At 68.0% G+C, this 226,736-nt stretch carries 227 protein-coding genes and 3 tRNA genes (2 of these 230 cut by a window edge); 87 read left to right on the forward strand and 143 right to left on the reverse strand.

Going from position 1 to position 226,736, the window contains the following annotated elements:
* Together AB0269_RS09065 and AB0269_RS09070 are read left to right on the forward strand one after the other, a co-directional pair.
* Positions 1–206: the 3' portion of a Fic family protein gene (locus AB0269_RS09065; RefSeq protein WP_366210883.1), read on the forward strand. 985 nt of this gene lie to the left of the window's left edge; the window shows 206 of its 1,191 coding nt (coding positions 986–1,191); the start codon falls outside the window, past its left edge; the stop codon is at positions 204–206.
* A 42-nt stretch (positions 207–248) separates the two neighbouring features.
* Positions 249–1,274 carry a beta-propeller fold lactonase family protein gene (locus AB0269_RS09070; RefSeq protein WP_366210884.1) on the forward strand — a complete coding sequence of 342 codons (1,026 nt, stop codon included), beginning with the start codon at positions 249–251 and terminating at the stop codon, positions 1,272–1,274.
* 85 nt (positions 1,275–1,359) lie between these two features.
* Here the strand turns inward: AB0269_RS09070 and AB0269_RS09075 are convergent, their stop codons facing one another.
* The 9 genes from AB0269_RS09075 to dnaK all read right to left on the reverse strand — a co-directional run bounded on the left by AB0269_RS09075 (position 1,360) and on the right by dnaK (position 10,354).
* Positions 1,360–2,229, reverse strand: coding sequence for a dihydrodipicolinate synthase family protein (locus AB0269_RS09075; protein WP_366210885.1), 870 nt, complete (start codon positions 2,227–2,229; stop codon positions 1,360–1,362).
* Positions 2,226–3,869 (reverse strand): tripartite tricarboxylate transporter permease, encoded by a 1,644-nt coding sequence (locus tag AB0269_RS09080; RefSeq protein ID WP_366210886.1) that lies wholly within the window; start codon positions 3,867–3,869, stop codon positions 2,226–2,228. Before AB0269_RS09080 ends, AB0269_RS09075 begins: the two co-directional genes overlap by 4 nt.
* Complete coding sequence (locus AB0269_RS09085) at positions 3,866–4,393, reverse strand: tripartite tricarboxylate transporter TctB family protein (RefSeq protein WP_366210887.1); 528 nt, start codon at positions 4,391–4,393, stop codon at positions 3,866–3,868. The genes AB0269_RS09080 and AB0269_RS09085 overlap by 4 nt, the downstream gene beginning before the upstream one ends.
* 66 nt (positions 4,394–4,459) lie before the next feature.
* Positions 4,460–5,425 (reverse strand): tripartite tricarboxylate transporter substrate binding protein, encoded by a 966-nt coding sequence (locus tag AB0269_RS09090; RefSeq protein WP_366210888.1) that lies wholly within the window; start codon positions 5,423–5,425, stop codon positions 4,460–4,462.
* Positions 5,426–5,544: 119 nt separating this feature from the next.
* The gene (locus tag AB0269_RS09095; RefSeq protein ID WP_366210889.1) at positions 5,545–6,210 is read right to left on the reverse strand and encodes a GntR family transcriptional regulator; all 666 of its coding nucleotides are present in this window, start codon (positions 6,208–6,210) and stop codon (positions 5,545–5,547) included.
* Positions 6,211–6,319: 109 nt separating this feature from the next.
* Complete coding sequence (locus tag AB0269_RS09100) at positions 6,320–6,748, reverse strand: MerR family transcriptional regulator (protein WP_366210890.1); 429 nt, start codon at positions 6,746–6,748, stop codon at positions 6,320–6,322.
* 117 nt (positions 6,749–6,865) lie between these two features.
* On the reverse strand, positions 6,866–7,846 hold the full coding sequence (locus AB0269_RS09105; RefSeq protein ID WP_366210891.1) for a DnaJ C-terminal domain-containing protein: 981 nt from the start codon (positions 7,844–7,846) through the stop codon (positions 6,866–6,868).
* Between the two features lie 7 nt (positions 7,847–7,853).
* Positions 7,854–8,489, reverse strand: coding sequence for a nucleotide exchange factor GrpE (locus AB0269_RS09110; RefSeq protein WP_366210892.1), 636 nt, complete (start codon positions 8,487–8,489; stop codon positions 7,854–7,856).
* Positions 8,490–8,491: 2 nt separating this feature from the next.
* The gene (dnaK, locus tag AB0269_RS09115; RefSeq protein WP_366210893.1) at positions 8,492–10,354 is read right to left on the reverse strand and encodes a molecular chaperone DnaK; all 1,863 of its coding nucleotides are present in this window, start codon (positions 10,352–10,354) and stop codon (positions 8,492–8,494) included.
* A 192-nt stretch (positions 10,355–10,546) separates the two neighbouring features.
* Here dnaK and AB0269_RS09120 point away from each other — a divergent pair, with 192 nt between their 5' ends.
* A complete protein-coding gene (locus tag AB0269_RS09120) occupies positions 10,547–11,170 on the forward strand; it encodes a hypothetical protein (RefSeq protein WP_366210894.1) in 624 nt (207 codons plus the stop codon).
* 9 nt (positions 11,171–11,179) lie between these two features.
* On the opposite strand, the gene AB0269_RS09125 is transcribed toward AB0269_RS09120, so the two are convergent.
* Entirely contained in the window at positions 11,180–11,641 is a 462-nt protein-coding gene (locus AB0269_RS09125) for a DUF3817 domain-containing protein (protein ID WP_366210895.1), read from the reverse strand.
* A gap of 50 nt (positions 11,642–11,691) precedes the next feature.
* Positions 11,692–12,270 (reverse strand): ATP-dependent endonuclease, encoded by a 579-nt coding sequence (locus AB0269_RS09130; RefSeq protein WP_366210896.1) that lies wholly within the window; start codon positions 12,268–12,270, stop codon positions 11,692–11,694.
* A gap of 90 nt (positions 12,271–12,360) precedes the next feature.
* Between AB0269_RS09130 and AB0269_RS09135 the strand changes: the two genes are divergently transcribed.
* Positions 12,361–13,230, forward strand: a complete 870-nt coding sequence (locus AB0269_RS09135; RefSeq protein WP_366210897.1) for an AraC family transcriptional regulator — start codon at positions 12,361–12,363, stop codon at positions 13,228–13,230.
* Here the strand turns inward: AB0269_RS09135 and AB0269_RS09140 are convergent.
* Positions 13,227–14,414 (reverse strand): MFS transporter, encoded by a 1,188-nt coding sequence (locus tag AB0269_RS09140; RefSeq protein WP_366210898.1) that lies wholly within the window; start codon positions 14,412–14,414, stop codon positions 13,227–13,229. The two genes, AB0269_RS09135 and AB0269_RS09140, sit on opposite strands and share 4 nt — an antisense overlap.
* 146 nt (positions 14,415–14,560) lie before the next feature.
* Between AB0269_RS09140 and AB0269_RS09145 the strand changes: the two genes are divergently transcribed.
* Complete coding sequence (locus AB0269_RS09145) at positions 14,561–15,991, forward strand: MFS transporter (protein WP_366210899.1); 1,431 nt, start codon at positions 14,561–14,563, stop codon at positions 15,989–15,991.
* A gap of 4 nt (positions 15,992–15,995) precedes the next feature.
* On the opposite strand, the gene AB0269_RS09150 is transcribed toward AB0269_RS09145, so the two are convergent.
* The gene (locus tag AB0269_RS09150; RefSeq protein WP_366210900.1) at positions 15,996–16,541 is read right to left on the reverse strand and encodes a MarR family transcriptional regulator; all 546 of its coding nucleotides are present in this window, start codon (positions 16,539–16,541) and stop codon (positions 15,996–15,998) included.
* Positions 16,542–16,631: 90 nt separating this feature from the next.
* On the opposite strand from AB0269_RS09150, the gene AB0269_RS09155 reads away from it, so the two are divergent.
* Complete coding sequence (locus AB0269_RS09155; protein WP_366210901.1) at positions 16,632–17,435, forward strand: hypothetical protein; 804 nt, start codon at positions 16,632–16,634, stop codon at positions 17,433–17,435.
* A gap of 115 nt (positions 17,436–17,550) precedes the next feature.
* Here AB0269_RS09155 and AB0269_RS09160 read toward each other — a convergent pair whose 3' ends face one another.
* Positions 17,551–18,153 carry a hypothetical protein gene (locus AB0269_RS09160; protein ID WP_366210902.1) on the reverse strand — a complete coding sequence of 201 codons (603 nt, stop codon included), beginning with the start codon at positions 18,151–18,153 and terminating at the stop codon, positions 17,551–17,553.
* Positions 18,154–18,374: 221 nt separating this feature from the next.
* Here AB0269_RS09160 and AB0269_RS09165 point away from each other — a divergent pair, with 221 nt between their 5' ends.
* Positions 18,375–18,725 carry a metalloregulator ArsR/SmtB family transcription factor gene (locus tag AB0269_RS09165; protein WP_366210903.1) on the forward strand — a complete coding sequence of 117 codons (351 nt, stop codon included), beginning with the start codon at positions 18,375–18,377 and terminating at the stop codon, positions 18,723–18,725.
* A gap of 16 nt (positions 18,726–18,741) precedes the next feature.
* Here AB0269_RS09165 and dcd read toward each other — a convergent pair whose 3' ends face one another.
* Complete coding sequence (gene dcd / locus AB0269_RS09170; RefSeq protein WP_175988558.1) at positions 18,742–19,347, reverse strand: dCTP deaminase; 606 nt, start codon at positions 19,345–19,347, stop codon at positions 18,742–18,744.
* A gap of 94 nt (positions 19,348–19,441) precedes the next feature.
* On the opposite strand from dcd, the gene AB0269_RS09175 reads away from it, so the two are divergent.
* Positions 19,442–19,515 (forward strand) — tRNA-Gly (locus tag AB0269_RS09175).
* A gap of 30 nt (positions 19,516–19,545) precedes the next feature.
* Positions 19,546–21,165, forward strand: a complete 1,620-nt coding sequence (locus tag AB0269_RS09180; protein WP_366210904.1) for an acyl-CoA dehydrogenase family protein — start codon at positions 19,546–19,548, stop codon at positions 21,163–21,165.
* A gap of 132 nt (positions 21,166–21,297) precedes the next feature.
* Here the strand turns inward: AB0269_RS09180 and AB0269_RS09185 are convergent, their stop codons facing one another.
* The 3 genes from AB0269_RS09185 to AB0269_RS09195 form a co-directional block, all read right to left on the reverse strand.
* Positions 21,298–22,461: an aminotransferase class I/II-fold pyridoxal phosphate-dependent enzyme gene (locus AB0269_RS09185; protein ID WP_366210905.1), complete on the reverse strand. Its 1,164-nt coding sequence runs from the start codon at positions 22,459–22,461 to the stop codon at positions 21,298–21,300.
* 65 nt (positions 22,462–22,526) lie between these two features.
* Positions 22,527–24,080, reverse strand: coding sequence for an MFS transporter (locus tag AB0269_RS09190; protein WP_366210906.1), 1,554 nt, complete (start codon positions 24,078–24,080; stop codon positions 22,527–22,529).
* A 93-nt stretch (positions 24,081–24,173) separates the two neighbouring features.
* The gene (locus AB0269_RS09195) at positions 24,174–25,091 is read right to left on the reverse strand and encodes a helix-turn-helix transcriptional regulator (RefSeq protein WP_366210907.1); all 918 of its coding nucleotides are present in this window, start codon (positions 25,089–25,091) and stop codon (positions 24,174–24,176) included.
* A gap of 187 nt (positions 25,092–25,278) precedes the next feature.
* On the opposite strand from AB0269_RS09195, the gene AB0269_RS09200 reads away from it, so the two are divergent.
* The 10 genes from AB0269_RS09200 (at position 25,279) to AB0269_RS09245 (ending at position 36,073) form a co-directional block, all read left to right on the forward strand.
* Positions 25,279–26,733: an aldehyde dehydrogenase family protein gene (locus AB0269_RS09200; RefSeq protein WP_366210908.1), complete on the forward strand. Its 1,455-nt coding sequence runs from the start codon at positions 25,279–25,281 to the stop codon at positions 26,731–26,733.
* A gap of 78 nt (positions 26,734–26,811) precedes the next feature.
* Positions 26,812–27,939 carry a hypothetical protein gene (locus AB0269_RS09205; protein WP_366210909.1) on the forward strand — a complete coding sequence of 376 codons (1,128 nt, stop codon included), beginning with the start codon at positions 26,812–26,814 and terminating at the stop codon, positions 27,937–27,939.
* Positions 27,940–27,966: 27 nt separating this feature from the next.
* On the forward strand, positions 27,967–29,430 hold the full coding sequence (locus AB0269_RS09210; protein WP_366210910.1) for a sugar ABC transporter ATP-binding protein: 1,464 nt from the start codon (positions 27,967–27,969) through the stop codon (positions 29,428–29,430).
* 74 nt (positions 29,431–29,504) lie between these two features.
* Positions 29,505–30,527, forward strand: a complete 1,023-nt coding sequence (locus AB0269_RS09215; protein WP_366210911.1) for an ABC transporter permease — start codon at positions 29,505–29,507, stop codon at positions 30,525–30,527.
* A gap of 88 nt (positions 30,528–30,615) precedes the next feature.
* Positions 30,616–31,260, forward strand: a complete 645-nt coding sequence (locus AB0269_RS09220) for a GntR family transcriptional regulator (RefSeq protein WP_366210912.1) — start codon at positions 30,616–30,618, stop codon at positions 31,258–31,260.
* A gap of 133 nt (positions 31,261–31,393) precedes the next feature.
* Complete coding sequence (locus tag AB0269_RS09225) at positions 31,394–32,368, forward strand: ABC transporter substrate-binding protein (protein WP_366210913.1); 975 nt, start codon at positions 31,394–31,396, stop codon at positions 32,366–32,368.
* Positions 32,365–33,195, forward strand: a complete 831-nt coding sequence (locus AB0269_RS09230) for an ABC transporter permease (protein WP_366210914.1) — start codon at positions 32,365–32,367, stop codon at positions 33,193–33,195. Before AB0269_RS09225 ends, AB0269_RS09230 begins: the two co-directional genes overlap by 4 nt.
* The gene (locus AB0269_RS09235) at positions 33,192–33,965 is read left to right on the forward strand and encodes an ABC transporter permease (protein ID WP_366210915.1); all 774 of its coding nucleotides are present in this window, start codon (positions 33,192–33,194) and stop codon (positions 33,963–33,965) included. The genes AB0269_RS09230 and AB0269_RS09235 overlap by 4 nt, the downstream gene beginning before the upstream one ends.
* Positions 33,966–33,987: 22 nt before the next feature.
* The gene (locus AB0269_RS09240; protein ID WP_366211454.1) at positions 33,988–34,785 is read left to right on the forward strand and encodes an ABC transporter ATP-binding protein; all 798 of its coding nucleotides are present in this window, start codon (positions 33,988–33,990) and stop codon (positions 34,783–34,785) included.
* A 145-nt stretch (positions 34,786–34,930) separates the two neighbouring features.
* Positions 34,931–36,073, forward strand: coding sequence for an MFS transporter (locus AB0269_RS09245; RefSeq protein WP_366211455.1), 1,143 nt, complete (start codon positions 34,931–34,933; stop codon positions 36,071–36,073).
* A gap of 98 nt (positions 36,074–36,171) precedes the next feature.
* Here the strand turns inward: AB0269_RS09245 and AB0269_RS09250 are convergent, their stop codons facing one another.
* From AB0269_RS09250 to AB0269_RS09285, 8 genes are all read right to left on the reverse strand, one after another.
* Positions 36,172–36,957, reverse strand: coding sequence for an IclR family transcriptional regulator C-terminal domain-containing protein (locus AB0269_RS09250; RefSeq protein ID WP_366210916.1), 786 nt, complete (start codon positions 36,955–36,957; stop codon positions 36,172–36,174).
* Positions 36,958–37,078: 121 nt separating this feature from the next.
* Positions 37,079–38,245: a thiolase family protein gene (locus AB0269_RS09255; protein WP_366210917.1), complete on the reverse strand. Its 1,167-nt coding sequence runs from the start codon at positions 38,243–38,245 to the stop codon at positions 37,079–37,081.
* Positions 38,242–38,877 (reverse strand): 3-oxoacid CoA-transferase subunit B, encoded by a 636-nt coding sequence (locus tag AB0269_RS09260; RefSeq protein ID WP_366210918.1) that lies wholly within the window; start codon positions 38,875–38,877, stop codon positions 38,242–38,244. Before AB0269_RS09260 ends, AB0269_RS09255 begins: the two co-directional genes overlap by 4 nt.
* Positions 38,874–39,626 carry a 3-oxoacid CoA-transferase subunit A gene (locus AB0269_RS09265; RefSeq protein WP_366210919.1) on the reverse strand — a complete coding sequence of 251 codons (753 nt, stop codon included), beginning with the start codon at positions 39,624–39,626 and terminating at the stop codon, positions 38,874–38,876. Before AB0269_RS09265 ends, AB0269_RS09260 begins: the two co-directional genes overlap by 4 nt.
* An 84-nt stretch (positions 39,627–39,710) precedes the next feature.
* A complete protein-coding gene (locus AB0269_RS09270; RefSeq protein ID WP_366210920.1) occupies positions 39,711–40,703 on the reverse strand; it encodes an alpha/beta hydrolase in 993 nt (330 codons plus the stop codon).
* Between the two features lie 118 nt (positions 40,704–40,821).
* A complete protein-coding gene (locus AB0269_RS09275) occupies positions 40,822–41,802 on the reverse strand; it encodes a transporter substrate-binding domain-containing protein (protein ID WP_366210921.1) in 981 nt (326 codons plus the stop codon).
* A 31-nt stretch (positions 41,803–41,833) separates the two neighbouring features.
* Complete coding sequence (locus AB0269_RS09280; RefSeq protein WP_366210922.1) at positions 41,834–42,685, reverse strand: amino acid ABC transporter permease; 852 nt, start codon at positions 42,683–42,685, stop codon at positions 41,834–41,836.
* A gap of 29 nt (positions 42,686–42,714) precedes the next feature.
* Positions 42,715–43,467: an amino acid ABC transporter ATP-binding protein gene (locus AB0269_RS09285; protein WP_366210923.1), complete on the reverse strand. Its 753-nt coding sequence runs from the start codon at positions 43,465–43,467 to the stop codon at positions 42,715–42,717.
* 135 nt (positions 43,468–43,602) lie between these two features.
* Between AB0269_RS09285 and AB0269_RS09290 the strand changes: the two genes are divergently transcribed.
* The 3 genes from AB0269_RS09290 (at position 43,603) to AB0269_RS09300 (ending at position 47,157) form a co-directional block, all read left to right on the forward strand.
* Entirely contained in the window at positions 43,603–44,631 is a 1,029-nt protein-coding gene (locus tag AB0269_RS09290) for an Lrp/AsnC family transcriptional regulator (protein ID WP_366210924.1), read from the forward strand.
* Positions 44,632–44,764: 133 nt separating this feature from the next.
* Complete coding sequence (locus AB0269_RS09295) at positions 44,765–45,814, forward strand: homoserine dehydrogenase (protein WP_366210925.1); 1,050 nt, start codon at positions 44,765–44,767, stop codon at positions 45,812–45,814.
* Entirely contained in the window at positions 45,811–47,157 is a 1,347-nt protein-coding gene (locus tag AB0269_RS09300) for an aldehyde dehydrogenase family protein (RefSeq protein WP_366210926.1), read from the forward strand. The genes AB0269_RS09295 and AB0269_RS09300 overlap by 4 nt, the downstream gene beginning before the upstream one ends.
* A gap of 36 nt (positions 47,158–47,193) precedes the next feature.
* Here the strand turns inward: AB0269_RS09300 and AB0269_RS09305 are convergent, their stop codons facing one another.
* Genes AB0269_RS09305 through AB0269_RS09320 form a run of 4 tightly spaced genes read right to left on the reverse strand, consistent with a single transcriptional unit; the run spans position 47,194 to position 51,779 of the window.
* The gene (locus tag AB0269_RS09305; protein WP_366210927.1) at positions 47,194–47,637 is read right to left on the reverse strand and encodes an Lrp/AsnC family transcriptional regulator; all 444 of its coding nucleotides are present in this window, start codon (positions 47,635–47,637) and stop codon (positions 47,194–47,196) included.
* 10 nt (positions 47,638–47,647) lie between these two features.
* Positions 47,648–48,760 (reverse strand): alcohol dehydrogenase catalytic domain-containing protein, encoded by a 1,113-nt coding sequence (locus AB0269_RS09310; RefSeq protein ID WP_366210928.1) that lies wholly within the window; start codon positions 48,758–48,760, stop codon positions 47,648–47,650.
* Positions 48,761–48,791: 31 nt separating this feature from the next.
* Positions 48,792–50,420, reverse strand: a complete 1,629-nt coding sequence (locus AB0269_RS09315) for an amidohydrolase (RefSeq protein ID WP_366210929.1) — start codon at positions 50,418–50,420, stop codon at positions 48,792–48,794.
* A 27-nt stretch (positions 50,421–50,447) separates the two neighbouring features.
* The gene (locus AB0269_RS09320) at positions 50,448–51,779 is read right to left on the reverse strand and encodes an MFS transporter (RefSeq protein WP_366210930.1); all 1,332 of its coding nucleotides are present in this window, start codon (positions 51,777–51,779) and stop codon (positions 50,448–50,450) included.
* On the opposite strand from AB0269_RS09320, the gene AB0269_RS09325 reads away from it, so the two are divergent.
* The gene (locus tag AB0269_RS09325; protein ID WP_366210931.1) at positions 51,778–52,803 is read left to right on the forward strand and encodes a LysR family transcriptional regulator; all 1,026 of its coding nucleotides are present in this window, start codon (positions 51,778–51,780) and stop codon (positions 52,801–52,803) included. The genes AB0269_RS09320 and AB0269_RS09325 overlap by 2 nt on opposite strands.
* Before the next feature lie 16 nt (positions 52,804–52,819).
* Here AB0269_RS09325 and AB0269_RS09330 read toward each other — a convergent pair whose 3' ends face one another.
* Genes AB0269_RS09330 through AB0269_RS09360 form a run of 7 tightly spaced genes read right to left on the reverse strand, consistent with a single transcriptional unit; the run spans position 52,820 to position 59,612 of the window.
* Positions 52,820–53,524 (reverse strand): substrate-binding domain-containing protein, encoded by a 705-nt coding sequence (locus AB0269_RS09330; protein WP_366210932.1) that lies wholly within the window; start codon positions 53,522–53,524, stop codon positions 52,820–52,822.
* On the reverse strand, positions 53,521–54,495 hold the full coding sequence (locus AB0269_RS09335; protein WP_366210933.1) for an aldo/keto reductase: 975 nt from the start codon (positions 54,493–54,495) through the stop codon (positions 53,521–53,523). The genes AB0269_RS09330 and AB0269_RS09335 overlap by 4 nt, the downstream gene beginning before the upstream one ends.
* Positions 54,492–55,457 (reverse strand): Gfo/Idh/MocA family oxidoreductase, encoded by a 966-nt coding sequence (locus tag AB0269_RS09340; RefSeq protein ID WP_366210934.1) that lies wholly within the window; start codon positions 55,455–55,457, stop codon positions 54,492–54,494. Before AB0269_RS09340 ends, AB0269_RS09335 begins: the two co-directional genes overlap by 4 nt.
* Before the next feature lie 47 nt (positions 55,458–55,504).
* Positions 55,505–56,905 (reverse strand): protocatechuate 4,5-dioxygenase subunit alpha/beta, encoded by a 1,401-nt coding sequence (locus AB0269_RS09345; protein WP_366210935.1) that lies wholly within the window; start codon positions 56,903–56,905, stop codon positions 55,505–55,507.
* Positions 56,906–56,907: 2 nt separating this feature from the next.
* Positions 56,908–57,873, reverse strand: a complete 966-nt coding sequence (locus AB0269_RS09350; protein ID WP_366210936.1) for an amidohydrolase family protein — start codon at positions 57,871–57,873, stop codon at positions 56,908–56,910.
* Positions 57,874–57,876: 3 nt separating this feature from the next.
* Positions 57,877–58,569, reverse strand: coding sequence for a 4-carboxy-4-hydroxy-2-oxoadipate aldolase/oxaloacetate decarboxylase (ligK, locus tag AB0269_RS09355; protein WP_366210937.1), 693 nt, complete (start codon positions 58,567–58,569; stop codon positions 57,877–57,879).
* A gap of 11 nt (positions 58,570–58,580) precedes the next feature.
* Positions 58,581–59,612, reverse strand: a complete 1,032-nt coding sequence (locus AB0269_RS09360) for an amidohydrolase family protein (protein ID WP_366210938.1) — start codon at positions 59,610–59,612, stop codon at positions 58,581–58,583.
* 105 nt (positions 59,613–59,717) lie between these two features.
* On the opposite strand from AB0269_RS09360, the gene AB0269_RS09365 reads away from it, so the two are divergent.
* On the forward strand, positions 59,718–60,614 hold the full coding sequence (locus tag AB0269_RS09365; protein ID WP_366210939.1) for a LysR family transcriptional regulator: 897 nt from the start codon (positions 59,718–59,720) through the stop codon (positions 60,612–60,614).
* A gap of 42 nt (positions 60,615–60,656) precedes the next feature.
* On the opposite strand, the gene AB0269_RS09370 is transcribed toward AB0269_RS09365, so the two are convergent.
* The 3 genes from AB0269_RS09370 to AB0269_RS09380 form a co-directional block, all read right to left on the reverse strand.
* Positions 60,657–61,316: a hypothetical protein gene (locus AB0269_RS09370; RefSeq protein ID WP_366210940.1), complete on the reverse strand. Its 660-nt coding sequence runs from the start codon at positions 61,314–61,316 to the stop codon at positions 60,657–60,659.
* Between the two features lie 154 nt (positions 61,317–61,470).
* A complete protein-coding gene (locus AB0269_RS09375; RefSeq protein WP_366210941.1) occupies positions 61,471–61,923 on the reverse strand; it encodes a MarR family winged helix-turn-helix transcriptional regulator in 453 nt (150 codons plus the stop codon).
* A gap of 64 nt (positions 61,924–61,987) precedes the next feature.
* Positions 61,988–63,886, reverse strand: a complete 1,899-nt coding sequence (locus tag AB0269_RS09380) for an FAD-dependent monooxygenase (protein ID WP_366210942.1) — start codon at positions 63,884–63,886, stop codon at positions 61,988–61,990.
* Between the two features lie 109 nt (positions 63,887–63,995).
* Between AB0269_RS09380 and AB0269_RS09385 the strand changes: the two genes are divergently transcribed.
* Positions 63,996–64,745 carry an IclR family transcriptional regulator gene (locus AB0269_RS09385; protein ID WP_366210943.1) on the forward strand — a complete coding sequence of 250 codons (750 nt, stop codon included), beginning with the start codon at positions 63,996–63,998 and terminating at the stop codon, positions 64,743–64,745.
* Positions 64,746–64,831: 86 nt separating this feature from the next.
* Entirely contained in the window at positions 64,832–66,010 is a 1,179-nt protein-coding gene (locus AB0269_RS09390; protein WP_366210944.1) for a 4-hydroxybenzoate 3-monooxygenase, read from the forward strand.
* Here AB0269_RS09390 and AB0269_RS09395 read toward each other — a convergent pair.
* A complete protein-coding gene (locus AB0269_RS09395; protein WP_366210945.1) occupies positions 65,986–67,299 on the reverse strand; it encodes a peptide synthetase in 1,314 nt (437 codons plus the stop codon). The two genes, AB0269_RS09390 and AB0269_RS09395, sit on opposite strands and share 25 nt — an antisense overlap.
* Positions 67,300–67,348: 49 nt before the next feature.
* On the opposite strand from AB0269_RS09395, the gene AB0269_RS09400 reads away from it, so the two are divergent.
* Positions 67,349–68,155 carry an alpha/beta hydrolase gene (locus tag AB0269_RS09400; RefSeq protein WP_366210946.1) on the forward strand — a complete coding sequence of 269 codons (807 nt, stop codon included), beginning with the start codon at positions 67,349–67,351 and terminating at the stop codon, positions 68,153–68,155.
* Here the strand turns inward: AB0269_RS09400 and AB0269_RS09405 are convergent.
* Both AB0269_RS09405 and AB0269_RS09410 read right to left on the reverse strand, forming a co-directional pair.
* Positions 68,134–68,976 carry a tryptophan-rich sensory protein gene (locus AB0269_RS09405; RefSeq protein WP_366210947.1) on the reverse strand — a complete coding sequence of 281 codons (843 nt, stop codon included), beginning with the start codon at positions 68,974–68,976 and terminating at the stop codon, positions 68,134–68,136. The genes AB0269_RS09400 and AB0269_RS09405 overlap by 22 nt on opposite strands.
* A gap of 32 nt (positions 68,977–69,008) precedes the next feature.
* Positions 69,009–70,286, reverse strand: a complete 1,278-nt coding sequence (locus tag AB0269_RS09410; protein WP_366210948.1) for a serine hydrolase domain-containing protein — start codon at positions 70,284–70,286, stop codon at positions 69,009–69,011.
* A gap of 98 nt (positions 70,287–70,384) precedes the next feature.
* Here AB0269_RS09410 and AB0269_RS09415 point away from each other — a divergent pair, with 98 nt between their 5' ends.
* Both AB0269_RS09415 and AB0269_RS09420 read left to right on the forward strand, forming a co-directional pair.
* Positions 70,385–70,699, forward strand: a complete 315-nt coding sequence (locus tag AB0269_RS09415; RefSeq protein WP_366210949.1) for a DUF2470 domain-containing protein — start codon at positions 70,385–70,387, stop codon at positions 70,697–70,699.
* Between the two features lie 47 nt (positions 70,700–70,746).
* Entirely contained in the window at positions 70,747–71,394 is a 648-nt protein-coding gene (locus AB0269_RS09420) for a biliverdin-producing heme oxygenase (protein ID WP_366210950.1), read from the forward strand.
* A 10-nt stretch (positions 71,395–71,404) separates the two neighbouring features.
* Here AB0269_RS09420 and AB0269_RS09425 read toward each other — a convergent pair whose 3' ends face one another.
* On the reverse strand, positions 71,405–72,796 hold the full coding sequence (locus AB0269_RS09425; RefSeq protein WP_366210951.1) for an AAA family ATPase: 1,392 nt from the start codon (positions 72,794–72,796) through the stop codon (positions 71,405–71,407).
* Between the two features lie 69 nt (positions 72,797–72,865).
* Here AB0269_RS09425 and AB0269_RS09430 point away from each other — a divergent pair, with 69 nt between their 5' ends.
* Positions 72,866–73,927: a hypothetical protein gene (locus AB0269_RS09430; protein WP_366210952.1), complete on the forward strand. Its 1,062-nt coding sequence runs from the start codon at positions 72,866–72,868 to the stop codon at positions 73,925–73,927.
* Here the strand turns inward: AB0269_RS09430 and AB0269_RS09435 are convergent, their stop codons facing one another.
* The 14 genes from AB0269_RS09435 to AB0269_RS09500 all read right to left on the reverse strand — a co-directional run bounded on the left by AB0269_RS09435 (position 73,928) and on the right by AB0269_RS09500 (position 85,849).
* Positions 73,928–75,871: a cytochrome c oxidase assembly protein gene (locus AB0269_RS09435; RefSeq protein ID WP_366211456.1), complete on the reverse strand. Its 1,944-nt coding sequence runs from the start codon at positions 75,869–75,871 to the stop codon at positions 73,928–73,930.
* Positions 75,872–76,031: 160 nt separating this feature from the next.
* Complete coding sequence (locus tag AB0269_RS09440) at positions 76,032–76,319, reverse strand: HU family DNA-binding protein (RefSeq protein WP_017203554.1); 288 nt, start codon at positions 76,317–76,319, stop codon at positions 76,032–76,034.
* Between the two features lie 324 nt (positions 76,320–76,643).
* The gene (locus AB0269_RS09445) at positions 76,644–77,465 is read right to left on the reverse strand and encodes a DUF559 domain-containing protein (RefSeq protein WP_366210953.1); all 822 of its coding nucleotides are present in this window, start codon (positions 77,463–77,465) and stop codon (positions 76,644–76,646) included.
* Between the two features lie 258 nt (positions 77,466–77,723).
* On the reverse strand, positions 77,724–78,029 hold the full coding sequence (rpsN, locus tag AB0269_RS09450; RefSeq protein ID WP_175987619.1) for a 30S ribosomal protein S14: 306 nt from the start codon (positions 78,027–78,029) through the stop codon (positions 77,724–77,726).
* A gap of 2 nt (positions 78,030–78,031) precedes the next feature.
* Complete coding sequence (gene rpmG / locus AB0269_RS09455; RefSeq protein ID WP_046014935.1) at positions 78,032–78,202, reverse strand: 50S ribosomal protein L33; 171 nt, start codon at positions 78,200–78,202, stop codon at positions 78,032–78,034.
* Positions 78,202–78,438 (reverse strand): 50S ribosomal protein L28, encoded by a 237-nt coding sequence (gene rpmB / locus AB0269_RS09460; RefSeq protein ID WP_025102729.1) that lies wholly within the window; start codon positions 78,436–78,438, stop codon positions 78,202–78,204. The genes rpmG and rpmB overlap by 1 nt, the downstream gene beginning before the upstream one ends.
* A gap of 134 nt (positions 78,439–78,572) precedes the next feature.
* Positions 78,573–79,247: a DNA-3-methyladenine glycosylase gene (locus AB0269_RS09465; RefSeq protein ID WP_366210954.1), complete on the reverse strand. Its 675-nt coding sequence runs from the start codon at positions 79,245–79,247 to the stop codon at positions 78,573–78,575.
* On the reverse strand, positions 79,247–80,929 hold the full coding sequence (locus AB0269_RS09470) for an Ig-like domain-containing protein (RefSeq protein WP_366210955.1): 1,683 nt from the start codon (positions 80,927–80,929) through the stop codon (positions 79,247–79,249). Before AB0269_RS09470 ends, AB0269_RS09465 begins: the two co-directional genes overlap by 1 nt.
* Positions 80,919–81,686, reverse strand: coding sequence for a TIGR03943 family protein (locus tag AB0269_RS09475; protein WP_366210956.1), 768 nt, complete (start codon positions 81,684–81,686; stop codon positions 80,919–80,921). The genes AB0269_RS09470 and AB0269_RS09475 overlap by 11 nt, the downstream gene beginning before the upstream one ends.
* On the reverse strand, positions 81,679–82,707 hold the full coding sequence (locus AB0269_RS09480; RefSeq protein WP_366210957.1) for a permease: 1,029 nt from the start codon (positions 82,705–82,707) through the stop codon (positions 81,679–81,681). Before AB0269_RS09480 ends, AB0269_RS09475 begins: the two co-directional genes overlap by 8 nt.
* A complete protein-coding gene (locus AB0269_RS09485) occupies positions 82,704–83,117 on the reverse strand; it encodes a Fur family transcriptional regulator (protein ID WP_366210958.1) in 414 nt (137 codons plus the stop codon). The genes AB0269_RS09480 and AB0269_RS09485 overlap by 4 nt, the downstream gene beginning before the upstream one ends.
* 10 nt (positions 83,118–83,127) lie before the next feature.
* Positions 83,128–84,018 carry a metal ABC transporter permease gene (locus tag AB0269_RS09490; RefSeq protein ID WP_366210959.1) on the reverse strand — a complete coding sequence of 297 codons (891 nt, stop codon included), beginning with the start codon at positions 84,016–84,018 and terminating at the stop codon, positions 83,128–83,130.
* Complete coding sequence (locus tag AB0269_RS09495) at positions 84,015–84,854, reverse strand: metal ABC transporter ATP-binding protein (protein WP_366210960.1); 840 nt, start codon at positions 84,852–84,854, stop codon at positions 84,015–84,017. Before AB0269_RS09495 ends, AB0269_RS09490 begins: the two co-directional genes overlap by 4 nt.
* Positions 84,851–85,849 carry a zinc ABC transporter substrate-binding protein gene (locus tag AB0269_RS09500; RefSeq protein ID WP_366210961.1) on the reverse strand — a complete coding sequence of 333 codons (999 nt, stop codon included), beginning with the start codon at positions 85,847–85,849 and terminating at the stop codon, positions 84,851–84,853. Before AB0269_RS09500 ends, AB0269_RS09495 begins: the two co-directional genes overlap by 4 nt.
* 189 nt (positions 85,850–86,038) lie before the next feature.
* Between AB0269_RS09500 and AB0269_RS09505 the strand changes: the two genes are divergently transcribed.
* Entirely contained in the window at positions 86,039–87,142 is a 1,104-nt protein-coding gene (locus tag AB0269_RS09505) for an IS110 family transposase (RefSeq protein WP_366210962.1), read from the forward strand.
* Between the two features lie 286 nt (positions 87,143–87,428).
* Here AB0269_RS09505 and AB0269_RS09510 read toward each other — a convergent pair whose 3' ends face one another.
* The 4 genes from AB0269_RS09510 to AB0269_RS09525 all read right to left on the reverse strand — a co-directional run bounded on the left by AB0269_RS09510 (position 87,429) and on the right by AB0269_RS09525 (position 92,144).
* Positions 87,429–88,766 carry a dihydrolipoamide acetyltransferase family protein gene (locus AB0269_RS09510; RefSeq protein WP_366210963.1) on the reverse strand — a complete coding sequence of 446 codons (1,338 nt, stop codon included), beginning with the start codon at positions 88,764–88,766 and terminating at the stop codon, positions 87,429–87,431.
* A 119-nt stretch (positions 88,767–88,885) separates the two neighbouring features.
* The gene (locus AB0269_RS09515; protein WP_366210964.1) at positions 88,886–89,866 is read right to left on the reverse strand and encodes an alpha-ketoacid dehydrogenase subunit beta; all 981 of its coding nucleotides are present in this window, start codon (positions 89,864–89,866) and stop codon (positions 88,886–88,888) included.
* Positions 89,863–90,990 carry a thiamine pyrophosphate-dependent dehydrogenase E1 component subunit alpha gene (locus AB0269_RS09520; RefSeq protein ID WP_366210965.1) on the reverse strand — a complete coding sequence of 376 codons (1,128 nt, stop codon included), beginning with the start codon at positions 90,988–90,990 and terminating at the stop codon, positions 89,863–89,865. The genes AB0269_RS09515 and AB0269_RS09520 overlap by 4 nt, the downstream gene beginning before the upstream one ends.
* An 83-nt stretch (positions 90,991–91,073) precedes the next feature.
* Positions 91,074–92,144, reverse strand: coding sequence for a histidinol-phosphate transaminase (locus AB0269_RS09525; protein WP_366210966.1), 1,071 nt, complete (start codon positions 92,142–92,144; stop codon positions 91,074–91,076).
* Positions 92,145–92,213: 69 nt separating this feature from the next.
* Between AB0269_RS09525 and AB0269_RS09530 the strand changes: the two genes are divergently transcribed.
* The gene (locus tag AB0269_RS09530) at positions 92,214–92,615 is read left to right on the forward strand and encodes a phage holin family protein (protein ID WP_175987645.1); all 402 of its coding nucleotides are present in this window, start codon (positions 92,214–92,216) and stop codon (positions 92,613–92,615) included.
* Positions 92,616–92,621: 6 nt separating this feature from the next.
* On the opposite strand, the gene AB0269_RS09535 is transcribed toward AB0269_RS09530, so the two are convergent.
* A complete protein-coding gene (locus AB0269_RS09535) occupies positions 92,622–93,896 on the reverse strand; it encodes a hypothetical protein (protein ID WP_366210967.1) in 1,275 nt (424 codons plus the stop codon).
* Positions 93,893–94,156: a hypothetical protein gene (locus AB0269_RS09540; protein ID WP_366210968.1), complete on the reverse strand. Its 264-nt coding sequence runs from the start codon at positions 94,154–94,156 to the stop codon at positions 93,893–93,895. The genes AB0269_RS09535 and AB0269_RS09540 overlap by 4 nt, the downstream gene beginning before the upstream one ends.
* A 147-nt stretch (positions 94,157–94,303) precedes the next feature.
* Between AB0269_RS09540 and AB0269_RS09545 the strand changes: the two genes are divergently transcribed.
* Complete coding sequence (locus tag AB0269_RS09545; RefSeq protein ID WP_366210969.1) at positions 94,304–94,828, forward strand: low molecular weight protein-tyrosine-phosphatase; 525 nt, start codon at positions 94,304–94,306, stop codon at positions 94,826–94,828.
* A gap of 23 nt (positions 94,829–94,851) precedes the next feature.
* Positions 94,852–96,234: an adenylosuccinate lyase gene (gene purB / locus AB0269_RS09550; protein ID WP_366211457.1), complete on the forward strand. Its 1,383-nt coding sequence runs from the start codon at positions 94,852–94,854 to the stop codon at positions 96,232–96,234.
* A gap of 127 nt (positions 96,235–96,361) precedes the next feature.
* On the opposite strand, the gene AB0269_RS09555 is transcribed toward purB, so the two are convergent.
* On the reverse strand, positions 96,362–96,733 hold the full coding sequence (locus AB0269_RS09555) for a hypothetical protein (RefSeq protein ID WP_366210970.1): 372 nt from the start codon (positions 96,731–96,733) through the stop codon (positions 96,362–96,364).
* The gene (locus AB0269_RS09560) at positions 96,730–97,350 is read right to left on the reverse strand and encodes an acyl-CoA synthetase (protein ID WP_366210971.1); all 621 of its coding nucleotides are present in this window, start codon (positions 97,348–97,350) and stop codon (positions 96,730–96,732) included. Before AB0269_RS09560 ends, AB0269_RS09555 begins: the two co-directional genes overlap by 4 nt.
* Positions 97,351–97,621: 271 nt before the next feature.
* Between AB0269_RS09560 and AB0269_RS09565 the strand changes: the two genes are divergently transcribed.
* Positions 97,622–98,533, forward strand: a complete 912-nt coding sequence (locus AB0269_RS09565; RefSeq protein ID WP_366210972.1) for a hypothetical protein — start codon at positions 97,622–97,624, stop codon at positions 98,531–98,533.
* Positions 98,534–98,537: 4 nt separating this feature from the next.
* Here the strand turns inward: AB0269_RS09565 and AB0269_RS09570 are convergent, their stop codons facing one another.
* Positions 98,538–98,819 carry a rhodanese-like domain-containing protein gene (locus tag AB0269_RS09570; protein ID WP_366210973.1) on the reverse strand — a complete coding sequence of 94 codons (282 nt, stop codon included), beginning with the start codon at positions 98,817–98,819 and terminating at the stop codon, positions 98,538–98,540.
* Between the two features lie 155 nt (positions 98,820–98,974).
* Between AB0269_RS09570 and AB0269_RS09575 the strand changes: the two genes are divergently transcribed.
* Genes AB0269_RS09575 through AB0269_RS09595 form a run of 5 tightly spaced genes read left to right on the forward strand, consistent with a single transcriptional unit; the run spans position 98,975 to position 102,777 of the window.
* Positions 98,975–100,441 (forward strand): Rieske 2Fe-2S domain-containing protein, encoded by a 1,467-nt coding sequence (locus AB0269_RS09575; protein WP_366210974.1) that lies wholly within the window; start codon positions 98,975–98,977, stop codon positions 100,439–100,441.
* Positions 100,438–101,025 (forward strand): 3-phenylpropionate/cinnamic acid dioxygenase subunit beta, encoded by a 588-nt coding sequence (locus AB0269_RS09580; protein ID WP_366210975.1) that lies wholly within the window; start codon positions 100,438–100,440, stop codon positions 101,023–101,025. Before AB0269_RS09575 ends, AB0269_RS09580 begins: the two co-directional genes overlap by 4 nt.
* The gene (locus AB0269_RS09585; RefSeq protein WP_366210976.1) at positions 101,022–101,357 is read left to right on the forward strand and encodes a hypothetical protein; all 336 of its coding nucleotides are present in this window, start codon (positions 101,022–101,024) and stop codon (positions 101,355–101,357) included. Before AB0269_RS09580 ends, AB0269_RS09585 begins: the two co-directional genes overlap by 4 nt.
* Positions 101,354–101,554 carry a ferredoxin gene (locus AB0269_RS09590; RefSeq protein WP_366210977.1) on the forward strand — a complete coding sequence of 67 codons (201 nt, stop codon included), beginning with the start codon at positions 101,354–101,356 and terminating at the stop codon, positions 101,552–101,554. Before AB0269_RS09585 ends, AB0269_RS09590 begins: the two co-directional genes overlap by 4 nt.
* Positions 101,551–102,777, forward strand: a complete 1,227-nt coding sequence (locus tag AB0269_RS09595; RefSeq protein WP_366210978.1) for an FAD-dependent oxidoreductase — start codon at positions 101,551–101,553, stop codon at positions 102,775–102,777. Before AB0269_RS09590 ends, AB0269_RS09595 begins: the two co-directional genes overlap by 4 nt.
* A 39-nt stretch (positions 102,778–102,816) precedes the next feature.
* Here AB0269_RS09595 and AB0269_RS09600 read toward each other — a convergent pair whose 3' ends face one another.
* The 6 genes from AB0269_RS09600 to AB0269_RS09625 all read right to left on the reverse strand — a co-directional run bounded on the left by AB0269_RS09600 (position 102,817) and on the right by AB0269_RS09625 (position 108,537).
* Entirely contained in the window at positions 102,817–103,611 is a 795-nt protein-coding gene (locus tag AB0269_RS09600; RefSeq protein ID WP_366210979.1) for an IclR family transcriptional regulator, read from the reverse strand.
* A 256-nt stretch (positions 103,612–103,867) separates the two neighbouring features.
* Positions 103,868–104,635, reverse strand: coding sequence for a class II aldolase/adducin family protein (locus tag AB0269_RS09605; RefSeq protein ID WP_366211458.1), 768 nt, complete (start codon positions 104,633–104,635; stop codon positions 103,868–103,870).
* Complete coding sequence (gene hcaB, locus AB0269_RS09610) at positions 104,632–105,423, reverse strand: 3-(cis-5,6-dihydroxycyclohexa-1,3-dien-1-yl)propanoate dehydrogenase (protein WP_366210980.1); 792 nt, start codon at positions 105,421–105,423, stop codon at positions 104,632–104,634. Before hcaB ends, AB0269_RS09605 begins: the two co-directional genes overlap by 4 nt.
* Positions 105,416–106,126 carry a hypothetical protein gene (locus tag AB0269_RS09615; RefSeq protein WP_366210981.1) on the reverse strand — a complete coding sequence of 237 codons (711 nt, stop codon included), beginning with the start codon at positions 106,124–106,126 and terminating at the stop codon, positions 105,416–105,418. Before AB0269_RS09615 ends, hcaB begins: the two co-directional genes overlap by 8 nt.
* Positions 106,127–106,408: 282 nt before the next feature.
* Positions 106,409–107,110: a class II aldolase/adducin family protein gene (locus AB0269_RS09620; RefSeq protein ID WP_366210982.1), complete on the reverse strand. Its 702-nt coding sequence runs from the start codon at positions 107,108–107,110 to the stop codon at positions 106,409–106,411.
* Between the two features lie 38 nt (positions 107,111–107,148).
* A complete protein-coding gene (locus tag AB0269_RS09625; RefSeq protein ID WP_366210983.1) occupies positions 107,149–108,537 on the reverse strand; it encodes an SLC13 family permease in 1,389 nt (462 codons plus the stop codon).
* 184 nt (positions 108,538–108,721) lie between these two features.
* Between AB0269_RS09625 and AB0269_RS09630 the strand changes: the two genes are divergently transcribed.
* Positions 108,722–109,840: an MFS transporter gene (locus tag AB0269_RS09630; protein ID WP_366210984.1), complete on the forward strand. Its 1,119-nt coding sequence runs from the start codon at positions 108,722–108,724 to the stop codon at positions 109,838–109,840.
* Between the two features lie 54 nt (positions 109,841–109,894).
* Here the strand turns inward: AB0269_RS09630 and AB0269_RS09635 are convergent, their stop codons facing one another.
* From AB0269_RS09635 to AB0269_RS09645, 3 genes are all read right to left on the reverse strand, one after another.
* Positions 109,895–110,716: a sulfurtransferase gene (locus AB0269_RS09635; protein WP_366210985.1), complete on the reverse strand. Its 822-nt coding sequence runs from the start codon at positions 110,714–110,716 to the stop codon at positions 109,895–109,897.
* Positions 110,717–110,767: 51 nt separating this feature from the next.
* Positions 110,768–112,618, reverse strand: a complete 1,851-nt coding sequence (locus AB0269_RS09640) for a DUF1349 domain-containing protein (RefSeq protein WP_366210986.1) — start codon at positions 112,616–112,618, stop codon at positions 110,768–110,770.
* A 180-nt stretch (positions 112,619–112,798) separates the two neighbouring features.
* A complete protein-coding gene (locus AB0269_RS09645) occupies positions 112,799–114,238 on the reverse strand; it encodes a cell division initiation protein (protein ID WP_366210987.1) in 1,440 nt (479 codons plus the stop codon).
* Between the two features lie 127 nt (positions 114,239–114,365).
* Between AB0269_RS09645 and AB0269_RS09650 the strand changes: the two genes are divergently transcribed.
* On the forward strand, positions 114,366–115,337 hold the full coding sequence (locus AB0269_RS09650; RefSeq protein WP_366210988.1) for an acetylxylan esterase: 972 nt from the start codon (positions 114,366–114,368) through the stop codon (positions 115,335–115,337).
* Between the two features lie 19 nt (positions 115,338–115,356).
* Here the strand turns inward: AB0269_RS09650 and AB0269_RS09655 are convergent, their stop codons facing one another.
* The gene (locus tag AB0269_RS09655) at positions 115,357–116,376 is read right to left on the reverse strand and encodes a zinc-dependent alcohol dehydrogenase family protein (protein ID WP_366210989.1); all 1,020 of its coding nucleotides are present in this window, start codon (positions 116,374–116,376) and stop codon (positions 115,357–115,359) included.
* 134 nt (positions 116,377–116,510) lie between these two features.
* Here AB0269_RS09655 and AB0269_RS09660 point away from each other — a divergent pair, with 134 nt between their 5' ends.
* Both AB0269_RS09660 and AB0269_RS09665 read left to right on the forward strand, forming a co-directional pair.
* Complete coding sequence (locus AB0269_RS09660; protein ID WP_366210990.1) at positions 116,511–117,419, forward strand: helix-turn-helix transcriptional regulator; 909 nt, start codon at positions 116,511–116,513, stop codon at positions 117,417–117,419.
* Positions 117,420–117,553: 134 nt separating this feature from the next.
* Positions 117,554–117,895 carry a helix-turn-helix transcriptional regulator gene (locus AB0269_RS09665; protein ID WP_366210991.1) on the forward strand — a complete coding sequence of 114 codons (342 nt, stop codon included), beginning with the start codon at positions 117,554–117,556 and terminating at the stop codon, positions 117,893–117,895.
* A 101-nt stretch (positions 117,896–117,996) separates the two neighbouring features.
* Here AB0269_RS09665 and AB0269_RS09670 read toward each other — a convergent pair whose 3' ends face one another.
* The 4 genes from AB0269_RS09670 to AB0269_RS09685 all read right to left on the reverse strand — a co-directional run bounded on the left by AB0269_RS09670 (position 117,997) and on the right by AB0269_RS09685 (position 122,603).
* Complete coding sequence (locus AB0269_RS09670; RefSeq protein WP_366210992.1) at positions 117,997–118,593, reverse strand: ATP-dependent Clp protease proteolytic subunit; 597 nt, start codon at positions 118,591–118,593, stop codon at positions 117,997–117,999.
* On the reverse strand, positions 118,593–119,213 hold the full coding sequence (locus tag AB0269_RS09675; protein WP_366210993.1) for an ATP-dependent Clp protease proteolytic subunit: 621 nt from the start codon (positions 119,211–119,213) through the stop codon (positions 118,593–118,595). Before AB0269_RS09675 ends, AB0269_RS09670 begins: the two co-directional genes overlap by 1 nt.
* A gap of 180 nt (positions 119,214–119,393) precedes the next feature.
* On the reverse strand, positions 119,394–121,307 hold the full coding sequence (locus AB0269_RS09680) for a hypothetical protein (protein ID WP_366210994.1): 1,914 nt from the start codon (positions 121,305–121,307) through the stop codon (positions 119,394–119,396).
* Between the two features lie 96 nt (positions 121,308–121,403).
* Entirely contained in the window at positions 121,404–122,603 is a 1,200-nt protein-coding gene (locus AB0269_RS09685; protein ID WP_366210995.1) for a PLP-dependent aspartate aminotransferase family protein, read from the reverse strand.
* An 82-nt stretch (positions 122,604–122,685) separates the two neighbouring features.
* Here AB0269_RS09685 and AB0269_RS09690 point away from each other — a divergent pair, with 82 nt between their 5' ends.
* On the forward strand, positions 122,686–123,180 hold the full coding sequence (locus tag AB0269_RS09690; RefSeq protein ID WP_366210996.1) for an Lrp/AsnC family transcriptional regulator: 495 nt from the start codon (positions 122,686–122,688) through the stop codon (positions 123,178–123,180).
* Positions 123,181–123,183: 3 nt separating this feature from the next.
* On the opposite strand, the gene AB0269_RS09695 is transcribed toward AB0269_RS09690, so the two are convergent.
* Both AB0269_RS09695 and AB0269_RS09700 read right to left on the reverse strand, forming a co-directional pair.
* Positions 123,184–124,656 carry an MATE family efflux transporter gene (locus AB0269_RS09695; protein WP_366210997.1) on the reverse strand — a complete coding sequence of 491 codons (1,473 nt, stop codon included), beginning with the start codon at positions 124,654–124,656 and terminating at the stop codon, positions 123,184–123,186.
* Positions 124,657–124,807: 151 nt separating this feature from the next.
* The gene (locus tag AB0269_RS09700; protein WP_366210998.1) at positions 124,808–125,182 is read right to left on the reverse strand and encodes a hypothetical protein; all 375 of its coding nucleotides are present in this window, start codon (positions 125,180–125,182) and stop codon (positions 124,808–124,810) included.
* Positions 125,183–125,322: 140 nt separating this feature from the next.
* On the opposite strand from AB0269_RS09700, the gene AB0269_RS09705 reads away from it, so the two are divergent.
* Entirely contained in the window at positions 125,323–126,123 is an 801-nt protein-coding gene (locus AB0269_RS09705; RefSeq protein ID WP_366210999.1) for an alpha/beta hydrolase, read from the forward strand.
* A 24-nt stretch (positions 126,124–126,147) separates the two neighbouring features.
* On the opposite strand, the gene msrA is transcribed toward AB0269_RS09705, so the two are convergent.
* Entirely contained in the window at positions 126,148–126,681 is a 534-nt protein-coding gene (gene msrA / locus AB0269_RS09710) for a peptide-methionine (S)-S-oxide reductase MsrA (protein ID WP_366211000.1), read from the reverse strand.
* A gap of 194 nt (positions 126,682–126,875) precedes the next feature.
* Between msrA and AB0269_RS09715 the strand changes: the two genes are divergently transcribed.
* Genes AB0269_RS09715 through AB0269_RS09730 form a run of 4 tightly spaced genes read left to right on the forward strand, consistent with a single transcriptional unit; the run spans position 126,876 to position 130,341 of the window.
* Positions 126,876–127,706 (forward strand): SDR family NAD(P)-dependent oxidoreductase, encoded by an 831-nt coding sequence (locus tag AB0269_RS09715; RefSeq protein WP_366211001.1) that lies wholly within the window; start codon positions 126,876–126,878, stop codon positions 127,704–127,706.
* Between the two features lie 57 nt (positions 127,707–127,763).
* Positions 127,764–128,681: a DUF808 domain-containing protein gene (locus tag AB0269_RS09720; RefSeq protein ID WP_366211002.1), complete on the forward strand. Its 918-nt coding sequence runs from the start codon at positions 127,764–127,766 to the stop codon at positions 128,679–128,681.
* 8 nt (positions 128,682–128,689) lie between these two features.
* Positions 128,690–129,406, forward strand: a complete 717-nt coding sequence (pnuC, locus tag AB0269_RS09725; RefSeq protein WP_366211003.1) for a nicotinamide riboside transporter PnuC — start codon at positions 128,690–128,692, stop codon at positions 129,404–129,406.
* Entirely contained in the window at positions 129,406–130,341 is a 936-nt protein-coding gene (locus AB0269_RS09730; protein WP_366211004.1) for a J domain-containing protein, read from the forward strand. The genes pnuC and AB0269_RS09730 overlap by 1 nt, the downstream gene beginning before the upstream one ends.
* A gap of 16 nt (positions 130,342–130,357) precedes the next feature.
* On the opposite strand, the gene AB0269_RS09735 is transcribed toward AB0269_RS09730, so the two are convergent.
* On the reverse strand, positions 130,358–130,537 hold the full coding sequence (locus tag AB0269_RS09735; protein WP_175987688.1) for a hypothetical protein: 180 nt from the start codon (positions 130,535–130,537) through the stop codon (positions 130,358–130,360).
* 39 nt (positions 130,538–130,576) lie between these two features.
* On the opposite strand from AB0269_RS09735, the gene AB0269_RS09740 reads away from it, so the two are divergent.
* From AB0269_RS09740 to AB0269_RS09750, 3 genes are all read left to right on the forward strand, one after another.
* Positions 130,577–130,801, forward strand: coding sequence for an RNA-binding S4 domain-containing protein (locus AB0269_RS09740; RefSeq protein WP_175987690.1), 225 nt, complete (start codon positions 130,577–130,579; stop codon positions 130,799–130,801).
* A 21-nt stretch (positions 130,802–130,822) separates the two neighbouring features.
* Entirely contained in the window at positions 130,823–131,605 is a 783-nt protein-coding gene (locus tag AB0269_RS09745; RefSeq protein ID WP_366211005.1) for a histidine phosphatase family protein, read from the forward strand.
* A gap of 70 nt (positions 131,606–131,675) precedes the next feature.
* Positions 131,676–132,461: a DNA/RNA non-specific endonuclease gene (locus tag AB0269_RS09750; RefSeq protein ID WP_366211006.1), complete on the forward strand. Its 786-nt coding sequence runs from the start codon at positions 131,676–131,678 to the stop codon at positions 132,459–132,461.
* Positions 132,462–132,469: 8 nt separating this feature from the next.
* On the opposite strand, the gene AB0269_RS09755 is transcribed toward AB0269_RS09750, so the two are convergent.
* From AB0269_RS09755 to AB0269_RS09775, 5 genes are all read right to left on the reverse strand, one after another.
* Positions 132,470–132,865: a hypothetical protein gene (locus tag AB0269_RS09755; protein ID WP_366211007.1), complete on the reverse strand. Its 396-nt coding sequence runs from the start codon at positions 132,863–132,865 to the stop codon at positions 132,470–132,472.
* 40 nt (positions 132,866–132,905) lie between these two features.
* Entirely contained in the window at positions 132,906–133,901 is a 996-nt protein-coding gene (locus AB0269_RS09760) for a pirin family protein (RefSeq protein WP_366211008.1), read from the reverse strand.
* Positions 133,898–134,371 carry a carboxymuconolactone decarboxylase family protein gene (locus AB0269_RS09765; RefSeq protein WP_366211009.1) on the reverse strand — a complete coding sequence of 158 codons (474 nt, stop codon included), beginning with the start codon at positions 134,369–134,371 and terminating at the stop codon, positions 133,898–133,900. The genes AB0269_RS09760 and AB0269_RS09765 overlap by 4 nt, the downstream gene beginning before the upstream one ends.
* A 93-nt stretch (positions 134,372–134,464) precedes the next feature.
* A complete protein-coding gene (locus AB0269_RS09770) occupies positions 134,465–135,115 on the reverse strand; it encodes an NAD(P)-binding domain-containing protein (protein WP_366211459.1) in 651 nt (216 codons plus the stop codon).
* Complete coding sequence (locus AB0269_RS09775; RefSeq protein WP_366211010.1) at positions 135,115–136,167, reverse strand: LLM class flavin-dependent oxidoreductase; 1,053 nt, start codon at positions 136,165–136,167, stop codon at positions 135,115–135,117. Before AB0269_RS09775 ends, AB0269_RS09770 begins: the two co-directional genes overlap by 1 nt.
* Positions 136,168–136,246: 79 nt before the next feature.
* On the opposite strand from AB0269_RS09775, the gene AB0269_RS09780 reads away from it, so the two are divergent.
* Positions 136,247–136,717, forward strand: coding sequence for a MarR family transcriptional regulator (locus AB0269_RS09780; protein WP_366211011.1), 471 nt, complete (start codon positions 136,247–136,249; stop codon positions 136,715–136,717).
* A 192-nt stretch (positions 136,718–136,909) separates the two neighbouring features.
* On the opposite strand, the gene AB0269_RS09785 is transcribed toward AB0269_RS09780, so the two are convergent.
* The 4 genes from AB0269_RS09785 to AB0269_RS09800 all read right to left on the reverse strand — a co-directional run bounded on the left by AB0269_RS09785 (position 136,910) and on the right by AB0269_RS09800 (position 140,856).
* A complete protein-coding gene (locus AB0269_RS09785) occupies positions 136,910–137,572 on the reverse strand; it encodes a hypothetical protein (protein WP_366211012.1) in 663 nt (220 codons plus the stop codon).
* A gap of 199 nt (positions 137,573–137,771) precedes the next feature.
* On the reverse strand, positions 137,772–138,617 hold the full coding sequence (locus AB0269_RS09790) for a hypothetical protein (RefSeq protein WP_366211013.1): 846 nt from the start codon (positions 138,615–138,617) through the stop codon (positions 137,772–137,774).
* A gap of 74 nt (positions 138,618–138,691) precedes the next feature.
* Positions 138,692–138,889 carry a hypothetical protein gene (locus tag AB0269_RS09795; protein WP_366211014.1) on the reverse strand — a complete coding sequence of 66 codons (198 nt, stop codon included), beginning with the start codon at positions 138,887–138,889 and terminating at the stop codon, positions 138,692–138,694.
* A gap of 185 nt (positions 138,890–139,074) precedes the next feature.
* The gene (locus AB0269_RS09800) at positions 139,075–140,856 is read right to left on the reverse strand and encodes a DUF4209 domain-containing protein (protein WP_366211015.1); all 1,782 of its coding nucleotides are present in this window, start codon (positions 140,854–140,856) and stop codon (positions 139,075–139,077) included.
* A 145-nt stretch (positions 140,857–141,001) separates the two neighbouring features.
* Between AB0269_RS09800 and AB0269_RS09805 the strand changes: the two genes are divergently transcribed.
* The 8 genes from AB0269_RS09805 (at position 141,002) to AB0269_RS09840 (ending at position 153,930) form a co-directional block, all read left to right on the forward strand.
* Entirely contained in the window at positions 141,002–141,265 is a 264-nt protein-coding gene (locus AB0269_RS09805) for a helix-turn-helix transcriptional regulator (protein ID WP_366211016.1), read from the forward strand.
* 365 nt (positions 141,266–141,630) lie between these two features.
* On the forward strand, positions 141,631–142,110 hold the full coding sequence (locus AB0269_RS09810) for a hypothetical protein (protein ID WP_366211017.1): 480 nt from the start codon (positions 141,631–141,633) through the stop codon (positions 142,108–142,110).
* Complete coding sequence (locus AB0269_RS09815; RefSeq protein ID WP_366211018.1) at positions 142,107–144,065, forward strand: N-6 DNA methylase; 1,959 nt, start codon at positions 142,107–142,109, stop codon at positions 144,063–144,065. Before AB0269_RS09810 ends, AB0269_RS09815 begins: the two co-directional genes overlap by 4 nt.
* On the forward strand, positions 144,062–145,561 hold the full coding sequence (locus tag AB0269_RS09820) for a class I SAM-dependent DNA methyltransferase (protein WP_366211019.1): 1,500 nt from the start codon (positions 144,062–144,064) through the stop codon (positions 145,559–145,561). The genes AB0269_RS09815 and AB0269_RS09820 overlap by 4 nt, the downstream gene beginning before the upstream one ends.
* Positions 145,558–147,051, forward strand: coding sequence for a class I SAM-dependent DNA methyltransferase (locus AB0269_RS09825; RefSeq protein ID WP_366211020.1), 1,494 nt, complete (start codon positions 145,558–145,560; stop codon positions 147,049–147,051). The genes AB0269_RS09820 and AB0269_RS09825 overlap by 4 nt, the downstream gene beginning before the upstream one ends.
* Positions 147,048–148,226 (forward strand): hypothetical protein, encoded by a 1,179-nt coding sequence (locus tag AB0269_RS09830; protein ID WP_366211021.1) that lies wholly within the window; start codon positions 147,048–147,050, stop codon positions 148,224–148,226. Before AB0269_RS09825 ends, AB0269_RS09830 begins: the two co-directional genes overlap by 4 nt.
* Positions 148,226–151,159, forward strand: a complete 2,934-nt coding sequence (locus tag AB0269_RS09835; protein ID WP_366211022.1) for a type I restriction endonuclease subunit R — start codon at positions 148,226–148,228, stop codon at positions 151,157–151,159. The genes AB0269_RS09830 and AB0269_RS09835 overlap by 1 nt, the downstream gene beginning before the upstream one ends.
* The gene (locus AB0269_RS09840; protein ID WP_366211023.1) at positions 151,159–153,930 is read left to right on the forward strand and encodes a hypothetical protein; all 2,772 of its coding nucleotides are present in this window, start codon (positions 151,159–151,161) and stop codon (positions 153,928–153,930) included. The genes AB0269_RS09835 and AB0269_RS09840 overlap by 1 nt, the downstream gene beginning before the upstream one ends.
* Before the next feature lie 121 nt (positions 153,931–154,051).
* Here the strand turns inward: AB0269_RS09840 and dnaB are convergent, their stop codons facing one another.
* Positions 154,052–157,180, reverse strand: a complete 3,129-nt coding sequence (gene dnaB / locus AB0269_RS09845; RefSeq protein WP_366211024.1) for a replicative DNA helicase — start codon at positions 157,178–157,180, stop codon at positions 154,052–154,054.
* On the opposite strand from dnaB, the gene AB0269_RS09850 reads away from it, so the two are divergent.
* A complete protein-coding gene (locus AB0269_RS09850) occupies positions 157,140–158,249 on the forward strand; it encodes a hypothetical protein (RefSeq protein ID WP_366211480.1) in 1,110 nt (369 codons plus the stop codon). The genes dnaB and AB0269_RS09850 overlap by 41 nt on opposite strands.
* Before the next feature lie 93 nt (positions 158,250–158,342).
* Positions 158,343–159,710: a chaplin family protein gene (locus AB0269_RS09855; protein WP_366211025.1), complete on the forward strand. Its 1,368-nt coding sequence runs from the start codon at positions 158,343–158,345 to the stop codon at positions 159,708–159,710.
* Positions 159,711–159,818: 108 nt separating this feature from the next.
* Here the strand turns inward: AB0269_RS09855 and rplI are convergent, their stop codons facing one another.
* From rplI to AB0269_RS09915, 12 genes are all read right to left on the reverse strand, one after another.
* On the reverse strand, positions 159,819–160,271 hold the full coding sequence (rplI, locus tag AB0269_RS09860) for a 50S ribosomal protein L9 (protein ID WP_227529657.1): 453 nt from the start codon (positions 160,269–160,271) through the stop codon (positions 159,819–159,821).
* 14 nt (positions 160,272–160,285) lie between these two features.
* Complete coding sequence (rpsR, locus tag AB0269_RS09865; protein ID WP_071641238.1) at positions 160,286–160,540, reverse strand: 30S ribosomal protein S18; 255 nt, start codon at positions 160,538–160,540, stop codon at positions 160,286–160,288.
* 45 nt (positions 160,541–160,585) lie between these two features.
* A complete protein-coding gene (locus AB0269_RS09870) occupies positions 160,586–161,086 on the reverse strand; it encodes a single-stranded DNA-binding protein (protein WP_366211026.1) in 501 nt (166 codons plus the stop codon).
* 5 nt (positions 161,087–161,091) lie between these two features.
* Entirely contained in the window at positions 161,092–161,460 is a 369-nt protein-coding gene (gene rpsF, locus AB0269_RS09875; protein WP_147038991.1) for a 30S ribosomal protein S6, read from the reverse strand.
* Positions 161,461–161,613: 153 nt separating this feature from the next.
* Positions 161,614–162,054: a PIN domain-containing protein gene (locus tag AB0269_RS09880; RefSeq protein ID WP_366211027.1), complete on the reverse strand. Its 441-nt coding sequence runs from the start codon at positions 162,052–162,054 to the stop codon at positions 161,614–161,616.
* Positions 162,051–162,257, reverse strand: coding sequence for a type II toxin-antitoxin system VapB family antitoxin (locus AB0269_RS09885; protein WP_366211028.1), 207 nt, complete (start codon positions 162,255–162,257; stop codon positions 162,051–162,053). The genes AB0269_RS09880 and AB0269_RS09885 overlap by 4 nt, the downstream gene beginning before the upstream one ends.
* 26 nt (positions 162,258–162,283) lie before the next feature.
* Entirely contained in the window at positions 162,284–163,213 is a 930-nt protein-coding gene (locus AB0269_RS09890; RefSeq protein ID WP_366211029.1) for a cation diffusion facilitator family transporter, read from the reverse strand.
* A gap of 134 nt (positions 163,214–163,347) precedes the next feature.
* Positions 163,348–164,733 carry a DUF6716 putative glycosyltransferase gene (locus AB0269_RS09895; RefSeq protein ID WP_366211030.1) on the reverse strand — a complete coding sequence of 462 codons (1,386 nt, stop codon included), beginning with the start codon at positions 164,731–164,733 and terminating at the stop codon, positions 163,348–163,350.
* Between the two features lie 4 nt (positions 164,734–164,737).
* Positions 164,738–165,610, reverse strand: coding sequence for an N-acetylneuraminate synthase family protein (locus AB0269_RS09900; protein WP_366211031.1), 873 nt, complete (start codon positions 165,608–165,610; stop codon positions 164,738–164,740).
* A gap of 136 nt (positions 165,611–165,746) precedes the next feature.
* Positions 165,747–166,943, reverse strand: coding sequence for an acylneuraminate cytidylyltransferase (locus tag AB0269_RS09905; protein WP_366211032.1), 1,197 nt, complete (start codon positions 166,941–166,943; stop codon positions 165,747–165,749).
* Between the two features lie 169 nt (positions 166,944–167,112).
* Positions 167,113–168,462, reverse strand: a complete 1,350-nt coding sequence (locus tag AB0269_RS09910) for a polysialyltransferase family glycosyltransferase (RefSeq protein ID WP_366211033.1) — start codon at positions 168,460–168,462, stop codon at positions 167,113–167,115.
* The gene (locus tag AB0269_RS09915) at positions 168,459–169,439 is read right to left on the reverse strand and encodes a glycosyltransferase family 2 protein (RefSeq protein WP_366211034.1); all 981 of its coding nucleotides are present in this window, start codon (positions 169,437–169,439) and stop codon (positions 168,459–168,461) included. Before AB0269_RS09915 ends, AB0269_RS09910 begins: the two co-directional genes overlap by 4 nt.
* 63 nt (positions 169,440–169,502) lie before the next feature.
* Between AB0269_RS09915 and AB0269_RS09920 the strand changes: the two genes are divergently transcribed.
* Positions 169,503–170,654, forward strand: coding sequence for a hypothetical protein (locus AB0269_RS09920; RefSeq protein ID WP_366211035.1), 1,152 nt, complete (start codon positions 169,503–169,505; stop codon positions 170,652–170,654).
* Between the two features lie 149 nt (positions 170,655–170,803).
* On the opposite strand, the gene AB0269_RS09925 is transcribed toward AB0269_RS09920, so the two are convergent.
* From AB0269_RS09925 to AB0269_RS09970, 10 genes are all read right to left on the reverse strand, one after another.
* Positions 170,804–172,432 (reverse strand): ABC transporter ATP-binding protein, encoded by a 1,629-nt coding sequence (locus AB0269_RS09925; protein WP_366211036.1) that lies wholly within the window; start codon positions 172,430–172,432, stop codon positions 170,804–170,806.
* Positions 172,432–173,421: an ABC transporter permease gene (locus tag AB0269_RS09930; protein ID WP_366211037.1), complete on the reverse strand. Its 990-nt coding sequence runs from the start codon at positions 173,419–173,421 to the stop codon at positions 172,432–172,434. The genes AB0269_RS09925 and AB0269_RS09930 overlap by 1 nt, the downstream gene beginning before the upstream one ends.
* Position 173,422: 1 nt before the next feature.
* The gene (locus AB0269_RS09935) at positions 173,423–174,523 is read right to left on the reverse strand and encodes an ABC transporter permease (RefSeq protein ID WP_366211038.1); all 1,101 of its coding nucleotides are present in this window, start codon (positions 174,521–174,523) and stop codon (positions 173,423–173,425) included.
* Positions 174,524–174,586: 63 nt separating this feature from the next.
* The gene (locus AB0269_RS09940; RefSeq protein ID WP_366211039.1) at positions 174,587–176,227 is read right to left on the reverse strand and encodes an ABC transporter substrate-binding protein; all 1,641 of its coding nucleotides are present in this window, start codon (positions 176,225–176,227) and stop codon (positions 174,587–174,589) included.
* A 350-nt stretch (positions 176,228–176,577) separates the two neighbouring features.
* Positions 176,578–177,009: a DUF779 domain-containing protein gene (locus AB0269_RS09945; protein ID WP_366211040.1), complete on the reverse strand. Its 432-nt coding sequence runs from the start codon at positions 177,007–177,009 to the stop codon at positions 176,578–176,580.
* A gap of 4 nt (positions 177,010–177,013) precedes the next feature.
* The gene (locus AB0269_RS09950) at positions 177,014–178,561 is read right to left on the reverse strand and encodes an aldehyde dehydrogenase family protein (RefSeq protein ID WP_366211041.1); all 1,548 of its coding nucleotides are present in this window, start codon (positions 178,559–178,561) and stop codon (positions 177,014–177,016) included.
* 110 nt (positions 178,562–178,671) lie between these two features.
* Positions 178,672–179,994: a GAF domain-containing protein gene (locus AB0269_RS09955; RefSeq protein ID WP_366211042.1), complete on the reverse strand. Its 1,323-nt coding sequence runs from the start codon at positions 179,992–179,994 to the stop codon at positions 178,672–178,674.
* Positions 179,995–180,103: 109 nt separating this feature from the next.
* The gene (locus AB0269_RS09960) at positions 180,104–181,129 is read right to left on the reverse strand and encodes an LLM class flavin-dependent oxidoreductase (RefSeq protein ID WP_366211043.1); all 1,026 of its coding nucleotides are present in this window, start codon (positions 181,127–181,129) and stop codon (positions 180,104–180,106) included.
* 73 nt (positions 181,130–181,202) lie between these two features.
* Positions 181,203–181,829, reverse strand: coding sequence for a dienelactone hydrolase family protein (locus tag AB0269_RS09965; RefSeq protein ID WP_366211044.1), 627 nt, complete (start codon positions 181,827–181,829; stop codon positions 181,203–181,205).
* A gap of 69 nt (positions 181,830–181,898) precedes the next feature.
* Positions 181,899–183,197: a glycosyltransferase gene (locus tag AB0269_RS09970; RefSeq protein WP_366211045.1), complete on the reverse strand. Its 1,299-nt coding sequence runs from the start codon at positions 183,195–183,197 to the stop codon at positions 181,899–181,901.
* A 64-nt stretch (positions 183,198–183,261) separates the two neighbouring features.
* Here AB0269_RS09970 and AB0269_RS09975 point away from each other — a divergent pair, with 64 nt between their 5' ends.
* A complete protein-coding gene (locus AB0269_RS09975; protein WP_366211046.1) occupies positions 183,262–183,915 on the forward strand; it encodes a TetR family transcriptional regulator in 654 nt (217 codons plus the stop codon).
* A 90-nt stretch (positions 183,916–184,005) separates the two neighbouring features.
* On the opposite strand, the gene AB0269_RS09980 is transcribed toward AB0269_RS09975, so the two are convergent.
* Positions 184,006–185,451: a CCA tRNA nucleotidyltransferase gene (locus AB0269_RS09980; protein ID WP_366211047.1), complete on the reverse strand. Its 1,446-nt coding sequence runs from the start codon at positions 185,449–185,451 to the stop codon at positions 184,006–184,008.
* Between the two features lie 144 nt (positions 185,452–185,595).
* A complete protein-coding gene (locus AB0269_RS09985; protein ID WP_366211048.1) occupies positions 185,596–186,210 on the reverse strand; it encodes a TetR/AcrR family transcriptional regulator in 615 nt (204 codons plus the stop codon).
* Between the two features lie 79 nt (positions 186,211–186,289).
* Between AB0269_RS09985 and AB0269_RS09990 the strand changes: the two genes are divergently transcribed.
* Entirely contained in the window at positions 186,290–187,522 is a 1,233-nt protein-coding gene (locus tag AB0269_RS09990; protein ID WP_366211049.1) for an NAD(P)/FAD-dependent oxidoreductase, read from the forward strand.
* Here AB0269_RS09990 and arr read toward each other — a convergent pair.
* The 4 genes from arr to AB0269_RS10010 are packed head-to-tail and all read right to left on the reverse strand — an operon-like array spanning position 187,515 to position 190,969.
* On the reverse strand, positions 187,515–187,934 hold the full coding sequence (gene arr / locus AB0269_RS09995) for an NAD(+)--rifampin ADP-ribosyltransferase (protein WP_366211050.1): 420 nt from the start codon (positions 187,932–187,934) through the stop codon (positions 187,515–187,517). The genes AB0269_RS09990 and arr overlap by 8 nt on opposite strands.
* Positions 187,935–187,943: 9 nt before the next feature.
* Positions 187,944–188,231 carry a hypothetical protein gene (locus AB0269_RS10000; protein ID WP_366211051.1) on the reverse strand — a complete coding sequence of 96 codons (288 nt, stop codon included), beginning with the start codon at positions 188,229–188,231 and terminating at the stop codon, positions 187,944–187,946.
* A 46-nt stretch (positions 188,232–188,277) separates the two neighbouring features.
* Positions 188,278–189,330, reverse strand: coding sequence for an LLM class flavin-dependent oxidoreductase (locus AB0269_RS10005; protein ID WP_366211052.1), 1,053 nt, complete (start codon positions 189,328–189,330; stop codon positions 188,278–188,280).
* A gap of 40 nt (positions 189,331–189,370) precedes the next feature.
* A complete protein-coding gene (locus tag AB0269_RS10010) occupies positions 189,371–190,969 on the reverse strand; it encodes a methyltransferase (RefSeq protein ID WP_366211053.1) in 1,599 nt (532 codons plus the stop codon).
* A gap of 96 nt (positions 190,970–191,065) precedes the next feature.
* Here AB0269_RS10010 and AB0269_RS10015 point away from each other — a divergent pair, with 96 nt between their 5' ends.
* From AB0269_RS10015 to trxA, 3 genes are all read left to right on the forward strand, one after another.
* Complete coding sequence (locus AB0269_RS10015; protein WP_366211054.1) at positions 191,066–193,114, forward strand: DUF6049 family protein; 2,049 nt, start codon at positions 191,066–191,068, stop codon at positions 193,112–193,114.
* Positions 193,115–193,188: 74 nt separating this feature from the next.
* The gene (gene trxB / locus AB0269_RS10020; RefSeq protein WP_366211055.1) at positions 193,189–194,160 is read left to right on the forward strand and encodes a thioredoxin-disulfide reductase; all 972 of its coding nucleotides are present in this window, start codon (positions 193,189–193,191) and stop codon (positions 194,158–194,160) included.
* A 60-nt stretch (positions 194,161–194,220) separates the two neighbouring features.
* Positions 194,221–194,544, forward strand: coding sequence for a thioredoxin (trxA, locus tag AB0269_RS10025; protein WP_230104152.1), 324 nt, complete (start codon positions 194,221–194,223; stop codon positions 194,542–194,544).
* 138 nt (positions 194,545–194,682) lie between these two features.
* Here trxA and AB0269_RS10030 read toward each other — a convergent pair whose 3' ends face one another.
* The 10 genes from AB0269_RS10030 to rpmH all read right to left on the reverse strand — a co-directional run bounded on the left by AB0269_RS10030 (position 194,683) and on the right by rpmH (position 202,195).
* Positions 194,683–195,018, reverse strand: a complete 336-nt coding sequence (locus tag AB0269_RS10030; RefSeq protein ID WP_227529688.1) for a tryptophan synthase subunit alpha — start codon at positions 195,016–195,018, stop codon at positions 194,683–194,685.
* Between the two features lie 9 nt (positions 195,019–195,027).
* A complete protein-coding gene (locus tag AB0269_RS10035; protein WP_366211056.1) occupies positions 195,028–196,470 on the reverse strand; it encodes a sugar porter family MFS transporter in 1,443 nt (480 codons plus the stop codon).
* Between the two features lie 71 nt (positions 196,471–196,541).
* Positions 196,542–197,516, reverse strand: coding sequence for a ParB/RepB/Spo0J family partition protein (locus AB0269_RS10040; RefSeq protein ID WP_366211057.1), 975 nt, complete (start codon positions 197,514–197,516; stop codon positions 196,542–196,544).
* Positions 197,516–198,445, reverse strand: coding sequence for a ParA family protein (locus tag AB0269_RS10045; RefSeq protein WP_366211058.1), 930 nt, complete (start codon positions 198,443–198,445; stop codon positions 197,516–197,518). Before AB0269_RS10045 ends, AB0269_RS10040 begins: the two co-directional genes overlap by 1 nt.
* Positions 198,446–199,121: 676 nt before the next feature.
* Positions 199,122–199,742, reverse strand: a complete 621-nt coding sequence (gene rsmG, locus AB0269_RS10050; protein ID WP_366211059.1) for a 16S rRNA (guanine(527)-N(7))-methyltransferase RsmG — start codon at positions 199,740–199,742, stop codon at positions 199,122–199,124.
* A 33-nt stretch (positions 199,743–199,775) separates the two neighbouring features.
* Entirely contained in the window at positions 199,776–200,270 is a 495-nt protein-coding gene (locus tag AB0269_RS10055; RefSeq protein ID WP_366211060.1) for a R3H domain-containing nucleic acid-binding protein, read from the reverse strand.
* Positions 200,270–201,337, reverse strand: coding sequence for a membrane protein insertase YidC (gene yidC / locus AB0269_RS10060; protein ID WP_366211061.1), 1,068 nt, complete (start codon positions 201,335–201,337; stop codon positions 200,270–200,272). The genes AB0269_RS10055 and yidC overlap by 1 nt, the downstream gene beginning before the upstream one ends.
* Before the next feature lie 3 nt (positions 201,338–201,340).
* Positions 201,341–201,691, reverse strand: coding sequence for a membrane protein insertion efficiency factor YidD (yidD, locus tag AB0269_RS10065; RefSeq protein ID WP_175987838.1), 351 nt, complete (start codon positions 201,689–201,691; stop codon positions 201,341–201,343).
* A complete protein-coding gene (gene rnpA, locus AB0269_RS10070; RefSeq protein WP_366211062.1) occupies positions 201,688–202,038 on the reverse strand; it encodes a ribonuclease P protein component in 351 nt (116 codons plus the stop codon). Before rnpA ends, yidD begins: the two co-directional genes overlap by 4 nt.
* Positions 202,039–202,057: 19 nt before the next feature.
* Positions 202,058–202,195 (reverse strand): 50S ribosomal protein L34, encoded by a 138-nt coding sequence (gene rpmH, locus AB0269_RS10075; protein ID WP_005054680.1) that lies wholly within the window; start codon positions 202,193–202,195, stop codon positions 202,058–202,060.
* A gap of 326 nt (positions 202,196–202,521) precedes the next feature.
* On the opposite strand from rpmH, the gene dnaA reads away from it, so the two are divergent.
* The 7 genes from dnaA to AB0269_RS10110 all read left to right on the forward strand — a co-directional run bounded on the left by dnaA (position 202,522) and on the right by AB0269_RS10110 (position 212,497).
* Complete coding sequence (gene dnaA / locus AB0269_RS10080; protein WP_175987842.1) at positions 202,522–203,913, forward strand: chromosomal replication initiator protein DnaA; 1,392 nt, start codon at positions 202,522–202,524, stop codon at positions 203,911–203,913.
* 425 nt (positions 203,914–204,338) lie between these two features.
* The gene (dnaN, locus tag AB0269_RS10085; protein WP_366211063.1) at positions 204,339–205,481 is read left to right on the forward strand and encodes a DNA polymerase III subunit beta; all 1,143 of its coding nucleotides are present in this window, start codon (positions 204,339–204,341) and stop codon (positions 205,479–205,481) included.
* Between the two features lie 184 nt (positions 205,482–205,665).
* Complete coding sequence (gene recF / locus AB0269_RS10090) at positions 205,666–206,853, forward strand: DNA replication/repair protein RecF (RefSeq protein WP_366211064.1); 1,188 nt, start codon at positions 205,666–205,668, stop codon at positions 206,851–206,853.
* Positions 206,850–207,335 carry a DciA family protein gene (locus tag AB0269_RS10095; RefSeq protein ID WP_366211065.1) on the forward strand — a complete coding sequence of 162 codons (486 nt, stop codon included), beginning with the start codon at positions 206,850–206,852 and terminating at the stop codon, positions 207,333–207,335. Before recF ends, AB0269_RS10095 begins: the two co-directional genes overlap by 4 nt.
* Before the next feature lie 119 nt (positions 207,336–207,454).
* Complete coding sequence (gyrB, locus tag AB0269_RS10100; RefSeq protein ID WP_366211066.1) at positions 207,455–209,500, forward strand: DNA topoisomerase (ATP-hydrolyzing) subunit B; 2,046 nt, start codon at positions 207,455–207,457, stop codon at positions 209,498–209,500.
* 28 nt (positions 209,501–209,528) lie between these two features.
* A complete protein-coding gene (gene gyrA, locus AB0269_RS10105) occupies positions 209,529–212,096 on the forward strand; it encodes a DNA gyrase subunit A (protein WP_366211067.1) in 2,568 nt (855 codons plus the stop codon).
* Complete coding sequence (locus AB0269_RS10110; protein WP_366211068.1) at positions 212,093–212,497, forward strand: DUF3566 domain-containing protein; 405 nt, start codon at positions 212,093–212,095, stop codon at positions 212,495–212,497. The genes gyrA and AB0269_RS10110 overlap by 4 nt, the downstream gene beginning before the upstream one ends.
* Before the next feature lie 58 nt (positions 212,498–212,555).
* On the opposite strand, the gene AB0269_RS10115 is transcribed toward AB0269_RS10110, so the two are convergent.
* Positions 212,556–213,269 (reverse strand): VIT family protein, encoded by a 714-nt coding sequence (locus AB0269_RS10115; protein ID WP_366211069.1) that lies wholly within the window; start codon positions 213,267–213,269, stop codon positions 212,556–212,558.
* Between the two features lie 94 nt (positions 213,270–213,363).
* Between AB0269_RS10115 and AB0269_RS10120 the strand changes: the two genes are divergently transcribed.
* From AB0269_RS10120 to AB0269_RS10145, 6 genes are all read left to right on the forward strand, one after another.
* Complete coding sequence (locus AB0269_RS10120) at positions 213,364–214,659, forward strand: sensor histidine kinase (RefSeq protein ID WP_366211070.1); 1,296 nt, start codon at positions 213,364–213,366, stop codon at positions 214,657–214,659.
* On the forward strand, positions 214,647–215,330 hold the full coding sequence (locus tag AB0269_RS10125) for a response regulator transcription factor (protein WP_366211071.1): 684 nt from the start codon (positions 214,647–214,649) through the stop codon (positions 215,328–215,330). Before AB0269_RS10120 ends, AB0269_RS10125 begins: the two co-directional genes overlap by 13 nt.
* Positions 215,327–216,136 (forward strand): hypothetical protein, encoded by an 810-nt coding sequence (locus tag AB0269_RS10130; RefSeq protein WP_366211072.1) that lies wholly within the window; start codon positions 215,327–215,329, stop codon positions 216,134–216,136. Before AB0269_RS10125 ends, AB0269_RS10130 begins: the two co-directional genes overlap by 4 nt.
* Before the next feature lie 53 nt (positions 216,137–216,189).
* Positions 216,190–216,263, forward strand: a tRNA-Ile gene (locus tag AB0269_RS10135).
* 29 nt (positions 216,264–216,292) lie between these two features.
* Positions 216,293–216,365 (forward strand) — tRNA-Ala (locus AB0269_RS10140).
* Between the two features lie 197 nt (positions 216,366–216,562).
* Positions 216,563–216,835, forward strand: a complete 273-nt coding sequence (locus AB0269_RS10145; protein ID WP_366211073.1) for an SHOCT domain-containing protein — start codon at positions 216,563–216,565, stop codon at positions 216,833–216,835.
* 88 nt (positions 216,836–216,923) lie between these two features.
* On the opposite strand, the gene AB0269_RS10150 is transcribed toward AB0269_RS10145, so the two are convergent.
* From AB0269_RS10150 to AB0269_RS10175, 6 genes are all read right to left on the reverse strand, one after another.
* Positions 216,924–218,003, reverse strand: coding sequence for a 3-deoxy-7-phosphoheptulonate synthase (locus AB0269_RS10150; RefSeq protein ID WP_366211074.1), 1,080 nt, complete (start codon positions 218,001–218,003; stop codon positions 216,924–216,926).
* 228 nt (positions 218,004–218,231) lie between these two features.
* Positions 218,232–219,131: an ectoine hydroxylase gene (gene thpD, locus AB0269_RS10155; RefSeq protein ID WP_366211075.1), complete on the reverse strand. Its 900-nt coding sequence runs from the start codon at positions 219,129–219,131 to the stop codon at positions 218,232–218,234.
* 48 nt (positions 219,132–219,179) lie between these two features.
* Positions 219,180–219,572 carry an ectoine synthase gene (locus AB0269_RS10160; protein WP_366211076.1) on the reverse strand — a complete coding sequence of 131 codons (393 nt, stop codon included), beginning with the start codon at positions 219,570–219,572 and terminating at the stop codon, positions 219,180–219,182.
* Complete coding sequence (gene ectB, locus AB0269_RS10165) at positions 219,569–220,870, reverse strand: diaminobutyrate--2-oxoglutarate transaminase (RefSeq protein WP_366211077.1); 1,302 nt, start codon at positions 220,868–220,870, stop codon at positions 219,569–219,571. Before ectB ends, AB0269_RS10160 begins: the two co-directional genes overlap by 4 nt.
* A gap of 66 nt (positions 220,871–220,936) precedes the next feature.
* Positions 220,937–221,515, reverse strand: a complete 579-nt coding sequence (gene ectA / locus AB0269_RS10170; RefSeq protein ID WP_366211460.1) for a diaminobutyrate acetyltransferase — start codon at positions 221,513–221,515, stop codon at positions 220,937–220,939.
* 84 nt (positions 221,516–221,599) lie between these two features.
* A complete protein-coding gene (locus tag AB0269_RS10175) occupies positions 221,600–222,043 on the reverse strand; it encodes a hypothetical protein (RefSeq protein ID WP_366211078.1) in 444 nt (147 codons plus the stop codon).
* A 96-nt stretch (positions 222,044–222,139) separates the two neighbouring features.
* Here AB0269_RS10175 and AB0269_RS10180 point away from each other — a divergent pair, with 96 nt between their 5' ends.
* Both AB0269_RS10180 and AB0269_RS10185 read left to right on the forward strand, forming a co-directional pair.
* Positions 222,140–223,285, forward strand: coding sequence for an aminotransferase class V-fold PLP-dependent enzyme (locus AB0269_RS10180; protein ID WP_366211079.1), 1,146 nt, complete (start codon positions 222,140–222,142; stop codon positions 223,283–223,285).
* 125 nt (positions 223,286–223,410) lie between these two features.
* The gene (locus AB0269_RS10185; RefSeq protein WP_366211080.1) at positions 223,411–223,833 is read left to right on the forward strand and encodes an NUDIX domain-containing protein; all 423 of its coding nucleotides are present in this window, start codon (positions 223,411–223,413) and stop codon (positions 223,831–223,833) included.
* 7 nt (positions 223,834–223,840) lie between these two features.
* On the opposite strand, the gene AB0269_RS10190 is transcribed toward AB0269_RS10185, so the two are convergent.
* Positions 223,841–224,257, reverse strand: coding sequence for a YbaK/EbsC family protein (locus AB0269_RS10190; RefSeq protein WP_366211461.1), 417 nt, complete (start codon positions 224,255–224,257; stop codon positions 223,841–223,843).
* A gap of 83 nt (positions 224,258–224,340) precedes the next feature.
* The gene (locus AB0269_RS10195; protein ID WP_366211081.1) at positions 224,341–224,838 is read right to left on the reverse strand and encodes a DNA helicase; all 498 of its coding nucleotides are present in this window, start codon (positions 224,836–224,838) and stop codon (positions 224,341–224,343) included.
* Between the two features lie 107 nt (positions 224,839–224,945).
* Between AB0269_RS10195 and AB0269_RS10200 the strand changes: the two genes are divergently transcribed.
* Both AB0269_RS10200 and AB0269_RS10205 read left to right on the forward strand, forming a co-directional pair.
* Positions 224,946–225,503 (forward strand): peptidylprolyl isomerase, encoded by a 558-nt coding sequence (locus AB0269_RS10200; protein WP_366211082.1) that lies wholly within the window; start codon positions 224,946–224,948, stop codon positions 225,501–225,503.
* A gap of 23 nt (positions 225,504–225,526) precedes the next feature.
* The gene (locus tag AB0269_RS10205) at positions 225,527–226,420 is read left to right on the forward strand and encodes a rhomboid family intramembrane serine protease (RefSeq protein WP_366211083.1); all 894 of its coding nucleotides are present in this window, start codon (positions 225,527–225,529) and stop codon (positions 226,418–226,420) included.
* 171 nt (positions 226,421–226,591) lie between these two features.
* Here the strand turns inward: AB0269_RS10205 and AB0269_RS10210 are convergent, their stop codons facing one another.
* Positions 226,592–226,736: the 3' portion of a cell division protein CrgA gene (locus AB0269_RS10210; protein WP_366211084.1), read on the reverse strand. It continues 95 nt past the right edge of the window; only the last 145 of its 240 coding nucleotides appear in the window; its start codon lies off the right edge, out of view; it ends in the stop codon at positions 226,592–226,594.

The raw sequence follows: 226,736 nt of genomic DNA on the forward strand, positions 1-226,736 counted from the left end.
TCATCCGGCAGCCGGCTCTCACCTCCCGCATCGCGGTGTCATACCTTGGTGTGAGTGCCCCGAATGCACTGCTGGCGATCGACCGGCTCGTCGCCGACGGCATCCTCAGTCAGGTCGGGGCGGGCAGGCGCAACCGCACCTGGGTCGCGCACGACGTGCTCGATGCCCTCGATGCGCTCGCCGAGCGGGCGCGTCGTCACCGCTGATTCCGTGCCGCCCCGGGGGCACGAACGCCCTACCATCGAGACATGACCGACCCTCTCGTTCTCGTCGCCAACGCCGGTGACGGCTCGCTCAGCACATTCCGTCTTCATGCCGACCGGCTCGAGCGTCTTGCCGTCACGGACGGGCTCACAGGATGCTCGAACTTCGCCGTCGACGTCGATCGCGACCTCGTCTACGCGGCGGTGAAGGGCTCGCCGGCGGGCATCGTCACTCTCTCGCTCGGCCGAGAAAGCGGCGTGCTGACCCCGCAGTCGCGGCGCGATCTGCCCGGCGGCGGCATGAACTACCTCGCGCTCACGTCTGGCGGCGCCGGCATCCTCGGCGCCTCATACGGCGGCGGCTACGGCATCAGTTGCACCGTCGACGACGGCGTGGTGAGCGAGCCCGTCTCGAAGATCGAGTTCGCCAACCTGCACTCGGTGCTGCCGAGCGCCGACGGCCGCTTCGCCTACTTCGTCTCGCTCGGCGACGACCTCATCGCGCAATACGCCCGGGACGAGTCGGCGCGGCTCACCCCGTTCGCCCAGGAGACGGTGGCGGCCCCGGCCGGCAGCGGACCGCGCCACCTCGTACTGAACGATGCGCAGGATGCGGTCTACGTATTCACCGAGTTCTCCGGGGAAGTGCTGCACTACCGCCGAGACACGACCACCGGTCACCTCGCCCTGCAGGGTCAGACGACTGCCTACGACACGACGAAGGGTCTCGGCCACAGCGAGTTCGGCGCCGACCCGCTCGAGAACCACTACATCTGGGGCGCCGACCTGCACCTCGCCTCTGGCGGCAGCCACCTCTGGTGCTCCGAGCGCACAGAGAGCACTCTGGGAGCGGTGGCGGTCGCCGCCGACGGAACGGTGTCGGCCCCGCAATGGTTCACCGTCACCGAGACGCAGCCGCGCGGGTTCGCGATCAGCACCGACGGCGCGTATCTCGTCGCCGCGGGCGAGAAGTCGACCACCGTGTCGCTCTACGCCGTGCACGGCGACGAGCTCGAGCTGCTGCAGCGGGAGGAGACCGGTCGTGGCGCGAACTGGGTCCGCTTCGTCTGACCCGCGCCCGTTCGAGAACGCAGAAACCGCCCTTCCCGCGCGAACGGAAGGGCGGTTTCTGCGTTCTCGGCAGGTAGAGGTGGCCTCAGCGGTGCTTGGCCACGATCTGCGCGACGGCCTCGCGCTCGGCATCCGTCGGCTCGGCGATCGCCATGCGGCAGTGCGCGTCGGTGACGCCGAGAACCCGGTACGCCTCCTTCATCCGGGCCATGTCGCCCCCGATGAGCGAGACGACCTCGTTGACACCCGACTGCGCCGCGGCGATCGCATCGGCATCGCCCGAACGCCCGGCGTCCGCCAGTGCGCGGAACGGCTTCGGCGTCACGGACGAGACGCCGGACACCACACCCTGAGCGCCGACCTCGACGGCGGCGATGAGGTCGCGGTCGGCCCCGGTGTAGAGGTCGAAATCCGCCGGGACGACCGCGCGGTACGCGGCGATCTCTTCGAGTGACAGCTCGCTGATCTTCGCTCCGACGATGTTCGGCAGCTGCGCGAGGCGCACGAGCAGCTCGGGCGAGACCGGGTTGCCGCTGCGCGCCGGGTAGATGTACACGTACAGACGCCCGTCGCCGACGGCATCCGACACGGCGTGGAAGTAGTCGAAGACCGCGTCGTCGCTCGAAGGCAGGTAGTACGGGGTGAGCGCTGCGAACTCGGTCGCACCGAGCCCCTTCGCGATGCCGACGAGGCGCACGGCCTCGAAGGCGCTCGGCTGGCCGACGTGCACGATCACGCGCATCTTGTCGGCGAGTTCCTCGAGCGCCGCTCCGACCAGGGCGGTGAACTCATCCGCATCCACCGAGGGGAACTCCCCCGTCGTGCCCAGCACGAAGGCGCCCTCGTTGCCCGACTCCCCCACGAACCGGAAGATCGCGCGCGACCCGTCCACGTCGAGGCTCCCGTCGCGGTGGAACGCGGTGGGGATCGCGGTGAGGATGTCGTAACGGGTCACTTCTTCTCCTTGGAGTTCTTCTTCTTGGCGACGTTCTTCTTGCCGACGCTGCGCACCGTCGAGGTGAGCAGATCGGGGTTCGCGGCGAGCTCGTCGTGCGCCTTCGAGATCTGCGTGATGCTCTCGGTGTCGAGCACCGAGTCGGCGAACGACGCCCGCTCGGCGCGGGGCTTGCGTGCCGCGCGGATCGCCGGCATGACGATCGAGAGCACCGCGAGCACGAGCAGGACGATCGCGATGGGGCTGACGACCTCGAAGAACGGACGCGTCGGCAGGATCGCCAGGGTCCGGGCGAGGTTCTCCTCGGCGAGCGGACCGAGCAGGAGCCCGAGCACGACCGGCCCGGCCGGAACCTGCATGCGCTTGAGCAGCACACCGATGACGCCGAAGACGAGCATGGTCACGACGGTCGAGAGGCTGTTCGAGGTGGCGTACGTGCCGATGATGCAGAAGATCAGGATGCCGCTCCACAGGTACGGCTGCGGAACGTCGAGCAGCTTGACCATGCCCTTCATGCGCACGAGGCTGAGGCCGAGCGACAGCAGGGTCGCGACGAGCATGATGCCCACGATCGACACGACGAGGTCGGGGCGCTCCGTGAAGAGGGTCGGCCCGGGGGTGATGCCCCAGATGATCATCGAGCCGATCATCACGGCCATGACCGAGTCGCCGGGGATGCCGAGCGCCATCGTGGTCGTGAGCGATCCACCCAGGGTCGCGCTGGATGCCGAGTCGGATGCCGCGACGCCCTCGATCGAGCCCTTGCCGAAGTCCTCGGGCTTCTTCGACGCCTTCCGTGCCCGTTCCCATCCGATGAGGCCGGCGATGTCGCCGCCGGCGGCGGGGATGAGACCCACGCCGAGCCCGACGACGCCGCCGACGGCCGTCGCGCGCCCGCTCTGCTTGAGCTCCGAGCGGTTCGGCCACCAGCGGCCGAGGCTCGAGATGGGCCGGACGGTGCTCTTGCGGTAGGTGAGCAGCTGGTCGAAGAGCTCGGCGATGCCGAAGAGACCGATGATCACGGCGATGAAGTTCACGCCTTCGACGAGCTCGAGCACGCCGAAGGTGAAGCGCTTGTCCGCGGTCGCGGCGTACGTGCCGACCGTTCCGAGCATGAGCCCGAAGAGTCCGGCGAGGATGCCCTTGAGCATCGACTTCGACGAGATCCCGATCATGATCGCGATGCCGAAGACGACCAGTGCGAACAGCTCGGGTGACTTGAAGTAGTCGCGGGCGAAGCTCGCGATCGGCACGGCCGCGACCGAGAACAGCACGAGGGAGGCGAGGATGCCGATCGCCGAGACGATCGCGGACATCGTGAGCGCGAGCCCTGCGCGCCCCTGCTTGGCCATCGGGTAGCCGTCGAGGGTGGTGGCGATGGATGCCGGGGTGCCCGGCGTGTTGATGAGGATCGACGGCACGCGATCGCCGAAGTTCGCGGCGACGTAGATCGTCAGCAGCACGGCGAGACCCTGGACGGGCTCGAGCGTCATCGTGAAACCTGCGGCGAGTGCGACGGCCATGGTCGCGGTGATGCCGGGGAACGCTCCGACCATGAAGCCGAGTACGAGCCCGACTCCCATGTAGAGCAGCATCGAGACGTCGAGGAGCGAGTTCAGCCCCTCCAGCAGCGGAGTCATAGCGGGATCCTCAGGAGCATGCCGAAGACGACGTAGACGAAGGCCGTCACGGACACGGTGTAGATGATGAGGCTCAGCCAGCGCCGGTGCCCGTACAGGAGCATGAGCGCGGCCATGAGCAGGGCCGTCGCGATCGGGAACAGCTCGATGCGGTAGCCGAACAGGATGACCGAGCCCAGCGACCACAGGGAGATGAACGCCCCCGTGATCACGAGCGTGGCGCCGACGCGGATGACCCCGTCGCCCTGCATCCGCTCGATGTCCTCGCGGCCCGGGGCCGGGCGCGTGATCGCGATCGCGAGCAGGATGACGGCGACGGCGACACCCGCGACGCCGAGGACCATCGGCCAGAAACGTGCGTCGATCTGCCCGGGTGCCGCTTCACGACGCAGGTCGATCTGCGTCGACAGGGCCAGGTATCCGGCGGTGAACGCGAGGGCGGCGGCCGCGAACGCGATCTCTAGGGGACGTGAGGGCTTCGCCCCCTGATACTCGTCGCTCTCGGCGACTTCTGACGTCGACATGTGCTTCCTCGGACGGTGGTCGGTACCGGTCGGGTGGTGGGGCCGGCCGGGCCGGCCACACCGGTGTCAGCCCAGCAGGTCCTGGAACAGGGCGAACTGATCCTCGACGAACGTGGTGAACTCGGCCGAGTCGCGGTAGACGACGAGGTTTCCGGCGTCCTCCTGGAACTTCGTGTAGGTGTCGGACTCGACGGCTTCCTTGATCGCGGCCTCGAGCGTCGCGTGCACGTCGTCGGGCAGGCCTGCGGGTGCGTAGATGCCGCCCCAGCCGCCGAACACGACGTCGGCGCCGATGGCCTCTTCGACCGTGGGCACGTCGGGTGCGTCAGGGTGGCGCTCGTCGTTCATGACGGCGAGGATGCGCACCGCGCTGCCCTGCGAGAGCGCCTCGCCGAGACCCGAGACGGCTGCGACCGTCTCGCCGGATGCCGCGGCCGCGACAGCGGGAGCGCCGCCGTCGTACGGGACGGGGGTCACCTGGCCGCCGGTCTCCTGACCGAGGGCGATGCTCGCCGCCTCCCAGATGGAGCCGGCACCGGAGTTGGCCACCGTGATGGGAGCCGTCTTGGACTGCTCGACGAGGTCCTCGAGGGTCTCGATGTCGCTGGATGCCGAGACCGTGATGACGCCGGGCGCCAGCATGATCTGACCGAGCAGGTCGAAGTTCTCGGGCAGGACGTTCGCGTCCTGCGTCGTGTTGAGCATCGCGATCTCGACCGGGCCGAAGCCGATCACGTAGCCGTCGGGGTCCTGCTCGGCGACGTACTCCATCGCGAGAGCGCCGGCGGCGCCCGGCATGTTCTCGGGGATGACGCTGACGTCGAGGATGCCCTCGAGCTCGGTGGCGAGCGCTCGCGACGACAGGTCGGATCCGCCGCCGGGGTTGGCCTGGATGATCAGCCGGATGTCCTTCTCGGGGAAGCTCGAGGCGGCGTCGCCCTCCTCGACCTTGGTGCAGCCGGACAGCACGATAGCTGCGGTGGTGAAGACTGCGGCTGCGGTGAGCACGCGCTTCAGGCGCTGGGTAGTCATCTTCGCTCCTCGTTGAGTGCAGGTGGGTCGCGCAGGCAGGGACCTGAGCGGCATCGTCATGCTAGCAATGTTGACTGTTAACAGTCAACACGCAGTTGTCGATCGCGGCGGATGACCGCTCAGGACCGGCGCTGCTCGAGCTCGCTGAGCATCCGATCGCGGGCGCCGTCGAGATGGTCGGTGAGCACCTTCGCGGCCTGTTCGGCACTGCCGCTGCGCATGACATCCATGAGTTTGACGTGATCTCCGGAGGACTCGTGCAGATCCTCGTCGTGGTTGATCGTGACCTCGAGCAGCGCCGCGAAGGTCGGCAGGTACTGACTCCAGGCGCCCTCCAGGCGCGGATGGTCGGCGAGGGCGTAGATCTGGGAGTGGAAGTCGAGGTCGGCCGCCACGAAAGCGGCGTGATCTCCGGCATCCGCCGCTTCTCCCATGCGGCCCACCGCCGCAGCCATGGCGGTCCAGCGCGCTGGATCCTCCACGCGCATGGCCCGCGAGAGGGCGAGCTGCTCGAGTGCGCCACGCAGGCTGTAGAGCTGATCGACGTCGTCTCGGCTGAGTCCGACGATGTAGACGCCGCGCGGGCGCTGCACCTCGACGAGCTTCTCGAAGCTCAGCTGGGTCAGGGCATCGCGCACGGGACCGCGACTGACGGCGAACTCGTCGGCGAGCGCCTCCTCGGTGATGCGCTCACCCGGCGCGAGCTCTCCACGGACGATCCGGTGCCGCAGCACGCGCGCGATCTGAGCGCCGAGAGACTCGCCGCGCTTCACTGTCTGGGTCACCGTGACCTCCCTGTCGACTGTCAACAGAATACACGGCTCGTCGAAACAGGTCCGACCACCCGAGACGGGTCGTGGCACGGCCTGTATCAGCTGACAGGACCTGTTTCGGTCAGTCCTCGTCGGCGCGCGGCGCGGGGCGCCAGAGCACGACTTCCGTGGAACGGCGGATGCGGCGGCCGCCGGTCACGGGGACGACCCCGGTCGCACCGGCGGCGAAGACGCGCACGCCGGGGCGGTTCTGCCGCTCGGCGCGCAGCGCGCCCTCGAGCTCGACCACGCGGCGGCGCAGCATCCGCACCTCGTCCTCGAGATCGAGCAGCCGCGCGATCGCCGGCAGGCTCATGCCCTCGCCGGAGAGGCGCGCCACCTCGCGGAGCTGTTCGATGTTGTGTGCCGAGTATCGACGGGATCCTCCGCGCGTACGACCGGGGACGACGAGGCCGATCCGGTCGTACTGTCGCAGCGTCTGCGGGTGCATGCCCGCGAGCTCGGCCGCGACGGCGATCGCGAAGACGGGGGCGTCCTCATCCTCGACCATCGCGATCACCTTCTCGCGCCGAGCCCCGGATCAGGAGATGCGCCGGGATCAGGACGATTCGTGCGGAAACGTCCTGATTCCGGGCAAGTCTCCTGACCTCGGACACGTTGTTCATCATCAGCCCCGGGCCTTCGCCATCAACTCGGCGCGCGGGTTCTCCTTCGGCTCGGCCTCCTTGAAGGCGAGCAGCGCGGAACGCGCGGCATCGTCGAGGTGCGCCGGCACGGCGACCTGAAGCTCGGCGAGCAGGTCGCCGGTGCCCTTCGAGCTCTTCACGCCGCGCCCCTTGACGCGCAGCACGCGCCCCGAGGGTGTCCCCGGTGCGACGCGGAGCTTGACCACGTCGCCGCCGAGCGTCGGCACCTCGATCGTGGCGCCCAGGGTCGCCTCGGTGAACTTCACCGGCACTGTCAGGCGCAGGTTCAGGCCATCACGGGTGAATACCGGGTGCGGGCGCACGGTGATCGACACGACGATGTCGCCGCTCTCGCCGCCGTCGGGCGATGGACGCCCCCGGCCGCGCAGCCGGATCTTCTGCCCGTCCTTCACTCCTGCCGGGATCTTCACCTTGAACGGCTTGCCGTCTTCGCCCTGCAGGGTGATCGTCTCGCCCTGCACGGCCGTGGCGAAGTCGAGCGTCGTGCGCGCGGTGACGTCGGCGCCCTTCTGCGGGCCGCCGAACCCGCGGAAACCGCCGCTCGGCTGCCCGAAACGGCCGGAGCCGAACGAACCGCCCTGGCCCTGATTGAACATCGCGAAGATGTCCTCGAAGTCGGCGCTCTGCCTGCTCCCCTGGCCGAACCGGCTGAAGACGTCCTCGAAGCCGCCCGCGCCGGCGCCCCCGGCGGTGAAGCGTGCGCCCGAGCCCATGGCTCGGATCTCGTCGTACTCCGCACGCTGCTCCGGATCGGAGAGCACCGCGTACGCCTCGCTGATCTCCTTGAACTTCGCCTCTGCCGCGGCATCCCCCTGATTGGAGTCGGGGTGATACTTGCGCGCCAGCTTGCGGTACGTCTTCTTCAGGTCCGCGTCACTGACGTCTTTGGCGACGCCGAGCGTCTTGTAGAAGTCCTTGTCGAACCAATCCTGACTGGCCATCGATCACCTACTCTGCAGGGACGGCGACGACGACCTTCGCGGGACGCAGTTCGACATCGCCCAAGCGGTAGCCCACCTCGACGACCTCGAGGATCGTCGACTTCTCAGCACCCGGGGTGGGCTGCTGGAAGATCGCTTCGTGGTGCTGAGGGTCGAACTCCTCGCCCGCCGCACCGTAGGAGACGACCCCCAGGCGCTCGACCACCGCACGGACCTTCTCGCCGATCACGAAGAACGGCGTGCCCTCCACGAGATCGCCGTGCTGGGCGGCGCGGTCGAGGTCGTCGAGCACGGGGAGCAGCCCCTTGGCCGCCTCGCCCTTGGCGCGCGCGATCTCGATGTGACGCTGCTCCTCGGTGCGCCGACGGTAGTTGGCGTACTCGGCCTGCAGACGCTTGAGGTCGGTCAGCAGCGCATTCTCGGCATCAGCGAGCGAGGCGTCGTCAGAGGCTGCTGCCTCATCTGTCTGCTCCGCGTTCAGGATGTCGTCGACCGTGAGGTCGTCATCCGATCCCTCGGCAGCCTTCGCCTCGGCGGAGTCCGGTTTCTGCCCGGCATCCGGGTTCTCCTGCGGCGCGGGGCCGGATGCCGCAGCATCCGACCCCTCGTCCTCAGGAACTTCTTCGAAGTTCTTGTCCGTCATGGTTACTTCTTCTCGTCCTCGTCGTCGATGACCTCGGCGTCGACGACATCCTCGTCGGAGGATGCGTCGCCCGCAGGAGCCTCGCCCTCAGCGGATGCGCCGGCCGCGGCATCCGCCTGCGACTGCGCGTAGATCGCCTCGCCGAGCTTGCTCTGCGACTCGTTCAGCTTGTCGAGCGCGGTCTTGACCGCGTCGTCGTCATCGCCGGCCAGAGCCGTCTTCAGAGCGTCGACGTCGGCCTGGACCTCGTCCTTGACCTCAGCGGGGAGCTTGTCCTCGTTCTCCTTGATCAGCTTCTCGATCGAGTACGACAGGGTCTCGGCCTGGTTGCGCTGCTCGAGGGCCTCGGCGCGCTTCTTGTCCTCGGCCGCGTTCTCCTCGGCCTCGCGCACCATGCGCTCGATGTCGTCCTTCGACAGCGACGAGCCGCCGGTGATGGTCATCGACTGCTCCTTGCCGGTGCCCTTGTCCTTGGCGGACACGTGCACGATGCCGTTCGCGTCGATGTCGAACGTGACCTCGATCTGCGGCAGACCGCGGGGAGCCGGCGCGATGCCGGTGAGCTCGAAGGTGCCGAGCGGCTTGTTGTCCCGGGTGAACTCGCGCTCGCCCTGGAAGACCTGGATCGCCACCGACGGCTGGTTGTCGTCGGCCGTGGTGAAGGTCTCGCTGCGCTTGGTCGGGATGGCGGTGTTGCGCTCGATGAGCTTCGTCATCCGGCCGCCCTTGGTCTCGATGCCGAGCGAGAGCGGGGTGACATCGATGAGGAGGACGTCCTTGCGCTCGCCCTTGAGGACACCGGCCTGGAGTGCGGCGCCGACGGCGACGACCTCGTCCGGGTTCACGCCCTTGTTGGCCTCCTTGCCGGTCTCGCGCTTGACGAGCTCGGCGACGGCCGGCATACGGGTCGAGCCGCCGACGAGGACCACGTGGTCGATGTCGGAGACCTTGACGTTCGCCTCGCGGATGACGTCTTCGAACGGCTTCTTCGTGCGGTCGAGGAGGTCCTTGGTGAGGTCCTCGAACTTCGCGCGGGTGATCGTCTCGGACAGCGACACCGGGCCCGACTCGGTCAGCGACAGGTACGGCAGGTTGATGGAGGTGCTGGTCGAGGAGGAGAGCTCCTTCTTGGCCTGCTCAGCGGCCTCCTTCAGGCGCTGCAGGGCGATCTTGTCGCCCGAGACGTCGACGCCGCTGGTCTCCTTGAACTGCTTGATGAGGTGGTCGACGAGGCGCTGGTCCCAGTCGTCGCCGCCGAGGCGGTTGTCACCGGCGGTCGCACGGACCTGGATCGTCGAGAAGTCGTCGTCCTTGCCCACTTCGAGCAGCGAGACGTCGAACGTTCCACCACCGAGGTCAAAGACGAGGATGAGCTCGTCCTCCTTGCCCTTGTCGAGGCCGTAGGCGAGGGCCGCGGCGGTGGGCTCGTTGATGATGCGCAGGACGTTCAGGCCCGAGATCTCACCGGCCTCCTTGGTGGCCTGGCGCTCGGCGTCGTTGAAGTACGCGGGGACGGTGATGACGGCATCCGTCACCGTGTCGCCGAGGTACGACTCGGCGTCGCGCTTGAGCTTCATGAGGATGCGCGCGGAGATCTCCTGCGGCGTCCACTTCTTGCCGTCGACGTCGAAGCTCCAGTCGGTGCCCATGTGGCGCTTGACGGATGCAACGGTGCGGTCGACGTTGGTGACGGCCTGGCGCTTGGCGGTCTCGCCGACGAGCACCTCGCCGTCCTTGGTGAATGCGACCACCGACGGGGTCGTGCGGAAGCCCTCGGCGTTGGCGATGACCTTCGGCTCGCCACCCTCGAGGACGCTGACGACGGAGTTCGTCGTTCCGAGGTCGATTCCAACAGCACGTGCCATGCGATTCTCCTTCTGGTCGGAAGTAGGTAGGTGAAGTTCAGGGCGATTCAGAAACCTGAGTCGCGATGGCTCAACCATACGCCCAGGTCGAGAACGATGTCAAATGAACTTGATATGAATTGGCTCAACTTTGGGTGGCGGTTATCCACAGGCCGGATCGCGCCCTTCACGAGGTCCCTAGGCTCACTGGCCATGAACGCTCAACGCTCCCTGCACGTTTTCGTGCTCGTCGCCGCTCTCATCGGCGTGAGCGGATGTGCGGCATCCCCACCATCCGATCCTGCGGCGGACGCAGCGCCGACGACAGCATCCGGCGAGGTCGCGCCGACGGAGCCGACCGACATGAGCTTCGCGAGCGGGGCGTCGCTGCATCCCGACACGACGATCACGATGGGCGACGCGCTGGGGTCCGATCCGGACTGGAAGGAGGTGCCTTCCGAAGCGCCGGGCCGCTGGAGCTACGAACGCGTCGACGACACGTGTGCAGCCGCGTTCCGGAAGGGTCCGCTCGGGGATGCCGGAACGATGACCGATCGAGAAGCATCGGACGCTGTGATCGCAGCCACGACCGGTTGGGACCCCGCCAGCCTCGAGCCCCTTCTCAACGACGGAGCCTTCCCCCGATACGAGGATCCGGATGCGGTGGTCGATCACCGCCAATTCACCTACAGCGTCAACGATGCGGGCTACCTCATCGCCGTCAGAGCATTCGCCTCCGCCGACTACTCCGTGATCGTCACGGTCGAGTGCGACTCAGGGAACCTCGAGGAGGTTGCCCGCGATGTGCTGTCGAAGACGGCGATCTCCATCGAGTGAGCCGCCGGGTCACTTCCCGCCTGGAGGCCCGATGATCAGCAGGATCACGAACAGCGCGACGATCGCGACGACGACGAGGACGGCGAGAACCCACGGCCGGTTCAGGAGCCGGCGCATCCAGAGGTCGTACCAGGCCCGATCCCGCGGGTGGTCGGTCTCCTCGAGTCGCCAGCCGCCCAGCAGGCGACGTGTGCGGTGCAGCCAGATCTCCATCGGGATGGTCGCGTAGGGCACGATCGCGCTGACGACCGCGGCGACGCCGACGCCCACCGACCACCGCTGGTTGAGCGCGACGAGGACCGCCGTCGCTCCGTAGGAGAGGAACACGAACCCGTGGATGCCACCGGCGATCGTCACCACGATCCCCGGAGCCCCGACAGCACGGGCGATGAGCGCCGAGATCAGCAGAGTCCACGTGATCGCCTCGGCGATCGCGAGCACACGGTACAGGCGGGCGGGGGTTCTGAACATCGCGCTCCTCGGGCGTCAGGGTCTTCGTCAACCGTACGCGAAGCGAGCCCTCATCTCGGGTGCAGCGCGGCCTCGAGCAGCCCCTCGAGCGGACGCGGCATCCGCTCGAGGGGGATCGCTTCCACGACGTCGGCGGCGAAGCGGGTCTTGCGGCCCGCCGCCGTCCCTGCGAAGCGGTGCAGCTGATCCGTGATCGGGCGCCCGCGCTGCGCGGGCTGCTCCTGGAAGACGCGGAAGCGGGCGAGCTCGTCGCGGGCCTCGAGTGCGGCGAGCACGAGGTCGGGTCCTGCCGCGCGGATCACCTCGTCCTCGAGATCGCGATCGCACCCGAAGAATCCGATGCTCCGCGGATCGCCGGCCTCGAGCATCCCCACATCGCGGAGCACTCCTTCGACGTAGTGCTCCTCAGCGGCGTCGTAGAGCCCGAGCATACGGTCCGGAGGGCTCCACCTCGCCGAGAGCTCCCGCCGGAGGTTCGTGATGCCGCCGAGCTCGACGAGATCGAGTCCCGCCAGGCTCGCGCCGTGGCGCCGCGCGACGGCCTGGAACGCCGCGATGTCGCTTCGACCCTCGAACAGCACGACGGTCCGCGACCCGTGATGGTGCGACCCGGCACCCTCGGCAGACATGGGTCGACTCTAGTGCTCAGGCCCCGACCGCCCCTCACCGGAATACCGGTCGGCGCGCGCCGGTTCCCCCATTGCATGAGCCTTGTCGCAATGCCGGATCCGACCGCCGCGCACGGCGACGCCCTCGAGCGACTGCTCGGCGATCTCGCCGTCAGCGTCCGATCGCAGCGGCGGATCGAGGCATCCGTCGACGAGGTGATCGCGTTCGAGCCCGACGCCGTCTCGGTCGTGTACGTGACCGCCGGCACGGTGCGGCTCCCGAGCGGAGGCGCGCATCCCGATGTGCTGGCGACCGGCGACGCCCTTCTCGTCTCCGGCGGGCCCGCCCTCCCCCTGCGCATTCAGGCCGGCTCCGAGGTGCTGGTCTCGCGGCTGATCCTGACCCGGCAGGCCGGGCATGTGCGGGCGCTCCTCCCCGACGTCGCGTGGATCCACCGGTTCGACGAGCTCGAACCCGCCGCGGCCGCCCTCGCCGGCCACCTCGGCGGGAACCCCGACGACGACTGCCCGCTGCGCGACGGCGACCTCGTGATCTGCCGCATGATGGCCACGACTCTCCTGCAGTCCGTGATCCGCGCCTGGACGACGATCGGATGCGCGCCGCTGGGCTGGCCCTCGCGCACCGGCGACCTCTTCCTGGACCGTGTGGTCGAAGCCGTGCACGAGGAGCCGGGTCGGGAGTGGACCGTCGGGCAGATGGCATCCGTGGCGGCACTGTCGCGCTCCGTCTTCGCCGAGCGGTTCCACGCCGCCGTCGGCCGTTCGCCGGCGAGCTTCGTGACCGAGGTGCGCATCGAGTCGGCGAAGGGGATGCTCGATGCCGGCGCCTCGGTCTCGGAGATCTCGCGCAGCCTCGGCTACGGCTCCGACGAAGGGTTCAGCCGGGCGTTCCGACGGGCCACCGGGCAGACGCCGTCCGCCTGGCGGACGGCTCGCCGCGGCGACCTCGTGCCCGCCTAACGCGTCCTGTTCGACGCTCCGAACAGCGCCGCACCCGCCACGAGCGCAGCCGCTCCGAGAATGTACGACGGCTCGACCCCGATCTCATCGACGAGGATGCCGCCGACCCCGGCTGCGACCATGATCGCGGCCTGGAACCCGACGACGACGAGACTGCCCCCGGCTTCGAGGCGGTCCGGCATCCGGTGCCCGACCCAGGTGTTCACCACGAGCAGCCAGGAGGCGAAGAAGAAGCCCCACACGAAGACCGCGATCCCGACGCCCGGGATCGATCCGGACAGAAGGATCGTCGCGAGGACGGTCGCGGCGATGACGGCCGGCGCGAGCACGGCGAAGAGGCGGAACGACCGGTCGACGATCAGCCCGATCGTGAGGTTGCCGACGAGGCCGCCGATGCCGAACAGGGCGAGCAGCATGACGATCGTGCCGGCGTCGACGTCCGGCATCCGCTCGAGGGCGAGTCGGATGTAGGTGTAGGCGAGGAAGTGCCCGAGCACGACGAGCACATGCCCGGCGAGGCCGAGGCCGACTCCGGGCCGGCGCATCGTGTCGGCGAGCAGCCGCAGGCTGGACACCTGCGCCGCAGGGACCGGCGGCAGCATCGTGCGCAGTGCGACCGCCAGCAGCCCGGTCACGATCCCGGCGAGCGCGAACACGGCACGCCAGTCCAGAGCCTCGCTGAGCATCACCCCCACGGGAACGCCCGCGACGGTGGCGAGCGACGTCCCGGCCGAGGTGAACATCACGGCTCGCCCGAGCCGCTCCGGCCCGGCGATGCGCACGGCGACGGTGATCGACATCGACCAGAAGGTGCTCAGTGCCGCCCCGAGCAGGAAGCGTGCGATGAGCACGAGCACGAGGTTCGGCGCGATCGCGACGATGAGGTTGGATGCCGCGGCGGCGAGTGCCATCCACACGAGAAGCGCGCGGCGGTCCAACCGCGGGAAGACGATGCCCACCGTCGGCGCGACGATGAGTCCGACGAGCGCGGTCACGGTGACCGTCTGCCCCGCCTGCCCCGGGGTCACGCCGAGCCCGTCGGCCATCTCGGTCAGCATGCCGTTGGGCAGGAATTCGGCGGTGACGAGCAGGAAGCTCAGCAGCATCACGACGACGAGCGCGCCGTATCGGATGCGCTCGGCTGGGGTAGCCTTCGCGACGGGGATGGGCGCTGTCGTTGTCATGGTTCCACGCTCGCACGGGGTCGGATGCCGCGCCCGACCGCCCGTCCGCGGCATCCGACCGATCGTCCGGCGCGGAGCCCTACCCGGCTCCGACCGCGTCGGCGCGCCGCTACCCTCTGTTCACCGGCCCCCGCCAGACTTCGAGCATGAGCGATGAGCAGGCAGGACCGGCAGAGACGCCGATCACGACGGCCGCGATGACCGCCTTCGGTCGCGAGCACGAGGGCGCGCCGCAGGCCACGCGCAAGCAGGTCGTCTCGTGGGCGATGTGGGACTGGGCGATGCAGCCGTTCAACACCGTCATCCTGACCTTCGTCTGGATCGCGCTGTATCTGACATCGCGGATGTTCCTGGACGAGGATGTGCGCGCCTCGGGACTGCTCCCAGGCGGCAGCTACATGAACTGCAACCAGGCCGAGTACATCGGCTCGGACTACTGCCGCGGGCTCACCGACCTGTCGGCATGGTGGGGCTGGGCGAACTTCGCCGCCGGCATCGTGATCCTCGTGCTCGCGCCGGTGCTCGGCCAGCAGGCGGACGCCCGCGGCAACAAGAAGAAGTGGGTCATCGGCGCGACGATCGGCGTCGCGCTGCTGCAGTTCGCCCTGTTCTTCATCGATGCGAACCCCGCCTACTTCTGGGTCGGCGCCTTCGCGGTCGCGATCGCCGCGGTGGTCAGCGAGATCGGCAACGTCAGCTACTACGCGATGCTCTCCGAGGTCTCGACACCGAAGAACGTCGGGCGCATCTCGGGGCTCGGCTGGGGGCTCGGGTACATCGGCGGCGTCGTGGCTCTGATCGTCTGCATCCCGGTGCTGTTCATCATCGGACAGAACGAACCGCTGGCCTTCAAGCTCGTCGCCGTCATCTGCGCGGTGTGGACGATCGCCTTCTCGATCCCGATGTTCCGCAACGTACCGGAATCGCCCGCCTACGGCCCCTCGCAGAAGGTCGGATTCTTCCGCTCCTACGTCGTGCTGGGGCAGAACATCGCGAAGCTGTTCCGCACCAACCGCTCGACGTTCTGGTTCATGCTGTCCGCGGCCGTCTACCGCGACGGCCTGGCCGGGGTGTTCGCCTTCGGCGCCGTGCTCGCAGCGCAGGGGTTCGGCTTCTCGTTCCTCGAGGTCATCGTCTTCGGCCTCGCCGCGAACCTCGTCGCCGGCGTCTCGACGCTGCTCGCCGGGCGCCTCGACGACAGGATCGGGCCGCGTCGCCTCATCGTCATCGCCCTCTCGGGCCTCGTCGCCATGGCCTTCGTCGTCTACGCGCTCAAGGATCTCGGAACGATCGTGTTCTGGATCTGCGGCCTGCTGCTGTGCGCATTCGTCGGACCGACGCAGGCGGCCAGCCGCAGTCTGCTCACGCGTCTGACGCCGCCGAGCCAGCAGGGCGAGATATTCGGACTGTACGCGACGACGGGGCGCGTGGCGTCGTTCCTCTCGCCGCTCGCCTGGTCGCTGTTCCTGATGTGGTTCGGCGGGATCGTCTACGGAGTGCTCGGAATCGGCCTGATCCTGCTCATCGGCCTGGTGCTGCTGCTGTTCGTGCGGTTCCCGAAGGACGTCGGGGTCTGAGCCCTCAGTCCCAGTTGTCGGCGAGCTTGCCGAGCAGTCGGGCGAGCTCTGCCTTCTCCGCGTCGGTGAACGACTCGAGGGCCTTGCTCAGCAGCTGACGGCGTTCGCCGCGCATGCCCTTGGCGATGCGGCGTCCGTCGTCGGTCAGCGCGATGCGGGTGCGGCGCGCGTCTTCGGGGTCGGCTTCGCGCTGCACGAGTCCTCGCTGCACGCCCTGCTGCACGAGGCGCGAGGCACGCGGCTGATCGACGCCGATCGCCTCGCCGAGTTCGCTGACGCTGAGCGGATCGGCTGCCGTGGCCAGAGCATCCAGCATCCGGAACAGCGCCGGGCCGCCGCCCATGCGCCCGCCGGGGGCGCCCCACGGCGGCCCGGCGAACGGCGGTGCAGCGTGATGACCATGAGGGTGTCCGTGGTCGTGGGCGTGCGGGCCGTGTTCGCCGAACGGACCGCCGTGGCCGCGTCCGCGCGGGCCGAAGGATCGGCGTCCCCGCAGGCGCGAGAGGGCGTGCGCGATGGCTTCGGCAGGGTCCGGGTTCTCGGTGCTCACATCTGTGATTTTACATGCGACTTGACATGCATTCACATTGCATGTCACACTACATATACATGCACAGTTACAAGCAAAGGATTCCCCCCCATGAACACCACTGAGAACAATGAACAGAACCCTCGTCCGTTCGGCTACTGGCTGAAGGCGGTCGACCGTCTCATGGCGGCCGAGTTCGCCACCGCCTTCGAGTCGTTCGGCGTCACCCGTCGCGACTGGCGGATGCTGAATCGCATCGACGGGACCGTCTCCGACAGTCAGCCGATCCCGGCGCACAAGATGGGCCGGCTCCTCGAGCTCGGCTGGGTGACGGATGCTGAAGGCACCTGGAACCTCACCGACGAGGGCCGCGACGCCAAGGAGCGCCTCGGCGCGATCGTCGACGGCATCCGGACGAAGGTCAGCGACGCGGTTCCCGCTGAGGACCTCGCCACCACCCTTGCCACGCTCGAGCAGATCGCTCGCGCGTTCGGCTGGGACGAGAACACCCCGTTGCCCCGTGGGCGCGGACGTGACCGCGGACACCGCCACGGGCGCCGTGGGTTCGGGCCCGGCTTCGGACCTGGTTTCGGTCCCGCTTTCGGTCCGCGCGGATTCCGACGCGGCTTCGGCCGCGGGTTCGGTCCCGGTTTCGGACCGCGCGATGCCGAGCACGCTCACGGCGAGCACGGCTTCGACGGACACGGCTTCGACGGACACGACGAGTGCCGCCACGGCGAGCACGCGTTCGCGCACGACGCCGAGCACGGCCGCCGCACACACCCGGGTCACGGCCCGCACGGTCACGGCCACAAGGGCCACGGCCAGGGCCGCGCGCGCGTCGCACGGTTCGTGCAGGGCGCCTACGAGCGCGGCTTCGACGCCGGGTTCAGCCGCGGTCGCGACGACCGCTGAATCCGCTCCACGAAAGAAGGGTTTCGGGGCTCACGGCGCATCGCCGGCCCGGAAACCCTTCTTTTCGTCGCTGGCGACCGGACGCGGGCGCGGACCCGGACGCGGTCAGTCCCGGTCAACCGCCGAGGCCGAGGAAGGCCATGAGGCCGATCGCGCCGAGGAACAGCACCGCGAGGCCGCCGTAGATCGCGACAGTCCAGCCGCGATAGCTGTTGCCCTCTGTTCCGCCCGCGGCCGGACTGGGGACGTCGTTCCGGGTCGCCTCATCACGCTCGGTCGCCGCCCGGGACGCGGCCGCCCGCGACTGAGCCTTCTCGGCCGCGGTCGGCAGCACGCCCTCGTGCTTGTGGGACGACGCCGTCGTCCATGTGTCGTTCGGCGCCCAGGTGCGGCGCCTGCGCAGTCCTGGGGCAGCATCCGGATCCGCCGGTTCGGCATCCTCCGTCGATGACGGAGGGATGACGGGATCCGGGATAGGAGGAGGAGGCGGCGCCGCCTCGAACTCCGGCGGCGGCGGGACTTCGAAATCCTCGATGGCCGCTTCCGCGTCGGGGGTGGCGACGGTCTCGGGCGCCGGGACGGCGTAAGGATCCACGGCGCCGGATGCCGCCGGTGGCGCGGGCGGCTCCGCGGCCGCAGGGGCTGCGTCCGCGGAGGGAGCCCCTGCCGCGGCATCCGTCGTCGGGTCTGGAACGTTCTCGGTTTCGTCGCCGGTCACGCCTCGATCCTACGGGCGCGGCGCGCCCGAGTCACCCGGTGGAGTGGCCGGGCCCCCGGGATGGCCGGGGGCCCGTGTTCGTTCAGCAGCAGGGAATTCCGCCGCAGCATCCGTTCTCCTCGGTCGACATGATTGCACCTCCCACCCTTTCATCGATGAACATCGATCCAAGGGTGATCCAATACATCGACGTTTGTCAATATTCGTGAGAAGATCGCCTCGTGACCCTGGCTGACCTCCTTCCCGTGAACGACGTGGCGGCGTGCTGCTCGCCGCTCACCACCGCGCCGATGAGCGTCGACAATGCGACGCGCCTGGCGGGCGCGATCAAAGCTCTGGCCGATCCTGCCCGGCTGCGACTGCTGTCGATGGTCGCCGCACATGCCGACGCCGAGGCGTGCGTGTGCGACCTCACGGAGCCGCTCGGGCTCCAGCAGTCGACGGTGTCGCACCATCTGCGCATCCTCGTGGATGCCGGTTACCTCACGCGCCACAAGCGCGGCACCTGGGCCTATTACCGCCTGGTTCCGGGCGCTCTCGACAGCGTCGCCGGGCTGCTGCGATCCGTCTGATCCAGCAGCTCGCCCATCAGCCCCCGAGGGATCCGGCGTCGATCGTGCCGACGTCGGTGCGGTGGAAGTTCTGGAACGACCGGGATGCCGTCGGCCCGCGCTGCCCCTGGTAGCGATTGCCGTACGGGCCGGAGCCGTAGGGGTTCTCGGCCGCCGAGGTGAGGCGGAAGAAGCAGAGCTGACCGATCTTCATGCCGGGCCAGAGTTTGATCGGAAGCGTGGCGACGTTCGCGAGCTCGAGCGTGACGTGGCCGGTGAAGCCGGGGTCGATGAAGCCGGCCGTGGAGTGCGTGATCAGGCCCAATCGCCCGAGGGATGACTTGCCCTCGAGGCGAGCGGCGATGTCGTCGGCGAGGCTGACCTGCTCGAATGTGGCGCCGAGGGCGAACTCGCCGGGGTGCAGGATGAACGGCTCATCGGGCTTGACCTCGATCAGGCGGGTGAGCTCGGGCTGGTCCTCGGCCGGGTCGATGAACGGGTACTTGTGGTTGTCGAACAGACGGAAGTACCGGTCCAGGCGCACGTCGATGCTCGACGGCTGGATCATCTCCGGCTCATGCGGGCTCAGCCCGATCTTGCCGGATGCGAGTTCTGCCTTGATATCGCGGTCGCTGAGAAGCACGGGAATCAGCCTACTGGGATGCCGAACACTGAGCCCGCCGAGTGTCAGCCGTGCCTCGTGCGTTTGTTATGCTGGCCAGACGCCGCAAGGCTCCGGGACTGTAGTTCAATGGTAGAACTTCTGCTTCCCAAGCAGACAGCGCGGGTTCGATTCCCGTCAGTCCCTCCACGTGATCCCGTCATCTGATTGCATGGCCTCATGCCTCACGACGTCGTGAATCAGTCCCCGCCCCGCGCAGACCTCGACGAGTACGCGGCCAACACCGCGCTCATCGAGGCGGTCGAACGCCACGATGCCGGGTGGGCGCACCACCGGCTCCATCTGACCGGGCAGCGCGTGGGCACGGCATCCTTCCAGCGCGACGCGGAGCGCGCGAACCGGAACGAACCCGTCCTGCACACGCACGACCGCTACGGCCACCGCGTCGACGAGATCGAGTACGACGACGCGTACCACCGGATCATCGGCGCGGCGGTCTCCGACGGCGCGCACACCGGCGCCTACGTCGAGCCGATGCCGGGCGCGAACGTCGCGCGCGCTGCGACCTTCATGCTCTACGCGCAGATCGAGCCAGGGCATGCGTGCCCGATCTCGATGACGCACGCCGTCGTCCCGGTGCTGCAGCAGCACCCAGGGGTCGCAGACGGCTGGCTCGCGCGCGTCGAGGCGACCACCTACGACCCCTCACTGACCGCGCACAAGCACAGCGCCCTGTTCGGCATGGCGATGACCGAGAAGCAGGGCGGATCGGACGTCCGCGCGAACACGACGATCGCGTCGCCGATCGGCGACGGCAGGTATCTGCTGAACGGACACAAGTGGTTCTGTTCGGCACCGATGTCCGACGCCTTCCTCGTGCTCGCGCAGGCGCCGGGCGGGCTGTCGTGCTTCCTGCTGCCGCGCGTGCTCGACGACGGCACACGCAACGGCATCCGCATCCAGCGACTCAAGGACAAGCTCGGCAACCGGGCGAACGCGTCCAGCGAGGTCGAGTACGACGGTGCCGTCGCCGCTCTCGTCGGCGAGGAGGGGCGCGGCGTGCGAACGATCATCGACATGGTCGCCCGGACGCGCCTGGACTGCGTGCTGGGCTCCACTGCAGGCATGCGGCAGGCGACCGCCGAGGCGGCCTGGCATGCTCGGCACCGCTCGGCGTTCGGCCGGCTGCTCATCGACCAGCCCGCGATGACGGCGGTGATCGCTGACCTGCATCTCGAGACGGAAGCCGCCACGGCCACAGCGCTGCGGCTCGCCCGTGCGCACGACGACGATGCGTCGGATGAGGAGCGCGCCTTCCGCCGCCTCGCCACGGCGATCTCGAAGTACTGGATCTGCAAGCGCGGGCCCGGTCACGCCTACGAGGCCCTCGAGTGTCTGGGCGGCAACGGCTACACCGAGGCGTTCCCGCTCGCGATGCGCTACCGCGAGCAGCCGGTCATGGCGGTGTGGGAGGGGTCGGGAAACGTCATCGCCCTCGACGTGCTGCGCGCGCTCGGCCGCGACGGCGACTCGCTCGCGGCTTTCGACGCGGAGGTGTCTCGCGCCGTCGGGGCGGACGCGCGCCTGGATGCCTGGATCGAGCACACGCGCGGGCTCGCCCGGGAGGTGGCATCCGACCCTGTTCCGGATGCCTCGGCACGACGCCTCGTCACCGCTCTCGCCCTCGCCCTCCAGGGCTCGCTGCTCGTCCGGCACGCGCCGCACGCGGTCGCGGACGCGTTCTGCGCCACGCGCCTGTCGGCGGACGCGTTCGGCGGCGCGCTCTACGGTGCGCTGCCGCGCGGGGTGGATGCCGCGGCCATCGCCGCGCGCGCGTGAAACTGCACGTTCGACCGAGCGCCGAGCCCCTCCCCCTGAGCATCAAGCTCGGAGAATCGCGCGCCGTTCGGAGTCGATTCGCGCATCGGCTCCGAAGTCGCTGCCCTATTCCGAAGTTGATGCGCGGGTTGACTACCGCGACCGCTCCCGCAGCGCCCGCCCGATCCGCTCGATCGCCTCGCGCAGGATCGGCCGCGGCATCGCGAAAACGAACCGCGTGAATCCGATCGCTGCCTCGCCGCACGCAGCCCCGTCGGTCATCGCGACCCCGGCGTGTTCGCGGAACCATGCGCCGAGGTCGCCGGTGAGTCCGGTCTCTCGGAAGTCGAGCAGCGCGATATATGTCCCCTCCGGCATGCTCACATGCACGCCGGGTAGCTCCTCGACGAGCTTGGCGAGCAGTCGTCGGTTTCCGTCGAGATACGAGACGACGTCGTCCAGCCATGCCTGTCCCGACGTGTACGCGGCGAGATTCGCGACCGCGCCGAGCGTCGACGTGCCGTGTCCGGTCCAGCCGCCGTCGGCCTCCCACTTCTCGAGGGACTCGGCATCCGAGAAGATGATCTGCGCGCACTTGAGTCCGGCGAGATTCCACGCCTTCGAGGCGGATGCCGCCGCCACCGTGTGCGCCGCCGCGATCGGCGAGACCGACGCATAGGGGATGTGCGTCGCCGGAGCATAGACGAGCGGGGCATGGATCTCGTCCGCGAAGACCCTGCCCGATTCCGGTACCACGTCTGCAAGCGCGAGCAGCTCGTCGCGCGTCGCCACCGTGCCGAGCGGGTTGTGCGGGTTGCAGAGCACGAGCATCTCGCCGCCCGCGGCGAACGCCGCCGCGATGCCGTCCAGATCCATCACCCAGCGATCGCCCGAGCGGATGCTGGGCACCTCGATGACACGCCGCCCGAGCCGCTGCGGGGCGGAGAGGAACGGCATGTATGCCGGAGTCGGCACGATGATCGCGGCATCCGGCGAGGTGAAGCTCTTGATCGTGAATTCGAGGGCCACGATGACATCCGGGACGAGGCGCACCTGGTCGGGTGCGAGCGTCCAACCGTGGCGCTCGGTGTACCGCCGAGCGGTCGCCTCCCGCAGCGCGGTGTCGAGATGCCCGGGCAGATACCCGGTCAGCCCCGCCGCGAGCGCCTCGTCGATCGCCGCGGTGATCGCCGGCGCGACGCCGAAGTCCATCTCGGCGACGAAGGCGCCGATCGTGTCGGGGAACATCGTCCACTTCAGGCTTCCCGCCGCACGCAGGTCTGCCGAGGTGAGCTGGTCGAGAGGATGCGAGGGCATCACTCCAGACAATACGAGTGCGGCCGACGGGTCAACCGTCGGCCGCACTCGGGGGATGTCCGGGATCAGACCGGTTCGGGCGTTTTCCCCGCGGCGTCGGCCTCGGGGTCGGCATCCCGTCGTTCGTTCTCCATCTCGGCGACGGCCGGGACGATGATCTCGAGCGGCATCGTGCTCGTGTCGAGAAGCTCGTTCTCGTCCTGTTCGGCGACGAGCTCCTTCGCCTCGGCCTTCGTCTCCACCGTCGGGAACGAGCCCAGCAGCGGGCGCTTGGCGGTCTCCTTCATGGACAGCATCGCGATGCCGCCGAGAGCCGCGAAGAACATGATGTAGAACGCCGGCATGTAGATGTTGCCCGTGAGATCGATCAGCGCCTGGCTGAACAGCGGCGTCGTGCCGCCGAACAGCGACACCGCCAGGTTGTAGGCGATCGCCATGGCGCCGAACCGCGAGGCGGTCGGGAACAGGGCCGGCAGAGCGGATGCCGAGATCGCGACGTAGAACGCGACCGGGACGGCCACCATGGCGAGAGCGATCATGACCGCCCACTCCTGACCGATCTGCATGATCGTGAACGCCGGAACCATCAGCAGGATCGTCGACACCACGGCGATGCCGTAGACCGGCTTGCGGCCGATGCGGTCGGAGAGCTTGCCGATCAGCGGCAGGCAGGCGCTCATCACGATCAGCACCGGAACCGTCGCGATCGCGGCCATGAGGTTCGAGACACCGACCTCGGTCTCGAGGTACGTCGGCATGTAGCTCGTGAGCGCATAGCCCGCGGTGTTGGTAGCCGCGACCAGGGCGATGCCGATGAGGATGACGCGCCAGTGGTGACGGAAGATCCCGATGACGCCGAGGCGTCCGAGCGGGTCGGAACCGTCGTCGGCGCGGCTGTCGGCCTCCTCGGCCTCGAAGGCGGGGGTCTCCGGGATCTTCATCCGGAACCAGATCGCCACGGCGCCCAGCGGGATCGCGACGAGGAACGGGATGCGCCAGCCGTAGTCGGTCATGGCGCCTGCCCCCGAGATGCCTTCGGTGATCCACGTGACGATGGCGACGGTCGACGCACCGGCGGCGAACCCGACGTACGACCCGACGTCCAGGAACGACGACCAGTAGCCGCGCGAGCGGTCGGGCGAGAACTCCGACACGTAGGTCGTCGCGCCGGCGTACTCGCCGCCGGTCGAGAACCCCTGCACCATCTTCAGGAAGTAGAGAGGCACGATCGCCCACAGGCCGATCGCCTCGGAGGTCGGCAGCAGGCCGATGAGGGCCGTCGCAATCGCCATCATCGTCATGGTCAGGAACAGCACGCGCTGACGGCCGATCCTGTCGCCGAGCGGCCCGAGGATGAAGCCGCCGAGCGGACGCACGAGGAACGAGATGGCGAATCCGAGCAGCGTCAGCAGCAGGCCGAGCCCACCGGGGGCATCCGACGTGAAGACGGCGGTGAGCGTGACGGCGAGGTATCCGTAGATTCCGAAGTCGAACCACTCCATGAAGTTGCCGACGACGGTTCCGGAGATCGCGGTGCGCAGTTTCGACTTCTTGACGACCAGGACGTCGTCGACCTCGAGCCTTCTGCGCTTCGTGATTGCTTTCTTTCGGCTGGACATTGAAAATCACTCCCTCGGGCCGAATTTGAACGCCGTCCAACCTAACGGCCTGTTCTTGACGTCCTCGGAGGCGATTCGGCGTTCCGCGTGATATCACGCGTGGGAAGGGCGACCCCGCCATTCCCTCGGTGTCATGCCGTTGGCCCGTCGGAACGCTCTCGTGAACGTCGTCAGATCGCTGAACCCCGACTCATAGGCCACCCACTCGACGGTGCGATCGGGCGAATCCGTCAACAGGCGCTCGGCGATGCCGATGCGCTCCGCACGCAGGACCGAGGCCGGCGACAGACCGACCATCTCGAACACCTGGTACAGCCGCCGGCGCGAGACGAAATGCTCTCGCGCCACGGCATCCATGTCGAGCCCGCGCACCGTGGCATGGGCGCGCAGGTACTCCTGCACCGCATGGCGCAGCCCGCGCGACGTCCGCGGCACACTGCTGCCCTCGCCGAATGACGAGCGGATCATGACGGCCGCGAGATCCCGCACGGTGTCGCCGACCGCGGCGGTCGCCCCGTCGGGCAACGAGTCGACGTAGGAGAACAGGTTGCGAGCCGCCGGAGACCGCCATCCACCCGGCAGTGCCAGTCGCCGCATGGCGTCTTCGACCATCGCGCGCGGCAGACCGAGCGACGCCCGCGAGACCTGCACGATCAGCTGCTGCTGATCGGTCGGCGAGTAGTCCAGGTAGTACGGACGGTCGGTCGCGTAGATCGTCACCGACCCGGGACGGACCGCCGCGGATCCCCCGCCCGCGACGACGGTCCCGGATGACGACCGTTGCAGCGACAGGTGCAGGTCGTCGCTGAACGCACGATGCGCAAGCGACTCCGTGCGATCGGCGCTGGTGCCGCTGGTGGACACCAGAGACACCGATACGCGCTCGTCCAATCCGGTGTGCTCCATGCGCCCTTGGAAGGACGACTCGAATCCGGCGCACCGCAGAGGAACGAAGCATCCGCTGACGATGGTCTCCCATTCGTCGGCGCTCTCCACTTCGAGAACAACCACGTTCGCCTCCCAGGTGCATTGGAGCCTACCCGGCCGCCCCGACGGCCGCGACCGCAGCCCGATCGACTGCACACAACGCCGGATGCCGGAGTGCACACAACGCCCACCCGGGTGCACGAAACGCCGGAAAAGAACGCCCTCGGCCGCGCGAATCTGGGGGCTGACCACCAACGGCGACAGGAGAGACATGACGTTCTTCGCACAAGAGAACTGGCAGAGCCGGGGCTACCTCGGCGGCTGGATCCGCTTCGATCAGACGGCGGACGTGGTGTCGCCGTCCACCGGCGAGACCCTCGCCGAGATCGGCATCGGCAGCCCGGCCGAGATGTCCGAGGCGATCGAGCGCGCGGACGCCGCTCAGCGCGACTGGGGTTCCCTCCCCGCAGAACGCCGCGCCGAGGTGATGCGCCGCGCGGCCGCCGTTCTGGAGGAGCACGGCGACGTGCTGGCCCGGTGGCTCACCGACGAGGGCGGAGCGGCACAGGGCAAGGCGGCATTCGAGGTCGGCCTCGTCACCGCTGAGCTGCACCTCGCCGCTGCCACCGCCACCATGCCGTACGGCGAACTGCTCACCTCATCGCAGCCGCGACTGAGCCTGGCCCGCCGCCGCCCGGTCGGAACCGTCGGCGTGATCTCGCCGTTCAACTTCCCCGCGATCCTCGCGGCCCGCTCGGTCTTCCCCGCCCTCGCCCTCGGCAACGCGGTCGTCCTCAAGCCGGACCCCCGCACCGCCGTGTGCGGTGGCCTGTTCCTCGCCGCACTCCTCGCCGAGGCGGGGCTGCCCGAGGGCGTGTTCGCCGTCATCCCGGGCGGAGTGGAGACGGCATCCGTCCTCATCGACCATCCGGCCGTGCCGGTGATCTCGTTCACCGGTTCCACGCAGGCGGGCCGCGCCATCGGTGAACGAGCAGGACGCAACCTCAAGCGCGCGCACCTCGAGCTCGGCGGCAACAACGCCATGATCGTCATGCCCGACGTCGACGTCACAGCAGCAGCATCCGCCGGCGCCTGGGGATCGTTCCTGCACCAGGGTCAGATCTGCATGACGACCGGCCGTCACCTCGTGCACGCCGACGTGTACGACGAGTACGCCGGCCTGATCGCCGAGAAGGCGCGCGCGCTCACCGCCGCCGACCCCGCCACCGGCGCGCCGCTCGGCCCGATCATCGACGCCGGTCAGCGCGACCGCATCCATTCCCTCGTGACCTCGACGGTGGATGCCGGCGCCACGGTGCTCGCCGGCGGCACCTACACCGACCTCTTCTACCAGCCCACCGTTCTGGGCGACGTACGCACGGATCACCCGGCGTACGCGCAGGAGGTGTTCGGACCCGTCGCTCCGCTGCTGCGCTTCGAGGACCTCGATGAGGCCATCGACCTCGTCAACGCGAACGAGTACGGGCTCTCGGTGGCGATCCTCGCCGGTGACGCGTTCCGCGCCTACGAGCTCGCCGACCGCGTCGACGCCGGCATCCTGCACATCAACGACCAGACCGTCGACGACGAGGCGCAGGCCCCGTTCGGCGGCACCCGCAACTCCGGTACCGGCGCGCGCTTCGGCGGCCACGCCGCGAACATCGAGGCCTTCACCGACACCCAGTGGGTGACCATGCAGTCCCGCATCCAGCCGTACCCGTTCTGACCCGAACCCGACCCGAAACACACCAAGAGAGGAAGTGCGAAGATGCACCGTTCCACACGCAGACAGAGTCCGACCCGAATGATCCTGCGCTCCGCCGCGGCCGTGACCGCCGGAGTGCTGCTGCTGACCTCCTGCTCGAGCACGCTCGACGAAGAGCCCGAGACGCCGGATGCCGGCGGCGATGCCGGCTCCGCCGTCGAGGCCGCGAACGCGTTCCTCGAGCCCTGGCTCGGCGGCGCCGACAAGCAGCTGCTGATCGACGAACCGCTGAGCGCCCCGATCGAGAAGGGCACCCACGTCGTCTACCTCGACGTCGGCACTCCGGTCAGCGCCGTGATGTGGAACAACCTGCAGGCGCCGGCAGAGCTCCTCGGCCTGGAGCTCGAGCGCGTCGAGACCGGCCGCGACGCGCAGAGCATCAACGCCGCCATGAACACGGTCGTCGAGCTCGAACCGGACGGTGTGATCAACATCACCCTCGACCCGATCTTCTTCGAAGGCCAGATCGACAAGCTCGACGAGCTCGGCATCCCGATCGCGTCCGGCTCGGTCATGAACACCGTCGAATTCGACCTGCCCGAGGCGTTCAACGGCCCCGACTGGATGACCCTGAACGGCGAGGTGCTGGGAGCAGCGGCGATCTCGCGCTCCGGCGGCGCCCAGGAGTTCGTCTTCTACAACGTCCCCGAGTTCCCGTTCTCGTCGTACGAGCTCGACGGCGCGAAGTCGCGCATCGCGGAACTCTGCCCCGAGTGCACCTTGCGCGTCGTGGACATCCCGATCGCGGAGCTCGGATCGACGGCATCCGACCGGGTCGTCAGCGACCTGCAGGCGAACCCGCAGACCGAGTACTTCATCGCCGCGGTCGACGAGGTGCAGATCGGTCTGCCGCAGAAGCTGTCGCTCGCCGGTCTCGACGTCGACGGCATCGCGATGTGGCCGGCACCGCCGAACTACGAGCAGATCGCGGCCGGCGACCAGGACGCCACGCTCTCGGTCGACCTCAATCTCATGATGTGGACGGTCCTCGACCAGCTGCTGCGCGAGATGAACGGCGACTCCTACGAGTGGCCGGATGCCCAGACCCGGGCATCCACGCTGACGCGCATCACGGACAGCTCGAACGCACCCGAGGACCCCGTGCTCGGCTACGTGGGCATCGACGACTATCAGGACCGCTTCGCCGCCAACTGGCTCGTCGACTGACACACCCCCTCCCCCGAAAGGATCCTCATGTCGGAACCCCTGCTGCGCGTCGCCGGCCTCGTGAAGGCCTTCCCGGGTCTGACCGCGCTCGACCGCGTCGACCTCGACGTGCACTCCGGTGAGATCGTCGCGATCGTCGGCCACAACGGTTCGGGGAAGTCGACGCTCATGAAGATCCTCGCGGGCGTCTACACCGCGGATGCCGGGTCGGTGCAGACCGCGCCGGGAACGGAGCTGCACTTCATCCACCAGGACCTCGCCCTGGTCGATCAGCTCTCCGCCGCGGAGAATCTCGCGCTGCGGCGGGGCGAGGGCGCGACCGCCCTCGCCCCGTACCGCTCGCGGGAGGTGCAGGACCGTGCCCGCGAGCTCGTCTCGCGGTTCGGTCCGCCCTTCGACGTGACCTGCCCGCTGCACCGGCTCACCCCGGCGCAGCGGGCGGTGGTCGCGATCAGCCGGGCGATGGACGGCTGGACGCATTCGCGCAACGTCCTCTTCCTCGACGAGCCGACCGAGTCGTTGCACCGCACCGAGGTCGAGGTGCTGTTCGAGGCCGTCCGGCGCCTCGCCGCCGAGGGGGCAGGGATCGTCTTCGTCTCGCACCGGCTCGACGAGGTGCGCTCGCTCGCGCACCGCATCGTGGGGCTGCGCGACGGCCGCAAAGTCGCCGATCGTCCGGTCGCCGAGATGGACGAGGGCCACCTCATCGAGATCGTCACGGGCGTCGAGAAGATGGATGCCGCGGAGCGCACGCCTCGCACGCACGGCGAGATCGCCCTTCGGGTGCGCGGGCTCTCCGGCGCCTCGGTCGAGTCCCTCGACCTTGAGGTGCGCGCCGGGGAGATCGTCGGCATCGCCGGCACGCTCGGCTCGGGCAGGGAGGCGGTCCCGAGCCTGCTGTACGGCGCGACGGATGCCGCGGCATCCGCGTTCACGATCAATGGCGCCGACTACCCGCGCCGGTCGCCGGCGCACAGCCTGCGACGCGGGATGACGTTCGCGCCGGCGGACCGCGGACGCCTCGCCGTCGTGCGCGACATGACGGCGAGAGAGAACTTCACCCTGCCGCACCTCGCTCGGACCACCGCGGCGTTCGCTCCCGTCCCGGGCGGCGAGCGCGCCGAGACCGCCGCCGCATTCGCCGAGTACGACGTGCGGCCCGCCCGAACCGAGCAGCGCATCTCGCTGTTCAGCGGCGGCAATCAGCAGAAGATCGTGATGGCGAAGTCCATGCACCATCGCCCGACGGTGCTGCTGCTCGACGAACCCACACAGGGCGTCGATGTCGGAGCGAAGGCCGCGATCTACACCGCGATCGAACGGGGCGCGGCGGGCGGGACAGCGGTGCTCGTGGCCTCCTCGGACGCCAAGGAGCTCGCCGGGCTCTGCGACCGCGTGATCGTCATGCGCGACGGCGTCGTCGGCGCCGAGCTCAGCGGCGACGACCTCACCGAACGTCGCCTCGTCGCCGAGGCGTACGGCCTGCCCTGAATCCGATCCGGTCCCTGAGCCCGTCGAAGGGCCGCTCTTTCTTCCACCCGACCCGCTACCTGCAAGGAGCTCCCGTGTCCATCACCCGAGCCGACGTCGCCCACGCACTGTCGTTCCGCAACATCAGCGCGCTGTACATCTTCGCGATCCTGTTCATCGTGTTCTCATTGTGGATCCCCGAGAAGTTCCTGCAGCCGGGCGTCTGGCGATCGCTTCTGGATGCCGAGGCGCTGACCGGCATCGCCGCCCTTGCCGCGCTGATCCCGCTCACCGCCGGGGCGCTGAACCTCGCGATCGGCGCTCAGGTCGGGTTCTGCGCCATCCTCTCCGCGTTCCTGCTCGGCAAGATCCAGATGCCGATCGCACTGCAGCTGCCGGCGGTCATCGTCGTCGGCGGGCTCATCGGGCTCGTCACCGCGCTCGTGATCACCCGGCTGAAGGTCGAGCCGATCATCGCGACGCTCGGCATGAGTTCCATCCTGCTCGCCGGCATGGCCTGGATCTCGAACAGCCAGCAGATCCTCGGTCTCGACCCCGCCTACCGCGAGATCGCCGCGGCGCAGTTCGCCGGCATCACGGTGCCCGTGTGGGTCCTGCTCGCCGTCGCGATCGTCAGCTGGTACGTGCTCGAGCGGACCCCGGCCGGTCGTCGCCTGTACGCCGTCGGGTTCAACCCCGAATCGGCCAGGCTCGCCGGAATCGGCGTCGAACGCCTGCAGATCGGCAGCCTCGTCGCCGGCGGCGCCCTCGCCGCACTGGCCGGTGCACTGCTCACCAGCCGGCTCAACGCCGGCGACCCGACCGTCGGGCCGAGCTTCCTGCTGCCCGCCCTGACCGCGGTGTTCCTCGGCTCGACGCAGTTCAAGGGCGGCCGCTTCAACGTCCTCGGCACGATCGTCGCGATGTACGTGCTCGCCGTCGGCATCAAGGGACTGCAGCTCGCAGGCTCCCCGCGCTGGGTCAACGACCTCTTCTACGGGCTCTCGCTGCTGCTCGCCGTCGCCCTGTCCCAGTGGGACAAGACCTCCCGCCGCAGTTCGGCGATCGGACGCGTAGTCGACGGCCTCAAGAGGAAGCCGAAGACACCGGCGTCCTGAGCGGCAAGCAGATCCTCTCCGAGCCTGGTCAATGCAGAGCGGCGTCCGCTACATTGTCAACAATCTTGCTCACTCGAGAGGGGCCCGCGTGCCTGACAATTCCGACGTCCGCAACCGGCTGCGGGACGCGATCCTGCGCGGTGCGTACGCTCCCCGCCAACGCCTGATCGAAGCCGATCTCGCCGAGGAGTACGGAGCCAGCCGCTTCACGCTCCGCAACGCGCTGATCCAGCTCGCCTCCGAAGGCCTCGTCGAACTGCAGCCCAACCGCGGCGCCCGCGTCCGCGAGATCACGGTGGACGAGGCGATCGAGATCACCGAGATCCGGCAGGCGGTGGAGAGCCTGGTCGCAGAGCGTGCGGCCGAGAAGGTCACCGATCACCAGATCGCCTTCCTGCGCCAGGTCGGCGAGGACATGCGCGCCGCCGTCGGCCGCAACGACTTCATGCGCTATTCGGAGCTCAACTCGACGTTGCACTCCGCGCTGCGCGACATCGCCGACCACTCGGCATCCACTCGCGTGCTCGAACAGCTGCACGGTCAGATGGTGAGGCATCAGTTCCGCCTGTTCCTCGTGCCCGGCCGACCGAATCTGTCCCTGCCCGAGCATCTCGCGATCATCGATGGCGTGTGCGACCGCGACCCGGAAGCGGCCGGCGCGGCCATGGCGATCCACGTCGGCAGCGTGATCACCACGCTGCGTGCGTTCGCCGAGGCGCCCGCACTGTCCTGATCCGGCGTTTCGTGCAGATTGTTGTCAATCTCGCGAACATTATTGACAACGTCTCATGCGGATAGATACGTTCGGGCCATCGAGCGGAACGGCATCCGCTCGGATACCCGCACCATTGACACGACGGAGTGACATGAAAAAGGCAGGCTTCTTCGCCCTCGCGGCGATCACCGCGCTGGTCCTGACCGGCTGCACCGACTCGGATGCTCCCGCAGGAGGCGACACGTCCGACGGAGGTTCCGGCGACTCGGCCGAACTGACCCCCGTCACGGTCGGGGTCATCCCGATCGCCGACACCGCAGCGCTGTACCTCGGTGAGGACCAGGGCTTCTTCGAGGACGAAGGCCTCGACCTCACGATCGAGACCGCGACCGGCGGCGCCGCCATCGTGCCCGCGGTCGTCTCGGGCGACTACGAGTTCGGCTTCAGCAACCAGCTTTCGCTGATGGTCGCCGCCGACCAGGGGCTCGACATCCAGATGGTCTCGTCCGCCGTCGCCACCACCGGCGACACCACGAAGGACATGGGCGCCGTCGTCACCAAGGCAGACTCCGGCATCGCGTCGCCCGCAGACCTGGCCGGCAAGACCGTGTCGAGCAACAGCGTCGGCAACATCAACGACACCGCCGTCCGCTCGGTCGTCGACGAGTCGGGCGCCGACTCGTCGACCATCGAGTTCGTCGAGGTGCCGTTCCCCGACGCGATCGCCGCCGTCGAGAACGACCAGGTCGACGCGGCCTTCGTCGTCGAGCCGTTCGTGACCGCGGCCGTCGACGCCGGCCTCGAGGTCGTCACCTACGCCTATGCGGACTTCGACCCCAAGCTCGACATCGCGGCGTACTTCGCTCTGAACAGCGTGGACGCCGACCTGCTCTCGAAGTTCCAGGCCGCGATGCAGAAGTCGCTCGAGTACGCCGATGCGAACCCGGACGCCGTGCGCGAGATCATGGCGACGTACACGTCGACGCCGCCCGAGGTGCTGGCGAACATCACGCTGCCGAAGTACCCGACCGAGTTCGACCGCGCATCCAGCGAGAAGCTCGCGGCGGCCGCACTCGAGTACGGCGTCCTCAAGGCCGAGCCGGACTTCGACGCCCTGCTGCCGTGACCGCTCTCCTCAACACCGTGAGCGAGGTGCGGGGGCTTCGACGCCGCCGCACCTCCTCACCGAAACCGGCGATCCTCGGCGCGGTCGGCGTGATCGCCTTCCTCGGGATCTGGGAGCTCGTCTCGCGCCTGGGCCTCGTCGACACCCGCTTCGTCCCGCCCGCGAGCGACGTGCTCGTGCGCTTCGGGCAGTACGTCGTGGATCGAGCCTTCTGGCGCGATGTCGGCGACACGATGATCAGCTGGTCGCTCGGCCTACTGATCGCGGTCGTCGCCGGAACCGTGCTCGGATTCCTGATCGGGTCGAGCCGGTTCCTCGAGCGCTTCACGCACTCGACCATCGAGTTCCTGCGACCCGTGCCCTCGGTGGCGCTGATCCCGCTCGCGGTGCTGCTGTTCGGCGTCAAGATCCAGGCCGGCCTCCTGCTCATCGTCTACGCCGCCTTCTGGCAGGTGCTGCTGCAGGTGATCTACGGCGCGAAGGACGTCGACCCCGTCGCCGATGCGACGGCACGCAGCTACGGGCTGAGCAGATTCCAGCGCATCCGCTATGTGATGTGGCCGACCGCGCTGCCGTATCTGATGACCGGCATCCGGCTCGCCGCTGCCGTCGCGCTGATCCTCGCGATCACCGCGGAGCTCATCATCGGCACGCCGGGCCTCGGCAAGCAGATCGCCGAGACCCGCGAGGGCGGAGCGATCACGAGCATGTACGCGCTGATCCTCGCCACCGGGCTCATCGGCGTCGCCATCAACCTCGTCGTACGGTTCGTCGAGCGACGGACGCTGGCCTGGCACACGTCGGTGCGGACGGAGGTGGCGGGATGAAGATCCTCAAGGCGCTGTTCTTCCTGCTCGCCCTGCCCGCGCTGCTCGTCCTGCTGTGGTGGGTCTCGACGATCGTCAGCCCGAGCTTCTTCGTCCCCTCCCCGGGCGAACTCGTCGGCACGTTCTTCGACACCTGGTTCGGCGAGCGCTTCACGCGAGACGTGCTGCCGAGCCTCGGCCGCCTGGCCCTCGGCATCATCGGTGCCGTCATCGTCGGGGTGGGCCTCGGCCTGCTGATCGGATCGTTCCGTCCCGTGCGGCAGCTACTCGAGCCGCTGCTGGAGTTCTTCCGTGCGATCCCGCCACCGGTGCTGCTGCCCCTGCTCATGATCATCATGGGCGTGAACTGGCGGATGCAGGTGTTCGTGATCATCTTCGGATCGCTCTGGCCCGTGCTGCTGAACACCGTCGAGGGCGTCCGCGCCACCGACGAGGTGCAGCGCGACACGGCACGCAGCTACGGCCTGGGGCGCATGGCGCGTCTGCGCTACCTGATCCTCCCGGCCGCGGCGCCGCAGATCCTCACCGGCATCCGGCAGTCCCTGTCCATCGCCCTGATCCTGATGGTCATCTCGGAGCTGTTCTACACCTCCTCCGGCCTCGGGTTCACCATCGTCCAGTTCCAGCGCAACTTCGCCATCCCGGAGATGTGGAGCGGCATCCTGCTGCTGGGCCTGATCGGCCTCGGCCTCGCGGTCCTGTTCCGCTACACCGAGCGCTACATCCTCCGCTGGTACCACGGATTGAGAGAAGTCCAACGTGAGTCCTGAAACCACCACCCCCGTCCTCCTCGTGGACGGGCTGCGCAAGATCTACCCGGCCCCGACGCCGCAGGCCGAGCCCGTCGAGGCGATCCGCGACCTGACGTTCAGCATCCCGCAGGGGCAGCTGGTCTGCATCGTGGGGCCCTCCGGCGCCGGCAAGACGACGCTGCTGAAGTGCATCGCCGGGCTCCTGCCGCCCACCGCAGGGCGCCTCGAGCTCGAGGGCAAGGCGATCACCGGGCCGCCCAAGACGATGGCGGTCGTCTTCCAGGAGTACGGGCGCAGCCTCTACCCGTGGATGAGCGTGCAGGCCAACGTCGAGCTGCCGCTGAAGGCCGCGGGCATCGCGAAGGCGGAGCGTCACCAGCGCTCGCACGAGGCTCTCGAGGCCGTCGGGCTCGGGGATGCCGGCGACAAGTATCCCTGGCAGCTCTCCGGCGGCATGCAGCAGCGCGTCGCGATCGCCCGCGCCGTCGCCTACCGCCCGCAGATCCTGCTCATGGACGAGCCGTTCGCGGCGGTCGACGCGCAGACCCGCGCCGACCTCGAGGATCTCGTCCGCAAGATCTGGAAGGAGCTCGGCGTCACCGTGCTGTTCGTCACGCACGACATCGACGAATCGGTCTATCTCGGCCAGCGCGTGATCGTGCTGTCGAACCGGCCGACCGTCGTGCAGGAGGACATCACGATCGACCTGCCCGACGAGCGCGACCAGCTCACCACCCGTTCCGACCCGCGATTCGTGGAACTGCGCCATCACATCTACGGTGAGATCCAGCGGGCCAAGGGCAACCGCGGCGGCGAGGAGCAGGCCGCGACAGCCTGACGGCCGCGTTCAGGTCGCACTTTCTGTCGTTCTGGCGCGCTCATAGCGACAGAAAGTGCGACCTGAACCATCACCGCCGGCGCTAGAGAGGGACACGGACATCTCGGACACTGGATCTCGCCGCGCCGTCGCGGCGATCATCGCCCTGTGCCTCGTCGCGACCCTGATGCGTCCGGCGGTCACGGCCGTCGGGCCCGTGATCGACCGCATCTCGGCGGACACCGGCATCCCGCTGGCCCTGCTGGGCTCCCTCTCGACGATCGTGCTCATCACCTGGGCGATCGTCTCGCCGTTCGCCCACGGCTTCGGTCGCAGGCTGGGTCTCGGCGGAGCCGTCCTCGCCGCCATGTGCCTGCTCGCCGTCGGTGCGCTGGTGCGGTCGATCCCCGGCTCGAGCGTCTGGCTGTGGATCGGCACGGCGCTGATCGGCGTCGCGCTGGCCGTCGGCAACGTGCTGCTCCCAGCCGTGATCAAACGCGACTTCCCGCTGCGGGTGCCGATGATGATGGGGGTGTACTCGGCGATCCTCGGCGGGGCGGGAGCCGTGGCATCCGGTCTCGCCGTGCCGATCGCCGACGTCACCGGTAACCCTGCCGCGGGCTGGCGACTCGCCCTGCTGGTGACCGGCGCCGCCCTCGCGCCCTTCGCCCTGTTCGTCTGGTGGCGGGCGACGCGTCACGAGCGGCAGGCGGCGACGGCATCCGGCGCGCGGCGCCTGGGCATCTGGCGCGATCCGGTGGCCTGGCAGGTCGCCGCCTACATGGGCGTGCAGTCCACGACGTTCTACGTGCTCGTCACCTGGATCGCCACGATGTCGGTCGACACCGGTCGCAGCCCCGCCCTCGCGGGCGTCGACGTCATGGTCTATCAGATCTTCTCGCTCGTCGGATCGCTCGCGGTCGCACTGCTCATGCGCGGTCGCGGTTCACGGCTCACGCCGGGGATGCTGCCGGTGCTCGGCATCATCGGCATCGCGGGCCTCATGGTGTGGCCCGACGGGATCGGTCTGTGGGTCGTGCCGCTCGGGGTGTTCTCCGGACTGTCGCTCGGCGTCTCGCTGACGCTGATGGCCGATCGCGCCCGCGACCACACCGCCTCGTCGGCGCTCTCGGGCATGTCGCAGTCGGTCGGCTATGCGATCGCGGCGATCGGCCCCGCGCTGTTCGGCGCCGTGCACGCCCTCACCGGCAGCTGGACGATCTCGCTGGTGATCCTGCTCGTCAGCATGACGCTGCAGGGGGCGGTCGGGTTCTTCGCCGGCCGCGACCGGTTCGTGCTCGAGAGGTGAAGTGAGCGCGCCGGGCTCCCCGAAGCAGGTCTTGCGCGACGAGACAGGCCGTGGCACGACCTGTCTCGCGCGGCAAGTCCCGTTTCGCGCTACCCCGCTCAGACGCGGGCGGCGGCGAGTTCGGCTTCGATGCGGGATGCCGTCGCCTGCAGCGCGGGCAGCAGCTCGGCGCGCACGTCATCCGCTGCGCCCCGGGCCGTGCTCGTGGAGACATTGAGCGCCGCCGCCACTCCGGCACGGGTGCGCAGGGGCACCGCGATCGAGCGCAGTCCGTCCTCGAGCTCACCGTCGACCATCGCCCAGCCCTGGCGCCCCACCTGGTCGATCTCGGCGACCAGCGCCCCCCGATCCACGCGGGTGCGCGGGGTGTAGGCGACGAGCTCTGCGGCGTCCAGCACCGTCGCAGCATCCGGCAGCGCGGCGATAAGGACCCGCCCCATGCTGGTCACGACCGCCGGCAACCGGGTGCCGATCGTGATGCGCACGCTCATGATGCGGCGGGCCGCTGCGCGCGCGACGTAGACGATCTCGACGCCGTCGAGCACGGCGACCGACACGGACTCACCGACCTCATGCGACAGCGCGTCCAGGTGCGGCTGCACGATCTCGGGCAGCGACAGCGACGACAGGTAGCCGTAGCCGAGCTCGAGCACGCGCGGGGTGAGGGCGAATCGGGCATCCGCCGTCGCGCGGACGTAGCCGAGCTGATCGAGCGTCCGCAGGAACCGGCGCGCCGCGGCCCGCGGAATGTCCGCCCGGCGGGCGACCTCGGCGAGGCTCAACTCGGCCGGCTCGCCGTCGAACGTGCGGATCACGGCGAGACCGCGCGCCAGCGACTGCACGAAATCGGCACTCACGGCGGGAGCGGCATCCGATTCGGTCACATCGAAACCCTACCGTCGGCGTTCGCCCGCACGATCGGGAGGAGAACTCTCGGTCGGGAGGAGCCTGGGGTTGGATTCCCCCGCCCGAGCGTGAGATCTCCTCCCATCCGCGCGGCCCTGATCACCGCTCGAGCACGACGGCGAGGCCCTGGCCGACGCCGATGCAGATCGCGACGACAGCGACACCTCCGCCGCGACGGGCGAGTTCGTGAGCGGCATGGCCGATGATGCGGCCGCCGGATGCTCCGAGCGGATGCCCGATCGCGAGCGCTCCGCCGTGGATGTTGAGCTTCTCGGGGTCCAGCTCCGGCCAGCCGCGCAGGCACGCGAGCGACTGCGACGCGAACGCCTCGTTGAGTTCGACGAGGTCGACGTCGGCCCAGGTGCGTCCGGCCCGGGCGAGGGCCTTGTTCGCGGCCTCGATCGGCGCGGTCGGGAACTCGTCCGGGTCGACGCCGTGCGCGCCGCGGCCGGTGATGCGCGCCAGCGGTTCGATGTCGAGGACGCCCTCGGCGCCGAGCAGCACGGCGGAGGCGCCGTCGTTGATCGACGAGGAGTTTCCGGCGGTGACCGTGCCGTCCTCGGCGAACAACGCCTTCAGCCCGGCGAGCTTCTCTACCGTCGACCCGTCACGGATGCCCTCATCACGGGCGAGCTCGGCGCCCTGGACCTGGACGATCTCGCCGTCGTAGACCCCTGCCGCCCAGGCCGCAGCGGCCAGGTCGTGCGAGCGGACGGCGAAGGCATCCTGATCTTTTCGGCTGATCTCCCACGTGGTGGCGGTCTTCTCCGCCGCCTCGCCGTTCGAGATCGTCCACCCGGTCGGCAGCGCCTTGTTGGTCATCCGCCAACCGATCGCGGTGTTCCACATCGTCTGGTTGCCGGTGGCCGGGTACGGCTTCGCGGACTTCTCGACGACGAACGGGGCCCGGCTCATCGACTCCACCCCACCGGCGAGGATCAGCGACGCATCCCCCGACTCGATCGCCCGCGACCCCTGGATCACCGCTTCCACGCTCGACGCGCACAGCCGGTTCACCGTCACGCCGGTCACGGACGTCGGGAAGCCCGCGAGCAGCGCGCCCATCCGTGCGATGTTGCGGTTGTCCTCCCCCGCCTGGTTCGCATCGCCGAAGATCACGTCGTCGATGCGCGCGGCATCCAGTCCGGTGCGCTCGATCGTCGCGCGCATGACCGTGGCGGCGAGATCGTCGGGGCGGATGCCGGCGAGCGCGCCGCCCGCACGCCCGAACGGTGTGCGCACGGCGTCGTAGATGAACGTGGTCATCGCAGCTCCAACCCGGTCAGCTCTGAAAGGGACTCGACCGTATTCTCGCCGAACGCCTCGCGCACCCGGAAGCCCTCGGGCGTCACGTCGAAGACGGCGTGGTCGGTGTAGACGCGGCTGACGCAGCCGACGCCGGTGAGCGGGTAGGTGCACTCGGCGACCAGCTTGGAGGAGCCGTCCTTGGCGAGCAGGTCGGTCATCACGTAGACGTCCTTGGCTCCGATCGCCAGGTCCATGGCGCCGCCGACGGCAGGAATGGCCCCGGGTGCGCCGGTGGACCAGTTGGCGAGGTCGCCGTTCTGCGCGACCTGGAACGCTCCGAGAACGCAGACGTCGAGGTGTCCCCCGCGCATCATCGCGAAGGAGTCGGCGTGGTGGAAGTACGCGGCTCCCGCAGCAGCGGTGACCGCCTGCTTGCCGGCGTTGATGAGGTCGGGATCGACCTGCCCCTCGGCGGGCGCGCCGCCCATGCCGAGCAGCCCGTTCTCGGTGTGCAGAATGATCTCGAGATCCTCGGGCAGGTAGTTCGCGACCAGGGTCGGTGCGCCGATGCCGAGGTTCACGAACGCCCCCTCGGGGATATCGGCGGCGATGCGCGCGGCCAGGTCGTCGCGGGTGATCCGGGTGCTCATGATGCGGCCTCTCCTGTTGCGGCATCCAGGGCCCGGCCTTCCAGGTCGACGCCGCCGACGAACTCGCCGCCGTGCAGCCACCGTCGCTCGCCGACCGAGACGATGCGGTCAACGAAGATGCCGGGGGTCACGACGGTTTCGGGGTCGATCGAGCCGAGCGGCACGATCTCATCGGCCTGCACGATGGTCGTCGTCGCGGCGGTCGCCATGATCGGTCCGAAGTTGCGGGCGGTCTCGCGGTAGACGAGGTTGCCCCAACGGTCGCCCTTCAGCGCGCTGATGAGTGCGAAGTCGGCTCTGATCGGGTACTCCAGCACGTAGCGGCGGCCGTCGATGACGCGCTCCTCCTTGCCGGTCGCGAGCTCGGTGCCGACACCGGTGGGTGAGAAGAACGCGCCGATTCCTGCGCCGGCGGCGCGGATGCGCTCGGCGAGGTTGCCCTGCGGAACGAGCTCCAGCTCGATCTTTCCGGCGCGGTACAGGTCGTCGAACACCCACGAGTCGCTCTGCCGAGGGAAGGAGCAGAGGATCTTGCCGACCAGCCCCTTGGCGAGGAGTGCCGCGAGACCCGTGTCGCCGTTGCCCGCGTTGTTGCTCACGATCGTGAGGTCCTTCGCGCCGTGCGCGATGAGGGCGTCGATGAGTTCGACGGGCTGGCCGGCGCGGCCGAATCCGCCGATCATGACGGTCGCGCCGTCGGGGATGTCGGCGACGGCGGATGCCGCATCCGCCACGGTCTTGTCGATCACTGCGCCTCCTCGCGACGTTCGCTGTGCGAACGTGCGTTCGCTTTGCGACCATTCTAGCGCCTGTGACCTGCAGCGGCGAGGCCTTCAGGGAAGCTTCGGAAGGCGCCCAGCGCGGGGCCCGGGTAGCCCGAAGAGTTCTGCGATCTCAGCAAACACCAGCGAGGACTCCGGCGGCAACGGCTCAGCAGGATGCATCACGGGGAATGCGTGCCAAAGGCCGTGGAACATGTGGCAGCGTATCTCCACGCCGCCGAGCGCCATACGCTCTGCGGCACGAAGGGTGTCAGACGCCATCACCTCGGTGTCTTCTGCGCAGAGGTAGGTGGGCGGTAGACCCCGCATGTCGCCGTTCACGGGCGAGAAGTCGGGCTCGGCGATATCCGCTCCCCCCGCGTTCGGCGTGCCGTATCCGACAAGACCCTGCGGGAAGATCGTGTCACGGCCGACATTGGCGACATGGCTGGGTGACGTGAACGACAGATCGACCGCGGGAGAATACAACGCCATCCCCATCGGCAGCTGCTCCCCGGCATCGCGCAGACGAAGCGCAAGCGACAGGGCGAGCTGGCCGCCGGCGGAGTCGCCGGCGAGCAGAATGCGATCGGCCGCATATCCGAGCTCGTCCGTCAGCAGCCGCCAGGCCGCTTCGACATCGTCCAGCGCTGCCGGCAGCGGATGCTCAGGCAGGAGGCGATAGTCGAGACACGCGGCCGGCAAGCCGAGTTCGCGAAGATGAATCATTGCGCCGCATCGGCTGTAGGGGCCGTTGCCCCGCACGTAGCCGCCACCGTGCACGGAGAAGACCAGGCGGTCTTCGAACGCATGCGACAGCGGGTCGCGATACACGGTGACCGGCGCGCCTGTTCGCGCGATGTGATCCGTGCGCAGGATGTCAGCCGGGGTGGCGTCGTCGAGGTACTCCAGCTCGATGCCGGGTGCCATGGGGTACTCGGCACGCAGCTGCATGATCCGCGGCTCGATGATCTCCTTCGTCTCGCGACTGGGTTCGCGGGTGTGCACGAGCCAGGCTGCGTGCGCATATGGGGTGATCAGTTCCGTGACGTCGCCGATCGACATGATCACTGCTCCTCAGATGGCTCTCTTCGACGCGACGTCGGGCACTGCTGGTCGCGTTCGGACGTTTATCCGTCCCCTGCTCCTGCCCTTCGAGAGGAGCAGGGGACGGAGGGCGGCGTCAGCGAGTGGCGCCGTTGATGGTGATCTCGGAGACGTGCCCGGTGTCGATGTTGTACTGGCCGAGGATCGTCTCGTAGGTGCCGTCGTCGATCAGCGACTGGTACGAGGCAGCCAGCGGCTCCGCCAGCGATTCGACCACTGGTGACAGGAACACCGCGATGGGCTGTCCTTCGACGGTTGCGGAGTATGCGAGCGTCAGCGCTCCGTCGGAACTCTGCGCGATCGCCGTCGCGACAGGCGTGTCGATGACCAGAGCGTCAGCACGGCCAGCCTGCACCGTTGTGACCGCTGCCTCCGTCGTCTGAGACTCCACGAGCACGGGCGCGTCCAGGCCGGCATCCTGGCACAGCTTGACGTACGAGTCCGGTGCGTCGGCGCTGGTGAGCTGGGTGAGCTGCACGGTTCCGACGCCAGCAGCGACCTTCTTGCCGCAGAGGTCGCGAGCCTCGGTGATCTGATCAGGATTGCATTCGGGAACGATCGCCGACACGCCGGCTTCCATGTAGTCGATGAAGAACGCTCCGAGCGCCTGCCGTTCGAGCGTATCGTTCAGGAAGACGGCCATCGCGTCGGCGCGGCCCGCCTCCACTTCAGACAGCGGAGAGTTGGACAGCACGAACTTCAGGTCGACTCCGATTCGCTCGGTCGCGGCACGCAGCAGGTCGGGCTCGAATCCCCGACGTTCGCCGTCGCTGTCGAAGTTGACGCCAGGGAAGTCGGGCATCACGGCTACTCGAAGCGTTTCAGGGATGTCTGCGGAGAGGTCCGCCGTGAGATCCGCGACCTCATCCTCGTGCGTCAGCTCCGGCGCGGCCAGTGGATCCCCCGAAGGGAAGGGCTCGCACGATCCGACGCCATCCGCCGGCGCGGTCGCCGACGGGTCGATAGCGGCGGCGCATCCCGTAAGGGCTGCCGCTGCCAGCAAGGCGGCCAAGGCCGCACCGGTTAACTTCTTCCACTTCATTGTGTGGTTCTCCATATCTGAATGGGTTTTCGGGGCAAGGCGAAAGTCATCGCGTGTGGCGGGTGATGAGGCGCTCGATCAGGATCTGCAGCATCGTGATGACGGCGGTGAGCGCCAGGTACCAGAACGTCGCCACGAGGAGCAGCGGAACCTGCTGGAAGTTGCGGGCGGCGATCTGCGACACGGCCGAGAACAGATCGGTGACCGAGGCGAGGATGACGACCGCGGTCGTCTTCGTCATTGAGATGACGTTGTTGAAGAACGGCGGCAGCGCGATCGGCAGCAGCTGCGGCGCGAGCACTCGACGACGCATCTGCCACGGCGTCATGCCGAGCGCTGCGGCTGCCTCACGCTGCCCGCGCGGCACCGAAGCCACGGCGCCGCGGATGATCTCGGCCATGTACGCCGACTCGTTCAGGGTCAGCCCGATGATGCAGCCGACGATGGGCGAGATGAGGATGTTGGTGTCGAAATGCACGAACGCCGGCCCGAACGGGATCCCGAGCGAGAGGACGGGATACAGCTGAGCGAGGTACACGAAGAAGATGACCTGGACGATCACCGGCACGCCGCGGAAGAACCAGATGTACCAGCTGGCGAACCCCGACAGGAACCTGCTCTGCGACAGTCGCAGTCCGGCGATCGCCGATCCCAGCAGCAGCCCGCACAGGATCGATGCCGCCGTCAGCAGCACCGTGATCCCGAGACCCCGCAGCACGTTGATGTCGAAGAGGTACTCGGCGACGATGTGCCAGCGCCAGTTGGCGTTCGTCAGCACGCTCTCCAGGAGCAGCGCGACGACGAGGACGATGGCGGCATACGCGGCCCATCGTCCCGGGCGGGGCCGTGGGGCCACCTTGTCCTCGACGGGAACGGGAATGTTGACGGTCTCGGTCACAGGTGCCTCCTCGTGAGGGATCGAGGTCGTCATTGCACCCTCACCAGGAAGTCGCGAGTGCGCTGGTGCTGCGGATCGCGCAGCACCTCTGCCGGCGATCCCTGTTCGATGATGCGACCATGGTCGAAGAACGCGACGCGGTCGGCAACCTCGCGCGCGAAGCCCATCTCATGGGTGACGACCATCATCGTCATCCCCGTCTCCGCCAGGCGTCGCATCACGCTCAGCACATCTCCGACGAGTTCCGGGTCGAGGGCGCTGGTGGGCTCATCGAACAGCATGACCTTGGGATCCATCGCCAGCGCACGGGCGATCGCCACGCGCTGCTGCTGGCCTCCCGACAGCTGAGCCGGGTACTTCTCGGCGTGCGCGGACAGACCCACCTGGTCGAGAAGATCGAACGCCCGAAGCCGCGCGACAGGGCGATCACGGCCCGCGACGACGATCGGGCCCTCCATGACGTTCTCCGCTGCCGTGCGGTTCGGGAACAGATGGAAGTGCTGGAAAACCATCCCGATGTGCTCGCGCTGACGCGCGAGCCGCTTGGGCGTCAGTTCGCTCAGTGCACCGCCGCGCACATCCACTCCGATGCGCTCGCCGTCGACCTCGATCGATCCGCGGGTCGGTGTCTCGAGCATGTTGACGCAGCGAAGCATTGTCGACTTGCCGGAACCCGAAGGTCCGACGATGCATACGACCTCACCGCGTGCGACATCGAGGTCGACACCGCGCAGAACATGCGAGTCGCCATAGACCTTGTGCAGGTCTCGGATGCGCACCATGGGCGCTGTCTGATCTCTCGTGTCCACGTCATCCTTCGGTCTGAGTTTCGTTCCACTTTCCGGTCAGTTTCCGTTTTGAATCCTGAGTTTGCGTGATAATTGCGGAAATAGGGCATCGATATGTATGATCCCGGCATGTTGAGCGAGGCAGATCTCCGTATCGCCCATGCCCTGCAGGAAGCACCGCGGGCGCCATGGTCCACCCTCGCGAGCGCCCTCGGCACGGATGCGCGCACGTTGATCCGCCGGTACGAGCAGCTTCGCGAGGCCGGCCACATCCGTGTCACCTCCACGCTCGGTCCGCGCCTGCTCGAACGCGTTTACTGGGCCCATCTGCGAATACGCACGCTGCCAGGTCAGGCGCTGCAGGCCGCGCGACAGGTCGCTGCCTGGCCACAAGCCGGACTGGTCCGGGTCGCGGACGGCGCCTTCGAGGTGTATGCCCTGCTCATGGGCCGTGACGCCGCCGCCCCCTGGCACGATGCTCAGGAAGGCATCGCGCACATCCGCGAGATCGTGCAGGCCGACGTGTACACGATCGTCGAAGCACTCGACATCGGCCTGTCCGAGCGACTGGACGTCCTCTCCCGCTCCGAACTGGGAAAGCTGCGCACCCCGCGGGATCCCGCGACGACGACCCTTGTCGACTCCACCCGGGCGAAGGACTTCGACCTCGAGCTGTGGCACCAGCTCAATCTCGATGGCCGCGCGGATATCACCACCCTCGCCGACAGGCTCGCCCGAAGCCCTAGCACTGTGTCGCGTCGGATCACCCGCTTGCAGACCGCCGGGTACCTGGACTTCCTGACCATGATCGCCGATCCGGTCGCACCGCGCTCCCGATCGGTGTTCCTCTGGTGTCGGATCGCCGACGACGAACTCCCGGCTCTGCGCAGTCGCCACTCGTCGCTGCACTGGATCGGCTTGCTGACGATCATGACCGGAAGGTCGAACGTGATGCTGCTCGCGAACGTGACGTCCATGGCCGCCCTGGACACCGTGTTGTCCGAGCTGCGATCCATCTGCCCGTCCCTCGAGGTGCACGAGACGCAGCTGTCGACGCTGGCCGTGAAGCGCCACACACGTCTGATGACCGACGACGAGAGATGGACGGACGAGGTCATCACCGTATATCCGGACCTGCGCCGCTGGGTCGAAGACTGAGGACGCAGGGAGCCTCACCGACGCAGAACAACGGTCGATTCAGCAGTCAGATTGGCGGAATCGACATGCTCCGCTGACACCGGATGACGCGAACATGAGAAGGTCATCGTCACCGATCCCACGGAGCCTTCGCATGCCAACACACCGCCTCGCCCTCATCGGCTTCGGAAACGTCAATCGCGCACTTGCCGAGACGCTCATCAGCGATGCGGACCGGCTGCGCGATGAGGCGGGGGTGACGCTCGAGGTCGTCGCGATCACCGACCTCCGCCTCGGCAGCCTGGTGCAGCCGGAAGGCATCGACCTCACCGCGGTGCTCGCCATGCCCCCCGGATCGAGTTTCGCCACCCGCCCCGGCGGATCTTCCGAAGCGGATAATGCGCGCGTCATCGCCGAGTGCCCCGCTGACATCGTGGTCGAGGCCACTTATACGAACCCCGCCGGCGGCGAGCCCGCGACCTCTCACGTGCGCTGGGCGCTGGAAGCCGGAAAGCACGTCGCCACCACGAACAAGGGACCGATTGCATCGCACCTCGGCGAGCTGGAAAATATCGCGCGCCGGCGTGGCGTCCGCCTCGCCTATGAGGGCACCGTCATGTCAGGCACGCCGGTGCTGCGACTCGCCGCTGATCTGCTCGCCGGGTCAGGAGTGCGTGCGGTGGCTGGAATCCTGAATGGCACATCCAACTTCGTCCTCGGCCGTATGGAGGCCGGGCTGAGCATGGACGCGGCTATCGCAGAAGCGCAGGGCCTCGGCTATGCGGAGGCGGACCCCTCGGCAGACATCGGCGGCGACGACGTGCGCCTGAAGGTCGCCATCCTCGCAGGTGCCGTACTGGGCGTCCCGATCGCGCCCGATGACGTGGACACGACGGGGATCGCAGCACTCACGCCGGCGGAGATCGTCGATGCCGCCGCCGATCAGCACCGCTGGAAGCTGATCGGATCAGCGGCGCGGCGCGCAGACGGCACGATCGACGCACGCGTCGCACCGCAACGGCTGCCGATGGAGCATCCGCTGGCCGGCATCGATGGCGCCACCAACGCTGTCACATTCGAGACGGAGATGCTCGGGACGGTGAGCGTCTCCGGGCCCGGTGCCGGACGCCGCGAGACAGCGTTCGCAATCCTCTCCGACATCATCGACATCTCCCGCACCTCCTCCCCGGAGGTACGGGCATGACGCTTGCGCAGAGCACCGCCTCGTCGGCGACGACCGATGGTGCGGCGGACTCGCTGATGGATCGTGCACGCACGGGCCGCTCGATCGCACGAGCGCTTCCCCGTCGGCAGCGCCACCAGATTCTCGACCGCGCAGCTGACCTGCTGCACGAACGCGAGACGGACGCAGCTGCCGTCATCGTCGCCGAAGCAGGCAAGACCATCCGTCAGGCGAGAAAGGAAGCTCGGCGCGCGCAGACGACGTTGTCTCTGTCTGCGGAAGAGGCCCGTCGCAACGCCGGCGAGGTCGTGGCGTTCGACGCGTACCCCGGCAGCGAGAACCGGAGGGGATGGTTCACCCGGGAGCCGCTCGGGATCATTCTCGCCATCACGCCGTACAACGATCCACTCAACCTGGTCGCGCACAAGGTCGGGCCCGCCGTCGCCGGCGGCAATGCGGTGATCCTCAAGCCTTCTCCGCATTCCATGCGCACCGCGCAATTCCTCGTCGATCTGCTCCTCGAGGCCGGCCTGCCTCCCGAAGTCGTCACGATCGCGCACGGAGACACGGCGCTGTCGGCAGCGCTGGTACGCCAGCGCGATGTGCGGATGGTCTCTTTCACGGGCGGTTTCCGCACCGCCGAGGCCATCACCCGGGAAGCCGGAATCAAGAAGCTGACCATGGAGCTGGGAGGGAACGCACCCGTGATCGTGCTCGACGACGCGGACATCGATCGGGCGGTCGCGGACTGCGTCTCCGGCGCGTTCTGGGCTGCCGGACAGAACTGCGTGGGTGCGCAGCGGCTTCTGGTCCAGCGGCCCGTGTACGCGCGGTTCCGCGCGCAGTTCGTCGCCGCTGCCGAAGCGCTCATCACGGGAGATCCGCATGACGAGCGGACGGACGTGGGTCCGATGATCACCGAGCACGAAGCCGAGCGCGCACAGCGGATGGTGGCGCAGGCGATGGCTGACGGCGGACAGCTGCTCACCGGGAACATCCGACGAGGACGGTGGTACACGCCCACGGTTCTCGAAGATGTACCGCTGAACTGTGCGCTGTGGGCCGAGGAGGCGTTCGCTCCCATTGTGATCCTGCAGGAGTTCGACAGCGATGACGACGGGCTCGTCCTCGCGAACGAGATCGACTTCGCCCTGCACGCGGGCGTCTTCACGACGAGCCTGATCCGGGCCATGCGCTTCGCGGACGGGATCGAGGCAGGCGGCGTGATGGTCAACGACTCCTCCGACTATCGCATCGACGCGATGCCGTTCGGCGGCGCGAAGTACGGGTCGATGGGACGTGAAGGCGTGCGGTTCGCGTACGAGGAGATGACCCAGCCGAAGGTCGTCGCGCTCAACCTGTGAGCATGATCGGCGCGTTCGGCGTCAGCGTCGGCGCCCTCACATGATCGAGCGTCGCACGACCGGGGAGAGCGACACCGACGTGACCGTGTTGGCCACGCCCGGCAGCGCAGCGAGTTGCTGCCAGATCTCCTGCACACGATCGTTGGACGCGGCTTCGACACGCACAAGCAAGTCGAAGTCTCCTGTCATGATGTCCGCCTCGATGACTTCCGGGATGTCGAGAAGCGCCCGGAGAACGTCACCGCCGCGCATCCGATCGTGCCGGTCGATGAAGATCACCGCGGTCACCGGGCGCGCCTCATGTGATCCCCGGAGGATCGTGTATCCGCGGATGATGCCGTCGCGTTCGAGGCGTTCGACGCGCTGGCGCACGGCGTTGCGAGACAGGTTCACGTGCGTCGCGAGGTCCGCATGCGAGGTCCGCGCATTTCGGGACAGCGCTGCGATCAGCTGCCGATCGATGGAGTCGATGCCGCGCATTGCTCGACCGCTACTCGTCTTCGAACACGATCACCTGGCGCACGGCACGGCCCTCGGCGAGCTCGTCCATCGCTTCGTTGATCTCGCCCAGACGGATTCTGCGGGTGATGAGCTTCTCCACGGGCAGGCGCCCTGCACGCCACCACTCCACAAAACGGGGGATGTCCCGTGCCGGCACCGCGGAGCCCAGATAGCTGCCGATGATCGTGCGGGCTTCGGCCGTGATCGTCAGCGGCGAGATGGAGGATCGCGCCTGCGGATTCGGCAGACCCACCGTAACCGTGCGTCCGCCCGGCCTGGTCGCTTCGAGCGCAGTCTCGAACGCGCGCGGGTGACCGGCGCACTCCAGCACATGGTGCGCCTTGATCCCCTGTTCGGCGACCTCAGCGGGTGTATAGGTCGCCGACGCCCCGAGTTCGAGGGCTAGCTCGAGCTTCTCCGGGAGATTGTCGACGGCGACCACATCGCCCTTGTCCTCGGCGACGGCCGAGATCAAGGCGGACATGCCGACACCGCCGAGCCCGACGATCATGACGGTCTCCCCCGCGGCCCGTCGCACGCTGTTGAGCAGTGCGCCTCCGCCGGTGAGAACGGCACATCCGAGCACGGCTGCGACGTCGGGCGGAACATCCGAGCCGACGGGAACGAGCGATGCGCGGTCGACGACGGCGTGCGTGGCGAACCCCGAGACGCCCAGATGGTGGAAGACCGCTTCGCCGTTGCGGGACAGGTGCGCGGACCCGTGAAGGAGCGTGCCGGCGTTGTTCGATCGCGTGCCGTTCTCACAGGGCAGCCGGCCATCGGTGGCGCATCCCGGGCAGTCGTCGCAACGAGGCAGGAAGGTCATGATGACGCGCTGCCCGGGCTCCAGGTCGCCGACCTCCGCGCCAGCGGCGACGACGACCCCGGCCGCCTCGTGCCCCAGCAGCATCGGAGTGGGTCTCACCCGGCTGCCGTCCACCACCGACAGATCCGAATGGCAGACCCCGGCGGCCTCGATCCGCACGAGCACCTCGGTAGGGCCCGGCTCGCTCAGGTCCAGCTCGGTGACGCTGATGGGCATCGATCCTGCATACGGACGCTCGCGTCCGATCTCCTCCAGGACTGCTCCGGTTACGCGCATGCCTTACCTTCTTGCTCTTGTCTAGAAACGATCACAGTTCACCGTGTCGGACTTCGCCGCCGACGACGGTCGCCACCGCGCGCTGGTCTGTGATCCGTTCCGGCGGGATCTCGAACAGGTCCTCCGTGAGCACCGCAAAATCAGCGAGCTTTCCGGCTTCGAGGGTGCCCTTCTCGGCTTCTTCCCCGACAGCGTACGCGGAGCCGTAAGTGTAGGCGCGCACAGCGTCCTCGACACTGATCCGCTCGTCGGGACCGATGAGCTCACCCGACCCGGTCCGGCGGAGGACCATGTCGCGGATGCCGGTCAGCGGATTCGCATCGCTGACCGGTGAGTCGCTCGAGCCGTTCAGCACGATGCCGGCATCAGCGAGCGACTTCACGCGATAGATCTGATCGCGCAGCGCCGGGTCGACAGCCGCCGCCATGCCATCTCCGAAAGCGGAGAGGAACGCGGCTTGGGGCACCGGGATCACACCGAGCGCGGCCGCACGACGCACGCGATCATCGTCGGCGAGGGCGAAGTGCTCGATCCGGTGTCGCACGTCTGGTCGCGGGTGACGTCGTTGAGCCACCTCGATCGCGTCGAGCACGTGGTCGGCGGCTCTGTCGCCGATCGCGTGAGTCGCGACCGTCCATCCCGACGCGTGGGCGCGGACGATGAAGTCCTCCAGGCGGTCCGGTTCGTGAATCAGGACGCCCACGTTGTCGGCCTCACCCAGGTAGCAGCGGTGCATAGCTGCGGATCTTCCGATGAACGAGCCGTCCGACGCCACCTTCACGGGTCCGATGCGCAGGAAGTCATCGCCGAAACCGGTCCGGAATCCGAGGTCCAGCCCCAACCACTCGGGCATGCGGTCGATGTCGTGGAGCGTCGACATGAACGGCATGAGCGTGACGCGAACGCCGAGCACTCCGTCCTCGATCGCCGTCTGGTACGAGTGGAAGTCGACCGGGGAGTTCCCGAGCATGTCGGTAGCCCCGATGCCGGGCTCCGTGACCGACGTCAGTCCGTAGCTCAGAGCCTGCCGGCTCGCGAGCTCGATGTTGCGCTGCACCTCGTCGAGCGGCACTGGGCGCACGAGCCGGTTGATCAGCTGCGTGGCCTGCTCCTGCAGAAGCCCGAGCGCTCGGCCATCGGTATCACGAGGGATGCCGCCGCCATCGACATCGGGGACATCACGGCGGTCCGCGTAGCCGGCGAGCTCGAACGCCTTCGTGCTCGCGACGATCATGTGTCCTGAGACGTGCTCGATGATCACCGCTCGCCCGCCCGACGCCCGATCGAGCCCTTCGGCCGTCGGATGACCGCCCAATAGGTTCTGGTCGTAGCCAGATCCGCGGATCCACTTCTCGTCGGGGTGTTCACTGGCATACTCTTCGACCGCCAGGTACAGCGCGTCGAGAGACCGGACAATAGTCGGACGGAGATCGATCGCCGCGAGGCGAGCGCCTGTCAGCGACAGGTGGTTGTGCGCGTCGTGGAAGCCCGGCAGCACCGGACGCCCACGGAGGTCGATGATACGATCCGGGATCGCACCTTCGACCTCTTCATCGAGCCCGATGATGCGGCCGTTCAGCACGCCGATCGCATTCGCTGTCGGCCGATCAGGATCAAGGGTCCGGATCCGGCCGTTCGTGAAGAGTGTATCGATTCTCATGCTCATTCGTCCTCCGTTGGTGCGGCGTCAGGCGGTGAAGTGATCGCCGTCTCTCTCAGCCCGGCGACGCGATGCGGAGGAGAGCCCCACCACGCCGGCGGCGGTTGCGATGAGGAGCACAGAGTAGAAGGCTGCGACGGCCCACGGGTTGCCCCCGGTCGAGTTCAGGATCCACTGCGCGATCAGCGGAGTGGATCCACCGATGAGCATCGCGGACAGCTGATAGCTGAATGACAGCCCCGAGTAGCGGATCGCGACCGGGAACGCCTGCGCCAGCGCGTGTGCCACCAGCGCATAGTAGGCGGTGGTACCGATGACGTTGACAGCGAGCGTCACAGCGATCCAGGTCGGCGACGCCGCCGCGATCGCCATGAACATGAAAGGAACTCCTAGCACGGTGAGGATCAGACCGTAGATCATCACCTTCGTCGCGCCGACCCGTTCCGCGATGCGCGCCGCAATCGGCTGCCATACGAACTGCAGGATCGCGAGGCCGAGCAGGATGTTCAGGATGATCTGTCGATCCATCGCGAGCTCGGTCGTCGTCCAGGCCAGGAGGAACGTGTTGTTAAAGTAGGCGCCGGCTACGGCGATGATCGATGCGATGACGCTCAGTGCCACGATCTTCGGGGCCGTCGTCACGGCCACGAGAAGCGGCGCCTTGACGGTCTTATGCTGCTTCTTCGTCTCGACGAAGTCCTGCGACTCCTCGACCTTGACGCGCAGCACGAGGCCCACGACGACCAGCACCACCGACAGCAGGAAGGGGATGCGCCACCCCCACGTCAGGAACTGCTCATCGGGAAGCGTACCGACGATGAGGAACATCAGCGTCGAGAGGATCGAACCGGCGGGGGCTCCTTGCTGCACCCAGGCGCCGGCGAGACTGCGCTTCTCGGCACGTGCGTTCTCAGTCGCCAGGAGCACCGCTCCGCCCCACTCGCCTCCGATGGCGAAACCCTGTGCTGCACGCAAGATCACGAGGAGGATCGGCGCGAGGACGCCGATCTGCCCGTACGTGGGGAGCACACCGATGAGAGCCGTGGCTGCGCCCATGATTACAAGGGTGATCACCAGGACGTTCTTCCGTCCGAGCCTGTCACCGAAATGACCGAACACCATCCCGCCGACCGGTCGCATCAGGAAGCCGACCCAGAACGTCGCGAAAGACGCCAGCAGCGCGGCGCCTGGCGCGATATCGGGATAGATGACTCGGCTGAAGACGAGTGCTGCGGCCGTGCCGAACACGAAGAAGTCGTACCACTCGATCATCGTTCCGATGAAGGCGCCGGTCATGGACTTGCGCTGCCGGGACCGTTCCTCGAGAGTGGGCATCGTTGCCTGAGGTGTGCTGTTCATGGCTTCCTTGCTCTTGAATGAAGATTCAGATACGACCAGACTCGCGCCTGGGGCCAGACGCGTCCAATGCCGAAATTGCGTTTCGCAATACACTTCTTGCATGTTCCGACTCCGTGATCTGGATTCATTCCTCGCGATCGCCGATACTGGCTCTGTCTCGGCTGCTTCCGCCGAGCTCTACCTCACCCAACCGACCCTCTCGAGACGACTCGTCGCACTCGAACGAGAGGTCGGTGCTCCTTTGTTCCGAAGAACGACCCAGGGCATGACGTTGACGACGGCGGGCAGACGACTCGAGCCGCTCGCCCGGGATCTCGTCACCCGCGGCCGGCGTGCCGAGGATGTCATGAACGAGGTCGTCGCTCATGATCGAGCCTTCGCCGTAGCCTGTCCCGAAACCTCGGTGGACGGGCTTGTCGCGCCCTTCGTTGCGAGGGGAGGGCCGATCACCGACATCCGCCCCGTGACGCCGGACCGGGTGTACGAGCAGCTGCAGAACGGAGCAGACGTCGCAGTGACGACTGCTCCGCCGCCCGAGGGGCTGCGTTCGCGCCATCTGGTCGATGTCGGGGTGCGATGCGTGGTTCCGCCCGGGCATCCCTTCTCAGGCCGTGACAGCATCGAGCTGCGTGCGATCGCTGACAGCCCGCTGGTGATGCCCGGATCGGGATCTGCTGTCTCCCGCCACGTGATGCAGGTGGCGATGTCCGCAGGACTCGTGCTCGACACGACCCTCGTCTCGAACGGCACCCTCGCGCAGGCGCACGCCGCGGCGCGAAAGGAACCGGCACTCGTCGTCGAGGATCTGCGCTTCGGCTTGGTCGCCACTAACGTCGTCCATGAGGGAAGACCGCTGCTGGTGCAGTCCTACGCGGGCTGGGATCCCTCGCACTATGCCGACTCGCAGATCGCTCACCTGGTCGACGAATTCGGCCAGTTCATGCGCTCGCAGATGCGAGCGCTCGATGTGTGGCTGCCGAATGCAGACGGTAAAGGCTCGTTTAAGAGGGACACGTTCGACTGACGGCACTGGTACGAGGTCACCCTGCAGGCACCCCGAACGCGTGCTGCGTCTTGATCGGGGCGACCGCCGCGGAGGCGAAGAAGCTCAGAACCTTGCGCGCCCTGGCCTGATCGACGGATGCCGTCGCCACTCCTCCGGCGAAGACAGTGTCGATGGCACAGTCGTCCGGCATGACGCCGAGGATGCGGACCCCCGGCTGTCCGACCAGCTCGCTGAGCTGCTGGAACCCCAAGTCGACGTCACCCTCAGCCAAGGCGCGGGCCACGGGAACGCCCGGTCGTGCCTGCACGAGACGATCGCCGATCTCGGAGCTCATACCCCAGTCGTCGATCATCTTCACCAGCGCGGTCCCGCTGGGCCCGGTCGAATAGCCGATCCTGCTCGCGCCCCGCAGCGCATCGCGCATTCCGGCCGCATCGGCGAAAGCCGGGCCTTCCGGCCGGACCGCTTTCTCGGACGAGCCGGATGGCACGGCCACCGCCACCTGCGACAGCACGAGCGGCGTGACCGTCGCAGCATCCACATGTCCGTCGGCGGCGAGGCGCGACATCGCTCCGGATGCGAGGAAGACGAGGTCGAACGCCTCCCCGGCGGCCACGCGCTCAGCAGCGTCCACTCCCCCGACCGATTCGACATCAACGCGCGCCAGTCGCTCGGCAGCGGCCGCCGCCGTCAGGTCGGCGAGCACATGCCTGGTCGCCATCGACGAGATCGCCTTCATGCCGCGTCCTCGAAGGTCTCGGCGTCGACCTCACCGGTCGCCTGAGGCGCGTACCGCGGTCCGGTCACCGTGTCGTGGTTGATGAGCGCGCCGGCGCGCGCCAGCAGCGCGGCATCCACCGACAGCGACAGCGTCTGCTGATTCTCGATCGCGTGCGCGAGACTCGTCGTCCCGGGGATCGGCACGACGTGCTCGCCGCGTGAGAGCAGCCACGCGAGAGCGAGCTGTGCCGGCGTGACGCCTGCCTCCGCCGCCAACGATCGCCACGCCGGCAGCAGCGCCGCGTTCGCCGGCCAGTTGTCAGAAGAGAAGCGCGGCATCGGCCGGCGGATGTCCTTCTCCGCGAGCTCGGAAGGGTTCCCGACCGAGTCGCTGAGGAATCCTCGCCCCACCGGCGAGAATGCGACCAGCGCGACTCCGTCGGCCGCCGTCGCCTCGAGCATCCCGAGCTCGGCGTTGCGCGTCCACAGCGAGTACTCGTTCTGCACCGCGGCGATCGGGGCGACCTGCTGCGCCTCGCGCAACCGTGCGACGGACACCTCCGACAGGCCGATGGCGCCGATCTTGCCCTGCTCCACCATCTCGACCATCGCCCCGACGCTGTCGGCGATGGGCACCTCCTTGTCCCACCGGTGCAGGTAGTAGAGGTCGATGCGGTCGACGCCGAGCCGCGCGAGCGAGGCATCCACCTGCGCCCGCAGCGTCTCGGGCCGGCCATCGATCCGGCGCACGCCGTCGACGATCGCCATCCCGCACTTGCTGGCCAGCACGACCTCGTCGCGGCGTCCCCGCAGGGCGCGACCGACCAGCTCCTCGTTTCGGCCGCCGCCGTAGAGCGTCGCGGTGTCGAGGTGGGTGATGCCGGCATCCAGCGCGCCGCGGAGCACGGCGAGACCTTCCTCCGGCGACGGCGGGATGCCGTACGCGTGGCTGAGGTTCATGCAGCCGAGGCCCATACGGGGGAGCATCATGACGCGAGCTGCTCCTCCAGCTGTCCGAGCACGCGGTAGCAGTCGATCACCTGGCGCAGCGACGAGTTCGGCTCACGGCCCTCGCGGATCGCGGCGATGAACTCGCGGTCCTGCAGCTCGATGCCGTTCATGCTGACCGCGACGTTCGAGACGTCGATCTGCTCCTCCTTGCCGGTGAACAGGTCGTCGTAGCGGGCGATGTAGGTCGCGGTGTCGCCGATGTAGCGGAAGAAGGTGCCGAACGGGCCCTCGTTGTTGAACGACAGCGACAGCGTGCAGATCGCGCCGGTCTCGCTCTTCAGCTGGATCGACATGTCCATCGCGATGCCGAGCTCGGGGTGGATCGGCCCCTGGAGCGCATGCGCCTCGACGATTTTGCCCGCCTGGTATGCGAACAGGTCGACCGTGTGCGCGGCGTGGTGCCAGAGCAGGTGGTCGGTCCAGGAGCGCTTCTCGCCCTTGGCGTTCGTGTTCGTGCGACGGAAGAAGTAGGTCTGCACGTCCATCTGCTGCACGGCGAACTCGCCCGCCTGGATGCGGTCGTGCACGAGCTGATGCGAGGGGTTGAAGCGGCGGGTGTGTCCGACCATGGCGACCAGCCCGGAGGCTTCTGCCGCCTCGGCCGCGGCGAGCGTGGCCTCGGCATCCGCCAGCGAGTCGGCGAGCGGGATCTCGACCTGCACATGCTTGCCGGCGGCGAGCACCGCCTGCGTCTGCGAGGCGTGCAGCCCGGTCGGGGTGGCGAGGATGACGGCATCCACGTCGTCGCGCTCGAGGACGCCCTCGAGACCTACGACGGCGTTCGCGACGCCGTATTGCTGCGCCACGGCATCCGCCTTCTCCTGGGAGGTCGCGGCGACCACGGTCACCTCGGCATCCTCGATGTTCTGAAGGCCGTCCAGGTGCTTCATGCCGAAGGCGCCGTTCGCGCCCACGACGGCGACGCGGATCTTGTCGGTCATTCGCTCTCCTTCTCGCGTTTCGATGTCAGGCGGTCGATATCAGGATGTCAGGCGTTCGCCACTGCCGCGGTCTCCGCGGGCTCGGGGGCGGGCGCCTCGTCCTGGATCTCTGCCGTGGCCGGGTCCTCGGCGAGGTCGGTCCGCCCGACCGGGTTGCTCAGGACGAGGTGGCCGACGGCGGTGTTGGATGCGGGCACGTGGTAGAACCGGTGGTCCGTGGAGGGGGCCTCGCCGTCGAACTGGTCGTCCATCGCGCCGCGGGCGATCAGCCAGTCCACGAGCTCGATGCCCTCGGAGCCCGCCTCGTCGACATACTCCATGTGCGGCCACTCGGTCAGACCCAGCGGGTCGGCGATGAGGTGGTCGAGGAACGCGTTGTCCCACTCCTTGTTGATCAGACCCGCACGCGGACCCTGCAGCTGGTGACTCATACCGCCGGTGCCCCAGATCTGCACGTTGAGCTCTTCGCCGTCCCACTTGTCGATCGCACGGCGCAGCGCCTTGCCGAGCTCGTAGCAGCGACGACCCGACGGAACCGGGTACTGCACGACATTCACCGCGAGCGGGATGACCCGCACCGGCCACTGCTCATCCGAACCCAGCTCGCCGTACACGAGCGACAGCGGAACGGTCAGGCCGTGATCGACGACCATCTCGTTCACCAGGGTCAGGTCGAAGTCGTCCTGGATGATCGACTGCGCCAAGTGCGCTGCGAACTCCGGGTAGCCCTGCACGTCCGGGACCGGGCGGGGACCGTACCCCTCATCCGCGACCGGGTACTCCGCGCCCGTGCCCAGCACGAACGTCGGGATGATCGACGCGTCGAACGCCGTCGCATGGTCGTTGTAGACGAGGATGACGACGTCAGGGGTGTTCTCCTTGGCCCACTTGCGGGTCCACTGGTACCCGTCGAAGACCTGCTTCCAGTACGGCTCCTCGGTCTTGCCGAGGTCCATCGCGGCGCCGATCGCCGGCACGTGCGAGGTGAACAGGGCCGAGGTGTACTTCGCCGGAGCATCCGGCCGCATCGTCGTCGCCTTCTCCGTCGACGGCGGCGTCCACCCATCCAGATCCTTCAGGCGGGCGCCCTTCGGGTTCCGCCCGCCGCCGACCATCATGTCGCGGTAGGCGGCCTCGCTCATGCCGGTCATGGAGCCGGCCATCTGCTGGAAGCTCAGCCCGTGCGTGGCGCCGATCTTCGAGAGGAAGTAGATGTTGCCGCCCTCTTCGATCATGGTGTTCATGTCCATGTCGAGCACGGCCTGGCGCTGCACGGGGGTCAGCTTCCAGTCGTCGAGGTACGCCGCCTGGTCGGCCAGGAACCGCTCACGGTTCTCCGGCTTCATGAGCGACATCGCGAACTGGTTGAGGTGATATCCCTTGCGCGCCTGCTCGGCGTCGTAGATGGTGGTGCCCGGAATGTCCTTGTAGGGCTTGTCGAGTGCCATGGTCATTCTCCTTCTTGCCAGTAGAGGCGGCGGGGGTTGTCCACGAGCAGCTTCCGCTGCAGTTCGGGCGTCGTCGCGATCTGAGGGATGTAGTCGACCAGCAGCCCGTCATCGGGCATGTGGTCCTTGAGGTTGGGGTGCGGCCAGTCGGTTCCCCACAGCACGCGGTCGGGGAACTCCTCGACCACGCGGCGGGCGAACGGCACGACGTCCTGATAGGCGTGCTGCTCGCCGTTTCCGATTTCTTCAGGGAGTGCGCGTGGGCCGGTGACGCTCAGGCGCTCGGGGCACGAGACCTTGGTCCACACGTTGGGGTTCTCGCGCATGAACCGCAGGAACAGCGCGAACTCCTCTCCGTCGACGTTTTTCGTGACGTCGGGTCGGCCCATGTGGTCGACGACGACGTCGGTCGGGATGCCGGAGAAGAAGTCGTACAGCTCGGGGAGGTCCTCGGCCTCGAAGTAGATGACGACGTGCCATCCGAGCGGCGCGATCTTCGAGACGATCTCCTCGAGCGAGTCGGTCGGCACGCGGTCGACGAGACGCTTGACGAAGTTGAAGCGGACGCCGCGGACGCCGGCCGCGTGCAGCTCGGCGAGCTGCTCGTCGGTGACGTCGCGGCGCACGGTCGCGACGCCGCGGGCCCGACCCTCGCTGCGGTTCAGGGCGTCCACGAGGGCGCTGTTGTCGGCGCCGTGGCAGGTGGCCTGCACGATGACGTTGCGGTCGAAGCCGAGGTGGTCGCGCAGGGCGAACAGCTGCTCGGCCGAGGCATCGCACGGGGTGTACTTGCGCTCGGGTGCGTACGGGAACTCGGCGCCGGGCCCGAAGACGTGGCAGTGCGCGTCGACCGCGCCCTCGGGCAGGACGAACGCCGGCTTCGTGGGCCCGTCGTACCAGTCCAGCCAGCCCTCGGTCTTCGTGAAGGGACCGGTGGTCTCGCCGTGCGTGGCCTGCGTGTGCGACATCCGTCAGTCCTCCACGTATTCGAGACCTGCGGCCGCGAGCGGCTCGCGCATGCCGTACAGGTCGAGTCCGAGCACGCCCTCGCGGAACTTCTGCCGCTTGGACTCCTCGTTGTCCTCGCGCTTGCGGCTGGCATCCGCCACCGCACCCACGAGCTCGCGGGGCACGACCACGACGCCGTCGACATCCGCGACGACGACGTCGCCCGGGTTGACCAGGGCGTTCGCCGCGACGACGGGGACGTTGACCGAGCCGAGCGTGGCCTTGACCGTGCCCTTGGAGTTGATCGCGCGGGAGAAGACGGGGAAGTCCATCTTCTCGAGGTCGGCGACGTCGCGGACGCCGCCGTCGATGACCAGGCCCTTGCAGCCGCGGGCGGTGAGGGAGGTGGCGAGCAGTTCGCCGAAGAAGCCGTCCTCGCTCTCGGTGGTGCAGCCGGCGACGATCACGTCACCTTCCTGCACCTGCTCGGCAGCGACGTGGAACATCCAGTTGTCACCGGGCTGCAGGAGCACGGTGACGGCAGGGCCGCAGAGCGCAGCTCCCTTGTAGGCGGGCCGGATGTAGGGACGCATGAGGCCGACGCGCCCCATGGCCTCGTGGATGGTCGCTACGCCGAACTCCGACAGACGGGCGACGTCGTCGGGGTCGGGGCGCTGGATGCTGGTGCGGACGATGCCGAGATTGTTCAGTCGCATGTTCTTCTCTTTCACAGTCCGCGGGCCTTGAGCGCGCGGTCGAGACGCGGGTAGACGGTGCGGGCGTTGCCCTCGAACACCGCTTCGCGCTGGGCGTCGGACAGGTTGGTCGTGGCGTCGACGTAGCGCTTGGTGTCGTCGAAGTAGTGCCCGGTGCGGGGGTCGACGTCGCGGACGGCGCCGATCATCTCGCTGGCGAACAGGATGTTCTTCGTCGGGATCACGTCGGTGAGCAGGTCGATGCCCGGCTGGTGGTACACGCAGGTGTCGAAGTAGACGTTGTTCAGCAGGTGCTCTTCGAGCTCGGGCTTGCCGAGCGCCATCGCCAGGCCCCGGAACCGGCCCCAGTGGTACGGGACGGCGCCGCCGCCGTGCGGGATGACGAGCTTGAGGTCGGGGAAGTCGCGGAACAGGTCACCCTTGAGCAGCTGCATGAACGCGGTCGTGTCGGCGCCGAGGTAGTGGTCGCCGGTGGTGTGGAACACGTCGGGGCGGCAGGTGGTCGACACGTGCACCATGGCGGGCAGCTCGTACTCGACGAGCTTCTCGTAGATCGGGTACCAGGCGCGATCGGTGAGCGCCGGGGCCGACCACTTTCCGCCGGATGGGTCGGGGTTGAGGTTGACGGTGACGACGCCGAGTTCCTCGACGGCGCGGGTCAGCTCTGCGACCGTCGTCTTGGGGTCGACGCCAGGAGACTGCGGCAGCATCGCGCCGGGGAGGAAGCGGTCGGGGAACAGCTGCGAGACGCGGGCGACGAGGTCGTTGCAGATACGGGCCCAGGTCTCGCTGACGGCGAAGTCGCCGATGTGGTGGGCCATGAACGAGGCGCGGGGGCTGAAGACGGTGATGTCGCTGCCGCGGTCGTTCATGAGCCTCAGCTGATTGGCCTCGATCGTCTCGCGGATGTCGTCGTCGCTGATCTTGAGGTCCGCGGGATTCGGGGCATCCCCCTTGCCGCCGGCGAAGGCGATCTGCAGGTCGCGCCAGGCGCCCAGCTGCGCCGGGGCGGTCGTGTAATGGCCATGGATGTCGATGATCAACGTGTGTCGTCCTTGTCACTCGGATGCCGTCGCCTCGACTCTAGGTCGGCGTCAGGATGCCGTCCAATAGATGTTTTTGCCGTGTGGAATAGATAGTCTCTATACATGGCACTCGCGGATCTCAACCAGCTGCGCACGTTCGTCGTGCTCTACGAGCTGCGCAGCGTGACCGCCGCCGCCGAGCGTCTGCACGTCACGCAGCCGACCGTGAGCTACACGCTCCGGCGCCTGCGCGAGAAGTTCGGAGACGAGCTGTTCCGTCGCGAGGGGCATGACATGGTGCCGACGGCGAAGGCGACAGCGCTGTTCGCCCCGCTGCACGAGGCGCTCGCGCAGATCGACCAGACGGTGAGCGATCCCGACGCGTTCGAGCCGTCCGGGTTCAGCGGCGAACTGGCACTCGGGCTCACCTCGATCGGCGAGCAGACGTTCCTGCCGCCGATCATGGAGGCGCTCGCCCGCGAGGCCGCGAACCCGCATCTGCAGGTCGCGAGGCTCGACTCGGACCAGGTCGAGGACGGGCTGATCCGCGGCTCGATCGACCTGGCCATGACGGTGTCGATGATCGGCAGCCCGCGGCTGTGGCGCACGCACGTGCGTGCCGTCGAGTACGTGGCCCTGTCGTCGGGGCGGCATCCGCTGCCCGAGACGTCGCCCGACATGTTCGAGGGGCGCCGGTTCGTGCGCGTGAGCGCGCGCGGCGGGCATGTCTTCCCGCTGCAGGTGCTCACCGAGCACGGGCTCATGGGCCAGGTCGCCCTTACCGTCGAGGAGTACTCGACCGTGCCGGCCGTTCTCGCGGCGACGGATCTCGTCGTGCTCGTGCCCCGGCACATCGCCGAGGTGTTCAGCGGCTGGTTCGGCGGGCTGCGCTTCGCGGACCTGCCGTGGCCGGCGCAGTCGACGCCCGTGTCGCTGTACACGCGTCGCGAGGCGAGCCTGGGTCCGGCGCAGCGCTGGTTCCGAAGCGTGGTGATGGATGCGGTCGCCGCCGGGGAGTAGCGGCGGGGACGTGCCGGTCAGTAGTTCGCTCCGCCAAACGCGTCAGGACGGCTTCGTGCGGTTCCAGCTCGCCTTGGCCGGGGCGAACGGGCTGCGGATGTGGATCGACCACGTCGAGTGCGGGTGGATGCGCAGCAGCGCCGTCTCGTAGAACTGCACCGCGTCGGGCGAGAGCCCGGGCAGCACGGCATCCTTGTCGACCGTGTCCTCCTCGCGCGGGCGCAGGGCCTTCCACACCAACTGCACCTCGGGGGCGCCGGTCGGGACGCCGTCGAGGTCGATGACCGCACGATCCCAGGGCAGCGTCAGTCGCGGGTCGCGCTTGTACATCCACGCGCGCGGGGCGCCGTCCTCGGCGTTGACCTGCAGCACCCACGCGTTCTCCGCATCGTCGCGGATGAGCACGGGCTGCAGGTCGGCATCCTGCGGAGCATCCGCGAACGGGACGAGCTCGTCATCGTCGCCCGACGGCGCCCAGGCGCTGTACCCGTCGGGAAGTCCCGCGACGAGGGCCGCGAGATCGCCCGCCACGACGCTGACGTCGATGTTCGCGCGCTCCCGGATCGGATGGCCGAGCCAGCGATCCAGCGCCGCGCCGCCCGACAGCCACCACCGCACGGATGCCGGGGCGAGGAGCTCGGCGACGGCATCCGTCGTCAGCGGAGCCCACGCTGAAGCCGGAGTCGGCACGGGAGAGGTCATAGGTCGAGGCTACCGCCGTCGGTAGCGCCGTTTCGTGCTCACAACTCCTCAGAAACAGTCGCCGAGGGGCCGTTTCGTCCCAAATCCACCCTGCGGGGCGAAGTCTTGAGGAGCTGTGAACGTCACGCCCCGCCCACGGCCGACAATATACGGTCTACTTGACCGTGCCCGAGCTCCCCGGCCGCTCGAGCATCGCCCACAGACCCCGGAACAACGCCGCCGACTCGGCAGACCCCAGATGACCGGTGAGCTCGCGCTGCACTTCGACGACCCGCGGGGCCAGTCGTGCGTGCTCCGCCGCGCCGTGCGCGGTGAGCGTCACGACGTTCCGTCGCGCATCGGATGCCGCGCGCTGCCGCGCGATGAGCCCCGACTTCTCCATTCGACGCACGAGATCGGCGATCGTGGACCGGTCGAGGTCGACCTCGTCGCCGAGCTCGCGCTGGCTGGCCTCGCCGAGACGCTCGAGAACGGCGAGGATGCTGTACTGCGTGCTCGTGATGTCGGGATCGGCCACCCGAGCCCACGTCGCCAGGTGCAACTGCTGCGCGCGCCGGATCAGGTTGCCGACGTGACGCTGCGGCTCGGGGAGGTCTGCCATCGTCATCACGGCATCCATCCTGTCAGGTGCTGACGCCGACCCTTCGACGGGCTCAGGGCTCGACTCGCGCTCAGCCCACGACCGGCACGTTCGCCGGCAGCAGGAACCCGGCGAAGAACTCCCGCAGCTCGTCCCGCGCCGACAGCGGCAGCACGTGCGCCACATACTGGTCCGGGCGCACGACCACGACCGCCCCCTCGGAAGCGATCCCGCGCAGCGCGAAGATGTCGTCGGCGGGATCCGTCGCCCACACCTTCTCCCAGTCCTGCAGTCCCAGCGGGCCGGTCTTCGGCAGGAGCAGCTCAGGGAGCGAGGTCACGTCGATGTCGTGGTGCGAGCCGCGGAACACCGCGTGCACGTCGATGACGCTGTCGGCGTCGGCATCCGCCGGGGTGAACGCGCGCACCGGCGAATCCGGGCCGTCGGACAGCCATGTCACGAACTCGCGCAATGCGTCACCGGAGGCGTCGCCGAACGCGTACAGGCGCCAGCGCCCGTCCGCGCGGTGCGAGTGGCCGAGCTCCATCCGGCGGGCGTCGGCGACGCGGCGCACGGGCGCGGAGTGGAACCGCGTCCCCACCTCGAAGCCGGCGGCCAGCCCCTGGTGCGCGGCATCGCCGGTGAGCGCCGAGGGGTGGTACTGCGTGGCGAGCCCCGCCGTGTATCGGCCCTGGCGTGCGAACTCGTCCTGCATCTGCGCGGGTGTCACACCGCCGCGCTCCGGATGCTCGGGGTCGAGCGCGGGCTGGGCGATGAACGCCGACCAGTGCTTGTCGAACGCGATGAGGTCGGCCGCGATGGTCTGACGCTCCTCGGAGTAGCTGCGCAGCAGCGCGGCATCCGATCGTCCCTGCAGGACCGCGGCGAGCTTCCAGCCGAGGTTGAATGCGTCCTGCATCGACACGTTCATGCCCTGGCCGGCCTTGGCACTGTGCGTGTGGCATGCGTCACCGGCGAGGAAGAGGTGAGGGACCGCATCCGCGGGCGACTCGGCCGTCAGGTCGTCGAACCGGTCGGCGACGCGCTGCCCGACCTCGTACACGCTCGACCACGCGACCTGCTGCACATCGATCGTGTACGGGTGCAGGATGCCGTTCGCGACAGCCGTGAGCTGTTCGACGGTGGTGCTGCGCACGTCGGATCCGGCCTCGACCGCGCCGAGATCGACGTAGCAGCGCACCATCGTCCCGCCCTCGCGCGGGATCATGAGGAGGCTGCCCTTGCCGTCGGACTGCACGACGTTCTTCGTGCGCCAGTCGGGGAAGTCCGTGTTCGCCAGCACGTCCATGACGCCCCAGGCGTGGTTGGCGGCATCGCCCTGCAGGTGGATGCCGAGCGCGCGGCGCACGCTGCTGCGAGCGCCGTCGCACCCCACGACGTACTTGGCGCGGACGGTGAGCTCGCTCCCGTCCGTGCGACGGAGCGTCGCGACGACGGGATGCTCGGATGCGGCATCCATCTCGAATCCTGTGAACTCGATCCCGTAGTCGGCCTCGAGGCGGCTCGCGGATTTCGCGGCGTGCTCGAGCAGGAACTGCTGCATGCGCGCCTGGTTGACGATCACGTGCGGGAACTCGCTGAGCCCCGCAGGGGTGTCCTCGACCCAGCCCGTGCGGACGATCGTTGAGCGGTCCGCATCCGATGGACCCCAGAAGCGCACCTCGTTGACCCAGTAGGCCTCGCGCACCAGGGCGTCGGCGAGGCCGAACGCCTGGAACATCTCGACCGTGCGGCATGCGACGCCGTCGGCCTGGCCGACCTGGAGCGGCTCTGCGCGGCGCTCGATGATCCGGGTGGTGATGTCGGGGAACGCGGCCAGTTGAGCTGCGAGCACGGTGCCGGCGGGGCCGGTGCCGACGATGAGGACGTCGAGCGTCTCGGGGAGGTCGGCGCTGCGCGCGGCCACCTGCGGCGCTGGCAGCTGGATGTCGGGGTCACCGGGCCGGTAGCCGTCGCGGTGGAACTGCATGGGATCTCCTTCGATCACGACCGGTCGTTCACTCGACCTGATTCGTTGGGGTGCCAACGATAATACCGGGATGCCGATGCGCGCGCCACCCCCGTGCGAAGCTGTCCCCATGGCGAACTCCCGCTCCGGCGACTCGATGACCGCGCGCATCGTGCGCGTGCTCGACACGTTCACGAGCGAGCGGACCATGCAGACCGCCAGCGAGATCGCGCGGCGCACCGGTCTTCCGTCCTCCAGCGCGCACCGCATCATCGCCGAGCTCATCGGGCAGGGACTGCTCGAACGCGACGACGAGAACCGCATCCGCCTCGGCATGCGTCTGTGGGAGCTCGCACTGCGCGGCTCGAGCGCGCTGCGTCTGCGCCAGGCGGCCCTCCCGCACATGGAGCGCGTGCAGACGATCATCCGCGAGCACACCCAGCTCGCCGTCCTCGAGCACGAGGAGGCGCTGTTCCTCGAACGTCTCTCCCACCCGGATGCCGGCGCCAACATCACCCGGATCGCCGGGCGCCTGCCGCTGAACGCATCCTCCTCCGGGCTCGTCCTGCTCGCCTTCGCCGATCCTGAGCTCCGCGAGCGCGTTCTCGCCGGACCCCTGCGGGCCGTATCGCGCGAGACGGTCACGGATGCCGCGACGCTGACGTCGCTGCTCACATCGATACGGCGACGGGGGTACGTCTCGGCGCCGGGATCGATCGAGGCCGTGTCCACCGGCGTCGCCGTTCCGGTGCGCGACCGCGGCGAGGTGGTGGCGGCGCTGTCTGTCGTCCTCCCCCGGGATGCCGCGACGCAGCCGGCGGTGGACGCACTGCTCGCGGCTGCGAAGAGCATCGAAGGCGATCTGCGCTCTTCCCGTTGAACGGGAATCCGTCGGTGACCAGGTCGCGCACGGTGCACACTGATCGACGAGCGGATGCCTGAGCATCCGCCGTCGAAGGAGACACCATGAGCACCACCGTCAGCACCCGCGTCGCGATCGTCGGCGCCGGCCCCGCGGGCCTCATCCTCTCGCACCTGCTCGCTGACGCCGGGATCGAGTCGATCGTCATCGACCAGCGCTCGCGCGACGAGATCGAGTCCACGATCCGCGCCGGCATCCTCGAGCAGGGCACCGTCGATCTGCTCACCGCCATCGACCCGAACACCCGCGTGCACACGGTCGGCGACCGTCACGAGGGGATCGAACTGCGCTTCGAGGGCGAGGGCCACCGCATCGACTTCTCGGCGCTCGTCGACCGCAGCGTGTGGCTGTACCCGCAGCACGAGGTGCTGAAGGACATGCTCGCCCTGCGTCTGGGCGCGGGGCAGGACCTGCGCTTCGGCGTGACGGCATCCCGCGTCGAGGATGCCGGCACGAACCGCCCGCGCGTGATCGCGACCGACGCGGACGGCGGGCAGCTCACCATCGAGGCCGACTTCGTCGTCGGTGCGGACGGGTCGCGATCGGTCGTGCGGCCGGCGATCACCGGCGACTCGCGCAGCGGGTACTTCCGCGAGTACCCGTTCGCCTGGTTCGGCATCCTGTGCGAAGCCCCGGCCAGCGCCGACGAGCTCATCTACAGCAACTCCGACAACGGATTCGCGCTCATCAGCCAGCGCAGCCCCGAGGTGCAGCGCATGTACTTCCAATGCGATCCCGAGGCCGATCCGAACACCATGAGCGAGGCGCAGATCTGGGAGACGCTGCAGTCGCGCGTCCCCGGCACCACGCTGAAGGAGGGCCGGATCTTCCAGCGCGACGTGCTGCGGTTCCGCAGCTTCGTCGCGAGCGAGCTGCGGCACGGGCGCGCCGCACTCGTCGGCGACGCGGCGCACACCGTGCCGCCGACCGGCGCGAAGGGCATGAACCTCGCGGTCGCCGACGTCGTCCTGCTCGCCCGCGCCCTCGAAGCACTGCTGGGCGACAGCGACGAGCGACTGATCGACGGCTATGCCGAGCAGGCGCTGAAGCGCATCTGGAAGGCGCAGCACTTCTCGTGGTGGATGACGAGCATGCTGCACCAGCTGCCCGAGCACAATGAGTTCGACAGCCGCCGGCAGCTCGGCGAGCTCCGCTCCGTCGTCGACTCCGAGGCAGGCCGCACCTACCTCGCCGAGGCCTACACCGGCTGGCCGCTCGGCTGAGCCGCGGCTCCCGCGGGGGCGCGCATTCCGAGCACGACGCCGTCCAGCCACGCGCCGACCGAGGCGCGCGCCTGCGGGGTATCCGGGTAGCGGCAGCGCAGGTGCATGCCGGAGCCGTTGACGATGAACCAGATCATCACGCCGTCGGTGCGGGTCACCGCGGAGACGTACTGGATGGACAGGTCGTCCTGCACGGCCGGCAGCCGGCGGGTGTCCAGCCACGAGATCGCGAACATCCCCGGGGCCTCCGGCATCCCGCCGTACGGGGCGAGGATCGGCGCGAGCGGGTGCGAACCGAGCGCCAGCGCATCACGGACGGCCGAAGCGCACGAGACCGGGTCGTCATCTCTGCACTCGATCACGGAATTGGTGATGAACCACCCGGAGCTGTCGTGCCAGCGCGGCTCGTTCCTGCTGTGCACGGGGAACACGGCACGCAGCGGAGCGTCGGCCATCGATCGCGTGAGCGCGGCGAGCACGGACAGCGCCAGAGCGGTCGGGCGCACGCCGTGCTCGGCCGCCCGCGCCTCGAAGTCGGCGAACTCGGCGGCATCCATGACGTCGCGCACGACGACCACCTCGTCCTTCAGCTCATCGAGGTCGCCGAGATCGAGCGGGAAGCGCGGCATCGTCCCCGCTCCGTCATCGAGGATGCGGTGCCACCGCGCCGTGATCTCGGCGGGCGCCGGCGGCGCCTGCTCGAGCAGCGCGGAATGCTCGGCGAACGACGCAGCAGGCTCCGCATCGAGCATCCCCGCGCTTGCACGGAGGAGGTCGCGCGCGAGGATCAGCAGCGACCACATGTCCACGTGCGCATGATCCGATCCGATCACCGCGACCGGTCGCGGATCCTCCTCGCCGTCATCCGGCACGAGAAGGGCGAGCAGGTGCGACGGACGCGAGAACGGCGTGCAGTCGGCATCCAGGATCCGGCGCAGCACATCGCGCGATCGGGTCCCCTCCGGGACGGGATGCCGTCGCCACACTGCTCCGGTCACCGGTGTGCGCTCGAGCACCAGCCGGTCGGATCCGGTGCGATCGAACACCGTGTTCAGCGCGCCGTGGCGGCGCACGACCTGCATCCACGCCGCGGCGAGCGCATCGCGATCAGCGCCCCGGACGCGGAAAGCGATCGCCATCCACGACCCCGGCCGCTCCCCCGCCTCGACGTGCCGCCGCTGATCGAACGACACCGGCAGGTCTTCGCCCCGCCCCTCATCCATGCGCAGGCGCAGACTGTGCAGCGCTCCCCGCGGGAGCTCCATCTGAGCGACGTTCGTGAGACGCATCGCCGTAGTCTAGGGACACTCGATTCCAGTCATGTGAACAGGAGCCGCGATGCCATCGCTGATTCTCGACGGCGCCACCATCGACTTCGAGATGACGGACGGCACCGGCCCCCTGGTCATCCAGCTGCACGGGCTGACCTCGAGCCGGGAGCGGGACGCACAACTGGGCCTCGATCTGGCGAGGGCACTGCCCGCGCACCGCGTCGTTCGCTACGACGCGCGCGGTCATGGCCGCTCCACGGGTTCGACCGAGCCCGCCGACTACGGCTGGGACCGGCTCGCCGACGACCTGCTGCGACTGCTCGACGAGGTCGCGCCCGGAGAGCGGGTTCACGCCGTCGGCCCGTCGATGGGCACCGGAACTCTGCTGCATGCGGCAGCGCGCGAGCCGCATCGTTTCCAGAGCCTCTGCTTCGCCGTGCCGCCGACCGCGTGGAAGACCAGAGCGGCGCAGGCCGACGTCTATCGGGCGGGCGCCCTGCTCGTCGAGCGCGACGGCGTCGACGCCCTGACGCAGGCGGGCAGCACCGCACCCGTGCCGCCGGCCATCGCAGGGTCTCCCGCGACCTCTCCCCAGGTCGTACCGGAGCTGCTGCCGACCGTGCTGCGCGGAGCTGCGACCACGGATCTGCCCGCGAGAGCCGTGATCGCCGGCATCACCGTGCCGACGCTCATCCTCGCGTGGACGGGCGACCGCGCGCACCCGCTGAAGACGGCCCGCCGGCTCCACTCTCTGATCGGCGGCAGCCACCTGGCGGTCGCCCGCACCCCGCACGACGTCCTGGCGTGGCCCGGCCTGTTCGCCGAGCACGTCATGTCGGCGACGGCTCCGGCTCAGCGCTCGGTCGCGTACTGAGCCGCGGCGGGTTCCCGAGCCGCGCCCGCGCTCTCGACACGAGTGCGCGCCCGGAAGCGCCACGCCGCGAGCAGCACCACCAGCACCGCGAGCACGATGGCCGTGGATGCCACGACGGGAGCAGCCGGGTCTTCTGCCCAGCGCCCCACCGCGATCCACACGAGGCCCCACGCCGTCGCGACCGCAGGCGCCCAGCGCCCGCCGCGCCACGCCGTGAACAGGGCGACGAGACCTGCGGCGATGAGCGTCAGCGTGCCGGGCACTCCGGGCGCCTCCGACCACGCCGAGATGCCGATGTCGGCCAGCCACGCCGCCAGATTCGCCGCCGCGGCCACCGTCACCCAGCCCAGATACAGCCCGATGACGCCGTCGATCAGCACGAGCTCGGCCACCGTGCGGCGCTGCGGGCTGCGGCACGCGCGCACGAAGGTCACGAGCAGCACGCACAGCAGCAGGACGATGATCACGAACGACTCGGCGATCCGCCAGGCCAGGACGCAGACGATCCACACGGCGTTCAGCAGGGCGGATGCCGCGACGCCGTACCCGACCGCCCGGTGACGCGGCTTCGCCGCCTGAGCGGGCACGGCCTGCCAGATCGCGTACGCCAGCAGCCCCAGATAGATGACCGACCAGATCGAGAACGCGAAGCCGGCCGGGGAGAGCACGGTGGCGTCGGCCGCGAACGCTCCGCCCGCGGCATCCGCGATGCTCGTCCCTCCGAGCAGCCCGGAGCCGATCACGGCCGCGACGAGGGAACCGGCCACCGTCAGGAGGACGACGGCGCGGCGGACACGATCAGACTTCTCCGTCTGGGTCATGCCCCCAGGGTAGGCGTGACCGCAGCGAGCGCTCAGCCGGCGGGCGGCGTGGCGCAGACGGCGAGATTGGAGATCGTGTCGTGGTACTGCTCCGCGGTGAACGGCAGACCGAATTCCGGGGCGGTCTGGCCCTCGGCCGCCAGCGCCTTGGATGCGATCGCCGCGAGCTCCCAGGCGAGATACGCGGCGGGGCTGCCGCCGATGGACGACGAGTTCAGGACGACCGACACCGTGAATCCGGTCTCGGGGTCTGAGTACGACGCGCTCGCGTATCCCGGCGTCCAGCCGTGCTGCCCGATGAGCGGGCCGACGAGGAACGCGCCGCCCGTCGCCTGATACCAGGACGGGGCGTCCGACGCCGTCGGGAGCGGGTTCGCGAACTGGTTCGGCTCCTTGCCCTCGCGCAGAGCCTGGGCGGCCGCGGCCTGGCTGAAGCGGCCCAGGTCCTCGATGGTGGAGACCGCGCCGGAATCGGTGAATCCGGTGCTCGACGAGAGCTTCGTGATGTCGACCGGCGCGGTGCAGTCGTAACCGCCCTCGATCGCGGGGAGATAGTGGCCGGTGAGCGGTGCGCCGCCCGGTGCAGCGGCGGCACTCGACGGCAGGGACGTGTGCTCGAGCTGCAACGGACCGGTGACATACTTCGCGATGAGCTCGGACGCCGTCATCCCGGACGCGCGCTCGAGAGCCAGGCCGAGCAGCAGGTAGGCGGCATCGGAATCGCTGTAGGCGGCGCCGGGCTCCTTGAGCCCCTTGCCGAGGCCGTAGGACGCGAGCTCGAGCGGTGCCCAGACGCGTTCGGGAGTGTTCTGCCACATGCCCCGGACCGCAGCCTCGGACGACCCGATGCCGCTTGTGCCGTTGCAGAGGTCGAGCAGGGTCACGTCGGCGAGCTGGGCGACACCCGAGACGTACTCGGGCACCGACCCGTCCAGTTCGACGACGCCCTCGTCGGCGAGCGCATACAGCACCTCGCAGGTCATCAGGCGCGTGCTGTCGGCGATGCGGAAGGACATGTCCTTCGTCACCGGGGTCTCGTCCTCGAACGACTGCGTCCCCATGCCCGTCACCCACGTGCCGCTCCACGGCACCCAGACGCCGACGATCGCGCCGGTCGCGCCGGTCTTCTGCATCGCGTTCTCGACGGCGGCCTGCAGCTGAGCGGCCGTGTCGTCGGGGAGCTTCTGATCGACCTGCGCGGGAGGCGTGTACGAGAAGGTCTCCTCCGAGGAGCATCCGGTCAGGACGAGCGCGAGTGCGGCGGCGCCGGCGACGACGGCGCGCATCCGGCGCGACGAGAGAAGGTGCATGTACGGACTCCCCGATGTTCTATCCCCCGAGTCTAAGGTGCGGTGCTGAGAAGTCCCGCCCGCGCCGGCGACCTCGCGGCAGACGTACAGTGATGACCATGCCTCACATCTTCGACGCCGACGTGACAGGCGCCATCCTCGGTCACATGAACGGCGATCACTCCGACGACAACCTCCTCATCGCCCGCGCCTTCGCCTCGGCATCCGATGTGCCGATCACGGCTTCTGTGATGACCGATCTCGACGGCGACGGCGGCGTCTGGCGGATCACGCGCGCCGGCATCCCCGAGGAGCTGCGCGTGCCGTGGCCGGGCGGATCGATCGACGAGCGTCCGGCGGTGCGCCGTGAAGTCGTCGCACTCTACGACGCCGCCTGCGAGAAGCTCGGCCTCGAGCCGCGACCGCACGCCTGAGAACTCGGCACTTCCGCCGCAGGTAAGGCAACCCTTACACTGAACGCATGGCCGATATCCTCTCCTTCTCCGCCGCGCTGCGCGAACGCTCTTCCAGCTCGCACTCCCGCAGCGAGCACGCCGGGTTCATGGCGGATCTTCTCAAGGGCGAGGGCTCGCGCGAGGACTACATCTCTCTCGTCGCCCAGCATTACTTCATCTACGAGGCGCTCGAGTCCGCCGGCGAGCGGATGCGCCGCGACCCGGTCGCATCGGTCTTCCTCAGCGAAAAGCTCACCCGCCTTCCCGCGCTCGAGGCCGATCTCGAGTTCCTCGTCGGCCCCGACTGGCGCGAGCGGATCGCGCCGCTGCCGACGACCGAGCGGTACGTCGCGCGCATCAAGGAGGTCGGGGCGACCTGGGCCGGCGGATTCGTCGCCCACCACTACACCCGCTACCTCGGCGACCTCTCGGGCGGCATCTTCATCGGCCGGGTCATGCAGCGCCGCTTCGGGTTCGAGACCAACGGCGTGGGCTTCTACCTGTTCGACGACATCGCCGACCCGAACGCGTTCAAGGACGTCTACCGCGAGCAGCTGGATGCCGCGCCGTGGGACGACGCCGAGCGCGAGCGCGTCATCGACGAGGTGCTGCTGGCGTACCGGTTCAACACCGAGCTGTTCGAAGACCTCGACCGGGCACGCCTCGCGGCGTGACCCTCACCGTTCAAGAGCCCGCGATCTCGGGAGTGGATCCCTGCCGCGCCTCCCACGCCTCGCGCATGAAGCGGCGCACGTCCTGATCGACGCGGATGTCGCTGGGCCGCAGAGGCCGTGACAGGTACAGGCCGTCCAGCGACGTCAGGCGCGAGAGCGCCACGTATGTCTGCCCCGGCGCGAACGCGCCGCCGCCGAGGTCGATGACCGCCCTGTCGTAGGTCTTGCCCTGCGACTTGTGGATCGTCACCGCCCACGCCAGACGCAGCGGGAACTGCATGAACTCGGCGATCACATCACGGCTGAGCGTCTTCGAGTTCGCGTCGTACGAGTAGCGGAACCTCTCCCAGACCGCCGGCTCCACATCCACATCCTCGCCGTCGATCTCGACCCGCACCGAGCCGCCGAGGATGCGCTTGACCGTGCCGATCGTGCCGTTCACCCACCGCGGAGGCTCACCCGTCATCGACACGTCGTTGCGCAGGAACATCACCTGCGCGCCGACCTTGAGCTTCAGCTCGGCATCTGCGGGGTAGTTGCCGTCCCCCCTGCCGAAGTCGCCGTTGATCTCGGCGCGGGCCGTCTGCTCCTTGCCGGGGAGGGCCGCCAGGTGCCTGCGGTTGATGTTGTTCACGATGTCGTTGCGGGTCGCGAGCGTGATCATGGGGATCTCTCCGGGCTCGGGATCGGGCGGCGTGCGAGTGCCCTGCCGGTTGAGCACCTCGGCGATGTCAGCGGTCACCCGGCCGTAACGGACGGCGTTGAGCATCGCCTTGAACCCGTCGTCGGACTGCCGGTGGATCTGCACGAGCTCGCGCACGTGCAGCGGCGCCCCGTGCCTGCCGAGATCGATGAGGCCGTCGGCCTCCCCCATCGTCGCGCCCGCCCAGACCTTCGCATCGAAGAACCAGAACGAGCGGTAGTGGTCCTGCACGTAGCGCAGCTCGTCTCCGCGGGGCGGCACGGGGGCGAGCTGATACGGGTCGCCGAACATGACGACCTGCACACCGCCGAACGGCTCGGCGCGGCGCCCTCGCGCCTGCCGCAGAGCGCGGTCCATGCCGTCCATGAGGTCGGCGTTGACCATCGACACCTCGTCGATCACGAGCGTGTCGATCGCGTTCAGGATGCGACGCGTGGCGTCGTTCTGCTCGATCTCGCTCTCGGCGATGAGCCCGATCGGCAGCCGGAACAGCGAATGGATCGTCTGCCCCTCGACGTTGAGCGCCGCCACGCCCGTCGGAGCGCAGATGGCGATCTGCTTCTGCGTGTTCCATGCGAAGTACTGCAGCAGGGTCGACTTGCCGGTCCCGGCACGGCCGGTGATGAACACGTGCTCCCTGGTGTCCTCGATGAGCCGGAAGAGCTCCTGCTGCTCGTCGGAGAGGGCTGGGAGGGACACGCCTCTCATGGTACGTCGCGCACGTCACGCGCTCGGCACTGTCACAGCCCGCACTCCTAGACTGGCGCCATGAACCAGCCTTCGACGACGCGCGTGCGCCGCCGCCTCTGGTTCGACCTGACCGCCCTCGCGGTCATCGGCGTACTGCTGCTCGCCGCCCTCGGCGCCGGCATCGCCGTGCTGTACAAGGAGTTCTACGGCCCGTCCGCCTTCGTCACGCGCTACATCGATCTGCTCGCGACCGGCCACGCCGCCGACGCCCTGCGCGTACCGGGCGTCTCGATCGACCGCGAGACCCTCGACGATGCGGGCATCGACAAGACGGCATCCGAGGCGATGCTCCGCCAGGCGGCACTGGCGCCGCTGACCGATGTCGAGGTCATCTCGGAGAAGACCTCGCAGCGCGGTGTCACCTCCGTGACGGTCGAGTACGTCGCCGGCACCCACCACGGCACCTCCACCTTCCAGGTCGAGCAGGACGGCTGGGCCGGCATCACTCCGAACTGGCGGTTCACGCAGTCCCCGCTCGCCGCCGTCGCGCTCACCGTGCTCGGCGCCGACCATTTCGCCGTGAACGGGTTCGAGGTCGATCGGAACCAGGTCTCCGCCGCCGGTGCCGATGCCGCGGGCGACGATCCGCTGCCGCTCCTCGTCTTCACACCCGGGCTGTATTCGGTGACCGTCGACACGGCGATCTCGACGGCGCCCGGGGTGAGCTTCCTCGCCGATTCGCCGCTCACCCAGACGCCGGTCGAGCTGCAGACCGAACCGACCGACAAGTTCGTCGCGGTCGTGCAGGAGCAGGTCGAGGAGTTCCTCGGCGAGTGCACGACGCAGCAGGTGCTGCAGCCGACGGCCTGCCCGTTCGGACTCGAGGTGCAGAACCGCATCGTCGCCCCGCCGGTATGGTCGATCGCGGCGCAGCCGTCCGTCACGGTCGAGCCCTCGGGCGCGCACTGGATGATTCCGCCCACGGATGCCGTGGCGCACATCGAGGTCGACATCCAGTCGCTGTACGACGGCTCGGTCGAGCATGTCTCGGAGGACGTGCCGTTCCGGATCGACGGGTCGATCACGATCCTGCCGGACGGATCAGCATCCATCCGCGTCGGCAACCCCGACGGCGGCTGATCAGCGGGCGGCTTCGCGGGCGTCCTTCTCGGCGAGGGCCGCGAGCTTCGCGTTGTACTCCTCGAGTTCGGCATCCCCGGTGCGGTCGGCGTGCCGGTCACGTCGGCGCTGCACCTTGGTGTCGTCGCGGCTCCACTGGATCGCCACCGTGATCGCGAGGATAAGCGTCGGGATCTCGCCCACCGACCAGGCGATGCCGCCGCCGACGTACTGATCGAACATCGGCGTCGGGCCCCACGTGCGCCCCATCGACCCGAACCACTCGGCGACCATGAGCCCCTCCTGCATCATGATCGCCATGCCGAAGAACGCGTGCATGGCCATGACGGCGATGAGGGTGATGAGCCTGCCCGGGTACGGCAGACGGTACGGCACCGGGTCGATGCCGACGAGGCTCATCACGAACAGGTAGCCCGAGATGAGGAAGTGGATGATCATCCACTCGTGGCCGAGGTGCTCGTACATCGACCAGCGGACGAGATCGGTGAAGTAGAAGCCCCACAGCGAGCCGATGAAGATGCCGGCCGCGACGAACGGGTGGGTCACGACGCGTGAGAACGGCGAGTGGACGGCCCACAGGATCCATTCCCGGCCGCCACGGGTGCCATCGTCCCGCTTGTGGATGCTGCGCAGGGCGAGCGTGATCGGCGCCCCGGAGACCAGCAGCAGCGGGATCGCCATCGACAGGATCATGTGACCCAGCATGTGCACGCTGAACAGGTACTCCTGGTACAGGTTGATCGGACCGCAGGTGACCCAGACGAGCAGGAGGAGACCCAGCATCCAGAACACGGTGCGGTGGATGGGCCAGCGGTCTCCCCGGCGGTGCAGCCGCCGGACACCCGCGAGGTAGAAGAACGCGCCGAGGATCGCTGCGAGCAGCCAGAGGATGTCGATGTCCCAGCCGGTGAACCACCGCTCGAGCGTGAACTCGGGCGGCAGCGGCGAGCGAGTGAGTATCTCGGCTGGGGTCTGCCGGACGGCGGCCGTGTCACCCACCGGTGGAGGCGTGCGGGCGAGGGCGGCGGCGGCACCGGATGCGAGGCCCATGAGGGCGACTTCGCCGAGCACGAGCATCCAGAACCGGCTCGACGCGCGCTGTGTCTCGAGCTTCGGGATCAGCCGCGTGCGGTACCAGGCGCCGAGCAGCCCCATGGCGCTCAGCAGCACCGCCTTGGCGACGATGATGAGTCCGTACGGCGACCACAGCGCATCCCAGCTGCCGAGCCCCACGGTGGAGCGCACGACTCCCGAGACGGCGACCACGAAGAACGCGGCGATCGCGAGGCTCGAGTAGCGGCTGACGAGGTGCTTCGCGTCGACGCCCTTGGACAGGCGCAGGATGACGAGGAGCATGAGACCGCCCAGCCACACGGCCGCGCCGACCGTGTGCAGCAGGATGGAGTTGACCGCCACGACGTGACCCGACAGCTCGCCGGAGTGGCCCTGCGTCGCCATCGGCAGGAGGGCTGCGAGCGCGATGATCGCGGTGAACAGCGTCGGCGTCCAGCTGCGCCACGCGAACGCCAGGATCGTGACGGCGGCGCCCATGACGGTCGTGATGAGCCACGCCTGGCCGAGCGGCAGGGCGAGGAGGAAGCGGCCCAGCTGCTCGCCGAACTGCTGCTCGAGACTGACCTGCGGGTTGAACGCGGCGAGGAAGGTGAGGAATCCGGTCGCGGCCGATGACACGGTGAACACGGCCGCGCCGATGGATGCCGCATCCATCGCGGTGTCGAACGACTTCTCGCCGGCGCGCAGGGCGAACAGGGCGAGCACCATGGGGCCGATCATGAGGGCCGCGCTGATGTTGTTCACGGTGCGGGCGATCGGCAGACCCCACCGGATGGCGTCGCCGGGATCGCCGACGAGCAGAGGCGCCGCACCGCCGCCGAGGACGAGGGCGACCACGAGGGCGATCGCAGCTGTCACGGCGAGGATCAGGATGCCGGCGGCGCGGTAGGACGACGCGGGCGCGCCGCTGGCCGCAGTGGGCGTGCGCTTGCCGGAGGAACTCACCCCTCAAGCCTAAGCTCGCGCCTGTGCCCTGCGGGACGCACGAAGGCCGCCCCGATCGGGACGGCCTTCGTGAGAGGGAGCAGTCTTACTTGACGGCAGCCTTGAGCTTGGAGCCTGCGGTCACCTTGACGCGCTTGCCGGCCGGGATCTTGATCTCGGCGCCGGTCTGCGGGTTGCGGCCGGTGCGGGCAGCGGTGTCGACCTGCTCGAACGAGATCCAGCCCGGGATCGAGACCTTGCTGCCCTTGGCAACAGCGTCCGAGACCGTGGCGAAGAGCGAGTCGAGGACGCCCGAGACGGTGGCCTGGCTCTGGCCGGTGGCGGAAGCGATGCTCGCGACGAGCTCGGTCTTGGTGATGGACTTGTCAGCCATGTCATCCTCCAGCGACGATGTCACGTCGCATTGTCGTGTTTGTCGGAGCGGATGCTCCTGGTCGATCGACCGCCTCGAATGTACCAACCGACACCCGTGTTTCCGCGTCATTTCGCGGGTTTTGAGGTTTTTTCAGGCGTGTCGAGTCACATCAGTCACATCCGTCACACGTTTCGGGGCGTGCTGCGCGGCCGCAGCGATCCGCCGAAGCGGAGGAGATCTCACGAAATGGAGGAGTGGATGCCGCATCCGCACCCTCCGCTTCGAGCAAACTCCTCCGTTTCGCGGGTGCGCAGTGCAAGGATTGGGGTCGAGAACCGCGACTCAGCCCAGGTGCAGCCCTTGAGCGACGGCATCCATGATCAGGGCCTGTACCTGCGGCCACTGATTCATCACTTGGTCGTATCCGACCCTGATGACGTGATAGCCGCGCAGTTTGAGGCGCGCATCGTGTTCGATGTCGCTGGTGCGCTGCCGACCGACATGGTGCCCGCCGTCGATCTGCAGCACGAGCCGGTCGCCGATGAGGACGTCGACGGGCCGGTCGAGGATCCACACCTGCGGAAGCAGACGCAGCCTCAGCCACCGCAGTCGGTGGATCACCATCGTCTCGAGTCCGGAATCCGCGAACGGCCGCGCAGATTCCAACACCGCCAGCGCGGCCGGTGGCAACGGCAGCCGAGCGATCGCCTCACGGTCCGTCAGCTGTTTGTTGAGGGCTGACTCCCATATGACAAGGGCTTCTTCGAACGGACGGCAGATCGCTACGAGAACCAGGGCGTTCACGAGAGAGTCCTCGCACGCGTCCGGGTTCCTGGGTACGACCGGTCGAGCCCAGTGGACGACCGCACCTCCGGGGTCGACGCGTCCCGAGTGCGCTGCGGCCGCGACGTGGATCCGTGAGCCGTCCGGCACCCAGAGACCGCTTCGCTCCGCGAGCGTCACGCAACTGAGGATGACGCCTCGCTTCACGGCGGTGATCTTCATGCGATCGGCATCCGGAAGTGCGACCCAGCCGTTGCGAACGGTCTGAATTCGTCCCGACTCTTTGAGTTTGCGCAGCGCGTGCGGACTCGCTCCGTCGAGCAACAGGGTGTTCGTTCGCGCGATTCCGCCGCGTTCCCGCAACTGTGCGATGGGATCCATCGTTCGAGGATGCCCGTCGGTGCGCGGGGGTGCCCGCGGGATCCCACGATCGGACAGAAATGCGCAACGTGCCGCACCTGTGCAGGAGAAATGCGCGACGCGGAGACGGAGGACTTCACACGAAACGGAGGACGGGATGCCGCATCCGCGCCCTCCGGTTCGTGTGAAGTCCTCCCGTTCGCGGCGGCGGGCAAGCAGGATGCCGGGAACGCGAAAGGGGCGAGGATCCGAAGATCCTCGCCCCTCACAAAGCGGTGCTTACCAGCTCGACTTGGTCACACCGGGCAGCTCGCCACGGTGGGCCATGTCACGGAAGCGCACACGGGAGATGCCGAACTTCGTCAGCATTCCGCGGGGGCGTCCGTCGATGGCGTCACGCGAACGCACGCGAACCGGCGATGCGTTGCGCGGCAGCTTCTGCAGGCCGACGCGTGCGGCCTCGCGGGCCTCGTCGGTCGCGTTCGGGTCGACCAGAGTCTTCTTCAGCTCGGCACGACGCTCCGCGTAGCGGGCGACGATTACCTTGCGCTGCTCGTTGCGAGCGATCTTGCTCTTCTTCGCCATGTTTAGCGCTCCTCGCGGAATTCGACGTGCTTGCGGACCACCGGGTCGTACTTCTTCAGCACGAGACGGTCGGGGGTGTTACGACGGTTCTTCTTGGTCACGTAGGTGTAACCGGTGCCTGCCGTCGAACGCAGCTTGATGATCGGACGGACGTCCTGAGCCTTCTTGGCCATTAGAGCTTCACACCCTTCGCCTGGAGGTCCTTGACGACGTTCTCGATGCCGCGGGCGTCGATCACCTTGATGCCCTTGGCGGACACGTTGAGCGTGATCTTACGACCGAGCGACGGAACGAAATAGGTCTTCTTCTGCACGTTCGGGTCGAAGCGGCGCTTCGTCCGGCGGTGCGAGTGCGAGACATTGTGACCGAAGCCGGGAACTGCTCCAGTCACCTGGCACACTGCTGCCATGTGATTACTCCTTCATTACCGTGAGACCGGACGGCCTCACCCAAGATCCCTTGTCTGCGCGCCGCCGACGCTTCGACAGGCTCAGCGATCGAGCGGCACACGAACTGCGCACAGGAGTGTGCACAGACAAGGAGTCAGTCTAGCACGGCCTGCGCTTCGGCCGCGCCACGGCCCCAGCGGAACGGCGAGACGGTCGGATCGCCGTCGATCCAGAAGCGCCAGGGGAAGGCATTCGTCCCCGCGTACCCGGCCACCCCGACCCGCGGGCCCGACACGACGTCGATCCGCGCATCGCCCCACCACAGTTCCGCGGTCGCCCCCGCGAGCGGCTCGCCGGTGACGGCGTCGATGCCGTCGTGCACGGGATGGCGCAGCCCCGACACCTGCCCGAACCGCCCCGGACCTCGCGCCAGATCGCGCCCTGCGCGGCCGGCGCGCGTCGCGGTGGCCGTACGGGATGCCGCGGCATCCGCCCCGAAGGTCACCGCACCTGCGCGGAGCAGCACACCGCCTGCGAGGCCCTCCGGACCGCACACGACATTGACGCACGAGTGGATGCCGTGACTGAGGTACACGTACAGGTGACCCGGCTCGCCCCACATGGTGTCGTTGCGGGCGGTCCGGCCCATACGGGCGTGCGAACCGGGGTCGGGCACATCGCCTGTCCCCTGACCGTGATACGCCTCGACCTCGGTGATGCGCAGCCGCACCTCGGTGGCATCGACAACCGTGCGCAGCTCTGCTCCGAGCAAACGCGGAGCGACCTCGAGCGGCAGGCCTTCGAGGTCTGAGCGCTGCGCGCGCCGCATCAGAACGCCGGCGCCATCTGGCACCACGACACGTCGAAACCGGTCAGAGCGACCAGCTCCTCACCCGACCGGAGATCGATCAGGTGGGTCTCGAGCGTGGTCGGCAGCGGCACGAGCATGTCGTCATATGCGTTGTCGACGAGGTTCGGGGCGATCGTCACGGCCGCGTACTGACCGCTCGGCGACGGGCACGCCTGCAGGATCGCGTTGCCCGCGGGCACCTCGATGATCGGCTCGGCCGCGCCGTCGTCGTCCACGCGGATGATCGCCTGTCCGGTCGGCAGACCGTCCTCGTCGCGCGCGACGATGTGGCGCAGGGTTCCGCCGGGGAACGGCGAGATCGTCGTCGCAGGCCCGTAGTCCGGATCGGATGCCTCCAGCGGCGTCTCCGAGCCGTCGGCCAGGTTCAGCTCCACGATGCTCTGGTCGGCGCGCTCGACGATCGCGGTGTAGGTGCCGCGAGAGACCCCGAGCAGCCGCATCGCGATCCCCATGTTCTGAGCTCCGGCGTCGCCGGAGCGGTCGTCGAGCGACAGAGTCCCGGCGAAGTCGATGAACAGCACGGCGGCGGAATCGGGCACGAACTGCCATTCGGCGATGCTCGCCTCTTCGCCGCCGACCTCCACGATGCGCGGCTCGTCGTCGCCGCTGAGCAGCTGGGTCACCAGGACACTCGCCCGGCCGCTGTCCTCCGTGATCGTCCGATCGGAGTAGATGTACCCCACCAGCCCGCCACGGTCGGACACCTGCACCGAGCTGACGTATCCGTCGCCCGGCAGGGTCAGCTCGTGCACCTGCTCGCCCTGGTGGTCCATCACGAGCACGCGCGATCCGTCGTCGTCCTCGACCGCGACGACCAGCGACGTGGCCGTCGCGCGGTAGTCATTGATGCGGGCATGCGTGACCACCGGCACCGCATTCTCGCCTGAGAGGTCGGTGCGGAAGATCGAGTCGTCCTCGTCGGATCGGTTGAGCAGGAAGACCTCGGATGCCGGCGTCGAAAAGGATGTGCGCAGGTCGGATGCCGGTCCACCACCCTCGCCGGTGACGCCCGCGACCGAGACCGTGTAGTCGGTCGCGTCGTCGAGCGGAACGGTGAATCGGATGCCGATGCTGCGCCCGGCGGCATCCACCGTGAACGGGACGGCGGGCTCGACGGTCACCTGCGACTCGTCGATCTGCTGCAGCGACTGGTTCGCGGTGAGGATGACGCGACTGCCGGAGACCTGGATCGCCTCCGCCGGGTCGACCTTCACCTGACTGATGCGCGGACCCTGGAACAGGCTGACGGCCCCGAGGCCGCCGGCGATGACGACGAGCACGCCGACCACCGCGAGCATCGTCATGAGGAAGCGGCGGTCGGGTGCTGGTACCGGCTTCGACTCGCCTGCGGCTCGCTCAGCCCGTTTCGTCTCGCTGCGCTCGCTCAACGACCCCCGATGGGAGCCCCGCGCGGGGCTATCCTCCTGCGGGTCGTTGCGCGGAGACTGCGCAGCAGCCGAAGCCGAAACGGGCTGAGCGACCGGAGGGAGTCGAAGCCGCATGTCCTCAGGAGCCTTCGGGATCTCGGGAATCGCAGCCTCGGTCGCCTCGCGCTCAGCCGCCTCGCGCTCCGCCGCCTCGCGCGCGGCGCGGGCCTCGGCGCGGGTCTGCGGACGGCCGGGCTGGTCGTCAGTACTCATACGGGTCCTTCGGCTCGTCCACGGCCTCGACGGACGTGGGGAGCACGCGCAGCGATCCGTCGTCGTCCGCCTTGACCGTCCCGGTGACCTCGATCCACTGTCCGGTTCCGAACTCACCGGCATCCATCGTCACCGGCACCGCGGCCGGCTGCGCGTCGATCACGCAGTGCGTGATGATCATGCGGGTGAGGTTCACGGCATCCGATTCGCCCGGCGTGACGAAGCCGACCAGGGTGACGGGCGAGCCGTCATACGCCTCGGGGCGCGAGGCGGTCGCGAACACGCTCGACCATTCGCCGATCCCGAACGTCGTGGTGTCGGCGACCCCGAGGGTCGGGGTGTCGGCGCCGGCGAACAGCGTGCCTCCGGCATCCGCTCGCGAGAGGGCGAGCTGCACCGACAGCGACGCCGGCGGCAGGACGAGCGCCGCGACGACGACGCCGGTCGCGACGACTCCGGCGGAGACGGTGCCGGCGAGCGCCAGCGGGCGGCGCGACGGCTCGGCGGACGCGTCGATGTCGCCGTGATCGTGACCGTGGTCGGATTCCGCGCCGAGCGGCAGCGCGAACGACCAGATCGCGCCGAGGATGACGACGACGGCGCCCGCGCACGCGAACCAGATCGACTCGGGGCTGATGTAGAGCGTGAGCTGCCCGGTGACGGCGAGGCCGAGCGTGACGATCGAGATGACGACCGCGAGGCCGATACCGAGCCAGCGGTTGCCGACCGCTGCCCACCGGGAGGAGGACTCAGCCAAAGACGTTCACCCCGATCCCGATCGCGAAGGCGCTCGTGAGCACGACGGCGACGATGCCGACGAGCGTGCGGGCGGTGAAGGTCGTGCGCAGCAGCGCGAGCATCTTGATGTCGACGAGCGGGCCGACGAGGAGGAACGCGATGAGGGCTCCCGACGAGAACGTCGACGCGAAGGACAGCGCGAAGAACGCGTCGACGTTCGAGCAGATCGCCACGGTCATCGCGAGCGCCATCATCGCGACGATCGAGAGCACGGGGTTCGAGCCGATCGCGAGCAGGGCGTCGCGGGGCACGAGCACCTGCACGGCTCCGGCGAGCGCCGATCCGATCACGAGCGCCGGCATCACCGCGCGCAGCTCGATGAGGAACTGCGTGAGGCTCCGGCGGGTCGGCGTGCCGTGCTCGTGCACGACCCGCTCGCACGTCGCCGTGAACTGGCGGGTGAGCAGCGCGTCGGGATCGGGGTGGCGGCTGTAGATCCATCCGATGAGGTTCGCGATGAGGTAGCCGCCGATGAGGCGGATGACGAGGATGCCGCCGTCGAAGCCGAACGCCGCGTGCGTGGTGATGATGACGATCGGGTTGACGATGGGCGCCGCGATGAGGAACGTCAGAGCCTCGGCCGGGGCGAGCCCTCGCATCATCAGGCCGCGGGCGAACGGCACGTTTCCGCACTCGCACACCGGGATCAGCATCCCGAGCAGCGAGAGAACGGCACGACGGCCCCATCCGGCGCGCGGCAGCCAGCGGTGGATGAGATCCGGCGGCAGCCACACCTGCACGACGATCGAGAGCACGACGCCCAGGACGACGAACGGCAGCGCCTCGATGAGCACGCTGAGAGCGAGGGTGAGTCCGTCCTGCGCCCGGTCGGGCAGGGAGTCCTGGAAGAGCGTCGGGGCGAACCGGTCGATGAGGAACAGTGCGGCGATGACGACGACGCCGATGCCCACCCCGATCCACGGCGAGCGCCGTACCGGCGGTCGATGGGACGGCTGACGCGTCGCGGTCGCCGTGCTCACGCGGCGCCTTCGGCGCCTGCGCGCTTCTTGGCGCAGGGCGTGCACAGCCCGAAGATGTCGACGACGTGCTCGGCCTCACTGAATCCGTGCAGCGCGGCAGTCCGCTGGGCCCAGGCCTCGACGTCCTTGGCCTCGATCTCGACGGTGAGCCCGCACGAACGGCAGATGAGGTGGTGGTGGTGGCCCTCGGTCGAGCAGGCGCGGTAGAGGGCTTCGCCCTCGGGGCTCTGCAGCGAGTCGGCGTCGCCGGATGCCGCGAGCCCGGACAGGGCGCGGTAGACGGTGGCCAGTCCGATGCCGGTGTTCTCGTCGCGGAGGGTGGCGTGCAGGGTCTGCGCGCTGACGAATCCGCGCGCGTCCGAGAGCGCCTCACGCACGCGTTCGCGCTGCCAGGTGTTCCGCTGAGCCATGCCCTTGATTCTAGGCCGGAAGCGTTGTGCCGGGCCTGGGAGAGCCGGCACGGCGCACGCGTCCGCGGATGCGCTGGGTGGTCCAGCATCCTGCGTAGATGAGGAACGAGATCGTCGTGATGTACGGGCTCACCGGCAGAGTGCCGGCGAGTGCGAGCAGGATGCCGCCGACCGCGGACACGAAACCGAACAGGGCGGCCAGCAGCGGCACCGCCAGGGGGCCTGCGGTGACGCGCATCGCAGCGGCGGCGGGAGTCACGAGCAGCGCCATGACGAGCAGCGCGCCGATGATGTGGACGCTGACGGCGACGATGAGGCCCAGCAGCACCATGAACGCGAGGCTCACGAAGCGGGTCGGGATGCCGCGGGCGGAGGCGGCGACCGGGTCGAGCGAGTCGAATCGCAGCGGATTCCACATCAGTAGGAGCGCGACGAGCACGAACGCGCTGATGCCGATGAGCCAGCCGAGGTCGGGGCTCGAGACCGAGACGATCTGCCCGGTGAGCAGGCTGAAGCGGTTGGCACTGCGTCCGTCGTAGAGCGACAGGAACAGGATGCCCAGGCCGAGACCGAACGGCATGAGGACGCCGACGATGGAGTTGCGGTCGCGGGCCTTCGAGCCGAGGATGCCGATGAGGATGGCGGCGACGAGCGCGCCGCCCAGGGAGCCGGCGACGACGCTTCCGCCGAGCAGCAGGGCCGCGGCGGCACCCGCGAACGACAGCTCGCTGACCCCGTGCACGGCGAAGGCGAGGTCGCGCTGCATGACGAAGACGCCGATGAGACCGCCGACGACGCCGAGCACGGCGCCGGCGATGATCGAGTTCGCCAGCAGCGCGACGAGGGCGCCGTAGTCCTGGAAGGAGAAGATGTCGCTCCAGTCGAACGCGGGCACGATCATGCTTCGTCCTCGTCGTGGTCGTGGTGGGGCGTGGCATCCGGGGCTCCGACGACGACCAGGCGGTCGCCGGCGCGCAGGACGAACACGGGCGTGCCGTAGAGGTCGGTGAGCACGCGGCTCTGCAGCACTTCGTCAGGGGTGCCGAGTACGAAGCGGCCGCCGGCGATGTAGAGGATGCGGTCGACCCGCCCCAGGATCGGGTTGATGTCGTGCGTGACGAACAGCACGGCGGCGTCGCGCTCGCGCCGCTGCCGGTCGATGATCTCGGTCACGCCGACCTGATTGGCGAGGTCGAGGTTCGACAGCGGCTCGTCGCACAGCAGCAGCGTGGGCTCGTCGGCGAGCGCCTGGCCGACCCGGAGACGCTGCTGTTCGCCGCCGGAGAGCAGGCCGACGCGGCGGTCGGCGAAGTGCGCGGCGCCCACGCCCTCGAGCAGCGCGTCGACACGGGCACGATCGCCGCGGCGCGGGATCGGCAGGCCGAAGCGCGTGCCGTTGACCCCCAGGGCGACGACGTCGCGGGCCCGCATGCTCGTGTCGGGCGGCAGGGGGCGCTGCTGGGGGATGTAGCCGATTCGCGGATTGCCGCGCTGCACCGGCTGCCCGGCGACCCGGATGCTGCCGGCGCTCAACGGCTGCAGGCCGAGGATCGCCCGCATCAGCGTCGTCTTGCCAGAGCCGGACGGCCCGAGGACAGCGATGAACTCCCCCGGTTCGACGGTCAGGTCGAGCCCCGACCACAGCTCGCGCTCTCCGCGCCGGAGCGCAGCGCCCGCGATCTCGAGGATCGGGGTCCGCACCGGTCCCTGAGCCTGTCGAAGGGTGCCCGCACTCACGAAGAGAGTGCGTCGGCGAGGCTCTGGATCGCGTCGTGCATCCACTCAGAGTACGACGATCCGTCCTCGAGCAGCTCGCTGAAAGCGACGACCGGGATGCCGGCATCCTTCGCCGCCTGCTCGACCCGCTCGGTCTCGGCCCCGCCGGTCTGCGCGTTGGTGAGCAGCACCTTCACGTCACCGCTCTCGATGACGTCGAGCGCGTCGAGCAGCGTGGCGGGCGCGACATCGCTGCCCTCTTCGACGGCCTCGGCGAACCCCTCTGGGGTGAGGTCGGTGAGACCGGCGGCTGTGGCGATGTATCCGGGCAGCGGCTCGGTCATGAACACACCGGCGCCGTCAGCCTCGGTCTTGATCGTCTCGAGTTCGGCCTCAGCACTCTCGATGTCGGCGATGATCTCGTCGGCGGCGGCCGTGAAATCGGCGGCGCCGTCGGGGTCGATCTCGCCGAGCTCTTCGGCGAGGCCCTCGACGACGTGGATCATGGTGTGCGGGTCGAACCAGACGTGCTCGTTGAAGCCCTCGATGTGGTCGTGTCCTTCGTGGCCCTCTTCGCCCTCGTGGTCGTGGCCTTCCTCCTCGGCGTGGTCGTGGCTCTCTTCGGTCGCCTCGTCGTCGTGCCCCGCATTGCCCGGGTAGTCGTGCGAGAACTCGGCGGCCGTGAACACGTGGGCGTCTGCCCCGTCGAGGAGCGTGTCGATGAACGCGTCGTAGCCGCCGCCGTTCTCGATGACGAGGTCGGCGTCGGCGATGGCGAGGCGGTCGCGGGCGGTCGCCTCGTAGGAGTGCGGGTCCTGGGTCACCGAGTCGATGATCGTGGTCACGTCCACACGGTCTCCGCCAATCTGCGCGACGAGGGAGCCGTAGACGTTCGTGGATGCCGTGATGCGGATGACGCCGTCGCCCTCGCCGCTGCCGGCGCTCGCCGTCGTCGAGCATCCGGCCAGGACGAGGGCGGATGCGGACAGGATGACGGCAGCGCGGAACTTGTGCATGCTCCGATGCTACACGCTAATGATAACCATTCTCAACACGAGGAAATAGGCGGCATGAGAATTGCCCCGCACGGCATCAGACCCTATGAGTGTGGGGTTCTGATGCTCTTGTGGGCCAGGGCCTCACGGTGCAGATTCGTGGATCATCTCGTGAGTGGCACGGGATGCCGACATGCAGCGGAGGCCCTGGTGTTCAACGAGCGTACGGCGATTGGTTTGGATGTGCACGCGCGGAGCGTGCGAGCGGCGGCGATCGACACGTCGACAGGTGAGGTGATCGAGGCGCGATTGCCCGCCGCGACCGTGGAGGTGGTCGCGTGGGTGACGCAGATCCGGGTCCGGCTGGGCCCGGTGCATGTCGCGTATGAGGCGGGTCCGACGGGGTTCGGGCTGGCACGGAAACTCGACGCGGCGGGGGTCGCGGTGACGGTCGCGGCACCGTCGAAGATCATCCGGCCGGCTGGGGATCGGATCAAGACCGACGCGCGTGATGCGCTGCTGCTGGGCCGGTTGCTGCGGATGGACGAACTGGTCGCGGTGCGAGTGCCGACCGAGGCGGAAGAGTCCGCCCGGGACCTGGTGCGGGCACGTGATGATGTTCGGGTGGAGCTGATGGCTGCCCGGCATCGGCTGTCGAAGCTTCTGCTGCGGCGCGGGATCGTCTATGCCGGAACCAGCACCTGGAGTCGAGACCACGACCGCTGGCTGCGCGCGGAACGCCGCGACGGGCTGGATGGCGCGGGTATCGGGACGCTGGCGGCGTTCGACGCGGGCTATGACGCGGTGACGCAGATTGTCGCCCGCAGGGACCGTCTGGACCGGGACATCACCGTCATGGCGGCGGACTCGGAGTTCACCGCAGTCACAACACGGTTGGGGTGTCTGCGGGGGATCTCGACGCTGACCGGATTCGCTCTCGCGGTCGAGATCGGGGACTGGCATCGTTTCACCGGGTCGAGCATCGCCGCTTACCTGGGGCTGGTGCCGTCCGAGCACTCCTCGGGCGGGTCCAGGTCGTTGGGCCCGATCACCAAGACCGGGAACACCCACGCCCGCCGGCTGCTGATCGAGTCCGCCTGGCATCACAAGCACCCCTACCGGATCGGGAAGGTCATGCAGGACCGGTGGGCGAGCGCGCCCGCCCCCGCCGCAGCCCGCGGAGACGCCGGCAACCGGCGCCTCCACCACCGCTGGCTGGTGCTGTCCGCGAAACACAAGAAGCACACCGTCGCGAACACCGCGATCGCCCGCGAACTCGCCGGCTGGTGCTGGTCCCTGGCCGCCATGGACTAACCCTGGAGCCCGTCCCGGAACGCAGACCGGAACGCATGCAGCGTGAAGAGAACACCAGCGATTCGACTGTGAGCAACCGCCCCGGGCGGTCACGCTCGACCTCAGACAAGCTCGGATGCTCTCGCCGAAACAGGGTCCTGCGGTAACCAACCCGCGAATATCAGACTGACCACGCGTCGAAAGACACGCCGCACACCCGGCCCCGCACCCCGCGGACGACGAAGCGCCGCCGAGCAGCCAGCCCGGCGGCGCTTCACCCCGCCCACTTGACAGAAAGCCCTACATATCAGTCGACGAGCAGCGCCGGCTCCTCGAGGATCGCGGCGACGTCGGCGATGAAGCGGCTCATGCCGTCGCCGTCGACGACGCGGTGGTCGAAGGAACCCGCGACGGTCGTGACGTAGCGTGGGCGGACCTCGCCGTCGACGACCCACGGCTTCTGGCTGATCGTGCCCATCGCGAGGATGCCCGCCTCGCCGGGGTTGATGATCGGGGTGCCCGCGTCCATCCCGAAGACACCGATGTTGGTGATCGTGAACGTGCCGCCCTGCTGGTCGGCGGGAGGAGTCTTGCCGTCGCGAGCGGTGAGGGTCAGACGATTCAGCGCCCGGGCGAGGTCCTTCATGCTCAGTTCCTGCGCGTCCTTGATGTTCGGCACGAGCAGTCCGCGCGGGGTCGCCGCGGCGATGCCGAGGTTCACGTAGTGGCGCACGGCGATCTCGGCGCCGTCCTCGGTCTCGACCCATGCGGCGTTGACCATCGGATTGCGGCGCACTGCCCAGATCACAGCGCGGGCGACGATGAGCAGCGGCGAGACCCGGATGTCCGCGTAGTCGGGCGACGCCTTCAGCCGCTTGACGAGCTCCATCGTGCGGGTCGCGTCGACCTCTTTCCACACCGTCACGTGCGGAGCGGTGTAGGCGCTGCGCACCATCCCGGCCGCCGTCACCTTGCGCACACCCTTCACGGGGATCGACTCCGTGCGATCCGCGTCTCCTCCCGGCCGGGCCGGCCCGGAGCCGCGCGACAGGCCGATCGGAGACGCCGCCGGCGCCGGCACGATCTCCTCGCGCACATCGCCCCACTCGGGCGTCTCGATGTTGCGGAAGACACTCGCCTGCGCGGCGTGGCCCACCACGTCGTCACGGGTGACCTCGCCGTCGGCTCCGGTCGGAGTGACGGAGGACAGGTCGACGCCCAGGTCGCGGGCGAGCTTGCGGATCGGGGGCTTCGCGATGACCCCGACGGAGGATCGCACCGGACGCACAGCGGGGCGGCTGCGTCGCGAGGTCGCCCCCGCACCCGTTCCGTAGCCGACGAGGACCGACCCCCCGGTCTCCTCGCCCGCCGGGGCGGGGTTCGGCGGAGTCGTCGCGGGCGCGGCATCCGACACGAAGCTGATGATCGGAGAGCCGACCTCGACCGTGGTCCCCTCGCTCACGAGGATCTCGCCGATCACCCCGGCATACGGCGACGGCAGCTCGACGAGCGACTTCGCCGTCTCGATCTCGACGAGCACGTCGTTGATCGCGACCGTGTCACCGGGGGCGACCTTCCACGCCACGATCTCGGCTTCGGTCAGGCCTTCGCCGACGTCGGGGAGGTTGAAGTTCTGCGTGCTCATCGTTGATCCTCTCGTGCCCGTTCACAACTCCTCAAAGATCGGGGGAAACCCGCCGCCGCGGCGCTCTCCGTGCGGAGATGCGCCCATTCCTGAGGAGTTGTGAACATGAGTGAGTTGTTTCAGTAGGCCATCGAGCGGTCGACGGCTTCGAGGATGCGGTCGGCATCCGGCAGGAACGTTCCCTCGAGCTTCGCCGGCGGGAACGGGGTGTCGTAGCCCGACACCCGCAGCACGGGCGCCTCGAGCGCGTAGAACGCGCGCTCCATGACCGTGGCGGCGATCTCGCTGCCGACGCTCGTGAAGCCCGACGCCTCCTGCGCGTAGACCATGCGGCCGGTCTTGCGTGCCGAGTCCAGGATCGGGCCGTAGTCGACCGGCGACAGCGAACGCACGTCGACGACCTCGCAGCTCGTTCCCTCGCCCTCGGCGATCGCGGCCGCCTGCAGCAGCGTCGTGACCATCGCCCCGTGTCCGACGAGCGTGATGTCGGTGCCGGTGCGGACGACGCGCGAGGTGTGCAGCGGAACCGCCGACTGCTCGAGATCGACCTCGCCCTTCTGCCAGTAGCGGCTCTTGGGCTCCATGAAGATGACCGGGTCGTTCGACGCGACCGCCTCCTGGATCATCCAGTACGCATCGTTCGGCGTCGACGGCGACACCACCCGCAGACCCGGGGTGTGCGCGAAGTACGCCTCGGGGCTCTCCTGGTGGTGCTCGACGGCGCCGATGTGCCCGCCGTACGGGATGCGGATGACGATCGGCATCGACACGGCGCCCTCGTGCCGGTTCGTCAGCTTCGCCAGCTGCGTCGTGATCTGGTCGAACGCGGGGAAGACGAACCCGTCGAACTGGATCTCGATGACGGGTCGGAACCCGGCCATCGCCATGCCGATCGCCGTGCCGACGATCCCCGACTCGGCGAGCGGCGTGTCCAGCACGCGCCTGTCGCCGAAGTCGCGCTGCAGGTGCTCGGTGATGCGGAAGACGCCGCCGAGCTTTCCGATGTCCTCGCCCATGAGCAGGACCTTCGGGTCGTCCTCCATGGCCTTGCGCAGTCCGGCGTTGAGCGCCTTCGCGAACGGCATCGCCTCGAGCGTCATGACTGGCCTCCTTCGAACGATGCCTCGTACTGCTCGCGCCAGGCGCGCTGCTCGGCGATCAGCGGATGCGGCTCGCTGTAGACATGGTCGAACACCGTGTTCGCGGGCGGCGGCCCGAGCTCGAGGGTACGCACACGCAGATCGTCCGCGGCGGCCGTGCCCTCGGCATCCACGTCGTCGAAGAACGACTCCGCGGCGCCCCTGCCGGCGAGGAACGCCCGCATGCGCGCGATCGGGTCGCGCTGCTCCCACGACCGCTCCTCGTCGCTCGTGCGGTACTTGGTCGGATCGTCGCTCGTGGTGTGCGCGCCGAGCCGGTACGTCTCGGCTTCGATCGCGCGCGGACCCTTGCCGGCGCGTGCCTCGTCGAGCGCCACCCGCGAGACGGCGTAGCTGGCGAGCACGTCGTTGCCGTCCACGCGCACGCTCGGGATGCCGTATCCACTGCTGCGCTGCGCGAACGGCACCCGCGTCTGGGTCGAGACCGGAACCGAGATCGCCCACTGGTTGTTCTGCAGGAAGAACACGGTCGGCGCCTGGTAGCTCGCGGCGAACACCATGGCCTCGTGCACGTCGCCCTGGCTGGATGCGCCGTCGCCGTAGTAGACGATGACCGCCTCGTCGCGCTCAGGGTCGCCGGTGCCGCTGCGGCCGTCGAACGCGAGGCCCATGGCGTAGCCCGTGGCGTGCAGGGTCTGCGATCCGAGCACGAGCGTGTACAGGCGGGTGTTGCCGTTGGCGGGATCGGTCGGGTCCCATCCGCCGTGCGAGACACCGCGCATGAGCTTGATGATGCCGAGCGGATCGACGCCGCGGATGCGGGTCACGGCGTGCTCGCGATATGAGGGGAAGACGGTGTCCTGGGCGCGGGCGGCACGGGCGGATCCGACCTGGGCCGCCTCCTGCCCCCGGCTCGGCGGCCACAGCGCGAGCTGACCCTGACGCTGCAGGTTCGTCGCCTGGGTGTCGATGGCCCGGATCACCACCATGTCGCGGTAGAACTGCTCGAGCTCGGCGTCGCTGATCGCGTCGATCAGCGGCAGGTACTGCTCGGCGGCGGCGTTCGGCGCATAGCTGCCGTCCGCCTCCAGGACGCGTACGAATTCGGTCTCTGACGAGGTCACCGTTCCACGCTAGCCACCTTCGCATGCCCCGTCACGCATAGCTAGGACGCCCTTGCAAGTGCCCGGAATCCGGAGAATGGCGCTCAGGAGCGCGCGGCGGCGGCCACCCGGAGCACCGTCTCGATGGACGCCTCCTCACCGACGGAGATGCGGATGCCGTCGCCGGAGAACGGCCTGACGATGATGTCGGCGGCGCGGAACGCCTCGGCGATCTCGTCCGTCCGCTCACCCGTCGGCAGCCATACGAAGTTCGACTGAGCGTCGGGGACGTCCCAGCCCTGGGCGCGCAGGCCCTCGGCGAGTGCCGTGCGCCGCTCGACGAGCACGGCGACGCGTTCGAGCAGCTCGGCCTCGGCATCCAGACTCGCGATCGCCGCGACCTCGGCGGCCGACGTGACCGACAGCGGGATGCCGGTGGAGCGGGCGGCATCCAGGACCTTGGCGTGGCCGATCGCGTAGCCGACGCGGAGCCCGGCGAGCCCGTACGCCTTCGAGAACGTGCGCAGCACGACGACGTTCGGGTGCTTCTCGAACACGCGCTCGCCGAGGCCGTCGACGGCGTCGGGGGCGGTGACGAACTCGGCGTAGGCCTCGTCGAGGATGATGAGGACGTCCTGCGGCACCCGGTTCGCGAACGCCTCGAACTCGGCGCTCGTGACGATGGGCCCGGTGGGGTTGTTCGGCGTGCAGACGATGATCGCGCGGGTGCGGTCGGTCACGGCATCCGCCATGGCGTCGAGGTCGTGCCGGCCGTCGCCGGTGAGCGGCACCTGCACGCCTGTGGCGCCCGCGACGAGGACGAGTCCGGGGTAGGCCTCGAAGGAGCGCCAGGCGTAGACGATCTCATCGCCCGCGGATGCCGCGGCCTGAACGAGCTGGTACAGGATCGCGACGCTGCCGCTCGCGACGTGCACGTTGTCGACGCCGACGCCGTAGCGCGCGCCGAGACGCTCGCGCAGACGTGTGGCCGAAGCATCCGGGTACCGGTTGATCGGAGTGGTGCCCTGCAGCGCCTCGAGCACCGACGGCAGCGGCGCGAACGGGTTCTCGTTGCTGGAGAGCTTGAACGCGTCGGGGCCCGCCTGCTTGCCCTGCCGGTACGGCGCCAGGGCGGCGATCTCGGGGCGGATGCGGGGAAGGATCGGCTCGGTCACGTCGTCAGTCTATGGACTCGGCGATCATGCCCACCACAGACGCTGACACCATGCGAGACTGAACCCACCATGCGCTTCATCATCCGAGTCGTCATCAACGCGTTCGCCATCTGGGTGGTGACGCTGATCCCCGCCCTGCAGGTCGCGATCGTCGCGTTCCCGCCCGGCGAGACGCTGCAGCTCGTGCTCACGCTGCTCGCGGTGGGTGCGATCTTCGCCCTCGTCAACACGATCATCGGCACGGTGATCAAGGTCGTGGCGTTCCCGCTGTACATCCTGACGCTCGGCCTGATCGGCCTGGTGATCAACGGGTTCCTGCTCTGGCTGACGGCCTGGATCACGTCCGGCTTCGGATGGGGGCTCTCCGTCGGGAGCTTCTGGTGGGGCGTGCTGGCCGCGATCATCATCTCGATCATCAACGCCGTGTTCGGCGCCATCCTCCGCCCGCAGAAGCGCAAGCGCCGCGACTGACCCGCGTCACTCCCGCTTCGCGACGTACTCCGTCGACTCGATCGAGACGGCCCGCGTCAACTCATTGGCCTTCTCGCGCCAGGCCTCCAGTCGCACATCGCCGGACTGGTCGGCGAGCGCCGCGGTCTCGATGTAGTTGTCGAGCATGTGCGCCGGCAGTCCCATGTCGATCGGGCTGCCGTCGCGCGAGATGACGACGCTGTCGGGTGACCCGCTGCCGTCCGGGCGACCGCCGCCGGCGAGCGAGTTCACGATGTCGTCGGGATGGCGCACCTCGACGAGGAGCCGGCCCTCGTCCGCCGTCACATGGACCGGGCTTCCCGCCGTGACCATCACCGACACGTCGTACTCGCTCTGCGACACCAGATAGGCGGCGTTCATGGCGCCCTGCGAGTGCGCGTAGACATGGATCTCGTCGCCCGGCTCGGCGCCCGCGGCGGCGAGCGCCTCGGTGGTGGCGACGTACGAGGCGGACTCCTGCCGGAAGTACAGATCGATGTTGGAGCGCATGTCGAACGGCTCTTTCGGGTCGAGAGACGGCTGCGTGCCCTTCGAATAGAGTACGAACTTCTTGCTTCCGTCGGGCATCGTGTACTTCTCGACCTTGAGTTGAGCAGCCGATCCCTCTGGAATGCGACCCAGCCCCTCGGCCAGGCTGCCGGGAGGAGCAGCCGGAGAGCCGGTCCTGATCGGCGTCACAGACACCGGCCCGGCGCTCCCCGCCAGAGTCGTACCGGGAGGGATCCGGCCGAAGCCCCTGGCGCCCGCGGCAGCGGCCGCCGCGAAGAGCGGGCCCACGATCGGCCCCTGACCGAGCCCTTCCGGGTCGAACTGCTCGTCCAGCCCGTCGAACCGATCGTTCTTCCACGCCGCCAGCAGCCACACCTCCATCTCCGCCACGCGGGGATCCGAATCGACCAGTTCGTCGATCCGGTCGTACAGGGCCTCGGGCACCGTCATCCCCTGGATCTCCAGCGCGCTCAGCTCGGCCCGGCGCTCGACGAGCTCGTACACGTCGGCCATGAGCCGGGTGTTCTCCCCTGCGCTCCGGCACTCCTCGTGCAGGGCGCTCAGCCGATCCGCACTCGCCCACAACGCCGACGTGTCGACCCGCAGCGACACCGATGGAAGCACCATGAGCCACGCGTGCGCCCGCCGGACCGCCGACGCGGCATTCGCGAACCCGGGGGCGAGCGCGACGAGGGCTTCCGCCACCGCACGCAGCTGATCCGAATCGACGGCGATCGCGCCGCCGTGCATGATCTCGAGTTCGTCGCTCACGATCCCGCCAGACTCGAGATCTCCCAGGCCCGGGTGTGCAGTTCACCGAGCTCCGATGCCGTCCTGGCCCGCGTCTCGATGATGAGCTCGTGGAGGGCCATCACGCCCTGGGCGTGCCACCGAGTCGCATCGATGAGCGGAGGCAGTGCGGCGCCGGCGTCCTCCAGGGCGACGATCGCGTCGAGAACGGCGCGCTGGGCGGAGAACCAGGACCACAGGGCGTCGGAGGACCAGGCCTCGGCGGGGGCGTAATCGAGCATGTCGCCAGCATCCACTGTCACCGCGTCCCGCCGGCACGGCAAACCCGCGACCCGTGCAGAGCTCCCGTCGATCCGGTGCGGTGCAGAACAGGACGGAAATCGGCGACGGAAGGTGTGCACGACAGTATCGACCGGCAGAATGGACGAGTGTCCCCGACAGACCCCTTCCGCGTCATCTTCGTGTGCACGGGCAACATCTGTCGCTCCCCCATGGCCGAGGCCGTGTTCCGCGACCTCGCCGAGCACCAGGGACTCGGCCCGCTGATCGCCTCCAGCAGCGCCGGCACCGGCGAATGGCACGTCGGCGAGCGCGCCGACTCCCGCACCCTCGCGGCGCTCGAGCGCCGCGGTTACGACGGGTCGAACCATCGCGCGAAGCAGTTCACCGCGGCTTCCTTCGCCGAGAACGACCTCGTCGTCGCCCTCGACCGCACGCACGAGCGCATCCTGAAGCAGTGGGCGCGCGACGACGACCAGGAGGGCAAGGTCACGCTGCTGCTGTCGTACGACCGCGACGCGGACGGCCTGGACGTCCCCGACCCCTACTACGCCGACGCCGCGATGTTCGATTCGGTGCTGGCTATGATTGAGACGGCGACCCGAGGCCTGTTCCGACAGCTCGAACCCGCCCTGCGTCAGAGCCGCACGCCCCGCACGATGCCCCGGATCTGAGGGGCCCGATCAGGAGGATTCCCCTGACTTCCCCGAACGCCTTCCCCGTCCAGCCGCTCAGCCCCCTCGACGGCCGTTACCGTCCTGCCGTCGCTCCGCTCGGCGACTACCTCTCCGAGTCCGGACTGAACCGCGCCCGCGTCGAGGTCGAGGTCGAGTGGCTGATCGCGCTGACCGACCGTTCGCTGTTCGAGACGTCGCCGCTCTCCGACGACGTCAAGGAGCAGCTGCGCGGCCTCTACCGCGACTTCGGCCAGGCCGAGATCGACTGGCTGGCCGAGAAGGAGGCGGTCACCCGCCACGATGTGAAGGCCGTCGAGTATCTCGTGCGCGACCGGCTTTCGGCTCTGGGCCTGGACGCCATCGCCGAACTCACGCACTTCGCCTGCACGAGCGAGGACATCAACTCGGTCTCGTACGCGCTGACCGTCAAGCGCGCGGTCGAGAACGTCTGGCTGCCGGCACTGGATGCCGTGATCGCGAAGCTCCGTGAACTCGGCGTGGAGCACGCGGATGCCGCGATGCTCTCCCGCACGCACGGCCAGCCCGCGACCCCGTCGACCATGGGCAAGGAGCTCGCGGTGTTCGCGTGGCGTCTGGAGCGCGTGCGCGCCCAGATCGCGGCATCCGACTACCTCGCGAAGTTCTCGGGCGCGACCGGAACCTGGTCGGCGCACCTGTCGGCCGACCCTTCCGTGGATTGGCCCCAGGTCGCCCGCGAGTACGTCGAGGGCCTGGGGCTGGGCTTCAACGTGCTCACGACGCAGATCGAGTCGCACGACTGGCAGGTCGAGCTGTACGACCGCGTGCGTCACGTCGGCGGCATCCTGCACAACCTCGCCACCGACGTCTGGACCTACATCTCGATCGGCTACTTCACGCAGATCCCGGTCGCGGGCGCCACCGGCTCGTCGACGATGCCGCACAAGATCAACCCGATCCGGTTCGAGAACGCCGAGGCGAACCTCGAGCTCTCGGCGGCCCTGCTCGGCTCGCTGTCGCAGACGCTGGTCACCTCGCGCTTGCAGCGCGACCTCACCGACTCGACCACGCAGCGCAACATCGGCGTCGCGTTCGGGCACTCGCTGCTCGCGCTCGACAACCTGCGCCGCGGTCTCGGCGAGATCTCCCTCGCCCGCGAGGTGCTGCTGGACGACCTGGACCACAACTGGGAGGTCCTCGCGGAGGCCATCCAGACCGTCATCCGTGCCGAGGTGGTGGCCGGTCGTTCGACGATCAGCGATCCGTACGCGCTGCTGAAGGAGCTCACTCGCGGTCACCGCGTGGGCGCAGCGGAGCTGGCGGAGTTCGTCGAGGGCCTCGAGATCGGGGATGCCGCGAAGCGGCGTCTGCTCGCCCTCACCCCCGCGACGTACACGGGCCTCGCCGAGCGTCTCGCGCAGTAGCTCCCCGCGCCGCGTCGGCCGCGCCCGGCCGCGCTTCGGGCCTCGGCCGCGCTTCGAAAGAAGACTTTCGGGGCTGCCGACGCGGAGATAGCCCCGAAAGTCTTCTTTCGAGGCCGGGAATCGGCGGTCAGGCGGGGTCTGGGCCGGTGGCGTCGCGGCCGCTCGCCTCGGGGCCGGTGGCGGGGGCATCAGCGTCCTCGTCGAACAGCACCGGTCGGTCGAGGGTCTGCTCCTCGTACTGACGCGGGTCGACGGCGAGGATGAGCATCGAGAGGATCAGCAGCGTCACGATGAACGCACCGCCGCCGATCACGAGCCCGAGGCCGACCGGGGTCAGTCCCTGGTAGGTGCCGCTGGCGATCGCGTTGTTGACGCGTGCGGTGAACGCACCGGTCGAGACGAGGGTGACGACGGCGGCGAAGATGCCGGCCGCCAGCGCGATCCCGAGCAGGTGCAGCGGGCGCAGCAGTTCGCGGCGGGTGGACTTCTTGTCGCTCATGCGGCGCCTCCCGCCGTGGTCGAATCCTGCGCCGGCACGCTGCGGCGCGGTGAGAAACCGGCGATCGCGAGGAAGACCGCGACGATCGCGGAGTATCCGCCGAACATGCCGACGGCGAGGATGATCCCGGTGAGGGTCAGCTCCCCGGCCCCCGGAACCACGTACTGCAGCGCGTAGTTCGCCGGGATGAGCAGGAGCACGACGGCGAGCACGAGGCCGAGCGCGCCGACGACGATCGCGTCCTTCGCGGCGGGCTCGGTGCGGCGCTCGCGGAGGCCGGCGATGAGCTCGACGAGACCGGATGCCGCCGCCCAGATGATCAGGACGATGAAGAACGCCGAGTCGGTGCGCCACGTCGGGATGCCGCTGACGATCGCCGCGGCGAGATCGATCGCGGCGAGCAGGATGAACGGCCACCGGTGGCCGGCGGATGCCACCACCCATGCGCCGAGGATGAGGATGAACCCGCTCGCGGCGACGAAGCCGCCGAACACTGAGAAGCCGATCGCTGCTGAGTGATCGGGCGAGAAGGTGATCATGAGCGCCGCGGCCGCCGCGAACAGCGCGCGCAGCAACTGGATGTGGCGCACGGTGAACGTGCGAGCAGGGGCAGACATGACGAATCCTCGGTCGGAGTGGTCTCTCCAGTCTACGCGGGGGCGAACGGCGGACGCTGACGCGGGGCTCGGGATCCTCCCCAGATCGACTCCGAGCCCCGCGACGCACGCAGGAGGCACTGCGTCGGCCGAGTCGTGCGCAGAATCTCACCCCAGCTGCGACGATCCGTCCACTCGACCGTCGACGGGTGCCTCGGGCCCGCGGCGCCCTCTTCTGGTCGTATGCTCGACAGTACTTCGTCGTTCGTCACATACCCCGGGGAGGGCTGTGATGCCAGCGCAGGATCCTGCCACCAACGGTTCGCGTGCCGATTTCTCCGCGACGCTGCGCGCGGCGATCGACGCACGAGAGGTCACCCTGACGTGGCTGCGCGAGCGTCTCGCCGCGAACGGGAACCCCGTCTCGGGGGCCACGCTCAGTTACTGGCGTTCGGGTGCGCGGCGTCCCGAGGGTCCGCAGTCGCTCGCCGCGGTAGAACAGCTCGAGTCGCTGCTGCGTCTCGAGACGGGCGCACTGCTTTCGCTGATCGGCCCGACCCAGCGGGTAGGTCCGCTGGGCACCCCGCAGTACCCGCTCGAGCAGGCGCGCCTGGAGAAGGCGGTCGCGGAGACGTTCATCGCTCTCGGGTCGCCCGTTATGGATCCAGGACGCGACGTTTCGACGCACGCCGTGACCGAGGTCGGTGCGGACGGCTTCGTGATCTCGCGCACCACCCGCACGATCCTCCAATCCACCTCCGGCACCATCACGCACGTTCCCTACCTCGACCTCACGCCCGACCAGCCGGTTCCCGCACCGACGTTCACGATGTTGTCGGGCGGTCGCATCGCGCGGCGGCACTCGCATCCCACCGGCCAGGTGCACGGCGTGATGATCGAGCTCGAGCGCCCCCTCGGCCCGGCGCAGACCACGATGATCGAGTGGAAGCTCGAGTTCCCTCCCGAGTATCCCGGCATGCGCGAGACAGGTCACGGCGTCGCGCGCAACGCTCGCGACGTGCTGTTGTGGACCCGGTTCCATCCCGACGCCCTGCCGGCCTGGATCGAGGCGGTGGAGGAGACGCCGGACGGCACGGAGGTCGCGGATCAGTACCTCGACGGCGCCACCGCCATCCACGAGGTCCGCCGCAACTGGGGACCGGGGATGCTGCTGCACCGCTGGGGCTACGACGACCGGGACTGAGTGCTCACTCCCCCGTCGCGACCGGCCGGCCCGGGGTGTTTGACCACTGACTCCACGAGCCGTGGAACAGCTTCGCGTCGATGCCGATCTCGGCGAGCACCAGCGCCGTGTGCGCGGCGGTGATGCCCGACCCGCAGTACGCGCCGACCGCGACGCCGTCCGTGACACCCCGTTCGGCGAACGTGCGGCGCAGGGCGTCCGGCTCGCGCAGCATCCCGCGCTCATCCACGTGCACGGTCGTCGGCAGATTGACGGCGCCGGGGATATGGCCGGCGATCGGATCCATCGGCTCGACCTCGCCGCGGAAGCGCTCCGGTGCGCGCCCGCCGTTACGTCAACGTCGACACCGAGCGCCGGAAGCGGCTTGCCGGTTGCCATGCCTGTTACTTGGTTGTATTCTGCAGAGCAGAGTTGAGTTCTTTTGAAAGTGAGAGACTGGCAATGACCGCACCCACGATCTACGACGAAGTACGCAATGGCATGCTTCCCGCCCACATTTACAACGACGCGGAAATCTTCGAACTCGAGAAGAAGAACCTCTTCAGCCGCGCGTGGTTGTTCGTCGGCCACGAATCCGAGATTCCGCAACCTGGAGATTACGTCGTGCGGAAGGTGCTGGACGACTCCTTCATCGTTGTGCGCGACGAGAAGGGCGAGATCCGAGCTCATTTCAACATGTGCCTGCACCGGGGCATGCAAGTATGTCGAGCTGAAATGGGCAACGCCTCGCACTTTCGCTGCCCGTATCACGGCTGGTCCTACCGCAACGACGGCCGCATCGTCGGGCTGCCATTCCACCAAGAGGCATACGGCGGCGAAGAGGGCTTCAGCCGCAAGGGCGCCAGGCTGCTCCCGGCCCCGAACCTCGACACTTACAACGGTCTCATCTTCATCAGCATGGATCCGGACGCACCCAGCCTCGTCGACTACCTCGGCGACTTCACCTTCTTCCTCGACTACTACACGAAGCAGTCCGAGGCGGGCATCGAACTGCGCGGACCGCAGCGCTGGCGCGTGAACGCTAACTGGAAGATCGGCGCGGAGAACTTCGCCGGCGACATGTACCACACGCCTCAGACCCACACCTCGGTCGTGGAGATCGGCCTGTTCCGTGAGCCGAAGGCCGAGAAGCGCAAAGACGGCAACACTTACTGGGCGGGCAACGGAGGAGGCACGACCTACAAGCTGCCGCCGGGGACCCTCGAAGAGCGCTTGCGCTACGTCGGTTACCCCGACGAGATGATCGAGCGAATGAAAAACACGTGGTCGCAGCAGCAGCTCGATGTAATCGGCGACAACGGCTTCATGATCTCTGCGGCGTCGATCTTCCCGAACATGAGCTTGGTGCACAACTGGCCGAAGGTCGAAGAGGGCGATGACGTCCTGCCCTTCATCTCGATCCGCACCTGGCAGCCGATCAGTGAGAACGAAACCGAGGTCTACTCATGGTTCGCCGTCGCAGCGGATGCCCCCGAAGAGTACAAGGAGCTCAGCTACAAGGCATACCTTATGTGCTTCGGTTCCACCGGCATGTTCGAGCAGGACGATGTGGAGAACTGGGTTTCGCTCACCAACACCGCCAAAGGCGCGATGGCACGTCGACTTCTGCTCAATAGCCGGATGGGCATGCTCAAGGACGGTACTCCGGTGGTTCCGGCTCTCGGTGTCGACGACTGGTCAGGTCCTGGTGTCGCCCACGTCGGATACGGCGAGTACAACCAGCGTCACCTTCTCGAGCGCTGGGCTGACTACGTCGAAGACGATGCACCCGAACCGGAGCGTCCGGTCGGCCTCGGCGCGGTACGGCTCACCCCCTCGGCTGCGGCTGCGGCAGCCGCAGCGGGGGAATGCACCGCCGGAGACGCTTGCGAGCCCGAAGCGACGGAGAAGAAGGAAGTGTCGGAATGACCCTCATCGGAGCAGACCTGTCTGCACAGTCCATCCTGCACCGCGGCGCGACTCAGGCACGGAAGGCCGGCGCCTCGCTGCGATTCGACGACGAGCGCCACCTCGACCTGTCGCGGTGGCTCGTCGAAGAGGCGTACATCCTCGATGACCAGCGCTACGAGGAGTGGCTCGACTCCATCGCCGAGGACGTCCACTATCTGATGCCCGTTCGCGTCACCACGGCACTGGGGGCGGGGTACACGACTTCTCCAGGAATGGCGCATTGGGATGAGAACAAGTACTCCCTCGGCCGACGGGTGGCGCGCTTTCTCACGGAGCACGCGTGGACCGAAGACCCGCCCTCACGTCTGCGTCACTTCGTGACCAACGTTCGGACTTTCGAGACCGATGTCCCCGATGAGCTGATCGTTGATTCTGCAGTACTGCTGTTCCGCAGTCGCGGAGATACGAATCCCGCCTCAACGATTTCCGCGCAGCGGGAAGACGTGTTCAGGAAGACCGACACCGGCTACGTGCTCGCCCGGCGAGTCATCCTGATCGACGAGTCAGTGCTGCGCACACAGAACCTGGCGATCTTCCTATGACTCTCGAGTGGGAAGGCGAAGACATCGACCGCGCGGCGGCGCGCCGGTCATACGAAGAACACGAGCGCCTGCTGGCCCGCTCGATCGGCGCGCCCTTGACCATCGCGAACGAGTTCAGCGAGATCAGGGTCTCCCACGTCGAGACCCGCAACGGTGCGCGCCTGCTGATCGAGTCGCCGAAATCGGGCCAGTGGATCGCCCTCGACCCCCTGGAACTCGAGGCACTCACCTGGCAGACGACGCAGACCTTCACCGCGATGATCGCTTCGCCATATGAACCGATGTTCCCGGAGCCCGCGCTGTCGACGATGGAACCAGAGGAGTCACGATGACCGTAGTAGTAAAGGCGGACTTCGCTGCCTGCCAGGGATATGCGAACTGCGTGGTCGGGGCATCCGACTATTTCGACATCGATGACGACGGCATCGTCGTGCTCTTGAAGACCGACGTCCCGGAGTCCGAGATTCAGAGAGTGAAGGATGCCGCGCACAGCTGCCCTGTCTCGGCTCTGAAGGTGGTCGAAGAATGACCCGCACCGTCATCGTGGGCGGCTCGGTCGGCGGGGTGAAGGCCGCGCAAGCCCTGCGGTCAGGTGACTTCGACGGCGAGATCGTCATCGTCGAGCAGGAGAACCTCGCGTACCCGTATGACAAGCCACCGCTCTCGAAAGCACATCTGGTATCCGACACCGGCACCGATGGCGTCCCGCTGGTTTCCGAAGACGAGCTCTCGGCCCTCGGCGTGACCTGGCGCAGCGGGACGGCCGCGTCGGGCCTCGAGATCGCCTCTAAGGAGATCGTCCTGGCCGACGGTGAGCGCCTCTCGTACGACGATCTGATCATTGCGACGGGGGCTCGTGCGCGACCATCACCATGGGGCGATGGACCGCGGATCCATCTTCTGCGCACGAGCGCGGACGCCGCCCGGCTGCGTGCCGTCCTGCACGCGACGCGCCGCCTCGTCGTGGTCGGCGGCGGCTTCATCGGCGCAGAGGTCGCCGCAACCGCACGGAGCATCGGCGCAGAGGTGACCATCGTCGACCCGCATCCCGCCCCCATGTCACGCGCTCTCAACGAGGAGATCGGTCAGATCTTCGCAGACAAGCATGCTGCTGAGGGCGTGAAAATGCTCTTCGCTACCGGCGTCGAGGGCATCGAGGACGACGGAACGAGAGCGCTCGTCTCGCTCTCGAACGGCGAGCGGATCGAGGCGGACGCGGTACTGGTCGGCATCGGTGCGGTCGTGAACACCGAATGGCTGGAGGATTCCGGGTTGGTGATCGACAACGGCGTCGTCACAGACGATCATCTCCGTGCCGTCGGAGCCGACGATATTCATGTCATCGGAGATGTCTGCCGCTGGCAACACTCTGATGGCACAGGAAGCACCCGTCTGGAGCATTGGACCAGCGCCGCCGACCAGGCGCGGCTTGTCGCACACAACGTTCTCTCTCCCGAGAACGCGCGCTCGTACGATCCGGTCGAGTACGTCTGGAGTGACCAGTACGACTGGAGAATCCAGATCGTCGGCCGCACCGGTGTCACCGATTCGCAGCTGCTCGGGGATCCCGCCGACGACAGGTTCGCCGTCGCGTATTCGGAGGACGGGGTGCATCTCACGGGCGCAGTCGTCGTGAACTGGCCACGAGCGCTGATCTCGGCTCGCCGCGCAGTCCAGAACCATGAAAACGCTGCCGAGTTCAGGGCGTCGCTGGAAAGAATGCTCGCTGTTCCGGTGGCGTCCGCGCTATGAGAGTGCGGTGCGCTCGTATCTCGGGCGCACCGCACCGGGTCACTGCATCGCTTCGCCGTGGGAGCGGATTTCAGACGCGAGCCGCTCACCCAGTCGTCGTTCCGTCGATGCCTTCATCCGATGTGCAGGAACCGAGACGTTGATGGCAAGGCGCATCGGCAGCGCCCCGGGCGGGAACGCTACGGCGACTGATCGCACGCCTTCTTCGCTCTCCTCATTGCTGGTCGCGTAACCGCGGTCGCGCACTTCGTCGAGACTGCGTTCGAACTCCGTGCGGGTGGCGATCGAATTCTCAGTGAGGACATCGAGCCGTTCGAATGGGAGGATGCTGCGCAACTCCGCCGACGAGACACCCGCCAGGATCGCCTTCCCTGACGACGTGCAGTTTGCCGGCATCACCTGCCCCAGACGAGATGCGACGCGCACGGCCTGAGGGCTCTCAATCGCATCGAGGAATCTCACCATCGCACCGTCGAGTGCGACGACGTGAACAGTCTCGCGGAATTCCTGGTTCACCCGGGCGAGAAGGGGATGCAACGCCTCACGGACGTCGAAGCGCTGCAAGATCGCGAACGAGACGGTCGACAGTGCAGTGCCAGCGCGGTATGCCTTCGATGAAGCATCCTGTCGAACGAAACCACGGTATTGCAGCATCGCGAGCAGCCGATGCGCGGTCGACGACGCGACCCCGAGCGCCTCGGCAACTTCCGTCAGCCGCAGTTCCGCACGCGTACCGAGAAGATGAATGATCTTCAGCGCATTGTCGACCGATTCGATCGGGTACTGGGGCGCAGGCCCCGTCGCGGGCAGGTCCAGGGATCCGCTCTTATTCACGCCTCAATGCTAACGGTGGGCAGATCGACGCTGGGCAACTGCGGTCCGCAACCGGAGCATGACCGGAAGACCGACCCAGACCACGAACACGACGCTCACGACCGATGACACAATGACCCCCACCGGTTGAGGAATGTCAGGAAACCGTGGCAGGACGAGGAGGTTCATCACCAACGCTGCGGGAAGCAGCGACACCCAGACCATCACGGCGAGTTCCCACCGAGCCGGGGACGAGGCGGCGCGATCCCCCGTCATGTCAGCTCGTCACGGCGCCGGGCGGCACGGGATCGTCGAGGACGACACCGCGCAGGCGCGCAAGTTCATGCCGCCATGCGAACCCCGTATTGAATCCTGCACCGAGATCAGGGAGTTCGCTCATGTCGGCTGCAGGAAGATCCTGCAGAGTGCCACCGGCTCCGACGATTTGCAGCGACAACGCGGCCAGGATATCGACGCTGATCGCCTGGAGGACTGCCTGTTCGACTGACGGCGCGGCGCTGGTGATGCCGTGGCCGCGCAGCAGCACGATGGGGCGATCGCCCATCGCGTCGACCATCTCCTGCGCGAGACGACGATCGCGGACGAGCACGCCTCGACGGTATACGGGAACGCCGCCAGCGGCGAGCCGCGCACCGGGAATATCGAACGCTCCCACGATCGGCCGGATCTGGAGGCCGGCAAGATCCGCCGCGACTGTCCGCGCAGGGTGCGCATGCACGACCGCGCGAACGTCTGTCCGGCTGCGCAGCACCTCTGCATGCAACGGAAGCTCGTTCGGCACCGCCCAGCCGTCGAGCTCACCACGGGCGCCTTCTTCGCCATCCAGATGAACGAGCCGGATGTCGTCAGGGGTTGTGTATCCGAGACCCTGTTCGTGCGCCCCCCTGCATCGCACGAGAACCAGATCGTCGTCCACGAGGAGGCTGATATGGCCGAGGATTCCGTCGGCAAGACCGCGACCTGCGAGAACCCGGCACGCCCCTGAGATGAGTTCCCGCTCTTCGGAGAAGGCTCTGATGCTCATGCTTTGATCCCCATTCCGCCATCGGTGTGGATGACATCGCCCGAGACACCGCGCGAGCGATCTGACGCGAGAAAGACGTAGCTCCACGCATGATCTGCTCCCGACAGCGCCACTTGAAGCGGTACCCGCGCAGCGATATCCGCCTCACGGTTCGAGGCATGCCCGAGGCTTCTGTCACCGAGACCGAGCGCACCGGCTCCGCGCAGATCCGTCCCGACTGTTCCACCGGGCGCCACGCCGTTCACTCGCACGTCAGGAGCCAGTTCGTGGCCGAGCGCGGTGACGAGACCTCGGACGGCGAACTTGCTCGGCACATACAGCACGCCCCCTCTGCCCGGGTAATACGCCGAGGTCGATTCGGTGAGTACGATGCAGCCGCGGGAATCACGCAGCGCCGGCAGCGCCGCTTTCACGAGATGCAGATGGCTCTTGACGTTGACGGTGAACAACTCGTCGAACGCATCATCGATCTGCCCGGCATCGATGTCGCCGATCCCACGGTAGAAGTCGAAGATTCCCACACAGCTGACCACAACGTCGAGGCCGCCGAACTCGTCAACTGCCGTCCGCACCACGAGTTCGTTCGCTTCCCGAGTGGTCGCATCGCCCTCGACCACGACGACTTCGGGGCGGCTCGAACGCAGAGCCTGCACCTTCGCTGGATCGCGTTCCAGTACCGCCACTTGGGCGCCCTCGTCAAGGAACGCATCCACGACCGCGCGGCCGATCCCGGAGCCGGCCCCGGCGATGAGGGTGCGCTTTCCCGTCAGCCATCCCTGCTCAGACAATGACCTGCTCCTGCGACTCAGGAGCGAAGAGCTCCTCGGGCGTATAGCGCTTCGGCGCCAGCCCCTGTTCGTGCGAATAGCGCAGGAACGTATCGAGTACGTGGCGATTGCGCTCGATCCCGTAAGGCCACCAATCGTCACCGAGTGCCTCCCGCGTGCGCTCCGCCTCCGCCCAGAGCCATGGCAGGGCGAACCGCAGCGCGGCAGTCTCGTCGATGCCGGCGAGACCCACCTGCTTCGACAACTCCGCGGCTTTCATCAGCTCCCGCGGAAGCCATCGATGCTGCTCGTAGACGTCCCGGCGTATGACGAGGGTGTGCATGATCGGAAAGATCCCGGTGTCGGCGAAATAGTCGCGTTCCGTCTGCTCCGTATCTGTGAACAGTCGGCGAATGCCGCCGTGTCCGGAGGCGTTGTAGGGTCCAGGGTTGCGTGCGCTGTACAGGGCGTCGATCTCGCCGTCCAACAGCATCTGCGAAAGCGTCTGTTCGTCGCCGATCGGGGTCACCGAGACGCCCTCGGGCAGATCCAGCGCGATCTTCTCGTACCGCCCGGGCTCATCGAGTCCTCCCGTGCGGTATGACACAGCGGACACCGGAAGGTCATGATGCTCCGCGAGAATGCCCCTGATCCATACCGCAGCCGTGATCTGATACTCCGGAACGCCGATGACAGCCCCGGCGAGCGCAGATGCCTCGGTCACGGACGAATCCTCGCGTACGTATACGCCGCTGTGGCGGAAGGAGCGCGAGGGGAACACCGGTATCGCGACGAACGGCGCTCCTCGCGAGAGACTCAGCGTGTACGAGGACAGCGACATCTCGGCGATGTCGAACTCACGGAACCGTGCCATTCGGAAGAAGGTCTCCTCAACCGGCAGATCGAGGAAGTTGATCTCCGCATCTCCCAGACGCACAGCGCCTCGACGCAAGAGGTCCATCCGATCGTATGCCTGGCACGCCATCGTGAAAGTCAAAGCCACGACTCATTCCCCCTTTCGAGTCGGCAGTTGGCGGACGAGATAGTCCCAGACGCTGGCAACTGCCGCATCGTGATAGATGTGCTCGCGTTTGGCGAGGGATTCCTCGGGCGGTGACCAGGTCGGCCATCCGCCGCCCGTCGCGGTGAGCAGCTGCTGCTGGCATGCGCGTTCCAGAACGACCGCCGCGACTGTCGCTTCCTTGACATCGCGACCAACGGTCACGATCCCGTGATTGACGAGGAAGAGAGCGTTTCGATCGCCGAGCGACTGCGCCACTGCGGCCCCGAGCTCACGGGTCAGAATGAGGTCGGCTGTCCGGGTGAAGCGCGGAACGCCTGGAGGAGTGAAGAGGTTCGCGGCGTGGCTGACCGCTTTGAGTTCCTGCCCGAGCGCTGCCAGAGCCACCGCGTGCGGTGGGTGGGTGTGCACCACGGCACCGACATCGGGCCGGGCCGCCATGATCTCGGTGTGGATCGCGCATTCGCTGTGCGGCTGGCCATCGCCCATGACGAGCGCGCCGTCTTCGTCCACAAGATGGACTCGTTCGGCGGTGACTTCGTCGAGCCCCCAGCCGGCGGCTTTGATCCAGACGCCTTTTCCCTCGGGGTCGCGCACCGACGTGTGCCCCCAGATGAGATCGCCGTGTCCCGCCGCGGCGAGGATCCGTGACGACAACGCGACCTGATGCTTCAATTCTTCATGCATAGTGAGCTCTTTCGTTTCGGTTCTGTACACGAGTCCGATCACAGAGAGGTCGGCAGGATGAACACGAGCCAGGTGAGGATCGGCGCGGAGACGATCATCGCCGCGCCCCACACGAGCATGAACCGGAACAACTGAGGTCGCTCCTCTTCCGGAGCGGTCGACAGAGTGAGCGCTCCGACCGAAGAGAACGGCATCGCGTCGACGACTGTCGCAGAAATGCAAAGCCCCACCAGAACCCAGGTCGCGTCGATGCCTCCTGTAGCGATGAACGGCACAGCCAGCGGGACGAGCACGCTGATCAGCCCCGCGCTGGATCCGAAAGCGCTGGTCACGGCGCCGACGAAGAAGAGGACGAGAACCGTCAGGAGCGGGACGCCCATTCCTGCGATCCCTTCGCCCAGCCATTCGATGGTGCCGAGGCGCTGAAGCAGAGCGACAAGCGTGGTGATTCCGCAGATGAGCAGCACGACGGACCAGACGATCTTCTTCTCTGCTCCATCGAACCGCTTCCCGAAGATCGTGTGCAGCAGGGCTGCCGCCGTAAGCGCGACGAAACCGAGGTCGAAGTCCAGAACCAGTGCGGCGATTGCGACGCCGATGATGACGATGAGGGTTGCGACCTGGTCGATGCGAATCGACGTCTTCGGGTGGCCGATCAGTTCGGTGTATCCGCCCGCACTGAAACCCGCGGACGCAGAACCCGCGGCACTCCCCTGCCCGTTGCCCGCCGCCGACGCCGCGACCGCCGCCCCCACCGTCGCGAGCGCACGCTGACCACGCTCGGCGCGCTGAGTGCGCTCTGACCGCTGGGCTCGGCCCTGCGCGATAAGGCGACGGCCGCCGAACCCGAAGTAGATGATGACGCCGAGGCCGACGTTGTACGCCAGGTTTCCCAGGAACAGGGCCGTTCCCGACACCTCGAGACCGTTCTGCTCCGCAGCGGAGAGAGCGATGATCGCGAGACCGTTGATGGGCGAGAAGTTGCCCGAGCAGGATCCGTGCATGACCATCAGGGCCGACATCCGACGGCTGAGCCCGTACTTCTCGCCGAGGCGGAGGCACAGAGGAGCGAGCATCGCGACACCAGCGGGGCCGAGCGCGCCCGCCATTGTCGGGACAGCAGAGAAGATGAAGATCAACCACGGAACCAGCGCCGGCCGATCTCCGAAGGCGCGCACCGCGCGCTCCACCAGCCACTCCAGCGTGCCGTTGGTCGCGGCGAGCCCGAACAGATAGGTGACTCCGACGAGAAGGATCAGAACGTCGGCCGGGAATCCGAGGAGAAGTTCATCGACGGACTCACCGCCCAGAGTGATCCCCAGCAAGAACGTCGCGACCAAAGCGAATACGCCGATGTTCACCGGACGAGCCGTGCCGAGCACAAAGACAACTGCTAAAACGATGACGCCGATGAGATGAATACTCACGGTGGTCCTCTCCCCGCACAACGACGTGCGCATCTATCACGATAAGTCCTCTGTTGTGCAGAACATACTTCTGCACTCGGCGTCGCGTGTCAACCCTCAAGGAGCCACGGCGCTAATGTGGTATTTTTCTGTTGCACAGAATAGGGTTCTTTGATGATACTCTCACGACCCGGCGCTTGAGTTCATGCGCACGCTCGCGATCGATGTAGTGACGGCGCTCTACGCGCTCGCCCTCGCGACCGCAACGGTGATGCTCACGTTCGTTGCGTTGGACGAAGGACTTTCGCTCGCGGTGATCGCATCGCTCAGCGCAGCATCGGCTGCGACTCAGTTCGTGTCACGTTCGCTCGTCAACCACCTCTTCAGGATCGCCACCGATCGATCGATCATGGCGGGCTCGCTCATGGTCCTGGCTCTGTCGATGCTCGCCGTGCTCGTCATTCCAGGATTGATCGGCCTCCTCGTCGCGCAACTGCTCCAAGGGATCTCGCGAGCGGGGTTCTGGAGCGGTTCTCAAGTTCATGTCCTTCGCCTCGGGCCGCGCCCAGAACGACGAATGGCTCGGAATCAGTTCCTGTCTAATGGCCTTGCCATCCTCGGCCCGATTCTCGCGGGAGTGATGGCCACGGGAGAACCTCGGCTCGCCGCCGCTGTCATCGCTGCGATCGCAATCGTCGGCGCCTCCGAATGCCTCCTGCTCACACGCCTCCCGTTATTCGAGCGAGTTCCGAAGACAACCGACAACAAGCTCTGGCGTTATCACGGAATGCGAGTCGGTGCTTTCGGCACGCTGGCGGCGGGCTCGTTCAACGCAGTGCTCACCACCTTCGTATCGATCATGTTCGGGGATGCGGGCTGGGCAGAACCGCGCACGGGGTTGCTCATCGGTGCAGCGAACGCAGGTCTGTTGGTCGGCTCTCTTGCGGCCGGCGCGATCGCGGCCGCGTTCTTCTCTCGAACGGTGACGATCGCAACGCTGGCGACGGCAACCGGCATAGCTTCCCTCGCTTGCCTGCCGTCGCTCGAGGCCGTCTCCGTCAGCGGTGTCATCGTCGCAGGCGTAGGCTCGGGGGTCATCTTGACACTCGGACCGACACTCGTCGGCACGACCGTTCCGGAGGCATTACGAGGCAGCTCGGTGGTTTTCGCAGGCGTGTTCCGTGCTGGGGCGCTCTTCCTGACACCGCTGGCGGTCTCAGCAGCAGGCTTAGTCATGCCCATGCCCCTCGCCATGCTCCTCATCGGCGTTCTCGCAGGATCGCCCGGTGCGGTCGTGATCGCGCGTCGCGGCACTCACGAGTGAACCATCCGCAGCCTCTAGGCACAACCGCCGGATCACTGGCCAAAAGTCACGCCGTTAGTCTCCCGTCGCGACCGGCCGGCCCGGGGTGTTCGACCACTGACTCCACGAGCCGTGGAACAGCTTCGCGTCGATGCCGATCTCGGCGAGCACCAGCGCCGTGTGCGCGGCGGTGATGCCCGAACCGCAGTACGCGCCGACCGCGACGCCGTCCGTGATGCCCCGTTCGGCGAACGTGCGGCGCAGGGCGTCCGGCTCGCGCAGCATCCCGCGCTCATCCACGTGCACGGTCGTCGGCAGATTGACCGCGCCGGGGATATGGCCGGCGATCGGATCCATCGGCTCGACCTCGCCGCGGAAGCGCTCCGGTGCGCGCACGTCGAGCAGGATGCCGGATGCCGCGAGCGCGGCGGCCTCGTCGATCGTGAGGCTGTCGCCGCTGATGTCCGAGAGCACGACGTCTCCGGGCTCCGGCACGACATCGCCGGTCTCGACCGCTCCGCCGCTGGTCTGCCATGCCTGCCAGCCGCCGTCGAGCACGCGCACGTCGACACCGCCCTGCCGCAGGATCCACCACGCGCGGGCAGCCGGGACTCCGCCGGCATCGTCATATGCGACCACCACGTCGCCCGCGTTCACACCCCAGCGGCGCACGGCCTCCTGCACCTGCCCGGTCGACGGAAACGGGTGGCGCCCCTCGTCAGGACGCCCGTGCCGCGACAGCTCGGTCTCGATGTCCACGTACACCGCGCCGGGGATGTGGCCGGCGAGATAGGCGTCACGACCGTCGGTCCGACCCAGCTTCCAGCGGACGTCGAGGATCCTGGCTCCCGCATCGATCAGCTCCGACAGCGCCGCGGCATGCGTCAGGTTCGACATGCGTCCAGGGTACGACGGGGCGAAGCCATCGGGGCGCCACCGCGTCGTCCGTCAGTTCACGAGAATCGCATGACCGTTGCCCCAGCCGAGACCTTTGCCGTCCCCGGGTCGTTGGCCGTGACCGTGCCCGGGTCCTTGGCCGTGACCGTTCCCCGGACCGTGGCCGTGCCCGTTCCCGGGACCGTGGCCGTGCCCGTTTCCCGGACCGTGACCGTTGCCCGGACCGTTGCCGTCATCGCTCTCGCAGGCCGCCAGCTCATCCGCATCCGGCGTGAAGCGGAGCCACTCGAATCGCGCTTCGGTATCGGGAGCGGATGTGGCGCCGCGGAACGCGGACACCCCGACGCCGGTGGCCGCGAGTACCTCCGATTCGATCGGCTGGCCGATCCGGATGAACTTCTGACCATCCGTGGACAGCGAAGCTGTCACCCAGTCTCCGTTGCTGCTCATCCGCAGCCACACGGTGCCGCCCATGTCCGCAGGCGGGAAGACACTGTCCTCCCACGTCCACGTGTCGAAGCGGTCCTTGCCGCTGTTCTTCCACGTGAAGTCGAATCGCTGACCCTGCTGCGCAAAAGACCAGACGAGCTTGGCGTTGTTCGCATCATCGCGGTACAGCACGAGCCCCGCCTGCTGGTACTTGGCCACCGGCGCGTACTCCAATTCGGTCGTGACCTCCCACGCTCCCTCGGGAACAGGCAATTGCGGAATGGTCGCACCATCGATCGACGTGGTCGGCGACGACATCACCAGACCGCCGTCTTCGAGACGCTGCCGATCCTCGCCGTCGCGGAGGATGCTCCACGCCTCGCCCAGAGCGTCGCCTTCGAACTCGTCGGACCCCGCGCCCGTGCACAGCTCGTACATCGGGTCCTCCGAACGGGTGTTGAGCGGGTCCCGGGTGCCCTCGGGGTCGAGCACAGCATGAGCGATCGTCGTGCCGCTGCGGCCGCCGATCTCGAAGATCATGTGGGTGACGCCGCCCTCTTCCACGATCTGCGGCGACGAGGTGCGCCCCTCCTCCGGCGGGAACGGACTCGGGATGTACAGCGGCATCGGATCACCCGCACTGCGGAGGTCCTCATCGAGCTTCTTCGCGAAGATCGTTCCCGCGCTCGATCCGTAAAGCACGTAGTGCGTGCCGTTCCACTCCCAGATCTCGGGTCCGGCGACGTTCGTCCCCTCGACGGCGGTCGGTTCGACGACCCAGCCCGGCTGCGCCTCCCAGTTGATCAGGTCGTGCGAATAGGCCAGCCCGATGCGGCGCACGTTCGAGGTGTCGTTGACCATGAAGAACATCGCATGCTCCCACCCGTTCTCGGGGAACGGATTGTCGAAGATGCGGTTGTACGAGGTCTCCGTGGCGTTCTGCCCGAACTGCTCGGTCGTCATCACGACACCGCCGTAGTCGAAGTGCACACCGTCGGCCGATGTGGCGTAGCGGTCTGTGGTGTTCTCGCCGTGGAAGTAGAGGAACACCTGGTCGGTGTCCTCGTTCCACACGGCATCGGGCGCGGACACATGCGAGACGTCGTAGATGCCGTCCCAGACGTTCGAGACGATCGGGTTGGCGTCGTAGTGCGTCCACGGTCCGTCGATCGAGTCCGCGTACATGAGGTTGATGCCACCGGGGGCGTCGTGCGGGGCGTAATAGACGTACCACTCGCCGAGCGGGTTCTCGAGGTATTCCCCGGCGTGGAACACCGACGGGAAGATGAACTCGTTCCCCGGGTTCCAGGTCTCATCGGTGAACCGGTCGATGATCGGCCCCTGCGTGGTGAAGACCGGAAGCTCCTCGTCCTCTGCGGCCGAGGCGGCCGTCGACGCGGTTCCGGCGATGAGCGCCGTGGCGACGAGTGCCAGCGCGACCGCTGACGCGGCGATTCTTCTTCGAATGTCCATGGGCTGCTCCTCCCGGTGCCCCCATCGGCACCGCTCAGGCAAGGCTGCGCCTTGCTCACAGCGCCTGATCGTGCCAGATCCGACCGCGCCCGTCATGCCCCTAATGCGCATTATTTGGCGGTGGAGCGCATTATCGGGGTGTCGTGACGCTCATGGTGAACGGACCGTCACGGGACGGCGTCAGCTCTTGGTGGAGTCGTCCTCGTCGGCGTCGCCTTCCGACTCATCGCCGGCCGTCTCGTCCGCGTCGGGAGCGAGCTCGATGACCTCGTCGCCCTCCTCGAGGACGTCCACGTCGTCGGCGTCCTCCGTCTCGCCGGCGGATGCCGCGAGCACGCCCTCCGGGCGGATGAGCTCGCGCACCTCGGCCATGAAGCTGTTCAGCTGCTGCTGCTGCCAGCGCAGCTGACGGGTGCGGTCCTCGGCATCGCGGAGCACATCGGCGGTGTGCCCGGTCACGGTGCTGACGATCTTCTCGGCCTTCACCTGAGCGCGCTCGAGCGTCGCGCGGGCACGCACCTGCGCATCCGCCTCGATCGACTGCGCCTGCGAGCGCATGAGCTTCTCGTAGTCGTCGGCCTTCGCGGCGATCCGCTTGGAGTGCTCGAGCGACGATGCCACCTGCTCGTTCGCATCGGCCGTGATGCGCTCGGCGTGCGCGACCGCCTGATTGTGCAGCAGCAGGAACTCCTGCTGCGCGTCATCCTGACGGCGGGTCAGCGTCTCCTCGAACTCGAGGACGCGGGCGTTCATCTCGCGGACCTCACGCTCGGCATCCGTGCGCTGCTGCGTCGTCTCGCGGGTGACGAGGGAGCGCAGGGCTGCCGCGCCCTTCTCGGCCTCGGTGCGGATGGTCGCCGCCTCCTGCTCGGCCTGATTGACCTTCTCGGCCGCGTGCGCCGCCTCGCGCTCGATGCGCGCCTCATGCGCGGTGTACTCGGTCTCGATGCGCAGCCGCACCTGGTCGGCGTCGTTCTGCGCCTGAGTGGTCAGCCGGTCGACCTCGGCGGCGAGCTCTGCGCGGCGGGCCTCGGCCTCGTCACGGGCGGCCTCGAGCAGGCGCTCCGCCTGCACGGCGGCGTTCTGGATGAGGACGGATGCCTGCTCCTCGGCCACGCGGAGGACGGCCTCGAACTGCAGGCGCGAACCCTCGATGTCGGTCTCGTCCTTCGGAGCGCCCGCGAGTTCGTTCGAGAGTGCCGTCACCTGCTGCTCGGACTCGTCGACCCGGGCCTGCGCCGCGGCGAGATCGGCTTCGAGCGCGGCGATGCGCTTCTCGTCATCCGCACGGGCGGCGGCAACCCGCTCCTCCTGCTGCTTCTCGATCTCGGCGATGCGCGCCTCGCTCTCGGCTGCCCGGCTCTCGCTCTCGGACCGGGCGGTCTCCAGCTCGGCGCGCACGGACTCCACGTCGCGGCTGACACCGGAGCGGGCCTCGGTGAGCTCGGTCTCGGCGCGCTTGATCTGCATGCGCAGACCCGCGATGGCGGCATCCACCTCGCCGCGGTCGTAACCGCGGAAACCGATCGTGAAGCTCTCCTGCTCGCGGGCGGGACCCTGGGCGAGCTGATCGAAGAAGTCCGTGCCCTGCTCTGCGGTGTTCTCAACGGATTCGGTCACGATGGACGCCTTTCAAAGCGGGGGAGAGATGCGGGAGAGACCCTGAGGTTCAGCCTAACCAGTGCGCCTGTGAGGCGACAGCGTCGCGGCGATAAACTGCGGTCGACCCCGAGTGAAGGATTCAGCGATGCCGCGTTTCGACCTACCGGCGGAGCAGTTGCGCTCCTACCGGCCCGAGGTGGCGGAGCCCGCCGACTTCGACGACTTCTGGGAGCAGACCCTCGCCGAGTCACGTGCCCTCGCCGCCCCCGTCCAGCTGCGCCGGATCGACTCGCCGCTCCAGGCGGTCGAGGTGTACGACGTCGCCTTCAGCGGGTTCGGCGGCGACCCGGTCGGCGGGTGGCTGCTGCTGCCGGCGGATGCCGACGACGCTCTGCCGGCGGTCATCGAGTACAACGGGTACGGCGGTGGGCGCGGCCTTCCGCATGAGCGGCTCGGGTGGGCGGCATCCGGGTACGCCCACTTCTTCATGGACACCCGCGGCCAGGGCAGCGGATGGGGCACCGGCGGCATCACGCCCGACCCGCACGGCTCCGGCCCTGCGACGCCGGGGTTCATGACCCGCGGCATCCAGGACCCGAACGAGTACTACTACCGCCGGGTCTACACCGACGCCGTCCTCGCGATCGACGCGATCCGCTCGCTCGATCGGATCGATGCATCCAGGGTCGCCGTGACGGGCACCAGCCAGGGCGGCGGGGTCGCGATCGCCGCCGCGGCGCTCTCGAGCGGTCTGATCGCCGCGATGCCGGATGTGCCGTTCCTCTGCCACTTCGAACGGGCGGTCGGGCTCACCGACCGCGATCCCTACGCCGAGATCGTGCGGTACCTGGCTGTGCATCGGGACGCCGTCGAGAACACGTTCCGGACGCTGTCGTACTTCGACGGGGCGAACCTCGCCCGCCGCGCCACGGCGCCCGCTCTGTTCTCGGTGGCGCTCATGGACCCGGTGTGCCCGCCGTCGACGGTGTTCGCCGCCCGCAATCACTGGGGTGGAACCGCCGACATCGTCGAGTACGCCTTCAACGAGCACGAAGGCGGCCTGGGTCTGCAGTGGCAGAAGCAGGCCGCCTTCCTCGCGGAGCAGCTCGCGGGCTGAACCGGGTCGCGCCCGTCGCTCAGACGGTCAGCAGCACCTTCGTGGCGCGCCGCTCGTCCATCGCCTTGTACCCCTCGGCCGCATCCTCGAGCGGCAGGGTCAGGTCGAAGACGACGCCCGGGTCGATCTCGCGGTCCCAGATGAGCTGGATGAGCTCGGGCAGGAATCGCCGCACCGGCGCAGGCCCGCCGTGCAGGTGCACGCCCGAGAAGAACAGCTCGTCGCCGGGCAGCGCCACGTCATGCGCGACGCCGACGTAGCCGACGTGCCCACCGGCGCGGGTGGATCGGATCGCCTGCATCATCGACTCCTGCGTGCCGACGGCCTCGATCGTCGAGTGGGCTCCGAGCCCGTTCGTGAGCTCCTTGATCTTCGCCACGCCCTCGTCGCCGCGCTCTTCGACGATGTCGGTCGCGCCGAAACGGCGCGCGAGCTCCTGGCGGTCGGCGTGCCGGCTCATCGCGATGATCCGTTCCGCGCCGAGCTGCTTCGCGGCGAGGATGCCGAGGAGGCCCACCGCGCCGTCGCCGACCACGGCGACGGTCTTGCCGGGGCCGGCCTCAGCGGCGACGGCGGCGAACCATCCGGTGCCGAGCACGTCGGACGCGGCGAGCAGAGCGGGGATGAGGTCGGCGTCGGGCTGACCGGGGGTGGCGACGAGCGTGCCGTCTGCGTGCGGGATCAGCGCGTACTCGGCCTGGGTGCCGTACCGGCCCATCGGCACGACGTGGGCGCACCGGGACTGGTACCCGGCCTGGCAGATCTCGCACGTGTTGTCGGATGCCATGAACGAGCCGACGACGAAGTCGCCGACCTTCAGGTTCTTCACGTCCGCACCGATCTCCTCGACCACGCCGACGTACTCGTGGCCCATGGGCGTCGCGTCGACGCTGTCGGCACCGCGGTACGGCCAGAGGTCGGAACCGCAGATGCACGTGGCGGCGAGTTTGATGACGGCATCCGTCGGCCTCGTGATGGTCGGCTTCTCGCGGTCCTCGACGCGGACGTCGCCGGGGCCGTGCATGACTACTCCACGCATGTGTGCGCTCCTTCTGATGTGTGCTTCGGTGTGTGATTCCATACAACTCCTGATCTACGGACTCCGGGAGTTCCTGCCGAGACGTGTCCTGTCAGGGTGCCCCTCCCGGCATCCAATCGGCATACGCTTGCCGCATGGACAACCGGGCCGAGGTGCGCGAATACCTGTCGTCGCGCCGCGCGAAGATCACCCCCGAGCAGGCGGGCATCGTCGGAGGCCCGAACCGTCGCGTTCCCGGCCTGCGACGCACCGAGGTCGCGATGCTCGCGGGCGTCAGTGTGGAGTACTACGCCAAGCTCGAGCGCGGCGCGATCGCCGGTGCATCCGCCTCGGTCCTGGACGGGATCGCCCGTGCGCTGCAGCTCGACGACACCGAGCGCGCGCACCTGTTCGATCTGGCGCGTGCGGCCGACGGCATCCCCACATCGGGCCGGACGCGGCGCCGCGCCGCGTCGTCGAGTCCACCGCGCGCGAGCCTGCAGTGGGCGCTGGAGGCACTCACCGGCGCTGTCGCGTTCGTGCGCGACCAGCATCAGGACATCGTCGCGGTCAACCCGCTCGGCCGGGCGTTCTTCTCGCCGCTCATCGGCGAGGGCGGGCGGACGCCGAACCTCGCGCGCTTCCAGTTCCTCGACCCGGCGTCGCGCGACTTCTACCCGGATTGGGACCTGTTCGCCGAGATGTGCGTGGCGATCATGCGGGCAGAAGCCGGCCGCGATCCGCACGACAAGGCGCTACAGGATCTCGTCGGCGAGCTGTCCACGCAGAGCGAGACGTTCCGCAGGCTGTGGGGCGCGCACGATGTCCGCACTCACGGCGCGGGGACCAAGCGGTACCGGCATCCGATCGTCGGCGACGTCACGCTCGCGTACGAGGAGCTGGCACTGACGGCCGAACCCGGGCAGGTCATGCTCGTGTACACCGCCGAACCGGGCTCACCGTCGGCGGAACGCCTCGGGCTGCTGGCCAGCTGGGCGGCGGAGCATCCGGCGACCGCGCCGGACCCTGCCGAGACGTCCGTGGACGCAGACGCCTCCCGTTAGCGACGAGACCTCTCGGTGCCGACGTCCGTGACGAGAGGTCTCGTCGGCAAGGAGAGGTCTGTGCGGGCCGGGCGGGTGTTCTGCTCTGAGCAGAACCGCTCCCGCCGGAGAACGGCGCGGCGTTACCGTGGACCATGGCCGACATGATCGCGTTCCCCGACCGTTCCACCCCGTCGCCCGAACCGCTGTGGCGCCACCTGCTCGGCGATCAGTTGCGCCGGCGTCGCCATGACAACGCCGAGACCCTCGGCGAGACCGCTGCGCGGGCAGGTGTCTCGCCGCAGTACCTCTCCGAGGTCGAGCGGGGTCTCAAGGAGCCGTCCAGCGAGATGATCGCCGCGATCGCCGGCGCCCTCGACACCACGCTCGTCGAGCTCACGAGCAGCGTGGCCGATGAGCTGCGGGCCGCGTCGGTGCCGGCATCCGCCGCCGTCTCGGCATCCGCCCGCCACGGCGCTTTCGCCCTCGCGGCCTGAGCCGGGCCACACCTGTCAGTCCCGATCACACACGTCAGTACGGAACGGTTGCTCCGGGCTGACATCTGTCATCCAGGCTGACAGGTGTCAGCGGTGGCGCGCTAACCTGCCGTCCGCTCGCCGAGGACGGTGTCGATCAGCCCGTACTCGAGCGCGGCGGATGCCGTGAACACCCGGTCGCGGTCGGTGTCGGCGCGCAGCGCCTCGACCGTCCGACCGGTGTGACGGGCGAGGATCGCCTCCATGTCCGCTCGCACGCGCACGACCTCGTCGGCGGCAAGGATGAGGTCGGGGATAGCCCCGCGCGACTGCCCGGCCGGCTGATGCAGCACGATGCGCGCGTGCGCGAGGGCCGCGCGCTGGCCTGCCGCCCCAGCCGCGGCGAGGAGCGCGGCCGGCCCGATCGCCTGCCCGACGACTGTGGTCGCGACGGCCGGGCGGATGTGCTGCATGGTGTCGTGGATCGCCAGCGCAGCGCCAGGGTCGCCGCCCTCGCTGTTGATGTAGAACTGGATGCCGGTGTCCGGGCTGTCCGCGTCGAGATGCAGCAGCTGCGCGATCAGCGCGTTCGCGACACCCGCGTCGATGCCGGTGCCGAGGTAGATCACCCGCTCGGACAACAGCTGCGAGTAGACGTCCATGATTCGCTCGCCGCGCGGATGCTGCGCGATGACGTTGGGGATCGTGTAGCCGCTCATCACTTCTCTCCTTCGAGGCCGAGCCCCACACGCGCCCTGCGGCGGGGGAACACATCGCCGAGCGATGTCGCGATCTCGTCGACGAAGCCGTACGCCTCGGCTTCGACCGCCGTGTACCAGCGGTCATGCAGTGAGTCCTCGAAGATGCGGTCTGGCTGCTGGCCGGTGTCGTCGGCGATCAGGCCGAGCACGGTGTCGCGCATCTGGCGGAGGTCGTCGGCCTGGATCTCGATCTCGGCTGCCGAGCCCCCGATGCCGGCCGACCCCTGATGCATGAGGATGCGCGCGTGCGGAAGCGCGCGGCGCTTGCCCTTCGTCCCTGCGGAGAGAAGGAACTGTCCTGCACTGGCTGCGAGCCCGAGGGCGAGCGTTGCCACGTCGTTCGGGATCATGCGCATGACGTCGCGGATGGCGAGCATCGACGGAACCGAACCTCCTGGCGAGTGGATCCAGAGGGCGATGTCCGCGACCGGGTCCTCCGCCGAGAGGGTGAGCAGCTGGGTCATCAGCAGCGTGCCGTTGTCGTCATCGAGGGCGCCGTCGAGCACGAGGACGCGTTCGTGGAACAGCGCGCGCCTGGCCTCGGGGCCGAACTGCGGGATCGGTGTCTCTTCGCTCATGCCCCCACTGTGCGCGGCATCCGTCCGCCGGTGGGCGGAATCCGCTCAAGGCGGCTCTGCCCTGAGCGGATGGACTCTGCGCGAGCCGGCCCGCGACCGCGCAGGCCCGGCACGCGGCGGACGCGGAACGGGGCCGCAGGACTCGTGGTCCCGCGGCCCCGTTCCGGCCGTTCTGCCCGACTACGCCGCGGCGAGCGCGCGCCGGTGGCTGATCCGGTGACCGACCCAGAAGCCGATCGCGATCAGGCCGATCAGGGCGATCCCGAGCATCCAGGGCAGCATCGACGGCGCGGCACCCGCGGTCGCGGTGGCGAGCGTTCCCGAGCCGTCTGCGATGCGTCCGTTGCCGTCGGCGAGTGCGACGGCGCCCGTCTCGAGCTTCGTGCCGCCGACGGCGAGCGCACCCGAGCCGTCGGCGACGGCGGTCGCGCCCTCGGACAGCGTGCCGAGGCCGTTGTCGAGGTCGAACGCGCCCTGCTGCAGGGTCGAGGTACCCTCGGCGAGGGACGCCGCGCCCTCGTTCAGGCTGGATGCGCCGGAGTTCAGACGCGTCGCTCCGTCGTGCAGCGCTGCCGCGCCCTCGGAGAGGGTGGTCAGACCGCCGCTGAGGCGGCCGGCGCCGGATGCCAGGTCGGCGGTGCCGGACTTGAGCGGAACAAGACCGGTGGCGAGCTCCTTCGCGCCCGATGCGAGCTGCGAGGTCCCGGACTTCAGCGGCGCGATGCCCGTGGCGAGATCCGAGGCGCCCGTCGACAGGTCGGAGGCGCCCTGCGCGAGCGGGGTCATGCCCGTCGCGAGGCTCGAGGCGCCGGTCGACAGCTGCGCCGCACCCTGCGCCAGCGGCGCCATGCCGTCGGCGAGCGAAGCCGCACCGGCGGCGAGGTCGCCGCTGCCCTTCTTGAGGTTCTGAGCACCGACCACGAGCGCCGGAGCGCCGTTCTGCACATCGGCGAGGCCGACGGTTCCAGGCCAGCCCTTCGACGAGTCGCCGTTGAGGAGCGCGCTGGTCCCCGCGGCGAGCGACGCGGCACCGTCACCGGCGTTGATCAGTCCCTGAGCGAGCTGCGGCGCTGCGGCCGCTGCGGGCGCGATGCCGTCGACCTGCTGGTCGACACCGGCGGCCAGTGCTGCCAGCGGTGCGAGGTCGGGGTTGGTCTGGGCGAGCACGGCGAGCTGGTCGGCGAGCGCCTGCGAGTTCTGCGACAGCGAACCGACCGTGCCGGTGATGATGGCGCCGTTGGCGGCGAGGTAGCGGACCTGGTCACCGGTTCCGGCGGCGAGAGACGAGCTGAGGTCCTGCGCCCCGGCGTTCAGCGACTGCGCATACTGGTGCGCACCGCCGACGCCGGCGGCGATGCTCGTCACACCGTCGAGCAGCTTCTGGGCACCGGCGCCGACCTGCGCGGCACCGCCCGAGACCTTCTGGGCTCCGGTGAGCGCGCTCTTCGCCCCCGCATCCAGCTGTGCAGCACCACCGGAGACCTGCTGGGCTCCGGCCAGAGCGGTCTGCGCCCCGGCATCCAGCTTCGCGGCACCGCCGGAGATCTGCTGCGCTCCGTCCACGGCCTTCTGCGCGCCGGCATCCACCTGGGCAGCGCCGCCGGACAGCTTCTGCGCACCGGTGACAGCCTTCTGCGCGCCGAGGTCTGCACGCAGCAGACCGGCGGCGAGTTCCTGTGCGCCGGAGAGCGCCGTCTGCGCTCCCCCGTTGAGGCGGGCGGCACCCGACTCGGCGCTGGCCGTGCCGGCCGCGAGCGTACCGGCGCCGACGGAGAGTGCGGCAGCACCGGACTCGGCCTTCAGCGCACCCGCTGCGAGCTTCTGCGATCCCTCGTGAGCGCTCTGCGCGCCGTCGGCGAGGTCCTGAGAGCCGTCGGCGAGCTGCTGCGCTCCGCTGGAGAGCTCCTGCGCTCCGGCAGCGAGCTGAGCCGAGCCGTCCCGGGCGGTGCCCGTCCCGTCCGACAGCTCAGCGGCACCCGCGGCGATCTTTCCGGTCGTCAGGAAGAAGATCGTCACCATCGCCGCGAGAAGCAGGGCGAGGACGACGACGGTTATGCGCACGCCGTTGCCGTGCGCGTGGGACTGAGAACTCATCATCGAGGCTCCAGGGGTCAATGGCATCGTTGCCACCCGCGAGTGTAGGAGTGCGGATGCCGACTTCCCTCGGCCTTTGCGACCAGGTACTAAGTTTCAGATTCTCTGAGACTTGGTTTCTTGTAGCGTTTCGACAACGGCGAATGCGCGCGACAGATCGGCGATGAGATCATCGGCGTCCTCCAGTCCGATCGACAGACGCAGGACGTCGGCATCCGGACGGGCGTCAGCAGGCACAGGGCGGTGGGTCAGTGCGGCTGGATGCTGGATGAGCGAGTCCACTCCCCCGAGCGAGACCGCGTGCGTGAAGAGCTCGACCGCGGAGGCCACGGAGCTCGCCGCCGCGTAGCCGCCGCGCATTCGCATCGCGATCATCGCCCCGGTTCCCCGCATCTGCCGATCGAGGATGCCCTGCGGGTCGCCGTCGAGCCCCGGGTAGAACACCTCGTCGACCTCCGGCCGATCGATCAGCCACTGCACGATGCGCTGCGCATTCGCCTGCTGCCGCCGGATCCGCACCGGAAGGGTCGTGAGGCCGCGGTGCAGCAGGTACGCGCCAAGCGGATGCAGCAGGCCTCCGGTCACGGCGCGCACGCGGCGCAGTGCTTCGGCGTGCTCCTCGCTGCAGGCGACGACCCCGGCGATCACGTCGCCGTGCCCGCCGAGGTACTTCGTCGCGCTGTGCAGCGACATCGCCGCGCCCAGATCGAGCGGGTTCTGCAGGATCGGCGTCGCGAAGGTGTTGTCGACGACGACGGGCACGCCGCCCGCCGACGCGGCGACGGCGGCGACGTCGACGAGTTCGAGAGTGGGGTTCGCCGGCGTCTCCATGACCACGAGGCCCGTTTCGGGGCGGATGCTGACGCCGACCTCCGACGGATGGCAGAACGTGACCTCGGTTCCCAGCAGCCCGGAGCCGAGCAGGTGGTCGGTGCCGCCGTACAGGGGACGGACCGCCACGACGTGGCGTTTGCCGGTCGCGGATGTCATGGCCAGGATCACGGCGGTCATCGCCGCCATTCCCGATGAGAACGCCACCGACGCCTCGGCGTGTTCCATCGTGGCCAGCGCCTCCTCGAAGCGCGCGACCGTCGGGTTCCACAGCCGCTGGTACACCAGGCTGCCGTTCTCGATCGGACGGCCGCCGGTGGCCATCGCCTCGTAGGCGTCGCCGCCCCGTTCGATGTCGGGAAGCGGGTTGGTCGTGGAGAGGTCGATCGGCAGGGCGTGGACGCCGAGCGCGTTGAGGTCGTCGCGGCCGCTGTGCACGGCGACGGTGTCAGGGTGCAGGCTCATGCCTTCACGTTGCCGGAATCCCAATGCGAGTGGGAGAATTCGACAGCATCCGCCGACTATCACGGCAGATCTGCGATTCTCGATGACGATCGACCGAACAGGGGCGACGAACTTGGCGAAAGCACAACTCGACGAGCTCGACCTGCAGATCCTGGCTGCGCTCAGCACGCGCGCGGACCTGACGAACAAAGCTCTCGCCGCCCAGCTGGGGCTCGCGGAGTCCACGTGCGCGCACCGCGTACGGGGCCTGCGCGACCGGGGCGTCATCCGCGACACCCGCATACGACTCGACGCCGCGACCCTCGGCTACCCGCTCGAGGCGATCATCAAAGTGCGTCTGGCCAATCACACCGGCGAGAAGGTCAATGCCCTGTTCGACGCGCTCGTGGCGACTCCCCGGGTGCTCCAGGTGTTCCACGTCGCGGGGGTCGACGACTTCCTCGTGCACGTGGCGGTTCAGGATGCCGCGGCACTGCGCGACATCGTCCTCGAGCGCATCACGGTGCATCCGGTCGTGCGCGGAACCGAGACCCAGTTGGTCTTCGATCTGCGCGACGGCCGCGGCGTACTGGGGTAGGTCTCAGCGGCGGAGCAACTTCTTCCAGCGGCGCTGCACGATCACGGGCACGGGCTGGGTGACCACGGCATCCACGTTCAGGGAGCTGTTGTCGGGGCCGACGATCGCGATCGGCGTCGTCAGCGTCGGCTCGAGCGGATCCACGGGCATCTTCGCCAGTGCGCGGTGCGCGCGCACGTACGCGGGGATGAGGATCACGACCGCGCCGACCCAGGCGAGCGGGTTGCTCATCGCAACGCCGGCGAATCCGAGAACAGCGCCGAGCACGACGGCAGCGGCCACGCGGGCGAACAGCTCGACGACACCCGTGATGGTCGGGATCATCGCCTGACCGAGCCCCTGCAGCGCACCGCGCAGCACGAACAGCACGCCGAGCAGGGCGTAGGTGGACCCGTTGATGATGAGCATGAGGTGCGCGAGCTCGACGACCTCGTCGGCTCCGTCGCCGACGAACAACCGCACCAGGTGCGTGCCGAAGGCGATGAGCACGATGCCGAGCACGAGTGAGGCGACGATCGCCATCCACGTCGCCTGCACGACGCCGGAGCGGATGCGGTCGGGCCGCCGGCCGCCGAAGTTCTGCGCCACGTACATCGACACCGCGAGGCCCAGGGATGCCAGCAGCGCCGTCGCGAGGCTGTCGACCCTGGATGCCGCGGTGTACGCGGCGATCGCCTCGGCGCCGAGGACGTTCAGGGCGACCTGCACGACGAGCGTGCCGATCGCGATGATCGAGGCCTGGAATCCCATCGGGAGGCCCAGCCGCAGGTGATCGGCGATGTCGCCGCGGGTGACGCGCCAGTCCTCGCGCCGAACGTGAAGCATCGGCATCCGACGCCGGACGAACTCCAGGCACAGCAGCACCGAGACGGCCTGCGCGACGACGGTCGCGAGCGCCGCGCCGGCGACTCCCCACCCGACCGGGCCGACGAGCAGGATCACGAGCACGACGTTCAGCGCGCAGGCGATCGTGAGGAAGACGAGCGGTGTCCGCGAGTCGCCGATCGCACGGATGATCGCCGAGAGGTAGTTGAAGAACATCGTCGCCCCGCCGCCGAGGAAGCTCACCTGCGTGAACAGCGTCGCCTCGGCGAGCAGCTCGGGCGGGGTCTGCATGAGCACGAGCACGGGCTCGGCCAGCAGCGGACCGCCGATCGTGATGACGATGCTGGCGGCGGCCGAGAGCAGCGTGCCCGTGGCGACGGATCGCCGCACGCCGGCGGCATCCTTCGCCCCGAACGCCTGCGCGGTCGGGATCGCGAAACCGCTCGTCATGCCCCAGGCGAATCCGAGGAGCAGGAACAGGAGGCTCCCGGTCGCGCCGACGGCGGCGAGCGAGTTCACGCCGAGCTCGCGCCCCACCACGACCGTGTCGACGACCTGATAGAGCTGCTGGACGATGTTGCCGATCAGCAGAGGGACGGCGAAGGTCAGGATGACGCGCCACGGGCGGCCAGTGGTGAGGGAGGTTGCCATGCGGGGAAGCGGCTTCCGGAGACGAGGATCGGGGCAGACGGCTCGCCGGAGTACGGCGAGCGCCCAGTCTATCGAATCGATTCGGACGATCGAGCGCCTGCGCAGCGTCGAACTGAGAGAACCGGCTCCAGGCCTCAGCGGCCCGTCGATCTCAGAGGTCGCGGTGCACGCCGACGATGCGCGGTGCGGCCAGCACGGGTGCGGGCGCAGACGCCGGTGCGGCTGCGGACGAGACCACCGGCTCCGACTTCGGTCGCCGCTCGAAGGCCTGCACGATGGACCGTGCGACGGCGCCGAGCACGAGCGCGACGACGAGGCCGCCCGCGGCCACGATCGCGGGAACCCACTGCCCGGAGAAACCGGATGCGAGGCTCAGCAGCGCGCCGCCGATCCACGCCGCGGATGCTCCGCCGGCCACGCCGGCGGCACCCATCGCGAGTGCGATCAGGGCGACGATCGCGCAGATCAGGGCGATGCCCGCCCCCGCGATGCCGACCCACAGGAAAAGCTCTGAAAGATCCCTCACCAGCCCGATCGATGACATTGTGACCCCCCGGTCGCCTTCGTGATCCCCACGGTACGCAGGCCCGCCGGCATCCGCATCCATCGGAAGGATGATGTTACGCAAACGCCACCCGGACGTATGTCGAGGGCCATGATGGAGGGGTGGCCGTTCCTCTCTCCGAACTGACGCGGATGCCGGATCCGCAACTCGTCTACGCCGCCGACGGAACCCGCCTGGCGACCTACACCTGGGGCGAGCTCGATGCCCCGGTCGTGGTGATCATCCACGGGTTCGCCTCGAACGTGCGCGACAACTGGGTGCTCACCGGCTGGGTCCGGGAGCTCACCAGGGCCGGCTACCGCGTGCTCGCGCTCGACCAGCGCGGGCACGGCAACAGCGACAAGCCGCATGAGCCGGACGCCTATGCCATCCGTACCCTCGTGTCGGACGTCGAGACGGTCATGGACACCTATCTCGTCGAGGACGCGTTCTACGTCGGCTACTCCCTCGGCGCACGCGTCGGCTGGGAGGTCGTGCGCGACCTGCCGCAGCGCATCGAGCGGGCTGTTCTGGGCGGCGTGCCCGACGGCATCCCGCTGGAGCGGCTCGATCTCGACCAGGTGCGCGCCTACGTGGCCGATGGCGCCGAGGTGACCGACCGCACGACCCAGAACTACATCGCACTCACCGAACGCGTACCCGGCAACGACCTGCGCTCGCTCGTCGCCCTCGCCGAGGGGATGCGGCGCACCCGCACGGTCGACCCCGACCCGGCCAATGCCCCGACCCGGCCCATCCTTTTCGCGACGGGCACGGAGGACGCCATCATCGAGGGCTCCCGCGCGCTGGCCGAGGCCGCGCCGAACGGGACGTTCTTCGAGATCCCCGGGCGCCACCACTTCAACGCGCCCGGCTCGCGGGCGTTCAAGGATGCCGCGCTGGAGTTCCTCGCGGGTTCCTGAGCGGCGACGCCGAAGCGCCGGGGCTCAGGCCTCGCGCTTCGGCAGCACCCAGCCCGCGCGCGGGAAGTGACAGGTGTAGCCGTTCGGGATGCGCAGCAGGTAGTCCTGGTGCTCGGGCTCGGCCTCCCAGAACGGACCCTCGGGCTCGATGGTCGTGACGGCCTTGCCCGGCCAGAGGCCCGACGCATCCACGTCGGCGATCGTGTCGCGGGCGACACGCTCCTGTTCGGGGGTCAGCGGGAAGATCGCCGAGCGGTAGCTCGTGCCGATGTCGTTGCCCTGCCGATTCATGGTCGACGGGTCATGGATCTGGAAGAAGAACGCGAGGATGTCGCGGTACGACGTCTCGGTCGGGTCGAACACGATCTCGACGGCCTCGGCATGGCCGGGGTGATTGCGGTAGGTCGCGTTCGCGTTCGTGCCGCCGGTGTAGCCCACGCGGGTGTCCAGGACTCCTGGCTGACGGCGGATGAGGTCTTCCATGCCCCAGAAGCAGCCGCCCGCGAGGACAGCGGTCTCGGTGCCGGGTGTGCGGGTGATGGTGCCGGTGTCGGTCATGTGCACTCCTTTTCGCCCTTCCAGTCTGACGCAGGATCGCTAGGCGGGAGCCGTTCTGGACGAACACTCAGGAACCGCGTGCTGTATGCGTTTCGTCGGTTTCGAGGCGCTCAGAACCGACCGAAAGCATCCCGTCTGTGCCGTGAGCACAAGAAACACGAGGGCGGATGCCGGGGACGCATAGCTTCGTCAGCATGACTGAGAACCCGATCACCGACGCTCTCGTCCTCATCACCGGCGGCGCCCGCGGCATGGGCGAGCTGTACGCGCGCCGCGCGGTCGCCGCGCACGCGCGCGCCGTCGCGCTGTGGGACATCGATGAGGATGCCGTCGCGGCCCTCGCCGCAGACCTCTCCCGATCTGGAGTCGAGGTGCGCGGCTACCGCGTCGACGTGTCGCAGCGCGAGGAGATCGCCGCCGGCATCGAGAAGCTGCGAGCGGAGCTCGGCTCCCCCGATGTCGTGATCAACAACGCCGGCATCGTCCGCGGCGCGCCGTTCTGGGAGCACGACCCGGTCGCGCACATCGAGGCGACCATGCGCATCAACACTCTGGCGGCGATGTGGCTGACCCGTGAGGTGCTGCCCGAGATGATCGCGGATGCTTCGCGCCCCAAGCGCATCCTGAACATCGCCTCCGCAGCCGGGACTCTGGCGAACCCGAACATGAGCGTGTACGCGGCATCCAAGTGGGCGATGATCGGCTGGAGCGAGTCGGTCCGTCTGGAGCTCGCCTCGTACGGGCATCGGCACATCGCGGTCACGACGTTCTGCCCGAGCTACGTCTCGACCGGCATGTTCGAGGGTGCGCGCGGCCCGCTGCTGACCCCGATCCTCACGCCCGAGACGGCCACGTCGGCTGCGTGGAACGGGATGCTGCACGGAACGCCGCTCGTGCTGCGGCCATGGACCGTGAAGCTGTCGATGGCGCTCCGCGGCATCCTGCCGACCGGCGCGTGGGACTTCCTGGCCCGACACGTGTTCAAGGTGTACTCGTCGATGGACCACTTCACCGGACGAGGGTGACATCGCAGCCGCGTGTCCCGGCAGTAGAGTTGCTTGCCTAGACCTCGAGGGGGACACATGTCGGTTGGTCTGCTCGCCGTCGTCGACGACATCCTGAGCGCGGCGATGAAGGCGTCTGCGAAGGCTGCGGGCGTCGTGATCGACGACGCCGCCGTCACCCCGCAGTACGTGCAGGGGATCACTCCGGCGCGCGAGCTGCCCGTCGTCGCGAAGATCACACTCGGGTCACTGGCGAACAAGTTCGTCATCATCATCCCGATCGCCCTGCTGCTGACCGCGTTCGCGCCGTGGGTGCTGCCGTTCCTGCTCATCCTCGGCGGAACGTACCTGTGCTTCGAGGGCGCCGAGAAGGTGCTGGAGTGGTTCGGTTTCCACCACGGACACGATGACGAGGGCGCCCGCAACGAGAACAAGCTCGTGTGGGGTGCGATCCGCACCGACCTGATCCTGTCGACCGAGATCATGCTCATCTCGCTGTCGAACCTCGAGGCCGGCCTGAGCATCTGGATGACGCTCGGGATCCTCGCGGTCATCGCCCTGGTGATGACCCTCGTCGTCTACGGCGCCGTCGCGCTGCTGGTGAAGATCGACGACATCGGGCTGAAGATGGCGAAGAGCGACTCGCAGCGGGTGCGGCACACCGGAACCCGGCTGGTGCGGTCGATGCCCGCGGTGTTCCGCGTGATCAGCGTGATCGGAACCGTCGCGATGCTGTGGGTCGGCGGGCACCTGCTGCTCGCGAACCTCGGCGAGATCGGACTGCACTTCTTCAGCGACATGCTGCACGGCATCCACGACTTCCTCGCGCCCGCCGGTGCCGTGATCGCGTGGATCGGCGAGACCTTCGTCTCGGCCGTTGCAGGTCTTGCGGCGGGCCTCATCGTCGTCGGCGTGGTGCTGCTGATCGGGCGGATGCTGGGCAAGCGCCCGTCGTTCTCCGAGGGCGGCGAGTCCCCGGCGAACGTCGCCCACTGAACGCGCCGATGGACGTCCTGCGGTGGATCGCCGACGCCTTCAACGCGCAGTGGATGCTGCCCGGCGGGCAGACACTCCTCATCCGCGAGGTCGTCGGCAACCTGTTCGGGCTGGCGAGCGCGCTGGGCGGCATGCGGCGCAGGGTGTGGGCGTGGCCGGTCGGCATCGTCGGGAACCTGCTGCTGCTGACAGTGTTCCTCGGCAGCATCCTCAGCCCTGAGCACGACCTCCCCCACCTGCTCGGCCAGGCCGGGCGGCAGGTCATGTTCATCGCGGTCGCGATCTACGGATGGGTCCGCTGGCGGCAGGCGGCATCCGGAACCGGCCAGGTGACTCCGCGCTGGGCGCCGAACAGCGCGCGCATCGGCCTCATCCTCGCGCTCGTGATCGGCACCGTCGCGCTGACCCCGCTGTTCCGCGTGCTCGGCTCGTACGAACCGGTGTGGGCGGATGCCTGGACCTTCGTCGGATCGCTGCTGGCGACCTACGGCATGGCGAAGGGCTGGACCGAGTTCTGGCTCATCTGGATCGCCGTGGACGTCGTCGGCGTGCCGCTCCTCTTCAGCGCCGGCTACTACGCGACCGGTCTCATGTACGTCTTCTACGGCGCGTTCACCGCCATCGGCTTCGTCGTGTGGTGGCGGGCGCAGACGAATGCCAAGCCGCACATCGAGACGATCATGCCCGACCCGCGCATAGGCGGCGCAGACGAGAATAGGGACTGATGTTCGACAGCCCGCTCTCCGCCTCCGCCTATGAGGTGCTCGGTGTCGACCCCACCGCTTCGGCCGACGAGATCAAGAAGGCGTTCCGCCTGCGCCTGCGCCAGACCCATCCGGATGCTGGCGGCGACGCCGCGGCGTTCATCCAGGTGCAGCGGGCGTGGGAGCTCGTCGGCACTCCCGAGGCACGCACCGTGTACGACCGCGGGCACGGATTCGGCGCGGCATCCGGAACCTCCGCACCCGAGCAGGACTGGAGCGGCTGGCGAGCACCGGCCCCGCGCGCAGACACGCGCCCCAAGGCCCGCGCGTACGGGCACCCGGGTGGCTGGCGCCGCGAGCGCTACCTGTCGCTCATCCGCGAATGGGCCGGCCGCGGCGTCGACCTCGACGACCCCTACGACCCGGCCCTGGTGCGCTCGGCGCCGCTCGAGATCCGGCGGCTGCTGGCGGATGCCCTCGCCGAGGAGGCCACGGCGGGCACGGTGTCCGACCTCGGCATGGGGTTCACGGTCTGGCACGACGTCGCCACGAGCACCGACCCGCGCGAGAAGCTCGACCACGTCGTGCTCAGTCCGTCGGGCCTGTACGGGGTGATGTCGGAGGACTTCGCTGAGACCGCCCGGTTCCGACGCGGCGAGATCATCGGCCAGAACGTCGACGGTCGAGCCCCGGTCGCCAGCCTCCTCGCCCGCATGCGCGTGATCGCCCGGGCCGCGAAGGTGCGCTTCGGCGGGGCGATCATCGTGCTGCCCGACGACGACCTCGAGCAGGCCGTCACCGCGCTCGGCAAGGTGCGCGGCATCCCCGTCGTCGTCGTGCGTCGCAGCACGCTCGGCATGGTCCTGCGGCAGGGCGTTCCCGGTGCGCGCGACATCGGCGGCAACGAGCTGTTCGACGTGCGCACTCGCCTGCAGCAGACGGTGCGCTTCGTCTGAGGTCCCAGGCCCGGGCTCACTCCGCGTCGGAGCGGAACAGCCCTCGCAGCACGAGGTAGACGATCACCGCGACGACGGCGACGATCGCGAGCTTCGCGATGAACCACAGCACGGAGAACAGCACCCCGACCAGCCACCAGGCGACGATGACAGCGACGATCACGCCGACGATGGTCCACAGGGAGTTCTTGTTCACGACTCAAGCCTACGCACCGGCGCCGGTTAGCATTCAGGAATGACTGACGAAGCGACCTCCGACGTATCCATCGGCGGCGAGATGATCCGCCTCGGCCAGTTCCTGAAGTTCTCGGGACTGCTCGACTCCGGCGGCGACGCCAAGGAGGTCATCATCGACGGATACGTCACTGTGAACGGCGACGAGGAGCGCCGCCGCGGACGCCAGCTCCGCGACGGCGACCTCGTCTCATTCGAGGGCCGGACGGTCCGCGTCCGGCCGTGACTCCCGCCCGAGCCGCGAGAATTGCTCTATGCGGCGAGACGGATGCTGGCCCGGCGCAGACGGCCGGGCCGACGTTCGCGGGCGAGCCTGCGCCGCACCGGCTCGGCGCGGTACCCCGTCATGCCCGGCGGCGAGTACGCTCGCCGTGTGGATGCCGCCGACCCGCTGCCCGATCGCCCTGCCCCCGACAACCCGCAAGGAAAGCTCGTGCTGCTCCGGCACGGCGAGACCGAGTGGTCGCGCGCTGGGCGGCACACCGGCCGCACCGATGTTCCGCTTACCGAGCACGGCGAGGAACTCGCACGTGCGGCCGGCGAGCTCGTGCGCGGCTACGACTTCCGGCTCGTGCTCTCCTCACCCCTGCAGCGCGCGCGCCGCACAGCGAAACTCGCGGGCCTCGACGCCGAGATCGATCCGCAGCTGATCGAATGGGACTACGGCGGGTACGAGGGCCGCACGACCCAGGACATCCGCGCCGAGCTCGGCTACAACTGGTCGGCGTTCACGCACGGCGTGATCCGCGGCGAGACCCCCGGCGAGACCGTGGAGGAGGTCGCCGCCCGGGCATCGCGCGTGCTGACCCGTGTGCTCCCGGCGATGGTCGAGGGAGACGTCGCCCTCGTCGCGCACGGGCACTATCTGCGCATCCTTGCCGCGGTGTTCCTGCGGCAGGCGCCGCGGTTCGGTGCGTCCATCACCTTCGGCGCGGGTTCCGTCTCGGTGCTCGGGTACGACCGCGAGCAGCCGGCGATCCTCGCGTGGAACCACGGTCCGCAGCTGCCGCTCGAGCCGCCGCGATCATGACGCGCCGCGGCGTCCGCACTCGCAGAGTTCTGGGGCTGACGGCGTCGGTGGTCTCGGGCACGATGGAGGCATGACCGACGGGTACGACTCCGAGTTCCTGGCCACCTCCGTCCCGCTCCCCCGACCGCGCGGCGTCGTGCGCGACCTCGCCTACCCGCGGTTCTCGGTGCTGCTCGACCCCGCGCGCCGGTTCGCCGCCGTCACCGCGGTGAACATCGACGGAGCGCAGTTGCGCGAGGTGCCGCGCTCGGGCGACTGGCGTCTGGATTCACGGGTGGATGCCGATGAGCAGGCCGGCCCCGACGTGTACTCCCACAACGATCTCGACCGCGGCCACCTCGTGCGCCGCCGCGACCCCGGGTGGGGCACGGCCGACGAGGCGCGGGATGCCACCGAGGCGACGTTCTTCTACACGAACGCCGCACCGCAGGCCGCCGGGTTCAACCAGTCGAAGGAGCTGTGGCTCGGACTCGAGGACCATGTCCTCGCCTATGCCGAGGCGACCGATCAGCGCGTCTCGGTTTTCACGGCGCCGGTGCTCGCGGACGACGATCCGCCGTATCGCGGCATCCGGGTGCCGTTGCGTTTCTGGAAGGTGGCGGCCTGGGAAGGACCGTCCGGGTTGGCGGCGGCCGGATTCGTGCTCGATCAGACCGAGCTCGTCGACACCTCTCAGGGGGTTCTCGCCGTGCCGCCGCTGGGAGCGTTCCGGACGTTCCAGGTTCCGATCGGCGACATCGCCGAGATCACCGGGGTCGACTTCGGTGCCCTCGCCGAGGCGGATTCGCTGCGCGTGCGCGGCGTGCGCCCGGGTGATTGGCGGGTGATGGACGCAGCCGCCGACATCGTGCTCTGAGGCGGCAGTCAGATGGCCATCGCGTACTCGCCGAACCCCATCGCGATCAGCAGCGACAGCACGGCGAGGACGAGGACGACCGGGGTCATCGTGTACCGCTCCGGCTTGCTGCGCGAGATCGCGTTCATGACGATGCCGATCGCGAAGTACGCGAAGACGATCCACATGGCGACCTGCGCGACGACATCCGGCAGCAGCGACGTGATGCCGGCCCGCTCCCACGCGATGAACGCGATCAGGGCGTAGATGACGATCGAGACGGCGCTGCCGATGCGCAGATTGCGCGGCAGCACGCGGTGCTGACCTCCCCAGGCGAAGTGTCCCCAGGGCGCTCCCGCGGCGAGCGCGATCTGGAACACCGCGAGCAGGGCGAGGATCATCGTCAGTGCGAGCGCGAAGGGCACGGCTACACGGTAGCGGTCCTGGGTCGGCGGGAGGAAGCCGCTACTCGCGCGGCCGCAGCCGGACCCCCGGCAGCGCGGGCGCCGGCAGCGGCTTCGGCTGATCGGGCGGGAACTCTCCGAAGAGGGCTCGCTTGCCGACATCCTGCGGGTCGGCGGGCTCGAAGCCGAGCTCGGCCTGGTACCGGCGGCGGAACTCGACGATCTCGTCGTGATCGCGCCCGACGAAGTTCCACCACATGACGATCTGCTCGCCGAGCGGGACGCCGCCGAGCAGGATGATGCGGGCACCGGCATCCCCCGCGGCGATCTCGATCGTGTCGGACCCGGGCGGCACGTAGGCGAGTGAGCGGTGGGCGACGGCCGCGCCGTTCACCGTGACGTCGTCGCTCTCGGCGAGCACGGCGAGCTCGAAGTCGGCGCGCACCGGCAACCGCACGACGACGCCGGCGTCGAGCATGAGCTCGGCACCCAGCAGATCGGGTGTCCGGGTGTCGACGGGAGAGGCAGAATCCAGGAGCGAGCCGATGAAGACCCGCACGGTCGCACCGGGAATCTGCACCGGCTCCGGCTCGTAGTGGGCGAACGCGTTCTCGCCGAACCGGGTCGCATCCGGCATCGCATACCAGAGCTGCACGCCGTGCAGGGTGGTGGTCGCGGGGTCGCTGAGCTCCTGGTGCGTGATGCCGCGGCCGGCGATCATGAGGTTCAACTCGCCGGGGACGACCGCGGCAGCGTTACCCCCGGAGTCGAGGTGGTCGATCCGTCCGCTGAACAGCCACGAGACCGTGGCGAGACCGGTGTGCGGATGCCGCGGCACCTGCATCCCGCCCGTGTCCGACACGTCGTCGGGCCCGTAGTGATCGAGGAAGCACCAGGCGCCGACGAGTGAGCGCTGCTTCTGCGGCAAGGTGCGGTAGACGGTCATGGCGCGCGGCCCGCCGAGCGGCACCAGGCGCGGCTCGAGCACCTCGGTCGCCGTGCACAGCTCGCCGGCGTCCAGGACCTCGACGTCGGGCGACCGCTCGAGGTTCGTCATCGCACGAGTTTCCCGTCGGCATCACGAGGACGCACCGGATGCTCGCTGAGGATGGAGATCCGGTTGAAGGCGTTGATCGTCACGGCCACCCACTCGGCGGCGACGAAGGTCTCATCGCCGAGCACGGACCGGGCGCCTTCGAGGTCGGCTCTGGATTCCTCGCTGAGCGGCAGCACGGTGGCCGCCTCGGCGATCGCGAGCACGGCCTTCTCGCGCTCATCGAACAGGTCGGTCTCGCGCCAGCCGGGCAGCAGATCGAGCTTCTGCTGCGGGATGCCGGCATCGCGGGCCTCGCGCGCGTGCAGGTCCATGCAGAAGGCGCACTGGTTGATCTGGGAGGCGCGCACCTTGATGAGCTCGGACTCCTGAATGCTCAGTCCGCCCTTCTCCGCCGCCTCGCGGACCGCCGTCGAGAAGGTCGACGCAGCCTTCCAGGCGTCGGGCATGGTCTTGTCGAGGAACGGTCGCATGGATTCTCCGATCATCGGAAGGGTCGTCAGGACGGATGCTCTGGCTCGATCGTATCGAGCCGGTCGTGGTCGTGCGCCGGGTCGTTCGCCCGGTCAGCCGCCCGGCGTCAGCGACGGGATGCCGACGAGCGCGCGGAGCCGGTCGGCGTCGACGTTCGCACCGAACGCCGGGTTTCCGGGCTCGAGCCGGATCCCCTCCGCGAGGTCGCCGACGACCACGGGGTCGAACCCGAGCGCGTCGACGATCTCCGCCGCCGTCTCGAGGTCGTCGGGCCCGTCACCGGCGATCGCGATCGCCTTGCGACCGGGCTGCCGGGCTGGTCTCGCCTCGCCTTCGAGGTCGTGGTAGCCCATGTGGTTCAGCGCCTTGACGACCCGTGACTGGGGCACGAGCTGCTGGACGAAGACGCTCGACGACAGACCGCCGGGCAGGATCTGTTCGCGGGGACCGTCGACCTCCCACCAGTGGTTCATCGTGTCGATCACGAGCTTGCCGCGGAGGTGCTCCACGGGGAGCGTGCGGTGCTTGCCGAGCGGGAGGGCGAGGATCACGACGTCGGCCTCCTCGGCCACCTGCGCGGGCCACCCGGGCGTCGTGCCGGGCGTGAGGACCTCTGCCGTCAGCGCGATGCGCGCAGGGTCGCCGGATCCGGAGAGGAGGACGCGGTATCCGGCTGCGACGGCGAGGCGAGCCAGCACCGTGCCGACCTTGCCCGCGCCGAGGATGCCGATAGTCAGCGTCATCACGCGGCCGGCTTCTCGGCGAGCAGTTCGCGCACGCGCGGGATGACCTGCGTCCCGTACAGCTCGACCGAGCGCAGGCGGGCGGATGCCGAGACGGAACCGGCCGCGGAGTAGATCATGTCGAAGCGCCCGACGTCGAGGGCGCGGATCGCGTCGGCCATGCGCCGCGCGACCGTTTCGACCGAGCCGACGTAGAGCGAGCCGTGCTCGACGTCGTTCGCGAACTCGCCGGGCTGCAGCGGCGGCCAGCCGCGCAGCGCGCCGATCCGGTCGCGGATCTCCTTGTAGCCGGGGTAGAACAGCTCCCTGGCCTCGTCGTCGGTGGCGGCGATGAATCCGGGCGAGTGCATGCCGACCGGCCGGGGCTGCGTGCCGAGCTGCTCGTGCGCGCGCCGGTACAGGTCGACGTAGGGCGCGAAGCGCGCGGGCGCGCCGCCGATGATGGCCAGCATGAGCCCGAACCCGTACTGCGCCGTGCGCAGCACGGACTGCGGCGAGCCGCCGACTCCGACCCACGTGTCCAGGCGCCCGGAGTCGGTCTTCGGGTAGACGTCGGCGTCGTGGAGGGCCGCGCGCGTGGTGCCCTCCCAGGTGACCGGCTTCTCCTCGAGGAGCTTGTGGAAGAGGTCGATCTTCTCCTCGAACAGCACCTCGTAGTCGGTGAGGTCGTAGCCGAACAGCGGAAACGACTCGGTGAAGGAGCCGCGCCCGAGGATGATCTCGGCACGGCCGTCGGAGAGCGCGTCGACCGTGGCGAAGCGCTGGAAGACGCGTACCGGGTCGTCGGAGGAGAGGACGGTGACGCCGGAGGAGAGCCGGATGCGCTTCGTCGCCGTCGCGATGCCGGCGAGCACGGTCTCGGGGCTCGAGATCGCGTAGTCGGGCCGGTGGTGCTCGCCGAGCGCGACGACGTCGATGCCGACCTGGTCGGCGAGGACGGCCTCGGCCACGGTCGCACGGATGGCCTCGGCGTGCGAGACCACTTCTCCCCGGTCGTCGCGGGGCAGGTCGCCGAAACTGTCGATGCCGAACTCGATCTGCGAAGCATCCATCCGCTCGCCCTCTCTCAAATCTGATTGACGTGTGAATCACTTACGAATATGATACACATGTCAACTACTTGGAGGGCCGATGGGTACCCGAACGCATCGTGAGCTGCCGACCAGCGATGAGCTGGCCGTGTGGCGTGCGCATCTCGAGGCTTTCGACATCGCCCGCTCCCGCATCGAGGCACGGCTGCATCACGACTCGCAGCTGTCCACCGGTGACTACAAGGTGCTGCTCGCGCTCAGCGAAGCCGACGGCAAGACGATGCGGTCATCCGAACTCGCCGCTGAGATCTCGTGGGAGCGCAGCCGCCTGTCCGGCCAGCTCGGACGCATGGAGAAGCGCGGCCTCATCCGCCGCGAACCGTGCGTGGAGGATGCCCGCGGGTCGCATGTGATCCTCACGGATGCCGGTGCCGCGGCGTTCAAGGCCAGCACGATCCCGCACCTGCGCGCCATCAAGGAGATCTTCGTCGACGCGTTCAGCGCTGATCAGATCGAACTAATGGGGGAAGCGGCGGCGAAGCTGCGGGAGCACCTGACCGCCGCGACCTGAGTCGGCCAGACGCCGCTCAGGCAGACGCCGACTCCGATCAGTTGAAGTCGCCGCCACCTGTAGGAACCGCTTGGAGATGTCCTCGGCGACGGCGCCAATCCGCCGAGGTCTTCAGGCAGTTGTCCACCTCGAGGGCCGGGTGTCCCACGCCGATCTGTCCGTTTCACCCGAACATGTTGGTTCCGGGCCTGTTCAATCCCTGTCGCGCAGATAGTTGTAGAAGTCGAGGCCCTGATACGTAAGGCGGACCGACCTTCCTTCCTCTGCAGGACCCGTGCGCGGCTTGCCGGCAATCAACAATCCCTCAGCAGCGAGCTCATCGCATAAGTGGCTCACGTGTGCCTCGCTGCGCTTCCTGTGCATGATGGCCAGCTGGTCCCGCACAGCGACGGTACCTCCCTGTACTGTTCGCGCATTGTGGCCGGCGAGCTCCACGATCGCCTCGAGTACAGAAATGTGCATCGCTGTCATCCGGATCGCTCGATGCAACAGCGGCTCGGACTTTGACCGCCATCTCTTCTTGACTCCCGCAACGAGAGCGTTGCGTAAATACTGGATCCGCTCTTGGTCAGCCGTCTCCTGCATTGCGCGAACAGCGACAGTTATGTTTGCGATGAACTGGTCTGACTTGACCACCTTCTCGACGCCGGGCTCATCCTCCAACTTAAGTGCAAGCCGTTCCAGGTCTGCCACGATGTCATCAAGCAGGCGTTGAGTTCTTGCCTGCTGAGCGTGAGAGATCGCGTAGCCGAACGCCGTGGAGATAGGACCTCCAACGATTGGCAGTGCAGAGAATGCCGCCTGCGCAAGAAGAGCTGCGCTCGTCTCGACCTTGTCCTTGGTCTTCTCATCCATTCTCAGACCGTAGCGCGCCAGAGTGGACACACTCCGCATTACCACTCGCGGCCGTCGAGATGTCACTCGCCCGCAAGGATCCCAGCTCAGCTCCGTCCAAACTCTCGCATCAAGCGCCCTCCGGCATGGTCGAGATTCCGAGGCGCTTCGGCGCGACGAGTGGCCCCTGCGTGAGTCTCGCCGAAGTCCGGCAGGCGGGCTAACCGGCGGTGGGTGGCGCCATCCTGACGGACGTTATGAAGCCCACGCCCATATGGTTCTCAATGATCTTGAAGGCTGGCGTTTCGGCGAGTGTCTGGATACACGCGTGATGAACGCTTAGCACTGCCTCCTGCAGTTCATCATCCGCCTCAAGCATCTCGACGATGATGCCGATCTCTTTCGCCTTCTCTGCCGGAATGTGCCGGTCGTGAGACAAGGTGAGCTCGTGGCTGGCTAGTTCGCTGACCACTGCGGCGGCCCGCGACTCCGCATCCGGCTCGCCCAAGTACATCCCTGTAGCGAGCCATTCGCGAACCATCTGCTCTGCCCAAACGATGGCCTTCTGCGATTCGCCGATCAACGTCGGGGGGTATTTCGCGAGGATCGGTTGCCACACGGGAATTGCGGCAGGATCCTTTCGAATCTCGTCGGCTGCCGTCGTAAACTCAGCGACCAGCGCATGGGCCGGCATCCCCATGATCTGAGGATCGATCGGCCCCAGGCTCGAGTGCTTACCCATCAGGACAGCCTTCGCCGACAACGCGATCATCGTCCCTGCGGACATCGCAAGTTGCGGAACGATGACGCGAATATCGGTTCCGAACATCGCTCGCAGATAGTGCACGAGCGACTCGGTCGCGGCGACGTTTCCGCCAGGGGTGTGAAGTAGTAGGTCCAGGCCCCTTGACCGGTCCAGCTCATGGATAGTGGCCATGAACCCGTTCTTGTCCGAGTCGTTGACCTCTGCACCAGTTAGACCCTGGCTTACAAGAAACTGCTTTTCGTTCCACCCTGAGTAGTAAACGATCGTGTTTCTGCCTGTGACCTCGGCGAGCTTGGCCAAGTGCTGCCGTCGTACAACGTCATGTACGGATCCAGCAGCCTTGATCTCCCCCTGGACTTTGTCCCAACTCGGCATCAGACGAACGGCTGCGAAGACGTGGAGATCACCACATCAAACGAGATCTTCGGCTGGGCGCCAGAGCCGACCAGGAACTGGGCACGGTCCTGCGCCGTCGCCAAGCCCATCCGCGCATACATGGACTCGATGAGCTCCAACGACGTCTTGTCATCAGTCAGCTGTTCGTTGTCAGGCTCCGCCGTTGGGGTGGTCATCCGCTCTCCAGATCAGACAGGTGTGGCCGTTCGTCGAGTATTGCACAGAGCGTTGGGCGGTGATTGTAGCGCGTGCGCCTGACATTCTTCGGCGCGCGCTCAACTAGCTCGTACCGACGCTGCCGTCGGCGCCAGCGCTTGATTTCCTCAACACGCTGTAGGCATTTCGACAAGAGTCGCTCACCCTACGGTGACGAGTCGGCTTGATCCTCGTTCGACGACCGCTCTTCATCCCGAATCGCGTAGTAGTACGGCGTGAAGGCCAGCAGGAATGCCATCCACCATGCGTACAGCGCCACGTCACCGCGTGACTCCGCCTCATCTAGGAGACCGTGCGCAACTCGATTGCGCAGGTTCGGGCCGGTCGGCCCGCAGAAGAGGGCTCGAATGTTCCACGCGAGGTCCTCACCGAGAACCTCATTCGCTTCCGGAAGCTCCATGAGCGCGCTCAGCCCTGGCTCCATCTCCGTGTCATTGGTTTTCAGGTTGCGCGTCTCAACTCCGCTCGCCTGCAGTGCGCCCCGCACGCAGGCTTCGATCGTGGGAGCAAGTATGAACAGTGACTCCGTCACTCGCCCGTAGTAGCCGTGATGGAGCCCGCGGGCATAAAGGCTCTTGCGGTCCGCCGGCACGAACCCTGAGGCGGAGACGATCACCTCGAAGTCCCGGATGTCGAGTCGGTAGTTCGTCGAGAATTGCATCACCGCTGGCCGGATGTGCGCGGTCGAGATCGCCGCAACGTGCAGCGAGTGGTTCTTCACCATCTGCGCCCATCGACTCGGATCGACGCCGGAGCGAAGCCTGTCTTCGTCTGTGCTGTGGACTTTCCGCGCATCGTCCGAGATTGTCGAGCTCGGCACGATGTTCAAGAGCCCCGTCTGATTGGAGGACTGGAGCGCGTCTTCGAAGGTCTGGAGCGGGGCCGCAGAAAACCACCTAGCGAGACCTCGAATGAGGTCGGTGTCGTTTGCGATTGCTTCCGCCTGCTCGACGATCGGAGACAGGTCGATCGGACCGCTGCGGACCTTCTGCATCTCGCCAATCGCGCGCTCGCCAGCCACCCGAATCAACCTCGGGAGCTTCTTGACCCGCTTTCGTGTGCGCTCACTTCGGAGGTGCCGCGGAACCTCACGGTAGGAACTGTAGGCATTGCCTAGGAAGTTTCGCGCGACGAGACTCGAGTCGCTCCGTCGCTTTGCTTCTTGCCACCACGTATCGCCGATCGCCTCTCGACTCGGTGCCGCTAACGCGTCGGCGTCGTTGTCCCGTCGCCACCGGATCGACTCTTCGAGGAGCTGAACCTTCGCATGGGCTGGGAGCTCGGCGCTGGCCAGCGCGTCGAGCCTGTCGGCGATCTCTGCGGAGTGGCCGTTGAAGTAGCGGGCTCGTCGCATCGCCTGCGCAACGTGCCACGCGACGATGGGCTTCCCGCCTCGAAAGGCTTCGAGCGCCCGGGCTGTAAGCGCCTGAACGCCGTCATTGAGGCGATAGCGACCCGCGATCTCAGCTGCGCGGATCCACATCTGCATGAATTGGTCGTCGGGGTCGGGTAGCAGTGAAAGTGCCGCAACAATCTCGGTGTGCTGCTTGGCGAGTGAGAATCGCCGACCCCGATCGCTCTCTCGAACCAACAAGATGTCGCACATGCGCGCCGCGAGCACGGATGGAGGAACCTCTTCAAGAAGTAGGCCAAAGAACTCGAGCGCTTCGTTGTCCAGGTCGTCGGGCAACGCCGTGCGCTTGCCTCCGAGTGACATCAGCGGTGTATACGGGCTATCCCAGTCAGCCCCGTCGAGCATCATCCCGGCAACTGCCGAGAGGCTCCGATACGCGTGCGATCCCGCCGACTCGCTGTCGAGGTCATCCGCGAGCGACTGGAAACGACTGTGCGCGTCGATTAGCGTGTCGTCGCCGACGATTGCACCCACATCGATCGCAGCGAACATCTCCCGTGCCGTCTTCGTCACCGGCCGAGCGTATCGAGTCTGACCGACAATGCTGGCGACGTGCGCGATGAGCCGGTCGCGCCGTCATGGTTCCAACTCTCCATCAAGCGCGGAATACCATACCAATTAGGCCATACCGAAGCCGCTTGGCAGGAACGCTGGATCGGTGGCGAAACGCACCGGACCCGAGGACGAGGCCTGGAGCGACTATGCCGGCCAGCTGGCGACCAATCTCCGGCGGCTGCGCGCTGAGGCCGGCCTCAGCCAGGAGGATGTCGCCTACCGTTCGGGGCTGACGCGCTACACGTACCAGAAGTACGAGAAGGGCGAGTCGAAGCCGGGCACACCTGCGAACCCGACGATCCGCACCCTTCTGGCGATGTCGCAGACGCTCGGCGTGAATCTCACGGATATCCTCCCTCCGCCATGATCGCGAGAATGGCCCTATCGGTCACCAGTTCCACGTCGGGGTTGATGCGTTCGGATTTGCTCCGATCCCGATGACTCTGGTCGACGCCTGGCTTGAGGACCTACGACGCGAGGAAGACGAGATTGCTGCCATCGTTCGCGACCGTACGTCGATGGGGCCAAGCACTCCGCTGTCCGAAGTCGCTGAGCGGCTCGGTATCGCGCTAGACGAGTAGCACGAACGCGGCACGCATCGCCTGTGAACATCAACCACCGAAATCTGAGTGTGAATCAGATTCACTTGACACGGCTTTTTTTGCGCCCTACAGTTAGTCTCACCCCGACCAGAAAGTGGGGATCCGATTCACAACCCGATTGGCTGATAGCATGTACACATTCGAAGCGGCCCTCAATCGCCGCCTCATCCTCGTCGACATCGAGAACATCGTGGGAGGTGGAGTTTCAATGGCAAGCCAGGTTCGCGCAGCGCAGGCCGCGATCGAGGCTGCGGTTGGCTCTCGACCGAGCGACCATGTTGTTGTCGCATGCGGGCGGTTCAGCGTTGACACGGTCGGCTTCGAATGGGCGGGCGCCCACCGCCTCAAGTTTCGCAGCGGCATCGACGGCGCCGACCTGGAGCTCCTCGAAGTTCTCGAGACCGAACGCGTCGGAGCGCGGTTCCCCGAGGTTGTCTTGGTGTCGGGCGATGGGATCTTTGCCGATGCTATCTCCAGCTTGGCTCTCATAAGTGGGACCAGCACCACTGTGGTGACGCGGGCGGATGCGTGCTCGCGCCGCCTTCGGATGGCAGCTAAGAACGTTCTTCACCTCGACTTCGACCCGAACGCATTCATGGAGGCAGCATGACCACGCCAACTCATGAGGGACTCCTCTCTCCGAGTGACATTGCCGACCTTGCCGGCGTTTCGCGCGCTGCGGTCAGCAACTGGCGTAAGCGCATGAGTGACTTCCCGCAGCCGACGGGCGGTAGCGCAAGCAAGCCGCTCTTCGCAGCATCCGAAATCGCCGAGTGGCTCGCGACTCACCCCGAGAAACGGAAGCCTGAGTCCCCAACAGACTCGCCGGCGAAGGTGTGGGAATCACGCCTCTGGGGCGTCGCGAATCTCTTCCGAGGCCACGTCGACGTGCATGACTTCGGCGAGCTCTTCCTCCGTACCGCGGTCGAGTTGATCAACGGGCGGCCTTCCTTCGCGTCGCGCAACGTCAGTCAACGATCACTGGATGAGCTGCGCAATGCGCTCGAGAGCATCCCGCGAGCAGATCTCCCCGCAGCGATCGACGGACTCCTCGAACGCACGTCCCGCGCTCTTGGCAAGGCCGGTGGCGAGACAGGATTCGTGGGATCACGCACAAGCACTCTTCTCGCTTCCCTCGCGGCAACTATCGACGGCGGAACCCTGTACGACCCCGCGTGCGGAGTTGGCGTCGCGCTGCTGCAAGCGCGCGACATGGGAGCAAGTCCGGATCGCATCGTCGGCCACGAGATCAACGAAACGGCCGCGGAGATCGCCCTCGGTCGCGCCGCACTGCGCGGCGTCGATATCGAGGTCCGCATCGCCGATGTGCTCCGCAACGACCCCGATCCCGACCTTCGCGCTGACATGGTCATCGCCGAACCGCCATACGGTCTGCGTGTGGACCCCGAGACCACCCTGCTCGACCCGCGCCTGCGTTTCGGGATCCCGCCGCGTTCCAGTGGCGACTCGTACTGGCTGCAGCATGTGGTGGCGCACCTGGCGCCGGGCGGTGTCGGCTACGTGCTCACGGCGCCCGGAACACTGTTCCGAGGCGGCGCAGAGGCGAAGATCCGGAGGAACCTTCTGCTCGGCGGATGGGTACGAGCTGTCGTGGCCCTCACCGGCAAAATGCTGCCGCAGACGTCGATCGCACCGGTGCTCTGGGTTCTTAGCGAGTCCGAACCATCTGCTCGCGGGAGCGTGCTCCTCGTCGATGCGTCGAAGGTCGAAGCACCCGAGACAGACGTCGCCAGGTGGCTCGCAGACGAAGCTTCGCTCATTGACGTGCCGCACGCGCGCGTGCCCGTTGACGAACTGGCAGCCGGAAACGCCGATCTCAGTCCCGCGCGATGGATGCTGGCAGAAGAGGTAGACAGCGCGCGACTGGTCGAGGACTTCGATCGGGCGTCCGACCTGCTACTCCAGGCGTCCACCGATCTGCCCGCCACAGTGCGGCACTTGGAGCCGCCGCACATCCCCGGCGAACCTCCGGTGCTGACTGTCGCCGCGCTCGTCGAAGCGGGCGCGATCGAGATCGCCCCAGCACGGCCGCCGCGGCAAGGAGATCCCGAGTTCGAGGATCGACGCGTCGACGCAACCGCGGTACGGACCCGCAACTTGGTGCCCGTCACACCCATAGCGACTGGCGAGCACGGGGCACTCACCCAGGCCGGGGACGTGCTGCTGACAACCGTAGATAAGGTTCGAGCGATCGTCGATGACGATGGCGGCCACCTTCCTGTCGGGAGCATCTCCCGCATTCGGATCGTCGATCACACGAAGCTGGATCCCAACTATCTTGCCGACGTTCTCGCTGGTGACTGGAACTCGCGGTTCGCCGCGGGCACCGCCATCCAGCGCATCCCCGTGCGAGAGATCGAGATTCCCATCCCCCCACTGGCGGAGCAGCGAGCCATCCACGCCATCATCAACAAAGCACGTGAAGCGAAGCGACTTGCGAAGCAAGCCTCCGAGGCCGCCGATAGCCTGGCGACAGCGATTCTCAATGCTGTCCGTCATGGTGCTTCCCTGACCAGCAACACCACCGAAGGAACCACCCGATGACGGAACAGCTCACGCTTCCCGAGCTGGAGCAGTACCTCGCGCGCGCCGCCGACCTCCTCCGCGGCAGCATCGACCAGGCTGACTTCAAGGCCTACATCTTCCCGTTGATGTTCTTCAAGCGGATCAGCGACGTCTACCTCGAAGAGTTCGAGCGGGCACTCGAGGAGTCGGGCGGCGACCACGAGTTCGCCGCTTTCGCCGAGAACCACCGGTTCGCGATCCCTGATGGCAATCTTTGGTCGGACGTGCGCGAGAAGACCGAGAACATCGGCACCGCCCTGCAGACCGCATTCCGCGAGATCGAGAAGGCGAACCCCGAGACGCTCTACGGCATCTTCGGCAACGCGAACTGGACCAACAAGGACAAGCTGCCCGACCGCAAGCTCGCCGATCTCATCGAGCACTTCTCCACGAAGATTCTGAGCAATGCGAATGTCGCGCCGGATGTGTTCGGCAACGCGTACGAGTACCTCATCAAGCGGTTCGCAGACCAGTCGAACAAAAAGGCCGGCGAGTACTACACCCCACGCTCAGTCGTCGGCCTGCTGGTGAACATCCTCGATCCCCAAGAGGGCGAGAGCGTCTACGATCCCGCATGCGGGACCGGTGGCATGCTCATCGAGGTCATCGAGCATGTGAAGGATGCTGGCGGCAGCCCCAAGACGCTGTGGGGCAAGCTCTACGGTCAGGAGAAGGTGCTCGCGACGTCGGCGATCGCGCGCATGAACCTGCTGCTCCACGGCGTCGAGGACTTCAAGGTCGTCCGAGAGGACACGCTGCGCAATCCCGCGTTCTACACCGGCAACCGGCTTGCGCGATTCGACAATGTCGTAGCGAACCCGCCGTTCTCCCTCAAAGCTTGGGGCGAGCTCGAGTGGGCATCCGACCGGTGGGGACGGAACCAACTCGGTGGAGTCCCGCCGAAGGGATACGCCGACTGGGCATGGGTGCAGCACATGCTCACCTCGGCCGACCCAAACACGGGCCGAGTCGCGGTCGTGCTGCCCCAGGGTGCGCTGTTCCGCCAAGGGGCCGAGGCGCGCATCCGCACCCACATCCTGAAGGCGAAGAAGGTCGAAGCCGTCATCGGTCTCGCACCGAACCTCTTCTACGGCACGGGCCTCGCAGCCTGTGTGCTGATCCTGCGTCATCAGCGACCCGTCGACCAGCAGGACAAGGTGCTGTTCATCAACGGCGAAGACCTGATGAAGAAGGGCCGGAACCAGAACACCCTCGAGCCCAGGCACGCGAAAGCACTGCTCGACGCGTACCGCGGCTTCGCCGACATCGAGGGACGTGCACACGTTGCCGAACTAGCCGAGATCGAGGGCAACGACTTCAACCTGAACATCCCGCTATACGTCGCACCGGCCGACACGGGCGAGGAGATCACGCTGGCTGATGCGCTGGCGAACCTAGAAGGCGCGCACGAACGCGCGAAAGAGACGAGGGCAGCGCTCGAAGCGGAGCTCGCGAAGTGGGGGCTCAGCGCATGATTGGGCAGATCAGCCAGCGCGAGCTGGAGAACTACCTGTGGGGCGCCGCCGTCATTCTGCGCGGACTCATCGACGCCGGAGACTACAAGCAGTACATCTTCCCTCTGGTGTTCCTCAAACGCCTCTCGGACGTGTACGACGAAGAGCACGCCGCGGCGCTCGACACCTATGGCGATGAAGAACTCGCCGACCTGCCCGAGAACCACCGCTTCGCGATTCCGAACGGATGCCATTGGCGCGACGTTCGCGCGGTGACCGAGAACATCGGCACGACCGTGCTGCGGGCCATGCGGGCCATCGAGTCCGCCAACCCCGACACCCTGCCCGGGGTGTTCGGCGATGGGGAGTGGGGCAACAAGAACCTGCTGCCGGACTCCACTCTCGCCGACCTGATCGAGCACTTCTCGACGCAAACTCTGTCGATCGCGAACCTCCCCGAGGACGAGCTCGGCAACGGATACGAATACCTCATCAAGAAGTTCGCCGACGACTCGGGCCACACCGCGCAGGAGTTCTACACGAACCGCACTCTCGTGCACCTGATGACCCTCATGCTCGAACCGCAGCCCGGGGAGTCGGTGTACGACCCGACGTGCGGCACGGGCGGAATGCTCATCTCGACCGCGGCTGAGGTGAAGCGCCAGGGCCAGGAGTGGCGCAACCTCAAGCTCTACGGCCAAGAGCTCAACTACGGAACGTCGGCCATCGCCCGCATGAACCTCTTCCTGCACGGCATCGCCGACGGCCAGATCGCCCATGGTGACACCCTTGCGAGGCCCGCGTTTCTCAACAGCAAGGGCGGCTTGCGCACGTTCGACGTCGTGCTGGCGAACCCGCCGTACTCGATCAAGGCCTGGAATCGGGATGCTTTCACGAAAGACCCGTACGGACGCAACCTGTGGGGCGTGCCGCCGCAGGGCCGCGCCGACTACGCGTTCTTCCAACACATCGCCAAGAGCCTCGACCCGAGGACCGGGCGTGCCGCGATCCTCTTCCCGCACGGTGTGTTGTTCCGTCGAGAAGAGGCAGCGCTCCGTGAAGCGCTCGTGAAGTCCGACCTTGTCGAATGCGTGCTCGGACTCGGTGAGGGTCTGTTCTACAACTCGCCAATGCCTGCCGCGGTGGTGATCCTCCGCCGCGTGAAACCGAAGGCGAGACGAGGCAAGGTGCTGCTGATCAATGCAGTTGACGAGGTGGCGCGCGAGCAGGCTCAGTCCTTTCTGCGCAAATCTCACCAAACGAAGATCCTCGACGCTTACCGGAGCTTCGCCGACGTCGAACGCTTCGCGGCGGTCGTCACACTCGAGCAGATCGCCGACAAGGAGTTCAGCCTTGCCATTCCGCTGTACGTCAACGGCACCAGCGCGGCAAACGCTGACGAGCAGGTAGACCTTGCCGAAACCCTCACGAGCTGGCATCAGGCGGCGGGCACCTCGGATAGTGCGATCACGGACGTGCTTGCGCTGCTCCGCACGGAGGTGCGCGCGTGAGTCTCAACCTCGACAAGTCCTCGTGGAGGAGGGTTCGCCTCGGGGACGTCGCCGCGGCATCGAAGGAGAAGGTCGATCCGGGCGACGGCTCAGTTGATCGATACATTGCTGGCGAACACATGGACACCGATGACCTGAAGCTCCACCGTTGGGGCGACCCCGACGAGGTCGACCTCGGTCCGGCGTTCCACCGTCGCTTTCGGCCGGGACAGGTGCTGTACGGATCAAGGCGCACCTACCTTCGGAAAGTCGCAGTTGCCGAATTCGACGGTGTGTGTGCGAACACCACGTTCGTCGTCGAGACGAGCGCGGCAGATGTCCTCGCGCAGGAGTTCCTTCCCTTCATCATGACGTCTGAACCGTTCCATGCGTTCGCGATCGCGGAGTCCAAAGGGTCGGTCAACCCGTACGTGAACTGGTCAGACATCGCCCGTTACGAGTTCGACCTCCCACCTCTCGACGCGCAGAAGCGCATCACCGACGTTCTCTGGACGGTCGAGCTGGCCTCAAGGGCGCAGCAGGAACGTCGCCTCGCTCTATCTGTCGCACGGCAAGTATGGCTAGACGGTCTCATTGCTGACTTCGTTGCTGCCAAGCACATCAGCTTCTCTGAGACCTGGACGCGGTCGCCCGAGAGCGGTCATTCTGCCGCGCCAGTCGATGAGACGACAGGTCGCTATGTACTCTCACTCGCTGCACTCGGGCCCGAGGGCTACCGTCCCGGGAATCTCAAGAACGTCCGTGACACACCACAAATTCGATCCGCGGTACTGCGCAGAGGCGACCTACTTGTCTCCCGCGCGAACACAGTTGACGCCGTCGGCAGGGTCGGCATCTTCTCGGAGGACCGCGACGACATCTCCTTCCCGGACACAATGATGCGGCTTAGTATCCGCGACGACATCATCCCCGCGTTCGCAGCCACGGTGATCGGCAGCGCACATGGGCGAGCCCACATGCGACGCTCTGCGGCGGGAAGCGCCACAAGCATGGTGAAGATCAATCGCACATCCCTTGGACGTCTGCCGTTTCCTGTGACTGCGCGGAAGAATCAAGAATCGTTGCTGGCGGATCTGTCGCGACTGGACGAGGCCGTGGCGGCCAGCACCTGCGAAGCGGACCAGCTCTCCGCTCTACGTTCAGCACTCACCGCAGAAGCATTCGGAGGCAACTGATGGCGCAGTTCAACGAGGCGAACTCGGTCCGCGACTTCGTCCGTGATCTGATCACGTCCCCGGACGTGCAATTCCTGCCGGGTAGCCAGCTTCCGCGGCGCGCGGATGACGTGCTGCTCGAGGGACTTGTCACGGCGGCGCTGATCCGGCTGAACCCCGAGATCGCCGCTGATCCGCGCAAAGCGGATGAGGTCATCCACGTGCTGCGGGCTATCCTGCTCTCGGCGCGCAACAGTGCACATCCGGTGGTCGCGAACGAAGAGTTTATGCTGTGGCTGACGGGCCAGAAGTCGATGCCGTTCGGCCCGCAGGGCGAGCACACCACGGTGCGTCTCATCGACTTCGACCACCCGGAGGACGACTCGAACCAGTGGATCGTGACGACCGAGGTGACGTTCCAGCTCGGGCGCCTAGGCAAGCGATTCGATCTGGTTCTGTGGTGCAACGGCTTCCCGCTGGTCGTGGGCGAGGCGAAGACGCCGATCCGTGCCGCGTACTCGTGGATCGACGCGGCCGCGCAGATCCACGACGACTACGAGGCAAGCGTTCCGCAGTTCTTCGTGCCGAACGTGCTGTCGTTTGCAACCGAGGGCAAGGACTTCCGCTTCGGATCCATTGGGATGCCAGTGGAGTTGTGGGGTCCGTGGCGTGAGGAGGCAACCGATCCAGCCGCGCCGGCGAAGGTTGGACTCGAGGCGGTCAAGGACGCGGTGAACGGCGTGCTGGCACCGGCATCCGTTCTCGATTTCCTGCGGTTCTTCACCGTATTCGCGACCGATGCGAAGCATCGCAAGATCAAGGTGATTGCGCGTTACCAGCAGTTCCAGGCGACGAACCTCATTGTGGAGCGCGTTCTGCACGGACGGATCAAGCAGGGTCTCATCTGGCACTTCCAGGGGTCGGGCAAGTCGCTGCTGATGGTGTTCTCGGCGCTGAAGCTGCGCGCGATGGCCGAGCTGACGAACCCGACGATTCTGATCGTGGTCGATCGGATCGATCTCGACACGCAGATCACCGGCACATTCAATGCCTCGGACGTCCCGGGACTGGTCTCGACCGACTCGCGCAAGGAGCTGCAGACGCTGCTGAGTCAAGGGGCGCGAAAGATCATCATCACGACGATCCACAAGTTCGGCGAGATCGACGGTGTGCTCGATGACCGGCACAACATCATCGCGATGGTCGACGAGGCCCACCGTTCGCAGGAGGGCGACTACGGGCAGAGGATGCGCGAGGCGCTCCCGAACGCGTTCCTGTTCGGTCTCACGGGCACGCCGATCAACAAGCGCGACCACAACACTTTCATGTGGTTCGGGTCGCCCGAGGACGAGGGCGGGTACCTGTCGCGGTACTCGTTCCAAGATTCGATCCGCGACGGCGCGACCCTGCCGCTGCACTTCGAACCGCGGCTGTCAGAGATCCACCTCGACCAGGAGAAGATCGACGCCGCATTCGAGGAACTTGCGGTGGAGCGCAACCTGACCGAGGCCGAGAAGATCACGCTGTCGAAGAAAGCAGCATCCATCGAGGTCCTCATCAAGGCACCCGAGCGCATTCGCCAGATCGCGGATGACATCGTCACGCACTTCACGGAGAAGGTCGAGCCGGAGGGCTTCAAAGCGCAGCTGGTCGCCTACGACAAGGCGTCCTGCGTCGCGTACAAGGAGGCGCTCGACACGATGCTGCCGCCCGAGGCATCCACAATCGTCATGTCAAAGGCGCGCACCGATCCGGCGTCTTGGGCGCAGTGGACACCGGGTGCCGACGAGCTAGAGCAGGTCGTCGCGCGCTTCAACGACCCGGCGGATCCGCTGAAGATCATCATCGTCACGGCAAAGCTGCTCACCGGGTTTGATGCCCCGATCCTCCAGACGCAGTACCTCGACAAGCCACTCAAGGAGCACACGCTCCTCCAGGCGATCACTCGCACCAACCGGGTGTACCCGCCGAGCAAGACGCACGGCCTGATCGTCGACTACCTCGGCATCTTTGACGACGTCGCGAAGTCGCTTGCGTTCGACGAGGCCTCGGTCCAGCGGGTGATCTCGAACATCGAGGAGCTGAAGGCTGACCTTGCGCCTGCGATGGCTGCGGCGCTCTCGTTCTTCCCCAGGGTGGATCGGTCGATCGGCGGTTACGAGGGGCTCATTCAGGCGCAGGCCGCGATCGCGGACGACGGGTCCAAGGATGCGTTCGGGCTCGCATACAGCGTCGTCTCGCAGTTGTGGGAGGCACTCAGCCCGGACCCGATGCTCAAGGACTTTCGCGACGACTACAAGTGGCTGACGGATGTCTACGAGTCCGTGCGGCCGGCCGACATCACCGGCCGCCTCGTGTGGCACGCGCTTGGCGCGAAGACCATCGAGCTGATCAACGAGAGCGTCCACGTCGAGATCCCGCAGGGCGACGAGACAATCGTCCTCGACGCACAGACGATCGAAGACCTGATGACCGGCAAACGCAAGGATGTCTCGACGGAGGAGATCGAGAAGCAGATCACGGCGCGTATCGCCCGGCACCTCGACAACCCGGTCTTCATCGAACTCGGTCAGCGCCTGAACGCGCTGCGTGAGAAGTACGCGGACATCCAGCAATCGAGCCTCGATTTCCTCCGCGATCTCCTCGAGCTGGCCAAGGATACGGTCGCTGCCGAGAAGGCCGAGATGGAGATCCCGCGCGAGGAGCGAGGGAAAGCTGCGCTCACCGAGTTGTTCGAGGCGCTGAAGGGCGACGAGACGCCGATCATCGTCTCCAACGTCGTCGATCGTGTGGACGAGGTCGTGCGCGCGGTCCGCTTCGACGGCTGGCAGTCGACCCTCGAAGGCGATCGCGAGGTGCGCAAGGCCCTACGCCAGACGCTCTACGTTCAGTTCAAGATCCGCGACAACGACGTCTTCGAGAAGGCCCTGGGGTACGTGCAGGAGTACTACTGATGAGTGGACTCGAACCACTCATCGCTTCCGGACTCGCAGTCGGCAAGGCTGCGCCCGCGGCCGTTGGACGCCTCGCCGCCGCAATCGGGTTGAAGCTGGCAAAGTCGTGGACGTGGCGATGGCGAGTTGCCTGGCGAGTGAAGCAACAGACTGGAGTCGCATTTCCCTCTAGACCCTACCGAGCATGGCTAAAGGAGATCGCAGCGGAGGAACTGCGAAAGCCTGTCGGAGAAGTTGGCGCGGCGCTCGCAGTCAGACTCGATGTGGCGCTGTCGGCTAATCAAACCTGGTCGCTGCGAGACGACCGCCACTCAGCAGCGCTGGAGCTCGTCCAGGCGACCTATCTTGCCGCTGTCGCCCTCTCGGATCCCGGCGACGCGGCGCTGCTCGAAGAGACGTGGGCGCGATCCCGTCATGACGAGCTGCTCGGACGTCTTGCTCAGGTGACTTCAGGAAGACCGCTACTCAGCCGCGCAGATCATGGGGAACTACTGCTAGCTCAGTCCTCGGCGCGACGTCGGCGCAGGTTAACCGCGCTCGGAGTGTCAGAAGACCGCGTTGCCAGCACACTCGGCGTCCTCGAAGCTAACTCGCCATTGGTCGAGCCCGGGACCCTCGTGATCATCGTGGGCTCGTTCGGTGCGGGTAAGTCAGAACTGGCTGAAACCTGGATCCGCCAACGCATCGCAGAATACGTGGACGGCGCCTCGCCGGCGGTTCCCGTTTGGCTCCACGCGAGCGAGCTGGGCCACCAAGCTCTTGAGGAGAGTCTGGCTCGGCACGTAAGACACGACGAGCCGTGCGCGATCGTGGTTGATGGCCTTGACGAAGTCGACGGCCAAGTCGCGGCACGGATCGTCGATCGTGTGGGCGTCTTCGTCGAGACGAGAGATCGGTCTGTTGCTCTCCTTACATCCCGTCATGGCGTGCTTCCCGAGTCCAATGAACAGCAACCATGGGACGGCGTATCGGCCGACCAGGCTCGTCTCCTCATCGAGTCGGTCTCCGGAACGAGCCATGCGACCTGGGGCTGGAATCCAATGCTGGTGGAATCCGTGCGGCGGCCCTTTTTCGCAATCGGTGCCGGAATTCTACTCGCTGAAGGCGCAAAGGCCTCCAGTCAGGCAGATCTTGTTCGACGGCTAGTCGAGCGGGCGCTTGCAACGCCTTCATCGTCCGAGGCGTCAGTCCGAGATTCCGAGCTGTATCGCCTCCTGGTGCGCGCCTCTGTCGCGCTCGTCACGAGCGGTGGCAACTCCGACGGCCTTACGTTCCAGGAGCGACAGCACATCAGAGCGACACGCCTCATCACAGGCTCCGAGAGCACCGTTGAGTTCACTCTTCCCATCTTCCAGCAATGGTTTGCGGCCCAGGCCCTGCTCACGCAAGACGGGTTGTTGATCAAGGCCATGTCCGATCCGCGGTCATTCGATCGATGGCGCTGGTCGATGTCGATTGCTGGGCTGTCAGTGCGCACCGGCGCGGAATTTGATCAGTTCGCTCAGATCCTCCTGCAAGCTAATCCGGGCGGCGCTGCCTGGGTTCTAGACCAGATCTCCTCAGCGCGCGGATGGCCAAGTAGGGACGCGAACGAATTCGTCGACCGGACCACAGCCGGTGCCCGAATCTTGCTCGCCACGCGCACGTGGATCAATGCAACCGGTGTCCTTGCTCCAGCGTTGTTCCCGATCAAGAGCACGGATCAGCCCATTTCTCTCCGGGTCTCGGTCCGCGGCGGCGTCGTCGGCACGGCATGGGATCGCGTCGTGCCAAGATCTGACACAGTCGTCGACCTCGGCCCGGGCTTCGACGTTCATAGCGACGACTCGTGGCTCGTGTACACCGAGGGTGGTGCGATCCAGGGCTACGAATGGCCGTGGGCGCGTCAACAGGATCGTGTTGCGAAGGGAATGTCGAAGGCACTCGAAAACGCCTACAGGCTTGGCCCAATCGGCGGCGTCTGGCACGTCGAATCGCGATATCGACTTGCGAGGATCGTGGCGAACGACCGAACGATGTTCTTCAAGCCGCTGGATCGACTGTCGATAGCCAAGCGCGTGGGCGAGCTCCTCGGCATCGTCGAGGACCCCGAGCACACACGTTTCGTCCTCGATGGTGGCGAAGTGGAAGGGCGGGATTTGATCGATCTGGCCGAGTGGATCGAGTCCATCGAGGACGCGGCGATTCAAAGGCCTTTACCGGCGCCTGATCAAGATCTCCAAACTGGTTGGGTATGGAGTGCCTACTCGGACGAAGGCCTGCTGAAGTTCGTCGCGGAGGCCTACGGCCAAGCATGCCTCGCATACGATGAGGCTCGATCCGCTGCGTTCTCTGACTTCGCTTGGTCGATGGGGACTGCCAGACCCGCCGAGTTTGGAGTAGTCGCGGTTGTGGAGCCTCCCGATCTCGGAGACGGATGGACCGGTGCGCCCGGCCTTACGATGGCGGTCGTCCCGCTTCACATCGTTGTGGCGGAAACTCGACGCTTCGGATCCGCGTCCAGATTGTCGAGCAACGGCAGAGCACTCACCGTCGCGCGGACCGAAACCGGATTGCCCGACGGACGTGAGGCCGAGCATGACTACTTTGTCGATCTGATTCACAAGATCCCCCTTGACGAACTTGGCCCCTTCGGGAGCCGATCAATCGTCACCGAAAGGATCGACTTCACGTCACACTCGCGCCCCGCAACAGAGATCGCACTGCGATGGATTTGGAGCGACCTGGAGTCCGTGAAACTCGCGCATGGCACACGCCCAAGAATCAATTGACGCCGCTTAGAAGCAGTTCGTACCGGTTCGGCGCAACAGCGGCACACCTAGCCGCTGCGAAATGTCCATGTGGACACACCGTGGACATTTCATCTGCGAAAGGGACATCTCTAACTAATCCCTACAAGTCGCCGCCTCCGCCGCCGAAGTCGCCGGGCGCCATGTCGGCGAAGCGCGAGTAGTGGCCCTGGAACGCGACCTGAAGCGTCGCCGTCGGACCGTTGCGATGCTTGGCGACGATGAGGTCGGCCTCGCCAGGACGCACGTCCTTGTCGTAGACCGAGTCGCGGTGCAGCAGGATCACCATGTCGGCATCCTGCTCGATCGATCCCGACTCGCGCAGGTCGCTGATCTGCGGCTTCTTGTCCTGACGGGCCTCCGAGCCGCGGTTCAGCTGCGAGAGGGCGATGACCGGAACCTGCAGTTCCTTCGCCAGCAGCTTCAGCGCACGCGAGAACTCCGAGACCTCCTGCTGACGCGACTCGACGCGCTTGCCGCTCGTCATCAGCTGCAGATAGTCGATGACGACCATCCTGAGCCCCGCGCGCTGCTTGAGCCGGCGGCACTTCGCGCGGATCTCGACGAGCGTCATGTTCGGCGAATCGTCGATGTACAGCGGAGCGTCGTTGATGCGACCGCGGGTCGCCGCGACCGTCGTCCAGTCGCGCGGGTCGAGCGTGCCCTTGCGCATGTGCTGCAGCGGGATCGCGCCCTCGGCGCTGAGCAGGCGCATCGCGATCTCGCTCTTGCCCATCTCGAGCGAGAAGAAGATGGCCGGCTGGTTGTGGCCGATCGCCGCAGCGCGCGCAAAATCCAGAGCCAGCGTCGAGTTGTGGGTCGGGATCATCGACTCGCCGGCGAGATACAGGTGGTCGGCGTTGTCGACCTGGACGCAGCGCACCGGGACGCTCTCGACGCGTCTGACCGCCTTCACGTACCGACGGCCGATGCGCACCAGGCTGACCGGGCGCTCCTCCTCGTGCAGACGACGCTTGCGCTCGAGGCGGAACACATCGTCCACCGTCGAGAAGTTGAGGATGTAGCACGTCGACGACTCTTCCGACCGGCCCGGCACGCGCTTGGTCGTGCGTCCGCACTTGTATCCGAGGCTGACGATGAGCTCGTACACGGTGTCGGCAAGGCGCTTGTTCGTCACGGCGAACTGGCACGAGCCGACGCCCTTGACGACCGTGCCATCGGTGTCCATGAGACCCGCGAGCAGTTCGCGGCGCTGACGCGTGGATGCGCGCAGATACTGCTGGGGCACGTGCTTGTCGCCGAGCACGCCGAGACCGCGCAGCAGCGCCGTGAACGACCCGTGGTCGCGGTAGCAGCTCGCGCAGACCTGCGCCTCACCGGAGAACGGCTCACCGCAGTCTGGGCACGACAGACGTTCGGGGTGCGCGCCCTTGTTCTTCGGACCGCACGTGCGACCGCAGGTGCGCACGTGCGGGTGCCGTGCTGTGAACTCGGCACCGCACACCTCGCACTCGCGCACGAGCACAGGGCGCTCGGCGAGCTTGAGCGAGTAGAGCATCCCCCCGCGCGCCTCGACGCGGACGCCGGCATCCCGAACGAATCCGGGGATCTCGTCGGACTCGCTCGTCAGCCGTGCGCCGGCGCTGTGCCCGTCGCCCAGCCACGCGCCGAGCGCGTACGGCGGGATGGGAAGCTCTGCCTCGGCTGCGCGAAGCGGTGCCGCGTTGGGGATCGAATGGTTCGCCCGCTCGTCGGCGCCGACCGTAAGCGTCTCGAGGATCTGCTCGGTCGTGATGACCGCGGATCCGCCTGCGGGCGAGCGACGCGTCGCCCTGGTCTCGGTCAGCCACTGGTGCTCGGCATCCGCGATGATCGTCGAGCCGTCGGAGAACTCGACCTCGTAGCACGTGCGATCGAGCATGACCTCTGTCGCCGCGACGACGCGCGTCGGGCGTCCGTCGGCGTCGAACAGCTCGTCGCCGACCTGCACCTCGCCCATCGTCGTCCACCCGGTAGGAGTGGGCAGAGGCGTGTCGAGGGCGAGCGCCTTGCCCATAGCGGGACGCGCCGCGACGACGATCATCTGACCGCCGTGCAGGCCGTTGGTGAGCTCGTCGAGCTCCTTGAATCCGGTGGGGACGCCGGTCATCGAGCCGTCGCGGCCGCTGGCCGCCTCGATCTCCTCGACCGCGGCATCCACCGCAACCGTCAGCGGGACGTAGTCCTCGGCCTCCTGCGTGCCGGTGACCGAGTAGATCTCGGCCTGCGCGTTGTTGACGATGTCGGTCGCGTCGCCCTGGCCGTCGTAGCCGAGCTGCACGATGCGGGTGCCGGCATCCACCAGGCGGCGCAGGATCGCGCGCTCCGACACGATGCCCGCGTAGTAGCCGGCATTCGCGGCCGTCGGCACGATCGAGGTCAGCGTGTGCAGATAGTCGGCACCGCCCGCGCGACCGAGCTCGCCGGTCTTGATGAGCTCGTCCGTGACGGCCACGACGTCGGTCGGCTCGCCGTGCGAGTACAGCGAGAGGATCGCCTCGAAGATGAGCTCGTGCTTGGGGATGTAGAAGTCGGCGCCCTTGAGCGTCTCGATCACGTCGGCGACGGCGTCCTTCGACAGCAGCATGCCGCCCAGCGCGCTCTGTTCGGCGAGGAGATCGTGCGGCGGGGTGCGTTCCGGCTGACGCTGCCCACCCATGCGCTCCTCAGAGATGTCGGCGATCGACACGGGGCTCCCTTCGGTGCGGTTGGCAGTGAGGTCGAGGATGCTCCCGACCCGGCGACAGCGGATGCGTTCCGCGGCCGCTTCGAGCGAACCACGCACCACCGACATCTCGTCGCCCGTCCACGCTAGGAGTCGCGTTTTCCCCATGCAAGACAGCCTGTGGATAACTATGTGGAGAGGATGCGAACAACTTCGGAGTGTCTGTGCAGAACCGATGTGGATAACCCTGTGCTGACCGAAGATGCGAAGTTGTTTTATGCCACTGGAACTGGGCTTTTCGGTTTCCTCAGGCTGTGGATGAAAACCTGCTTCAACGAGTCCTTGAAGGTTTCCCCCACCAGTGCGCCATGTGTACAACTTGGGGAAAGTCAAGCCTTGACTTTCCCCGGGCGCGTCCCGGGTTCCCGGCTGCGATTCCGCCCCACCGCGACTCGGTGATGAGTGCAAGTACCCCTGGACACACCCCTGCTCCGCGAGTATGGTCGGCCGCGACAAGGTTTCGTCGATGACGTTTCCCTCGGAGGGGGAGGTGAACGTGAAGACCATCGCATCTCGCCGCGTCAGGGGCGGTTTCGCATGGGGGGCTTTCGCCGTGCTCGGCTGGGCCGCGTTCACCCTGCTCTCGTCCACGGGCACCGCGCACGCCGAAGAGAATCCCGACGGACCCCTCGACGGCATCACCTCGGTCGTCGGGTCGACGGTCGGTGCCGGCGCCGAGATCGTGGGCGCCGTCGTCGATGACGTCGTGCTCCCCGCAGTCGATCATGTCGCCCCTGTCGTCACCGAGACCCTCCCGGCAGCGGCCGCGCCGGTCGCCGACGCCGTGTCCACCACGGTTCAGGCCGTTCCCGTCGTCCGCGATGTCGTCTCCACTGCCGTCGCACCGGTTTCGGATGCCGTCGTCGAGGCCGCCCCGACCGTCACAGCCCCGGTGACCGATCTTCTGCAGGACTCTCCGGTCTCGCGGCTCACGGATCCTGTCGTCGAGACCGCGCGCTCCGTTCCGGTCGTCGGCGACCTGCTCGATGAGCTCTCCGTACCGGATGCCGTCGCCGAGACCAGCGCAGCGCTCGACGCGACGACAGCCTCGCTCGGTCGCACGGCCCAGGCCGTCGTCCCCGCCGCGGTCGGCATCGTGGATCGCGCCGTCCCGTCGGCACCTGCCGATCCGGATCCGGTCGCGCCGCCTCCGGTCGCGCCGGCTCCGTCCGTCGACCCGACCGGTCCCGCCGTGACGAACCCGGAAACGGCGGCACTGCCGGATGCCGCACCCGCCGCCCGTTCGTCGGTGCTCAGTGCATCCGTCGGCAGCCCGTCGCTGTCGGCCTCGATCACCGCCCAGCTCTTCCTCGACGCCCAGCGCGTCGAGGCGTCCGTGGATGCCCTCGTCGCGAACGCGACCGGCGTCCCCTCCGCACCCCTGCCCGCCGCTCACGCACCGCCCGCTGCGCCGGCTTCGGCTGCACCGGTCGGCGGCGGCGGTGGGGTCGTCACGGATGCCGCTGACACGTTCGCGGCATCCTCCACCACTCGAGCGCTACCCGGCGGGCGCGGCCCGACAGACGACGACCTGCCATCCGCTCCGGTCTTCGAGACCGACGCCTCACCCGACTGATCAGGATCGGGTCACCTCTCGGGGTGACATGCACACGCGTGCCGTCGATCGCGCACGCGCCATCCGAAACGATCAGTCAGGAGCTGAAACATCATGCGCACATTCGTCAAGCGCGCCCTCTGGGGCGTCGCCATCGCCGGCGGGATCACCCTGCTCGGCGCCACCGCCGCGAACGCGGCGGAGACCGACGGAGAGGACGGCATCCTCTCCGGAACGCAGGCGCTCGTGCCCGTCGACATCCCTGTCGATGTGACGGGGAACGCCATCTCGCTGCTCGGGACGTCTTCAGCGGATGCCGCACCGGCCGCGGCCCCCGAGTCATCCGCGCCCGCCCCGTCCACCACGACCAGCGGCTCGGACGGCACGGCATCCGGTACACAGGCGGTGGTCACCGTCGATGTGCCGGTCGTCGTCGAGGGGAACGCCGTGAGCGTCCTCGGCACGTCCGACGTCGCGGAGTCGTCGCCCGCACAGGCGCCACCTGCCGAACCGGCGCCGAGTTCGCCGTCCGTCACCACGTCGGGCGTCGACGGGGTGCTCAGCGGCACGCAGGCACTGGTCGACGTGAACGTGCCCGTGAGGGTCACGGACAACGCCATCGGAGTACTCGGCGACAGCACCGTCACACAGACGTCGACACCCGCGGCCACGGCCCCGACCGAGAGCGCCGCTCCCGCGGCATCCACCGGCGGAACCGACGGCATCGCCGGCGGCACCCAGGTCGTCGCACCGATCACGGCACCCGTGACGGTCGGCGGCAACGCCATCGGAGTGCTCGGCGACAGCGACGTCACACAGACGTCGACACCCGCGGCCACGGCCCCGACCGAGAGCGCCGCTCCCGCGGCATCCACCGACGGAACCGACGGCGTCACGAGCGGCGCCCAGTTCGTCGCACCGATCTCCGCACCCGTGACGGCGACCGGCAACGCGATCAGCGTCGCCGGCACCAGTGCGGTGACCGGCGACGGCGGTCAGGCGGCCCCGGCACCGGTCGCGGGCACCGATCCGGTCACGAGCGGACTCGACTCGCTCCTCGGCGGCACGCAGATCGTCGCCCCGATCTCGGTCCCGTTGACCGTCGGCGGCAACGCCATCGGCATCATCGGAGACTCGACGGTCACCGATCCGGTCACGGACCCCGGAACAGACCCGGGAACGGACCCCGGCACCGACCCGGGAACGGACCCCGGCACCGACCCGGGAACGGACCCCGGCACTGACCCGGGCACCAAGCCCGGCACCGACCCGGGCACCGACCCCGGAACAGCTCCCGGCACGATGCCGGGCGAAGACCCCGGCTCCGCACCCATCCCCAGCGGGCAGGGCGGCGCCATCGCGACAGCTGACGGCGGCATGCTCGCCACGACCGGAGTGGACATCCCTGTCGCACCGGCTCTGCTCGCCGCGGTGCTGCTCCTGATCGGAGCCGGGTTGCTGCGACGCAAGGTCACCGGATGATCCCCATCATCGGGTGACCGGCATCCGTCCCCAGCGGATGCATGTCGCACGCAAACGACGGATGCCCCGGAGTCCGAAGACTCCGGGGCATCCGTCCAGCCTTGCCGCTTACTTGGCGGCGACGACCTGAAGGGCGATGACGGCGACGACGTCCTCGTGCAGACGCACGGTGGCCTCGTGGTCACCCGTCGACTTGATCGGCGAGGTGATGGTCACCTTGCGCTTGTCGATGCTGCCGAGGCCTGCGGCCTCGACGGCGTCGGCGACGTGCTCGGTCTTGACCGAGCCGAACAGACGACCGCCGTTGCCGGCCTTGACCGTCAGGCGGACCTTCGCGGCCTCGATCTTGTCCTTGAGCGCCACGGCCTCTTCGCGGTCGTGGATCGCGCGGGCCTTGCGGGCGGCCTGGATGGACTCGACCTGCTTGGCACCACCACGGGTCCACGCGGTCGCGTAGCCCTGGGGGATGAGGTAGTTGCGGGCGTACCCGTTCTTGACCTCGACAACGTCACCGGCGCTTCCGAGCCCGGCGACCTCGTTCGTGAGAATCAGCTTTGCCATTTGTCCGGTACCCCTTAGCGGCCAGCGCCGGCGTAGGGCAGGAGAGCCATCTCGCGTGCGTTCTTGATCGCCTTGGCGATCAGACGCTGCTCCTGCACCGAGACTCCGGTGATACGACGGGCGCGGATCTTTCCACGCTCCGAGATGAACTTGCGAAGGGTCGCGACGTCCTTGTAGTCAATGACGCCGACCCGGATCGACTTCGCGGGAGCGGTGGGCTTGCCACCCTTCCGCGGCTTGCGGCGGTCGCCGCTCGACTTTCCAGCCATGGTTTTTCCTTTGGGATGAACGGATGCCGAGGCATCCAGAAGTTGTTAGAACGGGGTGTCGTCGCCGAAGCTGCCCGGAGTGCTCCAGGCATCGGCGCTCGTCGAGGAACCGGGCGTGGACCACGGCTCCTCCGACACCTGCTGCTGCTGCGGGCGGGACTGCCCGCCGCCGGCTCCACCGGATGCCGCGCGGGTGACCTGAGCGGTCGCGTAGCGCAGCGACGGACCGATCTCGTCGACCTCGAGCTCGATGGCCGTGCGGTTGTTGCCCTCACGGTCCTGGTAGGAGCGCTGACGCAGGCGACCCTGCGCGATGACGCGCATGCCCTTGGTCAGTGACCCTGCCACGTGCTCGGCGAACTCGCGCCATACGGACGCACGGAGGAACAGCGCTTCGCCGTCCTTCCACTCGTTCGCCTGACGGTCGAAGGTCCGCGGGGTCGATGCGATGGTGAAGTTCGCCACCGGCAGCCCGTTCTGCGTGTAGCGCAGTTCGGGGTCGGCCGTGAGGTTGCCCACCACGGTGATGACGGTTTCGCCGGCCATGAGCCTTAAGCCTTCGCAGCCTTGGCCGCCTTGCGGGCAGCCTTCTCTTCGGAGCGCTTGGCCTCAGAAGCGATCATCGCCTGAGCCTCTTCAGCGCGGAGGACCTTGGTGCGCATGATCTGCTCGTTCAGCTTGAGCTGACGGTCGAGCTCCTGCGTGGCCTCGCTGGTAGCGGTGAAGTTGACGACGGCGTAGATGCCCTCGTTCTTCTTCTGGATCTCGTACGCGAGCCGGCGCTTGCCCCAGACGTCGACGTTGTCCACAGAACCGCCATCGTTGGTGATGACCTTCAGGAACTTGTCGAGCGTGGGTGCGACCTGGCGCTCGTCGATCTCAGGGTTCAGAATGACCATGAGTTCGTACTGGTGCGTCACTTACCCACCTCCTTCGGACTTGAACGGCTTCCGAGACTTTCCCGGAAGCAGGAGGGTGTGTTGCACGTGCCGGCCCTTCTCGCCGCAGAGTGCGGTCCGGAGGGCAGACAACCACAGCAGTCTACTTCAGTTGCGGGCGTGTCGCGAACCGGGTCAGTCCGCGGATCCGCGCGGAACGATCCAGTGGTGGGAGAAGGTGGGCTCCACTGCGGCGACGTGCTCGAAGTCGGCGTCGTAGTGTACGACGGTTACTCGCTGATCCTCAACGGACGACCGCAGTGCCGTGGCCGCGATCTGCAGGTCGCTCACGCCCACCGATCGCCCTCGTCCCGTTGCGAACAACCGTCTCTGCAGGTCGACGGCCAATCGCACCACGTTGGCATCCGGCGGAAGGAAGACCTTCGCCCTCGCGGTCGCATCGATCAGTGCACTGTGTTCGTCGGCACTCCGCGCCGAGTACCCTTCCTCGAGCAGCTGCGGCAGACAACTCGCCAGTTCTCCGGACTCCAGCAGATCGATCAGCGCTTCGGCCACGGCATCCGAGCGATGGATCCGTTGCAGAACCGAGTTGTCGACCAGGTAGAGCTGCCTCATCGCTGGGCGTCGGCGATCACATCCGGGTCGTCGAGGTCGACCACCACGCCCGTGCGCAGCATATCGACGTACCCGAGAGCCGCGCTTCGCCTGACGGTCTGGGCGAGGGCCTCGTTGACGGCCGCCTTCTTCGTCGTCGCGCCGGTGACGCGCATCGCCTGCTCGAGCAGTTCGTCATCGATATCGATGAGTGTCTTCGTCATCGCACCTCCTGGATATCCTTCAGGCGCTATGAGTATATCTCTTGGGTGCCGAACTCCAGAGACGGTTCGTCGTCGACGGACAACGACAGCACGGCGGTCTCGACCACCTCGTGCGCCTCGATCTGCCGCTCGACCATGCGCAGCCGGCGGGCGACGTCGTGCTCGCGCTCGTCACCGGAGAGGTCGATCTCGGCGACGATGAACAGCCGATTCGGGCCCACGTACTCGATGTGCAGGTAGGTGACCCGTTCGATCGCCGGAGCTTCCAGCAGCGCCCGCCCGACGCGCGAGCGCAGCTCGGGCGACGCACTGGTCCCGACGATGAAGGCGAGGTTGCGCCCGATGAGGAGCACCGCGACGACCGCCAGCAGGATGCCGACGAGGATCGAGCCGACGGCATCCCACACCGCCTCGCCCGTGGCCTCATGGATCGCGATGGAACCGCCGGCGATCACCAGGCCGATCAGCGCAGCAGCATCCTCGAAGAACACCGCCCGCAGAGTCGTGTCGCTCGTCTCGATCACGAAGTCCCACGTCGACGCGCCCCGCTCGCGCGCCAGACGCCGCGAGCGGATGAGCGCCTGCGTGAACGACGCGCCCTCGAGCACGAACGCGATGCCGAGCACGATGTACGCGATCACCGGGCTCTCGACGGGCTCGTCGGAGCCGAGCTCCTGGATGCCGTGCATGATCGATACGATCGCCCCGGCGGTGAAGATGCCGAACGCCGCGATCAGCGACCAGACGAACGCGCTGCGGCCGTAGCCCAGCGGATGCCGCTCATCCTTCTTGCGCGCTCCCTGACGGTCGGCGATGAGCAGGAAGATCTCGTTGCCGGCATCCGCCCACGAGTGCGCGGCCTCGGCGACCATGGACGCCGAGGACGTGATGATCGCCGCGACCGTCTTGGCGATCGCGACGAGGACGTTGGCGAGGAATGCGATGAGCACCGTCACGCGCCCAGGGTACGCCTGCGCTGCACGGGGATGCCGAACCGCTGCCCGCGAAACAGGTCCTGCCCGGCGAGACAGGCGGTGCGACGCCCTGTCTCGAGCGGCAAGGCCTGTTTCGCGGATGGGACGGGTGCGGCTCAGCGACGGACGGGGTCGCGCTGCGGGCGGGGTTCGAGCGTGTAGTCCGTCGCGGGATCAGACCAGGTGTCCTCGCCGGCGCGGCCGCGCGCACGGCGCATCCCGAGGATGCCGTCGACCAGCGGTGCCCCGACGCCGAGCGCCACGGCTCCCGCGAGCGAGCGGTCTTCCGAACCCAGCACGCTCCTGCGGTGCCAGGCCGCGCGCAGCGCTCCCCCGCGACCGGTCGGCACGGTCTTCGCCGGCAGCGCTCCTCCGCGGCGGAGCATCACGAGCTCCTCGACGCGCATCCACCACTCCGACTGCTCGGGGGCGTGGAAGTAGTTGTCCTGCATCCACGCGGGGTCGGGATGCCGGAACCGCCGCGCGACCACGTCATCCGCCCCGGCGAGCAGGCCACTGCCCGTGAACACGGTGTTCAGGAGCTGCTTCTCGACGCCGAACGTGTCGAGTGCGATGACCGGGACGCGGCGGGCGATCGCCTCGACCGCCGCCGTCGAACTGACCGTGACCAGTCCTTCGGCGCGCGCCAGCGCGAGAGCCATCGGCTCGTACGAGAGCACGAGGTTCGCGGGCCGGTTCGCGAGCAGCTCGGCATACGTGTCGCGCTCGAGGTGCGTCTCGGCCTCCCCTGGCCGCGAGCGCAGCTTCACGACGACGCGGCGGTTCGGCCGCGCCTCAGCCGCGCGCCGCAGGATGCCGACGAGCTCCTCCCGCTCGTGGCGCTGGGCCGGAACGAGCGCCTGTGCGGCGAAGACGAGGTCCGTGCCGTGGCGCTCCCGATCGGCCACGAGCACGCTTCCCGACTGCGGGCGGGCTGTGCCGACGGCATCCGAACCTTCCGCCCTGCCCCGCGACGCCCGCGCGAGCGCACCCTGCGCCGAAGCCGGCCGCGCATAGGGGAGGGTGGCGAGGGCCATCGGCACGACGAGGCCGAGCCGGTCGGCGAGCGCCTCGAACGCCCGGATCTCACGGTGCGAGTGCAGCACGAGGAGGTCGGATTCGCGGCGGTACTCGAGTGCTCCGCGCAGCGCCGGGATCGACATCCCCGGCAGGCCGCTGACGACGACCGGCCGCTGCTTCAGGCGGTCGATGACCCGGGCGACGAGTCGCACGAGCGGTCCCCTCCCGGCGAGGACGACGACGTCGGGCAGGTGTCCGTTCAGCCATCCGGTGAGCCCGTCGAACCCCAGACGGGTGACGGACCCCTCGCCGAAACCCGTTCCGGCGAGCGCCATGTGCTCCTGCTCGCGGCTGACGGTCAGCGGCGTCCGCACGAGCAGCATGTGCCGGCTGATGCCGGGCACCGCATCCAGCAGCGCCGCCGACCACTTCACGAAGGAGTCGGCATCCGCGATCGCGACGACGCGAAGCTCCGCGTTCATGGACTCAGACGCCCACCCGGCGCAGCTTCGCCATCGGAGCCTCTTCGCCAGGGAAGACGCGCTTGACGCCGTCGCCCATGGCCGTCTCGATGATGCGGATGTCGCGCACGAGGTGCTCGAGACCGCCCGGCTCGAGGGATGCCGCGTGGTCCGATCCCCACATCGTGCGATCGAGCGTGATGTGCCGCTCGACGGCGACCGCGCCCAGCGCGACGGCCGCGAGCGAGATCTGCAGTCCGCGCTCGTGGCCGGAGTAGCCGACCGGAACGCCGGGGTACCGGTCGCGGAGCGTCGTGATGACGCGGAGGTTGGCCTCCTCGGGCTCCATCGGGTACGTCGAGGTGGCGTGCATGAGGATGACCCGATCGGTGTCGAGCGTCTGCATCGCCCGGTCGATCTGCTCGGGCGTCGACATGCCCGTGGAGAGGATGATCGGCTTGCCCGTGGCCCGCAGCGCCTCGAGCAGCTCGATGTCGGTGAGGCTGGCAGACGCGACCTTGTGGGCGACGACGTTCAGCTCCTCGAGGAACTCGACGCTCGGAACATCCCACGGCGACGCGAACCAGTCGAGCCCGCGCATCGTGGCGTAGTCGCCGACCTCGATGTACTCGTCGCGGCCGAACTCCACACGGCGGCGGTAGTCGAGATAGCTCATGGTGCCCCACGGCGTCTCGCGCGGGACGTCGCGCATGTGCTCCGGAGTCGCGATCTCGGGCGTGCGCTTCTGGAACTTCACGGCGTTCGCGCCGGCGTTCGCGGCGACGTCGATGAGCCGCTTCGCGACCTCCACGTCGCCGTTGTGGTTCAGGCCGATCTCCGCGATGACGTAGGCCGGGTGGCCCCCGCCGATCACGCGCGATCCGATGCTGACGGTCATGTCGCCTCCTGTCGTCGAGCCCCCATCCCTCCTGGGTACGCTCCGACTCTGAACGGCGCGCGACGGGCAGGTTACGTGCGGCCGTCCGCCTCGAAACAGGTCCGCCCCGCCGACACAGGCCGTGCCACGACCCGTCTCAGACGGCAGGGCCTGTTTCGGCGGCAGGGGGCGCGGCGACGAGAACCCGCTCGATGAGCTCGCGCACGGCGCCGTCGCCGCCGCGGCGGGTCAGGACGACGCGGGCTGCCGCACGCACTTCCGGGCGCGCATCCGCCACGGCGACCGGCCACCCGACGAGCCCCATGGCGCCGAGATCGTTGACGTCGTTGCCCAGGTAGGCGATATCGGCCAGGTCGATGCCCTCGTCCGCCGCCCACGCGGCGAGCGCGCTCGCCTTGTCGTCGATCGCCTGCGCCACCGGTACGCCGAGCTTGCGCCCCCGCGCACCGACGACCGTGTTCGTCTCGGTCGAGAGGATGAGCATCGGGATGCCGGCACGGCGCAGCCGCGAGACCCCCATGCCGTCCGACCGGCTCACCCGCACGAACTCGTGGCCGTCGGCGTCGACGAAGGCGGTGTCGTCGGTGTGGACTCCGTCGAAGTCCGTGACGATCGCCGCTGCCGGGATCGGCTCGTCGCCCTGCTCGACGACGTCGGCGAGCGCGGATGCCACGGCGAGCTGCTGCTCGTCGTCGATCTCGATCGCGGTCCGCTCCGGAACCTCGACGATGCCGATCCGTCCGAAGAACCGATGGCCTGCCGCGCGGAACCCCGACGCCGTGAAGGCGTAGAACGCGCCGGTCTCGAGGTAGTGCGGTTCGCGATCCTGCCTGCGCGGGCGATGAGCGGCGTCATGGTTGATCGCGGCGGCGTGCTCGTCGGCGGCGCGCCGCCACAGGAACCCGTATGTCTCGTGCGCCGAGAAGACGCTGTCGAAACGGTCTGCGCGGATGTGATCGATCGCCTCGTCGATCCCGCCTGACGGGATGAACGGCGACGTCGCCTGGATGAACACCACGGTGCCGACCGTCGGGCCGTCGGCCTCGAGCTCGTCCAGGGCGTGCAACACGGCGCTCTCGGACGACGCGGTGTCGCCGGCCAGCTCGGCCGGGCGCCGCACGATGCACGCACCGGCTGCGGCGGCGGCATCCGCGATCTCTGCATCGTCGGTGGTCACGACGACGAGATCGACGGCGAATGCCGCAGCGGCCGCCCGCACGGCTCGGACGACGAGCGGCACGCCCCCGACCGTCCGAAGATTCTTGCGCGGAACGCCCTTCGACCCGCCGCGGGCCGGGATGATCGCGACCGTTCGGGGCTGCTCGTTCGTCATGTCATCCTCCTCAGGGGTCGCGTTCGGTGGGTGAAGTCGCCAGGACACAGCCTTATGCGACCCCTGTCGAGAGTGTCGCGCTGGTTCCGCGGCCGGAGGGGTCGCGAATGGTCGCCGACCCCGCGATCAGGCAACCACCTGCGACCCCTCCGACGCCCACCGCACCCGCTCACAGGCCCCGCACCGCCTTCCATGCGCGTGCCAGCCGGCGGCGCGCGGCGTGGACCGTCAGCCGCAGCTCCTCCACGCGCCCCACTCCCCCTGCCGATCGCAGCAGACGCCGCGGCAGGCTCTCGGCGGGAGCACCCGGCAGTCGCAGCCGAACAAGGCGAGCGGGGTCGAAGTATCGGTCGCGCTCGGTCTGCGGCATCCCCCGCAGCAGCTCCTCGGCGCGCGAACGCAGGGATGCCGCGAGCTTCGGCTGCATCGCGTATCCGACGCCGTCGATGAGCAGTTGCAGCCGTGCGGGCTCGGCGTATGGCGAATCCGGGCGCGTCAGGGCGTCCACGATCGTCGTCGGCACGCGGTTGCTGTTCTCGAAGGGCTTCAGTCGGCGCAGCATCCCGGGCGTTCCGACCGACGCGATGGGCCGCCCGTGGAGCGTGCGGATCGTGGGCAGCGCGGTCGAGAACCCCGCGACGACGCCGACGACGCCCAGCCGTTCGGCGACGATCTCGGCGGGCACCGGGCCGCGGTAGACGACGAACGCGAGCCCGTGCTCCTCGGCGCGCTCGCGCACCGCGTCGGTGAGCGCGGGAGGCGCGGACGGATGCGGCTTGAACACGATGCGAGCGGGCTTCCATGGCAGCGCGCGATCGATCATGTCCTGCTGCATCCCGATCTCCTCCTCGGGCGCGACGAGACCGAGCGCCGCGAGGTACTGGCCGAGCACGAGCGCGGTCGGGGTGCCGTCGGCGAGGGCGTCGAGTTCGGCATCCTCTCCCCCGGTCTCGGCGAGTGCGGCGGCGAACGCCGCGGCGGGAACCGGCATCCGCGCAGCGCCCGTCTCGCGGAACGCGAGCGGCTCGACACCCGGGACGACGTCGGCGTAGACGACGCGGCCGACGCGCGAGACGATCGATCGGGGCAGCTCGACGCGGATCGGCGAATAGGTCATCAGTCCGTCGCCGATGATCGTCAGCCGGGCGCCCGGGAACAGCGCCATGAGCGTGCGGGCGGGCGCCACCTGCGGGCTCTGCACGCACAGCTCGAGGTCGCCGTCGATGCTCCACGCCCGCTCGAGCAGCCGCCGCAGGACGGGGAGCTCATCGTCCTCCGGCTCCCACGCGCTCGGATGCCGCGGCTGCAGCAGCGCGTCGAGCGACTCGACGCGGTCGAAGCGCGCGCGCAAGCTCGCCAGCTGCGGATGTTCGTCGACGCCGACCGTCGTCTCGGGCACGCGCGCCGAGTTGAACGGCACGAGCACCCTCTCACCGCCGCCCTCGAAGAACCCCTCATCGATCGCGGCTGCGGCGGTCGTCAGACCGTACGCGCTGTGCAGCGCGAACAGGACCGTCATGCGGCGCGCCCCGCCTGGCGCAGCGATCGCGCCAGCACTCGCCTGCGCGAGCCGTCCAGCCGCGCGAGCGCCCGCGCGGCATCCGACTCGGGAAGGCTGGCGAGAAGACCGCGGATGCTCCGGCGCATGTCACGGCGCAGCCCCGCGTCCATGCGGCGAGAGCGGACGATGTGGTGCGAGCTGAGCGCCAGAATGGTCTGCACCGCCTTGGGCAGGAAGCGCTCGGCCTCGTGATCCTGCCGCACGATCTCGAGCACCTGCGCCATCGCGCGCGCGAAGTCGAGCTGGCGGCGATCGTGCACCTGCGTGAGCGAGGTCGTGACCCCGCGGCGGTAGAGGATCGCGGGCGCGTCGACGACCGCGAACCGGCGCGCCTGCAGGTGCAGGCGCCAGATCCAGGGGCGGTCCTCGGCGGTGAACAGCCCGTCGGGGAACGCCGCGAGTCCCTCGTCGATCATTCGGCGGTGGAAGATGCCCGCCCACGCGAACGGGTAGTCGACCATGGCCTTGTCGTCGGCGGGGAGGATCGCGTCGCGCGGCGAGGCGGCGATGCCGCGCCACGGATGCGGTGCCCGCACGAGCCGGCGATCCTGCCCGGTCACGCGCACGTGGTCGGTGCGCAGGAAGTCGCAGTCCAGGGCGTGCAGCTGTTCGGCGAGCACCTGCAGGCGGCGCGGCTGCATCCAGTCGTCGCCGTCGATGAAGCAGAACGCATCGCCCTCGACGTGGCCCAGGCCCTGGTTGCGGGCGGTGGCGAGTCCGCTCGGCCGGGCGTTGACGAGCACCTCGGCGTGCGCGAACCGTTCGGCGTAGGCGCGCATGATGTCGCCGGTGCCGTCGCTCGAGCCGTCGTCGATCGCGACGAGCTTGAGCGCGGAGGTGTCGTCGAACTGTCGCAGCAGCGTCTCGAGCGTCGTGCCGATGTAGGGCTCTGCATCCTTCGCGGGGAGGATCGCGGTGACCTGTGCGCTGCGCATGGGTTCGGATGCTGGCACCCGCACCTTAACGCGAGGTGACGTCGCGGCGGCTACCGTGGAGGCGTGACGACGCCTGCACCCCAGCCCATCGCATTCGACGCGCGACCGCTCACCGAGCCCGTCGATCCGAAGGCGGTCTCGGCGTTCGTCCGCGACATGCGGGCCCGCTCGTCCGGCCGGGGAATCGCGGCCGGAACGGTGATCGCGATCGTCGTCGTGGTGATCATGGCGGCCATCGCCGTGCCGATGCTCGTGCTCGGGGTGACGGCGGCGATCCGCAGCGGCGCGAGCGTGATCGGCCTTCCGTTCGTGCTGTTCCTCGTGGCTTTCGTCGGCATCGGCATCGCCGCATTCGTCACCTCGCGGCGCAAGCGCGTCGCCCGCTACCGGATCAGCCGGTTCGCGGCGGCCAACGGCATGACGTACGAGGATCAGGTGCTCGACCCTCCTCTGCCGGGCATGATCTTCGGCATCGGCAGCTCACGGGTCTCGGAGCAGCTCGTGCGGGGCAGCACGCCGCGGTTCGTCGAATTCGGCAACTACCGGTACACGGTGAAGTCCGGCAAGAACTCCACGACGTACCGCTGGGGGTACGTCGCCGTGAAGCTCGACGTTCCCCTGCCGAACATCGTGCTCGACGCCCTCGGCAACAACGGGTTCGGGTCGAACCTGCCGGCGTCCTTCGGCAAGGACCAGCGTCTGTCGCTCGAGGGCGACTTCGACCAGTACTTCACGCTGTACTGCCCGCAGGGGTACGAGCGCGACGCCCTGTACCTGTTCACGCCCGACATCATGGCGCGCTTCATCGACAGCGCCGCCCAGCTCGACGTCGAGATCGTCGACGACTGGCTGTTCCTCTACACCAAGCGCGAGGCGTCGACGCTGGATGCCGCGACCTGGGCCTGGCTGTTCGGCGCCGTCGGGGCGCTGATGACCAAGCTCGACCAGTGGGCGCGGTGGCGCGACGACCGCCTGCTCGAGGAGCAGGGGCGCACCTACTCGCAGGCCGTCGGTGCCGCGTCATCCTCGGCGCCGACCGCCGGATCGCACGCGCTGCCGTTCGCCGCACCGGCGGGGATGCTGACACCGCCGCCCGGTGTCGCCCAGCAGGGCCGCCGACTCAAGCGCAGCGGCCGCTGGGTGTTCATCGCCCTGGCGATCCTCTTCGCCGTGGTGTGGGTGTTCGGCCGCGTCGTCGACTTCACGCTCGGCTGACGCGCCCGGCGAGGCGCATGGCTCGGGATGCCGTGGCATCCGAACTCGCCTGCGAAACAGGCCCTGCCGCCTGAGACAGGCTGTGGCAGAGTCTGTTTCGGCGGGCAAGACCTGCTTCGCGGGGTCGGGCGCGGGCGCCGCGCCGCGCGTCAGGCGCGGGCGGCGGCGCGGCGGGCGGCCTGCTCCTCGGGGTCGGGGACGGGGAGGCTGGCGATGAGCCGGCGGGTGTAGTCGTCCTTCGGGTTGCCGAGCACCTCGGCGGTGGGGCCCGCCTCGGCGATCTCGCCGTGATGCAGCACGACCACCTTGTGCGCGAGCATGTCGACGACGGCGAGGTCATGCGTGATGAACAGCGTCGCGAACCCGAACCGCTCCTGCAGTTCGCCGAACAGCTCGAGCACCTTCGCCTGCACCGACACGTCCAGCGCACTGGTCGGCTCATCGGCGATGAGCAGCTTCGGGTCCAGCGCCAGGGCTCGGGCGAGCGAGGCGCGCTGACGCTGACCGCCCGACAACTCGTGCGGGAAGCGGTCGCCGTACGCCCCCGACAGCTGCACGGCGTCGAGCAGCTCGTCCACCTTGCCCCTGGCATCCGCCGGGTTCTTCGCCAGCCCGTGCACGATCAGCGGCTCTGCGACGTTCTGCGCGATCGTCAGCAACGGGTTGAAGCTCGTCGCCGGGTCCTGGAAGACGAAACCCAGGTCCTTGCGGTGCGGGCGGAACTGCCGCTCCTTCACGCCGTTCATCTCCACGCCGAGCACCTCGAGCGATCCTCCGGCGACCGGGGTGAGGCCGGCGATCGCGCGTCCGATCGTGGTCTTGCCCGATCCGCTCTCACCGACCAGCCCCACGACCTCACCCGGCGAGAGCGTGAAGTCGATCCCCTTCACGGCCCGGAAGGCACTGCGACCGAAGCGTCCCGGATACTCGATCACAAGCCCCTCGGCCTTGACCAGAGGACCCGTCGCGGACACCGGCGCTTCGCGCTCGCTGATCTGCAGCCGCGGCACAGCGGCCAGCAGCCGCTTCGTGTACTCGTGCTGCGGGTCGGCGAACAGCTCCCCCGCTGGAGCGGTCTCGACGAGTTCACCCTCGAGCATGACGGCGACGCGATCGGCGAGGTCGGCGACGACGCCCATGTTGTGCGTGATGAGCACGATCGCCGTGCCCTCCTCGTCGCGGAGCGTGCGCAGCAGCTCGAGGATCTCGGCCTGCACCGTGACGTCCAGGGCTGTCGTGGGCTCATCCGCGATGATCACGGCGGGGTCGAGCGCGAGCGCCATCGCGATGACGACGCGCTGCTTCTGACCGCCCGAGAACTGATGCGGGTAGTCGTTGACACGGCGCTCCGGTTCGGGGATGCCGACGCGGCGCAGCATGTCGACGGCTCGGCGACGGGCCTCCTGCTTGGAGACGTTGCCGTGCGCCCGGAGTCCCTCGGCGATCTGCCACCCGACGGGGAAAACCGGGTTCAGCGCTGTGGACGGCTCCTGGAAGACCATCGCGGCCTTCTCGCCGCGCAGCGACCGCAGTCCAGCAGCATCCAGAGCCGTCACGTCGGTGCCGTCGACCACGACGGCACCGCGGATCGTCGACGTCTCGGGGAGGAGCCCGAGAATCGAGCGAGCCGTCACGGTCTTGCCCGATCCGCTCTCACCCACGATGGCGAGCACCTCGCCGGCACGCACGTCCAGGCTCACGCCGCGCACCGCGTGCACATCACCGGAGTCGGTGACGAACGTGACGTCGAGATCGCGAATTTCCACAGCGGATGCCATCACTCCACCTCTCCCATGAACTCCCGCGCGACCGGCTGAGACGCGGCGACGGCGTCGGCCGGAGTCTTGCCGGTGCGGCGCCGTGCCCGCAGGCGCGGGTCGGCGAGGTCGTTCAGGCTCTCACCGATGAGCGTGATGCCGAGCACCACCAGCACGATGGCGAGCCCTGGCGGGATGGCCGTCCACCAGATCCCCGCCGAGACGTCGCTGATCGACTTGTTCAGGTCGTAGCCCCACTCGGCGGCCGCAGTCGGCTCGATGCCGAATCCGAGGAAGCCGAGGGCGGCCATCGTGGAGATCGCCTCGGAGGCGTTGAGCGTGACGATCAGCGGCAGCGTCCTCGTGGAGTTGCGCAGCACGTGGCGGAACATGATCCGTCCGTTCGACGCGCCGATCACCCTGGCCGACTCGACGAACGCCTCGGCCTTCACGCGCACGACCTCTGCGCGTACGACGCGCAGGTACTGCGGAATGAAGACCACGGTGATCGAGACGGCGGCGGCCATCACGCCGGGCCAGAGGCCGGATTGCCCGCCCGAGATCGCGATCGCGACGACGATGGCCAGCAGCAGGGTCGGGAACGCGTAGATGGCGTCGGCGATGACCACGACCACGCGATCGATCCAGCCGCCGAGATAACCGGAGAGGAGACCGAGCAGCACGCCGGCCACGACCGAGAGCGCGACGGCGACGATGATGACGAAGAGCGCGGTCTGCGCGCCCCAGATCACTCGCGACAGGACGTCGTAGCCGCCCACCGTGGTGCCGAGCAGGTGTGCGGAGCTCGGCGGCTGCTGCGCGCCGAAGCCGCCGTCGGGGCCCTTGAGCTGATTGAACGAGTACGGGGCGATCCACGGCGCGAAGATCGCGCAGATGAGGAACACCGCTGTCAGCACGAGGCCGGCGACGAGCATCCCGCGCTGCAGTCCCACGCTCTGACGCAGCTGACGGATCACGGGGACCCGGGCGAAGAAGCCGGTGCGAGCCATGTCAGTACCTCACCCTCGGGTCGATGAAGGCCGCGATGATGTCGACGAGGAAGTTCGTCACGGCGACGATCACGGCGATCATCGCGACGATGCCCTGCACGGCGACGAAGTCGCGGGATCCGAGATACCCGGCGAGCTGGAAACCGAGACCGTTCCATTCGAACGTCGTCTCGGTGAGCACGGCGCCACCGAGCATGAGGGCGATCTGCAGTCCGATCACGGTGATGATCGGGATCAGCGCCGGCCGGTACGCGTGCTTGCGCACCAGACGCCCCTCGCCGACGCCACGCGAGCGTGCGGCATCGATGTACGGCATGTTGAACGTGCCGATGACGTTCGTGCGCACGAGGCGCAGGAAGATCCCGGCCGTCAGGAGCCCGAGCGTGATCGCGGGGAGGATCGCGTGCAGCAGCACGTCCTGGATGTAGGCCGGGTTGCCCGACGCGATCGCGTCGATCAGGTAGATCCCGGTGCCACCGCTGCGGTTGAGCGCCACCTCGGTGCGCACGTCCGCTCGCCCGGAGACGGGCAGCCAGCCGAGCCACACCGAGAAGATGAGCTTGGCGACCAGGCCGGAGAAGAAGACCGGTGTGGCGTAGAACAGGATCGCGGAGACGCGAAGCGTCGCGTCCTGCCAGCGGTCGCGCTTGGCCGCGGCGATCATGCCGAACGGGATGCCGATGAGGAAGGCGATCACGAGGGCGTAGCAGACCAGTTCGAGCGTGGCGCCGCCGTAGTTGATGAGCACGTCGGTCACCGGCTGGTTGTCGGTGATCGTGTTGCCGAAATTGAAGGTGAGGATCTGCCCGAGGTACTCGAAGTACTGCACGAGGACCGGACGATCGTAACCGGCCTCATGGATGCGGTCGGCGAGCTGGTCGGCGGGAAGCCGGCCGCCGAGGGCGGCCGTGATCGGATCGCCGGTGAGGCGGATGAGGAAGAAGACCAGGGTGACGAGGATCAGCACCGTGGGGATCATCAGGAGAAACCGCACGAGGATGTAGCGCCCGAGCGAGTTGCCGCCGCTGCGGCGACGGCGTGCGGCGGGAGAGCCGGGAGCGTCGGGTGCGCCCGCGGAGGGGACGGAGATATCTGTCGTCATGACGAAGTACAGGCATCGGCCGTCGGGTGTGCGTTTGCCACGCACACCCGACGGCCAGACACGCTAGTTGTTGGTGATCGGAGCGAACCGGAGCTTGAACGATGCGTCGAGGGTGACGCCGTCCACACTCGTTCCGGCCACAGCCACCTGGGCGCCCTGCAGGTACGGCACCGTCGACAGGTCCTGGGCGACGAGGTCCTGGATCTTCTCGATGTCCGCGGTGCGGGTGTCGGCATCCGGCTCGACGGCCTGCTTCAGGATCAGGTCGTTGACCTCGGCGTTGTCGTAGTGGTTGCCGAGGAAGTTCTCCTTGAGGAAGAACGGCGTCAGGTAGTTGTCGGCGTCGGAGTAGTCCGGGAACCAGCCCAGCTGGTAGGCCGGGTAGACGTCGGCGGTGCGGTCCTTGGAGTACTGCACCCACTCGGTCGACTTGAGGTCGACGGTGAACAGGCCGCTGTCCTCGAGCTGGGACTTGATCAGCGCGTACTCGTCGCCGGACGACGGGCCGTAGTGGTCGGGGCTGTACTGCAGGCTCAGCGATACCGGAGTGGTGACGCCGGCTGCCTCGAGCGTGGCCTTGGCCTTGTCGGCATCCGGTGCTCCGTTGCCGTCGCCGTACAGACCCTTCAGCGACTCGGTGGCACCGGCGAAGCCCTCGGGGACGTAGGAGTACAGCGGGGTGTAGGTGCCCTTGTAGACCTGGTCGGAGATGGCGTCGCGGTCGATGAGGTCGGCGACGGCCTGGCGGACGGCGAGTGCCTTGGCCGGGTCGGCGTCGGCGGTCGTCGCGCCGTACGGCTGCGTGTTGAAGTTGAACACGATGTAGCGGATCTCGCCGCCGGGGCCGTCGATGACCTGGACCTTGTCGTTCTTGCCGAGGTCCTCGACGTCGGTGGCCGACAGGCTGCGGTATGCGACGTCGACGTCGCCCTGCTGAACGGCGAGCTTCAGGTTCGAGGACTCGGCGTAGTAGCTGAGGATGACGCCGTCGTTGGCGGCGGCATCCAGCAGACCCTGGTAGCTCTCGTTCGGTGCGAACTCGACGGTCTTGTTGAAGTCCCACGAGGTGATCGTGTACGGGCCGCCGAAGGCGTTCGCGTCGACGATGTCCTGGTCGGGGGTGAGCGCATCGGCCGAGAACACCTCGTCGTCGACGATCGCGCCGGGGAAGCTGGTGAGGATGTACGGGAACACCTGGTCGTTCTCGGTCTTCAGGTGGAAGACCACGGTGGTGTCGTCGGGGGTGTCGATGCTGTCGAGGTTGTACAGCAGGCTCGACGCGCCGTTCGGGTCGGCGATCTTCAGGTTGCGGTCGAACGAGAACTTGACGTCCGCCGAGGTCAGGTCGTTGCCGTTGGCCCACTTCAGGCCGGCGGGCAGGGTGACCGTGTACTCGGTCGGCGAGGTGAACTCGGCCGACTCGGCGAGGTCAGGAACGACCTCGGTGCTGTTGTAGTCAGTGTTGACCAGGTACGGGAAGACCTGGGTCTGGACGGCGAGGGAGCCGTTGTCGTAGGAGCCCGCGGGGTCGAGGGTGGTGACCTTGTCGGTCGTGCCGACGATGACCGTTCCGCCGCCTCCGCCGCCGTCACCGTCGCCCGTTCCTCCGCCGCCGGCTGCGCAGCCGGCCAGGATCAGACTCGTGGCGCCGATCGCGCCGATCGCCAGGCTCACTCGGCCCCGGCTGTGGATGTGCAGAGACATGGATCTCCCTCGTCTGTGAAGGTGGGTGCCGCATCGGGTGGACGCGGCGATCCATCAATAATGCGCGCGGGGGCGACGCAACACGAATCCGGCGCGCGATTCGTAACGAGACCGCAACGTGCCCCGGCGACGTTCTCGTCGATGCCGGGATGTCGGGAGTGGGCGCCGGTCTGGGGATGTCAGCGCCCACTCCTTCCCTCCGGTGGGAACGGAGGAGACGTCTCCCCTCCGCATGAGCGACGATGCGCTCGGCGCCTGCTGGCGGCTGGGGACCGACCGTGCGCGGCGCGGATCAAAATGCTAAGCGCGCAGACGTTGCAGCGGCTTGCATCCTTCCCGCGATCTCGGCGTCATCCGCTCACGAGTCCGAAGTACGCCAGTTCCGCGTCGTTCAGCATCCGTGACCGGATGAGGAACCTCTTCCCCGTCGGGCCTTCGACGCTGAAGCCGGCGCCGCGCCCCTCCACGACGTCGATCGTGAGGTGGGTGTACTTCCAGTACTCGAACTGCGACTCCGACATGTAGACCTCGATCGGGGACCCTTCGACCCCTGAGCCGGTCGAAGGGTCAGGGGCCCGCAGGGAGATGTCGACCGTCCCGAGGAGCACATCGCTCGGGCCGGTGATGAACATCCCGACCGGGTAGCACATGGGCGATGAGCCGTCGCAGCATCCGCCGGACTGATGGAACATCAGCGGGCCGTGCTGCTGCGTGAGTTCGCGCAGCAGCACGGCGGCGGCATCCGTCACGTCCACCCGCTGGTAGGTGCCGATGCTGACCATGAGCTCAGAAGAAGCCCATCGGGCCCTCGGCGTACGACACCAGCAGGTTCTTGGTCTGCTGGTAGTGGTCGAGCATCTTCAGGTGGTTCTCGCGGCCGATGCCCGACTGCTTGTATCCGCCGAACGCGGCGTGCGCCGGGTACTGGTGGTAGGTGTTCGTCCAGACCCGCCCGGCCTCGATCGCCCGGCCGGCGCGATAGGCGGTGTCGCCGCTGCGGCTCCAGACTCCGGCGCCCAGGCCGTAGAGGGTGTCGTTGGCGATCGAGATGGCGTCGTCGAAGTTCTCGAAGCTCGTCACCGAGAGGACCGGCCCGAAGATCTCCTCCTGGAAGATGCGCATGTCGTTGGTGCCCTCGAACACGGTCGGGGCGACGTAGAAGCCCTCGGACAGGTCGCCGCCGAGATCGACCCGCTCACCGCCCGTCAGCAGCCGGGCCCCGCCCTGCTTGCCGATGTCGATGTAGCTGAGGATCTTCTCCAGCTGATCGTTCGAGGCCTGCGCGCCGATCATCGTGTCGGGGTTCAGCGGATTGCCCTGCACGATCTTGCCGACCCGATCCAGGCCGTCCGCGAGGAAGCCGTCGTAGATGGAGCGCTGGATGAGCGACCGCGACGGGCACGTGCACACCTCGCCCTGGTTGAGCGCGAACATGGTGAAGCCCTCGAGCGCCTTGTCGTAGAACGGGTCGTCCTCGCGGGCGACGTCCTCGAAGAACACGTTCGGGGACTTGCCTCCGAGCTCGAGGGTGACGGGGATGAGGTTCTGCGAGGCGTACTGCATGATCAGGCGCCCGGTCGTCGTCTCGCCCGTGAACGCGATCTTGCGGATGCGCTTGTGCTGCGCGAGCGGAGCGCCGGCCTCGATGCCGAAGCCGTTCACGATGTTCACGACGCCGGCCGGCAGCAGGTCGCCGATGATCTCGAACAGATACAGGATGGATGCCGGTGTCTGCTCGGCGGGCTTGAGGACGACGCAGTTGCCCGCGGCGAGCGCGGGGGCGAGCTTCCACGTCGCCATGAGGATCGGGAAGTTCCACGGGATGATCTGGCCGACCACGCCCAGCGGCTCGTGGAAGTGGTATGCCACGGTGTTCTCGTCGAGCTGGCTGAGCGAACCCTCCTGTCCGCGCAGGACGCCGGCGAAGTAGCGGAAGTGGTCGACGGCGAGCGGGATGTCGGCGGCGAGCGTCTCGCGCACCGGCTTGCCGTTCTCCCACGTCTCGGCGACGGCGATCTCCTCGAGGTGCTCCTCGATGCGGTCGGCGATCCTGTTCAGGATGACGCTGCGCTCGGCGGGGGTCGTGCGCTTCCACCCCTGGAACGCCTTCCATGCGGTGTCGACGGCGCGGTCGATGTCTTCGGCGGTGCCCCGGCCGACCTCGGTGAAAGGCTTGCCGTTGACGGGGCTGACGTTCTCGAAGTACTGACCCTTGACGGGTTCGACGAACTCGCCGCCGATGTAATGGCCGTAGCGCGGGCGATAGTTCGCCACGGCTCCTGGCTGACCGGGAGCGGCGTAGGCCGTGGACGTGGTCTCTTCGACGATGGTCATGCTGTCTCCTTCGACGGTCGCGCAGCCTCGATGCCGCGCCGTTGCGTCGACGGTAGGCCGCAGGACGTTGCACGCGGATGCGCAACGTTGCATCCGGTTGCAGGGTGCGGTCAGTCGCGCTCGAGGCGTTCGATGCGGCTGACGAGCCCGGCGCGCCGCGGCGAGCGCGCCGGCAGCATCTCCAGGCAGAGCCGCAGGGCCTCTACATCGCCGGCGCCCTCGGGGATCTCCGCGTACGCGAGCAGCACGTCGACGCTGGCCTCGGTCAGCATCGCCTCGCGCAGTGCGCCGCGTACCTCGTCGCGGAACTCCTCGACGCCGGGGGATGCCGAATCCGGCAGCACCGGCCCGCGGTACGAGGTGAGGGCGACGCGATGCGCGCCGCGCGCCAGCAGGGAGAGCACGTTCTGCGCATCCGTCTCGAGCGGCACGGTCAGCCGGTACGGACGCGACTCCGGGGCGAGGTCGGGCGAGAGGCGCTCGAGCACCTTGCGCAGCCGGACGACCTCGGGCCGGAGCGTGTCGGGGGAGGCGTCCTCGCCGTACACGAGCTGGGTGAGACGGTCGGCGGAGAGCCCCTGGCGGTGCACGGCCAGCATGAGCAGGATCTCTGCGTGCCGGGCGCTGAGCGCGATGACCGATTCGGATTCGGGACCGGAGACCTCGAGCTGCGCCTTGTCGCGACCCAGCACCCGGAGCATCGCGCGGGTGACCGCGGGGCGACGCGGCATCCGGACGGGCGGCGTCTCGGCGCTGCGCGCCTTCAGTCTCGAGACGAGCAGTTCGGATTCGACGGCCCTGGCGGTGGCATCCACGAGCATGCGCGCCTGGGGCGTCGCCGCCTCGGCTCCGCCGGTGACGTCGATGACTCCGAGAAGGCGTCGGGTCTCGGGGTCGAACACGGGCGCTGCCGTGCACGACCAGGGGCGCACGAGCCGGTTGTAGTGCTCGGCCTCGTGCACCTGCACCGACTGGCCGAGCGCGATGGCGAGTCCGGGGGCGGCGGTGCCGACCGACTCCTCCGACCAGTTCGCGCCCTCGATGAAGCCCATCTCGCCGGTGAGGACGCGCTGATGCAGGTCGCCCTCCACCCACAGCAGCCGCCCGACGTGATCGCCCACGGCGACCATGACCCCGGAGTCGGTCGGGTCGCCGGGGAGCAGCAGCCCGCGGATCATGTCCATGACGCCGGCGAGCGGATGCCCGCTTCGATAGGTCTCGAGCTCGTCGCCGCCGAGGTCGACCGTCGGGAGTCCTTCGGCCCGCACGCGCAGCTGCCACGCGCGCTCCCACGACTCGCGCACGAGCGGGCGCACCTGCGCCAGTCGGTGGTCGTCGACATTGCCCGCGACGAGTTCCTCGTGCGCGCGTTCGATGATCAGACGCGAAGCGGGACTGCCGGCATCGCGTGACGATGCCCACGGTGACGGCACGGGGCCTCCGATCGTCGGTGACGGAGCTACGGCCAGTGTACGAGGGCGGATACCGTGGGGACAGGGGCTCCGACGGATCTTCGCGGCTGCAGCCCGGTGCGCGTCCTGCCTACCCGATCGCCCGGCGCACCTCGGGCAGCACCTCGGTGGCGAGCAGTTCGATCGACCGGAGCGTCTCGCGCTGGCCGATCCCACCCAGCCCCACCTGTGCGAGGAAGCGCGTATGCCCGAGCAGCTCGTGCTCCCACAGGATCTTGTCGACGATCTCGGCGGGGCTGCCGGCGAACAGGGCGCCGCCGGGGTTCGCCCAGGCGTCGAAGGTGTCGCGGTCGAGACGTCCGCCGCGGGGCATGTTCTCAGCGAAGTACGCCGCGTAGTGGGGGAAGAACGCGTCGCGGGCGGCCTGCGTCGTCTCGGCCACGTGGAAGTGCGAGGTGACGCCGAGCCTCGGGGCCGAATGCCCGGCCGCGCTCGCCGCCTTCCGGTGCAGGTCGGCGAGGGCCGTGAACCGCGCCGGTGCCCCGAGGATCGCGAGATACATCGGCAGCCCGAGGGTGCCGGCGCGCGCAGCGGATGCCGGTGTGCCGCCGACCGCGATCCACACGGGCAGCTTCTCCTGCAGCGGACGCGGGTGGACGCCGGCATCCCGAAGCGGAGCACGCGTCGTGCCCGACCACGTGACCTCGGCGTTCTCGCGGGCGGCGAGCAGCAGGTCGAGGCGGTCGTCGAAGTATTCGTCGTACCGGGCGAGGTCCTGGCCGAACAGCGGGAACGACTCGACGTAGGCTCCGCGACCGGCGGTGATCTCAGCGCGGCCGGCGCTCAACAGATCGAGGGTCGCGAACTCCTCGTGCAGTCGCACCGGGTCGGCGCTGGAGAGCACGGTGACGGTGCTCGTCAGACGGATCCGCTCGGTCTCGCGCGCCGCGGCGGCGAGCACCATCTGCGGGGAGGAGACCGCGAAGTCGGGGCGGTGATGCTCGCCGACGCCGAACACGTCGAGTCCTGCCTGGTCGGCGACGCGCGCCCACTCCAGGAGCTGCTCGAGGCGCGCGGCCGGAGGCGTGAGGGCGCCGCCCGCGGTGCGGCTGAGCTCGCCGAATGTGAAGATGCCGATCTCGAAGGGGGAGGTCATCGCGTGTCGTCTCTCCTGCTCGCCGTCGCGAGACGTAGTTTGCTGCATGAAACGGGGGTTGCTGACACGGGTCTCATGCTGGAGACCCCGTCTCGGTCTCGCGGGCGAGGAACGCCTGCACGTCCGCGAGTTCGCGGGCGTCGATTCCGTGGCCGAGTCCGGGGTATCGGCGATCCTCGAGCTCGGTGTGCTCGGGCGCCCACGCGTCGGTCCGGCGCACCGCATCGGGCGCGATGACCCGGTCGTCCTCGCCCCGGCCGAGGAACATCGCGGGACGTGTCGCGCGCAGCACGGCATCCGCCTTCTGCTCCCCCGCGGCCACGAATCCGCCGAGGACGACCGGGGCGAGCACGCGCTCCGGCGCCGTGCGCAGCAGCTGGGTCGCCATGAGGCCGCCTTGCGAGAATCCGATCGGCACGATTCGCGTCGAGGTCGGGAGTGCGGCATCCGCCCATGACCAGATCGCGGCGGTCGCGGCATCCATGGCCTCCTGATCGGGATGCCCCGGTGTGACGATCCGGAACCACGCGTTGCCGCCGGGGGTGAGCTCGATCGGGGCCCGCAGAGACGCCCACGGCATCCCTTCGGGAAGGGCGGATGCCAGGGCGACGAGGTCGCGCTCGTTCGATCCGTAGCCGTGCAGGAACAGCGCTGCGGCGGGGGCCGGCTGCTCCCAGTCGTCCGAGACGATGGCGGTCATGGATGCTCCTCTGCGATGTGTTACTTGCAGATGCAACCAATCTCGGTCGGAACTATTCCGAGCGGGAGGTCATGCGGTCCTCGCCCACGACTCCGTGACGGCATCCAGAACGCCGGTGAGAGCGCCTTCGGCGTCGGACGCGCGCATGGCCGCGCCGATCCGGCCCGCGGCCGCGCGGTACGCGGGGTCGCTCAGGATCGCCTCGACCGCAGAGCGCACACGGTCGGGGGCGACGGTCGTCGCACGCAGGTTCACGCCCGCGCCCGACCAGCCGACGCGCGCCGAGACCTCGACCTTGTCCTCGGTCTGTCCGGCGACGACGACGGGAATCCCGTGGGCGAGGGCCTGCTGGACGCCGCCGTAGCCGCCGTTGGTGACGAGCACATCGACGCGCGGCAGCAGCCGGTCATACGGCAGGTATTCGGCGACGCGCACGTTGGCGGGGAGATCCGCAGGCAGCGCATCGACCGGCCGACCCCCGGTCGAGACGACGACGAGCACGTCGGATGCTGCGAGCGCCGTGATCGTCGGCAGGACGAGCTGAGTGAAGTCGGTGTTGGCGATCGTGCCCTGCGTGACGTGGACGATCGGCCGCGAGCCGTCGAGGTCGCTCCACCAGTCCGGGAGGTCGACAGCGGCGGGCTCAGGCACGAGGGGACCAGCGAAGTGCACCGATTCCGGCAGGTCGGGGCGCGGATACTCGAACTCGGGAACCGTGAACTGCACGTAGGCATCCGCTCTGCCGGGCCAGTCGAGCACGAACCCGCCGAGTCGGCGCCCGGTCTCGCGCTCAGCCATCGCGTCGGCCTCCTTCTGCACCGCTCCGAAGATCACGCGTTCGGCGACGAGGCGGAGGGCGGCGTTGCGCAGGCGTCCGATCGGGCCCGGCAACGGCGTCACGCCCAGTCCGAACGGCGCGGTGTCGCGGCTGCGGGCGCCGAGAGGGAAGATGCCGAGGACGATCACGGGCGGCCGCTCGTCGCGCGGCAGCAGCTGCAGCAGAGCGCAGCCGACGAACAGAGGCTCGGAGAGGACGGCGTCGACGGTTCCGGACGCGATCTCGGCCCTGACCGCTGCGAGCTGAGCGGCGCCGGGCCGGATGAACAGGTTGGACATGTCGAAGCGGAGGGCAGCGGGACCGGTCAATCCCTGCCGCTCGGGGAAGGCGGCATCCGCATCGTCGAGATCGACGTCGGCCTCGGGAGGGAGGGGTACGAAGGTCGCCCCGGCCGCGGCGACGCGATCCGCGTAGCGGATGCTGGTCAGGAAGCGCACGTCGTCGCCGCGATCGACGAGCAGGCGGGCGATCTGCAGCAGCGGCAGGACGTGGCCGTGCGCAGGCGTGCACGTGATGAGATAGCTGGACATGAGGCGTTCTTTCCGTAGGATTGAATGTACTGAAGCAGTATTCATCACCCTTTGAGGAAAGTCAATGGTTCACGAGCATCCCCGCGCCTATCGATCCGAGTTGCGCGCCCAGCAGGCGCTCGCAACGAGGCAGCGGATCGTCGAGGCATCCGCCCGCTTGTTCGCCACGAACGGCTATCAGGCGACGACGATCGCCGCGATCGCGCGGGAGGCTGGGGTGTCGGCCGAGACCGTCAAGGCGGCGGCATCGAAGGCTGCGCTGCTCATCGCCGCGTTCGAGGTGACGTTCTCGGGATCAGAGGGCAAGACGTCGCTCTCGGACACCGAGGTCGCCGCCGGCGTGCTCGATCTGCCCGACGACGTCTTCTTCGACACCGTGCTCGCCCGGATCGCCGAGGCCAATGCCCGGGCGCATGCGCTGTGGACGGTCCTGCTCGGCGCCGCGCTCTCGGATCCCGTCGTCGATGAGGCGCTGCAGGGGATTCTCACGCATCGGGCGGCGGACAACGTGCAGTTCGTGACTGAGCTCGTCCGGCGCGGCATCGCCCCGGCGCTGCCCGACGTGGATGCCGCGGCGGCTGCGGTGTCGTTCCTGCTCTCTCCCGAGGCGTACCAGCAGCTCGTGGTCCAGTCCGGCTGGACCCAGGGTGCGTACCTCGCGTGGCTGCACCGAGCCGTCGAGTCCGAGTTGCGGCGCGACGTGTCTCCGGCTCGCTGACGAGGCTGCGCTCGGCGCCGAAAGAAGCATTTCCGGGCTGAACCGGTGCGTGGGGACCGGAAAGGCTTCTTCCGGGAAGCCTGAAACGAGCTAACCGCGCGCCGCCCACCAGTCGCGGAGGCGCTGCTCGGCGGCATCCGGCCCGATGATCCCCTCATCGAGGCGGATGTCGAGCAGGAACCGGTAGGCCTCGCCGACCTCCCGGCCGGGGCCAATCCCGAGGATCTCCTGGATCTGGTTGCCATCGAGCTCCGGCCGCATGGCGTCGAGCTCCTCCTGCTCGGCGAGGGCCGAGATGCGCGTCTCGATGTCGTCGTAAGCGGACGCGAGCCGGGCGGCCTTGCGTCGATTCCGCGTGGTGACGTCGGCCCGGGTCAGGATGTGCAGACGCTCGAGCAGATCGCCCGCGTCGCGCACGTAGCGGCGGACGGCGGCATCCGTCCACGCCCCCTCCGCGTACCCGAAGAACCGCAGGTGCAACTCGATGAGCTTCGCGACGGCATCCGTCGTCTCGCCGTCGAAGCGCAGCGCCTGCAGGCGCTTGCGCGCCATGCGCGATCCGACGACGTCGTGGTGGTGGAAGGTCACCGCTCCCCCGGGCTCGAGCTTGCGGGTGCGCGGCTTGCCGATGTCGTGCAGGAGCGCCGCGATGCGCAGCGCGACGTCCGGCGCCTCGCCGGGATGCCGGGAGTGCTCAAGCTCGATCGCCTGCTGCAGCACGGTGAGCGAGTGCTCGTAGACGTCCTTGTGGTGGTGGTGCTCGTCGACCTCGAGCCGCAGGGCGCTGATCTCGGGCAGGAACTCGTCGACGAGTCCGGTCTCGACGAGGACGCGGATGCCGCGCACCGGATCATCCGTCTGCATGAGCCGCACGAGCTCGCCCTGCACCCGCTCGGGGCTGACGATCTTCAGCGTCTCGCGCAGCTGCGCGACCGCGTCGTGCGTCGCAGGATCGATGTCGAAACCGAGCTGCGCGCTGAACCGGGCGGCCCGCAGCATCCGGAGCGGGTCGTCGCCGAAGCTCACGGTCGGGTCCGTCGGGGTGCGCAGGATGCCGGCGACGAGATCCTCGACGCCGCCGGTCGGGTCGATGAGCTTGATCTCGCGCCCGGACTCCGGGGACGCGACTTGCAGGGCCATGGCATTGACGCGGAAGTCGCGGCGCGCGAGGTCGCCGTCGATCGTGTCGCCGAACTCGACTGTGGGCTTGCGCGTCACGCCGTCGTAGCTGTCGGCGCGGTAGGTCGTGATCTCGACCTGCTCGCCCTTGACTCGGGCTCCGATCGTCCCGAACGCGCGGCCGATGTCCCACTGCGCGGTGGAGATCGGCGTGACGATGCGCAGGATCTCGTCGGGCGAGGCGTTCGTGGTGAAGTCGAGGTCGTTCGTCTCGCGGCCGAGCAACGCGTCGCGCACCGGTCCTCCGACGACGGCGAGCTCGAAATCGGCCGCCTGGAACGCGGCGGCGACCTCGGACACGACCGGTGCCTCGGCGAGCGCGCGCAGACGTGCAAGCCCCTCGGCCATGTTCAGCATGGGTTCCAGATTACCGGGCGCGCACACCGCGCCTCGCGTGCCGGATCCCAGACGACACGCGCCCGGTGCGGCGTGTCGACCTCGCGGCGCGCCGCTCGGGCCGCAGATCATCTGGGATTCGGGCCGACGGCGGCGCCCGGGACATCACACGGCCAGCAGCCGCCGCAACACCAGGCCGGGAGCGGATGCCGCCACCGCAGCCCGCTCGGCCGTGATGGACCCACCGGCGAGAGCCCACTCGTCCATTGCACGCAGCACGGCGAAGACTATGTCGGTCTGCAGGTCGAGCGGGAGCTCATCGCGCACGGCACCCGAGGCCCGCCCCGTTCGCAGCACCTCGGACACCCACGTCCGCACCCTCGTGAGCAGTTCGGCCCGAGCACCGGACGCTTCGGCGCCGCCAGGCAGGTAGAAGATCCGGCCCAGGTGCTGCAGCGCCGGCGTCGCCGACAGCGCGCCGAGCTGCTCCAGCAGCTCATCGACGTGTCGCCAGAACGCTCGCGCGCCGAACTCCGCGAACTCGGCGGGCGCGGGAGGCGTCCACATCGCGGCGACCTCGGCGATCAGCATCCGCACGACCGTGTCGAAGAGCTCGTCCTTGGATCCGACGAAGTGGTAGAACGAGCTCTTGCTCATCCCGGCGGCCCGGATGATCCGGTTCAGCGAGGCGCCCTCGTATCCGGCGCGCGAGAACTCCGCCACCGTCGCCTCGGCGAGCGCACGGTACCGGTCGGGTGCCGGCCGCTCGGAATCATCCATGTCACGATCATACTGGACCACCCAGTCCACGGGACCGTAGACTGTGGACCACCCAGTCCAGAACCCACGGGAGGGCGACATGCTCACCGACATCGCGCTGTCGGAGCAGCTCGACGCGCAGAGGGACGACCGCCTGCGCATCCTCATCGCCGGGGCGGGCGTCGCCGGCATCACCCTCGCGTCGCTCCTGCGCACGCAGGGCCTGCATCCTGTGCTCATCGAGCGGATGCCGCGGATGGAGCATCCGGGCTACATGCTCGCCCTCATGCCGACCGTCGATCCTGCGCTGAAGGACATCGGCGTGCACGACGAGTACCTCGCCCGGAGTTCGCCGCTCTCGCGCTACGCGTTCCGCTCCCACCGCGGAAGGACGCTCCGCACGGACGACCTCGGCGCCCTGCTGGCACTCCACGGCGACTACCAAGGGATCGAACGCGGTGCTCTCCTCGATGTGCTGACGGCGCGCGGGTGTCCCGTCAGCTTCGGCACGACGATCACGGCGGTCGGCGGCGACGTCGTCTTCAGCTCCGGCGAGCGCTCGGCGTTCGATCTGATCGTCGCGGCCGACGGCATCCATTCGCGCACACGCGACCTGCTCGACGTCGGCGAGGTCTCCACGGTCGACACGGGCTGGGCCGGATGGGTGACGTGGTCGGATGCGGTTGGCGACGACCCTGCGCTCGGCGAGGAGCTGTGGGGCGACGGCCTCTTCCTCGGCGTCTATCCCGTCAAGGACCGCGTCGGCATCTTTCTCGGCGGACCGGTCGACGATCTGACAATCGGGCCCTCTGCGTTCGCCGCACGCGTGCGCGAGTCCGCGCCCGGGATCGGTTCGCGACTCGATTCTGCATTGGATGCCGTCACCGCCGACCCCGACCCGTATCTGTGGCCGCTCACCGACGTGCGCGCCGAGCGGTGGGTCGATGCCGGACGATCGGCGGTGCTGCTCGGAGACGCGGCATCCGGATTCCTACCGACCGCCGGCATCGGCGCCGGCATGGCGATGGACTCCGCATGGATGCTGGGGCGCATGCTCGCGCACGCCGACCGTGCGAGCCTCGCGGCGGTGCTCGCCGAATGGGAGCGCGTGGAGAAGCCGCGCGTCGAATCGGCGCAGTCGAACTCGCGGCTGCTGGCGACGCTGATGTTCCGCCGCGGGAAGGTCGTCGCGTGGCTGCGCGAGACCGCGATGCGGGTGATGACGGTGAAGGCCGTGCTGGGGCCGATCATCAGGCTCATCGCCGAGCAGCCCGACCCGGATGCGGCGGCCACGGCCGTGCTCCGTCGTCGAGCGGAGGCTCGGCTCAGTTGATGATCTCGGCGCTGTCGTCGGCGCGGATCGCCTGAAGCCGGTCCCGCCACATCTGCAGAGCCTCGGGGGTCAGCCGCGTCCAGTCGTGCACTTCACGCACCACCCGCAGCGGCGCCGTGCTGCGGTACGAACGCGTCGGGTTGCCGGGGAACTTCTTGTCCGTGACGTTCGGGTCGTTCTCGAAGTCGCCGCTGGGCTCGACCTCGTAGACATGCGGCGTGCCGGAACCCGCGAGCTCGACAGCCACCTCCGCCGCGAGGCCCGCGCCGTCGCGCAGGGCCGTGAAGTAGATGTGGTTCATCACGACCTCGGGCCTGTAGTTCGAGCGGTGACCGGCGGTGAGCAGGTCGCCGACCGCGACGTCGGCCACCGTCCCGTGGAAGAACGGTCCTTCATCGAGCACTTCGGTCATCGCATCCCCTCAGCGTCCTGTGATGTCTCGCATCTCCTGGGCGTGGCGGCGGGTCATCGACATGATGCCGGCGCTCATCACGGTCGCGCCGATCGCAGCGATGGCGAGGAGGACCCAGATGCCGTACTCCGGATCGAGCACATCGAGCACGTACACGACGACGATGGCCGCCGCGATCGCCAGGCCCTCGACGACCGCGAACGTGAGGAAGAACCGGCTCTGACGCTGCTGGTGCTGTCGCTTGAGCGCCTCGACCCGCGGATCCTCGGCGGAACTGCTGTTCAGCGAATAGCTCATGCCCGAAGCGTAGCGGGGCGGCGGCGCCCAGCGGGCGGTGCGCATCTCAGGCCGGGTCGCCCTGCACCGGGCCCTCCGTGTTCGGCTTCCAGCCCAGAGCCGGCGCGACGTGCTCGGCGAACGCCTGCAGCACGTGCAGGTTGTAGTCGACGCCGAGCTGGTTCGGGATCGTCAGCATCACGGTGTCGGCCGCCATGACCGCCTCGTCCTGCCTCAGCTGCGAGATGAGCACGTCGGGTTCCGCGGCGTAGGTCTTGCCGAACGTGGAGCGGAAGCCGTCGATGATCCCGACCTGGTCGCCGTTCTCGGCGCTGCGCAGCCCGAAGTACGCGCGGTCCATGTCGGACACGAGCGGGAAGATGCTCCGGCTCACCGACACCCGCGGCGTCCCGGTGTGACCCGCCGCCTTGTACGCCGCCCGGTACAGGTCGATCTGTTCGCGCTGCAGCTCGTGGAACTGCGCGCCGGTGGCCTCGGTCAGCAGCGTCGAGCTCATGAGGTTCAGGCCCTTGCGGCCGGTCTCCTCGGCCGTGGCGCGCGATCCGGATCCCCACCAGATGTGGTCGCGCAGCGTCTTGGAGCGCGGCTCGATCGCCAGGTACCTGCCCTCGCCGACCTGCTGCGGGTCGCCCTGGACCACGCCGGCACCATCGATCGCCTCGAGGAACAGCTCGAACTTGTCACGGGCGAGGTCGGCGCCGCGCGGATCCTCCGACCCGACGTAGCCGAACGCCTCGTAGCCGCGCAGCGCGGTCTCGGGTGATCCGCGGCTGATGCCCAGCGCGATGCGTCCACGCGCGATGAGATCGAGGGCGGCAGCCTCCTCGGCGAACTGCAGCGGGTTCTCGTACCGCATGTCGATGACGCCGGTACCGACCTCGATGCGCTCGGTCTTCGCGGCCATCGCGGCCAGCAGCGGCATGGGCGATGCGGCCTGACGGGCGAAGTGATGCACGCGGACGTAGGCGCCGTTGACGCCGATCTCATCCGCACCGACGGCGAGGTCGATCGTCTGGTGCAGCATGTCCGCCGCCGTGCGGGTGCCCGAACCGGGCACGGGCGCGTAGTGCCCGAAGGAGAGGAATCCGAAAGCCTTCATGGTCGTATGCAACCGAATGGATGCCGGTGGCATTCCCCTCTCACGGCGCCGTGACGAGGAACCCGTCGAGCACGAGATCGCGGATGCGCGGCTCGAGGTCCGCCCACAGATCCACCAGCGGCACCTCGAACAGGTCGGCGATCGCCGAGACGATCTGCATGACCGACAGCTCGCCGTCGCACGCCCCGACGAAACCGGCGAGCGCCGGATCGGCCTCGACGGTACGGCCGAAACCGCCGCCCTGCCGCAGCTCGATCACGCTCGGATCGTCGTTGCCGGGCAGGTAGTGCCGCGCCTCGGTGACATCGGGCGCCGTCACGAGCGTGTGCGGGATGCCGTCGCGCAGCGCATCGTGCGCCGCGAGGCCGTCCCGCAGCGCCCGACCGAGCGAACCGCCCGGCGCCGCGAGCGGCTGCGACACCTTCTCGAAGCGGCGCAGCGGCTTCGACCCTTCGACAGGCTCAGGGATCGTGGCTGCAGGACGACGCAGCAGCACGTACCCGAATCCGACTGCGGTCACCCCGCGAGCGATGAAGTCGTCGAGCCACGCCTCCAGCATCCGCCCGAACGACGCCTCGCGCGGCGTCGTGCCGCCGTCGCGGACCCACAGCTCGGCGTACGCGAGCGGGGTGAGCTCTTCGCGCTCGATCACCCAGGCGTCGAGGGCGGGATCGATCCAGGACTCCAGGCGGGTGAGGCCGGGGGTCGTCTTCGACCCTTCGACAGGCTCAGGGAGCGAAGACTGCGGCACAGGGAGCGAAGATACCGACTCCCAGTTGCCGAGCAGCTGCGCGATGCCGCCGGGTGTCAGATGGTCCGCGACTGACCGGACGAACGCCTCGACCAGCGCGTCCCCCACCAGGCCCCCGTCGCGGTACTCGTAGGCCGTCACGCCCACCACCCGCGGCGTGATGACGAACGGCGGGTTCGACACGATCAGGTCGAACGCCTCGCCGGCGACCGGCTCGAACATGCTGCCCTGTCGGAACGTGATGTTCGTCACGCCGTTCAGGCGGGCGTTCAGCGCCGCGAAGGCCAGAGCGCGCTCGGAGATGTCGGTCGCGACGACCTCTCCGGCGTGCCGGGCGACGAGCAGCGCCTGGATGCCGCATCCCGTCCCCAGGTCCAGTGCCCGTGAGACCGGCACGGGCACGACGAGCTCCGCGAGCGTCCGCGATGCCCCGCCGACTCCGAGCACATGGTCGGCCGGCAGCGCCGTGCCGAGGGCCAGCTCGTCGAGGTCGCTGGCGATCCACCATTCGCCGACCCCGTCGGCATCCACGAAGGACTGCGGGCGCAGGAGCGCGGTCGGCACCGCATCCGCACCGTCAGTGCGGGCCAGCCCCAGGGCGACGAGGCCGTCCACCCCGACACGAGCGAACGCCGCGTCGACCAACGGCGCCGGCTGCGGCATCCCGAGCACGAAGAATCGGCCGGCGGTCGCCAGCGGGCCGACATCGCGGGCGATCGCCCGCAGGACAGGCTCGCGGACTCCCCGGCCGAGTGCGTCGTCGGCCTCCTCTCCCCACAGGCGCCGGAGCGGTTCGGAGCGGAAGTCGGCGGCATCCAGATCCGCGGCCAGCGCCGAGGCGAGAGCGGGATCCGGGACGGGCGGGAGGGCGTCGGACACGGCCGTCACTCTACGCGCCTTCAGGGTTCCCCGAAGGCGCACACCTAGAATTGCGGGGTCACCACTCACGGGTCGCTCCTGCGCGCCCCGAGGAAGACCAGAGACTTGATCAGGCCCCGAACCGGCAGACGTGCCCGCGCGCACCGCGGCATCCGCGGCGTGCTGGCGTCGACCATCGCCGTCGGGCTGGTCGCATCCGGGCAGCTCCTCGCCCCGGCATCCGCATCCGCCGACACCGAGATCCCCGAGGACACCGGCACCGTCGAGCTCTCGCTGACCGCCGGCATCCACGGCGTCGTCGCCCCTGACGCCCCCGTCACCGCCACCGTCACGATCGACAACGGCAGCGACGCGGCTCTCGCAGCAGGGCGCGTCACGGTCGAGATCAACAGGACGCCGCTGGCGGATGCCGAATCGCTCACCGCCTGGCTGGACGGCGGCGACGCCGACGGGACCTTCACGTCCATCGGCTCCGAGGAGTCCGGAGACGTCGCGGCATCCGAGAGCGCGTCGACCTCGGTCAGCGCCACCTCGGCTGCGCTCGGCGACCTGCCCGAGGGCGTCTACCCCCTGCGCGCATTGATCTCCGGCCCGGAGATCTCGGGCGTCGCCGGTGCCACCAGCGTCCTCGTCGTCACGGACGACACCGACCTGCAGCTGACCGTCGTCGTGCCGATCACCGCCACCCCTGAGGACGGCGGTCTGCTCTCGGCCGACGAGCTCACCGCGCTCACCGCCCCCGACGGGCCCCTCACGGCCCAGCTCGATGGCGCGGCGGGAACCTCCGCGGCCCTCGCGGTGGACCCGCTCATCCCCGCGGCGATCCGTGCTCTCGGAACGGCGGCACCCGCGGATGCCACCGCGTGGCTCGCGCGGCTGGAATCGCTCTCGAACGAGCGGTTCGCCCTGCAGCCCGGCGACGCGGATGCGACTGTCCAGGCTCGTGCCGACCTGCCCGAGCTGCTCTCGACGCTGCCGCTGACGCCCTACCTCGACCCCGCCGACTTCACAGCGCCGCCGGCTGACGGCGAGACCCCCGCCCCCACGCCGACCGCATCCGACCCCGAGCTCCCCAGCGATGCCGAGCTGACCGCCCTGGGCGGCGCCGAGTCCGGCGTGCTGTGGCCCCTCGGCGATGTCCGCACCGCCGACCTCGCCGCCTTCGACGACTACCTCGGAACGGACGTCACCACGATCCTGCCGTCGACGTCGGTCACCTCCGAGTCCGCTGCGCACGTCGAGGTCGACGATCATCGGATCCTCGTCTCGGATGCCGATGCGTCGGCCGTGCTCAGCGAAGCCGCCGCGACCACCGACGAGTCCGACCGCGAGCGGACGATCACCTCCGGCATCGCCCGGCTGAGCCTCGTCCCGCAGGCGTCGCTGCTCGTCGGGCTCGACCGCGATGAGACCCGCACGGCCGACGCGCTGCGCGAGACGATCCTCGCGCTGTCGTCCATCGCCGACCTGACGCCCCTGTCCGAGGCGCGTGCCTCCGACCCGGCATCCGCCACGATCGTCTCGGACGACTCGCGCGACCGCGCGGACGCCCTCGAGCACCTGCTGGCCGACGAGGCCCGCCTGACGTCGTTCGCGACGATCCTCGACGACCCGCTCGTGCTGCTCTCCCCCGAGCGCATCGAGATCCTCCGCCTCATCGGCGTCGGCACCGCGAACCAGTTCGTCCCCGGCACCGGAACCCACCGCACCGAGACGACGGCCACCCTGAACGCCGTCGGGGTGCAGCAGCCGAGCCCCGTGCAGCTGTTCACCGCGGCCGCCCCGCTGCCGGTGTGGGTGCACAACGACCTGCCGTGGCCCGTCAACGTCACGCTGACCTCCCGGCCCTCGGATGCGCGCCTGGACATCGAACCGCGCACCGAGGTCGTCGCCCAGCCCGCCAGCAACACCCGCGTCAAGGTGCCGGTGTCGGCCCGGGTCGGCAGCGGGGTGCTCGACGTGCGCTTCGGACTCACCTCACCCACCGGCGTGCGCATCGGCACCGACCAGACCGCGACCGTCACGGTGCGCGCCGAATGGGAGGGCATCGGCCTCGGCATCCTGGGCGGCGTCATCGGATTGCTGCTCGTGCTGGGCATCATCCGCACCGTCGTCCGCCGGCGCAAGGACAGGGCGGCCGATTCCGACGCATGACGCTGCTCGGGAATGCCGCGCGGTTACCATGGGTTTCAAGCTCTGACGCGTTTTCACGCGAGAAGGAAGAGGACATGCGCAAGGTCATCATCATCGGCTCCGGTCCCGCCGGATTCACCGCCGCCGTCTACGCGGCCCGCGCGAACCTCGAGCCGCTTCTCATCGCGAGCTCGGTCGAGGTCGGCGGCGAGCTGATGAACACCACCGAGGTCGAGAACTACCCGGGCTTCCCCGACGGCATCCAGGGCCCCGACCTGATGGCGAAGTTCCAGGCGCAGGCCGAGAAGTTCGGCACCGAGGTCGTCTACGACGACGTCACCTCGCTGTCGCTGGACGGTCCGGTCAAGAAGGTCGTCCTCGGCAGCGGCGCGGAGCACGAGGCGCACGCCGTCATCTACGCGACCGGCTCCGCCTACCGCAAGCTCGGCATCGAGGGCGAAGAGCGCCTCTCCGGCTACGGCGTCTCGTGGTGCGCCACGTGCGACGGGTTCTTCTTCCGCGAGAAGACGATCGCCGTCGTCGGCGGCGGCGACTCGGCGATGGAAGAGGCCACGTTCCTCACCCGCTTCGCCGACAAGGTCTACGTGATCCATCGCAAGGACACGCTGCGGGCATCCAAGATCATGCAGGAGCGCGCGTTCGCGAACGAGAAGATCGAGTTCATCTGGAACAGCGAGGTGACCTCCATCGAGGGCGGGGATGCCGTCACCGGCGTCACCCTGCGCGACACGGTCGACGGCTCGTCGCGCGAACTGGCCCTGGACGGCCTGTTCATCGCGATCGGCAACGACCCGCGCACCCACCTCGTGCACGACAAGCTCGACCTCACCGCCGAGGGCACGATCTGGGTCGACGGGCGCTCCTCGCGCACCTCGGTTCCCGGCGTCTTCGCCGCCGGCGATGTCATCGACCCGACCTACCGCCAGGCCATCACGGCCGCCGGATCCGGAACGGTCGCGGCGCTGGACGCCGAGCACTTCCTCGCGGACCTCGAGGATGCTTCTGTCGAGGTCCCGGCCGCCGAGGCGGCCGAGGTCATCGCGTAGGGAACAGTTTCGGCACCGCTGCTGTTGCAGCATGTGACCTTCGATCAAGGAGATAAGCAGATGACTGCCAAGGTAACGAGCCAGGCGACGTTCGAGCAGGACGTCCTGCAGGCCGAGGGCCCCGTCCTCGTGGACTTCTGGGCCGAGTGGTGCGGACCGTGTCGAATGGTCGCCCCCGTTCTGGACCAGATCCAGGCGGAGCACCCCGACAAGATCACGATCATGAAGCTGAACGTCGACGAGAACCCCGAGCTCGCCATGAAGTACCAGATCACGTCGATCCCGGCGATGAAGGTCTTCCAGGGCGGCGAGGTCAAGACGACCATCATCGGCGCCAAGCCCAAGCCCGCTCTCGAGCAGGATCTCGCCGCTTTCATCGGCTGATCCCGGACGAACGAAGAAGGCGCGGACCGTGCGGTCCGCGCCTTCTCTGCGTCTGCGGGTCAGTCGTGGTGGTGTCAGGACGCGCCGCGGTGGGCGTCAGGACGCGCTCGGCGTCGGGAGACGTGGGCGCGACCAGCGTCAGGAGGCGTCGGCCACCGTGGCATCCCACCGGCGGTAGCGGGGCCCCTCGCCCAGGAGACCCCACACGGCGGGCGTGAGCTCGGGGTACTCCAGCGCGATCTGGCGCATCACCCGGTAGTTCCGGGCGGCGTTGGGCCGTACGCCGTCGTTCGCGGCGATGTTGTCGGCGCGCAGCAGGTAGACGACGAGTTCGTCGACGCTCGGGAGGTCCTCCATGAAGTCCCACGGATCCTCGCCGCTGAGCAGCCGCTCCTGGATGAGGACGGCCAGTTCGTCCGACGCCTCGGCGCGCAGCACTTCGAGACTCGCGCGGCGGGGAACGGCTTCAGACATGCTTCAAGCCTACGCGCGCTTCCTGCCCCCGCGGCGCGGGAGGTTCACGACATCCGTCATGGTCTCCAGCTCCTTGCCCTTCGTCTCCGGCACCTGGAAGTACACGAAGAAGAACGACACGATCGCGAAGAACGCGTAGAAGCCGTAGGCGAACGTCAGCCCGATCTCGGCGAAGGCCGGGAAGGTCGTCGAGATGAAGAAGTTCGCGATCCACTGGGCTGCCGCCGCGACGGCGAGGGCGCCCGCGCGGATCTTGTTGGGGAACATTTCCCCCAGCAGCACCCAGACCAGCGGGCCCCAGGTCGCGCCGAAGAACACCACGAACCCGTTGGCGCAGATCAGGGCGATCAGCGACCACGGTTCGGGGAGGGTGACGGCGCCGTCCTGCAGCGTCCCGAACGAGAAGGCGACGGCCATCATGCCGAGGGTCACGGCCATGCCGACCGATCCGATCAGCAGCATCGGACGCCTGCCGACCCGGTCCACGAGAAGGATCGCGATGATCGTGACGACGATGTTCGTGATCGATGTGATGACGGAGGTCATCAGAGCACTCGACTCGTCGAAGCCCACCGAGAGCCACAGCGTCGTCGAGTAGTAGAAGATGACGTTGATGCCGACGAACTGCTGGAAGACGCTGAGCAGGATGCCGACCCACACGATCGGCTTCAGCCCGAACCTGTCGCCCCGCAGGTCCTTCAACGACTCGTTCTTCTCATCGCCGAGGCTCTCCTCGATCTCCTGGATCTTGAGGTTCACATCGGTCTCGCCCGTGAAGTCGAACAGCACCTGCGAGGCCTTGTCGACCTTGCCTCTGGCGACGAGGAAACGTGGGGATTCCGGGAGCTTGAGCGCCATCAGACCGTAGACGACGGCAGGAATGGCCTCGACCATGAACATCCAGCGCCACGCATCGATGCCCAGCCACAGCACGTTCGCAGCAGAGCCGGCGACGTTCGCGAGCAGCGCGTTCGACAGGAGGGCGGTGAAGATACCGGTCACGATCGCGAGCTGCTGCAGCGAGCCGAGGCGCCCGCGCACCTTGGCCGGCGAGACCTCGGCGATGTAGGCGGGGGCGATGACGGATGCCGCACCGACGCCGAGGCCGCCGATCACCCGCCACACGATGAGGTCGATGACTCCGAAGGCGAGTCCCGAACCGATCGCCGACACGAGGAACATGATCGCGGCGATCACCATGACCGGGATGCGGCCGAGTCTGTTCGCGAGGCTGCCCGCGAACCAGGCTCCGACGGCGCAGCCGAGCAGCGCCGACGACACGGCGAAGCCCTGCAGCCCCGGCCCGAGGTCGAAGGCCCCGGCCAGCGCATCCACGGCGCCGTTGATGACGGCCGTGTCGAAACCGAACAGGAAGCCGCCGAGCGCGGCTGCGATGCTGATTCCGATCACACGAGCGCTGAAGCGCCCTGATGTGCCCTTGTTCTGAGACATGTACCTCTCCCCCGGTCGCATCCCACTCTACGAGCGCGACGGATGCGGCGGAGGGAGGATCGCGACGCGGTTCAGGATCCGTACTGCTCCTCGCCGAGTTCGGCGAGGATGCGGTTCAGGTCCTGGATCGACGCGAATTCGATCGCGACCTGGCCTTTTCGTGCACCGAGTGTGATCTTCACGCGCGTGTTCAGACGGTCGCCGAGGTTGCCTGCGACCTCATCGAGGTACGCCCGGCGAGCTCCGGCCTGCGGTTTGACCTTCTTCGTTCCGGATGCCGGGAGCGCCTTGGCCGCCTCTTCTGTCGCACGGACGGACAGGTCTTCATTGACGACCTTGTCGGCGAGCCGCTGCATCTGCTCGGGGTCGTCGAGCGAGAGCAAGGCGCGCGCATGACCGGCGGAGAGGACGCCGGCGGCGACGCGCTGCTGAACGGGGACGGGCAGACGGAGCAGGCGGATCGTGTTGCTGATCTGCGGGCGGGAGCGGCCGATGCGCGTGGCGAGCTCCTCCTGCGTGATGCCGAAGTCCTCGAGGAGCTGCTGGTAGGCGGATGCCTCCTCGAGCGGGTTCAACTCGGAGCGGTGCAGGTTCTCGAGCAGAGCGTCTCGGAGGAGATCCTCGTCGGCGGTGTCGCGGACGATCGCCGGGATGGCGTCGAGGCCCGCTTCACGTGCGGCACGGGTGCGCCGCTCCCCCATGATCAGCTCGTAGTCGCCGTCGCCGTTGCGGCGGACGATGACCGGCTGCAGCACCCCGAACTCGCGGACGCTGTGGACGAGCTCGGCCAGGTCCTCCGGGTCGAAGTGCGTACGCGGCTGACGCGGGTTGGGGACGATCTTCATCGGATCGACCTGGATCAGGTGGATGCCGGGGACGGATTCGAGATCCGGCTCGGATACTTCTTGTGCCTGCGATTCGGCCTTCTCCGGTGCGACCTGGATCGGCGCGCCGGGGAAGAACACGTCCACCGGGCGCTGAGTCGTCTGATCCGCGGTGGGGATGAGGGCTCCGATCCCCCGGCCCAGTCCAGTGCGCTTCGCCATCAGTTCTCCTTGCTCTGCGTCGTCTGACTCTTCGACGCGATCTCGACAGCGGCCTCGCGGTACGCGATCGCGCCGGCGGAGTTCCCGTCGTACGCGATGACCGTCTGGCCGAAGCTGGGGGCCTCGGACACACGCACCGAGCGCGGGATGACCGTGCTCAGCACCTGCTCCGGGAAGTGGTTGCGGACTTCGTCGGCCACCTGCTGCGCGAGACGGGTGCGTCCGTCGTACATCGTGAGCAGGATCGTCGAGAGGTGAAGCCCGGGATTGAGGTGCTTCTGGATCATCTGGATGCTGCCGAGCAGCTGGCTCAGCCCTTCGAGCGCGTAGTACTCGCATTGGATGGGGATGAACACCTCGGATGCCGCCGTGAAGGCGTTGATCGTGAGGAGTCCGAGCGACGGCGGGCAGTCGATGATGACGAAATCGACCGGGTTGTCGGCGACGTACTGGTCGAGTGCGCGGCGGAGTCGGTGTTCACGGGCGACCTGTGACACCAGCTCGATCTCGGCGCCCGCGAGGTGGATCGTGCTGGGCGCGCAGAACAGCGTCTCCGACTCCGGGCTCGATTGAACCACGTCGGCAAGCGGAACATCGTCGATGAGGACGTCGTAGATGCTCGCCGTTTCGGCGTTGTGGGGAACCCCGAGGGCCGTGGATGCGTTTCCCTGCGGATCGAGGTCGATCACGAGGACCTTCGCACCGAAGGATGCCAGCGCGGATGCGATGTTGACGGCCGTGGTCGTCTTGCCGACGCCGCCCTTCTGGTTCGACACGGTGAGGACGCGGGTCGAGCCGGTGAAGTGGAGTTCCACGTCCTCCAGATTGCGTCGGCGGGCACTCAGGTCGGCGATTTCGCGTGCCAGGGGCGTATCCACCCCGAAAGCCTCGTTCGGCGTTGTCTTTTCGGACTGTTTCACGTGAAACATCCACTCCTCTCGATGGCCGCGTTCCACTCTACTTGCCGTTCTCTGTCTGCCGAAGTCGCGGGGCGCCGGCGTCGATGTTTCACGTGAAACATCGCTTGCTGGTGTGACTTCGACTCCGGGCTTCGCCCTGCGCTCACCCCGTTTCGTCTATGCGGCCTGCGGCCGCTCCGCTCAACGACCCGCTACTTGCGGGCCCACGGGTGTCTCGCGGCTCGTTGAGCGAGCGCAGCCGAGTCGAAAAGCACCCAACAGCGGAACGTCATGTTTCACGTGAAACATTCACTACCGAGACGGCTTCGACTCCGGGCTTTGCGCCGCGCTCACCCCGTTTCGACTGCGCAGCCTGCGGCCGCTCCGCTCAGCGACCCACAACCAGCGCCCCGACGATCAACGGAACAAGAGGAGAGGTTGTTGCTTATCGGGTCGTTGAGCGAGGCGCAGCCGAATCGAAACCTCGCACGGGCGACGCGCAGATGTTTCACGTGAAACATGGTCGACCGAGACGGCTTCGACTCAGGGCTTCGCCCTCCGCTCACCCCGTTTAGACTGCGCGGCCTGTGGCAGCTCCGCTCAACGACCCGCCTGCGCCTCGTCACGTCGAGCGAGGCGCAGCCGAGTCGAAACAATCCCAACAGAAGGGTGCGATGTTTCACGTGAAACATCGCACCCTCGAGGCTCAGCCCCGAACGGTCCCCCGCACGACGCGGGTCGTCTCGGCGAGCACTCCCTCGCCGAGAACTTCGAGACGTACGTCAGACACCTTGAACTTCTTCAGCGGCTTGGCTGCGGCGTCGATCTCGGCCGCTGCGTTCTGACCCTTGAGCAGTACGAGCTCGCCACCATCTCGCACCAGCGGCGCGGTCCACGGCAGTAAGGTGCGCAGCGCGCTGACGGCACGCGCGGTGACCACATCGAACTGTCCCGCCGGCACGTCCTCCGCGCGAGCCCGTAGCACCGTCGCATTCGACAGCCCGAGCTCCGACACCTGCTCCGACAGCCAGGCGACGCGCCGCTCCATGGGCTCGATCAGCGTCCACGACACATCCGGGCGTGCGATCGCCAGCACGAGGCCGGGCAGTCCGGCGCCGGAACCGATGTCCGCTGCCGACCCGTGGAACAGCGGTGCGGCGATGGCACTGTTCAGAACATGCCGGGTCCACAGCCGCGGGAGCTCCAGCGGACCGATCAGTCCGCGCTCCTCCCCCTGCGCCGCGAGGTTAGCCGTGAATGCTCGCGCCACCTCGATGCGATCACCGAACAGTGACGCAGCGACGTCGGGCTCGACCTCGACAGTCATCTCAGCATCCTTCGCGATGTTTCACGTGAAACATCAGCGCCGGCGGATGACCGTGTGACGGTCGGCGCCCTCGCCGTACGACTCCGAGACGAGATTCCGATCGGCGACGATGTCGTGCACGAGCTTGCGCTCATAGCTCGACATCGAGGGCAGTGACGCCTGCGATGCTCCCTCGTCCAACTTCGCAACCGCGGCATCCACAAGCTTCTCGAGCTGACGACGACGCGCATCCCGCGATCCGCCCACGTCGAGGATGAGACGCGAGAACGCGCCCGTCTTGCTCTGCACTGCGAGGCGGGTGATCTCCTGCAGCGCCTGCACCGTGTCGGGGTCGGCGAGAACCGACAGGCTCGAGTCCTCGGACTCCACCGAGACGTAAGCCCGGCCCTGACGCACATCGAGGTTCAGGTCCCCGTCGATGTCGGCGATGTCGAGCAGTCCCTCGATGAAGTCGGCGGCGACATCACCCTCGTGCTCGAGCTCGTCCAGCGACGGCTCCGAGCGCTCTGCGACGTTCTCCACGGCCATCAGTTCGACCCCTTCTTCTTGGCGCGCTTCTTGCTCATCGGCTGCTCGCGCTTGGGAGCGGCCTGCTTGGCCTTCTCGACCTCGTCCAGCATCCGCTTCTGCTCGGCCTCGTAGACGGCCATCGGCACGACCTTGCCCGAGGAGTCGATCGCCTTGCCCTTGCGGGCGAGGCGCTCTTCGCGGGCCTTGGCCGCCTCGGAACCGGGGGTCGGCATCTCGCGGATCACGAGGAACTGCTGGGCCATCGTCCACAGGTTCGAGATGAACCAGTACACGACGACACCGAGCGGGAAGAAGACGCCCGAGAAGATGAAGCCCAGCGGCAGCACGTAGAGCATGATCTTCTGCATCTGGTACGCCTGGCCGGTCTTGGCCTCGGGCGACAGGTTCTTCGAGATGATCTGCAGCTGGGTGAAGAACTGCGATCCGATCATCAGCACGACGAGAATGACCAGCAGAACGATCGCGACGGTGTTCTGCGTCTCGATCGCGTTGCCCAGCGTTCCGTGCAGCGACACCGATCCGAAGATCGTGGCGTCGTAGAACTCCTTGGTGAGCTCGGGGCTGAGCAGCCCGACGCCGCCGATGCCGGCGATGGCGTGCTTGGACACATCGTTCAGCACGCTGAACAGGGCGAAGAAGATCGGCATCTGGATGAGCAGCGGCAGGCAGCTCGACATCGGAGAGGTGCCGTGCTTCTTGTACAGGCCCATGGTCTCGCGGCTCATCGCCTCGCGCGAGAGCTGATCCTTCTTACCGCGGTACTTCTCCTGGATCTTCTTCATCTCAGGAGCGATTTCCATCATCTTGCGCTGGCTCTTGATTTGCCGCACGAACAGGGGAAATACCGAGGCGCGCACGACGATGACGAGGCCGACGATCGACAGGATCCATGTGATGCCGGATGCCGCCGGCAGACCCACGGTCGTGAACAGCCAGTGCCAGGCCACGAGGATGAGCTCGACGGCCCACTTCAGCGGCCACAGGATCGTGCCGAGGAGGTCGAAGCCGCCACCGGTGTCGCCAGCGGCGGGTGTCGCAGAGGCGAGCAGAAGGTCAAGACCCACTGTTCAGTCCTTTCGGGAGGGTACGACGAAACCTCGTGCGGTCAGGTCGTGTCGGAAATGGTCGTGAGGGCGCACGTCGTCGACGCCGCCTTTGCTCCAGGGGTTGCACCGCAGGATGCGCCAGGCCGAGAGCGCTGCTCCCTTGATCGCACCGTGCTGCTGCACCGCTCCTACAGCGTAAGCCGAGCACGACGGGTAGTACGCGCACACGTCCCCGTAGATCGGCGAGATCACGGCGCGATAGGCCGTGAGGAATCCCAGCACGAGATTGCGGGGAATGAGGGGGATGCTGCGCCCGAGGTCGCGGGCATGCAGATGTCCTGCGCCCATCGCGTAGGACGGCAGCGCGCTCATGGCCTCGCCGCCGGACGACTGAGCCGGGCCAGGCACCGCGTCACGTCGGCCTGGAGCTCGGCGAACGTCGCGGTCGCGGATGCAGGAAGGGCACGGATGACGACATCCGTGCCCTGAGGGACGTCTGCGATCGCGTCCGCGCATACGGCTTTGAGCCGTCGGCGCACGGTGTTGCGGATCACAGCGGTACCCACCTGCTTGCTGATGATGAACCCGAACCGGGGTTCGCGCGCTTCGCCGGTCGTCAGCATCGAGGTGACGACTCGGCCGCCCCCGCACCGGACACCGCGACGGACGACTGACCTGTAGTCAGTGCCTCGCGTCAGTCGGAACGGACGGGCGAGCACAGCGGTTCGGGCCGAGGGCTTACGCCGAGAGCTCGGTGCGGCCCTTCGCGCGGCGTGCCGAAAGGATGCTGCGGCCGGCGCGGGTGCGCATGCGGGCGCGGAAGCCGTGCTTCTTGGCGCGACGACGGTTGTTGGGCTGGAACGTACGCTTGCTCATGGAATCACTCCGGGAATGGCGTCACCGGATGAGTACGACCGGAGACATTGGGGAAACTGCCCAGATCCGGGCATAAGTCAACCGATTAAGGGTACGTCCTGGCGGCGCAGAGAGCAAATTCCCCGCGCTGAGCGCCCGGCACGAACGCCGCGTCGTTCGTCAATTATCCACAAGTGCGAAGCCTGTCGAGGCAAGGACACACCCGGGTTCTCCACAGGCAGGTTGCCCCGTGCGCCCGGGATGACTACCGTGGCAACCGAAGTTATCCACAGGGGGCGCCGGGGCGAGAAACGTCCGACCCTCCTCGACCCACCGCCCGGAGCACCATGTCGACACCCGCCCAGCCTGACGTTCCGATCTGGGCGCAGGTGCTGGACCTGCTCGATCAGGATGATCGCGTCACCCCGCAGCTCCAGGGATTCCTCAGCCTCGCGGTCCCGGCCGGTGTCATGAGCGGAACGCTCTATCTGGATGTGCCGAACGATCTGACCGCCGCCCAGATCAACAAGCGGCTCCGTGTCCCGCTCATGGAGGGGCTCGCCCGCATCGGCGAAGAGGTCACCTCCTTCCGCGTGGTCGTGAACCATGAGCTCGCCGAGCAGCCGACCGCGCCGATCGCGGTCGCCGACTTCGGCCGGCCCGAGGCGCCGCGCACCGATCTGCCCGTCGAGCTGCCGACGCAGATGCGCCACGAGTCGCGCTTGAATCCGAAGTACACGTTCGACAATTTCGTCATCGGCCAGTCCAACCGCTTCGCCCACGCCGCAGCGGTCGCGGTCGCGGAGGCGCCGGCGAAGGCGTACAACCCTCTGTTCATCTACGGCGACTCCGGGCTCGGCAAGACGCACCTCCTGCACGCGATCGGGGACTACGCGCAGTCGCTGTACACCGGGGTCAAGGTCCGGTACGTCTCGAGCGAGGAGTTCACGAACGACTTCATCAACTCGATCGCCAACAACCGGGGCTCCGCATTCCAGGCCCGCTACCGCGACGTCGACATCCTTCTCATCGACGACATCCAGTTCCTGCAGGGCCGTGCCGAGACGCAGGAGACCTTCTTCCACACGTTCAACACGCTCCACGATCACAACAAGCAGATCGTGATCACCAGCGATGTCGCGCCCAAGCACCTCACCGGCTTCGAGGACCGCATGCGCAGCCGCTTCGAATGGGGCCTGATCACCGACGTGCAGGCCCCCGACCTCGAGACCCGCATCGCGATCCTCCGCAAGAAGGCGCAGAGCGAGGCGCTGCACATCCCCGACGAGGTGCTCGAGTACATCGCGACGATCGTCTCGTCGAACATCCGCGAGCTCGAGGGCGCCCTCATCCGGGTGTCGGCCTTCGCGAGCCTGAACCGCTCCCCGCTGGACATCTCCCTCGCCCAGACCGTGCTGCGCGACATCGTCGACACGGCCGAGGACAACATCATCTCGCCGACCGACATCATCACGGCCACCGCTCAGTACTTCAAGCTCACGGTCGACGACCTGTACGGTTCGAGCCGGTCGCAGCAGATCGCGACGGCACGCCAGATCGCCATGTATCTGTGCCGCGAGCGGACCAACCTCTCCCTCCCGAAGATCGGTCAGCTGTTCGGCAACCGCGATCACACGACGGTGATGTACGCGTACAAGAAGATCAGCGACCTCATGAAGGAGCGCCGCTCGATCTACAACCAGGTCACCGAGATCACCACGCAGCTCGGCCGTCGCTGATCCCTGAGCCCGTCGAAGGGTTGACAGCGGGCATCGGCATCCCTTTAAATGCCGCTCTGCACATGTGGATAACTTGTGGATGAATGCGGTTCGCGTTCGGGACGAATGTGTGCGGATCCCGGCATACTGTGGATAACTCGGTCGGAAGCGGATGCTGCGCCACCGCCGTATTCACGCGGATTCCTCACCGATTCCACATGTCACACCAATGTAGTTCCCTACGGAATGCTGATATCCACCGACTTATCCACAGTATCCACAGGTGTTAACACCGTTAAGAAGTTAATCCTCTGGAAGCGGCGTCCGATCACCTCGAAGGTGTGAGCAACGGGCCGTATGGCGCATCAGCGCTCTGGGGCTACGATGGGAACCCCTGAGGTGGGTCACGCCGCTCAGGTCATGTCATTCACGACGAGGGAGAGCCCGTGAGGTTTCAGGTAGGCCGCGATGTCTTCAGCGAAGCAGTGTCGTTCGTGGTCAAGCTGCTCCCGCAGCGCAATCCTCAGCCGATCCTGGCGGGTGTGCTCATCGAAGCCGGTGACGGCGGACTGACCCTCTCGGCGTTCGACTACGAAGCATCCGCCCGGACGACGATCGAGGCGAACGTCGAGACGCCCGGCACGATCCTCGTCCACGGCCGTCTTCTCTCCGACATCGCCAGCCGTCTGCCGAATGCGCCGATCGACATCGCCGTCGAGGATGACGGCGGCATCGCCGTGACGTGCGGATCCGCCCGCTTTACCCTCGCCGCCATGCCCGTCGAGGAGTACCCGTCGATCCCCGAGGTCTCGGGTTCGTCCGGTGTCGTCCCGGCCGACGACTTCGGCACAGCGATCGCGCAGGTCGGGTTCGCGGCATCCCGCGATGACGTCACCCCGGTCCTCACCGGTGTGCAGCTCGAGGTCTCGGGTCAGAGCCTGAGCCTGGTCGCCACCGACCGCTACCGGGTGTCGCTGCGCGACGTCCCGTGGGACGGCGAGGCATCCGAGCAGACCGCGCTGGTCCCCGCCCGCACTCTGACCGAGGTCGGCAAGACGTTCGGGCACGCCGGCACGATCCAGGTCGCGTTCTCCGGTACCGGCGACCGCGAGATCATCGCGTTCACCGCCGGCAACAAGACCGTCACCTCGCTGCTGATCAAGGGCAACTTCCCGCCCGTCCGTCGGCTGTTCCCCGAGCAGACCGAGCATTACGCGGTCGTGAACACCGCGGATCTCATCGAGGCCGTGCGCCGCGTCTCGCTCGTGCTCGACCGTGCCGCTCCGCTGCGGTTCACGTTCACCTCCGACAGCGTGACGATGGATGCCTCGGGCAGCGAGCAGGCCCGCGCATCCGAGTCGGTCGATGCCCACCTGTCCGGCGGCGACGATGTGACGCTCGGCCTGAACCCGCAGTACCTGACCGAGGCGCTCAGCGCGGTCAAGAGCGAGTTCGTCCGCGTCACGTTCACCTCGAGCGACAACGCGAACAAGCTCAGCCCCGTGCTGATCACGAGCCAGACCTCCGTCGACCAGGCGGGTTCGGACTCGTTCAAGTACCTGCTGCAGCCCAACCTCCTCCTCCGCTGACCGTTCTCCCCACCCGGCTGACCAGTCAGTGCGGACGAATCGAGCGAAGCGATGGATGCCGGCGTCAGGCTGGCACCGGGTCTGGCGGGAGCACGGCCGCAGGCCGAGCGAGGGCATGTCCTGACGACGGCATCCATCGCGTAGCGCCAACACCAGTGTCATAACCCCGAAGTAGGCTGAACCCGTGATCGTGGAGCACCTGAATCTGGTCGACTTCCGCAATTACGCGACCGCTGATCTCACTCTTCTCCGCGGGCCCAACGTCCTCGTCGGCCGCAACGGTCAGGGCAAGACGAATCTCGCCGAGGCGGTCGTCTTCCTCGCGACGCTCGGGTCCCACCGGGTGTCGGCGGATGCTCCGATGGTGCGCGACGGCCAGGAGTTCGCCGTCATCCGCGCGCGTCTCTCGGTCGGCGAGCGCCGGGTCCTCACCGAGGTTCAGATCAACCGGCAGGGGTCGAACAAGGCGCGCATCAACGGCTCGCCGTCGAAGACCAGCGAACTCCCCCGCTACGCGCACGTCGTGCTGTTCGCGCCGGAAGACCTGCAGATCGTCCGCGGCGACCCGTCGTCGCGCCGGCGCTTCGCGGATCAGCTGCTCATCCAGCGCACTCCGCGCATGGCGGCGGTCCTCGGCGACTACGACCGGGTGCTCAAGCAGCGCACGGCGCTGCTGAAATCGGCTCGCGCTCGTGGCATCCGCGGCGAAGCACTCACGACGCTCGACGTGTGGGACGACAAGCTCGTCGCGCTCGGCTCCGAGATCATCGAGGCACGGATGCGTCTGGCATCCGACCTGCAGCAGCCGCTGGCGGATGCCTACACGGCGATCGCCGGCGCCGACCACAGTCCCGAGCTCGAATGGGCGCTTTCCGTGCGCGGCGGCGACCCGGAGGAGGGCGAGGTCGAGGCATCCGATTCGCGCGGGGCGCTGGCGGATCAGTTCCGCGCGGCGCTGCACGCGAAGCGCACGCAGGAGCTCGACCGGGGGCTCACCCTCGTCGGGCCCCATCGCGACGATCTGCTGCTGCGGGTCCGCGGTCTTCCCGTGAAGGGATACGCGTCGCACGGCGAGTCGTGGTCGGTCGCGCTGGCGCTGCGTCTGGCATCCGCCGAGCTGCTGCGGGCCGAGTCCCCCGCCGGCGACCCGGTGCTCATCCTCGACGACGTGTTCGCCGAGCTCGACGCGGATCGGCGTCAGCGCCTGGCGAGCCTCACGGCCGGGTACGAGCAGGTCATCGTCACCGCCGCGGTCGAGGAGGACATCCCCGAACCCCTGCACCGGCACGTCGTCCGCATCCATGCGGGTACGATCAGCGACGACCGCGCGAGCGACGAGCGCACGACGGATGACGGGGAGGAGACGCCGTGACGGATGCCGACACCCCCGAGACCGTCGCGACCTACCTCCGGCTGCGCGGTCTCCAGCCCAGCTCGAAGAGCTGGAAGCGCAAGCGCCGCATCCGCGACGACGACGAGAACGCGCCGTTCACCCCCGGTCGTGATCCGGGAGCCCTCGGTTCCGTGCTCGACAAGCTCAGCCGCGAGTCCGGATGGGACATCACGCTGGCCCGTGAGGACCTCGTCCGGCAGTGGGCGGATCTCGCCGGAGCCGACACCGCGAAGCACTCCGAACCGGTGTCGCTTTCGAACGGGATGCTGACCGTGAAGTGCGATTCGACGGCCTGGGCGAAGAACCTGCAGTTCATGCGCGCGACCATCCTCACCGAGATCGGACGACGCTATCCGCAGGCCGGTGTGGAGAACCTCCGCTTCATCGGTCCGGACGTCCCTTCTTGGAAATGGGGGCCCAGAGCCGTCCCAGGGCGGGGTCCGCGCGATACCTACGGGTAGGACACCACAGAAGGGGTCCGGATCGATTTCAGGGCCACACACGGCCGTTCAGCGCGATGAAGCGGGTCTGATGAGGGTAGACTGGGCATTCGAGATATCGATGTGGAGAATGCCCTCTGATGACGCCTGAAAATCCTGCTGACGAGCCTGAATCCACAACCGCAGCCAATGCGGCCACGCCGCCGTCCTCCGACTACGGCGCCGATCAGATCCAGATCCTCGAAGGCCTCGAAGCGGTGCGCAAGCGCCCCGGCATGTACATCGGATCCACCGGTCCCCGTGGCCTCCACCACCTCGTCTACGAGATCGTCGACAACTCCGTCGATGAGGCACTCGCCGGCTACGCCGACACGATCCTCGTCACGCTGCTCGCCGACGGCGGCGTCCGCGTCGTCGACAACGGCCGCGGCATCCCGACCGACCCGCACTCCTCCGACCCGACGAAGTCCACGGTCGAGGTCGTGCTGACGATCCTGCACGCCGGCGGCAAGTTCGGCGGCGGCGCCTACGCCGTCTCCGGCGGTCTGCACGGCGTCGGCTCTTCCGTCGTGAACGCGCTGTCGACCCGCTTCGACGTCACGGTGAGGCAGAAGGGCTTCGCCTGGCATCACAGCTTCGCCGACGGCGGCGTGCCGCAGCAGAAGCTCGAGAAGGGCGAGGCGACGACCGAGACCGGCACGGACATCACGTTCTGGCCGGACCCCGCGATCTTCACCGAGTCCGTCGATTTCGAGTACGACGTGCTGCGCACCCGCTTCCAGCAGATGGCCTTCCTCAACAAGGGTCTGCGCATCGAGCTGCGCGATGAGCGCGAGGGCGCGACCTACGAGATCGAAGAGGACGGCCAGACCGTCACGAAGCAGCGCGAGGACGTCTTCCTCTACGAGCGCGGCCTCGTCGACTACGTCGAGTACCTGAACAAGGTGCGTCACGCCGAGGTCGTCACCGAGGAGATCATCGACTTCGACGCCGAGGACACCGAGCGCAAGATCTCGCTCGAGATCGCGATGCAGTGGACGACCGGCTACTCCGAGAACGTCTACACGTACGCGAACACGATCAACACGCACGAGGGCGGAACCCACGAAGAGGGCTTCCGCGCAGCGCTCACGACGCTCGTCAACCGGTACGCCCGCGCGAACAACCTCCTCAAGGAGAAGGACGACAACCTCTCCGGCGACGACGTCCGCGAGGGGCTGACCGCGGTCATCTCGATCAAGCTCGGCGAGCCGCAGTTCGAGGGTCAGACCAAGACCAAGCTCGGCAACACCGAGGCGAAGGCCTTCGTGCAGAAGGTCGTCGGCGATCAGCTCGGCGACTGGTTCGAGCGCAACCCGGGGCAGGCGAAGAACGTCGTCCGCAAGGCGATCGACGCCGCGACCGCGCGTCTAGCGGCCCGCAAGGCGCGCGAGACCGCGCGCCGCAAGAGCGTGTTCGAGTCGGCCGCGATGCCCGACAAGCTCAAGGACTGCACGAGCAAGGATCCGTCGATCAGCGAGATCTTCCTCGTCGAGGGAGACTCCGCCGGCGGCTCGGCCGTGCAGGGCCGCGATCCGCACACCCAGGCGATCCTGGCGCTGCGCGGCAAGATCCTCAACGTCGAGCGCGCCCGCCTCGACAAGGCCCTCGCCAACAAAGAGGTCCAGGCGATGATCCAGGCCTTCGGCACGGGCATCGGCGAGGACTTCGACATCGAGAAGGCCCGCTATCACAAGATCGTCCTGATGGCGGATGCCGACGTCGACGGCCAGCACATCACGACGCTGCTGCTGACCCTGCTGTTCCGCTACATGCGCGGACTCATCGAGGCCGGCTTCGTATACCTCGCGATGCCCCCGCTGTACCGGCTGAAGTGGTCGAACCAGCCGCACGAGTACGTGTACTCGGATGCCGAGCGCGACGCACTGCTCAAGCACGGGCTCGAGAACGGCAAGCGCATCCCGAAGGACAACGGCGTGCAGCGCTACAAGGGTCTCGGCGAGATGAACGCCAAGGAGCTGTGGGAGACCACGATGGACCACACCACGCGGACCCTCCGCCAGGTGACCATCGAGGACGCCGCCAGCGCCGACGAGATCTTCAGCGTGCTGATGGGTGAGGACGTCGAATCGCGACGCACGTTCATCCAGCGCAACGCCAAGGACGTCCGCTTCCTCGACATCTGACGCCGACGGCGCCGACGGAAAGAAACACATGACTGACGAAGAACGCACCGAGCCGCTGCACGAGCACGGCAAGATCGACCAGGTCGACCTGCAGTCCGAGATGCAGCGCAGCTATCTCGACTACGCTATGGCGGTCATCGTCGGCCGTGCGCTGCCCGATGTGCGCGACGGCCTCAAGCCCGTGCACCGCCGTGTGATCTACGGCATGTACGACGGCGGATACCGTCCCGACAAGTCGTTCTCGAAGTGCGCCCGCGTCGTCGGCGAGGTCATGGGTCAGTACCACCCGCACGGCGACACCGCGATCTACGACACCCTCGTGCGTCTCGTGCAGCCGTGGGCGCTGCGCTATCCGCTGGCCCTCGGCCAGGGCAACTTCGGCTCACCGGGCAACATGGGCGCCGCAGCCCCCCGGTACACCGAGACGAAGATGGCTCCGCTCGCGCTCGAGATGGTGCGCGACATCGAAGAGGAGACCGTCGACTTCTCGCCGAACTACGACGGCCAGACCCAGGAGCCCGACGTCCTGCCGGCGCGGTTCCCGAACCTTCTCGTAAACGGATCCGTCGGCATCGCGGTCGGCATGGCGACGAACATCCCGCCGCACAACCTGCGGGAAGTGGCGGATGCCGCGCTGTGGGCGCTCGACAACCCCGAGCTGCCGCGTGAAGAGCTCCTCGAGGGCCTGATCAAGCGCGTCCCCGGCCCCGACTTCCCGACCGGGGCGCAGATCCTCGGCACGAAGGGCATCCACGAGGCCTATCGAACCGGCCGCGGATCGATCACGATGCGCGCCGTCGTCGACGTCGAGGAGATCCAGGGCCGCACGTGCCTGGTGATCACCGAGCTGCCGTACCAGGTCAACCCCGACAACCTCGCCGTGAAGATCGGCGACCTCGCCCGCGACGGCAAGGTCACCGGCATCGCCGACATCCGCGACGAGACCAGTGACCGCACCGGTCAGCGGATCGTCGTCGTCCTCAAGCGCGACGCCGTCGCCAAGGTCGTGCTGAACAACCTGTACAAGCACACCCAGCTGCAGGACAATTTCGGCGCGAACATGCTCGCGATCGTCGACGGCGTGCCGCGCACCCTGGCGCTGGACGGCTTCATCGCGAACTGGATCACGCACCAGATCGACGTCATCGTGCGGCGCACGATCTTCCGTCTGCGCGAGGCCGAGAAGCGCATGCACATCCTGCGCGCCTACCTCAAGGCACTCGACGCGCTCGACGAGGTCATCGCGCTGATCCGCCGCTCCCCCACGCCGCAGGAGGCGAACGAGGGTCTGCAGAAGCTGCTCGACATCGACGAGGGTCAGGCCGACGCGATCCTGCAGATGCAGCTGCGCCGTCTGGCTGCTCTCGAACGTCAGAAGATCATCGACGAGGCCGATGCGCTTGAGATCAAGATCGCCGACTTCAAGGCGATCCTCGCCGACGAGTCGCGTCAGCGTGCCATCATCCGTGAAGAGCTCACCGAGATCGTCGACCGCTTCGGCGACGAGCGCCGCACGCACATCCTGCACGGCTTCGACGGCGATGTATCGATGGAAGACCTCATCGCCGAGGAGGAGATGGTCGTCACCGTCACCCGAGACGGCTACATCAAGCGCACCCGCAGCGACAACTACCGCTCGCAGCACCGCGGCGGCAAGGGCGTCAAGGGTGCGCAGCTGCGCGCCGACGACATCGTCGAGCACTTCTTCGTCACGACGACCCACCACTGGTTGCTCGTCTTCACCGACAAGGGCCGGGTCTACCGCACCAAGACGTACGAGATCCCCGAGGCCGGCCGCGACGCGAAGGGCACGCACGTCGCGAACCTGCTCGCGCTGCAGCCCGACGAGGGCATCGCGCAGATCCTCGACCTGTCCGGCTACGACGACGCCGACTACCTCGTGCTCGCGACGCGCGACGGCCTGGTGAAGAAGACGCGCCTGAGCGAGTACGACACCAACCGCCAGGGCGGCGTCATCGCGATCCGTCTGCGCGAGGACGACGAACTCGTCAGCGCCATGATCGTGGACGCCACCGACGACATCCTGCTCATCAGCCGCAAGGGCATGTCGGTCCGCTTCCAGGCGACGGATGCCGCGCTGCGCCCGATGGGCCGCGCGACCGCGGGTGTCACCGGCATGAAGTTCAAGGGCGACGACCGGCTGCTGTCGGCATCCGTCGCCGCACCCGAGGGCTTCGTGTTCACCGTGACCGACGGCGGGTACGCCAAGCGCACCGAGGTCGAGCAGTACCGCGTCCAGAACCGTGGCGGATACGGCATCAAGGTGGCCAAGCTCAACGACGATCGGGGGGTCCTGGCGGGCGGTCTGATCGTCAGCGAGGACGACGAGGTCTTGGTGGTTCTGTCCAGCGGCAAGGTGGTACGCTCTGCCGTGGCCGAGGTGCCCGCGAAGGGTCGAGACACCATGGGTGTGCTGTTCGCCCGGACGTCCGAGAAGGACCGCATCCTCGCTATCGCCCGCAACGGAGAGCGGGGCCTCGACGACGACGAGGCGGAGGCGGCGACAGAGAACGACGCCCCCGAGACGGCCACGGCCCCCGAAACGAACCCGAGCCCTGAGGAAACAGACGCATGAGCACAGTAGCCGACAGGCTGGCGAAGAAGTCCACGCGCAAGACCGGTGGAAAGCAGGTCCGCCTGCGCCTGGTCTATGTCGATTTCTGGTCGGCGGTGAAGCTGTCGTTCCTGGCAGCGGTCGCGATGGCCGTCGTCACGATGGTGTCGTTCTTCCTCATCTACCTGGTGCTCCAGACCACGGGTCTGCTCGCCGGTGCGGATGACTTCGTCGGCCAGATCACCGACAACTCGGTGTCGCTGGCGTCGCTGATGGGCCTGCCCCAGGTGATGGCGTTCGCCGCCGTGGTCTCGATCCTCAACCTCATCGTGTTCACGGTGCTCGGCGCCGTCGTCGCCGGCATCTACAACCTGGCGGTGAAGGTGACCGGCGGACTGCTCGTCGGCTTCATGTCGAACTGAGAACCCCTCACGAACGGCGGATGCTCCGGCATCCGCCGTTCGTCGTCTCGGGCGCCGATCACGCCACGCCCGACGTGCCCAGCAGGGTGCCGATCGCCCAGGTGACCGCGAGTGCCAGCGCGCCCCCGACGACCAGGCGGATCGATGCGCGAAGACGGGACGCACCGCCGATCCCTGCCGAGATCGCACCGGTCGCCGCGAGTGCGACGAGCACGGCGACGAACGTCACCGGAATCCGCCACTCCACGGGCGGCAGGAGGATCGCCAGCAGCGGCAGCAGGGCGCCGATCGTGAACGAGATCGCCGACGAGATCGCGGCATGCCAGGGGTTCACGAGGTCGTCCTGATCGATCCCCAGCTCCACCTCGAGGTGGGCGGCGAGAGCGTCGTGCTCGGTGAGCTCGACGGCCACGCGGCGGGCGGTGTCCTCGCTGAGTCCGCGTTGTCGGTAGAGCTCGGTGAGTTCGTCGAGCTCTCCTTCGGGGAGCGTCTCGAGTTCCTCGCGCTCCTTCTCGATGAGCGCGCGTTCGGAGTCGCGCTGGCTGCTCACCGACACGTACTCCCCGAGCGCCATCGAGATCGCGCCGCCGACGAGGCCGGCGATGCCCGCCAGCAGCACGGGCGCATTGTCGGTGGTGGCGCCGGCGACGCCGACCACGAGGGATGCCACGGACACGATGCCGTCGTTCGCTCCGAGAACGCCGGCGCGCAGCCAGTTCAGCCTCTGGCCGAGTCCGGCGCCATGGGGTTCATTCGGATGTGTATCGCTCACGCCACCATGATGGCGCACGGGTAGGGAAAACCCGAACGCAGCTCTCGGGATGACTCGGTGTCGGCGACCCCGGACCCCGGCCTACCTTTGAGGCATGACCACTCAGACCGTCCCTCCCGCGTCGCCGGTTCCGCCCGCGGCGCCTGCCCCGGCGAAGACTCCGCCGCTGCGCATCTTCATGACCGTGCTGCACCTGGCCGGCCTCGGTGTGATCGGCGCATTCGCCCTCACGATGCTCTCGGGCCTGCTGGGCGTGGGACTCGGACTCCTCCTCGTCGTCGGCGTCGGACTGCTGTTCCTCGTCGGCTTCGTCTACCTCTTCTACGCGACCGCATGGTTCGAGGTCGCCCGCGCGAGCAGCCTGTACCGCCTCGACCTGCCTCCCCTGAGGTGGCGCGGGAGCCGGCACACCGGCTTCGGCGGGTGGCTGCACTCGCTGTGGCGGCAGTTGATCGACGGGCGCACGTGGCGCGCGATCGCGAACTTCGTCATCGCGTGCATCATGGGTGCGATCGTCGTGCAGCTGTTCGAGTCGATGATCCGGGCGGGCATCTCGGCCTTCGCACCGCTCACCGGCGCGGATGTCGTCGCGATGCCGCTTCTGTTCTTCAGCACGTCGTCGCTGTCCGTGTGGGCGCCGCTCGTCGGTGCACTCGGCGTGGTGCTGGCCGCTGCGGCGATCGTGGGTCTGGCGCTGCTGCACCGTGTGCTGACCCGGGCGATCGTCGTCCCGAACCGCGAGGCCGAGCTCACCGAGCAGGTGCGCACGACCAGTGCGCAGCGCGAGGGCGCCGTCCGCGCAGCCGATGTCGAGCGCACACGCATCGAGCGCGACCTGCACGACGGCGTCCAGCCCCGGCTGGTCTCGGTCGGCATGACGCTCGGACTCGCCCAGCAGAAGATCGACACCGATCCCGATGCCGCCAAGCAGCTCATCGGCGAGGCCCACACCTCGACGAAGGCGGCCATCACGGAGCTGCGGCAGCTCGCCCGCGGCATCCATGCGTCCGTCCTGGATGATCGCGGACTGGATGCCGCCCTCTCGGCGCTCGCGAGCCGATCGCACATCCCCGTGAGCCTCGACGTGCGCATGAACGGGCGGTGCAGCCGGGATGCCGAGGCGGCCGTGTACTTCTCGATCGCCGAGTCCCTGACCAACGCCGCCAAGCATTCTCGGGCGAGCGAATGCCGGGTCGTGGTGCGGCTGCGCGAGGGCGGAACGCTCTGGGCGCGGGTCGAGGACAACGGCATGGGCGGCGCGCAGGTGCAGCCCGGTGGCGGACTCGACGGCGTATCGAACCGGGTGCTCGCGGCCGGCGGCACCTTCCGGCTGGACAGCCCGCAGGGTGGTCCGACGTCTCTGGAGGTGAGCGTCCCATGCGCATCCTGATCTGTGAGGACTCGGTCCTTCTCCGTGAAGGGCTCGTCCGTCTGCTTGAGGACTCCGGCCACACCGTGGTCGCAGCCCTCGCCGACACCGAGACGCTGAGCGAGACGGTGGCGACGGCGGACCCCGAGCTCTGCATCCTCGACGTGCGGCTCCCCCCGACGTTCACGGACGAGGGCATCCGCGCGGCGCTGGCCTTGCGGGCGTCGCATCCGCAGCTTCCGCTGCTCGTCCTCTCGCAGTACGTCGAGGAGCGGTACGCGAGCGACCTCATCGCCGCCCAGGGCGGACCGCTGGGCTACCTGCTCAAGGATCGGGTGGCGGACGTGGCCGAGTTCGTGGCATCCGTCGAGCGGATCGCGGACGGGGCGACGATCCTCGACCCCGAGGTCGTCGCCCAGCTGCTCACCCGACGCAATCGGGATGACCGGATGCAACAGCTCACCGAACGCGAGCGCACGGTGCTCGCCCTGATCGCCGAGGGCAAGTCGAATCAGGCGATCGCCGGGCTCCTGTTCCTCTCGGAGGCGAGTGTCGAGAAGAACATCACCTCCATCTTCCAGAAGCTGGGCTTCGAACAGGACGAGTCGGGCAACCGGCGCGTGCTCGCAGCGCTGGCGCACATCGAGAATTCGGGCGGAAGCGCGCCCACGCAGACAGGAGCAGAACGATGAACGAGCAGGAGAACACCGGCTTCAAGGCCGTGGCGATCGTCACGGCGGTGATCGGCGGCATCGCGCTCGCCGGTGCGGGGACGACCGCCGCGTTCGGCGCGGTGAACACGGTCGTGAGGACGGACCAGTCCGCCCGGGCCGACGTCACCGGCGTCACGGAGCTCGAGGCCGACGCGTCGGCCGGCGATGTCAGCATCCGATTCGGGGATGTCGACGAGGCGGAGCTCACCGTCACCGGGTCGGATCGGGACTGGTCGCTCGAACGCGACGGCGACACGCTGCGGCTGCAGAGCCCCGACCGCTGGTGGGGGTGGGGCGGCGACTGGTCGTGGTTCGGCGATTGGAACCGCGATGAGACGATCGACCTCGTGCTTCCGGAGGAGCTCGAAGGACTGGATGCTGATCTGTCGCTCAGTGCGGGACGTCTCGATGTCGACGGGGAGTTCGGCGAACTCGATGCCGATGTCTCGGCGGGAGCGCTTCACCTCACCGGAACCGCGCGGTCGTTGGATGTCGGGCTCAGCGCAGGCCGCGCTGACGTCGCACTCTCCGACGTCGCTGAGGCGTCGTTCGGGGTCTCGGCCGGCGACGTCGTCGCCGAACTCGGCGGATCGGCGCCCACCGAGGTGGAGGTCGACGTGAGCGCCGGTTCGCTCGAGCTCACGCTGCCCGATGTGGAGTACGCCGTGACGCAGGAAGTGAGCGCCGGTTCGCTCGACAACGGTCTGCAGACCTACTCGAATGCGCGCAGCAAGGTCTTCGTCGAACTGTCCGCCGGCAGCGTCGAACTGCGCCCGGCAGGCTGATCGGTGCCGATTCGGATTTTCGGTCAAACTCCGGTAAAGTCTTGGAGGTTGACGGGGCTATAGCTCAGGCGGTTAGAGCGCTTCACTGATAATGAAGAGGTCCCAGGTTCAAGTCCTGGTAGCCCCACACATTCCTCCCTGAGGGATCACCCGTCCGGGGCCTTAGCTCAGTTGGTAGAGCGCCTGCTTTGCAAGCAGGATGTCAGGAGTTCGAATCTCCTAGGCTCCACAGATACATCGAAACAGGCCCTGCCGCACGAGACTTGTGCTGGCAGGGCCCGTTTCATGCGACGCGGGTCGTTTCCCGCGCCGGCGGGGCGTCCGACGGAGCCGCCGATGCCGGGCGCAGGGTCCGGGTGGCGTTGGCCGCTCCGAGCCGGCCGACACGTGTTCGGCGCTGGCGGAAGAAGAGTTTCGGGATCTCTCATGACCACTGCAGCACTCATCGCTCTCGCCGAGCACGGCCACCACTGGGGTGGGTTCGGCGCAGGGCCCGGCTTCTTCTGGCCGGTCTTCCCGATCGTCTGGTTCATCCTGATCGTGGGAGGCATCGTCACGGCGATCGTCCTGTCGCGCCGCCGGCACGACCTGGCACCGCGCCGTGAGGCCGAGGCGGCTCTGGCGACGCGCTTCGCCGCCGGCGAGATCGGCGAGGACGAGTACCGTTCGCGCCGAGCCGTTCTGCGCGACAAGTCGTAGCCGCTGGCGAAACGGGGTCTGCCGCACGAAACAGGGCGTGGCAACGCCCGTCTCGTGCGGCAAGCCCCGTCTCGATGCGCCAGCGGCCTCAACCGCGCCGCCGCCGCACGCCCTCCGCGAGGGCCTCGAGGGAGGCGGTGGTGGCATCCCATCCCATGCAGGCGTCCGTCACGCTCTGGCCGTAGACGAGTCGGGTCCGACCCGCCGACACGTCGAGCTTCTGCGCACCGGCGACGAGGTTGCTCTCGAGCATGACGCCGGCGATCGCGGCGCCATCGGCCCCGATCTGCGCGCCGAGCTCGGCGGCCACGACGGACTGTCGCACGTGGTCCTTACCGCTGTTCGCGTGGCTCGCGTCGACGATGACCCGCGGCGTCAGCATCGAAGCCTCCAGCCGCGCCGCCGCCGAAGCGACGTGGGCCGCGTCGTAGTTCGGACCGTCCGCTCCCCCGCGCAGGATGATCGATGTGTCGGGATTCCCGGTCGTCGAGACCAGGCTGGCGCGCCCGTCGGTCCCGATCCCCAGGAACGCCTGCGGGGCGGATGCCGCGGCCGCAGCATCCAGCGCCACCTGGAGCCCGCCGTCGGTGCCGTTCTTGAAACCGATCGGCATGGACAGGCCGGATGCCAGCTGCCGGTGGATCTGGCTCTCGGTGGTCCGCGCACCGATCGCGCCCCAGGTGATGAGGTCGGCTGTGTACTGCGGGCTGATCGGCTCGAGGAACTCGGTGGCGCACGGCATCCCGAGCGCGGTCACATCGCGCAGGAACCCGCGTGCCATCCGCAGCCCCGTCTCGATGTCGTGGCTGCCGTCGAGGTGCGGGTCGTTGATCAGGCCCTTCCACCCCACCGTGGTGCGCGGCTTCTCGAAGTAGGTGCGCATAACGATCAGCAGGTCGTCGCGGTGCTCCTCCGCCGCTCGGACGAGGCGGCCGGCGTACTCGAGTCCCGCCGCCGTGTCGTGGATCGAGCAGGGGCCGGCGACGACGAGCAGCCGATCGTCCTCCCCCGCCATGATCGCCCGCACCTCGTCGCGCGTGCGGGCGACGAGCGCGCGGCGCTCCTGGCCGATCGGCAGCTCATCGGCGATGTCGCCCGGGCTCGGAAGGGTCGTGAACCGCGAGACGTGCAGGTCGGCGGTGGTCTCGGTGGGGGTGATGGTGCTCATGGGTCCTGTCCTGGTGAGAGGGCGGACCCGGATGCAGAGCCCGCCGAAACGGCGAAAGCCAGAGCGAATGCTCTGGCTTGTCGGCTCTGAAGGTGTCGGGATGCGTCAGTTCATCGCCGGCCCCTCCAGAGCCGACTCGAAATACGCATACCAACGGGTTGTCATGCGAACGACCCTACCGCATCCCGACACCTTGTCGCTTTCCGAGAAAAGCGCAGCGGCGAACACTCAGCGCAGCGGCGTGAACTCCCGGTTCGCGATGTGCTCGGGTCGCTGCGCCTTCGCGGCGAACGGCTCGACCAGCGTGTTCTCGACACTGTTGAACACCATGAAGACGTTCGAGCGGGCGTACGGGGTGATGTTGTTGCCCGACCCGTGCATGATGTTCGAGTCGAACCACAGCGCCGAGCCCGCCGCTCCCGTGAACTGATCGATGCCGTACCTGTCGGCGAGCGTCGTGATCGCGGCATGGCTGGGGACTCCCGCCTCCTGCGCCTGCAGCGACTGCTCGTGGTTGTTCTCCGGCGTCTCGCCGACGGCCGGCACGAACGTGCGATGCGACCCGGGCATCACCATCAGCCCGCCGTTGAACGGATAGTTGTCCGTCAGTGCGATCGACAGGCTCACCGAGCGCGGGATCGGCATCCCGTCCTCGGCGTGCCACGTCTCGAAGTCGGAGTGCCAGTAGAACCCGGTGCCGGTGAAGCTCGGCATGTAGTTGATGCGGGTCTGGTGCAGGTACACCTCCGAGCCCACGATCTGCCGCGCGCGGTCGAGCACGTACGGGTTGCGGGCGAGGGCGTCCAGCGCCTCGCTGAGCTTCTCGACCTCGAACACCGAGCGCACTGTACCCGTGGTCCGCTCGGTGATCATCCGCGGGTCGTCCTTCAGCGAGGCATCCGCGGCGAGCCTGTCGAGCTCGCCCGAATACAGCGCGACGTCGTCGGCGCCGATGAAGTCGTCGATGATCGTGAATCCGCGCTGTTCGTGGGCCTCCAGGTCGGATGCCGTGAACGGGCCGTCGTCAGCTGACCCCCACACCGCCGGCTGAGCGCGTTCGATGAAGTCGCCGGGTGTCGCCAGCCGCGTCGGGAACAGGTCCTCTGCGGTCGTCGTGTTCGTCGTCATGCGTCGTTCTCCTGTCTCTTCTGTGGTGGTCTCTGTCCGTCGCCTGCGCTACACGCCTTCGGTCACCAGCGGGTACACGCCGTTCTCGTCGTGCACCTCCCGGCCCGTGACGGGCGGATTGAACACGCACACGACGCGCAGGTCGGTGCGCGGCCGCACCTCGTGCTTGTCGTGGTCGTTGAGCAGGTACAGCGATCCGGGCGCCAGCTGGTGCGTCTCGCCGGTACCGAGATCGGTGATCTCGCCCTCGCCCTCCACGACGAAAACGGCCTCGATGTGGTTCGCGTACCAGAACCGGCTCACCGTGCCCGCGTAGAGGGTGGTCTCGTGCACCGAGAAGCCCACGCCCTCCTTCGCGAGCACGATGCGCTTGCTGCGCCAGTTCTCGGTCTTGATGTCGGCGTCGGTGTCGGTGATCTCGTCGAGCGTGCGGACGATCATGCGCGGCTCCCTTCGGTTGCGTCGGCGAGGACGGGTGCGGGGGCTGATGCTCCGAGCACCATGAGCACGGATTCCTCGATGATGGCGAGCCCCCGCTCGAGTTCGTCGTCCGAGATGGTCAGCGGCGGAAGGATCTTCATGACCTCGCCGTCCGGGCCGGAGGTCTCCATGAGCAGGCCGCGCGTGAACGCGACACGGCACACCGCGGCGGCCGTCTCCCCGTCGGGGAACTGCAGGCCGCGGGCGAGGCCGCGACCCTTGGCGACGAGGTCGAGGTTCGGGTATCGGGCGACGAGGCTGTTGAAGCGGCTCTCCACCTTCGCGCCCTTCGCGATCGTCGAGTCCTTGAGCCGGTCATCGCTCCAGTACCGACGAAGCGCGGCGGCTGCCGTGGCGAAGGCGGGGCTGATGCCCCGGAAGGTGCCGTTGTGCTCGCCGGGCTGCCAGATGTCCAGGTCCGGGCGAACCAGCGTGAGAGCCATCGGGATGCCGTACCCGCTGATGGACTTCGACAGGCAGACGATGTCCGGCACGATCCCGGACTCCTCGAAGCTGAAGAAGTCGCCGGTTCGGCCGCATCCCATCTGGATGTCGTCCACGATGAGGAGGATCTCCCGTTCGCGGCAGATGTCGGCGAGCTGACGCAGCCACTCGGCGCGGGCGGTGTTGATCCCGCCCTCGCCCTGCACGGTCTCGACGATCACTGCGGCCGGGGTGTTCAGGCCGCTGCCTGCGTCATCGAGCAGGCGCTCGAGGTAGAAGAAGTCGGGGTAGTCGCCGTCGAAGTAGTCGTCGTACGGCATCGGTGTCGCGTGCACGAGCGGCACGCCGGCTCCCCCGCGCTTGAGCGAGTTCCCGGTGACCGACAGGGCGCCGAGGGTCATGCCGTGGAAGGCATTGGTGAAGTTCACGACCGACTCGCGCCCGGTGACTTTGCGCGCGAGCTTCAGCGCGGCCTCGACCGCGTTGGCGCCCCCCGGCCCGGGGAAGACGACCTTGTAGTCGAGGTTCCTCGGCTGAAGGATGACCTCGTCCAGAGCCTCGAGGAAGTCCCGGCGGGCAGACGTGTACATGTCCAGCGAGTGGACGACCCGGTCGCCCGCGAGGTAGTCGATGAGGACCTCCTTCAGCTCCGGATTGTTGTGTCCGTAGTTGAGAGCTCCGGCTCCTGCGAAGAAGTCGAGGTAGGCGCCTCCCCGTTCGTCGTACATCGTGCTCCCGACGGCTCGATCGAACACGACCGGCCAGTTGCGGGAGTAGCTTCGGACGTCGGACTCCAGCTTGCTGAAAATGTCCATGATCGGGTGGATTCTCCTCCTTCAGTTATCGTGCGGTGCGCCGCACGCTGCCCAGGGGGCAGGGGTTCATCGGATGCCGGGCGGACCGATCTCATACAGCCGCTCAGGGGCGTGCACGGTCTCCGAGCCGTCGGCGGGGGTGAGGTGGATGCTCTCGAACAGCGGCGTCACCGTCATCGGCGCATCGTCCCAGCGGCGCGCGAAACTGCGGAACAGCTGCTGCGAGGCGGCGTTGTCGTCGGTGATCGTCGTCTGCAGCATCCGCACGGGGGGCGTCACGGCGTCATCGCGGATCAGGTCATCCAGCATCCGCCCCGCAAGTCCCAGGCCACGGGCGCTCTCGTCGACCGCGACCTGCCAGACGAACAGACACGAGGGATCGGACGGGCGGCGGTAGGCGAGCACGTAGCCCGCGGGGCGGTCGTCGACGAGCGCGATGCGGCAGGTCGCGGCGAAGTCGCGGGCGTACAGGACGTACGCGTACGACGAGTTCAGATCGAGCGTCTCGGAGTCCCGGGCGATGCGCCACAGGTCGATTCCCTCGTCCACGCGGGGGCGGCGAATCGAGCTCGTCTCATCCGACCGCGCATCGATATGCGCAGTGTGCGGTGACCTTCTCGGCTCAGGAGAGCCGGCGGAGGTCAGAGTGTTTCACCATCCAGGAGTCGGGTGCGGGGCTGTGGAGGAAGCATCCCCTCCACCGTGTCATGCCTCCCGTTCGACTTCAAATCAGGCGCTCGCCACCCGCACGCGCTCGGCGAGGAAGGCGATGTCGGCATCCGTCAGAGCCGTCACGGCGTAGGCCGTGGGCCACACGTTCCCGTCATCGAGGTGCGCCGCCTGATCGAACTCGAACGTCGAGTAGCGCACCTTGAACTTCGACTTCGGCTTGTAGAAGCACACCACCTTGCCGACGTCGTTCGCCCATGCCGGCATCCCGTAATAGGTCTTCGGCATCAGGTGGGGAGCGTTCTCGGCGACCATCGCCGACAGGGTCTCCCCCAGCATCCGATCGTCGTCGGGCATCTCGGCGATCTTCGCCGCGATCTCGGCGGCGCCCTCGGCGCGCACCTCGTCCGGGCTCTTCTTCGCCCGTGACCGCGACTTCTTGGTCTCGTCGAGCTTCGCCTTCATGGCGTCGCGCTCTTCCGCGGTGAAATTCTTCTCGCTCATCGGCATCTCCTTCGTGTGATCTCACGGTACGTCCGCGGCCGCTGCCTCGGCTTCTCGATTCCTGATGGATGCCGGCACGTGTGGGATGCTGGGGCCATGACTGCCCTTCCGCACGAACTTCCGCACGACGACATCGACCCCGGCGGACTGCTCGAGTACTCGGTGGTGTTCACGGACCGCTCCCTCAATCACATGTCCGAGCGCTTCGTGGCGGCGATGCAGCAGCTGCTCGGCATCCTCGACGAGGCGTACGCCGCGCACACATCCGCGGTCGTCCCCGGCGGTGGGACGTACGCGATGGAGGCCGTCGCCCGTCAGTTGGCGACCGGGCGCCGCACCCTCGTGATCCGAAACGGACTGTTCTCGTTCCGCTGGTCGCAGATTCTGGATGCCGCCGGCATCAGCGACGACGTCACGGTGCTCACCGCGCGGCCGGATGACGACGACGTCCAGGCGGCGTGGTCGCCCGTCCCGATCGACGAGGCGGTGGCCGCCGTCCGCGCTCGCCGCCCGGAGGTCGTCTTCGCACCGCATGTCGAGACCGCGGCCGGGATGATCCTCCCCGACGACTACATCCGCGCGCTCGCCGATGCCGTGCACGAGGTGGGCGGTCTGTTCGTGCTCGACTGCATCGCCTCGGGCGCGATGTGGATCGACATGAAGGACCTCGGCGTCGACGTGCTGCTCAGCGCTCCGCAGAAGGGCTGGAGCGGAACACCTGCTGCCGGCTACGTCATGCTCAGCGAAGCGGGTCGGGATGCCGTCACCACCCGCCCGTCGACGAGCTTCGCGATCGACCTGGCCAAGTGGCTCGCGATCGCCGACGAGTACCGTGCCGGCCGCCCCGCGTATCACGCGACGATGCCGACGGATGCCCTGGTGCGCAATCTCGCCGCCATGGTCGAGACGCGTGACCGGGGCTTTTCCGCCCTGAGAGACGCGCAGGTCGAGCTGGGGTCGCGCGTGCGCGAGCTGCTGGCCGCGCGCGGGTTGCCGTCGGTCGCCGCGGACGGGTTCGCCGCCCCCGGCGTCGTCGTCGTGCACACCGATGACCCGGCCCTGAAGTCGGGCGCGGCATTCAGGGAGCAGGGTCTGCAGATCGCGGCCGGCGTGCCGCTGCACTGCGACGAACCCGAGGGGTTCTCGACGTTCCGCATCGGCCTGTTCGGACTCGACAAGCTCGCCGACGTCGACGGCACGGTCGCCCGCCTGGAGGCTGCGCTCGACGCGATGGGCCGCTGAGGGCAGACCGCTCGGCGCGGAGGGGCCGCGAGGGGTCGCATCCGGTCACCGCAAGCGCGGTGAGATGACGATTCGCGGCACCTCCCGCGGCGAGGAATGCCTGCAGTGCCGAGTATGGTGAACCCATGGATCTGCGCGTCGCTGCGTACGCCGTCATCATGGACGATGACGGCAGGGTGCTGCTGGCGCGCTGGACGGAGGGGCGCCGCGCCGCCTGGACCATGCCGGGCGGCGGGCTCGAACCGGGGGAGGATCCGGAGGACGCCGTGCGCCGCGAGGTCGACGAGGAGACTGGGTACGCGGTGCGCGTCGGCGAGTTGTTCGGCATCCACTCGCGTGTGATCCCGGCCGGACGCCGCACGCATCACGCGGATGCTCCGCTGCACACCCTGCGCATCGTCTACTCAGCGGAGATCACCGGCGGCAGCCTCCGCTTCGAGGAGAACGGCTCGACCGACATGGCGGGATGGTTCACGCTCGACGAGGTCGCGAACCTGCAGCGCGTCAAGCTCGTCGACATCGCGCTGCGGATGGGCGGCGTGCTCTGACCGCCGCCTACTCAGGAACCGAGATGTCGGCGACCGTCGCTCCGTAGGCGGCGATGAGGTCGTCGGCATCCACGAACAGGCTGTACCCGTGGGCGCCCGCTCCCATCGCGATGCGCTGGCCGACGATCGACTCATCGGCGTAGACCGGCCAGTCCGTCGTGCTGCCGACCGGCACGATCGTGCCGCGCTCGTAGCCCGTCGCGGCCAGCGCGAGTTCGGCCTCCGGCAGGCGCAGCTTGTTCACGCCGACGACGGCGCGCAGCTTCGGCCAGGAGATGGCACGGCCGCCGGGGATCAGCGCGAACAGGTAGGTGTCGTCGCTGCGCTTGACCACGAGGGTCTTCACGATTCCGGATGCCGGGATACCGAGCAGTTCCGCCGCCTCGTGGAGGCTTCGGGCGTTGGGCCGCTCGCGGATCTCGATGTCGAGACCGCGGGCGGCTGCGGCATCCCGAACCCGTTCGAGGCCGGAACCCGACCCCTCGGCGGGCTCAGGGGCCGTATCGGTCACGCGTCGGGCGCGGACAGCGGGTCGTCGGCGACCCAGAGCTCGTCGTCAGTGCGCAGCGCCTGCCACGCGGCGTAGAGCACGCCCGCTGCGGCAGCGGCGCCGAGAACGATCGCGATGATCGAACCGAGTCCGGGGCCCTGCTTCTTCTTGACGACGCGGCCGTTCGAGACGGTCAGTCCCTGGCGCTTCGCGTTGGCGACATCCCATGCCGAGAGCGCGCTGCCGACGACACCGCCGACGATCGGCACGACCTTGTCGTCGACGACGTGGCGGCCGATCTTTAGGCCGCGGTCGACGGTCGGGGCGACCCGGCGGTTGTAGGCGTCCTGGACGACGGGCAGAACCTGCTCGCGGCCGACGTTCCCGAGCTGGCGACCGGCTTCACGAGCGATGTCGGCGGCGTGGCCGACGAGCTCCTGCTGGTTCTCCCAGAGGTCGACGGCGTCGTTCTGCAGACGGCGCAGTTCCTTCTTCCGCTTGCGGGTCAGGCTCACGATTGTTCTCCTGTCGATGGGGAGTACGGGTTCACCATCTTGCCAGACGAGTCTGAATACAGGGAGGGAAACGGCCATCTCAGAAGAAGCTCTGAGAGAATATGCACATGCCTCAGCACTCTCACGTCGCAACTCTGCACACCAACCACGGCGACATCGTCATCAACCTGTTCGGCGACCACGCCCCCAAGACGGTCAAGAACTTCGTCGGGCTCTCCGACGGCACGCAGGCCTGGACCGACCCGGCCACCGGCAAGCCCGGCGAGGGCGCGCTGTACACCGACGTCATCTTCCACCGCATCATCCCGAACTTCATGATCCAGGGCGGCGACCCGCTCGGTCAGGGCGTCGGCGGCCCCGGCTACAACTTCAACGACGAGATCCACCCCGAGCTGAACTTCAACGAGCCCTACATCCTCGCCATGGCCAACGCGGGTCTGCGCCGCAACGCCATCACGGGTGAGCTCGAGGGCACCAACGGCTCGCAGTTCTTCATCACCACCGACCCGACGCCGTGGCTGATGGGCAAGCACACGATCTTCGGCGAGGTCGCCGACGACGCCTCGAAGAAGGTCGTCGACGAGATCGGCGCCGTCCGCACCGGCGCCGGCGACCGCCCGGTCGAGCCCGTCGTGCTGCACTCGGTCGACATCGCCGCCGTCTGACGCGACAAGCCTGGCCGATCCGGATGACGTCCTCTGAGTTCGCGAGCAACAGCGACAACTACTGCTATCGCCATCCGGATCGGCAGAGCTTCGTGCTCTGCCAGCGCTGCATGCGCACCATCTGCCCCGAATGCCAGACGCAGGCCGCCGTCGGCGTGATCTGCCCGGAGTGCATGAAGGACGACCGAGCGAACCGCTCCCCCGCACAGAAGAAGGCCGCGCGGCGCTGGGGCGGAGCATCCGCATCGCCGATCGCCGCCGCCCGCAGCGGCAAGCCCGTTGTCACCTACGCGCTGCTGATCATCACGTCCTTCATCAGCCTCGTGCAGCTCATCCCCGGCGTCGGCGACGCCGTGGGCGACGCGCTGCTGTTCGCCGCCGCGTATCTCTACCCCGACCTGTCCGGCGCTCCGTTCCAGCCATGGCGGATGCTGACGACCCTGCTCGTGCACGGCAGCTTCATCCATCTTGCGCTGAACATGCTCGGGCTCTGGATGCTGGGCCAGATCCTCGAGCCGATGCTCGGACGCGCCCGCTACCTGGCCCTGTACCTGATCAGCGGCCTGGGGGGCTCGGTCATGGTCGCCCTCCTCGCTCCGAACGTCGCGACCGTCGGAGCATCCGGCGCGATCTTCGGCCTCATGGCGGCCCTGCTCATCATCGGCCGGCACATCGGTGGGAACGTCACCGGCATCCTCATCGTGCTCGGTGTGAACTTCGCGATCGGGTTCATCTTCGGCGGGATCGCGTGGCAGGCGCACCTCGGCGGTGCGATCGTCGGCGCGCTCGTCGCGCTCGTCTACACGCGCACCCGCCGCAGGGATCAGCGCGTCTGGCAGATCGTCCTGCTCGCGGCCATCGCCGTGCTGCTGCTCGTCATCGTCTTCGTCGTGCCGCCCATCCTCATCACCGCGTAGGCCGCCGAAATCCTGGTCAACCGTTGTTAACAGGGTTCTCCACCCCTGTGAATAACACCAGTGTAATTCTCCCCACCCTGTGCACAAGCCTGTGGATAACTATGGGTTCGCGCCGGCGCAGGAGCACGAAAAAGCCCCCCGGCGAACCGGAGGGCTTTGGTCGGCAGGCGGTCAGCGCCAGCGCGTGGTCATGAGGAAGCCGATGAGCGCGATGCCCAGGCCGATCGCGAGGTTCCACGATCCGATGCCCGGAATCGGCAGGGTCGAGCCCGACAGGTAGAACACGAGGATCCAGGCGAGACCGAGCAGCATGAAG

It is taken from the genome of Microbacterium sp. NPDC077644, assembly GCF_040702785.1.
Lineage (GTDB): Bacteria > Actinomycetota > Actinomycetes > Actinomycetales > Microbacteriaceae > Microbacterium.

Coding starts and splice junctions, on each gene's coding strand:
- rpmG (WP_046014935.1), bottom strand. CDS start 78,202: ATGGCCAAGAAGGCTCAGGACGTCCGTCCGATCATCAAGCTGCGTTCG.
- AB0269_RS09665 (WP_366210991.1), top strand. CDS start 117,554: ATGGCCGACATGATCGCGTTCCCCGACCGTTCCACCCCGTCGCCCGAA.
- AB0269_RS09125 (WP_366210895.1), bottom strand. CDS start 11,641: ATGTTCAGAACCCCCGCCCGCCTGTACCGTGTGCTCGCGATCGCCGAG.
- AB0269_RS09590 (WP_366210977.1), top strand. CDS start 101,354: ATGACCGTAGTAGTAAAGGCGGACTTCGCTGCCTGCCAGGGATATGCG.
- AB0269_RS10130 (WP_366211072.1), top strand. CDS start 215,327: ATGAACGAGCAGGAGAACACCGGCTTCAAGGCCGTGGCGATCGTCACG.
- AB0269_RS09310 (WP_366210928.1), bottom strand. CDS start 48,760: ATGCGCGTAACCGGAGCAGTCCTGGAGGAGATCGGACGCGAGCGTCCG.
- AB0269_RS10125 (WP_366211071.1), top strand. CDS start 214,647: ATGCGCATCCTGATCTGTGAGGACTCGGTCCTTCTCCGTGAAGGGCTC.
- AB0269_RS10180 (WP_366211079.1), top strand. CDS start 222,140: ATGACTGCCCTTCCGCACGAACTTCCGCACGACGACATCGACCCCGGC.
- AB0269_RS09910 (WP_366211033.1), bottom strand. CDS start 168,462: ATGACGGTCCTGTTCGCGCTGCACAGCGCGTACGGTCTGACGACCGCC.
- AB0269_RS09760 (WP_366211008.1), bottom strand. CDS start 133,901: ATGACGAACCTCGAGCGGTCGCCCGACGTCGAGGTCCTGGACGCCGGC.
- AB0269_RS09340 (WP_366210934.1), bottom strand. CDS start 55,457: ATGACCGACAAGATCCGCGTCGCCGTCGTGGGCGCGAACGGCGCCTTC.
- AB0269_RS09200 (WP_366210908.1), top strand. CDS start 25,279: ATGACGTTCTTCGCACAAGAGAACTGGCAGAGCCGGGGCTACCTCGGC.
- AB0269_RS10200 (WP_366211082.1), top strand. CDS start 224,946: ATGCCTCAGCACTCTCACGTCGCAACTCTGCACACCAACCACGGCGAC.
- AB0269_RS09620 (WP_366210982.1), bottom strand. CDS start 107,110: ATGCATGAAGAATTGAAGCATCAGGTCGCGTTGTCGTCACGGATCCTC.
- rpsN (WP_175987619.1), bottom strand. CDS start 78,029: ATGGCGAAGAAGAGCAAGATCGCTCGCAACGAGCAGCGCAAGGTAATC.
- AB0269_RS09670 (WP_366210992.1), bottom strand. CDS start 118,593: ATGAGCGGCTACACGATCCCCAACGTCATCGCGCAGCATCCGCGCGGC.
- AB0269_RS09950 (WP_366211041.1), bottom strand. CDS start 178,561: ATGACCATCGTCGAAGAGACCACGTCCACGGCCTACGCCGCTCCCGGT.
- AB0269_RS09695 (WP_366210997.1), bottom strand. CDS start 124,656: ATGGCAACCTCCCTCACCACTGGCCGCCCGTGGCGCGTCATCCTGACC.
- AB0269_RS09275 (WP_366210921.1), bottom strand. CDS start 41,802: ATGGAGAACCACACAATGAAGTGGAAGAAGTTAACCGGTGCGGCCTTG.
- AB0269_RS09235 (WP_366210915.1), top strand. CDS start 33,192: ATGAAGATCCTCAAGGCGCTGTTCTTCCTGCTCGCCCTGCCCGCGCTG.
- AB0269_RS09605 (WP_366211458.1), bottom strand. CDS start 104,635: ATGAGCATCAGAGCCTTCTCCGAAGAGCGGGAACTCATCTCAGGGGCG.
- AB0269_RS09420 (WP_366210950.1), top strand. CDS start 70,747: ATGGCCGATATCCTCTCCTTCTCCGCCGCGCTGCGCGAACGCTCTTCC.
- AB0269_RS09900 (WP_366211031.1), bottom strand. CDS start 165,610: ATGACCGTCAGCATCGGATCGCGCGTGATCGGCGGGGGCCACCCGGCC.
- AB0269_RS09855 (WP_366211025.1), top strand. CDS start 158,343: ATGCGCACATTCGTCAAGCGCGCCCTCTGGGGCGTCGCCATCGCCGGC.
- AB0269_RS09390 (WP_366210944.1), top strand. CDS start 64,832: ATGAGCACCACCGTCAGCACCCGCGTCGCGATCGTCGGCGCCGGCCCC.
- AB0269_RS09370 (WP_366210940.1), bottom strand. CDS start 61,316: ATGACCTCTCCCGTGCCGACTCCGGCTTCAGCGTGGGCTCCGCTGACG.
- AB0269_RS09190 (WP_366210906.1), bottom strand. CDS start 24,080: ATGTCCAGCCGAAAGAAAGCAATCACGAAGCGCAGAAGGCTCGAGGTC.
- AB0269_RS09815 (WP_366211018.1), top strand. CDS start 142,107: ATGACCACGCCAACTCATGAGGGACTCCTCTCTCCGAGTGACATTGCC.
- AB0269_RS09690 (WP_366210996.1), top strand. CDS start 122,686: ATGACGATCGACCGAACAGGGGCGACGAACTTGGCGAAAGCACAACTC.
- yidD (WP_175987838.1), bottom strand. CDS start 201,691: ATGAGCGCGCTGCCGTCCTACGCGATGGGCGCAGGACATCTGCATGCC.
- AB0269_RS09775 (WP_366211010.1), bottom strand. CDS start 136,167: ATGGATGCTTCGCAGATCGAGTTCGGCATCGACAGTTTCGGCGACCTG.
- AB0269_RS09155 (WP_366210901.1), top strand. CDS start 16,632: ATGAACACCACTGAGAACAATGAACAGAACCCTCGTCCGTTCGGCTAC.
- AB0269_RS10120 (WP_366211070.1), top strand. CDS start 213,364: ATGACCACTCAGACCGTCCCTCCCGCGTCGCCGGTTCCGCCCGCGGCG.
- rpmH (WP_005054680.1), bottom strand. CDS start 202,195: ATGAGCAAGCGTACGTTCCAGCCCAACAACCGTCGTCGCGCCAAGAAG.
- AB0269_RS09970 (WP_366211045.1), bottom strand. CDS start 183,197: ATGTCCAGCTATCTCATCACGTGCACGCCTGCGCACGGCCACGTCCTG.
- AB0269_RS09985 (WP_366211048.1), bottom strand. CDS start 186,210: ATGGATGATTCCGAGCGGCCGGCACCCGACCGGTACCGTGCGCTCGCC.
- AB0269_RS09765 (WP_366211009.1), bottom strand. CDS start 134,371: ATGCGACCGTTCCTCGACAAGACCATGCCCGACGCCTGGAAGGCTGCG.
- gyrA (WP_366211067.1), top strand. CDS start 209,529: ATGACTGACGAAGAACGCACCGAGCCGCTGCACGAGCACGGCAAGATC.
- AB0269_RS10055 (WP_366211060.1), bottom strand. CDS start 200,270: ATGGCCGTGGAGAACGTCGCAGAGCGCTCGGAGCCGTCGCTGGACGAG.
- AB0269_RS09675 (WP_366210993.1), bottom strand. CDS start 119,213: ATGAGCGAAGAGACACCGATCCCGCAGTTCGGCCCCGAGGCCAGGCGC.
- AB0269_RS09300 (WP_366210926.1), top strand. CDS start 45,811: ATGACGCTTGCGCAGAGCACCGCCTCGTCGGCGACGACCGATGGTGCG.
- AB0269_RS09440 (WP_017203554.1), bottom strand. CDS start 76,319: ATGGCTGACAAGTCCATCACCAAGACCGAGCTCGTCGCGAGCATCGCT.
- AB0269_RS09375 (WP_366210941.1), bottom strand. CDS start 61,923: ATGACGATGGCAGACCTCCCCGAGCCGCAGCGTCACGTCGGCAACCTG.
- AB0269_RS09145 (WP_366210899.1), top strand. CDS start 14,561: ATGAGCGATGAGCAGGCAGGACCGGCAGAGACGCCGATCACGACGGCC.
- AB0269_RS09210 (WP_366210910.1), top strand. CDS start 27,967: ATGTCGGAACCCCTGCTGCGCGTCGCCGGCCTCGTGAAGGCCTTCCCG.
- AB0269_RS09870 (WP_366211026.1), bottom strand. CDS start 161,086: ATGGCCGGCGAAACCGTCATCACCGTGGTGGGCAACCTCACGGCCGAC.
- AB0269_RS09180 (WP_366210904.1), top strand. CDS start 19,546: ATGCCTCACGACGTCGTGAATCAGTCCCCGCCCCGCGCAGACCTCGAC.
- AB0269_RS09120 (WP_366210894.1), top strand. CDS start 10,547: ATGAACGCTCAACGCTCCCTGCACGTTTTCGTGCTCGTCGCCGCTCTC.
- thpD (WP_366211075.1), bottom strand. CDS start 219,131: ATGACGACGAACACGACGACCGCAGAGGACCTGTTCCCGACGCGGCTG.
- AB0269_RS09430 (WP_366210952.1), top strand. CDS start 72,866: ATGAACCAGCCTTCGACGACGCGCGTGCGCCGCCGCCTCTGGTTCGAC.
- AB0269_RS09380 (WP_366210942.1), bottom strand. CDS start 63,886: ATGCAGTTCCACCGCGACGGCTACCGGCCCGGTGACCCCGACATCCAG.
- AB0269_RS10150 (WP_366211074.1), bottom strand. CDS start 218,003: ATGAGCACCATCACCCCCACCGAGACCACCGCCGACCTGCACGTCTCG.
- AB0269_RS09650 (WP_366210988.1), top strand. CDS start 114,366: ATGCCGCGTTTCGACCTACCGGCGGAGCAGTTGCGCTCCTACCGGCCC.
- AB0269_RS09295 (WP_366210925.1), top strand. CDS start 44,765: ATGCCAACACACCGCCTCGCCCTCATCGGCTTCGGAAACGTCAATCGC.
- AB0269_RS09085 (WP_366210887.1), bottom strand. CDS start 4,393: ATGTCGACGTCAGAAGTCGCCGAGAGCGACGAGTATCAGGGGGCGAAG.
- AB0269_RS09270 (WP_366210920.1), bottom strand. CDS start 40,703: ATGTCGATCGGCGACGTCACGGAACTGATCACCCCATATGCGCACGCA.
- trxB (WP_366211055.1), top strand. CDS start 193,189: ATGCGCAAGGTCATCATCATCGGCTCCGGTCCCGCCGGATTCACCGCC.
- rpmB (WP_025102729.1), bottom strand. CDS start 78,438: ATGGCAGCAGTGTGCCAGGTGACTGGAGCAGTTCCCGGCTTCGGTCAC.
- AB0269_RS09980 (WP_366211047.1), bottom strand. CDS start 185,451: ATGCTGAACATGGCCGAGGGGCTTGCACGTCTGCGCGCGCTCGCCGAG.
- AB0269_RS09350 (WP_366210936.1), bottom strand. CDS start 57,873: ATGTCGCACACGCAGGCCACGCACGGCGAGACCACCGGTCCCTTCACG.
- AB0269_RS09965 (WP_366211044.1), bottom strand. CDS start 181,829: ATGACCGCCATCGTCTCGGACGACTGGGAGCAGCCGGCCCCCGCCGCA.
- AB0269_RS09395 (WP_366210945.1), bottom strand. CDS start 67,299: ATGCGTCTCACGAACGTCGCTCAGATGGAGCTCCCGCGGGGAGCGCTG.
- rsmG (WP_366211059.1), bottom strand. CDS start 199,742: ATGACTGTCGAGGTCGAGCCCGACGTCGCTGCGTCACTGTTCGGTGAT.
- AB0269_RS09990 (WP_366211049.1), top strand. CDS start 186,290: ATGCTCACCGACATCGCGCTGTCGGAGCAGCTCGACGCGCAGAGGGAC.
- pnuC (WP_366211003.1), top strand. CDS start 128,690: ATGGACGTCCTGCGGTGGATCGCCGACGCCTTCAACGCGCAGTGGATG.
- AB0269_RS09660 (WP_366210990.1), top strand. CDS start 116,511: ATGGACAACCGGGCCGAGGTGCGCGAATACCTGTCGTCGCGCCGCGCG.
- AB0269_RS09260 (WP_366210918.1), bottom strand. CDS start 38,877: ATGAGCACCCGGATCACCCGCGACGACCTGGCCGCGCGCATCGCCGCC.
- AB0269_RS10110 (WP_366211068.1), top strand. CDS start 212,093: ATGAGCACAGTAGCCGACAGGCTGGCGAAGAAGTCCACGCGCAAGACC.
- AB0269_RS09640 (WP_366210986.1), bottom strand. CDS start 112,618: ATGGACATTCGAAGAAGAATCGCCGCGTCAGCGGTCGCGCTGGCACTC.
- AB0269_RS09320 (WP_366210930.1), bottom strand. CDS start 51,779: ATGAACAGCACACCTCAGGCAACGATGCCCACTCTCGAGGAACGGTCC.
- AB0269_RS09960 (WP_366211043.1), bottom strand. CDS start 181,129: ATGACCTCCCCCTTCGAGATCGGCATCTTCACATTCGGCGAGCTCAGC.
- AB0269_RS09715 (WP_366211001.1), top strand. CDS start 126,876: ATGACTGAGAACCCGATCACCGACGCTCTCGTCCTCATCACCGGCGGC.
- AB0269_RS09895 (WP_366211030.1), bottom strand. CDS start 164,733: ATGAACGCGGAGCTTCGCGTCGTCGCGATCGCGGATGCCGACTCCTTC.
- AB0269_RS09330 (WP_366210932.1), bottom strand. CDS start 53,524: ATGAAGGCGATCTCGTCGATGGCGACCAGGCATGTGCTCGCCGACCTG.
- ectB (WP_366211077.1), bottom strand. CDS start 220,870: ATGGACATTTTCAGCAAGCTGGAGTCCGACGTCCGAAGCTACTCCCGC.
- AB0269_RS09785 (WP_366211012.1), bottom strand. CDS start 137,572: ATGGATGAGAAGACCAAGGACAAGGTCGAGACGAGCGCAGCTCTTCTT.
- AB0269_RS09465 (WP_366210954.1), bottom strand. CDS start 79,247: ATGCGGCGCGCGCAGCGCTCAGACCTCGAAGGCCTGCCGCTCGAGGTC.
- ligK (WP_366210937.1), bottom strand. CDS start 58,569: ATGCGACTGAACAATCTCGGCATCGTCCGCACCAGCATCCAGCGCCCC.
- AB0269_RS09595 (WP_366210978.1), top strand. CDS start 101,551: ATGACCCGCACCGTCATCGTGGGCGGCTCGGTCGGCGGGGTGAAGGCC.
- AB0269_RS10160 (WP_366211076.1), bottom strand. CDS start 219,572: ATGATCGTCCGCACGCTCGACGAGATCACCGACACCGACGCCGACATC.
- AB0269_RS10035 (WP_366211056.1), bottom strand. CDS start 196,470: ATGTCTCAGAACAAGGGCACATCAGGGCGCTTCAGCGCTCGTGTGATC.
- dnaB (WP_366211024.1), bottom strand. CDS start 157,180: ATGGTCTTCACGTTCACCTCCCCCTCCGAGGGAAACGTCATCGACGAA.
- AB0269_RS09835 (WP_366211022.1), top strand. CDS start 148,226: ATGGCGCAGTTCAACGAGGCGAACTCGGTCCGCGACTTCGTCCGTGAT.
- AB0269_RS09585 (WP_366210976.1), top strand. CDS start 101,022: ATGACTCTCGAGTGGGAAGGCGAAGACATCGACCGCGCGGCGGCGCGC.
- AB0269_RS09740 (WP_175987690.1), top strand. CDS start 130,577: ATGACTGACGAAGCGACCTCCGACGTATCCATCGGCGGCGAGATGATC.
- AB0269_RS09575 (WP_366210974.1), top strand. CDS start 98,975: ATGACCGCACCCACGATCTACGACGAAGTACGCAATGGCATGCTTCCC.
- AB0269_RS09345 (WP_366210935.1), bottom strand. CDS start 56,905: ATGGCACTCGACAAGCCCTACAAGGACATTCCGGGCACCACCATCTAC.
- AB0269_RS09945 (WP_366211040.1), bottom strand. CDS start 177,009: ATGGTCAGCATCGGCACCTACCAGCGGGTGGACGTGACGGATGCCGCC.
- AB0269_RS09630 (WP_366210984.1), top strand. CDS start 108,722: ATGCGCACGCTCGCGATCGATGTAGTGACGGCGCTCTACGCGCTCGCC.
- AB0269_RS09560 (WP_366210971.1), bottom strand. CDS start 97,350: ATGTCTGCCCCTGCTCGCACGTTCACCGTGCGCCACATCCAGTTGCTG.
- AB0269_RS09070 (WP_366210884.1), top strand. CDS start 249: ATGACCGACCCTCTCGTTCTCGTCGCCAACGCCGGTGACGGCTCGCTC.
- AB0269_RS09940 (WP_366211039.1), bottom strand. CDS start 176,227: ATGTCTCTGCACATCCACAGCCGGGGCCGAGTGAGCCTGGCGATCGGC.
- AB0269_RS09090 (WP_366210888.1), bottom strand. CDS start 5,425: ATGACTACCCAGCGCCTGAAGCGCGTGCTCACCGCAGCCGCAGTCTTC.
- AB0269_RS09185 (WP_366210905.1), bottom strand. CDS start 22,461: ATGCCCTCGCATCCTCTCGACCAGCTCACCTCGGCAGACCTGCGTGCG.
- AB0269_RS09795 (WP_366211014.1), bottom strand. CDS start 138,889: ATGACCACCCCAACGGCGGAGCCTGACAACGAACAGCTGACTGATGAC.
- AB0269_RS09225 (WP_366210913.1), top strand. CDS start 31,394: ATGAAAAAGGCAGGCTTCTTCGCCCTCGCGGCGATCACCGCGCTGGTC.
- AB0269_RS10145 (WP_366211073.1), top strand. CDS start 216,563: ATGACCACTGCAGCACTCATCGCTCTCGCCGAGCACGGCCACCACTGG.
- AB0269_RS09110 (WP_366210892.1), bottom strand. CDS start 8,489: ATGACGGACAAGAACTTCGAAGAAGTTCCTGAGGACGAGGGGTCGGAT.
- AB0269_RS09080 (WP_366210886.1), bottom strand. CDS start 3,869: ATGACTCCGCTGCTGGAGGGGCTGAACTCGCTCCTCGACGTCTCGATG.
- AB0269_RS09305 (WP_366210927.1), bottom strand. CDS start 47,637: ATGCGCGGCATCGACTCCATCGATCGGCAGCTGATCGCAGCGCTGTCC.
- dnaA (WP_175987842.1), top strand. CDS start 202,522: ATGTCGACACCCGCCCAGCCTGACGTTCCGATCTGGGCGCAGGTGCTG.
- arr (WP_366211050.1), bottom strand. CDS start 187,934: ATGACCGAAGTGCTCGATGAAGGACCGTTCTTCCACGGGACGGTGGCC.
- AB0269_RS09885 (WP_366211028.1), bottom strand. CDS start 162,257: ATGACGAAGACACTCATCGATATCGATGACGAACTGCTCGAGCAGGCG.
- AB0269_RS09325 (WP_366210931.1), top strand. CDS start 51,778: ATGGCTTCCTTGCTCTTGAATGAAGATTCAGATACGACCAGACTCGCG.
- msrA (WP_366211000.1), bottom strand. CDS start 126,681: ATGACCGACACCGGCACCATCACCCGCACACCCGGCACCGAGACCGCT.
- AB0269_RS09285 (WP_366210923.1), bottom strand. CDS start 43,467: ATGGTGCGCATCCGAGACCTGCACAAGGTCTATGGCGACTCGCATGTT.
- AB0269_RS09365 (WP_366210939.1), top strand. CDS start 59,718: ATGGCACTCGCGGATCTCAACCAGCTGCGCACGTTCGTCGTGCTCTAC.
- AB0269_RS09315 (WP_366210929.1), bottom strand. CDS start 50,420: ATGAGAATCGATACACTCTTCACGAACGGCCGGATCCGGACCCTTGAT.
- AB0269_RS09255 (WP_366210917.1), bottom strand. CDS start 38,245: ATGACCACGTTCATCTACGACGCCGTGCGCACACCGTTCGGGCGTGCG.
- AB0269_RS10005 (WP_366211052.1), bottom strand. CDS start 189,330: ATGAAGGCTTTCGGATTCCTCTCCTTCGGGCACTACGCGCCCGTGCCC.
- AB0269_RS09335 (WP_366210933.1), bottom strand. CDS start 54,495: ATGATGCTCCCCCGTATGGGCCTCGGCTGCATGAACCTCAGCCACGCG.
- AB0269_RS10205 (WP_366211083.1), top strand. CDS start 225,527: ATGACGTCCTCTGAGTTCGCGAGCAACAGCGACAACTACTGCTATCGC.
- AB0269_RS09810 (WP_366211017.1), top strand. CDS start 141,631: ATGTACACATTCGAAGCGGCCCTCAATCGCCGCCTCATCCTCGTCGAC.
- rplI (WP_227529657.1), bottom strand. CDS start 160,271: ATGGCAAAGCTGATTCTCACGAACGAGGTCGCCGGGCTCGGAAGCGCC.
- AB0269_RS09405 (WP_366210947.1), bottom strand. CDS start 68,976: ATGACCCAGACGGAGAAGTCTGATCGTGTCCGCCGCGCCGTCGTCCTC.
- AB0269_RS09780 (WP_366211011.1), top strand. CDS start 136,247: ATGGGTACCCGAACGCATCGTGAGCTGCCGACCAGCGATGAGCTGGCC.
- rpsR (WP_071641238.1), bottom strand. CDS start 160,540: ATGGCTGGAAAGTCGAGCGGCGACCGCCGCAAGCCGCGGAAGGGTGGC.
- AB0269_RS10175 (WP_366211078.1), bottom strand. CDS start 222,043: ATGAGCGAGAAGAATTTCACCGCGGAAGAGCGCGACGCCATGAAGGCG.
- AB0269_RS09470 (WP_366210955.1), bottom strand. CDS start 80,929: ATGAGTACTGACGACCAGCCCGGCCGTCCGCAGACCCGCGCCGAGGCC.
- AB0269_RS09400 (WP_366210946.1), top strand. CDS start 67,349: ATGCCATCGCTGATTCTCGACGGCGCCACCATCGACTTCGAGATGACG.
- AB0269_RS09730 (WP_366211004.1), top strand. CDS start 129,406: ATGTTCGACAGCCCGCTCTCCGCCTCCGCCTATGAGGTGCTCGGTGTC.
- AB0269_RS09580 (WP_366210975.1), top strand. CDS start 100,438: ATGACCCTCATCGGAGCAGACCTGTCTGCACAGTCCATCCTGCACCGC.
- AB0269_RS09130 (WP_366210896.1), bottom strand. CDS start 12,270: ATGTCTGCCGAGGGTGCCGGGTCGCACCATCACGGGTCGCGGACCGTC.
- AB0269_RS09935 (WP_366211038.1), bottom strand. CDS start 174,523: ATGACGACAGATATCTCCGTCCCCTCCGCGGGCGCACCCGACGCTCCC.
- AB0269_RS09635 (WP_366210985.1), bottom strand. CDS start 110,716: ATGTCGAACCTGACGCATGCCGCGGCGCTGTCGGAGCTGATCGATGCG.
- AB0269_RS09905 (WP_366211032.1), bottom strand. CDS start 166,943: ATGACGAACGAGCAGCCCCGAACGGTCGCGATCATCCCGGCCCGCGGC.
- trxA (WP_230104152.1), top strand. CDS start 194,221: ATGACTGCCAAGGTAACGAGCCAGGCGACGTTCGAGCAGGACGTCCTG.
- AB0269_RS09530 (WP_175987645.1), top strand. CDS start 92,214: ATGCGCTTCATCATCCGAGTCGTCATCAACGCGTTCGCCATCTGGGTG.
- AB0269_RS09540 (WP_366210968.1), bottom strand. CDS start 94,156: ATGCTCGATTACGCCCCCGCCGAGGCCTGGTCCTCCGACGCCCTGTGG.
- AB0269_RS09485 (WP_366210958.1), bottom strand. CDS start 83,117: ATGGCTCAGCGGAACACCTGGCAGCGCGAACGCGTGCGTGAGGCGCTC.
- AB0269_RS09720 (WP_366211002.1), top strand. CDS start 127,764: ATGTCGGTTGGTCTGCTCGCCGTCGTCGACGACATCCTGAGCGCGGCG.
- AB0269_RS09135 (WP_366210897.1), top strand. CDS start 12,361: ATGCCGGATCCGACCGCCGCGCACGGCGACGCCCTCGAGCGACTGCTC.
- AB0269_RS09915 (WP_366211034.1), bottom strand. CDS start 169,439: ATGCGCAGCGCACAGGTCACCGCGATCCTCCCCGCGAAGGATGCAGAG.
- AB0269_RS09770 (WP_366211459.1), bottom strand. CDS start 135,115: ATGACGCTGACTATCGGCATCCTCGGCGCGGGCAAGGTCGGCACGGTG.
- AB0269_RS09655 (WP_366210989.1), bottom strand. CDS start 116,376: ATGCGTGGAGTAGTCATGCACGGCCCCGGCGACGTCCGCGTCGAGGAC.
- AB0269_RS10030 (WP_227529688.1), bottom strand. CDS start 195,018: ATGTCTGAAGCCGTTCCCCGCCGCGCGAGTCTCGAAGTGCTGCGCGCC.
- AB0269_RS09680 (WP_366210994.1), bottom strand. CDS start 121,307: ATGAGTTCTCAGTCCCACGCGCACGGCAACGGCGTGCGCATAACCGTC.
- AB0269_RS09930 (WP_366211037.1), bottom strand. CDS start 173,421: ATGGCTCGCACCGGCTTCTTCGCCCGGGTCCCCGTGATCCGTCAGCTG.
- AB0269_RS09100 (WP_366210890.1), bottom strand. CDS start 6,748: ATGGTCGAGGATGAGGACGCCCCCGTCTTCGCGATCGCCGTCGCGGCC.
- AB0269_RS09925 (WP_366211036.1), bottom strand. CDS start 172,432: ATGGCATCCGCTGTGGAAATTCGCGATCTCGACGTCACGTTCGTCACC.
- AB0269_RS09140 (WP_366210898.1), bottom strand. CDS start 14,414: ATGACAACGACAGCGCCCATCCCCGTCGCGAAGGCTACCCCAGCCGAG.
- AB0269_RS09750 (WP_366211006.1), top strand. CDS start 131,676: ATGACCGACGGGTACGACTCCGAGTTCCTGGCCACCTCCGTCCCGCTC.
- AB0269_RS09565 (WP_366210972.1), top strand. CDS start 97,622: ATGCCAGCGCAGGATCCTGCCACCAACGGTTCGCGTGCCGATTTCTCC.
- AB0269_RS09685 (WP_366210995.1), bottom strand. CDS start 122,603: ATGAGCCTGCACCCTGACACCGTCGCCGTGCACAGCGGCCGCGACGAC.
- gyrB (WP_366211066.1), top strand. CDS start 207,455: ATGACGCCTGAAAATCCTGCTGACGAGCCTGAATCCACAACCGCAGCC.
- AB0269_RS10185 (WP_366211080.1), top strand. CDS start 223,411: ATGGATCTGCGCGTCGCTGCGTACGCCGTCATCATGGACGATGACGGC.
- AB0269_RS09445 (WP_366210953.1), bottom strand. CDS start 77,465: ATGGATCCCATCGCACAGTTGCGGGAACGCGGCGGAATCGCGCGAACG.
- AB0269_RS09570 (WP_366210973.1), bottom strand. CDS start 98,819: ATGGATCCGATCGCCGGCCATATCCCCGGCGCCGTCAATCTGCCGACG.
- AB0269_RS09840 (WP_366211023.1), top strand. CDS start 151,159: ATGAGTGGACTCGAACCACTCATCGCTTCCGGACTCGCAGTCGGCAAG.
- dnaK (WP_366210893.1), bottom strand. CDS start 10,354: ATGGCACGTGCTGTTGGAATCGACCTCGGAACGACGAACTCCGTCGTC.
- AB0269_RS09850 (WP_366211480.1), top strand. CDS start 157,140: ATGACGTTTCCCTCGGAGGGGGAGGTGAACGTGAAGACCATCGCATCT.
- AB0269_RS09105 (WP_366210891.1), bottom strand. CDS start 7,846: ATGGCCAGTCAGGATTGGTTCGACAAGGACTTCTACAAGACGCTCGGC.
- AB0269_RS09290 (WP_366210924.1), top strand. CDS start 43,603: ATGTTGAGCGAGGCAGATCTCCGTATCGCCCATGCCCTGCAGGAAGCA.
- AB0269_RS09515 (WP_366210964.1), bottom strand. CDS start 89,866: ATGACGCTCGAGGCGATGCCGTTCGCGAAGGCGCTCAACGCCGGACTG.
- AB0269_RS09490 (WP_366210959.1), bottom strand. CDS start 84,018: ATGATCGTGCCCGCGTTCGACTGGAGCGACATCTTCTCCTTCCAGGAC.
- AB0269_RS09205 (WP_366210909.1), top strand. CDS start 26,812: ATGATCCTGCGCTCCGCCGCGGCCGTGACCGCCGGAGTGCTGCTGCTG.
- AB0269_RS09410 (WP_366210948.1), bottom strand. CDS start 70,286: ATGCACCTTCTCTCGTCGCGCCGGATGCGCGCCGTCGTCGCCGGCGCC.
- AB0269_RS09500 (WP_366210961.1), bottom strand. CDS start 85,849: ATGCACAAGTTCCGCGCTGCCGTCATCCTGTCCGCATCCGCCCTCGTC.
- AB0269_RS09975 (WP_366211046.1), top strand. CDS start 183,262: ATGGTTCACGAGCATCCCCGCGCCTATCGATCCGAGTTGCGCGCCCAG.
- AB0269_RS10000 (WP_366211051.1), bottom strand. CDS start 188,231: ATGAGCTATTCGCTGAACAGCAGTTCCGCCGAGGATCCGCGGGTCGAG.
- AB0269_RS09510 (WP_366210963.1), bottom strand. CDS start 88,766: ATGAGCACGCAGAACTTCAACCTCCCCGACGTCGGCGAAGGCCTGACC.
- AB0269_RS09825 (WP_366211020.1), top strand. CDS start 145,558: ATGATTGGGCAGATCAGCCAGCGCGAGCTGGAGAACTACCTGTGGGGC.
- AB0269_RS09555 (WP_366210970.1), bottom strand. CDS start 96,733: ATGAGCGACAAGAAGTCCACCCGCCGCGAACTGCTGCGCCCGCTGCAC.
- AB0269_RS09385 (WP_366210943.1), top strand. CDS start 63,996: ATGGCGAACTCCCGCTCCGGCGACTCGATGACCGCGCGCATCGTGCGC.
- AB0269_RS09415 (WP_366210949.1), top strand. CDS start 70,385: ATGCCTCACATCTTCGACGCCGACGTGACAGGCGCCATCCTCGGTCAC.
- AB0269_RS10040 (WP_366211057.1), bottom strand. CDS start 197,516: ATGGCGAAGCGCACTGGACTGGGCCGGGGGATCGGAGCCCTCATCCCC.
- AB0269_RS09820 (WP_366211019.1), top strand. CDS start 144,062: ATGACGGAACAGCTCACGCTTCCCGAGCTGGAGCAGTACCTCGCGCGC.
- AB0269_RS09880 (WP_366211027.1), bottom strand. CDS start 162,054: ATGAGGCAGCTCTACCTGGTCGACAACTCGGTTCTGCAACGGATCCAT.
- AB0269_RS10045 (WP_366211058.1), bottom strand. CDS start 198,445: ATGTTTCACGTGAAACAGTCCGAAAAGACAACGCCGAACGAGGCTTTC.